This window comes from Pseudomonas sp. E102 (assembly GCF_052660185.1).
Genome location: NZ_CP084025.1, coordinates 2,234,045 through 2,464,730, shown reverse-complemented (window position 1 = coordinate 2,464,730; position 230,686 = coordinate 2,234,045). Strand labels below are relative to the sequence as shown.

The 230,686-nt window shown below is 62.7% G+C and carries 173 protein-coding genes and 1 pseudogene (2 of these 174 cut by a window edge); 84 read left to right on the top strand and 90 right to left on the bottom strand.

Annotated elements, in window-relative coordinates:
* On the bottom strand, positions 1 to 618 hold the 5' portion of the coding sequence (locus DOCECA_RS10940) for a LysR substrate-binding domain-containing protein (protein WP_434647479.1). 306 nt of this gene lie to the left of the window's left edge; only the first 618 of its 924 coding nucleotides appear in the window; it begins with the start codon at positions 616 to 618; the stop codon falls past the left edge of the window.
* 127 nt (positions 619 to 745) lie between these two features.
* Between DOCECA_RS10940 and DOCECA_RS10935 the strand changes: the two genes are divergently transcribed.
* Both DOCECA_RS10935 and DOCECA_RS10930 read left to right on the top strand, forming a co-directional pair.
* Positions 746 to 952 carry a tautomerase family protein gene (locus tag DOCECA_RS10935; RefSeq protein WP_030140737.1) on the top strand — a complete coding sequence of 69 codons (207 nt, stop codon included), beginning with the start codon at positions 746 to 748 and terminating at the stop codon, positions 950 to 952.
* A 309-nt stretch (positions 953 to 1,261) separates the two neighbouring features.
* Positions 1,262 to 1,996, top strand: coding sequence for an SDR family NAD(P)-dependent oxidoreductase (locus tag DOCECA_RS10930; protein WP_420763873.1), 735 nt, complete (start codon positions 1,262 to 1,264; stop codon positions 1,994 to 1,996).
* 52 nt (positions 1,997 to 2,048) lie between these two features.
* Here DOCECA_RS10930 and DOCECA_RS10925 read toward each other — a convergent pair whose 3' ends face one another.
* On the bottom strand, positions 2,049 to 4,190 hold the full coding sequence (locus DOCECA_RS10925; RefSeq protein ID WP_445571965.1) for a TonB-dependent siderophore receptor: 2,142 nt from the start codon (positions 4,188 to 4,190) through the stop codon (positions 2,049 to 2,051).
* A 75-nt stretch (positions 4,191 to 4,265) separates the two neighbouring features.
* The gene (locus DOCECA_RS10920; RefSeq protein WP_445571964.1) at positions 4,266 to 5,681 is read right to left on the bottom strand and encodes an aminotransferase-like domain-containing protein; all 1,416 of its coding nucleotides are present in this window, start codon (positions 5,679 to 5,681) and stop codon (positions 4,266 to 4,268) included.
* A gap of 133 nt (positions 5,682 to 5,814) precedes the next feature.
* Between DOCECA_RS10920 and DOCECA_RS10915 the strand changes: the two genes are divergently transcribed.
* The 18 genes from DOCECA_RS10915 to DOCECA_RS10830 all read left to right on the top strand — a co-directional run bounded on the left by DOCECA_RS10915 (position 5,815) and on the right by DOCECA_RS10830 (position 22,038).
* Complete coding sequence (locus tag DOCECA_RS10915; protein WP_420763870.1) at positions 5,815 to 6,981, top strand: MFS transporter; 1,167 nt, start codon at positions 5,815 to 5,817, stop codon at positions 6,979 to 6,981.
* Between the two features lie 91 nt (positions 6,982 to 7,072).
* On the top strand, positions 7,073 to 7,744 hold the full coding sequence (locus DOCECA_RS10910) for a GntR family transcriptional regulator (RefSeq protein WP_445571963.1): 672 nt from the start codon (positions 7,073 to 7,075) through the stop codon (positions 7,742 to 7,744).
* 117 nt (positions 7,745 to 7,861) lie between these two features.
* On the top strand, positions 7,862 to 8,872 hold the full coding sequence (locus tag DOCECA_RS10905; protein WP_445571962.1) for a hypothetical protein: 1,011 nt from the start codon (positions 7,862 to 7,864) through the stop codon (positions 8,870 to 8,872).
* 124 nt (positions 8,873 to 8,996) lie between these two features.
* On the top strand, positions 8,997 to 9,929 hold the full coding sequence (locus DOCECA_RS10900; protein WP_445571961.1) for a 4-hydroxyproline epimerase: 933 nt from the start codon (positions 8,997 to 8,999) through the stop codon (positions 9,927 to 9,929).
* On the top strand, positions 9,926 to 11,041 hold the full coding sequence (locus DOCECA_RS10895) for an NAD(P)/FAD-dependent oxidoreductase (protein WP_445571960.1): 1,116 nt from the start codon (positions 9,926 to 9,928) through the stop codon (positions 11,039 to 11,041). The genes DOCECA_RS10900 and DOCECA_RS10895 overlap by 4 nt, the downstream gene beginning before the upstream one ends.
* Positions 11,034 to 11,270: a 2Fe-2S iron-sulfur cluster-binding protein gene (locus tag DOCECA_RS10890; RefSeq protein WP_420763865.1), complete on the top strand. Its 237-nt coding sequence runs from the start codon at positions 11,034 to 11,036 to the stop codon at positions 11,268 to 11,270. Before DOCECA_RS10895 ends, DOCECA_RS10890 begins: the two co-directional genes overlap by 8 nt.
* Positions 11,267 to 12,514 carry an FAD-dependent oxidoreductase gene (locus tag DOCECA_RS10885; protein WP_434702001.1) on the top strand — a complete coding sequence of 416 codons (1,248 nt, stop codon included), beginning with the start codon at positions 11,267 to 11,269 and terminating at the stop codon, positions 12,512 to 12,514. Before DOCECA_RS10890 ends, DOCECA_RS10885 begins: the two co-directional genes overlap by 4 nt.
* 72 nt (positions 12,515 to 12,586) lie before the next feature.
* Positions 12,587 to 13,336, top strand: a complete 750-nt coding sequence (locus DOCECA_RS10880; RefSeq protein ID WP_445571959.1) for a helix-turn-helix domain-containing protein — start codon at positions 12,587 to 12,589, stop codon at positions 13,334 to 13,336.
* 231 nt (positions 13,337 to 13,567) lie between these two features.
* On the top strand, positions 13,568 to 14,386 hold the full coding sequence (locus tag DOCECA_RS10875; RefSeq protein WP_420763862.1) for an ABC transporter substrate-binding protein: 819 nt from the start codon (positions 13,568 to 13,570) through the stop codon (positions 14,384 to 14,386).
* 10 nt (positions 14,387 to 14,396) lie between these two features.
* Positions 14,397 to 16,175 carry a cis-3-hydroxy-L-proline dehydratase gene (gene lhpI / locus DOCECA_RS10870; RefSeq protein WP_445571958.1) on the top strand — a complete coding sequence of 593 codons (1,779 nt, stop codon included), beginning with the start codon at positions 14,397 to 14,399 and terminating at the stop codon, positions 16,173 to 16,175.
* Positions 16,168 to 16,833, top strand: coding sequence for an amino acid ABC transporter permease (locus DOCECA_RS10865; RefSeq protein WP_445571957.1), 666 nt, complete (start codon positions 16,168 to 16,170; stop codon positions 16,831 to 16,833). The genes lhpI and DOCECA_RS10865 overlap by 8 nt, the downstream gene beginning before the upstream one ends.
* 9 nt (positions 16,834 to 16,842) lie before the next feature.
* Complete coding sequence (locus DOCECA_RS10860; protein ID WP_420763859.1) at positions 16,843 to 17,493, top strand: amino acid ABC transporter permease; 651 nt, start codon at positions 16,843 to 16,845, stop codon at positions 17,491 to 17,493.
* A complete protein-coding gene (locus DOCECA_RS10855) occupies positions 17,486 to 18,208 on the top strand; it encodes an amino acid ABC transporter ATP-binding protein (RefSeq protein WP_420763858.1) in 723 nt (240 codons plus the stop codon). Before DOCECA_RS10860 ends, DOCECA_RS10855 begins: the two co-directional genes overlap by 8 nt.
* 150 nt (positions 18,209 to 18,358) lie before the next feature.
* Positions 18,359 to 19,387: a trans-3-hydroxy-L-proline dehydratase gene (locus tag DOCECA_RS10850; RefSeq protein ID WP_434647502.1), complete on the top strand. Its 1,029-nt coding sequence runs from the start codon at positions 18,359 to 18,361 to the stop codon at positions 19,385 to 19,387.
* Positions 19,388 to 19,464: 77 nt separating this feature from the next.
* Entirely contained in the window at positions 19,465 to 20,382 is a 918-nt protein-coding gene (locus DOCECA_RS10845; RefSeq protein ID WP_420763856.1) for a dihydrodipicolinate synthase family protein, read from the top strand.
* 226 nt (positions 20,383 to 20,608) lie between these two features.
* Positions 20,609 to 21,163, top strand: coding sequence for a DinB family protein (locus DOCECA_RS10840; protein WP_445571956.1), 555 nt, complete (start codon positions 20,609 to 20,611; stop codon positions 21,161 to 21,163).
* Between the two features lie 24 nt (positions 21,164 to 21,187).
* On the top strand, positions 21,188 to 21,538 hold the full coding sequence (locus DOCECA_RS10835; RefSeq protein ID WP_434647504.1) for a DUF6152 family protein: 351 nt from the start codon (positions 21,188 to 21,190) through the stop codon (positions 21,536 to 21,538).
* Positions 21,538 to 22,038: a DUF6644 family protein gene (locus tag DOCECA_RS10830; RefSeq protein WP_420763853.1), complete on the top strand. Its 501-nt coding sequence runs from the start codon at positions 21,538 to 21,540 to the stop codon at positions 22,036 to 22,038. Before DOCECA_RS10835 ends, DOCECA_RS10830 begins: the two co-directional genes overlap by 1 nt.
* Before the next feature lie 65 nt (positions 22,039 to 22,103).
* Here DOCECA_RS10830 and DOCECA_RS10825 read toward each other — a convergent pair whose 3' ends face one another.
* The 5 genes from DOCECA_RS10825 to DOCECA_RS10805 all read right to left on the bottom strand — a co-directional run bounded on the left by DOCECA_RS10825 (position 22,104) and on the right by DOCECA_RS10805 (position 27,468).
* Complete coding sequence (locus DOCECA_RS10825; protein WP_434651124.1) at positions 22,104 to 23,168, bottom strand: 2,3-butanediol dehydrogenase; 1,065 nt, start codon at positions 23,166 to 23,168, stop codon at positions 22,104 to 22,106.
* Positions 23,169 to 23,252: 84 nt separating this feature from the next.
* Positions 23,253 to 24,365, bottom strand: a complete 1,113-nt coding sequence (locus DOCECA_RS10820) for an acetoin dehydrogenase dihydrolipoyllysine-residue acetyltransferase subunit (RefSeq protein ID WP_434558934.1) — start codon at positions 24,363 to 24,365, stop codon at positions 23,253 to 23,255.
* Complete coding sequence (locus tag DOCECA_RS10815) at positions 24,365 to 25,381, bottom strand: alpha-ketoacid dehydrogenase subunit beta (protein WP_434558936.1); 1,017 nt, start codon at positions 25,379 to 25,381, stop codon at positions 24,365 to 24,367. The genes DOCECA_RS10820 and DOCECA_RS10815 overlap by 1 nt, the downstream gene beginning before the upstream one ends.
* A 33-nt stretch (positions 25,382 to 25,414) precedes the next feature.
* Positions 25,415 to 26,392 carry a thiamine pyrophosphate-dependent dehydrogenase E1 component subunit alpha gene (locus DOCECA_RS10810; protein WP_434647506.1) on the bottom strand — a complete coding sequence of 326 codons (978 nt, stop codon included), beginning with the start codon at positions 26,390 to 26,392 and terminating at the stop codon, positions 25,415 to 25,417.
* Positions 26,393 to 26,394: 2 nt separating this feature from the next.
* Positions 26,395 to 27,468: an ATP-NAD kinase family protein gene (locus DOCECA_RS10805; RefSeq protein ID WP_434605838.1), complete on the bottom strand. Its 1,074-nt coding sequence runs from the start codon at positions 27,466 to 27,468 to the stop codon at positions 26,395 to 26,397.
* Between the two features lie 341 nt (positions 27,469 to 27,809).
* Here DOCECA_RS10805 and DOCECA_RS10800 point away from each other — a divergent pair, with 341 nt between their 5' ends.
* Positions 27,810 to 29,684 (top strand): sigma-54-dependent Fis family transcriptional regulator, encoded by a 1,875-nt coding sequence (locus tag DOCECA_RS10800; protein ID WP_445571955.1) that lies wholly within the window; start codon positions 27,810 to 27,812, stop codon positions 29,682 to 29,684.
* Between the two features lie 202 nt (positions 29,685 to 29,886).
* On the opposite strand, the gene DOCECA_RS10795 is transcribed toward DOCECA_RS10800, so the two are convergent.
* The 3 genes from DOCECA_RS10795 to DOCECA_RS10785 form a co-directional block, all read right to left on the bottom strand.
* Positions 29,887 to 30,216 carry a hypothetical protein gene (locus DOCECA_RS10795; protein ID WP_445571954.1) on the bottom strand — a complete coding sequence of 110 codons (330 nt, stop codon included), beginning with the start codon at positions 30,214 to 30,216 and terminating at the stop codon, positions 29,887 to 29,889.
* Positions 30,217 to 30,364: 148 nt separating this feature from the next.
* Positions 30,365 to 31,573, bottom strand: a complete 1,209-nt coding sequence (locus DOCECA_RS10790; protein WP_445571953.1) for a cytochrome c biogenesis protein DipZ — start codon at positions 31,571 to 31,573, stop codon at positions 30,365 to 30,367.
* 31 nt (positions 31,574 to 31,604) lie between these two features.
* Positions 31,605 to 31,868, bottom strand: a complete 264-nt coding sequence (locus DOCECA_RS10785; protein ID WP_434558946.1) for a DUF2790 domain-containing protein — start codon at positions 31,866 to 31,868, stop codon at positions 31,605 to 31,607.
* Positions 31,869 to 32,093: 225 nt separating this feature from the next.
* Between DOCECA_RS10785 and DOCECA_RS10780 the strand changes: the two genes are divergently transcribed.
* The 6 genes from DOCECA_RS10780 to DOCECA_RS10755 all read left to right on the top strand — a co-directional run bounded on the left by DOCECA_RS10780 (position 32,094) and on the right by DOCECA_RS10755 (position 40,254).
* A complete protein-coding gene (locus DOCECA_RS10780) occupies positions 32,094 to 32,834 on the top strand; it encodes a response regulator (RefSeq protein WP_434647517.1) in 741 nt (246 codons plus the stop codon).
* Positions 32,831 to 34,147: an ATP-binding protein gene (locus tag DOCECA_RS10775; RefSeq protein WP_445571952.1), complete on the top strand. Its 1,317-nt coding sequence runs from the start codon at positions 32,831 to 32,833 to the stop codon at positions 34,145 to 34,147. Before DOCECA_RS10780 ends, DOCECA_RS10775 begins: the two co-directional genes overlap by 4 nt.
* 246 nt (positions 34,148 to 34,393) lie before the next feature.
* The gene (locus DOCECA_RS10770; RefSeq protein WP_434605846.1) at positions 34,394 to 35,032 is read left to right on the top strand and encodes a ferric reductase-like transmembrane domain-containing protein; all 639 of its coding nucleotides are present in this window, start codon (positions 34,394 to 34,396) and stop codon (positions 35,030 to 35,032) included.
* 16 nt (positions 35,033 to 35,048) lie between these two features.
* The gene (locus DOCECA_RS10765; RefSeq protein ID WP_445571951.1) at positions 35,049 to 35,567 is read left to right on the top strand and encodes an HvfX family Cu-binding RiPP maturation protein; all 519 of its coding nucleotides are present in this window, start codon (positions 35,049 to 35,051) and stop codon (positions 35,565 to 35,567) included.
* A gap of 99 nt (positions 35,568 to 35,666) precedes the next feature.
* Positions 35,667 to 37,466 (top strand): thiamine pyrophosphate-requiring protein, encoded by a 1,800-nt coding sequence (locus tag DOCECA_RS10760; protein ID WP_445571950.1) that lies wholly within the window; start codon positions 35,667 to 35,669, stop codon positions 37,464 to 37,466.
* A gap of 214 nt (positions 37,467 to 37,680) precedes the next feature.
* The gene (locus DOCECA_RS10755) at positions 37,681 to 40,254 is read left to right on the top strand and encodes a bifunctional diguanylate cyclase/phosphodiesterase (RefSeq protein ID WP_445571949.1); all 2,574 of its coding nucleotides are present in this window, start codon (positions 37,681 to 37,683) and stop codon (positions 40,252 to 40,254) included.
* Between the two features lie 71 nt (positions 40,255 to 40,325).
* Here the strand turns inward: DOCECA_RS10755 and DOCECA_RS10750 are convergent, their stop codons facing one another.
* Positions 40,326 to 40,766, bottom strand: coding sequence for a carboxymuconolactone decarboxylase family protein (locus DOCECA_RS10750; protein ID WP_420763839.1), 441 nt, complete (start codon positions 40,764 to 40,766; stop codon positions 40,326 to 40,328).
* Between the two features lie 165 nt (positions 40,767 to 40,931).
* Between DOCECA_RS10750 and pdxR the strand changes: the two genes are divergently transcribed.
* The 4 genes from pdxR to DOCECA_RS10730 all read left to right on the top strand — a co-directional run bounded on the left by pdxR (position 40,932) and on the right by DOCECA_RS10730 (position 44,454).
* Complete coding sequence (pdxR, locus tag DOCECA_RS10745) at positions 40,932 to 42,365, top strand: MocR-like pyridoxine biosynthesis transcription factor PdxR (RefSeq protein WP_445571948.1); 1,434 nt, start codon at positions 40,932 to 40,934, stop codon at positions 42,363 to 42,365.
* Between the two features lie 112 nt (positions 42,366 to 42,477).
* Positions 42,478 to 42,771: a putative quinol monooxygenase gene (locus DOCECA_RS10740; protein WP_420763837.1), complete on the top strand. Its 294-nt coding sequence runs from the start codon at positions 42,478 to 42,480 to the stop codon at positions 42,769 to 42,771.
* 144 nt (positions 42,772 to 42,915) lie between these two features.
* Positions 42,916 to 43,320 carry a cupin domain-containing protein gene (locus DOCECA_RS10735; protein ID WP_420763836.1) on the top strand — a complete coding sequence of 135 codons (405 nt, stop codon included), beginning with the start codon at positions 42,916 to 42,918 and terminating at the stop codon, positions 43,318 to 43,320.
* 114 nt (positions 43,321 to 43,434) lie between these two features.
* Entirely contained in the window at positions 43,435 to 44,454 is a 1,020-nt protein-coding gene (locus DOCECA_RS10730; RefSeq protein ID WP_434558960.1) for a GlxA family transcriptional regulator, read from the top strand.
* A 19-nt stretch (positions 44,455 to 44,473) separates the two neighbouring features.
* Here the strand turns inward: DOCECA_RS10730 and DOCECA_RS10725 are convergent, their stop codons facing one another.
* Positions 44,474 to 45,415, bottom strand: a complete 942-nt coding sequence (locus tag DOCECA_RS10725; RefSeq protein WP_434558962.1) for a LysR family transcriptional regulator — start codon at positions 45,413 to 45,415, stop codon at positions 44,474 to 44,476.
* 388 nt (positions 45,416 to 45,803) lie between these two features.
* Between DOCECA_RS10725 and DOCECA_RS10720 the strand changes: the two genes are divergently transcribed.
* The 5 genes from DOCECA_RS10720 (at position 45,804) to DOCECA_RS10700 (ending at position 50,723) form a co-directional block, all read left to right on the top strand.
* Positions 45,804 to 46,979 (top strand): sensor histidine kinase, encoded by a 1,176-nt coding sequence (locus tag DOCECA_RS10720; RefSeq protein WP_420764034.1) that lies wholly within the window; start codon positions 45,804 to 45,806, stop codon positions 46,977 to 46,979.
* Complete coding sequence (locus tag DOCECA_RS10715) at positions 46,939 to 47,589, top strand: response regulator transcription factor (RefSeq protein WP_420763833.1); 651 nt, start codon at positions 46,939 to 46,941, stop codon at positions 47,587 to 47,589. The genes DOCECA_RS10720 and DOCECA_RS10715 overlap by 41 nt, the downstream gene beginning before the upstream one ends.
* Positions 47,590 to 47,689: 100 nt before the next feature.
* Complete coding sequence (locus DOCECA_RS10710) at positions 47,690 to 48,064, top strand: response regulator transcription factor (protein WP_420763832.1); 375 nt, start codon at positions 47,690 to 47,692, stop codon at positions 48,062 to 48,064.
* Between the two features lie 324 nt (positions 48,065 to 48,388).
* Positions 48,389 to 49,591: an NAD(P)/FAD-dependent oxidoreductase gene (locus DOCECA_RS10705; RefSeq protein WP_420763831.1), complete on the top strand. Its 1,203-nt coding sequence runs from the start codon at positions 48,389 to 48,391 to the stop codon at positions 49,589 to 49,591.
* A gap of 220 nt (positions 49,592 to 49,811) precedes the next feature.
* Positions 49,812 to 50,723, top strand: coding sequence for a LysR family transcriptional regulator (locus DOCECA_RS10700; RefSeq protein ID WP_434701992.1), 912 nt, complete (start codon positions 49,812 to 49,814; stop codon positions 50,721 to 50,723).
* Between the two features lie 193 nt (positions 50,724 to 50,916).
* On the opposite strand, the gene DOCECA_RS10695 is transcribed toward DOCECA_RS10700, so the two are convergent.
* The 9 genes from DOCECA_RS10695 to DOCECA_RS10655 all read right to left on the bottom strand — a co-directional run bounded on the left by DOCECA_RS10695 (position 50,917) and on the right by DOCECA_RS10655 (position 61,322).
* Positions 50,917 to 51,933 carry an ABC transporter substrate-binding protein gene (locus DOCECA_RS10695; RefSeq protein ID WP_445572160.1) on the bottom strand — a complete coding sequence of 339 codons (1,017 nt, stop codon included), beginning with the start codon at positions 51,931 to 51,933 and terminating at the stop codon, positions 50,917 to 50,919.
* Between the two features lie 74 nt (positions 51,934 to 52,007).
* Positions 52,008 to 53,390: an aspartate aminotransferase family protein gene (locus DOCECA_RS10690; RefSeq protein WP_445571947.1), complete on the bottom strand. Its 1,383-nt coding sequence runs from the start codon at positions 53,388 to 53,390 to the stop codon at positions 52,008 to 52,010.
* Positions 53,390 to 54,832, bottom strand: a complete 1,443-nt coding sequence (locus tag DOCECA_RS10685; RefSeq protein ID WP_434647532.1) for an APC family permease — start codon at positions 54,830 to 54,832, stop codon at positions 53,390 to 53,392. The genes DOCECA_RS10690 and DOCECA_RS10685 overlap by 1 nt, the downstream gene beginning before the upstream one ends.
* A 64-nt stretch (positions 54,833 to 54,896) precedes the next feature.
* On the bottom strand, positions 54,897 to 56,390 hold the full coding sequence (locus DOCECA_RS10680) for an aldehyde dehydrogenase (RefSeq protein ID WP_445571946.1): 1,494 nt from the start codon (positions 56,388 to 56,390) through the stop codon (positions 54,897 to 54,899).
* Positions 56,391 to 56,405: 15 nt separating this feature from the next.
* Positions 56,406 to 57,575 carry an acetylornithine deacetylase gene (gene argE, locus DOCECA_RS10675; protein ID WP_445571945.1) on the bottom strand — a complete coding sequence of 390 codons (1,170 nt, stop codon included), beginning with the start codon at positions 57,573 to 57,575 and terminating at the stop codon, positions 56,406 to 56,408.
* Positions 57,568 to 58,242: a DUF1028 domain-containing protein gene (locus DOCECA_RS10670; protein WP_434676478.1), complete on the bottom strand. Its 675-nt coding sequence runs from the start codon at positions 58,240 to 58,242 to the stop codon at positions 57,568 to 57,570. The genes argE and DOCECA_RS10670 overlap by 8 nt, the downstream gene beginning before the upstream one ends.
* A 10-nt stretch (positions 58,243 to 58,252) precedes the next feature.
* Positions 58,253 to 58,663, bottom strand: a complete 411-nt coding sequence (locus tag DOCECA_RS10665) for a RidA family protein (RefSeq protein ID WP_003201555.1) — start codon at positions 58,661 to 58,663, stop codon at positions 58,253 to 58,255.
* Entirely contained in the window at positions 58,663 to 59,967 is a 1,305-nt protein-coding gene (locus DOCECA_RS10660) for a flavin-containing monooxygenase (RefSeq protein ID WP_434647537.1), read from the bottom strand. The genes DOCECA_RS10665 and DOCECA_RS10660 overlap by 1 nt, the downstream gene beginning before the upstream one ends.
* Before the next feature lie 299 nt (positions 59,968 to 60,266).
* Positions 60,267 to 61,322: a LacI family DNA-binding transcriptional regulator gene (locus DOCECA_RS10655; protein ID WP_420763823.1), complete on the bottom strand. Its 1,056-nt coding sequence runs from the start codon at positions 61,320 to 61,322 to the stop codon at positions 60,267 to 60,269.
* Between the two features lie 128 nt (positions 61,323 to 61,450).
* On the opposite strand from DOCECA_RS10655, the gene DOCECA_RS10650 reads away from it, so the two are divergent.
* The 3 genes from DOCECA_RS10650 to DOCECA_RS10640 are packed head-to-tail and all read left to right on the top strand — an operon-like array spanning position 61,451 to position 64,510.
* Complete coding sequence (locus DOCECA_RS10650; protein WP_445571944.1) at positions 61,451 to 62,374, top strand: TIM barrel protein; 924 nt, start codon at positions 61,451 to 61,453, stop codon at positions 62,372 to 62,374.
* Positions 62,375 to 62,393: 19 nt separating this feature from the next.
* Positions 62,394 to 63,563, top strand: a complete 1,170-nt coding sequence (locus DOCECA_RS10645; RefSeq protein ID WP_445571943.1) for a Gfo/Idh/MocA family protein — start codon at positions 62,394 to 62,396, stop codon at positions 63,561 to 63,563.
* A gap of 44 nt (positions 63,564 to 63,607) precedes the next feature.
* Positions 63,608 to 64,510 carry a sugar phosphate isomerase/epimerase family protein gene (locus DOCECA_RS10640; protein WP_434647545.1) on the top strand — a complete coding sequence of 301 codons (903 nt, stop codon included), beginning with the start codon at positions 63,608 to 63,610 and terminating at the stop codon, positions 64,508 to 64,510.
* Positions 64,511 to 64,520: 10 nt separating this feature from the next.
* Here the strand turns inward: DOCECA_RS10640 and DOCECA_RS10635 are convergent, their stop codons facing one another.
* Positions 64,521 to 64,979, bottom strand: a complete 459-nt coding sequence (locus DOCECA_RS10635) for a metallophosphoesterase family protein (protein ID WP_434647547.1) — start codon at positions 64,977 to 64,979, stop codon at positions 64,521 to 64,523.
* A gap of 128 nt (positions 64,980 to 65,107) precedes the next feature.
* Between DOCECA_RS10635 and DOCECA_RS10630 the strand changes: the two genes are divergently transcribed.
* The 5 genes from DOCECA_RS10630 to DOCECA_RS10610 all read left to right on the top strand — a co-directional run bounded on the left by DOCECA_RS10630 (position 65,108) and on the right by DOCECA_RS10610 (position 79,618).
* On the top strand, positions 65,108 to 66,673 hold the full coding sequence (locus DOCECA_RS10630; protein WP_434647550.1) for a sensor domain-containing diguanylate cyclase: 1,566 nt from the start codon (positions 65,108 to 65,110) through the stop codon (positions 66,671 to 66,673).
* 105 nt (positions 66,674 to 66,778) lie between these two features.
* Entirely contained in the window at positions 66,779 to 68,782 is a 2,004-nt protein-coding gene (locus DOCECA_RS10625) for a peptidase U32 family protein (RefSeq protein WP_420763817.1), read from the top strand.
* A gap of 194 nt (positions 68,783 to 68,976) precedes the next feature.
* Positions 68,977 to 70,716 (top strand): dipeptidase, encoded by a 1,740-nt coding sequence (locus DOCECA_RS10620; protein WP_445571942.1) that lies wholly within the window; start codon positions 68,977 to 68,979, stop codon positions 70,714 to 70,716.
* 332 nt (positions 70,717 to 71,048) lie between these two features.
* Positions 71,049 to 73,685 carry an excinuclease ABC subunit A gene (locus DOCECA_RS10615; protein ID WP_434647556.1) on the top strand — a complete coding sequence of 879 codons (2,637 nt, stop codon included), beginning with the start codon at positions 71,049 to 71,051 and terminating at the stop codon, positions 73,683 to 73,685.
* A gap of 320 nt (positions 73,686 to 74,005) precedes the next feature.
* Entirely contained in the window at positions 74,006 to 79,618 is a 5,613-nt protein-coding gene (locus tag DOCECA_RS10610; protein ID WP_445571941.1) for a putative Ig domain-containing protein, read from the top strand.
* Between the two features lie 191 nt (positions 79,619 to 79,809).
* Here the strand turns inward: DOCECA_RS10610 and DOCECA_RS10605 are convergent, their stop codons facing one another.
* From DOCECA_RS10605 to DOCECA_RS10580, 6 genes and pseudogenes are all read right to left on the bottom strand, one after another.
* On the bottom strand, positions 79,810 to 81,159 hold the full coding sequence (locus tag DOCECA_RS10605; RefSeq protein WP_420763813.1) for a TolC family outer membrane protein: 1,350 nt from the start codon (positions 81,157 to 81,159) through the stop codon (positions 79,810 to 79,812).
* Between the two features lie 2 nt (positions 81,160 to 81,161).
* Positions 81,162 to 82,532, bottom strand: coding sequence for an HlyD family type I secretion periplasmic adaptor subunit (locus tag DOCECA_RS10600; protein WP_420763812.1), 1,371 nt, complete (start codon positions 82,530 to 82,532; stop codon positions 81,162 to 81,164).
* Positions 82,525 to 84,246, bottom strand: a complete 1,722-nt coding sequence (locus tag DOCECA_RS10595) for a type I secretion system permease/ATPase (RefSeq protein WP_445571940.1) — start codon at positions 84,244 to 84,246, stop codon at positions 82,525 to 82,527. The genes DOCECA_RS10600 and DOCECA_RS10595 overlap by 8 nt, the downstream gene beginning before the upstream one ends.
* 331 nt (positions 84,247 to 84,577) lie before the next feature.
* Positions 84,578 to 85,225, bottom strand: a complete 648-nt coding sequence (locus DOCECA_RS10590; protein WP_434559002.1) for a response regulator transcription factor — start codon at positions 85,223 to 85,225, stop codon at positions 84,578 to 84,580.
* Positions 85,226 to 85,312: 87 nt separating this feature from the next.
* Entirely contained in the window at positions 85,313 to 85,912 is a 600-nt protein-coding gene (locus DOCECA_RS10585) for a lecithin retinol acyltransferase family protein (RefSeq protein ID WP_445571939.1), read from the bottom strand.
* Between the two features lie 113 nt (positions 85,913 to 86,025).
* Positions 86,026 to 91,501 (bottom strand): annotated as a pseudogene (locus tag DOCECA_RS10580) (trifunctional serine/threonine-protein kinase/ATP-binding protein/sensor histidine kinase).
* Between the two features lie 463 nt (positions 91,502 to 91,964).
* Between DOCECA_RS10580 and DOCECA_RS10575 the strand changes: the two are divergent.
* From DOCECA_RS10575 to DOCECA_RS10560, 4 genes are all read left to right on the top strand, one after another.
* On the top strand, positions 91,965 to 92,339 hold the full coding sequence (locus DOCECA_RS10575) for a response regulator transcription factor (RefSeq protein WP_434559008.1): 375 nt from the start codon (positions 91,965 to 91,967) through the stop codon (positions 92,337 to 92,339).
* A gap of 177 nt (positions 92,340 to 92,516) precedes the next feature.
* Complete coding sequence (locus DOCECA_RS10570) at positions 92,517 to 93,986, top strand: efflux transporter outer membrane subunit (protein ID WP_445571938.1); 1,470 nt, start codon at positions 92,517 to 92,519, stop codon at positions 93,984 to 93,986.
* A complete protein-coding gene (locus tag DOCECA_RS10565; protein WP_434605901.1) occupies positions 93,983 to 95,548 on the top strand; it encodes an MFS transporter in 1,566 nt (521 codons plus the stop codon). Before DOCECA_RS10570 ends, DOCECA_RS10565 begins: the two co-directional genes overlap by 4 nt.
* Positions 95,549 to 95,554: 6 nt before the next feature.
* Positions 95,555 to 96,586 carry an HlyD family secretion protein gene (locus tag DOCECA_RS10560; protein WP_445571937.1) on the top strand — a complete coding sequence of 344 codons (1,032 nt, stop codon included), beginning with the start codon at positions 95,555 to 95,557 and terminating at the stop codon, positions 96,584 to 96,586.
* A gap of 16 nt (positions 96,587 to 96,602) precedes the next feature.
* Here the strand turns inward: DOCECA_RS10560 and tspO are convergent, their stop codons facing one another.
* Positions 96,603 to 97,043: a tryptophan-rich sensory protein TspO gene (tspO, locus tag DOCECA_RS10555; protein WP_434605905.1), complete on the bottom strand. Its 441-nt coding sequence runs from the start codon at positions 97,041 to 97,043 to the stop codon at positions 96,603 to 96,605.
* A gap of 146 nt (positions 97,044 to 97,189) precedes the next feature.
* On the opposite strand from tspO, the gene DOCECA_RS10550 reads away from it, so the two are divergent.
* Positions 97,190 to 98,329 carry an epoxide hydrolase family protein gene (locus DOCECA_RS10550; RefSeq protein ID WP_445571936.1) on the top strand — a complete coding sequence of 380 codons (1,140 nt, stop codon included), beginning with the start codon at positions 97,190 to 97,192 and terminating at the stop codon, positions 98,327 to 98,329.
* Positions 98,330 to 99,589: 1,260 nt separating this feature from the next.
* Here DOCECA_RS10550 and DOCECA_RS10545 read toward each other — a convergent pair.
* From DOCECA_RS10545 to DOCECA_RS10530, 4 genes are read right to left on the bottom strand one after another with little or no spacing between them, the layout of a single operon-like run.
* Positions 99,590 to 99,811 (bottom strand): formate dehydrogenase subunit delta, encoded by a 222-nt coding sequence (locus tag DOCECA_RS10545; RefSeq protein WP_445571935.1) that lies wholly within the window; start codon positions 99,809 to 99,811, stop codon positions 99,590 to 99,592.
* Positions 99,808 to 102,684, bottom strand: coding sequence for a formate dehydrogenase subunit alpha (gene fdhF, locus DOCECA_RS10540; RefSeq protein WP_434605911.1), 2,877 nt, complete (start codon positions 102,682 to 102,684; stop codon positions 99,808 to 99,810). Before fdhF ends, DOCECA_RS10545 begins: the two co-directional genes overlap by 4 nt.
* Positions 102,681 to 104,240 carry a formate dehydrogenase beta subunit gene (locus DOCECA_RS10535; RefSeq protein ID WP_445571934.1) on the bottom strand — a complete coding sequence of 520 codons (1,560 nt, stop codon included), beginning with the start codon at positions 104,238 to 104,240 and terminating at the stop codon, positions 102,681 to 102,683. Before DOCECA_RS10535 ends, fdhF begins: the two co-directional genes overlap by 4 nt.
* Entirely contained in the window at positions 104,234 to 104,716 is a 483-nt protein-coding gene (locus DOCECA_RS10530) for a formate dehydrogenase subunit gamma (RefSeq protein WP_420763805.1), read from the bottom strand. Before DOCECA_RS10530 ends, DOCECA_RS10535 begins: the two co-directional genes overlap by 7 nt.
* A 303-nt stretch (positions 104,717 to 105,019) precedes the next feature.
* Between DOCECA_RS10530 and DOCECA_RS10525 the strand changes: the two genes are divergently transcribed.
* Positions 105,020 to 106,909, top strand: coding sequence for an RHS repeat domain-containing protein (locus DOCECA_RS10525; protein WP_445571933.1), 1,890 nt, complete (start codon positions 105,020 to 105,022; stop codon positions 106,907 to 106,909).
* Positions 106,896 to 107,426 carry a hypothetical protein gene (locus DOCECA_RS10520; RefSeq protein WP_434647600.1) on the top strand — a complete coding sequence of 177 codons (531 nt, stop codon included), beginning with the start codon at positions 106,896 to 106,898 and terminating at the stop codon, positions 107,424 to 107,426. The genes DOCECA_RS10525 and DOCECA_RS10520 overlap by 14 nt, the downstream gene beginning before the upstream one ends.
* Positions 107,427 to 107,674: 248 nt before the next feature.
* Here the strand turns inward: DOCECA_RS10520 and DOCECA_RS10515 are convergent, their stop codons facing one another.
* The gene (locus DOCECA_RS10515; RefSeq protein WP_420763801.1) at positions 107,675 to 108,565 is read right to left on the bottom strand and encodes a LysR family transcriptional regulator; all 891 of its coding nucleotides are present in this window, start codon (positions 108,563 to 108,565) and stop codon (positions 107,675 to 107,677) included.
* A 230-nt stretch (positions 108,566 to 108,795) separates the two neighbouring features.
* On the opposite strand from DOCECA_RS10515, the gene DOCECA_RS10510 reads away from it, so the two are divergent.
* The 4 genes from DOCECA_RS10510 to DOCECA_RS10495 all read left to right on the top strand — a co-directional run bounded on the left by DOCECA_RS10510 (position 108,796) and on the right by DOCECA_RS10495 (position 111,522).
* Entirely contained in the window at positions 108,796 to 109,137 is a 342-nt protein-coding gene (locus DOCECA_RS10510) for a cyclophilin-like fold protein (RefSeq protein WP_434647604.1), read from the top strand.
* Positions 109,138 to 109,161: 24 nt separating this feature from the next.
* On the top strand, positions 109,162 to 110,190 hold the full coding sequence (locus DOCECA_RS10505) for an alpha/beta hydrolase (RefSeq protein WP_445571932.1): 1,029 nt from the start codon (positions 109,162 to 109,164) through the stop codon (positions 110,188 to 110,190).
* A 28-nt stretch (positions 110,191 to 110,218) separates the two neighbouring features.
* The gene (locus DOCECA_RS10500; RefSeq protein ID WP_434647610.1) at positions 110,219 to 110,512 is read left to right on the top strand and encodes a hypothetical protein; all 294 of its coding nucleotides are present in this window, start codon (positions 110,219 to 110,221) and stop codon (positions 110,510 to 110,512) included.
* A 140-nt stretch (positions 110,513 to 110,652) separates the two neighbouring features.
* Entirely contained in the window at positions 110,653 to 111,522 is an 870-nt protein-coding gene (locus DOCECA_RS10495; RefSeq protein ID WP_434647613.1) for an AraC family transcriptional regulator, read from the top strand.
* Positions 111,523 to 111,541: 19 nt separating this feature from the next.
* Here DOCECA_RS10495 and DOCECA_RS10490 read toward each other — a convergent pair whose 3' ends face one another.
* The 6 genes from DOCECA_RS10490 to DOCECA_RS10465 form a co-directional block, all read right to left on the bottom strand.
* Positions 111,542 to 111,985, bottom strand: coding sequence for an HIT family protein (locus DOCECA_RS10490; RefSeq protein WP_434605928.1), 444 nt, complete (start codon positions 111,983 to 111,985; stop codon positions 111,542 to 111,544).
* The gene (locus DOCECA_RS10485; protein WP_434605930.1) at positions 111,982 to 112,311 is read right to left on the bottom strand and encodes a response regulator; all 330 of its coding nucleotides are present in this window, start codon (positions 112,309 to 112,311) and stop codon (positions 111,982 to 111,984) included. Before DOCECA_RS10485 ends, DOCECA_RS10490 begins: the two co-directional genes overlap by 4 nt.
* Positions 112,312 to 112,364: 53 nt before the next feature.
* A complete protein-coding gene (locus DOCECA_RS10480) occupies positions 112,365 to 114,548 on the bottom strand; it encodes a PAS domain-containing sensor histidine kinase (protein WP_445571931.1) in 2,184 nt (727 codons plus the stop codon).
* A gap of 190 nt (positions 114,549 to 114,738) precedes the next feature.
* Positions 114,739 to 115,569 (bottom strand): amidohydrolase family protein, encoded by an 831-nt coding sequence (locus DOCECA_RS10475; RefSeq protein WP_434676458.1) that lies wholly within the window; start codon positions 115,567 to 115,569, stop codon positions 114,739 to 114,741.
* Between the two features lie 30 nt (positions 115,570 to 115,599).
* The gene (locus DOCECA_RS10470) at positions 115,600 to 116,889 is read right to left on the bottom strand and encodes an MFS transporter (RefSeq protein WP_445571930.1); all 1,290 of its coding nucleotides are present in this window, start codon (positions 116,887 to 116,889) and stop codon (positions 115,600 to 115,602) included.
* Positions 116,890 to 117,019: 130 nt separating this feature from the next.
* Positions 117,020 to 117,751 (bottom strand): GntR family transcriptional regulator, encoded by a 732-nt coding sequence (locus tag DOCECA_RS10465; RefSeq protein ID WP_445571929.1) that lies wholly within the window; start codon positions 117,749 to 117,751, stop codon positions 117,020 to 117,022.
* Between the two features lie 280 nt (positions 117,752 to 118,031).
* Here DOCECA_RS10465 and DOCECA_RS10460 point away from each other — a divergent pair, with 280 nt between their 5' ends.
* On the top strand, positions 118,032 to 119,732 hold the full coding sequence (locus tag DOCECA_RS10460; protein WP_445571928.1) for an amidase: 1,701 nt from the start codon (positions 118,032 to 118,034) through the stop codon (positions 119,730 to 119,732).
* Positions 119,733 to 119,806: 74 nt separating this feature from the next.
* Here DOCECA_RS10460 and DOCECA_RS10455 read toward each other — a convergent pair whose 3' ends face one another.
* Positions 119,807 to 120,586 carry an EAL domain-containing protein gene (locus DOCECA_RS10455; RefSeq protein ID WP_434605940.1) on the bottom strand — a complete coding sequence of 260 codons (780 nt, stop codon included), beginning with the start codon at positions 120,584 to 120,586 and terminating at the stop codon, positions 119,807 to 119,809.
* 290 nt (positions 120,587 to 120,876) lie between these two features.
* Between DOCECA_RS10455 and DOCECA_RS10450 the strand changes: the two genes are divergently transcribed.
* Together DOCECA_RS10450 and DOCECA_RS10445 are read left to right on the top strand one after the other, a co-directional pair.
* Positions 120,877 to 121,299 carry a helix-turn-helix domain-containing protein gene (locus DOCECA_RS10450; protein WP_434559062.1) on the top strand — a complete coding sequence of 141 codons (423 nt, stop codon included), beginning with the start codon at positions 120,877 to 120,879 and terminating at the stop codon, positions 121,297 to 121,299.
* Between the two features lie 32 nt (positions 121,300 to 121,331).
* Complete coding sequence (locus tag DOCECA_RS10445) at positions 121,332 to 122,672, top strand: OprD family porin (RefSeq protein ID WP_434647633.1); 1,341 nt, start codon at positions 121,332 to 121,334, stop codon at positions 122,670 to 122,672.
* Between the two features lie 85 nt (positions 122,673 to 122,757).
* Here DOCECA_RS10445 and DOCECA_RS10440 read toward each other — a convergent pair whose 3' ends face one another.
* The 4 genes from DOCECA_RS10440 to DOCECA_RS10425 form a co-directional block, all read right to left on the bottom strand.
* Positions 122,758 to 124,050, bottom strand: a complete 1,293-nt coding sequence (locus DOCECA_RS10440) for a PQQ-dependent sugar dehydrogenase (protein ID WP_434559066.1) — start codon at positions 124,048 to 124,050, stop codon at positions 122,758 to 122,760.
* Positions 124,047 to 124,475: a DUF2231 domain-containing protein gene (locus DOCECA_RS10435; RefSeq protein ID WP_420763786.1), complete on the bottom strand. Its 429-nt coding sequence runs from the start codon at positions 124,473 to 124,475 to the stop codon at positions 124,047 to 124,049. Before DOCECA_RS10435 ends, DOCECA_RS10440 begins: the two co-directional genes overlap by 4 nt.
* 92 nt (positions 124,476 to 124,567) lie before the next feature.
* Positions 124,568 to 126,568 (bottom strand): M10 family metallopeptidase C-terminal domain-containing protein, encoded by a 2,001-nt coding sequence (locus tag DOCECA_RS10430; RefSeq protein ID WP_445571927.1) that lies wholly within the window; start codon positions 126,566 to 126,568, stop codon positions 124,568 to 124,570.
* Between the two features lie 124 nt (positions 126,569 to 126,692).
* Positions 126,693 to 127,616, bottom strand: a complete 924-nt coding sequence (locus DOCECA_RS10425; protein ID WP_445571926.1) for a LysR family transcriptional regulator — start codon at positions 127,614 to 127,616, stop codon at positions 126,693 to 126,695.
* A gap of 113 nt (positions 127,617 to 127,729) precedes the next feature.
* Between DOCECA_RS10425 and DOCECA_RS10420 the strand changes: the two genes are divergently transcribed.
* The 3 genes from DOCECA_RS10420 (at position 127,730) to DOCECA_RS10410 (ending at position 132,670) form a co-directional block, all read left to right on the top strand.
* Entirely contained in the window at positions 127,730 to 128,725 is a 996-nt protein-coding gene (locus DOCECA_RS10420) for an aldo/keto reductase (RefSeq protein ID WP_445571925.1), read from the top strand.
* A 235-nt stretch (positions 128,726 to 128,960) separates the two neighbouring features.
* Positions 128,961 to 130,370, top strand: coding sequence for a putrescine-ornithine antiporter (gene potE / locus DOCECA_RS10415; protein WP_434559073.1), 1,410 nt, complete (start codon positions 128,961 to 128,963; stop codon positions 130,368 to 130,370).
* Positions 130,367 to 132,670, top strand: coding sequence for an Orn/Lys/Arg family decarboxylase (locus tag DOCECA_RS10410; RefSeq protein ID WP_445571924.1), 2,304 nt, complete (start codon positions 130,367 to 130,369; stop codon positions 132,668 to 132,670). Before potE ends, DOCECA_RS10410 begins: the two co-directional genes overlap by 4 nt.
* Before the next feature lie 37 nt (positions 132,671 to 132,707).
* On the opposite strand, the gene DOCECA_RS10405 is transcribed toward DOCECA_RS10410, so the two are convergent.
* Positions 132,708 to 133,403 (bottom strand): tRNA (adenine(22)-N(1))-methyltransferase, encoded by a 696-nt coding sequence (locus DOCECA_RS10405; RefSeq protein ID WP_445571923.1) that lies wholly within the window; start codon positions 133,401 to 133,403, stop codon positions 132,708 to 132,710.
* Between the two features lie 217 nt (positions 133,404 to 133,620).
* On the opposite strand from DOCECA_RS10405, the gene DOCECA_RS10400 reads away from it, so the two are divergent.
* On the top strand, positions 133,621 to 134,367 hold the full coding sequence (locus DOCECA_RS10400) for a substrate-binding periplasmic protein (RefSeq protein WP_445571922.1): 747 nt from the start codon (positions 133,621 to 133,623) through the stop codon (positions 134,365 to 134,367).
* Between the two features lie 15 nt (positions 134,368 to 134,382).
* Here DOCECA_RS10400 and DOCECA_RS10395 read toward each other — a convergent pair whose 3' ends face one another.
* On the bottom strand, positions 134,383 to 134,841 hold the full coding sequence (locus DOCECA_RS10395; protein WP_420763778.1) for a winged helix-turn-helix transcriptional regulator: 459 nt from the start codon (positions 134,839 to 134,841) through the stop codon (positions 134,383 to 134,385).
* 115 nt (positions 134,842 to 134,956) lie between these two features.
* Here DOCECA_RS10395 and DOCECA_RS10390 point away from each other — a divergent pair, with 115 nt between their 5' ends.
* Positions 134,957 to 136,165: an MFS transporter gene (locus DOCECA_RS10390; protein WP_434647647.1), complete on the top strand. Its 1,209-nt coding sequence runs from the start codon at positions 134,957 to 134,959 to the stop codon at positions 136,163 to 136,165.
* Between the two features lie 100 nt (positions 136,166 to 136,265).
* Positions 136,266 to 136,538 (top strand): YceK/YidQ family lipoprotein, encoded by a 273-nt coding sequence (locus DOCECA_RS10385; protein ID WP_434559085.1) that lies wholly within the window; start codon positions 136,266 to 136,268, stop codon positions 136,536 to 136,538.
* A gap of 19 nt (positions 136,539 to 136,557) precedes the next feature.
* Here DOCECA_RS10385 and DOCECA_RS10380 read toward each other — a convergent pair whose 3' ends face one another.
* Positions 136,558 to 137,412 (bottom strand): LysR family transcriptional regulator, encoded by an 855-nt coding sequence (locus DOCECA_RS10380; RefSeq protein WP_434559087.1) that lies wholly within the window; start codon positions 137,410 to 137,412, stop codon positions 136,558 to 136,560.
* A gap of 74 nt (positions 137,413 to 137,486) precedes the next feature.
* Between DOCECA_RS10380 and DOCECA_RS10375 the strand changes: the two genes are divergently transcribed.
* Positions 137,487 to 138,458, top strand: a complete 972-nt coding sequence (locus DOCECA_RS10375; RefSeq protein ID WP_434559089.1) for a DMT family transporter — start codon at positions 137,487 to 137,489, stop codon at positions 138,456 to 138,458.
* Here the strand turns inward: DOCECA_RS10375 and DOCECA_RS10370 are convergent.
* Both DOCECA_RS10370 and DOCECA_RS10365 read right to left on the bottom strand, forming a co-directional pair.
* Entirely contained in the window at positions 138,422 to 138,976 is a 555-nt protein-coding gene (locus DOCECA_RS10370; protein WP_445571921.1) for a DUF488 domain-containing protein, read from the bottom strand. The genes DOCECA_RS10375 and DOCECA_RS10370 overlap by 37 nt on opposite strands.
* Positions 138,977 to 139,098: 122 nt before the next feature.
* Positions 139,099 to 139,446 (bottom strand): carboxymuconolactone decarboxylase family protein, encoded by a 348-nt coding sequence (locus tag DOCECA_RS10365; RefSeq protein WP_030140590.1) that lies wholly within the window; start codon positions 139,444 to 139,446, stop codon positions 139,099 to 139,101.
* Between the two features lie 110 nt (positions 139,447 to 139,556).
* Between DOCECA_RS10365 and DOCECA_RS10360 the strand changes: the two genes are divergently transcribed.
* Positions 139,557 to 140,462 carry an AraC family transcriptional regulator gene (locus DOCECA_RS10360; RefSeq protein ID WP_434559093.1) on the top strand — a complete coding sequence of 302 codons (906 nt, stop codon included), beginning with the start codon at positions 139,557 to 139,559 and terminating at the stop codon, positions 140,460 to 140,462.
* A 19-nt stretch (positions 140,463 to 140,481) separates the two neighbouring features.
* Here the strand turns inward: DOCECA_RS10360 and DOCECA_RS10355 are convergent, their stop codons facing one another.
* Entirely contained in the window at positions 140,482 to 142,536 is a 2,055-nt protein-coding gene (locus DOCECA_RS10355) for a 2Fe-2S iron-sulfur cluster-binding protein (RefSeq protein WP_445571920.1), read from the bottom strand.
* Between the two features lie 326 nt (positions 142,537 to 142,862).
* Here DOCECA_RS10355 and yghU point away from each other — a divergent pair, with 326 nt between their 5' ends.
* Entirely contained in the window at positions 142,863 to 143,702 is an 840-nt protein-coding gene (gene yghU / locus DOCECA_RS10350; RefSeq protein ID WP_434559097.1) for a glutathione-dependent disulfide-bond oxidoreductase, read from the top strand.
* Between the two features lie 71 nt (positions 143,703 to 143,773).
* On the opposite strand, the gene DOCECA_RS10345 is transcribed toward yghU, so the two are convergent.
* Both DOCECA_RS10345 and DOCECA_RS10340 read right to left on the bottom strand, forming a co-directional pair.
* A complete protein-coding gene (locus DOCECA_RS10345; protein ID WP_445571919.1) occupies positions 143,774 to 144,700 on the bottom strand; it encodes a Gfo/Idh/MocA family protein in 927 nt (308 codons plus the stop codon).
* Between the two features lie 91 nt (positions 144,701 to 144,791).
* Positions 144,792 to 145,577: a DeoR/GlpR family DNA-binding transcription regulator gene (locus tag DOCECA_RS10340; protein ID WP_420763770.1), complete on the bottom strand. Its 786-nt coding sequence runs from the start codon at positions 145,575 to 145,577 to the stop codon at positions 144,792 to 144,794.
* Between the two features lie 220 nt (positions 145,578 to 145,797).
* Between DOCECA_RS10340 and mqo the strand changes: the two genes are divergently transcribed.
* Positions 145,798 to 147,447: a malate dehydrogenase (quinone) gene (gene mqo, locus DOCECA_RS10335; RefSeq protein ID WP_420763769.1), complete on the top strand. Its 1,650-nt coding sequence runs from the start codon at positions 145,798 to 145,800 to the stop codon at positions 147,445 to 147,447.
* Positions 147,448 to 147,468: 21 nt separating this feature from the next.
* Here the strand turns inward: mqo and DOCECA_RS10330 are convergent, their stop codons facing one another.
* The 19 genes from DOCECA_RS10330 to gspG all read right to left on the bottom strand — a co-directional run bounded on the left by DOCECA_RS10330 (position 147,469) and on the right by gspG (position 180,397).
* Entirely contained in the window at positions 147,469 to 148,428 is a 960-nt protein-coding gene (locus DOCECA_RS10330; protein WP_445571918.1) for a LysR substrate-binding domain-containing protein, read from the bottom strand.
* 41 nt (positions 148,429 to 148,469) lie between these two features.
* On the bottom strand, positions 148,470 to 149,435 hold the full coding sequence (locus DOCECA_RS10325; RefSeq protein WP_434605981.1) for a peptidylprolyl isomerase: 966 nt from the start codon (positions 149,433 to 149,435) through the stop codon (positions 148,470 to 148,472).
* Positions 149,436 to 149,440: 5 nt separating this feature from the next.
* The gene (locus DOCECA_RS10320) at positions 149,441 to 149,923 is read right to left on the bottom strand and encodes a YbjN domain-containing protein (protein ID WP_434605983.1); all 483 of its coding nucleotides are present in this window, start codon (positions 149,921 to 149,923) and stop codon (positions 149,441 to 149,443) included.
* Positions 149,924 to 149,957: 34 nt separating this feature from the next.
* Positions 149,958 to 150,605 (bottom strand): DNA repair protein, encoded by a 648-nt coding sequence (locus DOCECA_RS10315; RefSeq protein ID WP_434647670.1) that lies wholly within the window; start codon positions 150,603 to 150,605, stop codon positions 149,958 to 149,960.
* A gap of 16 nt (positions 150,606 to 150,621) precedes the next feature.
* Complete coding sequence (locus DOCECA_RS10310) at positions 150,622 to 152,313, bottom strand: putative porin (RefSeq protein WP_434605985.1); 1,692 nt, start codon at positions 152,311 to 152,313, stop codon at positions 150,622 to 150,624.
* A 35-nt stretch (positions 152,314 to 152,348) separates the two neighbouring features.
* Positions 152,349 to 153,071: an energy transducer TonB family protein gene (locus DOCECA_RS10305; protein ID WP_434647676.1), complete on the bottom strand. Its 723-nt coding sequence runs from the start codon at positions 153,069 to 153,071 to the stop codon at positions 152,349 to 152,351.
* Positions 153,072 to 153,074: 3 nt separating this feature from the next.
* The gene (locus DOCECA_RS10300) at positions 153,075 to 153,500 is read right to left on the bottom strand and encodes an ExbD/TolR family protein (protein ID WP_434559115.1); all 426 of its coding nucleotides are present in this window, start codon (positions 153,498 to 153,500) and stop codon (positions 153,075 to 153,077) included.
* 10 nt (positions 153,501 to 153,510) lie between these two features.
* Positions 153,511 to 155,343, bottom strand: a complete 1,833-nt coding sequence (locus DOCECA_RS10295; RefSeq protein WP_445571917.1) for a DUF2341 domain-containing protein — start codon at positions 155,341 to 155,343, stop codon at positions 153,511 to 153,513.
* Positions 155,344 to 155,374: 31 nt separating this feature from the next.
* Positions 155,375 to 156,964 (bottom strand): ShlB/FhaC/HecB family hemolysin secretion/activation protein, encoded by a 1,590-nt coding sequence (locus tag DOCECA_RS10290; RefSeq protein WP_434605990.1) that lies wholly within the window; start codon positions 156,962 to 156,964, stop codon positions 155,375 to 155,377.
* A gap of 146 nt (positions 156,965 to 157,110) precedes the next feature.
* Positions 157,111 to 157,710, bottom strand: coding sequence for a transposase (locus DOCECA_RS10285; protein WP_420763758.1), 600 nt, complete (start codon positions 157,708 to 157,710; stop codon positions 157,111 to 157,113).
* A gap of 253 nt (positions 157,711 to 157,963) precedes the next feature.
* Positions 157,964 to 170,476, bottom strand: a complete 12,513-nt coding sequence (locus DOCECA_RS10280; protein WP_445571916.1) for a filamentous haemagglutinin family protein — start codon at positions 170,474 to 170,476, stop codon at positions 157,964 to 157,966.
* Positions 170,477 to 170,679: 203 nt separating this feature from the next.
* Positions 170,680 to 171,912 (bottom strand): substrate-binding domain-containing protein, encoded by a 1,233-nt coding sequence (locus DOCECA_RS10275; RefSeq protein WP_420763755.1) that lies wholly within the window; start codon positions 171,910 to 171,912, stop codon positions 170,680 to 170,682.
* Between the two features lie 338 nt (positions 171,913 to 172,250).
* Positions 172,251 to 173,462 (bottom strand): type II secretion system inner membrane protein GspF, encoded by a 1,212-nt coding sequence (gene gspF, locus DOCECA_RS10270; RefSeq protein ID WP_445571915.1) that lies wholly within the window; start codon positions 173,460 to 173,462, stop codon positions 172,251 to 172,253.
* Positions 173,462 to 174,904 carry a type II secretion system ATPase GspE gene (gene gspE, locus DOCECA_RS10265; protein ID WP_434647685.1) on the bottom strand — a complete coding sequence of 481 codons (1,443 nt, stop codon included), beginning with the start codon at positions 174,902 to 174,904 and terminating at the stop codon, positions 173,462 to 173,464. Before gspE ends, gspF begins: the two co-directional genes overlap by 1 nt.
* The gene (gene gspD, locus DOCECA_RS10260; protein WP_445571914.1) at positions 174,901 to 177,273 is read right to left on the bottom strand and encodes a type II secretion system secretin GspD; all 2,373 of its coding nucleotides are present in this window, start codon (positions 177,271 to 177,273) and stop codon (positions 174,901 to 174,903) included. The genes gspE and gspD overlap by 4 nt, the downstream gene beginning before the upstream one ends.
* The gene (gspM, locus tag DOCECA_RS10255; protein ID WP_434606001.1) at positions 177,270 to 177,824 is read right to left on the bottom strand and encodes a type II secretion system protein GspM; all 555 of its coding nucleotides are present in this window, start codon (positions 177,822 to 177,824) and stop codon (positions 177,270 to 177,272) included. Before gspM ends, gspD begins: the two co-directional genes overlap by 4 nt.
* Positions 177,817 to 178,980: a type II secretion system protein GspL gene (gene gspL / locus DOCECA_RS10250; RefSeq protein ID WP_445571913.1), complete on the bottom strand. Its 1,164-nt coding sequence runs from the start codon at positions 178,978 to 178,980 to the stop codon at positions 177,817 to 177,819. The genes gspM and gspL overlap by 8 nt, the downstream gene beginning before the upstream one ends.
* Entirely contained in the window at positions 178,977 to 179,960 is a 984-nt protein-coding gene (gene gspK, locus DOCECA_RS10245) for a type II secretion system minor pseudopilin GspK (protein WP_434611588.1), read from the bottom strand. Before gspK ends, gspL begins: the two co-directional genes overlap by 4 nt.
* The gene (gspG, locus tag DOCECA_RS10240) at positions 179,948 to 180,397 is read right to left on the bottom strand and encodes a type II secretion system major pseudopilin GspG (protein WP_434606005.1); all 450 of its coding nucleotides are present in this window, start codon (positions 180,395 to 180,397) and stop codon (positions 179,948 to 179,950) included. The genes gspK and gspG overlap by 13 nt, the downstream gene beginning before the upstream one ends.
* A gap of 173 nt (positions 180,398 to 180,570) precedes the next feature.
* On the opposite strand from gspG, the gene gspI reads away from it, so the two are divergent.
* Positions 180,571 to 180,951, top strand: coding sequence for a type II secretion system minor pseudopilin GspI (gene gspI, locus DOCECA_RS10235; RefSeq protein WP_445571912.1), 381 nt, complete (start codon positions 180,571 to 180,573; stop codon positions 180,949 to 180,951).
* A 1-nt stretch (position 180,952) separates the two neighbouring features.
* Here the strand turns inward: gspI and DOCECA_RS10230 are convergent, their stop codons facing one another.
* Complete coding sequence (locus DOCECA_RS10230) at positions 180,953 to 181,381, bottom strand: type II secretion system protein N (RefSeq protein ID WP_420763748.1); 429 nt, start codon at positions 181,379 to 181,381, stop codon at positions 180,953 to 180,955.
* A gap of 92 nt (positions 181,382 to 181,473) precedes the next feature.
* Between DOCECA_RS10230 and gspH the strand changes: the two genes are divergently transcribed.
* The gene (gene gspH / locus DOCECA_RS10225) at positions 181,474 to 181,932 is read left to right on the top strand and encodes a type II secretion system minor pseudopilin GspH (protein ID WP_445571911.1); all 459 of its coding nucleotides are present in this window, start codon (positions 181,474 to 181,476) and stop codon (positions 181,930 to 181,932) included.
* Positions 181,932 to 182,543, top strand: a complete 612-nt coding sequence (locus DOCECA_RS10220) for a prepilin-type N-terminal cleavage/methylation domain-containing protein (RefSeq protein WP_420763746.1) — start codon at positions 181,932 to 181,934, stop codon at positions 182,541 to 182,543. Before gspH ends, DOCECA_RS10220 begins: the two co-directional genes overlap by 1 nt.
* A 22-nt stretch (positions 182,544 to 182,565) precedes the next feature.
* Here DOCECA_RS10220 and DOCECA_RS10215 read toward each other — a convergent pair whose 3' ends face one another.
* From DOCECA_RS10215 to DOCECA_RS10205, 3 genes are read right to left on the bottom strand one after another with little or no spacing between them, the layout of a single operon-like run.
* A complete protein-coding gene (locus DOCECA_RS10215) occupies positions 182,566 to 183,522 on the bottom strand; it encodes a FecR family protein (protein WP_434606011.1) in 957 nt (318 codons plus the stop codon).
* A 54-nt stretch (positions 183,523 to 183,576) separates the two neighbouring features.
* Entirely contained in the window at positions 183,577 to 184,122 is a 546-nt protein-coding gene (locus tag DOCECA_RS10210; RefSeq protein WP_420763744.1) for an RNA polymerase sigma factor, read from the bottom strand.
* Entirely contained in the window at positions 184,119 to 184,847 is a 729-nt protein-coding gene (locus DOCECA_RS10205; protein ID WP_434647698.1) for an STN domain-containing protein, read from the bottom strand. Before DOCECA_RS10205 ends, DOCECA_RS10210 begins: the two co-directional genes overlap by 4 nt.
* A gap of 160 nt (positions 184,848 to 185,007) precedes the next feature.
* Between DOCECA_RS10205 and DOCECA_RS10200 the strand changes: the two genes are divergently transcribed.
* The gene (locus DOCECA_RS10200; RefSeq protein WP_434559139.1) at positions 185,008 to 185,316 is read left to right on the top strand and encodes a hypothetical protein; all 309 of its coding nucleotides are present in this window, start codon (positions 185,008 to 185,010) and stop codon (positions 185,314 to 185,316) included.
* Between the two features lie 9 nt (positions 185,317 to 185,325).
* Here DOCECA_RS10200 and DOCECA_RS10195 read toward each other — a convergent pair whose 3' ends face one another.
* Positions 185,326 to 186,249, bottom strand: coding sequence for a transcriptional regulator GcvA (locus tag DOCECA_RS10195; protein ID WP_445571910.1), 924 nt, complete (start codon positions 186,247 to 186,249; stop codon positions 185,326 to 185,328).
* 114 nt (positions 186,250 to 186,363) lie between these two features.
* Between DOCECA_RS10195 and gstA the strand changes: the two genes are divergently transcribed.
* Positions 186,364 to 186,975, top strand: coding sequence for a glutathione transferase GstA (gene gstA, locus DOCECA_RS10190; RefSeq protein ID WP_445571909.1), 612 nt, complete (start codon positions 186,364 to 186,366; stop codon positions 186,973 to 186,975).
* On the opposite strand, the gene DOCECA_RS10185 is transcribed toward gstA, so the two are convergent.
* The 3 genes from DOCECA_RS10185 to DOCECA_RS10175 all read right to left on the bottom strand — a co-directional run bounded on the left by DOCECA_RS10185 (position 186,976) and on the right by DOCECA_RS10175 (position 189,266).
* Positions 186,976 to 187,353, bottom strand: a complete 378-nt coding sequence (locus DOCECA_RS10185; RefSeq protein WP_434647703.1) for a hypothetical protein — start codon at positions 187,351 to 187,353, stop codon at positions 186,976 to 186,978.
* A 165-nt stretch (positions 187,354 to 187,518) separates the two neighbouring features.
* A complete protein-coding gene (locus DOCECA_RS10180; RefSeq protein WP_434606017.1) occupies positions 187,519 to 187,860 on the bottom strand; it encodes a hypothetical protein in 342 nt (113 codons plus the stop codon).
* A gap of 218 nt (positions 187,861 to 188,078) precedes the next feature.
* On the bottom strand, positions 188,079 to 189,266 hold the full coding sequence (locus DOCECA_RS10175) for a XylR family transcriptional regulator (RefSeq protein WP_420763739.1): 1,188 nt from the start codon (positions 189,264 to 189,266) through the stop codon (positions 188,079 to 188,081).
* Between the two features lie 154 nt (positions 189,267 to 189,420).
* Here DOCECA_RS10175 and xylA point away from each other — a divergent pair, with 154 nt between their 5' ends.
* The 6 genes from xylA to leuD all read left to right on the top strand — a co-directional run bounded on the left by xylA (position 189,421) and on the right by leuD (position 196,928).
* Positions 189,421 to 190,737, top strand: coding sequence for a xylose isomerase (gene xylA, locus DOCECA_RS10170; RefSeq protein ID WP_434701968.1), 1,317 nt, complete (start codon positions 189,421 to 189,423; stop codon positions 190,735 to 190,737).
* A 147-nt stretch (positions 190,738 to 190,884) separates the two neighbouring features.
* Positions 190,885 to 191,886, top strand: coding sequence for a D-xylose ABC transporter substrate-binding protein (xylF, locus tag DOCECA_RS10165; protein WP_445571908.1), 1,002 nt, complete (start codon positions 190,885 to 190,887; stop codon positions 191,884 to 191,886).
* 163 nt (positions 191,887 to 192,049) lie between these two features.
* A complete protein-coding gene (gene xylG, locus DOCECA_RS10160) occupies positions 192,050 to 193,606 on the top strand; it encodes a D-xylose ABC transporter ATP-binding protein (RefSeq protein WP_434701967.1) in 1,557 nt (518 codons plus the stop codon).
* Positions 193,607 to 194,743: a sugar ABC transporter permease gene (locus DOCECA_RS10155; protein WP_420763736.1), complete on the top strand. Its 1,137-nt coding sequence runs from the start codon at positions 193,607 to 193,609 to the stop codon at positions 194,741 to 194,743. It begins immediately after the preceding gene.
* Positions 194,744 to 194,897: 154 nt separating this feature from the next.
* On the top strand, positions 194,898 to 196,319 hold the full coding sequence (gene leuC, locus DOCECA_RS10150) for a 3-isopropylmalate dehydratase large subunit (protein ID WP_434647713.1): 1,422 nt from the start codon (positions 194,898 to 194,900) through the stop codon (positions 196,317 to 196,319).
* A 3-nt stretch (positions 196,320 to 196,322) separates the two neighbouring features.
* Complete coding sequence (leuD, locus tag DOCECA_RS10145) at positions 196,323 to 196,928, top strand: 3-isopropylmalate dehydratase small subunit (protein ID WP_445571907.1); 606 nt, start codon at positions 196,323 to 196,325, stop codon at positions 196,926 to 196,928.
* Positions 196,929 to 196,993: 65 nt separating this feature from the next.
* Here leuD and DOCECA_RS10140 read toward each other — a convergent pair whose 3' ends face one another.
* Both DOCECA_RS10140 and treA read right to left on the bottom strand, forming a co-directional pair.
* Positions 196,994 to 197,911, bottom strand: coding sequence for a LysR substrate-binding domain-containing protein (locus DOCECA_RS10140; protein ID WP_445571906.1), 918 nt, complete (start codon positions 197,909 to 197,911; stop codon positions 196,994 to 196,996).
* Positions 197,912 to 197,972: 61 nt separating this feature from the next.
* Positions 197,973 to 199,577, bottom strand: a complete 1,605-nt coding sequence (gene treA, locus DOCECA_RS10135; protein WP_434606028.1) for an alpha,alpha-trehalase TreA — start codon at positions 199,575 to 199,577, stop codon at positions 197,973 to 197,975.
* 147 nt (positions 199,578 to 199,724) lie between these two features.
* Here treA and DOCECA_RS10130 point away from each other — a divergent pair, with 147 nt between their 5' ends.
* Positions 199,725 to 201,026 carry an SDR family oxidoreductase gene (locus DOCECA_RS10130; RefSeq protein ID WP_434606030.1) on the top strand — a complete coding sequence of 434 codons (1,302 nt, stop codon included), beginning with the start codon at positions 199,725 to 199,727 and terminating at the stop codon, positions 201,024 to 201,026.
* A 20-nt stretch (positions 201,027 to 201,046) separates the two neighbouring features.
* On the opposite strand, the gene DOCECA_RS10125 is transcribed toward DOCECA_RS10130, so the two are convergent.
* Positions 201,047 to 203,047, bottom strand: a complete 2,001-nt coding sequence (locus DOCECA_RS10125; RefSeq protein WP_445571905.1) for a sigma-54 interaction domain-containing protein — start codon at positions 203,045 to 203,047, stop codon at positions 201,047 to 201,049.
* A 179-nt stretch (positions 203,048 to 203,226) separates the two neighbouring features.
* Between DOCECA_RS10125 and DOCECA_RS10120 the strand changes: the two genes are divergently transcribed.
* Genes DOCECA_RS10120 through DOCECA_RS10110 form a run of 3 tightly spaced genes read left to right on the top strand, consistent with a single transcriptional unit; the run spans position 203,227 to position 206,023 of the window.
* On the top strand, positions 203,227 to 204,249 hold the full coding sequence (locus DOCECA_RS10120) for a Gfo/Idh/MocA family oxidoreductase (RefSeq protein ID WP_420763729.1): 1,023 nt from the start codon (positions 203,227 to 203,229) through the stop codon (positions 204,247 to 204,249).
* Positions 204,246 to 205,037: a TIM barrel protein gene (locus DOCECA_RS10115; RefSeq protein WP_434647729.1), complete on the top strand. Its 792-nt coding sequence runs from the start codon at positions 204,246 to 204,248 to the stop codon at positions 205,035 to 205,037. Before DOCECA_RS10120 ends, DOCECA_RS10115 begins: the two co-directional genes overlap by 4 nt.
* A 59-nt stretch (positions 205,038 to 205,096) precedes the next feature.
* Positions 205,097 to 206,023 (top strand): sugar ABC transporter substrate-binding protein, encoded by a 927-nt coding sequence (locus DOCECA_RS10110; RefSeq protein ID WP_420763727.1) that lies wholly within the window; start codon positions 205,097 to 205,099, stop codon positions 206,021 to 206,023.
* A 154-nt stretch (positions 206,024 to 206,177) separates the two neighbouring features.
* Here DOCECA_RS10110 and DOCECA_RS10105 read toward each other — a convergent pair whose 3' ends face one another.
* On the bottom strand, positions 206,178 to 207,608 hold the full coding sequence (locus DOCECA_RS10105; RefSeq protein WP_420763726.1) for a diaminobutyrate--2-oxoglutarate transaminase: 1,431 nt from the start codon (positions 207,606 to 207,608) through the stop codon (positions 206,178 to 206,180).
* A 48-nt stretch (positions 207,609 to 207,656) separates the two neighbouring features.
* Positions 207,657 to 207,860 (bottom strand): MbtH family protein, encoded by a 204-nt coding sequence (locus DOCECA_RS10100; RefSeq protein WP_420763725.1) that lies wholly within the window; start codon positions 207,858 to 207,860, stop codon positions 207,657 to 207,659.
* A 199-nt stretch (positions 207,861 to 208,059) separates the two neighbouring features.
* Here DOCECA_RS10100 and fhuF point away from each other — a divergent pair, with 199 nt between their 5' ends.
* Positions 208,060 to 208,788 carry a siderophore-iron reductase FhuF gene (fhuF, locus tag DOCECA_RS10095; RefSeq protein WP_434606037.1) on the top strand — a complete coding sequence of 243 codons (729 nt, stop codon included), beginning with the start codon at positions 208,060 to 208,062 and terminating at the stop codon, positions 208,786 to 208,788.
* Positions 208,789 to 208,806: 18 nt separating this feature from the next.
* Here fhuF and DOCECA_RS10090 read toward each other — a convergent pair whose 3' ends face one another.
* The 4 genes in view from DOCECA_RS10090 to DOCECA_RS10075 are tightly spaced (at most 11 nt apart) and all read right to left on the bottom strand, a layout consistent with a single transcriptional unit that may run on beyond the window.
* A complete protein-coding gene (locus DOCECA_RS10090) occupies positions 208,807 to 210,450 on the bottom strand; it encodes a cyclic peptide export ABC transporter (RefSeq protein WP_420763723.1) in 1,644 nt (547 codons plus the stop codon).
* On the bottom strand, positions 210,447 to 214,229 hold the full coding sequence (locus tag DOCECA_RS10085) for a non-ribosomal peptide synthetase (protein ID WP_445571904.1): 3,783 nt from the start codon (positions 214,227 to 214,229) through the stop codon (positions 210,447 to 210,449). The genes DOCECA_RS10090 and DOCECA_RS10085 overlap by 4 nt, the downstream gene beginning before the upstream one ends.
* Positions 214,226 to 223,243: an amino acid adenylation domain-containing protein gene (locus tag DOCECA_RS10080; protein ID WP_445571903.1), complete on the bottom strand. Its 9,018-nt coding sequence runs from the start codon at positions 223,241 to 223,243 to the stop codon at positions 214,226 to 214,228. Before DOCECA_RS10080 ends, DOCECA_RS10085 begins: the two co-directional genes overlap by 4 nt.
* An 11-nt stretch (positions 223,244 to 223,254) precedes the next feature.
* Positions 223,255 to 230,686, bottom strand: partial view of an amino acid adenylation domain-containing protein gene (locus DOCECA_RS10075; RefSeq protein ID WP_445571902.1) — the 3' portion only. The gene runs 2,033 nt beyond the window's last position; 7,432 of the gene's 9,465 nt are visible here — the last part of the coding sequence; its start codon lies off the right edge, out of view — the gene reads right to left on this strand; it ends in the stop codon at positions 223,255 to 223,257.

Here is a 230,686-nt window from a genome sequence, read left to right as displayed (position 1 = left end):
ACGACGACCACTGCTGGGCAGCTCGAATTGGATGCACTCGTGCAACTCCAGGTCTTCCAGCGTTTGCGGCGTGCCTACCCTGCGCAAGTAATCCGGGGACGCGACCACCGCCAGTTTCGCGTCTTCCAGCAACCGGGCGATCATCGAGGAGTCCGGCTGGGCCCGAACACGGATGGCGAGGTCATAACCTTCGGCGACAAAATCGATGTTGCGGTTGCTCAAGTGGACATCAACGGTGACTTGCGGGTATTGCGCGCGAAACGCCGGCAGCAGTGGCAGGATGCGGTGATGGCCGTAAGTCGTCGGCACGCTGATGCGCAGTTGCCCGGATGGCACGGATTGCGCCCCCATGACTTCCTGTTGCGCCTCGACCAATTGCGTCAATGCCTGACGGCATTGCTCGAAAAAAGTCCTGCCGGCGTCGGTCAGGCGGATGCTGCGGGTGGTGCGCACAAACAGGCGGGAACCCAGACGCTCTTCCAACCGAAAAATCGAGCGGCTCACCGCCGCTGGGGTCACGCCCGCCACCTGCGCCGCCGCCGTGAAACTGCCCGCCTCCGCCGCCAGACAGAAAAGCTCGATGCTGCCCAACTGCAAGTCTTCGAAGTGCCGCTTCATGATTCATTACACCGCGTATCAACTGAAGATTCCCGATGCCTGTTTATCAGGCCGTGGCGTATAAATACAGTGGTCCCTCGATTGCGCTGGATCTTCCCGCGCCTATTCTCGTCAACTGGAGTGCAGCATGCCTTTCGTCAATGTACGTATCACCCGCGACGGCGTTACCCGCGAACAGAAAGCCCAGGTGATTAGCGAAATCACCGAAACCCTGCAGCGTGTGTTGGGCAAGGACCCGCACCTGACCCATATCGTGATCGAGGAAGTCGACACCGATAACTGGGGTTATGCCGGCATGACGACGACGGAGTATCGAAGCAAACCCAAGGAGTAAGGCTTCGCCCTACCGAGCCCGGTCCGAATGACCGGGCTTTTTTCTGCCTGCCGAGTCGCTATCACTGTGGGAGCGAGCTTGCTCGCGATAGCGGCGGGTCAGCCAGCCCACATGTGATTGATCTAATGCCATCGCGAGCAAGCTCGCTCCCACAGGGTGTAGCGTAGGTTCGATTGATTGATTACACCAAGTATCAACTCAAGTACCAGAACCCCCATTTATCAAACCCAAGCGCATCAATACCCTGATCACAACCAACGCCCAGACAGGCGCAGCGGTTCCTACTCAACGTGATCAGGAGTCAACATCATGAGCAATCAGAAAACCGTCATCATCACCGGCGCGTCCAGCGGCATTGGCCTTGGCTTGGTCAAGGCGTTCCTGGCTCGCGGCTATAACGTAGTGGGCAATGCCCGTTCCCAGTCGGGCCTGGACGATGCGGCCGGCCAGTTGGGCCATCCAGCGAGCTTCATCGGCGTGGCCGGAGACATTGCCGATCCGGCGACCTCTACCGCCCTTGTCGGCAAAGCCATCGCGGCGTTTGGCGCGGTTGATGGGCTGGTCAACAACGCCGGTTTTTTCCTGCCCAAACCCTTTGTCGAATACAGCCCGCAGGACCTGGAATCGCTGCTGGACACCAATCTCAAAGGGCTCGTCTACGCCAGCCAGGCCGCAGCCGCGCACATGATCGGTCGCCAGCAGGGTTTCATCATCAACATTTCCGCCTCGGTGGCCTTGCAACCGAACATCCAGGTGCCGGCGGCACTGCCAGTGTTGATCAAGGGCGGCGTCAACCAGATGACCCGCGCCCTGGCCCTGGAGTTGTCGCCTTTCAACATCAAGGTCAACGCCGTGGCGCCCGGTATCATCGACACGCCGATGCATGACCCGGCGCACCGCGACTTCCTCAACAACCTGGCGCCGGCCGGTCGGGTGGGCACCATCGAAGAGATCGCCGAAGCCGTGTTGTACCTCGCGGGCGCCGACTTCACGACTGGCGCGGTCCTGCCGGTGGACGGCGGCATGAGCACCGGCAAATGGTGAAAAACAAAAACCCCGAAGGCAGAAACCTTCGGGGTTTTTCTTTAGCTCGAACCTACAGCGTGTAGGAGATGCCCGCCTGCACCGTCCGCGGTGCGCCCGGATAGGCGTAGACGCCACCAAACGCGCCCTCTTCGTAATCGGCGTCGAACAGGTTCTTCAGGTCCAGGTTGAGGCGAATGCGCTCGTTGACCTTGTAGTAGCCGAGCAGGTCGACCACCGTGTAGTCGTCCATGGTGAAGGTGGTGGCGGCGGTGTTGCCGGCCCGCTCATCCACATACCTGGCGCCCAGGCCCAGGCCTAGCCCCTTCAAGCCACCGTCCTGGAATTCATAGACGTTCAACAGGCTGACGGTGTTTTTCGGTACGTTGAGCAGCCGAGTACCGGTGGGGATGTTCTCGTCCTTGGTCACTTCGGCGTCCACATAGGCGTAGCCGCCGATGACGCGCCACTCCGGTGTCAGGTTGCCCGCCACGTTCAAGTCGAAACCACGGCTGCGCACTTCGCCAGCGGCGACGTTGAAGGTCGAATCCAACGGATCGGGCGTCAGCACGTTGCGTTTTTCGATCTGATAGACCGCCGCATCGACGCTCAACTGGCGATCCAGCGCTTCCCACTTAACGCCCATTTCATAGGACTTACCCTCTTCCGGCTTGAACCCGCCACCCTCGCGGCTCGCGCCGTTGTTGGGTTTGAACGAGCGCGCGGTGTTGGCATAGACCGCCACCGTGTCGGTCAGGTCATAGATCACGCCTAGGCGTGGGGTGACCGCATTGTCGGTAACCTCCCAGTTGCGGCTGCCGGGGCGTGCTTGGGGCACAAAGCTTTCATACTCATGCTCAAACCGCTCGAAACGCGCCCCCGCCAGCACCTTCAGCCGCTCGGTCAGCGCCACCTGGTCCTGGACAAACACGCCGAAGGTCTTGAGATTTTCCTGGTCGTCGGTTGGGGTGCGGGTCAAGGCCGGGCGCGGCTGGCCATAGACCGGATCGAAGATGTCGATCGGGTAGGCGCCAAGGCCATTGGCGGAACGCTGGATGATGGATTCGTAGCTGTAGTCTTCGTATTCCACACCCGTCAGCAGCGTATGTTCGAACCCTCCCGTGGAGAAGTGCCCGGTGAGGTTGAGCTGGGTATCGCGGTCGGTCCATTCCAGCTTGCGGTAGTTGAAGTTGCGCCCCAGGGTGCGCCCATCGGCGGCGATGCCGTTGCCTTCGACAGCGTTGCCCTGCAACGTGCCGTCGAGCCACTGGGTGCCACCGGCCAGGGTCCAGTCGTCGTTGAGCATGTGCTCGAAACGCACCTGCAGCATGTTGTTGTCGTTGTGCAACTTGCCGACGTCTTTTTCGCCGAAGAAGGTATCGCGGGACGCGGTGCCACGCTGGCCTGCGTAGTGCGTCAGGCCACGGTCCAGCGGCGCATTGTTGCGCATGAAGTCGCCTTCGAAGGTCAGGCGCGTGGTGTCGTTGACCTGCCAAGTGACCACAGGGGCGATGCCATAACGTTCGGTCTCGACATGATCGCGGAACGTATCGCCGCCCTCGCCCACCACATTCAAGCGATAGGCCAGGCGGCCTTCGTCATCCAACGGGCCGGACGCATCCAAGGTGCCGCGACGCATTCCCTGATCGCTGATCTGACTGCCCAGCGTCACCGTGCGCTCGGCCAATGGTTGCTTGGACACTACGTTGAAGGTGCCGCCGGGATCGCCACGCCCATACAGCATGGACGCCGGCCCCCGCAGCACTTCCAGACGCTCGATGGTGTTGGCATCGGGCATGTTCGGGTAACCCCGATTGATCGGGAAGCCGTTGCGGTAGAACTCGCCCGTGGTAAAGCCACGCACGGTAAACGTGGTCAGGCCCTGGCCGCCGAAATTGTTCCCCCTGCCGACGCCCCCAGCGTAATCGAGGGCATCTTGCAGGCGCGTGGCGCTGAGGTCTTCGACCACATCGCGGGACACGACAGAAATCGACTGCGGGGTTTCGTGGATAGCGGTGTCGGTACGCGTGGCGCTGGCGGAACGGGTGGCGTGGTAGCCCTTTACCGGGCCTTGTGCAGTCTCGAAGTCCGAGGTGCCGACAATGTCGGTGGCTTGCAACTCCAGCGGCGCCTTGTCCGTGGAAACGGGCTCTTCTGCCCAGGAGGAGATGGAATAAGCTTGGAGCACACACAGTGAAACGAGTATCCGACGCATCGACACACAATCCTAATGAAAGACGCCGCCTCAAGGGCGACAAGAATGTGTCGCGAAAGATACAGCAACTCATTCCTATTTGACATCTACTCCCATTAGTACCCCCGTTCCAGCTGTGGAAACTTGTCGAATTTGCCTGAGAAACGCCTGGGCCCGGGCATCCTGGGTGAACGCAACGTTCAGCCGCAACCAGTCGCAGGCACCCCCCTCTGGCAGGAACGACGACCCTTGGGACAACTGGACCTGCAGCTGCTTGGCGATCTGTCGCACCCGCTCGGCCGGCACAAGACGAGGCCGCGCCCACACGAACAGCCCGCCACTGGGCTCGGCAAACACTTCCCAGTGCGTCGGGTCAAGCTGACGCAACGTGCTCGCCATCTGCTTGTTCAGGCGCCCGCGAAGGCGCTGGATCAGCTTGCGATACGCCCCGTTCGCCAACAGCGTCGCCACGACGTTTTCCGTCAGCAATGAACAACCAATACCGGTCACCATCTTGACCTGCGCCAGGCGCTGGATGATTTCAGGCTGGGCGACGACGTAGCCGATGCGCAACGAGCTGGACAAGGTCTTGGAAAAACTCGCCAGGTAGATCACCCGGTCCAGGGCATCGAGGGAGGCCAGGCGCGACGTCGGGCCGTTCTGGAAATCGGCGTAGATATCATCCTCGATGAGCCGAAAGTCGTGCAGCGTCGCCAGTTGCAACAGGCGATAGGCCACGCTCGGCGCAAGGCTGGTGCCGGTGGGGTTCTGGTACATGCTGTTGATGAAGAAATACGTGGGCTTGTGCGCTTTGAGCAACTGCTCCAGCCGGGCGATATCCGGACCATGGGCGGTTCTCGGCACCGCCAGGGTCCTGACTCCATGCAGCTTCAGCAGGTTGAACAGGTTGTAATAGCCAGGGCTCTCCACCAACACCAGGTCACCGGGCTTGAGCAGCGTGCGCACCAACAGGTCCAAGCCATGGCTGGCGCCTTGGGTGGTGATGATCTGGCGAGGATCGACGTGAATGTCGATCAGGCCCAGGCGCTTCTGGATTTGCAGGCGCAGATCAGCCGAGCCCAACGGCGTGCTGTAATTGAACAGCGCCTTATTGTCACTGCGCACCACCTGCCGGATCGCCTGGCCCAGGTCGGTGTCATCGCGCCACGCGTCCGGCAGCCAGCCGCAACCCAGCTTGAGCTGGGTCGATTCGTTGTCGAACAGCGGCCAGGATATCGCCTCATCCTCGATCTGCGCCGCCAGCGCCTGGGGTAACTGCTGGGCCACGAAAAAACCCGAACCATGGCGCGATTCCAATACGCCGCTGGCGACCAGTTGGTCATATGCCTTGATCACGCTCGACAGGCTCAAGCCGTTTTCCGTCGCCAACTGGCGGATCGAAGGCATTCGCGCACCGGGGCGGATGCCATGGGTATCGATCCACGCGGTTAGGCTGGCAACCAGTTGCCGGACCACGCTTCCCCTGGCGTTGCGATCGATGTTCAGGTCCATGGCGCGGCGTCTCGGCTAAGTGTTCTTGAATTTCGAGCAAACAGTTAAACATAAAAGCCCCCCGTCTGTTCCTTGTTTGCCTGCTGTCCGGCGGTGATAGTCCGACCAGGCTCACACTTTTGCAGGATCTCTCTTGGACGCACAGCAACGACATTCATGGGGCCTGGCCTTTGGTCTGTGCCTGATCACCCTGGCGGTCAACCTGCAGGCGCCGCTGTACACCACCTATGCGCAGCTTTCCGGTTACGGCGCAGGCGCCACGGCGGTGGCGTTTTCCGGTTATGTGCTCGGCGTGTTGCCCGTGCTGCTGGCGTTCGGCGGACTGGCCGACCGGATGGGCCGCAAACCGTTGATCCTGGTGGCGCTTGGCCTGTCGATGCTGGCAACGGTCATCACCTCGATCTGGCCCAACCTGACGGCGCTGGGCGTGGCGCGCCTGATGATGGGCGTCGGCACCGGGTTGGCCTCGGCGACTTCCACGGCCTATATGGTGGAATTGATGCCGACCGGCGATGCCCGGTCGCCGGCCAACCGGGTCACCGCCAGCACCTCCCTGGGTTTTGGATTGGGCGCGGCGTTGACCAGCCTTTTCCTGTTCGTCCATCACAGCGTTACGCCAGGCAGTTTCTGGGTGCAGTTGGCGTTGGCCGCCCTGGCGATCGTCGTGGTCGCGCGACTGCCAGACCCAGCCCCGAAAATCAGGCACGCGCCGCTGTTGCGCCTGCCGTTGTTCCCTGCTGGCAGCCTGCCCTACAGCTTCTCCATGCTGCTGGCCTGGGCCACTTCCGGGCTGGTGATCGCCATCCTGCCTTCGGTGCTCGCGGCCCATGACTTGCAGCGATGGTCCGGCCTGTCGACCTTCACCGTGATCAGTTGCGGGCTGATCTTCCAGCCTTGGGTGAAACGCATGCAGCCGGCCAGGGCCACGGGATTGGGGCTGCTCGTCTTGCCTTTGAGCTATGCGCTGCTCGCCTGGGGCGCGAGCCAGGGCTCGCTGGCCGCCGTGCTGCTCGGCGCACTGGGGGCCAGCAGTGCGTGCTATGGCTTTCTTTACCTCGGCGGATTGTCGGCGATCACGGCCATGGCCGGTACGCAAAAAGCCCGAGTCAGCGCCGGTTTCTTCCTCTTCGCCTATGTCGGGTTCAGCATTCCGGTCGTGGTGACGGGTTGGATGGCTGACCATTTCGGCGCTGATGTCGCGTTGACGGTGTTTGGCCTGGCGTTGCTGGCAGGCGCAACGATTACCGGGTTGCGCATCGTCCGGACGCAGGCTTTCATCACCCAACCCTCCCACGGCTGAACAACCCCCTCGCCACAATGACCGACGTCGCTCGACATCGCGGCAGGCAGGTCGTATACCATATCCCCACCTCAGCCAAACGACCCTCGCCGTGACTTTATCCAAATTCAACCTGCCCGACCTGGGCAACACCCCGTCCACCTCGGAAATCATTACCCGCCACTTGCGCGACGCTATCGTGGCCGGGCTTTTCGCCGAGGACGAGCCGATTCGCCAGGACGACATCGCCCGGCAATTCAACGTCAGCAAGATCCCCGTGCGCGAAGCGCTCAAGCGCCTGGAGGCCGAGGGCCTGGTGATGTTCCAGCGCAATCGCGGGGCGATGGTCACACGGATCTCCGAGGCGGAACTGGCGCAGATGTTCGAGGTGCGGATGTTGCTGGAGGACAAAGTGCTGCGCCTGGCGATTCCCAACATGACCGACGCGACCTTCGCCCGTGCCGAAAGCATCTGCCGGGAGTTCATCGGCGAGGACGACATCGGCCGCTGGGCCGAGCTGAACTGGCAGTTGCACGCCTGCCTCTATGAACCGGCGCAACGGCCCTTCATGGTGAGCCTGATCCGCTCGGTCCACGACAAACTCGAACGTTACCTGCGCATGCAGATGAGCCTGTCGGCCGGCAAGGATCGCGCCGACCATGAGCACCGCGAAATCCTCGACGCCTGCCGCGCCGGTGACGTGGAGCGCGCGGTGAAACTGCTGGACGAACATATCGCCGGGGTCTGCAGGACGCTGTTCGAGTTCTTGCCTTCCGGTCATTGATCACGATTGCCTTATTTCCCGCATTGCCTATTCCAAAAACATAGAAACAAAGCGCCCGTTGCAACTTGCGCCTGATTTGTTAGGCTCTCGCGCACCTACTTTTGCCAGGGACGGCATATGTCTAATCAGCACCGGTTGAGCATGAGCTCATTCAATCAAAGCGACGCAGCTTCGTCCGTCGCAGCGTCAAACATCACCCCAGATACAATCGTCTCAGCGTTCAATCAGCCCATCATCGACACGCTGACTGTCACGGCGCAGATAAAGAATACTTACTACGCGGGAACCGACGACACACTATTGATATCAATGGGACCGTACAACGAGTTACAGACTTACATCGAAGCCCCGAGAGTCGGTCAGACGATTCACATTTCGATTGATATCCAAAGGATGTTTGGCAGGTCGAGCATTTCGCTATCGGACATTCGCGGCCTGACGTTCTATCAAGCGCCTGTGCCGCACCCGATCATCTCGGATGCCTGGGAACTCGAGTCGCTACTGATTACCGCCAACGATATCTACACCAACGCAATGAATAAAATAGATACGTGGATTTTTAACAATTCACCGCATCTTCGCCCGGTATGGTCAGGCATCGTGGATTTCTCCAACTGGACGAACTCCGATCGTCGCCCCTTAGATCTGAGCGCTCAGACGTATCCAATACGCTGGATGCCGTATATCAGTGACTTGACCCGCTGGCGGTGTTACAACCCGGCACAACTAGAAGGGGTGGGTCAACTGCTCGGCGTCTGGAACGGCAAGTTGATCGGTAATCAACTGAAAGGTCAAACAAGCGAACTCCTTGCCCCAAACAGCGAATCCAACAGCTATACATGGGTATATACGCCTGAGGGATCGATAATTTATAAGCGCTGGGAACATGCCAAACCATCGGAGTATTTAAGACACAGTCAACTTGGAAGCGGCAGACCGGTCATTTGCGCGGGAGAGTTCAGGGTCAAGGAACACCGTATGCAAAATGTCCTAGCGATGGTCAACGATGCCTCCGGACACTACAAACCCGACGGAGGAGCCTGCTTGCGCTATGTGGCGGAGAAGCTCGAGTCTATCAATATCGATACAAGCCATACCGAATGGCGATGGACAAACGCACGCAGTTGATGACGGTTCGGCCTCGTCTCGCACACTATGCCGATTTCGTCATCACCGACAACTAAAACCATCAAGCCTCCACCCCCCGGCGCGCGCCACGCTTGTGTCCACTCATCTGAACGGACGTGGCGCCATGAAACGCATCACCGTGATCGACTCCCACACCGGCGGCGAACCGACCCGACTGGTGACCGATGGCTTCCCCGACCTGGGCCAGGGCAGCATGGCCGAACGCAGGCAGCGCCTGGCCGAGCAGCACGACGCCTGGCGCACCGCGTGCGTCCTGGAACCGCGCGGCAGCGATGTGCTGGTGGGCGCGTTGCTGTGCGAACCGGTGGACCCGAACGCCTGTGCCGGGGTGATCTTTTTCAATAACAGCGGCTACCTGGGCATGTGCGGCCACGGCACCATCGGCCTGGTGGCGTCATTGGCTCATCTGGGCCGGATCGGCCCGGGCGTGCACAGCATCGAGACACCGGTGGGCACAGTGCAGGCGACGTTGCACGAGGATCGCTCGGTCAGCGTGCGCAACGTGCCGGCCTACCGTTACCGCCAAGGGCTGCGCCTGGAGGTGCCGGGCATCGGGCCGGTGTCTGGCGATGTGGCGTGGGGCGGGAATTGGTTTTTCCTGATCGCCGACCACGGGCAACGCGTGGCGGGCGACAACCTGGACGCGCTGACCGCCTACACCTTCGCCGTGCAACAAGCCCTGGAGCAACAGGGGTTTCGCGGCGAGGACGGCGGGCTGATCGATCATATCGAGCTGTTCGCCGACGATCCCCAGGCCGACAGCCGCAATTTCGTGCTGTGCCCCGGCAAAGCCTATGACCGCTCTCCCTGCGGCACCGGTACCAGCGCCAAACTGGCGTGCCTGGCGGCCGACGGCAAACTGCAACCCGGGCAGATCTGGCGCCAGGCCAGCGTCATCGGCAGTGAATTCGAAGGGTCGTATGAACGTTCAGGCGAGCGCATCGTGCCGACCATTCGCGGCCGGGCCCATATCAGTGCTGAAAGCACCTTGCTCCTCGAGCCGGACGATCCGTTCGCTTGGGGCATTCGTCCGTGAGCCAAGGCCATGTCGCAGACGTGATCATCATCGGCGCCGGCATCATCGGCGCCGCCTGCGCGCAAGCCTTGGCCCAGCGTGGTTTGAAGGTGCTGGTGCTGGACGCCGGTTGGCACGGCGCCACGGCGGCCGGCATGGGCCACTTGCTGGTACTCGATGACAACCCGGCGGAGCTGGCTCTGAGCCAATACTCCCTGCGACGCTGGCGCCAGATGGCCCCCGATCTTCCAGAACGCTGCGCCTGGCGCAACAACGGCACGTTGTGGCTGGCGGCCAACGCCGAAGAGATGGCCGTGGCCCACAGCAAATACATGAACCTGATGGCCCATGACGAAGCCTGTGAACTGATCGGCCGAGCCGCACTGCTCCAGCGCGAACCGGAACTGCGGCCCGGCCTCGAAGGCGGGCTGCTGATCGAGGGCGACGGCATTCTCTACGCACCCGCGGCCGCCCGCTGGATGCTCGATCACGCCAACATTCGCCATCAACGGGCGCAAGTCAGCGAAGTGGACGGTCACCGCGTGCGCCTCGCAGGGGGCGGTTGGCTCAGCGCCGACGCAGTCGTGCTCGCCAACGGCATCCAGGCCACCGAGCTGTGCCCGGAGCTGCCGATCGAACCCAAGAAGGGGCACCTGTTGATCACCGACCGCTACCCCGCCACTGTCACCCATACCTTGGTTGAGCTGGGTTACGTCACCAGCGCTCACAACGCCAGCGGACCGTCGGTGGCGTGCAACATCCAACCGCGCCCGACGGGACAACTGTTCATCGGCGCTTCGCGGCAGTTCGGCAATGTCGACCCAGAGGTGGAAGGCTGGATGCTGGCGAAAATGCTCAAGCGTGCCGTGGACTACATGCCTGGCCTGGCGCACCTCAACGGTATCCGCGCCTGGACGGGCTTTCGCGCGGCGACCCCCGACGGCTTGCCACTGGTGGGCCAACATCCGCAGCGCAAGGACTTATGGCTGGCGGTGGGTCATGAAGGGCTCGGCGTTACGACCGCGCCGGCGACGGCTGATTTGCTGGTCGCCCAGCTATTCAACGAAACCGCGCCGCTGGCCGCGCAACCTTACCTGCCGCAACGTTTCCTGGGAGAAGCGGTCCATGCCTGAGTTATTCCTCGATGGCCGCCCGCTCTCGGTGGCCGATGGCACCAGCGTCGCGGCGGCATTGGCGTTGGGTGCTGACGGTTGCAGTCGCACTTCGGTCAGCGGCCAACGCCGGGCCCCCTTGTGTGGCATGGGCATCTGCCAGGAATGCCGGGTGATGATCGACGGCCGCCGGCGCCTGGCGTGCCAGACGCTGTGCCGCGACGGCATGCGCGTGGACACCCGACCATGACCGAACTCGCCGACATCCTCATCATCGGCGCCGGCCCCGCCGGCATGGCCGCTGCGCTGGCCGCGGCACGCAGCGGGGCGCGCATCGTGCTGCTGGACGACAACCCGAGCCCTGGCGGACAGATCTGGCGCGACGGTCCCCAGGCCAGCCTGCCTGCCCAGGCGGGTCGGATGCGTGATCGTCTGAACGCCTGCACTAATGTGTACTGCCACGCCGGCACCCGGGTCATTGCCTGCGCGGGCGAGAAGACGCTGTTGGTGGAAAACGCCGAGCAGGGATGGCTGATCCGCTACGAGCGGCTGATTCTTTGCACGGGCGCGCGGGAACTGCTGCTGCCCTTCCCTGGCTGGACACTGCCCGGCGTCACCGGTGCCGGTGGCTTGCAGGCACTGATCAAGGGCGGCCTGCCGGTGCGCGGCGAACGCCTGGTGATTGCCGGCAGCGGCCCGTTGTTGTTGGCCAGCGCGGCGACGGCCAGGCATCACGGGGCGCAAATATTGCGCATCGCCGAACAAGCCAGCGGTGCCGCCGTTACAGGTTTCGCCATGCAATTGCCGCGCTGGCCGGGCAAGTTGACGCAGGCGTTCAGCCTGTTCGATTCCCACTACCGCGTCGGCACGCATGTGCTGGAAGCCCTGGGACGGGACAAGCTCGAAGGCGTGCGCCTGCAACAGCGGGGCAAGACTGTGGAATTGGCGTGCGACCGGTTGGCCTGCGGATTCGGCCTGATTCCCAACACCCAGCTGGGTCAGGCGTTGGGCTGCGAGCTGGCTGGACAAGCCCTGGCGGTCGACGCCTGGCAGGCCACCACGCGCCGTGATCATTACGCCGCTGGTGAGTGCACCGGTTTCGGTGGCAGCGAACTGGCCCTGGTGGAAGGCGCCATCGCCGGTCACGTCGCCGCCGACGACACCTCGGCAGCCGAACGCCTCTGGCCTCGCCGGGCGCGATGGCAGGGCTTTGCCCTGGCGTTGAACAAGGCTTTCGCCCTAGATGCTCGTTTGAAAGGCCTGGCCCGGGGCGACACCTTGGTGTGTCGCTGCGAAGACGTGGCCTATGCAGAACTGAGCAGCCATGCCGACTGGCGCGAAGCAAAACTTGCCAGCCGCTGCGGGATGGGCGCCTGCCAGGGTAGGGTTTGCGGCGCGGCGCTGGAGCATCTGTTTGGCTGGGCGCCGCCGGCTCCTCGTCCACCGTTCAGTCCGGCACGGGTTGAGACGTTGCTTAATCTGGCAGATGAGTGAGCCACGCGTACGGCGTGACAAGCACCTCATTTCGATCAAAACTCCACGTCTGACAAAACGACGAAGCCGCCCATGTACCCCTCGCTGACGACCTTCACTCCCTGCGACTTCGACACCCTGCTGCGCAGTCTGCTGCCCATCGCGCCGTTGCTCGATACCCTCTCGGACACGGTGTTTTTCATCAAGGACACCCAAGCCCGCTACGCATTCGTCAACCAGACCCTGGTCCGGCGTTGCGGCTTCAAGCAATGCAACGACCTGCTCGGTCTGACTGCCGAGCAAGTGTTCCCGGAGCGCTTCGGCCCGCTGTACACCGAACAGGATCGACGGGTGCTGGCCAGCGGACGGGAGCTGGCCGACCAGCTCGAATTGCACCTCTATTACGGCAACCAACCGGTGTGGTGCCTGACCCACAAGCTTGCCTTGCGCGAACCTGAGGGCGGGATCGTCGGCCTGGCCGGGATTTCCCGTGACTTGCAGTCGCCGCAATCGAGCCATCCGGCGTACCAACAACTGGCGGCCGTGGACGCGCATATCAAGCAGCACTTCGCCCGCCCCATCAGCCTGGCGGAACTCACTGCCATCGCCGGGTCGTCGGTGGCGCAGCTGGAACGACACTGCAAGCGCATCTTCCAGCTCACGCCTCGGCAGATGATTCACAAGGCGCGCCTGGGAGAGGCCTCGCGATTGTTACTGGAACACGATCTGCCCATTACCGAGATCGCCCTGCGCTGTGGTTATACCGATCACAGTGCCTTCAGCCGCCAGTTCCGCGCGCTGACGAGCCTTTCACCCAGCCAGTACCGGGACAACCAGCGTTGAGCCTGTTCCTTTAGGGGGCGTAAACCCACCCCGTTGCTCCCATCTGTAACACTTCACTTTCACCTGCGCGCCCGGTGCCTGGCCGCCGGACCACCATAATCTGTTGGTTATCAAAGCATTACTAAAAACACAGGAATAAGACCCGATCAGGCACGTCGATTGCTTATCTAATATCGTATACGAAATCATCAATACGATATTTCTCCGCATTTATTCGACAGCGAGGCATTTATGAAAAACCCTGCATTGGCCGTAGCCCTTGGCGTTGTCCTCTTTCCCCTGCTTGCCCTACCCGCCCATGCCGACAAGCTCGACGACATCATCGGCTCGGGCAAGCTGCGTTGCGCGGTGACACTGGACTTCCCACCCATGGGTTTTCGCGATGAAAGTAACAAACCGGCGGGCTTCGACGTGGATTACTGCCACGACCTGGCGAAGGTCCTCGGCGTCGACGCCGAAGTGGTGGAAACGCCATTCTCCGACCGCATCCCCGCGCTGCTTTCGGGCCGCGCCGATGTCATTGTCGCTTCCACTTCCGACACCCTGGAGCGGGCCAAGACCGTTGGCCTGACCGTGCCCTACTTTGCCTTCCAGATGGTGGTGCTGACCCGCGACGACACCGGTATCAACAGCTACGCCGACCTCAAGGGCAAGAAACTCGGAAACACCAGCAGCACTTACGAAGCCATCGCCCTGGAGAAAGATCAGAAGAGTTGGGGCAGCGGCAGTTTCCGCGCCTACCAGTCGCAGAACGACACATTGCTGGCGGTCGCCCAGGGGCACATCGACGCCACCGTCGTGACCAACACCGTGGCCGCCGCGACCATCAAGTCGGGCAAGTACAAGGGCCTGAAGATCGCTGGCGATGCTCCCTATGTCATCGACTACGTGTCCCTCGGCGCCAAGCGCAGCGAGTACGGCTTGCTCAACTACCTCAACCTGTTCGTCAACCAGCAAGTGCGCACGGGCCGCTACAAGGAGCTGTTCGTCAAATGGGTCGGTACCGAGATCCCGCCGGCCAACCTGACCGTGCCCCAGGTGTACTACTGAGGATCGCGGCATGCCAAGCACGCCTATCCGCTTGCACGGCCGCAGCCTGGTGGAGGGTGCCGCCCAGGGCACCCTGTTGTTCGCCGACGTTGGCCTGAGCTTCTGGGGCGGGGTCGATCCCATTACGGGCGAAATCATCGACCGGCATCATCCTCTGAGTGGCGAACGCCTGGGCGGCCGCGTGCTGGCGATTCCCAGCGGGCGGGGTTCCTGCACCGGCAGCAGCGTGTTGATGGAGCTCATCAGCAACGGCCACGCACCGGCCGCCCTGGTACTGGCCGAAGTCGACGAGATCCTGGCCCTTGGAGTACTCGTGGCCGAGGTGATTTTCCAGCGCTCGCTGCCGGTGTTGTGCATCGGCCACGAGGCGTTCGCTGGCTTGCGCGGCCAAGGATTCGTGCGCGTCGAGGGCAACCGCCTGACGTTGTCCGGCCGACGGCCCAACGATCAATGGCATGGGACGGATATGGCCCCGCAGCCGTCCATGCGGTTCACCGTCCGGTTGAACGAGCGGGATCGGGCAATGCTCGACGGCGCGCACGGCAAGGCAGCCCAAGTAGCGATGCAAATCGTCCTGCGGATGGCCGAGATCCAGGGCGCCGACCAACTGCTGGACATCACCCAGGCGCACATCGACGGCTGTATCTATACCGGCCCGGCCAGCCTGCGCTTTGCCGAACAACTGGTGCGGTGGGGGGCGAAAGTGAGTGTGCCCACGACCCTCAATTCGATATCCGTGGACCAGCGCCGCTGGCGGGAACTGGGCGTCGACCCTGCGCTGGGCGAACCGGCCAGCGCCTTGGGTGAAGCTTACATGGCCATGGGCGCGCAATTGAGCTTCACCTGTGCGCCCTACTTGCTGGATACCGCGCCCGTGGCCGGCGAACAGATTGTCTGGGCCGAGTCCAACGCGGTGGTCTACGCCAACAGCGTGCTCGGCGCCCGCACGCAGAAGTACCCGGACTTTCTCGACATCTGCATCGCCCTGTGCGGTCGCGCGCCGCTGGCCGGATGTCATCTCGATGGGCCGCGAAAGGCCGGGCTGATCGTCGAAGTGACAAGGCCCGACCCGATGGACGACAGTTTTTATCCGCTGCTGGGCTATCACATCGGCGGCCTGACGGGACGACGTGTCCCGCTGATACGGGGCCTGGAAGACGCCGCGCCCACCCGGGATGATTTGAAGGCGTTTGGCGCCGCGTTCGCGACCACCAGCGCCGGGCCACTGTTCCACATCGCCGGGGTAACGCCCGAGGCCTTGGACCCGGCCAATGTGCTGGACTGCGACGCTGTGTTACCGGTGGAAACCGTCAACGCTGCCGGGCTGCTTGTCAGTTGGCGCGAGCTCAACAGTGCCCGGCATCGCCACGTGGATGTGATTTCCCTGGGCAATCCACATTTCTCCCTCAGCGAATTCGCCGCCCTGGCACACCTGTGTTCGGGCCGGAACAAACACCCCGGCGTGGTGCTGGTGATCACCTGTGGCCGTGCCGTGCTGGAACAGGCCCGCCAGGCAGGTTACCTGGACGCGATCCAGGCTTTCGGGGCGACGCTGGTCACTGACACCTGTTGGTGCATGTTGGGCGAACCGGTCATCCCGCCGGGCGCCACCACCCTGATGACCAACTCCGGAAAATACGCGCACTACGCGCCGGGCCTGGTGGGGCGCGGCGTGCATTTTGCCAGCCTTGCCGATTGCATCGAGGCGGCCTGCACCGCCACCGCCAGCGATCAGCCGCCACAGTGGTTGCAACCTTCCGCACCCAAGGGGACTCCGAGCCATGTTTGACTACAGCTTCCAGTGGCGCCCCGCCTTGCGCGCCCTGCCCGATATGCTCGCCGGCGCCTGGGTGACCTTCGAAACCGCCGCGTTGTCGATGATTTTCGGCGTGCTGATCGCCCTCGTCCTGACGGTGATGCGCCAGGCACGCCATCCGCTGTTGCGCGGTGTCGGCAATGGTTGGGTGTCGATCGCCCGCAACACACCCTCGTTGTTCCAGATCTACATCCTCTACTTTGGCCTCGGCTCCCTCGGGCTGCACGTCAGTTCGTGGTTTGCGTTGCTGGCGGGTATCACCTTCAACAACGCCGGCTACCTGGCGGAAAATTTTCGCGGCGGCCTCAAGGCCGTACCGGGCACGCAGATGCGCGCCGCCCGTACCCTGGGCATGAGCGCGTTCCAGGCCTACCGGATGATCATCGTCCCGCAACTGTTGCGCATCGTTTTCTACCCGCTGACCAATCAGATGGTCTGGGCGGTGTTGATGACGTCCCTGGGTGTGGTGGTCGGTTTGAACAACGACCTCACCGGGGTGACCCAGGAATACAACGTCAAGACGTTCCGCACCTTCGAATATTTCGCCCTCGCGGCGGTGCTCTATTACCTGATCGCCAAGTTGATCGTCGGGTTGGCCCGGCTGTTGTCCTGGCGCCTGTTTCGTTATTGAGGGCGGGACATGTTCTCTACAAGCCTTACCGTCAACGACGTGTTGTATCTGCTCGAAGGTGCCTGGGTCACGGTGCAATTGACCGTCTGGTCGATCCTGCTGGGCACCGTGGCCGGGTTGTTGTTCGGCCTGTTGCGGGCGCTGTTGCCCAGGGTCAGCCTGCCATTGGCCTGGGTACTCGATGCGTTTCGCAGCGTGCCACTGCTGATCCAGTTCGTGCTGTTCAATTCCCTCAAGAGCATCGTCGGCCTGGACCTCAGCGCCTTCGCCGTCGGTTGCATCGTGCTGGGGGTCTACGCCGCCGCGTACTTCACCGAGATTGTCCGCGGTGGCGTGCTGGCGGTACCGACGAGCACCCGGCGGGCCAGCCGATCCCTGGGGCTCACGTACTGGCAGGACCTGCGCTTCATCGTCCTGCCGATTGCCACGCGGGTGGCGTTTCCCGGCTGGTTGAACCTGGTGCTGGGGGTGATGAAAGACACCGCGCTGGTGATGTGGATCGGCATCGTCGAACTGCTGCGGGCTTCGCAAACCATCGTCACGCGTATTCAGGAACCCCTGCTGGTGCTGTGCATCGCGGGCCTCATTTATTACCTCATGAGCCTGGTGGTCGCCCGCCTCGGCGCTCGCCTGGAAAGAAGGTGGCAAGAAAATGATTGAGATCGAAAACGTGCATAAATCCTTCGGCAACCTGGAAGTCGTCAAGGGTGTCAGCCTGACGGTGGACAAGGGCGAAGTCGTGTCGATCATCGGTGGCTCCGGTTCCGGTAAATCGACCCTGCTGATGTGCATCAACGGCCTGGAGCCGATCCAGAAAGGCAGCATCCGGGTGGACGGCGTCTCGGTACACGACAGCGCCACCGACCTCAACCGCCTCCGGCAGAAGATCGGCATCGTTTTCCAGCAGTGGAACGCCTTTCCCCACCTGACCGTGCTGGAAAACGTGATGCTCGCGCCGCGCAAGGTGCTGGGCAAGACCAAGCAGGACGCCGAGGCGCTGGCGGTCAAACAGCTTGAGCACGTGGGCCTGGGGGACAAGCTCAAGGCCTTTCCCGGAAAGCTCTCCGGCGGCCAGCAGCAGCGCATGGCAATCGCCCGTGCCTTGGCGATGTCGCCGGACTACATGCTGTTCGACGAAGCCACCTCGGCCCTCGACCCGCAACTGGTCGGTGAGGTGCTGGACACCATGCGCATGCTGGCCGAAGACGGCATGACCATGGTGCTGGTGACCCACGAGATCCGCTTCGCCCGGGACGTATCCGACCGCGTGGCGTTCTTCTGCAATGGGCGAGTCCATGAGATCGGCCCGCCGGAGCAGGTGATCGGCAATCCGGTGCAGCCGGAGACGGCGGCATTCCTCAAATCGGTGAAATAGCGGATCGCCGCCCGGAGCAGGCTCGCTCCCACACGGGTTTTGTGTAGGCCGCAATGACCTGCTAACCACCACAGAACCCTGTGGGAGCGAGCTTGCTCCGGGCGGCGATCCGACGATGAGGCCCCACCAGACAACACAAGGATCTGACCCATGCGCTCATCCAGAATCATCCACATAGTCAGCTGCCACGCCGAAGGCGAAGTCGGCGATGTGATCGTCGGCGGTGTCGCGCCGCCACCCGGCGCCACGGTCTGGGAACAATCACGCTGGATCGCCCAGGACCAGACCCTGCGCAACTTCGTCCTCAACGAGCCTCGTGGCGGGGTGTTCCGCCACGTCAACCTGCTGGTGCCGGCCAAGGACCCGCGGGCGCAGATGGCCTGGATCATCATGGAACCGGCCGACACCCCACCCATGTCCGGCTCCAATTCGTTGTGCGTCGCCACCGTGCTGCTGGACAGCGGCATCCTGCCGATGACCGAACCCCAGACGCGCTTGGTCCTGGAGGCACCGGGCGGCTTGATCGAGGCCGTGGCCGACTGCCGCGACGGCAAGGTGCAACGGGTCGAGATCAAGAACGTGCCCTCCTTCGCTGACCGCCTCGATGCCTGGATCGAAGTCGAGGGCCTGGGAACATTGCAGGTGGACACCGCCTATGGCGGCGACAGCTTCGTCATCGTCGACGCCCAGCGCCTGGGCTTCGACATTCGCCCCGACGAGGCCGCCGATCTGGTGACCGTGGGGCTGAAGATCACCCGGGCCGCCAACGAGCAGTTGGGCTTCGTACACCCCTTGAATCCCGATTGGTCGCACATTTCGTTCTGCCAGGTCGCCGCGCCCGTCGTCATGGAAAACGGCATCGCCACCGGCGCCAACGCCGTCGTCATCCAGCCCGGCAAGATCGACCGCTCGCCCACCGGCACCGGTTGCTCGGCCCGCATGGCGGTGCTGCACGCCAAAGGCCTGATGCAGGTGGGTGAACGGTTTATCGGCCGCTCGATCATCGGCTCCGAATTCCATTGCCGCATCGACTCACTGACCGACGTTGCCGGTCGCCCGGCGATCTACCCGTGCATCGCCGGGCGGGCGTGGATCACCGGAACCCACCAATTGCTGCTGGACCCGGCCGATCCGTGGCCGCAGGGCTACCGGCTCTCGGACACCTGGCCCGGCGCATGACTTTCATACCCACCCATAACCCTTGTGGCGAGGGAGCTTGCTCCCTCGCCACAGAGACACACCAAAAGGAGACACCCATGAGCCAACGCATCAACTGGAGCGGCGTATTCCCCGCCGTTACCACCCAATTCAACGATGACTTTTCCATCAACCTGGAAAAAACCCATCAGGTCATTTCCAACGTCATTCGCGATGGCGTATCCGGCCTCGTGGTCTGCGGGTCGGTGGGGGAAAACACTTCCCTGAGCGCGGAGGAAAAGATTGCCGTGACCGAAGTGGCGGTGGACGCTTCCGGGGGCCGAGTGCCGGTGATCTGCGGCGTGGCCGAGTTCACCAGCGTGCAGGCCGCCAAAGTCGCCAATGCGGTGCGCAAGGTCGGTGTCGACGGGGTGATGCTGATGCCCGCGTTGGTCTACGGCTCCAAGCCGTTCGAAACCGCCGAACATTTCCGCTACGTCGCCCGGCATGCCGACGTGCCGCTGATGGTCTACAACAACCCGCCTATCTACAAGAACGACGTCACCCCGGACATCCTGATTTCCCTGGCCGATTGCGACAACGTGGTGTGTTTCAAGGACTCGTCCGGCGACACCCGGCGTTTCATCGACGTGCGCAATGAAGTGGGCGATCGCTTCGTGCTGTTCGCCGGTCTCGATGATGTGGTGCTCGAAAGCCTCGCCGTAGGCGCAGAAGGTTGGGTCTCGGGCATGTCCAACGTGTTCCCCAAGGAAGGTGAAACGATCTTCCGGCTGGCCCGCGCCGGACGGTTCGCCGAAGCCATGCCGATCTACGAATGGCTGATGCCGATCCTGCACCTCGACGCCCGCGCCGACCTGGTGCAGTGCATCAAGCTCTGCGAAGCCATTGCCGGCCGAGGCAGCGCTCTCACCCGCCCACCGCGCCTGGCCCTGCCGGAAGCAGACCGGGTGTACGTGGAGCAGATCATGGCCACGGCCCTGGCCAATCGGCCAGTGTTGCCGGAGGTGGGGCTTTAAGCCGGGGCGCAGGCTCAGGCATGTGAGAAACCTGTGGGAGCGAGCTTGCTCGCGATAGCGGTTGTCCAGCTTGCATCTCTATTGGATGTGCCGACGCTATCGCGAGCAAGCTCGCTCCCACAGGGGGTTGTGGTGCAAACACGGGACCAACCGACCAGCAACACGGCGTTATTGCCAGTCTTTGCTACGCTTTTTCCCCGGCGCAATGACGCACGGGAGGCGTCCCATGAATTATTTCCTGGCCCAGGCCCTGAACAACCAATGGGCCAATCACAGGCTGCTGGACGCCTGCGCACAGCTGAACACCGTGGAATACGAGGCCTACCGCACCAGTTTCTTCCCCTCCATCCAAGCCACGCTGTGCCACATACTGGAAGTAGATCGCTATTACCTCACCGCCCTCAAAGGCGATGTCCTGGGCCAGGAGCGGGATTTTTCCGAGATGCTGGCGTTCAACCAGCTCAGGGAAAGCCAGGACCGGACCGACCGGCAACTGGCGGCATTGTGCAGCAACCTGAAACCCACAGACCTGTCTCGCACCGTCGACCTGGTGCGTGCCGACGGCAACGCTTTCGAACGGATCGACCGCTTACTGCTGCACCTGTTCGAGCACCAGATCCATCACCGCGGCCAGGTCCACACCATGCTCAGCGCCACCCACGTCGAACCGCCGCAGCTCGACGAGTTTTTCCTCGATTGCGACCGCCGCTTCCGCGAAGAGGAGGAACAGTTGCTGCAACTCGACGAGCAGCGGGTCTGGCGAGAGTACCAGCCCGATTGAATCGATAACCCAGGAGACCTTGCCATGAACCTGATCTTTCGTTGCATCGGCTTGTCCACGATGCTGGTCGCCACCGCCGCCCTTGCCCACCATGGCTGGAGCGAATACGACGCCAGCAAGCCACTGACGCTCGAAGGTACGATCAAGGAGTCCGGTTACTCCCACCCCCACGGGACCATGCGCCTGCAAACCACGGAAAAGACGTGGTTCGTCGTGCTCGCGCCGCCTTCTCGCATGGAAAATCGGGGGCTGACCAAAGACATGCTCAAAGCCGGTAACCGGGCCACCGTGGTCGGCTACGCCAATAAAAACAAGCCTGACGAGCTTCGCGCCGAACGCATCACCATCGACGACAGAACCACCGAGCTGCGCTGATGCAGGTCACTGGCCCGGTCGCGCAAGGCTGGATGGACCGATTGGGCGACTCGCCCCTGGCCTCGGCCATGCGCAGCGAGCTATGGCTCTATCCGCTGGTGGAAGTGCTACACATCATCGGGTTCTCGATACTGGTGGGCGCGGTGGTGATGTTCGACCTGCGCGTCCTCGGGCTGTCCAGGGACATCGCCGTGACCGCACTGGCTCGCCATCTGCTGCGATGGGCCGTCGGGGCCCTGCTGTTGATCGTGCCTGCCGGCTTGATGATGTTCAGTGCGCACCCTCATGATTTCGCCAGCAACAACGTGTTCATTCTCAAGCTGTGCCTGATCGCGGCGGCAGGCGTCAATGCCCTGCTGTTCCATCTGGTGCCCTACCGCTCCGTCCAGCAATGGAATACCCACGTCACGGCGCCGAGCCTGGCCAAGCTCCAGGCGTTGCTGTCCGTGGCGTTGTGGATCGCGGTGATCGGCTGCGGGCGCTTGCTGGCCTACACCTGAACGAGCATTGAAAAAAAGGCGATGGCCGCTTCCGGCCATCGCCAAATCGCCCACTTCAGGCGCCGTCAGATCCGTGCGGGTGACACGATGATTTTCACGTTGTGTTCCTTGTTGTTTACCAACTCCTCGAAGCCCTGGCCGACGATTTCTTCCAACTGGATGCGCCCGGTCACCAGCGGCGAGATGTCCAGGCGTCCGTCGGCGATGAAGGCAATCACGTCGGCGAACTCTCCGTTGTAGGCCAATGCGCCCAGCACCTGCTTCTCGGTTGAAACCAGTTCGAAGAAGTTGAACTCGCTCGGTTCTTCGAAAATCCCCACCAACACGCATTTGCCCGCCTTGCGGATCAGGTCGATGGCGAACTTGGCGGTGTGCTTGTTGCCGATGCACTCGAAGCTGACATCGGCGCCCAGGCCGCCGGTCAGGCGCCGAACTTCGGCCAGGGCGTCGCACTCATTGGGATCGATCACATGGCTGGCCCCGACTTCCAGGGCCTTGGCCTTGCGCGCGCCGGACATTTCCAGTGCGATGACCTGGGCCGCGCCGGCCGCCTTGGCGCACATGATCGTGCACAGGCCGATGGTCCCGGCGCCGACCACCACGACGTTCTGGCCAAGCAAACTGCCAGCCTTCTTCACTGCGTGCATGCCCACCGCCAGCGGTTCGATCAACGCGCCAGCCTCGGCAGGAAAGTTGGCCGGGAGTTTGTACAGCAGGTTGGCCGGGACATTGACCAACTCCGCAAACGCACCGTTATTCATCAGCCCGGTAAAAGCCAGGTTCTCGCAGATGTTGTAGAGCCCATGGGTGCAGTAATAGCAGGTGCCGCAATGCTGGCAGGCATCGGCGGCCACTGGTTCGCCGACGTTGAAACCTTCGACGCCCTCGCCCAGCTCGGCGATCTCGCCGCAGAACTCATGGCCGAGGATGCACTGGCCCTTGATCCCGGTCAGGGGGTGTGGCGCGTCCACCGGGATGAACACCGGCCCCGCCACGTACTCGTGCAGGTCCGAACCGCAGATGCCGCACCACTGCACGCGGATCTGCACCCAACCGGCGGGCGGTGAAACCGGCAGCGGCACGTCTTCGACGCGGATGTCATTACGGCCATGCCAAACGGCGGCGCGCATGCTGCGGGTCGGCTTGATTGAAACGTTCATAGCGTTACCTCCAGGATTTTTCATAGGGCGACGACTCAACCGCCGCCCGCTGGTTCAGTGCTGTCCGATGAACTCGATAATCAATCGATTGACCTGCTCGGCCGCCTCCATCTGCACCATGTGGCCCTGGCCCGGCAGCACTTCGACCTGGGCACTCAACCCTTCGGCGTGGACCGCCGGGATGATGGCGTCATCACTGCCCCAGATCACCAGGGTCGGGACATGGCCGGCCTGCACCACCTCGCGTAGCTCCACTTGCTGGCGGCCGTCCTTGAACAAGTTCTCTGCCAATTGGCGCAGGGCCACGTCCACACCTTCCAGGCGCTTGTACTTGAGCATGTCATCGAGCATCTGCCGGTTGACCAGCTCGGCATTGGAGAACAGTTGCACCAGCTGTGGCTTGAGGGCGTTGCGGTTGGCGGCGTCGACGAAGCCTTGCAAGTAACTGCCGTTGATCTGGGCGCCCAGGCCGGCGCTGCCGATCAGGGTCAGTGAGCGCAAGCGCTGCGGCATCAAGCGCGCGGCATTCAGCGAAACGGCCCCGCCCATGGAATGCCCGACCAGATGGGCCGCGTTGATGTCCAGATGATCGAGCAAGGCCAGCACCACACCGCTCAGCTCGTCGAGGTCACCGCGCTCCAGGGTTTTCGCCGATTCGCCATGCCCTGGCAGGTCCAGGGCAATCACCCGGCGCCCAGCGGCCAAGGCTTCATGGTTGAACAGCCAGTTGTTGAGGTCACCACCAAAACCGTGCACCAGCACCAGCGGCGTACCGCCCTCGCCGCGCTCGAAATAGCGGATCAGCCGACCGTCCACCTCGACTTTCTGCGGTTTCGGGCCGCTGTCCTCGTCAGCCGCGTCGCCAGGCACGAAATTGGATTGGAACTGCTCGATGACCGCGTCGATGTCGGCGTCGCTGGCTTCGCCTTCGACGACGATGCCGAGCAAGGCGCCGACCGGCAGGGTTTCATCCTGGCGCGCCACCTGGCGGCGCAATACGCCGGAAAATGGCGCCTCGACGCTGCTGGAGATCTTGTCGGTCTCGACGTCCATCACTTCATCGCCTTTGGTGATGGCCTGGCCTTCTTCCTTGAGCCAGGCATCGACCCGGCCCTCGGTCATCGACAGGCCCCACTTGGGCATGGTCAGGGTAAAAATCTGGCTCATCAGTGCTTGCTCCACTCGATCACGTTGAGCACGGCTTGCTCGATTTTTGCCGCGTCGGGGATGTACAGGTCTTCCAGGGAGTCGGAAAACGGCACCGGCGTATGCGGCGCAGTGACCATCTCGATCGGTGCCTTGAGCGCGCCAAAGGCCTTTTGCGCCACCAGCGCCGAGATGTCGGTGGCCATGGAGCAGCGCGGGTTGGCCTCGTCGATCACCACCAGGCGTCCGGTTTTCTCGACGCTTTCAAGGATGCTGTCCTCGTCCAGCGGGCTGGTGGTGCGCAGGTCGATGACTTCGCAGTCGATGCCACGTCCGGCCAGGTTGCGTGCCGCATCCATCGCGGTGTTGACCAACCGCCCGTAGGACACCAGAGTCACGTCCTTGCCGTCGCGCAGGAAGTTGGCCTCGCCGAACGGCACGGTGTAGAGCTCTTCCGGCACCTCGCCCTGCATGCTGTAGAGCAACTTGTGCTCGCAGAAGATCACCGGGTCATTATCGCGAATGGCCTGGATCAGCAGACCCTTGGCGTCATAGGGCGATGACGGACACACCACTTTCAGTCCCGGAATGTGTGTCCACAACGAAGTGAGCATCTGCGAATGCTGGGCCGCGGCGCGCAGGCCGGCGCCGACCATGGTGCGAATGACCAGGGGCGTGGACGCCTTGCCGCCGAACATGTAGCGGAATTTCGCCGCCTGGTTGAGGATCTGGTCCAGGCAGCACCCGGCAAAATCGACGAACATCAGTTCGCACACCGGGCGCACGCCGCAGGTGGCGGCGCCGACCGCCGCGCCGACATAGCCGATTTCCGACAGCGGCGTGTCCAGCACCCGCCCGGGGAATTGGTCGTAAAGCCCCTTGGTGACGCCGAGCACGCCGCCCCAGGCATCGTTTTCACCGGGTGCGCCAGCGCCGCCGGCCACGTCTTCACCCATGATGAACACGCTGGAGTCGCGACGCATTTCCTGGGCCAGGGCTTCGTTGATTGCCTGCTGATAGCTGATTTTTCTCGCCATGATGGGATTCTCTCTTGTTGTTTTCAGGGGCGTTCAGGGGTAGCTGACGTAGACGTCGGTCAGCAGGTCGGACGCCGCCGGCTTGGGATCGGACTTGGCCTTGTACACGGCATTTTCGATCAGCATTTGCACCTCTTTGTCGATCTGGTCCAACTGCTCGACTGTGAGCAGCCCGGCCCGGGTGGTGCGCTCGCGGAACTGCATCAGGCAGTCCTGGTTTTCGCGGAAATGCTTGACCTCGTCGGGTGCGCGATAGGTCTGGGCGTCGCCTTCGAAGTGGCCGTAGTAGCGGGTCAGCTTGACCTCGATCAGCGACGGCCCTTCCCCGGCACGGGCGCGCTCGACGGCGGCCCCGGCGGCTTCATGGACGGCGAAGAAGTCGAAGCCATCGACGGTCACGCCGGGCATGCCGAAGCCGGCGGCGCGGTCGGCGATGTGGTCGCAGGCCACTGACCAATTGGACGCGGTGGCTTCGGCGTAGCCATTGTTTTCCGCGATGAACAGGCATGGCAGGTTCCACACCGAGGCCATGTTCATGGCTTCGAACACTGCGCCTTCGTTGGAACCGCCGTCGCCGAAAAACACCACGGCGACGCTGTCGGTGCCCTTGAGCCGAGCCGCCAGGGCAGCGCCGACGACCAGTGGCGCACCGGCGCCGACGATGCCGTTGGCGCCGAGCATGCCTTTTTCGAAATCGGCGATGTGCATCGAGCCGCCCTTGCCTTGGCAGACGCCGGTTTTCTTGCCGTAGATCTCGGCCATCATCCCGTACACATCCACGCCCTTGGCGATGCAATGGCCGTGACCACGGTGGTTCGAGGCAATGCAATCGTCGTCCCCGAGATGGGCCATGACGCCCGCGGCCGAGGCTTCTTCGCCGGCATACAAGTGGACGAACCCGGGGATCTCCCCCGTGGCGAATTCCACGTGCAGGCGCTCTTCGAAGGCGCGGATGGTGCGCATGACCTGATAGGCGTGCAGTAATTGATCATGGTTGAGCGATGTCGACATTTTTATTCTCCAGGCGTGTCTTCTTGAAGGTTCGAGGGGTGTTGCGGGTGCTCGCGACCAATGGCCAACAAGCGCTGTTGCGCGGCGTAGGTGAGCACCGCGTTGACGTCGATGCTCAGCGGGCCGCCGGCATCGAGGGTGACCGTGGGCCGGTCATGGACGTTGAATTCGATTTCCCGCTCGCCATCCAGGGCCAAGGTGCCGGCGGACAGCGACAAGCCATGGGCGACGCCGGGCTCCAGAGGCCCGGCGGCCAGCACGCCGCAACCTTGCAGCAAGCCCGGCGCGAGCGGCACCAGCAGCGCTTCAGGGGATTGCGGGTCCAGGCGCATCCAGGCACCGCCCGGCGCCTGGCGAGACACCGGAAACCACAACCCGCACAGCGCCGACAGGCCGATGGATTGCGGTTCGGCGAAGGTCACGAACACTTCGGCCAGGTCTTGCGCGCGGCTGATCGCCCTCGCGCCGACAAAGCGCAGCGGCGATACGGCAACGTCCACCAGAGCGACTTCCCGCAAACCACGCCCGGCGTCGCAAACCAGCAAGCGCTTGTTGCGGCGCAAACCGATCGCGTCTGGGATCCGACCGCTGGCGTACAACCCACCTGCCAGCCCGGCACTGGTGGCCTCGCGCAGTTCGGGGAAGGCATTGTTGGTGCCGGTGGACAGGGTCAACAGAGGAATGTCGCCCACTTCGGCGGCGACAGCCTTGTGGGTGCCGTCGCCGCCGAGCACGGCGATCAGCGCCACCTCGCGCTCGGCCATCAGGCGTGCGGCGCGGCGGGTGTCTTCGACGGTCTGGCGCAGGGTCAGGTCGAGAAACTCCAGGGCCGGCCAATGGCTACTGCGGGCCTGGCGGCTGTGGCTGTTCTTCAGCACGGCGGCGGCCATGCCGATCATGTCGGTGGGCATCAACACCTGCTCGATGCCGGTGGCGCCAAACGCCGCCAGCAAGCGCTGGATCACCGAGACCTTGTCGGTGCTGGAGAACAATCCGGCGTTGGCGGTCAACCGCCGCACGTCACGGCCCGATGCGGGGTTGGCGATGATGCCGACGGTGAGCGGACGGCGGCTCATGGCGCCACCGTGGCGGGAACAGTCAACGGGCTTGGCGTGCAAGTCATAGGCACCTCTTTTTATTATTGGAAGCCCAACGGGTGGGTCCAAGGCCTAGAGCAAGGGCGGTGCCAATAGCCGGAAACTGGACGCAAAGCCCCGAGCCAGAGCACTTGCGGCGCTCCGCTGCAAGCATTGGCCATAGGCCCGGTGAGACGCCACATGCCAGCCTGCACGACGAAACCGCGAGACGTTGAGACGTGGTGTCTCACCGGGTTGCCTGCGCTCCGTCGGGCTTGTCTGCGCCCGGCGATCAGCGCTTAATGTGCCGACAATGACAAGAAGCTGAACCGGAGGCCCCTATGCTTTCCGCTCACTCCAGGGCGCACGTGGATTGCATCAGCCGCGTGCTGAAGAACGCCGCCCAACTGCCGCAACTGCCCGTGCCGGACCTGATCCTCGACTCCTGGCGCCGCTCCATGGAGCAACATCACCTGGACCCCGGCTCGCTGCAGGGCCCACGGATCCTGTCCCACGACGTGCTCAAGCAATGCCGCGAGCGCTCGGAGCTGTTCCTTAATATCGCCAGCGACGAAGTGGCGCGCCTGCACGGCCGGGTGCGCGATGCCGACTATTGCGTGCTGCTGACCGATGCCCAGGGCCAGACCATCGATTACCGGGTGGAAACCACCCTTCGCAACGACTGCCGCAAGGCCGGGCTCTACCTGGGTACGTGCTGGTCGGAAGGCGAAGAAGGCACATGTGGCGTGGCGGCGGTGCTCACGGCCAAGACTGCGGTGACGGTGCACAAGCGTGATCACTTTCGCGCGGCATTCATTGGCCTGACCTGCTCCGCCGCGCCGGTCTTCGATCCGCAGGGCGAGCTGCTCGGCGTGCTGGACGTCTCGGCGGTGCGCTCGCCGGATGATCGACGTTCCCAGCACCTGATCCGGCAAATGGTGGTGCAGAGCGCCCGGGAGATCGAACAGGCGTTTTTCATGAGCAGCGCCCAGGGTTATTGGGTGTTGCGGGCCCATCGCAACGCGGGGTACGTCGACAGCCAGCCGGATCTGCTGCTTGCCTGGGACGACGATGGCTGCCTGCAAGCCCTGAACCCGGCGGCGCGCCAATACCTGATGCAACGCTACGGCCAGTTGCCTCGCCACATCAGCCAGGTTTTCGACCCGCAATTGCTGCACCGGGCCCGGGATGAAAGCCTCTACCCACTCGATGTCGATTTGCATGGCCGCCTGAGCGCGCCACGGCGCCGGGCCAAGCCTCGCCAGCGCGTCGCGATGACTCCCACCGAACTCGATCCACGCCTGGCCGACAGCCTGAACCTGGCGGTGCGGGTCAAGGATCGCAACCTGCCGGTGCTGATCCAGGGCGAAACCGGTTCCGGCAAGGAGGTCTTCGCCCGCCAGTTGCACCAGGCCAGCCAGCGCCGCGATCGGCCCTTCGTGGCCTTGAACTGCGCGGCCATACCGGAAAGCCTGATCGAGAGTGAGCTGTTCGGCTACGTCGCCGGTGCCTTCACCGGGGCCTCGGCCAAGGGCATGCAGGGTCTGTTGCAGCAGGCCGATGGCGGCACGCTGTTCCTCGATGAAATCGGGGACATGCCGCTCGCCTTGCAAACCCGCCTGTTGCGGGTGCTGGCCGAAGGCGAAGTGGCGCCACTGGGGGCTTCAAGGCGCAAGGCCGTGGACATCCAGGTGATCTGCGCCACCCACCGCGACCTGGAGGCGCTGGTGGCGGCCGGCGAGTTTCGCGAGGATCTGTATTTCCGTCTCGGCGGCGCCCGCTTCCAGCTGCCGCCGCTGCGCGAACGCACCGACCGGCTGCCGTTGATCAATCGAATCCTTGAAGAAGAGTCGGCGCTGTGCGGCGGTGCGGTGCAACTCAGCGGTGCCGCGCTGGAATGCCTGCTGGGTTATCACTGGCCGGGCAATGTCCGCCAGTTGCGGCATGTGCTGCGCTATGCCTGCGCGGTCTGCGAGGCGAGCGTGATCCAGCTTAGCCACTTGCCCGAGTCGTTGCACACCACGGACGCCGCCGATCATGGGCCGGAGCCCAGCGCCAGCCCTGAACGCCAGGCGTTGCTGGACGCCCTGGTGCGTCATCGCTGGAAACCTACCCCGACGGCCCGGGCGCTGGGCATTTCCCGAGCGACCCTATATCGACGGGTGCATCAGCACGGGATCGAGATGCCCGGCAGGCGTCCTGACGCTGTTCACTAAAGGTCGCCAGACAGCTGTGGCGAGGGAGCTTGCTCCCGCTCGGCTGCGAAGCAGTCGTAAAACCGAAGAATGCGATGTATCTGAAGCTCTGCATTCGGCAGGTATGGGGCCGCTTAGCGGCCCAGCGGGAGCAAGCTCCCTCGCCACGGGATCGTCTTTTTCTCAAGTGAACGGTATTACGGCAGTAGCCAGGGCTGATGGCTTATCGTCGCGCCAGCTCATGGCGCACGCATTGTTCGTAGTAGGTCTGCTTGACCGCGGCAGGTTTGAGCCGCGAGGTGCTGTTGTAGGTCTGTTCGGTGATGCCCAGGGCGGTCATGCGCATCCAGGGCCGGGAAAACTTGCGCACCTGCAGCTTCTTGCGCGCCCCATACAGGCTCACTCCGGACAGCTTGGACGCCTGCGCTCCAGCGGCAATGTCCGAACCCCAGCGACACACCGATTGCTGGTTTGCCGTCAGCGCCCTGGCTTGGGCTTCATGCGAAACGGCGGCCATGAGCATGGCCGCCGCGATCCAGATAGAAACACGCATAGGTTTGTCGTCCAACTTTCTGAAATGAAAGGAGTTTGACCTCAACTCAGGGAGCAAGGGGCCAGCATTGGCGCGCCGTTCTCAAGCCTATGTCTATTCGTACAAACAACTTTATATAGACACTATAACCTCTTGATAAATAGTATTTTTATCCAGACTTCGCCTCTTGTAGCAATCGCTGGATCACCTGTTCCTGTTCGCCATACCGCCCTTCGCCGAAGTGGCTATAGCGCACCTGCCCCTTGGCATCGATGAAGTAATGGGCCGGCCAGTACTGGTTGTTGAAGGCACGCCAGATCGCATAGCGGTTATCGATGGCCACCGGGTACTGGATGTCCAGCTTGCGCACCTGTGCGCGTACGTTGTCGATGATCTTTTCGTAGCCGTATTCCGGGGTATGAACGCCGATAACCACCAGCCCGTCCTTTTCGTATTTCTTCGCCCACTCGTTCACATACGGCAGCGTGTGCTGGCAGTTGATGCAGTCGTAGGTCCAGAAATCCACCAGCACCACTTTGCCCCGCAACGACTCGCTGCTCAGCGGCGGCGAGTTGAGCCATTGCACCGCGCCGTCCAACGAAGGCATGGTGCCTTGGGCTTCGAGGTCCGGCATGGCGCTCGCGCTGGCCTTGCTCACCACATAGTCGATGGCTTTGGGCACGCTCTCCAACAGGCTTTTTTCCAGGCTGGCCGACTGTTGCGACGACGTCGCAGCCAATAACCGGTCATCCGCCCCAGTGCCGATCGCCACGGCGGCCAGCAACACCACTGCCCCGGTGGCACGGCGCAGCCAGGCGGTGATCGGCAGCGAGAGTTTCAACCGACCGATCAGGCCTCGACCGGCGAGGATCAGGGTACCCAGCGACAGGGCGCTGCCCAGGCCGTAGGCGAGCAGCAACAGGCTGGTCTGGGCGCTGGCGCCTTGCAGCATGGCCCCGGTCAGGATCACGCCGAGGATCGGCCCGGCACACGGCGCCCAGAGCAACCCGGTGGCGACACCGACCGACACTGACGCCAGAGGCCCGCCCATCCGCCCGGCACCGGTGTCAAGACGGTTGCCCAGGCTGACCAGCGGCCGCGCCAGCCAAGTGCCCACCCGGCTGAACATCAGCGACAGCGCAAACAGCACCATCACCACCAAGGCGACCTGCCGGCCGACGCTACTGGCGCGTATCACCCATTCGCTGCTGGCCACCGCCAGGCTGGACACCAAGGCAAAGGTCAGCACCATGCCGGCGAGCGTCAGCAACACCGAACGGCGCGATTGATTGGCCCGGGCGAACAGGAACGGCACCACCGGGAGGATACAAGGGCTGAGGATCGTCAGGATCCCGCCGAGAAATGCGATCAGAAGCATGGCAACACCTCAATATAAAGGCTGGCGAAGGTCAGTTCTGGTTGGTGCAGTTATCGGAGAGCTTGCGGTAATCCAGCGCCTGCTCATGGCCCGCCGAGTCCAGGTAGGTCATGTGGGCGTTGACCACGCCACAGGCTGGCTGCGGATCTTCGCTCAGGGACAGCACTTTGCGTACATCCAGGTGTGTGCCGTAGGTGTAGGTGTGCGCCGGCGCGGTGCTTTCGGCCCGGGCCGACAGGGTGCAGATGTTCAGCGCGGCGAACAGGCAGGCGGCGTAGATGGCTTTGGTGTTCATGGTGCGGTCCTCGATTCAATGGGTGTTTGTCGCAGAGGCCGGTTGTGTCGCCTCGATGGATGCCATTGAATGCCCCCCACGTATCGCGCCTGTATCGAGCAGGTGGCTTTTTGCATCGCTGTGTATCCGCCACGCGCCAGATACACTGCAATACAAACCGTCGCGAGCCAGGCCGGCTGCTGGCTGTAGACTGACCCACACCAAAACGCCAAGGGGCAGAACACCATGGATCATGTCGATCATGTGCTGATCGTGGATGACGATCGCGAGATCAGGGAGCTGGTAGGCAACTACCTGCAAAAGAACGGTTTGCGCACCACCGTGGTCGCGGATGGCCGGCAAATGCGCGCCTTTCTGGAGACCACTCCGGTGGACCTGATCGTGCTGGATATCATGATGCCCGGCGACGATGGCCTGGTGTTGTGCCGGGAGCTGCGGGCCGGCAAGCACAAGGCCACGCCTGTCCTGATGCTCACCGCTCGCAACGACGAGACCGACCGCATCATCGGCCTGGAAATGGGCGCGGACGATTACCTGGTCAAGCCTTTCGCCGCCCGGGAGCTGTTGGCGCGGATCAACGCCGTGCTGCGCCGCACGCGCATGTTGCCGCCTAACCTGGTGGTCACCGAGAGCGGGCGCCTGCTGGCGTTTGGCCGTTGGCGGCTGGATACCACCGCTCGCCACCTGCTGGACAGCGACGGCACCATGGTGGCCCTGAGCGGCGCCGAATACCGCTTGCTCCGGGTATTCCTCGACCATCCACAGCGGGTACTCAACCGCGACCAGTTGTTGAACCTGACCCAGGGCCGTGACGCGGACCTGTTCGACCGCTCCATCGATTTGTTGGTCAGTCGCCTGCGCCAACGCCTGTTGGACGACGCCCGCGAGCCGGCGTACATCAAGACGGTACGCAGTGAAGGTTACGTGTTCTCGCTGCCGGTGGAGATCCTCGAGGCCTCGGTATGACCCTGTCTCTGCGGTGGCCGCGTACCCTCGCCTCGCGCTTGTCGTTGATTTTCCTGATCGGTCTGGTCCTGGCCCAGGGTTTGTCGTTCGGCGTCCAATACTACGAACGCTACGAGAGCGCCAAGAACACCATGCTCGGCAACCTGGAGACTGACGTCTCGACGTCCGTGGCGATCCTCGATCGCCTGCCTGCCGCCGAACGCCCCGCGTGGCTGCCAAAGCTTGCGCGACGCAACTACGGCTATGTGCTTGATGAGGGCCAGCCTGGCATGCCAATGCTCCCGGACAACGCGCCGATATCGGTCAGCTCGATCCAGGAAGCCTTGGGCGAAGCCTATGCCCTGACCTACAACCAGATCCCGGGACCGAAGATGCACTATCAGGCGCACCTGCGCCTCAAGGACGGCAATCCGCTGACCATCGACGTACGTCCGGCGATGGCACCGCTTTCGCCCTGGCTGCCGGTGGTCTTGCTGGGGCAACTGGCGCTGCTGATCGGCTGCACGTGGCTTGCCGTGCGCATCGCCATCAGCCCCCTCACCCGGCTGGCCCAGGCCGTCGAAACCCTGGACCCCAACGCCCACGGCGTGCGCCTGGACGAAAAAGGCCCGACCGAGGTGGTACATGCGGCCAAGGCCTTCAATGCCATGCAGGACCGCATCGCCGCCTATCTGAAGGAGCGCATGCATCTGTTGGCTGCGATCTCCCATGATCTGCAGACCCCCATCACCCGCATGAAGCTGCGGGCCGAATTCATGGATGACGGCATCGAAAAAGACAAACTTTACAGCGACCTGGTGGAAATGGAGCACCTGGTGCGTGAAGGCGTGGCCTACGCCCGCAGCATCCATGGCGCCACCGAGGCCAGTTGCCGGATCAGCCTGGACGCGTTTCTCGACAGCCTGGTGTTCGACTACCAGGACACCGGGCAGGACGTGCAGCTGTCCGGCAAGAACGCCGCGATCATCGATACCCGTCCCCACGCATTGCGCCGGGTGCTGGTCAACCTCGTGGATAATGCGTTGAAGTTCGGCGGCGCGGCGCAGATCCAGGTCCAGCCCGCCGCCAACGGGCAGCTGGCGATCCGGGTTTTGGACCGTGGCCCCGGCATCAGCGAGCAGGAACTGGCCGAAGTGCTCAAGCCGTTCTACCGGGTGGAAAGCTCGCGCAACCGGGAAACCGGTGGCACCGGCCTGGGTTTGGCCATAGCCCAGCAACTGGCGAATGCCATGGGCGGTTCGCTGACCTTGAGCAACCGCGAGGGCGGTGGGCTGTGCGCTGAGCTGCGGTTGGGTTGCGATACCCAGGTCTGAAGACTACTGAATCCCTTGTGGGAGCGAGCTTGCTCGCGATGGCCCAACGCCATCGCGAGCAAGCTCGCTCCCACAGGGTCTGGTGCAAGGTTCGGTATTGGGTTTGTATTGCAGTGTGTCAACCGCCACAGCGCATACACAAACTTGCACACCGGCCCCCTTCCCGACACACCCCGCTTACACCCACTTGAAAGACTCCTTCTATTCCCGGCCACCACGATGCCGGGCCATCCAAGGAGCTTCCCCATGCCTACCGCCACCGCAACGCCGCCTGCTTTCCGTTACCAGGGCTGGTCGCTGTTCAGCCTGCTTGCTGCCCTGGTATTGCTGATGACCGTGCTGGTCCTGATCTTCAATCCAGACCTCACAGAAGGCGTGCGCAGTGCCATTCGCGCGACCGCCCGTTCGTCCTTCGTCCTGTTCCTGCTGGCCTTTACAGCGTCGGCGTTCGCCGTGCTGGTGCCCTCGCCCCTGAGCAAATCCCTGGTGCGCGAACGGCGCTTCATCGGGCTGGCCTTTGCCTTTTCCCATTTGGTCCACGCCGCATTGATCTACTGGTACGGCCAGCTCAACACCGAGTTCTGGCCCGGCCGGACCACCCTTGGCAACGTGCCCGGCACCGTGGGCTACGTGTTTATCCTGCTGCTGGCCCTGACTTCGTTCAAAAGCACCACGCGGCTGATCGGCGCCACCGCCTGGAAGCGCCTGCATACCACCGGCATGTGGGTACTGGCGGCGATCTTTGCCTATTCCAATTTCAAGCGCATTCCGATGAGCGCCTGGTACGTGCTGCCCTTCGGCCTGATATGCGCCGCCACGGCGGTCCGCCTGGTGGGCAAGCTGGCCCAGGCCAACAAGCGTCAATCCCTGCAACGTGCGGCCTGAGCCGAGGAGATCAACCATGTACGCCTCTTTCTCGAAAGCCCTGAACGGCCTGCACCTGAACCTCGATCACGCCGGTTCGTGGCTCGCACCGCTGGGGCTGCGCCTGTTCCTGGCCTGGGAGTTCTTTGAATCCGGCCTGGAAAAATGGAACGGCCAGAACTGGTTCGCCGAGATCCAGACCGCCTTTCCGTTCCCGTTCAACCATGTGCCGGCCAGCTGGAACTGGGAATTGTCGATGGGGGCGGAGCTGATCTGCGCCGTCGCCCTGTTGATCGGCCTGGGCACACGCGCCTCGGCGCTGGTGCTGATGATCGTCACCGTGGTCGCTACCGCCGCCGTGCACTGGCCGGCGGATTGGTCGAGCCTGGGCGAGCTGGCCCAAGGGTACGCGATCACCAACAAGGGCTACGGTAACTTCAAACTGCCATTGATTTACCTGGTCGCATTGCTGCCGCTGCTGTTGCAGGGCGCCGGGCGGTTGAGCGTCGATGCGCTATTGAAGTCGTTGCTCCGGTCAAAAAAATCGAAACCTTGAAGGGCTTGAGTCGGTCCAGTCCTGTAAGAGCCATGGCGCTGCGTACCGCTGCCCAGCGGGCGCAACGCTCAAGACAGCCCATCAGGACGAGGAACAGACATGAGCATGACCGTCGGCGATTTTCTGGTTGAACGCCTTTATGAATGGGGCGTTCGGCGCATCTACGGCTATCCTGGCGATGGCATCAACGGTGTGTTCGGGGCTCTGAACCGGGCCAAGGGCAAGATCCGATTCATCCAGGCGCGGCACGAGGAAATGGCGGCCTTCATGGCCTGCGCCCATGCCAAGTTCACTGGCGAGCTGGGCGTTTGCATCGCAACCTCCGGCCCTGGGGCGTCGCATCTCATTACCGGCCTGTATGACGCGCGCATGGACCATATGCCGGTCCTGGCGATCTGCGGCCAGCAGGCCCGAAACGCCCTCGGCGGCCATTATCAGCAAGAACTGGACCTGCCCAGCCTGTTCAAGGACGTTGCAGGCGCGTTCGTCCAGCAAGCCAGCGCCCCGGCCCAGGTCCGCCACCTGCTCGACCGCGCGGTACGCACGGCGGTGGGTGAGCGTCGGGTCACCGCACTGATCCTGCCCAACGACCTCCAAGACCTGGAATACACACCGCCGCCCCACAAGCACGGCACGCTGCATTCCGGCGTCGGCTATCGCAAACCCAAGGTTGTGCCCTACGAGGAAGACCTGCGCCGAGCGGCAGAGGTGCTCAATGCCGGCAAGAAAGTTGCCATCCTGGTGGGCGCCGGCGCCCTGCATGCAACGGACGAAGTGATCGCCATCGCCAACAAACTCGGCGCCGGCGTCGCCAAGGCCCTGCTCGGCAAAGCCGTGGTGCCCGATGAACTGCCATGGGTCACCGGCTCCATCGGGCTGCTGGGCACCGAGCCCAGCGACAACCTCATGGCCGGTTGCGACACCCTGCTGATGATCGGGTCCGGCTTTCCCTATGCCGAATTCCTGCCTGGCGAGGGCCAGGCGCGTGGCGTGCAGATCGACCTTAAGCCAGACATGCTCAGCCTGCGCTACCCCATGGAAGTCAACTTGCAAGGTGACAGCGCCGACACCCTGCGGGCCCTGTTGCCGCTGATCGAAGAAAAGCCCGACCGCACCTGGCGCGAAAAAATCGAGAAATGGCGAGCGGACTGGGACAAGACCCTGGAAAAACGCGCCCTGGTCTCGGCCAAACCGATCAACCCGCAGCGCGTCACGTTCGAACTCTCGCCACGGCTGCCGGATCGCGCCGTCATCACCTGCGACTCCGGCTCCTGCGCCAACTGGTATGCGCGGGATGTCCAGATCCGTCGCGGCATGATGTGTTCACTCTCCGGCGGCCTCGCCTCCATGGGCGCCGCCGTGCCCTACGCCATCGCCGCCAAGTTCTGCCACCCGGATCGTGCGGTGATCGCGTTGGTCGGTGATGGCGCGATGCAGATGAACAACATGGCCGAATTGATCACCGTCGCCAAATACTGGCGCACCTGGACCAACACCACCTGGATCTGCGCGGTGTTCAACAACCAGGACCTGAATCAGGTGACTTGGGAACAACGGGTGATGGAAGGCGACCCGAAATTCGAGGCGTCCCAGGATATTCCCGACGTGCCCTATCATCTGTTCGCCGAGTCGATCGGCCTCAAGGGCATCCTCGTCGACCAGGAAAGCGACGTGGCGAGCGCCTGGGACCAGGCGTTCGCCGCCGAACGCCCGGTGGTGATCGAGTTCCGCACCGACCCCGACGTGCCACCGCTGCCACCGCACATCAAGCTGGAACAGGCGAAGAAGTTCGCCTCGACCCTGCTCCAGGGCGATCCGAACGAGCGCGGCATCGTGGTCGAGACCGCCAAGCAGGTGCTCGGCGCGTTGCTGCCCGGTCATCGCAAGGACAAAGAATAAGCATGCAGCCCCGAGCGAGCCGTTATGAGCTGATCGGATCGATCGACGGCGCCTATATGGGCGGCGATACCGCCAAGGCGTAGCACCTGAGGGCAGCTGCCGTTAAAAATGGTGCAACTGGTCAGCTATTTTCCACTTTCATTAAGTTAATCAGGCGGTCAGCCGATACAAAACTAGTGCGGGATGTCTCGCGTTCAGCTGATGGCTTGTTTTTATGAATGAAGATGCTGGCAATGGCTCCACGGTGATTTCCGGCGAGCGGCCTACCCGAAGTTTCACTCGCCGCACCTTTCCGGCCATCATGCTGTTGCTGTTCATCATGTCCGCGCTGGCCATCGCGGTATTGCTCAACATCACCCAGACCCAGGACGAACAGGCCCGTTCCCAGAGCCTGTTCTTTGCCCAACGGGCCGTCGACGGGATTCGTACCGGCATCGGCCGCGACCTGAGCGATTATTCCAAGTGGAGCGACGCCTACCGCCACCTGCACGTCGAAGTCGACAAAGACTGGGCCTACGACCAGGAAAATGTCGGCAGCAGCGTGTTCTCGCTGTATGGCTACCAGGCTGTGTTCGTGATTTCCCCGACCGGCAAGACGGTTTATTCGGTCATTGATGGTGAAATGAGCGAAGTGCACGCCGACACATGGCTGACTGGCAACCTGCGGGCACTCGCCAGAAAGGCCAGCGCCGCCGAGAATCGCGATGAAGTGATCGTCGAATTGCTCCATCACCAGGACGCGCCTGCCTTTGTCGCCGTCTCTGCCATCACCACCGGCACCGACAACAGCGTGGCTGAGATTCCTGGCCCGCCGAGCCTGCTTTTATTCGTCAAAGTCCTCGATACGGACGCGTTGCAGGACCTGGCACGAGACTTTGCCCTGCCGGACGCCCATATCGCCCATACCCCAGGCCCGAAAGACACCGCCCAGGTGCTGCTCAATGACCTGACCCGCGAAGCCCTGGCCTGGCGCCCCGCTACCCCTGGCAAGGATCTGCGTAAAGCCCTGTTGCCGTTGTTGGCGCTGGCGTTGCTGTTCCTGGGCGTCATGGCCCTCTTGGTATTGCGCCACGCCTTGGTCATGCTTCGCGCCCAGGAACAGCAGTACGTCAGCCTCCTGGCCCATCGCAAGGCGTTGGAGCGCAGCGAGGAACGCTTTCGCGACATTGCCAAAGTGTCGTCAGACTGGCTGTGGGAAGTCGACTCGGCCGCAAACCTGACCTATCTGTCGGAGCGCTTTGAACAGGTGACGGGCTTCAGCCCCACGCAATGGATCGGCAAACCGTTGCACCGGTTGCTGGAACCCCACAGCGGGTCGATCTCCATTGCCCATTGGCTGCTCGGCGGCGCCAACAGTGCCTCGTCTGCCCCGCTGCTGTGCGAGTACATTGCGCGTAACCAACGCATACGCACCTGCAAGCTTTCGGTACGGGCCATCGACGCCGGTAGCCAGGGCTTTCGTGGCACCGCCACCGACATCACCGATGAATTGCGCGCCCTGGCACAAATCAAGCACCTGTCCCAGCACGACCCGCTGACCGGGCTGGCCAATCGCAACCGTCTGTTCGATTGCCTCAGCGAACACCTGGACCAAGCGCAGAGCACACCACTGGCGCTACTGAACCTGGACATGGATCGATTCAAGCCGGTCAACGACACCCTGGGCCATGCCGTGGGCGACAAAGTGCTCAAGGAAGTGGCTCATATCCTCCAGCAAAACGTTCGCAACAGCGATCTTGTGGCGCGACTGGGGGGCGACGAATTCGTCATCGTCATGCCCAACCCAGGCAGCGTAAGAGACCTCGATCAGCTCTGCGAGCGCTTGATCGACTGCATGCAGCGCCCCATGCACCTGGACGGCAATACGCTGTACCTGGGCGTGAGTATCGGCGTGGCGTGGTCGCACCCCCGTGACCCACGTGCCGAGGAGCTGCTGCGCCAGGCTGACATTGCCCTGTATGCGGCCAAGGCCGCCGGCCGCAACACCTGGCGCATCTATGAAGAGGCCATGGGCAACGTCGCCCGTGACCGGCGCCGCTATGAACAGCAATTGCGCGACGCGATGCAGGAAGGCCAGCTCGAACTGCGTTACCTGCCACGCTTCGACGTGAATGCCGAGCAGTTGCACGGCTTTGAAGCCCAGGCGTTCTGGCACCATCCCGAACGCGGCGAACTGGGCGGCATCGACTTCATCCCGGTCGCCGAAGCGTCCGGGCAGTTGGAAGAGCTGGGCACCTGGATGCTGATCAACGCCTGCGAGGAAGCGACGAGCTGGCCCAACGCACTCAACGTTTCCCTGGCCGTTTCGCCTCGGTGGTTCAGCAGCAGTTTCCTGTTCAACCAGGTACACAAAGCCCTGGAGACCAGCGGTCTTCCCGCCCAACGCCTGACCCTGGAAGTGGCCGAAGGCGTACTGCTCACCGACCACAAGACCCTCGCCAATACCTTGCATGCCTTGAAGGCGCTGGGCGTACGGATCAACATCGACAAGTTCGGCACCAACATCGCTTCCCTCAGGGAAGTCCTCGACCAGCCATTCGACGGCATCCGCTTCGATCGCAATATCCTCACGCAATTGGGCCTGGAGCATGATCAGGAAGGCGTGCTGGCGATGATCCGGCTGAGCCGCAGCGTCGGGCTGATGGTCACCGCCGAGGGCATCGAGAATGCCCGGCAGTTCAACCAATTGCGCAGCGTGGCGTGTGACCAGGTACAAGGGCCTTACTTCGGCGCGGCATTGGCTCGCTCGGAAATGGCCTCGTTCTTTACAACGCCGCGGTGGCTCTAGGCTTCATGGCTTTTGTTGGACTGACCCCAGAATGTTGGACGGTCTGTTTCAGCACGCCGCATAGGCACTGCCTAGCCTCCCGGACTCTGGCGAAAACTCACCGCCAATCGGTTCCAGCTGTTGATGGTGCTGATCGCCAGCGTCAGGTCCACCAGTTCCTCTTCGCTGAAGCTGGCGCGGGCTACGGCATAGACGTCATCGGGCACCTGGCTTTCAGCCAACAGGGTGACCGCTTCGGTCCAGGCCAGGGCCGCCCTTTCGCGTTCGCTGAAGAATCCGCTGTCGCGCCATACCGCCACGGCATACAGACGCCGCTCCGTCTCGCCCTGGCGGCGCGCATCCACCGAATGCATGTCGGTGCAGAAGGCGCAGCCATTGAGTTGCGAGGCGCGGATCTTGATCAGATGCTGCAGCGCCGGCTCGATGCTCAGGCGGCTGGTCAGCGCTTCCAGGCCAATCATTGCCCTCATCGCCCCGGGGGATGCGCTGTAGTAGTCAAGACGCGGGCTCATGGCGGCCTCCGTGGTGGTTGATGATTCCACGGTAGGACGTCGACGCCGCCCGTGACAGGTCCAATCTGACGATAAACGCCCACGCAACTTCTCCGCGCCGGCGCATTGCGGGTAACCTTGCGTCCGCGGCCCTTGCCGCCATCGATTATCCGGGAGCCCGCAGGTATGGAACTTCACGTCGTCATCAACGGCCGCAAGGACCTAGCGGGCCAGTTGTACCGACAATTGCGCAGCGCCATCGAGAGCGGTCGGCTGGCGGCCGGCACGCAACTGCCACCCAGCCGGCTGCTGGCCGAGCAGTTGGGCATCTCGCGCAAGACCGTCTCCGACACCTACGCGCAACTGACCTACGAAAATCTCCTCACCGGCGTCATCGGCAAGGGCACCTATGTCAACGCGCGCCCGGCCAGCGTCGTGCGCAAGCACAGTCACCGTGAGCTGGCCGGGGCGGACGTGGTCGAGACCTGGCGCAACATGCCGGACCTGCTGCGCCATCCGCTGCCCGAAAGCGCGCTGCGCTATGACTTTATCGGCGGCGCCACCGGCAAGGGCCAGTTTCCCCTGGATGACTGGCGTCGCTGCACCGCCCACGCCCTTCGCCAGATCGCCACCGCCAAGGGTTTCTACAGCCAACCCGAGGGATTGCCGGCGCTGCGCAATGCCATCGCCCGGCACATCGCGTTTTCCCGAGGGGTCAACTGCCAGGACGACGACGTGGTGGTGTGCAACGGCGCGCAACAGGCCCTCGATCTGATTTCCCGGGTACTGACCCGCCCCGGCAGCCTGGTGGCGATGGAAGATCCCGGCTACCCGCCGGCACGCCTGCTGTTCGGATCCCACGGCGCGACGGTGGCCGGGGTGCCGGTGGATGAGCAAGGCATGCGCGTGGACATGATTCCCGACGGCACGCGGTTGATCTACGTGACGCCGTCCCACCAGTTTCCCCTGGGCATGCCCATGAGCCAGCCCCGGCGCGAGGCGCTGCTGGCACGGGCCTATGAGCTGGGCGCGATCATCATCGAAGACGACTACGACAGTGAATTCCGCTATGAAGGCCGGCCCACCGACTCCCTGCAGAGCATGGACGAGCGCGGGATCGTGGCGTACGTCGGGACCTTCTCCAAGACCTTGCTGCCGGAGCTGCGGCTCGGCTACGCCGTCCTGCCGTCGGCAATTCTCGAGGCGGTGATCCTCGCCAAGCGCCTTACCGACCAGCACACCTCCACCCTGCCCCAATGGGCACTGGCCAAGTTCATCGCCGAGGGCTGCCTGCTCAAGCACATCCGCCGCTGCCACGCGCTGTATGCCGGCCGGCGCGAGCGGATCCTGGCGCGCTTGGCCGATGACCTGTCACCGTGGTTCGAGGCCGTGCCCACCACAGCGGGCTTTCACATGGCGGTGCTGTGCAAGGTGCCGATCGACCTGCCGTTGGTGATCGAATTGGCGAAGAAAGCCGAGGTTGGGCTCTATAGCCTCGACGGATTCTTTACCGCGGCACCGGTGCGTCCAGGCTTGATACTGGGCTTTGGCGCCATCGAACTGCTCGACATTGATATCGCCTTCGACCGCCTGCGGGACATCCTGCAGCAGGTCGCCTGACCGATTGGACTGGGCATTTATCCGCCCATTGGCTGTTTTAGCCTTGTCTTGCCGGGCCTATCCTGCCTGGGTGTCATCAGATTCCGTTCGACTTGATTCAGGAGCCAGGACAATGTCTCGCCAAGTGATCAATACCGTTCAGGTGCAGGCCGCCGCCGGGCGCTCGGAAGAACTGGGCCGGCAGTTGCAGCAAATCGTCGAAACCCTGCGGGCCTCGCCAGGCTGCGACGCCTATATGGTCGACCGTTGCCCGCAAGACAATGACCGCTGGAACGTCAGCGCCCGCTGGCAATCGGAAGCAGCGATGCAGGCGCATTTCAACTGCCCCGAAGTCCAGGGCTTCATCAGCCTGATCGAAAGCCGCCTGGCTCGCAGCGTGGATTTCAACAGTTTCCCGGTGGTGTGAATGGGCTCATCTCTGGCGTGGCGAGGGAGCTTGCTCCCTCGCCACCGTGGTCTACTCGTCTTTCAATAAATTGGACGTTTGTCCCCGACACCTTGGGGCTTAGGGTGAACGCGAACTCACTCGATACCACAAAGGACCCGCCCCATGAAAACGCTTTATTTGATCGCCGCCCTGAGCCTGCTTCCCGTTGCCGCGCTGTACGCCCACGAAACCGCGCCGTCGGAGAACGTTCAGGTGCTTCAGGAAAAACTGCTCAAAAACCTGCCCGGCAAGAAAGCCATGATGTTGACCGTCGACTATGCACCGGGCCAGTCGTCCATCGCCCACAAGCATGACGGCACCGCCATGGCCTATGTGCTCGAAGGCGCAGTCACGTCCCAGGTCAAGGGCGAGCCGGCCATCACCTACAAGGCTGGCGAGTACTGGTACGAAGCCGCCGGTTCCGAGCATCTGGTCTCCAGGAACGCCAGCGCCACCCAACCGGCAAAGCTTTTGGTGTTCATGGTGATGGGTGAGAACGAAGCGGTGCTGATTCCGCTCAAGCAATGACCCATGGCCTCGCTCCCACCGTCGCTTTCCGGTGGTAGCGAGCCTGCTCGCGAAAGCGGGGGGGCAGGCCGAAACCTTTATCCTCAAAATGCGCCCTACCGAGCCGACGCGACCATGAACGAGATGACCCATGACATTCACATCGCCGCCGAGTCGATGTCCCAACCGCGTGCGTTGGTGTTCCTCGCCTATCCGCAAATGGGCCTTCTGGACCTGACCGGCGCCCAGACCGTGTTCTGGGCCGCCACCAAAGCCATGGCCGAACGCGGCCGGCCGGGCTATCGGATGCACACCGCAAGCCTGGCCGGCGGGCTGATGCAGACCGCTGAAGGCCTGGTCGTCGAGACGGCGTCCCTGCATCAGTTCGACGACGTCATCATCGACACGCTGATCGTGCCCGGTGCCCCGAACATTCGTCAGGCGATGATTGACTGTGTCGAGCTCGTGGACTGGCTGCGCGCGGCCTCCACCAGGGCCCGGCGCACGGCGTCGGTGTGCAGCGGGACCTTCCTCATGGCCCAGGCCGGCTTGCTCGATGGCCGCCGTGCCGCCACGCATTGGGCCATGTGCGAGATGCTCAAGAGCGGTTTCCCATTGATCGAAGTGGACCTGGACGCCATCTTCATCCAACAGGACAAGGTCTGGACCTCCGCGGGGGTAAGCGCCGGCATCGACATGGCCCTGGCGCTGGTGGAGGCCGACTGCGGTCGCGACGTGGCCCTGCAAGTGGCCCGGGAACTGGTGGTGTTTCTCAAGCGGCCCGGTGGACAGGCACAGTTCAGCCAATTGTTGCTGTCCCAGACCCAGGACAGCGCCGGGTTCGATGAATTGCACGCCTGGCTCGCCGAGCACCTGGACGAGGCCGACCTGACCATCGAGCGACTGGCCCGGCAGGCGCGGATGAGCCCGCGCAATTTCGCCCGGGTCTACAAGCGCCAGACCGGACGAACGCCGGCCAAGGCCGTCGAAATGTTCCGCCTCGAAGCCGCGCGAAGGTTGTTGGAGGACTCCGAGCGCAACATCGACCAGATCGCCCGCTCGTGCGGCTTCGGCGACGAGGAACGGATGCGCCATACGTTCCAGCGGCATCTGTCGATCTCACCGCGCGAATATCGCAGCCGGTTTTCCCTTTGAGAAGGCTTGCGCGATCGCGTCAGGCCACGCGCCGGGCTTGCGGCGCCGACTGGGCCTGCTCGGCGATGAACGCGCAGCAACGAGAACGCAGCCAGCGCTCGCCTGGATCATCATGGGAGGCACCTCGCCAGACCATCGACAGCTCATGCTCAGGCAATTGGACCGGCGCCGGCTCCGCCCGCAAGCCTGCGACTGCCGCCATGGCCCGGGCCACATAGTCGGGCACGATGGCGATCATGTCGCTGCGATCCAACAACACGGGCAATGCGCTGAATTGCGGTACCGTCAGCACCACCCGCCGCTGCCGGCCTACCAGGCTCAACGCGCGGTCCGAATCATCGATGACGTGGCCCATGGATGAAACCACGGCGTGGGGCCGGCGGCAAAAGTCGTCCAGGGTCAACTCGCCGGGACGCGAATCGGCCCGCAGCAGCATCGGCCGGATCGGGCGCAGCGCCTTGCGCCGGGCATTGGCCGGCAGTTCCAGGGTATGGCTGATACCGAGGGAAATTTCCCCACTGACCAATAACTGGCACATCTGCCATTGATCGGTGCGACGCACCACCAACGTCGTGCCCGGCGCCTCGACCCGCAGGCGGCGCAGCAAATCCGGCAGCAGCGCGTACTCGACATCGTCGCAAAGGCCTATATGAAACGTTGCCTCGCTGGTGCCAGGGTCGAACGCCTGGCAGCGACTCAAGGCGGCGGCGATGCCGTCCAAAGCGGGTGAAAGGTTGGAAAAAATCTCCCGGGCCCGAGACGTCGGCTCCATCAACCGCCCGGTCCTGACGAACAGCGGGTCGTCGAACATCAAGCGCAGACGCGCCAGGGCCGCACTGATGGTCGGTTGCCCGAGAAACAGCTTCTCGCTCACACGTGTGACATTTCGCTCATGCATCATGGTTTCGAAGACAACCAGCAGATTGATGTCAGCACGACGCAGGTCATTTCTGTTCATCATGGTAGCCATTCCAGGCACAGGGCCAATGAGTCAGCAAAGAAACGTCGTGCCTCGTGCCGTTTGCACGGTTGGACAACGACGACGTACCAGGAAGGTTATGCCAGAGCCCCTCCGGTGTCTGTTGTACTGGGGGACACCGGACTCACGCTTTGGGTAGATTCATTGATACGTGGGTATGCATCGACACCGGCCGGGGTTGGCAGTAATTCAGGGATTTATGTCCTACCCGATGCCAAGGGCAACTTCTAAGATCCGAAATCGATGCCCCGTTTCCTCGGGCTGCACCGGACAACAGAAGGTCTGCGCCGTGCCCACACCCGCCACGATGTTCAAGAGTGTCTATGACAGCTTCCGGTACATCCCCTGCCCGATGGGCGGGGAGCCGTCGATGGGCATCAGCGCCCACCCACTGGTCAACGCCTTGGGCTGGGCCGTGGGCCTGGTGGTGGCCTGCGGGATCGTCATCATCAATTCCGAAACCCATTCCGACCTGGCGCCGACGCTGCTGTACATCACTTTGCTGCTGATGGCGGCGAACCTGTTTTCCATCAACCTGGTGATCACCGTAGCGCTGATGTGCATGTTTTTGCTGACGGCGATGTTTGCGTACAACGGTGGCTATCACCGCTGGGAGTCAATCACTGGGTTCTTTCGTTGCCTGACGGCCCTGTCCGCCATTGCGTTTCTCGCGTTGCGCAGCAAGCAGGCCGCGGACCGCCTGCGCCACAACCAGGCCTACCTGATCAACGCCCTGATCGCCAGCAAACACGCCGAGCAAGCGTTGTCCCGCGCCCACGCCCAGTTGGCCCACGTCACGCGCCTGACGTCCCTGGGAGAGATGGCCGCCTCGATTGCCCATGAAGTCAACCAGCCGCTGACCGCCATCACCAGCAGCGGCGAGGCCTGTCGTCGCTGGCTCGATCGCCCGGTTCCGGACCTCAAGGAAGCCCTCGACGCGCTGGAGCGGATCGTCACCAATGCCTGTCGCGCCAGCGAAGTCATCAATCGTACACGAGCGATGGCGCGCAAATGCGACCCTCTGCGTCAGCCTGAGCTACTGGACGACATCGTCAACGAGTCGCTGAACCTGGTGCGCCAGCAGTTGGCTCATCACAAGATCAGCCTGAAGGCGAACCTCGCGGCAAAGGCGTGCCAGGTCAACGCCGACCGGGTGCAACTGCAGCAAGTGATCATCAACCTGATCATCAATGCGTGCCAGGCGATGGAAACGATTGACTCGCCCGATCGGATCCTGCGCATACGCACCTGGACGCAGGAGCACGAGGTGCTATTGGAGGTGGCGGACCGCGGTATCGGAATTTCCGACGAGATCCTGCCTTCTTTGTTTACCCCCTTCTTCACCACCAAGGAAAACGGCCTGGGCATCGGGCTTTCCATTTGCCGCTCCATCATCGACTTCCATGACGGCAGGATCTGGGCCGCCAGCGCGGCTGGACAAGGCACCTCGTTCACGTTTTCGTTGCCATTGCTTACCTCTGCCCGCCCCGCCAAGGACGCCGCCCATGAACCCAAGCCACACCCCGAACCCTGCCTTCACCGCTGAGCCCATCGTTTACGTGGTCGATGACGATGCGTCGTTACGCCAAGCGCTCCGCAGTCTGCTACGGTCCATCGGCCTGCGGGTCGAGCTGTTCGACTCGGTGGCAGACTTCATGCGCCATCCACGCGCCGACGGGCCCAGTTGCCTGCTACTGGATGTGCGCCTTCGCGGCACCAGCGGCCTCGACTTCCAGCAACAGCTGGCGAGCGCCGACGTTCACCTGCCCATCGTGTTCATGACCGGCCATGGCGATATCGCCATGACGGTAAGGGCCATGAAAGCCGGCGCAGTGGACTTCCTGACCAAGCCGTTTCGTGAACAGGACCTGATCGATGCGGTGTCCACCGCCCACCAGCGCGACCGCCTGCGTCGCGAGGCCGAGCACAGCCAAAAGGCGCTCCAAGACCGCCACGCCAGCCTCACCGCCCGGGAACGACAAGTGATGCTCCTGGCTGCGTCGGGGTTGATGAACAAACAGATTGCCGGGCAGATCGGCTTGAGCGAAATCACCGTCAAGATTCATCGCGGCCAGGCCATGCGCAAGATGGGCGCGCGCTCGTTTGCCGAGCTGGTGCGCATGGCCCAGGCATTGGACCCGGGGCGCGGTCAGTGAAAGTTCATACCCACGTATACTAGGCGCGGCTTTTGTACCGCGTATCTTGCAGTGATAGGGACGCCTTTATGGCGTCCTGACATTACTGCCAGGTTTCGAAATGTCCGACACCGCAATTATTTCAATTATCGATGACGATGAATCGGTTCGAGTTGCATTGGATGGTTTACTGCGCTCCCACGGTTATCGCGTCAAGACTTACCCCAGTGCTCTCGATTTCTTGTCTTCAGCTGGCTATGTGAATACAGCTTGCTTGCTGTCGGACATTCAAATGCCGGGGATGACCGGGATTCAACTGTGCGATGAGCTTCGTGCCCGCGGCATCGAGATTCCGCTTATTTTCATAACGGGCCTGCCTGCCGTACCGCCGCGAACCCGCTCGGGCGGGATGAGCCCGGTGGCGGTTTTTCCCAAGCCGTTTGATTGTGGTGAGTTGATTGCCTGCATTGAATCGGTGATGGGTGGCGAGGGGTGAAGGCGGTTGCAATGGCCTCTTCGCGAGCAGGCTCGCTCCCACAAGCGTAATGGGGTGCGCATCGTTCTGCGGCTGCTGAAAATCCACAACCCAACGATTTTAATACCTTCGTATAGCCCCCCTAACACCCACGCATGCCGCCACTGACCCTATGTAGAAGTGCCGCGGCTCCCGCCGACGAATACCATTTCCAATAGCGAACCGAAGCTGAATGCGCCTAATGATTCACCCCATCAGGCCAAGCACTTCCGGGCGTTTCGCAACACGGTCACGCTGAAACATCAAACAAATTCAACGTATCGACTCAGTCTTCGGGAGCACCTCATGAAACAGCAAATCTTGATCGTCGGCGCCGGTTTTGGCGGTGTATGGAGCGCACTCAGCGCGGCTCGCCTGCTCGACCAGCATGATCGCAATGACGTACAGATCAGCGTCCTGGCGCCCCAGGCGGAGTTGCGCATCCGCCCGCGTTTCTACGAACCCGACGTCCACACCATGATGGCGCCATTGGCCGGGTTGTTCGACGCGGTCGGGGTAAATTTCGTCCAAGGCTTTGCCGAGAGCATCGACGTCAACCGCAAGCAGGTCGGCTATCGCGACGTGTTTGGCGGCCAAGGCACGCTGGGCTATGACCGGCTGGTACTGGCAGCGGGCAGCAAGCTGGTTCGCCCCGACCTTGAGGGCATGCTGGAGCATGCGTTCGACGTCGATGAGATCGAACAGGCGACGCGCCTCGAAGCCCACCTGAAATCCCTCGCAACCCTGCCCGACAGCCCCGCTCGCAACACCGTGGTGGTGGCCGGCGGCGGGTTTACCGGGATCGAAACCGCCACTGAGATGCCCGCCCGCCTGCGCGCCGTCCTGGGCAGCGACGCCAATATCCGCGTGATCGTGGTCGACCGGGGGCCGACAATCGGTGCGGCGCTGGGCGAAGGAATCAGCCCTTCGATCATCGAAGCGTCCGACCACCTTGGCATCGAGTGGATGCTCAATGCCTCGGTCGAATCGGTGGATGCCGGCGGCGTCACGCTGTCGGACGGCCAGCGCATCGAATCCAGGACCGTCATCTGGACCGTCGGTTTCCGCGCCAGCCCGCTGACCGAACAAGTGCCCGGCACCCACGATCGCCAGGGCCGGCTGCATGTCGACGGGAACCTGAAGGTGCTCGGGCAGAGCGATATCTTCGCCACCGGCGACGTGGCCTACGCCGCCACCGACGACCTGGGCAATTACGCGGCGATGTCCTGCCAGCACGCCATCGCCCTCGGCCGTTACGCGGGCAACAACGTGGCAGCCGATCTGCTGGGCGTCGCGCCGATGACCTACAGCCAACCCAAGTACGTGACGTGCCTGGACCTGGGCGCCTGGGGCGCGGTGTACACCGAAGGTTGGGATCGCCAGGTCAAGTTGGTCGGACAAGAAGCGAAGGACCTCAAGACCCAGATCAACTCTGTGTGGATCTACCCACCCGCCGCCGACCGCGCCACCGCACTGGCTGCCGCGGATCCATTGATCCCTGTCGCCTGATCCCAATGCCCTGAAACTCACGCGCCAACCGGCCAGTCCCTCCTTCTGTGCCGGACTTTCCCAAACGCCTGCCAAGGTTTTTTCGGCGGGCGTTTTTTATGCCCGTCCGACAAGCCAGCCTGGATATCGCCACTGCCTAGCAAAATCCGTTGCAACGCCCGTCGCGCTGCGCAAGCGGCTCACGGTAAGGTAGGCAAAATCATCCGGACCGAGGTGTGCCGTGGCGTCCTACTCCCTGCGTCAGTTGAAGTACTTCGTCATCACCGTGGAGTGTGGCAGCGTCGCCGAAGCCTCCCGCAAGCTGTATATCGCCCAACCGTCGATTGCCACGGCAGTCAAGGGCCTGGAAGACAGTTTCGGCGTGCAGTTGTTGATCCGTCATCACGCCCAGGGCGTCTCGCTGACGCCGGCCGGTGCGCGTTTCTATCGAAAGGCCCAGGAGCTGCTGCGCATGGCCCGGGAATTCGAACAGAACGCGTTGGCCGACAATGACGTCGTCAGCGGGCAGATCGACATCGGCTGCTTCGAGACCGTCGCCCCGCTCTACCTGCCACGGCTGATCGCCGGTTTTCGCGAGCGTTTTCCTGGCGTGGAGATCCGCGTGCAGGACGGCGAACAGCAGGAGTTGGTTCAAGGCCTGACCGGTGGACGTTTCGACCTGGCGATTTTTTATGAGCACGATCTCGACAGCACGATCGAAACCGAAGCGCTCACGGCACCGCAACGGCCGTACGCACTGCTGCCGGCCGGACACCGCTTTGCCAATCAATCCCAGGTATCGCTTCGCGACCTGGCGCTTGAACCGATGATCCTCTTGGATGTGCAGCCCAGCCGCACCTACTTCGTCAGTATTTTCGAGGAGCTGGGCCTGACGCCAAACATCGTCTTCAGCTCGCCCTCCATCGAAATGGTGCGCGGCATGGTCGGCCAGGGATTTGGTTTCGCCGTGTTGGTGACCCGCCCGCAATCGAGCTGCACCTACGACGGACAGGACGTGGTGTGTGTCAGCATCGCCGAGGACGTAACCGGTTCGGCCCTGGTGGCCGGATGGCTCAAGCGCGCGCACCTGACCAAGCCGGCGCAGTTGTTCGTGGATTACTGCAAGGAGCAGTTCGGGGAATGGCTGGCGTAGACCGGCGAGCCTCATACCTCCGTGGCGAGGGAGCTTGCTCCCGCTGGGCCGGTCCGACGCCTCGGGCGCAGCAGCCCCAAAAACCTGACGCGGTCCACCTGCTACTCCGCGATCACAGGGTAAAGGGGGTGCTTCGCACCCCAGCGGGAGCAAGCTCCCTCGCCACAAGAGCGGTTCGATATTAGGTTGGATACTAGCGAGCCGCCCAGGAGTTGAAGCGCTGTTCCAGCTCTTCGCCATGGTCGACCCAGAACTCCGCGTCCACCGCTTGCGCCTGTGCCAGGTTGGCCTCGGCGGTGGGCAGTTGCTCGCGGACTTCAGCGGGCAGCAGGCCCAGTGTCTGGCGATGCACCGGTCCGTAGGGGATGTTCTCCGAGAAGACTTTCTGGGTCTGCGGCTGGCTGGCGAAGGCAATGAATTTCTCCGCCAAGGCCTTGTTTGGCGTGCCTTTCACCACCGCCCAATATTCCGGGTCATACAGGCTTTGCGGCCAGACGATGCTCAGTTTCATGCCCTCTTTCTGCGCCGAGGCGATGCGACCGTTGTAGGCTGCGCTCATCGCCACATCCCCGGCCACCAGCCATTGCGCCGGCTGGGCGCCCGCCTCCCACCACTGGATATTCGGCTTGATCTGGTCCAGCTTGGCAAATGCCCGCGCCACGCCTTCCGGCGTATTCAAGACCTTGTACACATCTTCTGTCTTGACGCCGTCCGCCAGCAAGGCGATTTCCAGGGTGTACTTGGCCCCCTTGCGCAACCCACGCTTGCCCGGGTATTCGGTCACGTTCCAGAAATCGGCCCAGGAGGTGGGTGCCTTGGCGAGCTTGCTCTGGTCATAGGCCAGGACCATCGACCAGACGTACGTGGCCACGCCGCACTCAGTGAGCGCTCCCGGAACGAAATCCGCAGGCTTCCCTATGGCCGCCGGGTCGAGTCTTTCGAACAAGCCTTCCTCGCAACCACGCAGCAGTTCGGGGCTCTCCACTTCGACCACATCCCAACTGGTATGCCCGGCCGCGACCATCGCCTTGATCTTCGACAGCTCGCCGTTGTACTCGCCGGCCACGATGTTTCCCGCACCGCTGGCGTTGAAGGGTTGGAAGTAGGCCTTGTCCTGGGCCAACTTGGTGGCGCCGCCGAATGAAATCACGGTCAGGCTTTGTGGCGCGGCCAGGACGCTGGTACTCAGCAACGCCAGGGCACACGCCATGTTGTAACGCAAGGATCTGGACATGAATCGGTTCCTCGAAAATGCCGGCTCGCCCGCACGAGCCGGCGACGGACTCAGAGGCGACCGTAAGCGCGGGCGGTGCGGTCTACAGCAATACGGGTCTTGTCGACCAGTTCATCGATATCGGCATGGCTGGCCACGAGCGCCGGGGCCATGATCATCCGGCCCAAGGTGGAGCGAATGATCAGGCCCTCCTCGAAGCCGAAGGTGCGGCATTGCCAGGCCATTTCGTTTTCGTTGGCAAAGCGCTTGCGGCTGTTCCTGTCTTCGGCCAGTTGCAGGGCCGCGACCATGCCGGCGCCCTGGATCTCGCCCATCAGCGGGTGCCCGTCGAACGTTTCCCGCAGGCACCGTTGCAGATACGGCCCGGTGTCGTCCTTGACCCGTGTCACGATGCCCTCGTCGCGCAGGGCCTTGAGGTTGGCTATCGCCACCGCGGCCGCCACCGGGTGCCCGGAATACGTCAGGCCGTGGGCGAACACGCCGCCCTGCTCCACCAACACTTCGGCCATGCGTTTGGACAGGACCAGGCCACCCATGGGGATGTAGCCGCTGGTCAGGCCCTTGGCGATGGACAATGTGTCGGGCTCGAAGCCGAAATACTCATGGGCGAACCATTCGCCGGTGCGACCGAAGCCACCGATGACTTCGTCGGCGCACAGCAATACGTCGTACTGCCGGCAAATGCGTTGGATTTCCGGCCAGTAGCTCTCTGGCGGAAAAATCATGCCGCCGGCCCCCTGGAAGGGTTCGGCCACGAACGCCGCGACATTCTCGGCGCCCAGTTCGAGGATTTTCTCTTCCAACTGCCGGGCCGCCCGCAGGCCAAACTCGGCTGGGGTCAGGTCACCTTCGTGGGCGAACCAGTACGGCTCGTCGATGTGCGCGACATCCGGAATCACCCCGCCCATTTCGTGCATGAACTTCATGCCGCCCAGCGCCGACGCGCCCAGGGTCGAGCCGTGATAGCCGTTCCAACGACCGATCATGATTTTCTTCTGCGCCTTGCCGAGGATCTGCCAATAGCGGCGCACGGTACGAATCAGCACCTCGTTGGCCTCGGAGCCGGAGTTGGTGTAGATGGCGTGGCTGTAATGATCCGGCAGCAGGCTGAACAGCAGCTCGGACAGCTCCACCACGGCCGGATGGGTGGTGTGGAAGAACATGTTGTAGTACGGCAATTGCTCCAACTGACGGCTGGCCGCTGCCGCCAGGTCCTGGCGCCCGTAGCCCAGGTTGGTGCACCAAAGGCCCGACATGCCGTCCAGATAACGCTTGCCATCGTTGTCCCAGAGCGCCAGCCCTTCGCCACGGACGATGACCCGTGGCCCTTCGGCATTGAGGGCTTTCTGGTCGAGAAACGCATGGATGTGGTGCGCCGCATCCAGCGCCTGATACTCGCGGGTGCTGCGGTTCGGGTTCAATGGCGCGTTCATTAAAGGTCTCCTTTGTTGATCTTGTCGGTTTCGGTGCCCTGGACAGACGCCAGCGGCTCGGGCTTGAACAGCGGTTTGCCCATCACGCACTTGACCCACACCAGCGCGATCAGCGAAACGATGCCCAGCACCGCGCCAGCGCTGGCGAAGATCGGAACAGTCATTTCAGGGCTGGGGGACACGTGCCAGATGGCAAAGAGCATGCCGGCGATGCCGAACAGCTGCGGCACCGGGTAGAACGGCGTGCGAAACGGCCGGTGAACATGGGGATAGCGGCGCCGCAGGGCAATCACGTTGATGTGAGTGATGACGTAGGCCAGCAGCCAGGCCAGGGCCGCCGCCAGAAGCAAAAGGTTGATGGCGTCGGGCGTGTCGTGCATCAGCAGCAGCGGTAAGCCGGTAACCAGCGCCACGAACAGCACCGCCACCCAAGGAGCACCGCTGCGCTTGCCCTGGCGCTTGAAGATGCCGAACGCCTGGCCGCTACGGGCCATGCCCAACAACATGCGCGGTATGGCAGCGAGGGAACTGTTCAGCGTACTGCACGTTGCGGTGATGGCGGCGGTCACCAGGAATACCTGCCCGGCCTCGCCGAACACCGAAGTCGCGAACAGATAGTGCGGCAAGCCATTGCTGGCGAGCTCAGCCTGGGGAACGGTGAGCAAAGCGCCCAGGCAATACAGGCAGATAATGACGAAGATCACCGTCAGGCCAATCATCATCGAGGCCGGGATGTTGCGTTCCGGACGGCGGGTTTCCTCGACCAGTGGGCAGACGAATTCGGCCCCGACAAATCCCCACACCGCCATCGCGGTCAGGGCAATGACACCGAGCCCCATGGGGTTCCAGCCCGTAGCCGCCACCAACGTCGATACGCTGCCTGCCCCATCGCTCGCCAAGGCGCCGAGGCCCATGACCAACAGCATCACCGTCATGACCAGGGCCAACACCGTTTGAAGCCGAGAGAAAATGTCGATGTTGAACAGGTTGAGCACAGTGAACAGGCACAGCACGCCAACCGCGACACTCAACGGCGGCATCGAGTGCGGGTAGACCTTGTCGATGATGAACTCCATCAGCAGCAGTTCCGCCGACAGGGCAAACATCGCCACCACCACGTAACCGGAAAACGTCGCCAGGATCGCCGGGAACTGGCCGATGGCGACTTCGGTGTAACTGCTCAGGCTGCCTGCGCGCGGAATCATCAAGGCCAGTTCGGAAAACGAACAGGCGTAGCTCAGGGCCAACAGCCAGGCCAAGGCCAACGGAATCACGAAGCCCAGCCCGGCGATCCCGGCCCCTTGCAGCATCAGCACCATGACGCCCTGGGAAACCACCAGGCCCACGGCGACGGCCAACAGGGCGCTCAGGCCCAGCCGTTTGCGTGGGCCGACCTGCGATGGCGTAATGGTTTGTAGCGGCACGCTTGAGAAACTGTCCATCGGTTGCTCCGTTTTCTTTTTTTAGGGAGAACAAATCGATTGCGAACGACGACCTGGACCGCGGTCAGCTGCGCAGCTGGATCCAGGTGGTCTTCAGTTGTGTGTATTTGTCGAAGGCGTGCAGCGACAGATCGCGTCCGAAGCCCGATTGCTTGCCGCCGCCAAAGGGCACGGTGACGTCGAGGGCGTCCACGGTATTGACCGACACCGTGCCCGCGTTCAAACGCCGCGCCACACGGTGGGCCCGGTTCAGGTCGTCGGTCCACACGGAGGCCGCCAGGCCGTAGATGTGTTCGTTGGCCATGGCGATGGCCTGCTCTTCGTCATCGAACACGCTGATTGCCAGCACCGGCCCGAACACCTCTTCACGGGCCAATTGCATGGTTGGGCGCACCTCGGTGAAGATCGTCGGTTCGATGAAATTGCTCGACCCATCGATGTTCAGTTGGCGTCCCCCACACACCAGGCGTGCGCCTTCAGCCTTGGCCTGCTGGATGTATTGCATGACCCTCGCGGTCTGACGCGCATCGACGATAGCGCCGGCAGGGCTCGCAGGGTCCAACGGATCGCCGGGTTGCCACAGGCGAGCCTGTTCCACCAGGCGTTCTACGAACGCGTCGTGAATCGACCGTTGGACCAACAACCGCGAGTTGGCCGAGCACACTTCGCCTTGGTTGAAGAAGATTCCGAACGCGGCTTTGCGCGCCGCCAGGTCAAGGTCCTGACAATCGGCAAACACCAGGTTCGGGCTCTTGCCACCGCACTCCAGCCAGACCTGCTTGAGGTTCGATCGGGCCGAGTACTGCATGAAATATTTACCGACCTCGGTCGATCCGGTGAACACCAGCGAATCGACGTCCGGGTGCAAGCCGAGCGCCCGCCCGGCCTGCTCGCCCAGGCCCGGCACGACGTTGAGCACACCCGGTGGCACGCCTGCCTCGAGGGCCAGTTCAGCCAGGCGCAGGGCCGAAAACGGCGATTGCTCCGCCGGCTTGAGCACGACACTGTTGCCCGCCGCCAACGCTGGCGCGACTTTCCAGGCCGCCATGTCCAACGGAAAATTCCACGGCACCACCGCCGCAATCACGCCGAGCGGAACGCGGGTAATCGTGGCGAGGACGTTCGCCGCCGAGGGCGCGACCTGGTCGTAGAGTTTGTCGAGGCTTTCGCCATACCAGGCAAACACATGGGCGGCACCCGGCACGTCGATGTTCCAGGCATCCATGACCGGTTTGCCCATGCTCAAGCAATCCAGCAGCGCCAGTTCCTCGCGATGAGCCAGCATCAACTGAGACAAACGCAACAACACGGCCTTGCGCTCGCTGGGCGCCATGCGCGCCCAAGGGCCCTGCTCGAATGCCTTGCGTGCGCTTTTCACGGCAAGGTCCACTTCCGGTTCAGCGCAGGCCACGACATTGGCGAGCAACACGCCGTTGGCGGGGTTGATCACTTCGAATCGGGCGCCATCGAGAGCTTCGTGGGGCTCGCCGTCGATCAGGGCGCTGTCGCGCAGGCGCACTTGAGCGGCACGCGCCTTCCAATCATTGAATTCGTTCACGGGTAATTCCTTGGATCAAACGTCATTGGGTTCGCTGAGGTAAACCGCCAGGCGGTCCATCAAGCGATCGCAGGCAGCCATTTGCTCGACGCTCACGTATTCGTCGGGTTTGTGGCCTTGGTCCATGCTGCCGGGGCCGCACACCACCGTTGGGATGCCGGCCTGGTGGAACAGCCCGCCCTCGGTGCCGAACGCCACGGTGCCGAAACCGTCGTTGCCGCACAGCCGGGCCACCAGGCGCGCGGCCGCGCTGTGCGGCGAGGTCGCCAGGCCCGGGTAAGCGGACAAGGGTTCGAAACGAATGGCGGTGTCGGTGTTTACTGCCTGCATCCTGGGCAGCAGCGTCTGTTCGGCGTAATCGCGCAACTGCTCGACCACCGCCTGCGGGGCGAAGTCCGGCAAGGCGCGCACCTCGAAATCGAAGCGGCAATCGGCGGGGACAATGTTCAATGCCGTGCCGCCCTGGATCACGCCGACCTGTACGGTCGAATACGCCGGGTCGAAGCGCGGATCGTGTCGTGAGGGCTCGGCCAAATCCGCACCGATCTCACCCAGATGGCCGATCAAGCGCGCCGCCTGTTCGATGGCATTGACCCCGTAAGGCGCATAGGCGGAATGGCAAGGCGCGCCCTTGACGTGGCAACGCATCGCCAACTTGCCCTTGTGGCCCAACACCGGTCGCAGCTCGGTGGGCTCGCCGATCAGGCACAAGGCCGGTTGCGGGACGCGTTGCGGCAGGACTTCCAGCAGGCCGCGCACGCCCAGGCAACCGATTTCTTCGTCATAAGAGAACGCCAGGTGTACAGGACGCTTCAACGGGCTGGACAGGAATGTCGGCACGGCCGCCAGCACCGAGGCCAGGTAGCCTTTCATGTCCGCCGTACCGCGTCCGAACAACTTGCCGTCCCGCTCGCTAAGGCGGAACGGCTCCGCGGTCCAGGCTTGCCCGTCCACTGGCACTACATCAGTGTGCCCGGACAACACCACGCCGCCCGGCACCGACGGGCCGATGCTCGCCAGCAGGTTGGCCTTGGTCCGTTCCGTGTTGTAGATCAGCTCGCTGTTCACGCCCAGGCCGTGCAGGTAATCGCGAACGAACTCGATCAACGCCAGGTTCGAATCGCGGCTGACCGTGGCAAAGCCCACCAGCTCGGCGAGTAATGCACGGCTGCGCAACTCACTCATCGCCCGGCACCCCGTAGCTGGGCGCCTGGGTTGGATCGAGGGCGCGAGTGAGGTAGTCCTGCAACTGCGGCTGATAGGCGAGCCAGAGTTTTTCCAGTTCGCCGATGGGATTTTCATCCGCCCAATCGACCCGTAGATCGACGATTGGCCAGGTCAGGTCATCCACCACCGACAACGCCGCCGAATGCACCGCCCCGGCTTCTCCGCCTGCGGCCTGTCCCGCCTGCAACGCGCTCAACAGGCGGGACGCGAGGCTGCCCTCACCCTGTTCGAATGCCGTGACCATTGCGGCAATGACCCCGTCGCCCGCCAGCAGGTTGCCGGCCGCCACACACTGTTCGCCGACCCCGGCGCCATGGACGCCCAACGCGTGGCGACCGCTGAAAACCGCCGTGCGCCCCTGGGCATCCACCACGGCCACCTGGCGATACTCGCTGTAGCCGTTGCGTGCTAGGGCACGGTCCAGCGCCTCTTGGGCCACCGAACCGGCGGCCAATTCGTCGAGGATCTGCGGGCCCAGCGCCGGCAATGTGATGTTCTGGCTCGACACCGCGCCAACCCCTGCCCGCAGCCAGGGGCAACGGGCGCCGACGGCAATGCTCGACGAGCTGATGGCGATGCCCAACTGGCCGGTTTCGGCGCAGCGTCCGACAATGGAAAACGTCATGTCGTGCTCCTTATTCGGGGATGACCGCGATCACATCGATTTCCATCAGCCACTGCGGCTGGCCGAGGGCACTGACCACCAGCCCGGTGGAAATCGGGAACACGCCCTTGAGCCATTTGCCGACCTCCTGGTACACCGGCTCGCGGTAGCGCGGGTCGATCAGGTAGGTGGTGGTCTTGACGATGTGGCTCAGGTCACTGCCGGCTTCTTCCAGCAGTTGCTTGACGTTGCGCATGGCCTGTTCGGCCTGGGCCCGCGGATCGCCGAGGCCCACCAGCTGGCCGTTGAAATCGGTGCCGACCTGCCCACGGACGTAAACGGTATTGCCCGCGCGCACGGCCTGGCACAGGTCGTTGTCCAGGGTCTGGTTGGGGTAGGTGTCCTTGGTGTTGAACATGCGGATGCGAGTGTGAGTAGGCATCAACGAACTCCCGTCAGGCTGGTTTTCAAAGGTTGCGAAATGCGCTGGGATGCATCGCGGTAGTCGAGATACGTGCGCTGTTTGACGATGTGGTCGGTGATATGCCGGGCGTCGTGCCACACGCCCCAGATGAACGCCGACCCCCGGCGCGACAGCCAAGGCAGGCCGACAAAATAGAGGCCAGGTTCGCTGCAGACCCCACGCTGATGCCGAGGCTTGCCATCGGCTTTGAACGCATCGACGTTCAGCCAGCTGTAATCCACCGAGTACCCGGTGGCCCAGATGATGGTGCTGACACCCGCCTCGACCAGGTCCAGCTCAAGGATCGGATGGGTCATGCATTCAGGATCGGGCAATAGCCGGCGCGCCTCGGGCTCGGGCGGCAGGTCCAGGCCATTGCGCTCGATATAGGCATCGGCGGCGTCGAGCAACGCCAGGTAGTTTTCATCGCCACGGGCGACGTTTTCGGCAAGGTTGGATTCGAAACTCACTACGTGGCCGTTGAACGCTCGGGTCAGGCCCACCAGCGTGATGCCCTCGTGGGCCAGCCGGCGGAAATCCACGGTGTGGCCGCCCCGGGCGCCACTCACAGCGATGGTCACGTGCTCCTTGCCCGGCTTGACCGCCTCGGCATCCCACTCGCCCAGCACCCCGAGCCACCAGCAGAAATCCCGATTGCGATAGGCGCGTGGCGGACGATCATGGGCACCGACAGAGAGGTAGACCTGCTTGCCGGCCCGCTGCAATTCATCGGCGATCTGCACCCCCGACGACCCCGCTCCCACCACGAGCACGGCGCCTTCGGCCAACTGCCCGGGGTTGCGGTATTGCGCCGAGTGAATCTGGGTGAGCGCAGGCATCTGCGGCGCGATGGGCGGGATGACGGGACGTTGGAAGGGCCCGGTGGCGACCACCACGTTAGTGGCTTCGATCACACCGTCGGAGGTATCAATAGTAAAACCTGGGCGACCGACAGTGCGCTCGACCTTGCGCACTTCCACACCCGTGCGGATCGGCGCGTTGAACTTGCGGGCGTAGGCTTCGAAGTACTCGGCCACCTGGTCCTTGGAGGCGAACGCATCGGGATCCAGGCCGTCGAATTCCAGCCCAGGAAAGCGGTCATGCCAGGCCGGGCCGTTGGCGACCAGCGAGTCCCAGCGCGCCGTCCGCCAGGCTTCGGCGATGCGGTCGCGCTCCACCACCAGATGCGGCACGCCTTGGCGGCTCAAATGTTCACTCATGGCGACGCCGGCCTGGCCGGCGCCTATTACAAGCGTATCGATGCGTAGGGTTTCAACGGGCATGTCTTGGCACTTCCGGCAGAGGGTTTGGCTCAAGTCGGCGTGTCGCCGCCTCGGGTTCCGGTTTCTTGTTGTTCTGCGATTGCAGCTATCGAAACAAGCTGTCGAGGCGATTGTGTTGGCAGGCGGGAATTTACGAAACGAGGGTTTTTGTTGTGGCTGGGAAGGAAAAAACTGGTGGGGGAACGAATGGCTGGATCAGCGCGCGCGGGTGTCCCAGGGTCTGTTTGAAATGTGTTCGCGCGAAGGCCAGCCCCGTTTCAACGCTGTATGGGTGAGTCCGGATACATTTCGTACAGAGCCTAGACGCTTTCCGGAACATCCACTTGCAACGCCACCACCCGCCTCGCCACCGGCCCCACCGACGTGGCCGTCGCGGCTTCGACCAGAGCATCCACGGCTTCTTCGGCCAGGGTGGTCACCGGGTGGGAGAGCACCGCCTGGACCAATCCGGTTTTCAACGCCTCCCGGGTCAGCGGCGTCAGGTCATGGCACACCACGACGGGCAGGCGCAGCTGTTGCTGCTGGAGGCTGCGCAGGGCCCGCAATACCCCGGCGATGCCGCCGCCGGCCACGTAAAGCCCCGCCAGGTCGGGTTCTGCCGTGAGCAGGTCGACGGTGTTGCCATAGGCAAACTCGTCGTCCTCCAGGGTCAGGCGCGAGGCGAGCAGCTCCCATTCGCCGGTTTGCTCCGCCAAGTAGCTGCGAAAGCTCAATTCGCACAATTCCTGGCATTGGAAACGCTGGCTGCTGAGCATGACCGCCGCTGGCCCGGGCTGCCTGGCGAGGCGGCTGATGAACCAACCGGCGGTGCGTCCCGTGAGGCGATTGTCGAGGCCGGCGTAACCAGTGCCGGCGCCGCTGGACAGTTCCGAGAGCAGCGCCACGACCGATATGCCTGTCGCGCGCAATTGTGCCACCGCCTCACGCACCTTGGGGTGATCGACCGCCACCACGCCAAGGCCGTCCACCTGGTCACGCAAGGCGAGGATGCGTTGGGCCACGTTGACCGGATCAAGGTCGTCCAGGTACCCAATGACCACGCGAATCCGCGCTCGCGTGCAGGTGGCGGCGGCGTTTGACAGGGCGTGGGCCAGCCCCTGATAGAACGGCACCCCGCTTTTCTGCAACAGGAACCCCAGACGCAGGGTGGGACGGTCGTTGAGCACACGCTGCTCGATCACCCCCTTGGCATGGAAGCCCAAGCGCCCCGCCGCTGCCGCGATGCGCTGGGCGGTGTCGGCACGCACGTCGGCGCGCAGGTTCAGCACCCGGTCCACCGTCGACAGGCTCACACCGGCTTCCCGGGCGACATCAGCCATGGTGGGGCGCAATTTTCGGCGTGGTTGCTTTGACATGTCTTGACACCTCTTTTCGCCATCATGAGGGGTTCTGACACATTAAGCCATCTCCCCATGGCCCGCTCCGCAACGAGGCAATAGCATCAGCCCAAGACAAAAACAACAACACAGCCGGAGTGCTTCAAATGGCGATCCACATCTGCACGGCGCCTTGCTGCTGGGGCGTCGATGACATCAAGAACGCGTTTCTGCCACCGTGGCGACGGGTGCTGCGCGAAGCTGCCGATGCGGGCTATCGCGGCATCGAGCTGGGGCCCTATGGTTATCTGCCGCTGGAGGCGGAAATCCTCAATCCAGCACTGTCGGAGCACGGCCTGCACATCGTCGCGGGAACGATTTTCGATGACTTGGTAAACCCCGCCAATCTGCCCGAACTGCTGCGCCAGACCCACGCCATCTGCGGCTCGCTCAAACAACTGCCGCCCTTCAAACCCCAGCCCGGCCAGCGCTTCGGCGGGCCCTACCTGGTGATCATCGACTGGGGCCACGACGAACGCGACTACGCGGCCGGCCATTCGGACCGCGCGCCACGCCTGGACGACGCGCACTGGAACGCGATGATGGCGCATATCCGCGCCATCGCCGCCCTCGCCTGGGAGACCTATGGCATCCGCGCCGTCATCCATCCTCACGCCGGCGGCTACATCGAATTCGCCGATGAGCTGGCGCGGCTGGTGGATGACGTCCCCCACGACATTGCCGGGTTGTGCCTGGACACCGGGCACCTCTACTACGCCGGCATGGACCCGCTCGCATCGCTGCGCACCTACGCCCATCGCTTGGACTACCTGCACTTCAAAGACATAGACCCGGCGGCCTTCGACCAAGTGCTGAACGAGCGCATCCGCTTCTTCGCCGCCTGTGCCCGGGGCGTGATGTGCCCGATAGGACGCGGTGCCATCGACTACCCGGCCCTGCATGGCCTGCTGCGTGAGCTCGGCTACCAAGGCGCGATTACCGTCGAACAGGAACGCGACCCGCGCAACGCCGCCACCAGCCTGGACGACGTGGCGGCCAGCCGCGCCTATCTGGCCGGCATCGGCTTCTGACCAAACGAGGACAATACTTATGATCAATGGCAGCAAAACCCTTGGACGGCCCCTGCGCTGGGCCATGGTCGGCGGCGGCGAGCACAGCCAGATCGGCTACATCCACCGCTCGGCCGCCCTGCGGGATCGCAACTTCGAACTGGTCGCCGGCGCGCTGGACATCGATCCGGGCCGTGGCCAGGCCTTCGGCGAAGCGTTGGGGATCGACCCGGCGCGCTGTTATCCGGACTACCTGAGCTTGTTCGAGCTGGAAGCACAGCGGCCCGACGGCATCGAGGCGGTGTCGATCGCCACCCCCAACGGCACGCACTACGCCATCACCCGCGCCGCCCTGGAAGCCGGCTTGCATGTGGTTTGCGAGAAACCGCTGTGCTTCACCCTCGACGAAGCCGAGGCGTTGCGGACCCTGGCCAGGTCCCGGGGCCGTATCGTCGGCCTGACCTACGGCTACGCCGGGCACCAGTTGATCGAACAGGCGCGGGCAATGATTGCAGCCAAGGAGCTGGGGGAGATCCGCATGGTGCATATGCAGTTCGCCCACGGTTTTCACAGCGCGCCGGTAGAGGCTCAGAGCCAGGCGACGCAATGGCGCGTCGACCCGCGCCAGGCCGGCCCCAGTTATGTGCTGGGGGATGTCGGTACGCATCCGTTGTATCTGTCCAAGGTCATGCTGCCCGAGCTCAAGATCAAGCGCTTGGTGTGCAGCCGGCAGAGCTTCGTCGCCAGCCGCGCGCCGCTGGAGGACAACGCCTACACCTTGATGGAGTACGAAAGCGGCGCGATGGGCATGGTCTGGTCCAGCGCGGTGAATGCCGGTTCCATGCACGGCCAGAAAATCCGCGTGATCGGGTCCCGGGCGAGCCTGGAATGGTGGGATGAGCGCCCCAACCAGCTCAGTTTCGAGATCCAGGGCCAGCCCGCGCAAACCCTGGAGCGCGGCATGGGCTATCTGCACGACGACGCCTTGCTGGACGACCGCATCGGTGGCGGTCATCCCGAAGGGCTGTTCGAGGCCTGGTCCAATCTCTATCGCCGCTTCGCCCTCGCCATGGACGCCGCCAACCGTGGCGACGCCCAAATGCTGGCCGCGCTGCGCTATCCCGACATCGACGCCGGCGTGGACGGCGTGCGCTGGGTGGAGCGCTGCGTGGAATCGGCCAACAACGATTCAACCTGGATCGCCTATTAACCTGCTGCCACAGGTAACCAAATGTTGATCAACGGAGAACAACAATGAAAATCGCCCTCGATCCCTACATGCACCGCCACCTGAGCCTGCCGGACCTGTGCCGCAAGACCGCCGAGCTCGGCTACCAATACCTGGAACTGTCGCCGCGTGAAGATTTCCTGCCGTGGTGGGTTCGCCCTCGCGTCCACAAGGAACGCATCACCGAATTCAAGAAAGCCCTGCGCGACCATGACCTGCAACTGGCGTCGCTGCTGCCGATGTACCGCTGGGCCAGCCCCCACGAGGATGAACGCCGGGCGGCGGTGAACTACTGGAAGGAAGCGATCCACGTTGCCGTGGAGATGGGGTGTACGACGATGAACTCGGAGTTCGGTCGCGGGCCGTCGCCCGATCGCGGGCACAAGATCAGCTGCTGTGGCGGCATGCACAGTCATGAGTCGAGCGAAGCGGCCTGGTGGCGCTCGATGGAAGAGCTGGTGCCGATCCTCGAATCCGAAGGCGTTACCCTCAACGTCGAGCCGCATCCGGAGGACTGGTGCGAAACCCTTCAGCCGGCCCTGGACATGCTCAAGACCGTCGGTTCAGACAACGTGAAGTTTTTGTACTGTGCCCCCCACACGTTCTACTTCGGCGATGACATGCAAGCCATGATCGCTGAAGCCGGGTCGATGATCTCCCATGTCCACATTGCCGACACCTACAACCACAAGGCCTCGTCCGGCCTGCGCTATATCGTCAACCCACCCGGAGCCAAGGTGACGGTGCATCAGCACATGGACATGCACCAGGGCGAGATCGACTGGGACCTGTTCTTTGGCGAACTGGCGAAGACCGGCTTCGACGGCATCGTCACGGCATGTGTGTTCGGCTGGGAGGAACGGGCCGATGAATCCGGGCGTTTCATGCGCCAGGAGATCCAGTCCTACGTCGACAAATACTTCAGGTAACTCAGGCCTGTCACGGTAGCAACGGCACGATCCGCGGCTCGATCCCCTGCTCGCTGACCTCCAGCAACGCCAGCGTCACCGGCAACTTGAACCGCCGCCGGCCGGCGCTGCCGGGGTTGAGGTAGAGCCGCTCGCCACGCCAGTCGATCAGCGGCTTGTGGGAATGGCCGGTGATCACCACCCTTACAGCTGGATCGAGCGTCGCCGGCACATCGGCGATGTCATGGACCAACAGCACCTGCCACCCGCCCAGGTCGAATTGCAACTGATCGGCGATCTGTCCCGCCCAGTCGGCCTCCAGGTCGTTGTTCCCACGTACCACGTACAGCTCGCCGATGGATGCCAGGGCTTCCAGGATCTGGTGGCTGCCGATATCACCGGCATGAATGATCCTCTCGCAGCCTTGCAGCGCGTCCAACGCCTCGGGGCGCAGCAAGCCGTGGGTGTCGGATATGACGCCAACTTTCATGAACCTTCCCCTTGTGCCGTGTGTCGTCGGCTGTATAGGCCTCGTCGCAGTTAGCTAACGTGCTGAAATGGAATAGGATAGGCTGTGCGCTGCAAGCGCACGGACCCGTCGTGTAGAAGGATAAGCCAATGCTCGGACGCAAACAGCCAGAGCCCAGGATTGAAAGCCCCGATCAAGCGTTCCCGCAGGCTGTGCGAGCCGGGGCGGCGTTTCGGCTGACGGTCAGTTTCATGCTCGTGGTCGTCATGGCCTTCCTGGCCGTCGAGGGCTGGCGCACATGGCGCGATTATCGCGCGGCCTTCGCTTCCGCCCGCGACTCGGTCACCAACCTGGCGAGGGCAACCGCCCAACACGCCGAAGACGCCATCCGCCAAGTGGACGTGCTCACCGCCGCCCTTGCCGAACGAGTGGAAGGCGACGGGCTGCAAAACATGGACATTGCCCGTATCCACAAGCTGCTCATCCAGCAAGCCGCGATCATGCCGCAACTGCACGGCTTGTTTATCTACGGCCCGGACGGTCAATGGCTGGCGACAGACAAGGACGTGATACCGGAAATGGCGAACAACGCCGATCGAGACTACTTCCAGTACCACCGCACCCACCAGGACCGTGGCGTGCGTATCGGCGAAGTGATCAAGAGTCGTTCCACCGACGACTTGATCATTCCTGTCTCGCGCCGCTTGAACAACCCCGACGGCTCTTTCGCCGGCGTGATGCTCGGGACCGTCAAGGTCAGCTATTTCGTCGACTATTACGGTGACTTCAAGATCGACGACAAAGGCGCGCTGGTGCTCGCATTGCGCAGTGGCACGATCCTGGTACGACGGCCCTTCGTCGCCTCGGTGATCGGCAAGAGCCTGGTCAACAGCGTGATCTTCCGTGAGCACCTGCCAACCTCCAACCAGGGCGTGGCCGAAGCCCGGGCGGTCGTCGACGACACCGAACGCTTGTACGGCTACCGGGCCCTGACCACCTACCCGCTGGTGGTGGAAGCCGGTTTGTCCCGCGAATCGATCGTCGCCCCGTGGCGCCGGGACTTGTTCAAGACCAGCCTGGTGCTGATATTCCTGATCGCCATCCTGGTGGGTTTCGGGCTCATCGTGTTGAGCCAGCTGCGCTACCGCATGACCATGGAAAAGCAGATCCGCAGCGCCCACCAAGCCATGCGGGACATGGCCCTGACCGACAGCCTGACCGGCCTGGGCAACCGTCGGCGGCTAGACAGCGCCCTGGCCGATGAGCTGCGCCTGGCCAAGCGCCAGGGTTCGTCCTTGGCCCTGATCATGCTCGACGTCGACTACTTCAAACGCTTCAACGACAAGTACGGCCATGCCGCCGGCGACGACTGCCTGCGGGCGATTGCCAGCGCGATCGGGCAGACGATCAAGCGGCCCGGGGACCTGGCGGTCCGCTACGGCGGCGAGGAATTCACGGTGTTGCTGCCCAATACCGACAGCACTGGCGCCGCCCAGGTCGCGCAACAAATCCTCGAAGCCGTCAGGGCCCTGAACATCGAGCATGGCGATCATCCCCTGGGCATCGTCACCATCAGCGCGGGCATCAACACCTGCCAGCCGAGCAGCGAGGACGTGAGCCCCGCCATGTTGATCAAGGCCGCCGACGCGTTTCTGTACCTGGCGAAGAACACCGGGCGCAACCGCTGGTGCAGCATCGGCGCCGCCCAGGGCTGACCGCGTATCGGCTCATTTCCCCCGACACAGGCTTGCACAGGTGCCGATCCGGCGCCTGGCGGCTACAATGCGCGCTTCGACCGTGACCAGCCTGACTAAAAAAACATGTCCTTGCCTAAACATCATCTGGAATTGCTCAGCCCCGCCCGCGACGTGACCATCGCCCGCGAGGCCATCCTGCATGGCGCCGACGCCGTGTACATCGGTGGCCCGAGTTTCGGTGCGCGTCACAACGCCTGCAACGAGGTGAGCGATATCGCCGGGCTGGTGGAGTTCGCCCATCGCTACCATGCCCGGGTGTTCACCACGATCAACACGATCTTGCATGACAACGAGCTGGAGCCGGCCCGCCAGTTGATCCATCAGCTCTACGATGCCGGCGTCGATGCCCTGATCGTCCAGGACCTGGGCGTGATGGAACTGGACATTCCGCCGATCGAGCTGCACGCCAGCACCCAGACCGACATTCGCACACTCGCCCGGGCGAAATTCCTCGACCAAGCCGGTTTCTCGCAGCTGGTGTTGGCCCGCGAGCTGAACCTGCAGGAAATCCGCGCCATCGCCGACGAAACCGACGCAGCCATCGAGTTCTTCATTCACGGCGCGTTGTGCGTGGCGTTTTCCGGCCAGTGCAACATCTCCCACGCGCAAAACGGCCGCAGCGCCAACCGTGGCGATTGCTCCCAGGCTTGCCGCCTGCCCTACACCCTCAAGGATGATCAAGGCCGGGTGGTCGCCTACGAAAAGCACCTGTTGTCGATGAAAGATAACAACCAGAGCGCCAACATCCGCGCCCTGGTTGAAGCTGGCGTGCGCTCGTTCAAGATCGAAGGCCGCTACAAGGATGCGGCCTATGTGAAGAACATCACCGCCTACTATCGCCAGCGCCTGGACGATGTCCTCGAAGACCGCCCGGACCTGGCCCGCGCTTCCAGTGGCCGCATCGCGCACTTCTTCGTGCCGGATCCGGACAAGACCTTCCACCGTGGCAGCACCGACTACTTCGTCAGCGAGCGCAAGATCGATATCGGCGCCTTCGACTCCCCCACGTTCACCGGCGTACCGGTGGGCGTGGTGGAGAAAGTCGGCAAGCGCGACCTGCACGTGGTGACGTCTGATCCGTTGTCCAACGGCGACGGCCTCAACGTGCTGGTCAAGCGCGAAGTGGTGGGTTTCCGGGCCAACATCGCCGAGCCCAAGGGCGAGTTCCTCGATGACGAAGGCCAGAAGCGCTACCGCTACCGCGTCGAGCCCAACGAGATGCCCGCCGGCATGTACCAGTTGCGGCCCAACCATCCGCTGAGCCGCAACCTGGACCACAACTGGCAGCAAGCTTTGCTCAAGACCTCCGCCGAGCGTCGCGTAGGCTTGGCCTGGGTCGCGCAGTTGCGCGAAGAGCGTCTGGAGCTGACCGCCACCAGCGAAGAAGGCATCAGCGCCAGCGTTGCCCTCGACGGTCCTTTCGGCCTGGCGAACAAGCCAGAACAAGCCCTGGAGCAGTTGCAGGACCTGCTCGGCCAACTGGGCACCACCGAGTACCACGCCACGTCGATCAAGCTGGACGCGCCCCAGGCGTTTTTCATTCCCAACTCCCAGCTCAAGGCACTGCGCCGCGAGGTGATCGAAGCCCTGACCACGGCGCGCGTCGCGGCGCATCCACGGGGCGGGCGCAAGGCTGAAACCACGCCGCCACCGGTGTACCCGGAGTCGCACCTGTCGTTTTTGGCCAACGTCTACAACCAGAAGGCCCGGGACTTCTACCACCGCCACGGCGTCAAGCTGATCGACGCGGCGTTCGAGGCCCACGAGGAAACCGGCGAAGTACCGGTGATGATCACCAAGCATTGCCTGCGTTTTTCGTTCAACCTCTGCCCCAAGCAAGCCAAGGGCGTCACCGGCGTGCGCACCAAGGTCGCGCCGATGCAGCTGATTCACGGCGATGAAGTGCTGACCTTGAAGTTCGATTGCAAACCCTGCGAGATGCATGTGGTCGGCAAGATCAAGGGGCATATCCTCGACCTGCCATTGCCGGGCAGCACGGCTCAGCCGGTGGTGGGGCATATCAGCCCGGAAGATCTGCTCAAGACGATTCCGCGCGGGACGCATTGACTCCAGTCACCACCGAACCCTGTGGGAGCGGGCTTGCTCGCTCCCACAGGGGATTTTTCATTTCTGCGCCGTTTGCGCTTTTTCCGGCGACATATTCCGTTCTTAGGGCTCCCCCAACCGGCGCTCATGGTGCTAGGTTGTAAGTGATTGTTTCACCAAACGACACTTTTCCCTTGCAAAGGAATGCCCTCACCATGAACTTCCCGTTCAAGCGCCTGGCTATTGCCACCCTCGTCCTGTCCACCCTCTCGTCCTACTCGATATCCGCCAACGCCAACATCACCGCCCAACAGAGCGCGGACTTCGTCAAGACCTACGCCGATACCTCGGTCAGCGATTTCCGCCAGTTCCTGGCGAGCGTCGCCAAGAGTGAGCTGGCCAAATCCGCGAATCTCGGCCCGGCCATCGATGCCTTCCGAGGCAACAAAACCCTGTCGGCGGAACAACAGAACGAAATCCATCGGCTGCTCGGTATCTACGCCCGGGTGAAGTATGGCAAGGCCGCCACCGATACCTTGCGCCAGTTGGTGGAAATCCCGACCTTTCGCAAGGACGGCGTGGCCCAGCATGAAAACCCCGAGTTTCTCAAGATCGCCGACAAGATCAAAAGCCTGGCCAACGACTTCAACCTGAACTTCCGCAACATCGACAACCGCGTCTATGAGATTTCACTCGAAGGCAGCGGTGACGAAGTCGTGGGCATTCACGCCCATGCCGACGTGGTGCCGGTGACGCCGGAAAACTGGGTGCTCAAGGACGGCACCAGGCTCGATCCGTTCAAGGTCACGCTGGTGGGCGATCGCATGTACGGTCGAGGCACCGAGGATGACAAGAACGCCATCGTCGTGGCGCTCTACGCCATGAAGATCATCAAGGACGAAAAACTGCCGCTGGCGCGCCACTTCAAGCTGCTGGTGGACACGACCGAAGAAACCACCGGCGACGCCATCCCCTACTATTTCGAGCGCAACCCGACGCCCAATTACAACCTGGCGCTCGATGGCAGCTACCCAGTGGTGATCGCCGAGAAAGGCTACGGCACGGTCATGGCGAACTTCCCTCGCCGGGCGGGCCAAGGCAAAGGGGCTGAAGTCGTTGCAATGACCGGCGGCATGGCGACCAACCAGATCCCGTCGACTTCAGTCGCGACGTTCAGCACCGACAAACCCGCCGAGCTGGCCGCCAGCCTGCTCAAGGCCGGCACCGACTACGCCAAAGCCAATGGCGGCGACTTTGAAGTAAGGAGCGAGGTGGCCGATAAAACCGTCAAGCTGACCTTTACTGGCGTATCCGCCCATTCCTCCGAGCCCGAGTCAGGCGTCAATCCGGTCGCCAGGATGCTGGCCTTCATCAATGGCCTGGATGGCAAGGTCGCGCTCAAGCACAACCACATCACCGACGCCGCGCGTTACGCCACCGACAACTGGGGCCTGGATTACCTGGGCAACAAACTGGGCATCGGCTTTTCCGACGCGTTCATGGGCCCGCTGACCGCCTCGCTGACCTACGTCGGGATGGACGACAAGAGCTTCAAGCTCGCCGTGAACCTGCGAGTGCCCGTGGGCAAGCCAACGGACACGCTGAAGGCTGAGATCAACGACAAGCTCTCCGCGTGGGCCAAGAAGTCCGGGGTTGCCGTGACCTTCGACAACACTATCGACGAACCCATGTACCGTAACCCCGAGGGCGAATGGGTCAAGGCACTGCTGGCCGTCGCCACCGAGAACCTGGGCATGGAGCACAAGTTCGGCACGTCCGCCGGGGCCACGTCGGTCCATGACTTGCCCAACGGCGTGCAGTTCGGCCTGGCCATGCCCGACGTCAAGTACACCGGCCACAACGACAACGAGTTCAAGACCGTGGAGCAGTTCCTGCTGGACCTGCAGGTCGTGACCGAGATGATGGGGCGGATCGGGCAGTTGCCGAAGCTCTAGGAAACGGCGCGCTCCCGGTGACGAGGGAGCTTGCTCTCGCTGGATTGCGCAGCGACCCCAACGGGCCAAACGCCATCAACCTGACCTACCGCGGCGACTGTTCCGGGGGCTGCTGTGCAGCCCAGCGGGAGCAAGCTCCCTCGCCACAAAGGGGTGCGGTGCATAGGGCACGAACAGGTTCCTCCCGTCCTGCGCAGCGCTTCGCCCCTCTCCCTCCTGCGCAGTAAATTTTTTCGCACGCAAACGATCGAGCCCGGTCGCATACTCGTCCATGCCGGGATGCAGTCCGCTCCCACCGCCCGTAACGCACCGCCAACCACAAGGAATCCCCGATGCCCCCACGCTCCGCCCCTGCTTTGACCGCTGGCACCGGTTTCGTCCGGGTGCGTGGCGCCCGCGAACACAATCTCAAGAACGTTGACGTGGACATTCCTCGCGATGCCCTGGTGGTGTTCACCGGCGTGTCGGGTTCCGGCAAATCCTCGCTGGCCTTCTCCACGCTTTACGCCGAAGCCCAGCGTCGTTATTTCGAGTCCGTCGCACCTTATGCCAGGCGCCTGATCGACCAGGTCGGCGTGCCGGACGTAGGCAGCATCGAAGGCCTGCCGCCGGCTGTCGCCTTGCAACAACAGCGCGGCACGCCCAGCGCGCGCTCCTCGGTGGGCAGCGTCACCACCTTGTCGAGCCTGATCCGCATGCTTTACTCCCGCGCCGGCAGCTACCCGGCCGACCAACCGATGCTCTATGCCGAGGACTTTTCGCCCAACACGCCCCAGGGCGCGTGTCCGCAATGCCACGGCCTGGGCCGGGTTTACGAAGTGACCGAAGCCACCATGGTCCCCGACCCTTCGCTGACCATCCGCGAACGCGCGGTAGCCGCCTGGCCCATGGCATGGCAAGGGCAGAACCTGCGGGACATCCTCGTGACACTCGGCTATGACGTCGACATTCCCTGGCGCGACCTGCCGAAGAAGCAACGCGACTGGATCCTCTTCACGGAAGAGACCCCCACCGTCCCGGTGTACGCCGGGCTCACCCCGGCCCAGACCCGCGACGCCCTCAAGCGCAAACTCGAACCCAGCTACCAGGGCACGTTCAGCGGGGCCCGGCGCTACCTGTTGCACACCTTCATGCATTCGCAAAGCGCGCAGATGCGCAAGCGGGTGGCGCAATATATGCGCGCCAGCCCCTGCCCGGTCTGCGAAGGCAAGCGCCTCAAGCGCGAGGCGCTGACCGTTACCTTTGCCGGGCTGGACATCGCCGAGCTGTCCAACCTGTCATTGCTGGAATTGGCCGAGGTGCTCAAGGCCGTAGCGGCGCCGGATTATCTGGAGCAGCCCGAAGAATCGGGCGATGTTCTCACCCATCGCCAGACGCGCGAGGCTCGTGAGCAGCGCGCCGCCAGGGGCGACAACCCGCACGCTGGCGGGCCGGACGCGCGCCACACGCCCAATCTGTCCTTGGAAAAACGCCTGGCCGCCCAGCGCATTGCCGCCGAACTGCTGGAGCGCATCGTCACGCTGATCGACCTGGGCCTCGGCTATCTGGCCCTGGAGCGCAGCACGCCGACGCTTTCCTCCGGCGAACTGCAACGCCTGCGCCTGGCGACCCAGCTCAACTCCCAATTGTTCGGGGTGATCTATGTGCTGGACGAACCTTCCGCCGGCCTGCACCCGGCCGACAGTGAAGCGCTTTTTGGCGCCTTGCAACGGTTGAAAGCAGCAGGAAACTCGGTGTTTGTGGTCGAGCACGACCTGGACACCATGCGCCGCGCCGACTGGCTGATCGACGTGGGCCCCGACGCGGGCGAGCAAGGCGGCAGGGTCCTTTACAGTGGCCCGCCCGAAGGCCTTGGGCAAGTGCCCGAATCCCGCACCCGCGCCTACTTGTTCGCCGAAGAACGGGCCATTGCGCGCCATCCGCGCCCACCCAAGGACTGGCTGCGGCTGGACGGCATCACCCGCAACAATCTCGACAACCTGAGCGTGGGTTTTCCCCTGGGCTGCTTCACGGCTGTCACCGGCATTTCCGGTTCGGGCAAATCCAGCCTGGTCAGCCAGGCCCTGCTGGATCTGGTCGGCGCCCACCTGGGCCAGCCCGGCGCCAACGCCGATGGCGAAGAGCAAAGCCTGGAAGACGAACCGGTGCTGGCCAGCGGCGGCCAGGTCACCGCCGGGCTCGAGGGGGTCAAGCGACTGGTTCAGGTCGACCAGAAACCCATCGGCCGCACGCCACGCTCCAACCTCGCCACCTATACCGGGCTGTTCGACCATGTGCGCAAGCTCTTCGCCGCGACAGAGCAGGCACAAGCGCTCGGTTTCGATGCCGGACGGTTCTCCTTCAACGTCGCCAAGGGCCGTTGCGAAACCTGTGAGGGGGAAGGTTTCGTCAGCGTGGAATTATTATTCATGCCCAGCGTGTACGCCCCCTGTCCGACCTGCCATGGCGCCCGCTACAACCCACAGACCCTGGAAGTGACCTGGCAAGGCCTGGACATCTCCCAAGTGCTGCAATTGACGGTGAACCAGGCCCTGGAGGTCTTCGCCGAGCAACCGCCAGCCAGGCGTTCGCTCCAGGTACTCAAAGACATCGGCCTGGGCTATCTGCGCCTGGGCCAACCGGCCACCGAACTGTCCGGCGGCGAGGCCCAGCGGATCAAGCTGGCGACGGAACTGCAACGCAAGGCCCGAGGCGCGACGCTTTACGTGCTGGATGAACCGACCAACGGCCTGCACCCCCAGGACGTGGACCGCTTGCTGGTGCAGCTCAATCGACTGGTGGATGAAGGGCATACGGTGGTCGTGGTGGAACATGACATGCGCGTGGTAGCGCAAAGCGACTGGGTCATCGACATCGGGCCAGGGGCCGGGACTCAGGGAGGCAAAGTCGTGGTGTGCGGCGCGCCGCAGGTGGTGGCGAATTGCGGGGAGAGCCGCACGGCGCCGTTTCTCAAGAAGGTCTTGGAGTGAATGTTCACCTTGGCCAAGGCACTGCAAGCCGCACCACCCTTTCATTGTGGGAGCGAGCTTGCTCGCGATGGCGTCGGATCAGTTGCATCAAAGGTAACGGGTACACCGCTATCGCGATCGAACTCCCATAGCTCTGATACGGCGCTCAAAAGCGTCAATTAAATGTTACACATCAAACCAACCCACAACCGTTTATCAGTTTTTTGACACTCCGCCGATATGCGGACGCAACTTTTTCACTTACTCCGGTCATAACTCCGTGGTCGCTGATGGAATATTGGCAGATACCGAGGTTCTTAACCTGATACGGAGATAAGTCCATGATTTTCAACGTACAAAATTTTGGCGCCAAAGGAGATGGCGTCACTGACGACACGGCGGCCATTCAAAGTGCAATTGATGCGGCAGCTGCCGCGGGCGGGGGCCAGGTGTACATGCCGACGGGCACTTACATCGTGTCAGGGGGCGAGGAACCCTCCGACGGCTGCCTGATGCTCAAGAGCAACGTTTACCTGTACGGCGACGGCATGGGCGACACCACGGTGAAATTGGTCGATGGCTCCGACGCCAAGATCACCGGCATCATCCGCTCAGCCTATGGCGAAGAAACCCATGATTTCGGGGTCAGCAACCTCACCATCGACGGCAACCGCGACGCCACCACCGGCAAGGTGGACGGCTGGTTCAACGGGTATATCCCCGGCGAAGAAGGCTACGACTCCAACGTCACCCTCGACAGCGTCGAGATCAAGGATTGCTCCGGGTATGGCTTCGACCCCCACGAGCAAACCGTCAACATGGTTATCAAGAACAGCGTGTCCCACGGCAACGGCCTGGACGGATTCGTCGCCGACTTCCTCAGCGACAGCACCTTCGAAAACAACGTTGCCTACGACAACGACCGCCACGGTTTCAACGTTGTCACCAGTACCCACGATTTCACCATGACCAACAACGTCGCTTACAACAACGGCGGCAACGGCATCGTGGTGCAGCGTGGCAGTGAAGACATCCCCTCCCCCAGCAACATCACCATCACCGGTGGCGAGATGTACGGCAACGGCGCTGAAGGCGTGCTGATCAAGCTGTCCAGCGACGTAACCGTGACCGGGGTCGACATCCATGACAACAATGGCGCCGGTGTCCGCATCTATGGCAGCAACCATGTCGAGGTACTGGACAACACGCTGAACAACAACGCGCTGGGCAGCGCGGTGCCGGAAGTGATCATTCAGTCCTACGACGATACGCTCGGGGTATCCGGCAAGTACTTCAACGGCAGCGACAACCTGATCCAGGGCAACATCATCAGCGGCAGCAACCTGTCCACCTACGGTGTCGCCGAGCGCAACGAAGACGGCACCGATCGCAACGCCATCATCGCCAACACCATCAGCCACACCAGCAAGGGCGCCACGCTGGTCTATGGCGATGGCAGCTACGTCAGCGCCACGGTGCCGATGACCACCGTGCAGGGTACGGCCGGCAACGACACACTTACCGGCACCAGCGCCAGCGAGATCTTCTTTGGGGCGGCGGGCAACGACACCATCAACGGCGCGGCCGGAAGCGACATTCTGGTGGGCGGCGCGGGCGTCGACAAACTCACCGGCGGCACAGGCGCCGATACATTCCGTTTCACCAGCCAGTCCGACAGCTACCGCAACGCAACGGCGAGCTTCGACGACACCATCACCGACTTCGACGTGACCCAGGACAAGATCGACCTCGCCGATCTCGGCTTCACCGGCCTGGGCAATGGCCGTGGCGGCACCCTGCAGGTCAGCTACAACGCCAGCACCAACCGCACCTACATCAAGGACTACGACGCCGATGCCAGCGGCAATCGCTTCGAGCTGATTCTCTCAGGCAACCTGGCGAGTACCTTGACGGCAGATAACTTCATCTTCAACCGGGTGATCACCGGCACCACCGGCAGCGACTCGTTGCAGGGCAGCGATGCGGCGGACACCCTGCTCGGCCTGGCGGGCAACGACAGCCTCAGTGGTGGCGCGGGCGCTGACAAGCTCGACGGCGGCGCAGGCATGGACACCCTCACCGGTGGTGCCGGGGCAGACACCTTTGTGTTTGCCAACCGACTCGACAGCTACCGCAACTACAACACCGGCGGCGCGAATCTGGGTGACCTGATCACCGATTTCGACATCGCCGCCGACAAGATCGACCTTTCCGCCATGGGCTTCACCGGCCTTGGCGACGGCAAGAACAACACCGTCTACCTGGTGCTCAACAGCGCCGGCACCAAGACCTACATCAAGTCCTTGGAGGCAGACGCCAACGGCAATCGGTTCGAGGTAGCGCTGGACGGCAATTACCTCAATAAGCTGACCAATGCCAATTTCGTCTTCGCCACGTCCTCGCCCACCAACCAGGCGCCGGTGGTAGCCACGCCATTGCTGGATCAGAACGCAACCGAAAAGACACCTTTCAATTATGTGGTCCCGGCCACCAGCTTCAACGATCCGGACAATGACAGCCTCAGCTACACCGCCAAGCTGGCCGACGGCAGCGCCCTGCCCAGCTGGTTGACGTTCGATGCCGCCACGCGCACCTTCAGCGGCACGCCTCCCGACACGGCGTCGGGCACTTACTCGATCCAGGTCACCGCAACCGATGGCAGCAACGCCACCGTCAGCGACAGCTTTACCCTGGCCGTGCAAGACGTGCCCTCGTCCGTGGTGATCAACGGCACGCCGAACAACGACACCTTGACCGGCACCGTCGCCAACGAGCAGATTTTCGGCGGTGCGGGCAACGACACCCTCAATGGCGCCGCCGGCAACGATGTCCTGGTGGGCGGCACCGGCGTGGACAAACTGACCGGTGGTACGGGCGCCGACGTATTCCGCTATACGTCCAAGCTCGACAGCTACCGCACCAGTTCCACCAGCGCCAGTGACCAGATCCTCGATTTCGACGTGGCCGCCGACAAGATCGACGTCGCGGCTCTCGGTTATACGGGCCTGGGCAACGGGCTCAATGGCACGCTGCAAGTCACTTACAGTGCATCGACCAACCGCACCTACCTCAAGGACCTCACGGTCGATGCCAACGGCAACCGCTTCGAAATCTCGATGGCCGGCAACCTGGTCAGCAGCCTGACCGCCAATCATTTTGTCTTTGCCGACCAGAACACTCCGACGAACGTCGCGCCGGTGGTGGTCATCCCCCTTCTGGACCAGAACGCCAGCGAAAGCACGCCGTTCAAATACACCGTGGCCAGCAACAGCTTCAGCGACGCCAACCAGGATGTGCTGACCTACACCGCGACCCTCGCCAACGGCAACGCCCTGCCTTCGTGGCTGACGTTCAACGCCGCCAACCTGACGTTCAGCGGCACGCCCACCACCACCGCCGCTGGTAACTACGACGTGCTGGTCAAGGCCACCGACCCCTCGGGCGCCTCGGTCAGCGACAACTTCGCCCTGGTGGTCGCCGATGCGCCGGCCAACACCATCACCGGTACCGCCAACGCCGAAAGCCTCAACGGCACGGCAGGCGCCGACCTGATCCTCGGCCTCGGCGGCAACGACACCATAAAGGCCGGCACCGGCGCGGACATCATCGACGGCGGCGCCGGACGCGACTCGTTGTATGGCGGCGACGGCGCCGACACGTTCCGCTACAACAACCTGGCCGACAGCTACCGGGATTACGACACCGGCGGCGTGACCGCCACGGACACGATCTACGACTTCACCGTTGGCGTGGACAAGATCGACGTCTCCGGGCTGGGCTTCCTTGGCCTGGGCGACGGCAACAACGGCACGCTCTACATGACCCTGAACGCGGCGGGCGACAAGACCTACGTCAAATCCAGCCAGGCCGACGCCGATGGCAATCGCTTCGAAATCGCCCTGAACGGCAACTACCTCAACACCCTCACCGCCGACGATTTCGTCTTTGGCGAACGCGCCCAGCAAGACATCCTCTACCTGCCGACTCTTGGCCAATCCAACGCGCGCCTGCTGCGCATGAGCGAAGACGACGATCAATCCGGCACCTCGATGCTGGTCAACGATCTGAGCAAGTACACCACCTACGACGTACGCAGCCAGTTCGACGATGCCGATGGCAACGGCATTGACATCGCCGTCGGCGGCAGCACGGTCAACGGCTTGTCGACGCTGGGCGCCGAGGAGCTGAAGTTGTGCTGGTGGCTGACCGATACCAATCAACCGGGGCCGGCGCTGTTGCGCGCCGTGACGTTGCTGCGTGACCAGCTCACCGAACTGAAGTCCATCGATAACGTGACCATGGGCATCATCTGGGGCCAAGGCGAAGAAGCCGCCCAGGAAATCGCCCGCTCCACGGACAAGGCGGCAGCAGCGGCAGCCTACAAAGCGGCGACATTGAAGGTATTCGATTACCTGCACAGCCAATTCGGCAACTTCAACGTGTACATCATGGAGACCGGGCACTACGAGCAGGACGCCGCGCGCGCCCGTGGTTACCCGGAGGATAAGATCGCCGACATCGTCGAGGGTGTGGGTTACGTTCGCGCCGTCCAGGAAGCCATCGCCGCCGAGCGTGCCGATGTGAAACTGGCGGTGGACCCCAACGACCTGCCCTTGCGTTATGAAGTGGACCCGCTGGTCTATCCCGACGACGTCTGGCACCTGCACGAGGAATCAGCGGAAATCGTCGGCCAGCGCCTGGCCGACTACATCGCCGATGACCTCGGTTTCCAGGGCAACCCCAACGACAACAACAGCGTGCAGGACATTTTCGACGGCGCGCAGAATGAGGGCGGGATGATTTCCGGCACCGACCAGGACGATACGCTGGTGGGCAGCTCGGGCAACGATACTCTGAACGGCGACCTGGGCGCCGACACGTTGACCGGTGGCGATGGCAACGATATCTACGTCGTCGACAACGCGTTCGACAGCGTCGTGGAAACCAACACCTCGACCGCGCAGATCGATACGGTACAGGCTTCGGTCAGTTGGACACTGGGCGCCAACCTGGAAAACCTGGTGCTGACCGGCGTTTCGGACATCGACGGCACCGGTAACGATCGGCGAAATTTCATCACCGGTAACGTCGCCAACAACGTGCTCAATGGCGCTGCGGGAGCCGACAGCATGAGCGGTGGCGACGGCGACGATACCTACTACGTCGACAATGCCAGCGATACCGTCATCGAGAAAAGCAGCAATCCGGTGACCGGCGGTATCGACAGCGTCCACAGTAGCCTCGCCGCCTACACCTTGGGCAACAACGTGGAGAACCTCTACGTCGACAGCCCCGGCGTCGCTAACGGGACGGGTAACGCGCTGGCCAACACCTTGTTCGCCGGTGCCGGCGACAACATCCTCGACGGGCGTGATGGTAACGACACCGTGTCCTACGACCGAGCCCTGGCCGGGGTCACCGTGAACCTCTCGACCTCTGCCCAGCAAAACACCGTGGGCTCCGGGCTGGACACCTTGAAGTTCATCGAAAACCTGACCGGTAGCGCCTACGCCGACACATTGTCGGGCAACAGCGCTGGAAACATCCTCGACGGCGGTGCCGGCAACGACACCCTGGTGGGCGGCTCGGGCGATGATCGGCTGATCGGCGGTGCGGGCACCGATAACCTCACCGGCGGCACCGGCGCGGACACCTATGCGTTTGGCGCGTTGTCGGACATGGGCGTCGGGGCGGCACGGGACGTGATCAACGGCTTCAAGAGCACGGAGATGGACAAGCTGGACTTCACCGGCCTGGACGCCAACCCGCTGACCGCCAACCTCGATGCGTTCACCTTCATTGGCAGTAACGCCTTTGACACCACCAACGCCACCGGCCAATTGCGCTTTGTCGACGGCATCCTCTACGGCAGCGTCGACTCCGACGCCACCGCCGAGTTCGAACTCTCCCTGGTGGGCGTCAAGGAGCTGCATGCCAGCGACTTCACTGCCTGATTGAGCTTATAGGGGCTGCTTGCAGCCCTTGTACTCACCTGCTTTGTGGCGAGGGAGCTTGCTCCCGCTGGGCCGCGTAGCGGCCCCAAAGCAATTACTGCGGTGTGTCAGGCAAATTCCGTCTTGCCTTCTTTAGGACCGCTTCGCGGCCCAGCGGGAGCAAGCTCCCTCGCCACCACAGCGCCACGACTTCAGAACAGACTTTGCACCTGCTCCAGCACCGCACGGTTCATCTGGCCGGTGTGGGTGTGCAGGCTTACGTAGCTTTGGAGCATGTCGAGCTTGGTGTCGAGCAGGTCCCGGCGCGCCTGGAACAGCCGTTGCTGGGCGTCGAGGATGTCGACCGTCGAGCGCACGCCGCCCTGGAAGCCTTTTTCCGTCGACGTCAGCGCGCGCTGATTGGACTCCACCGCCCGTAGCATGGCCCTGCTCTTGGCGAACCCCGCCACCACGCCCAGGTAATCGGTCTCGATGGACTCGGCCAGCTCCTGACGCTGCACGTCATAGTCGGACTGGGCTCCGGCCAGTTGTGCCTCGGCCTTGGCCACCGAAGCGCGCACCGCGCCGCCGCGATACAAGGGGATGTCCAGCTGCACACCGACGTAATAGGTGTCCTGGCGCGGGTCGAGCTCTTGGTACTGGCGGGTTTCCCGGCGCGTCAACTGCGTGGTCAACGACAACGTCGGGTAATGCCCGGCGCGCTGGCTGTCGGCCTGGGCCTCGGCGACTTTCACCGCCGCCAGCCGCGCGGCCAGTTCGGGGCTGGCCTCGCGGGCGATTGCCGTCCAGTACGGCAAATCCTGCTCCGGCGGGATGGGGCTGCCGGCAGGCAATTCTTCGCGCATCGGCTGGATGTCCTCGATGGGCACGCTTGCCCGTCCCGACAGTGCCCGCAGCGCGGCCACGCGACGGGCCTGGGCTTCGGTTTCCTGGGCCTCCACCAGATCGAGCCGGGCCTGGGCCTCGTCGATGTCGGTGATTGCCCCCTGGCCGCCTTCATAGAGCTTTTTGCTTTGGATGACCAAGCCACGAATGGCGGTCTTCTGCTGGGCGATCAACTTCAATTCATTCTCGGCCCGGGCCACATCGAAATAGCCCTTGGCGACCCGGTCGAACAAGGCTTGGCCGGCCACGTCGAATTGTTGGCTACCGAGCACGCCGCGGGCTTTGCCTTCCTGATAAGCCGCCCAGCGCCCCTTGTCATACAGCGGCTGTTGCGCCGCCAGCGTCACGCTGTTCGCCTGGTAGTCGTTGCTGTTCACATAACTGCTGTCGTCGCCGCCATCGGTACGCCCGCCATACCCATACCGCGAGGACAGCGAGACCTGCGGATAAAGCCCGCCACGCCCAATCGCTTCTTCCTGCCGGGACGCGTCGTAGGCGTGGGTCGCGGTCTGCAAGGTCGGGTCATTGAGCCGCGAGGCATCGTAGGCGGCAGTCAGGCTCAGCCCGCCCTCCGCCGCCCAGGCGGGGCCGATCACCGCCCAACTGGTGTACAGGCTCAACAGCACACGGACGCCGTAACGGCAACGGTCGGTCATGCTCATTCCTCTTTGAAGGCAGCCAGCAAGCGTTCGCGCAATGGTTTCATCAGGTAGTTCATCAAGGTGCGCTCACCGGTCACGACGGTGACGTCGGCGAGCATGCCGGGACGCACCAGCAAACCGGCGCCTTGCAGCGCGACGACTGTCTCGGCGGGAATTTCTACCTTGGCGGAGAAGTACGGCTGGTGGGTCTGCTGGTCGATCAGTTGGTCCGCCGACACGGTGGTGACCGTGCCGGTCACAGTCGGCGTATCCACCCGCTGCAGGGCGGTGAAATGCACATGCACCGGCAATCCGGGGGTGAGCTTGTTGGCCATCAACGGATCGAACCGCGCGGTGATCGCCATCGGCGCGTCCAACGGCACCACCTGCATCAGCGTCTGCCCGGCCTGGGCGACGCCGCCCACGGTGTGGATCGACATGTCCATGACCTGGCCCGCCACCGGCGCGCGGATGGCACCGTTATCGACTTCGAACTGCAAGGCGCGGATCTGATCGGCATAGGCCGCGGCTTCGGCCGAAACCTCGCTGAGTTGGGTTTCGGCATCGCGGCGAAACTCCTGCTGCGCCTGCAAGGCCTTGAGGCGACTTTCGTTGATCGCCTGGCGCGTGCGCCCGACGTCGCCGATGCCCGAAGCGATCTGTCCGGCCAGTTGCGCCGCGTTTCGCTCAGCCTCGAAAAGTTTGTTGCGCGGCACGTAGCCTTCCCGGGCCAACTCGCGCAAGCCCTCGAGTTCCTGTTGCTGGAAGCGCATTTGCGCATCGTAGTTGCGCTTGACCCCTTCGTAGCCCTGCAGTTGTTGCTGCAAGGCGCCGATTTCATGCTCGATGATCTTCAGGCGGCTGCCCAGTTCGGCACGCCGGGTCATGAACAGCTGACTCTGCAGGGCCATGGCCGCCTTGACACGTGGCTCATCGGCGCGCTCCAGCAATTGTTGCGGCCATTGGATTTCATCGGCGCCCAGGCGCTCGGCCATCAACCGCGCCTCGATGCTGCGGTCGTTGAGCAGCTTGCCCAGGGTCACGTCCAACTGCGATTGCGCCTGCACCGTGTTGAGCTGCACCAGCAACTGCCCCTGGCTGACACGATCGCCATCACTGACCAACAGTTTTTCCACCACGCCCCCCACCAGTGACTGCACCGCTTTGCGCTCCCCCGCCACTACCACGGTGCCGCTGCCCACCACGCCCTGGTCGAGTGGCGCCAGGCAGGCCCAAAGCAGAAAGCCGCCAAGGGTCAGGGCCAGGAAAACCACGCCGTAGCGCGCCGCGCCGCCCGCATCGGTGCTCGCGGTGGGCAATGTGTCGCTGCTGAGCACGCTCAGGCCATGCTCGCCGTGGGCCGGTGTGGCCGATTTCAAATCACGCATCCTTGCCTGCCTCCCGCACAGCGGCCGGCCGCGGCCCCGGCATCAGCGCCTTGAGCACTCGGTCCCGAGGGCCGAACGCTTGTTGAGTGCCGTCCTTCAACACGAGGATGTGATCGACCACCGCCAGCACGTTGGGCCGATGGGTGATCAACACCACGGTGCTGCCGGCGGCCTTGAGCACGCCGATGGCCTGCACCAGCGCCAATTCCCCGGCTTCATCGAGGTTGGAGTTAGGCTCGTCGAGCACGATCACGGACGGGCTGCCATACAGCGCGCGCGCCAGGCCCAGGCGTTGCTTCTGGCCGCCAGACAGGCCAAGCCCGCCAGGGCCCAACGGTGTGTCGTAGCCCTTGGGAAACCTTAGAATCATTTCGTGAATGCCCGCTTGACGGCTGGCGGCGATGATTTTGTCGGCGTCCTGCTCGCCGAAACGGGCGATGTTGTCGGCAACGCTGCCATCGAACAGTTCGATGTCCTGGGGCAGATAGCCCAGGTATGGCCCCAGCGCGTCATGGGACCACTGGCTGATCTCGGCATCGTCCAGGCGCACCGATCCGCCCATGGCCGGCCACACGCCAACCAACGCGCGAGCCAGAGTCGATTTGCCGCTGGCACTGGGACCAACCACCGCAAGCACTTCGCCCTTGCCGAGGCTGAAATTGATGCCCCGCAGAATCGGCTGTGATGCCCCGGGCGGTCCGACGTACAACTGCTCCAGGCGCAGCGCGCCGGTGGGCGGTGGCAGCGGCATGCGCAAGCGATCGCGTGGATGTTGCGCGAGCAGTTGGCTCAGGCGCTGGTAACTCTGGCGGCCGCTGTTGAATTGCTTCCACGAGCCGATGGCGATTTCCACCGGAGCCAGGGCACGTCCCAGCAGCAGCGACATGGCGATCATCATCCCCGCCGAGAGCTGCCCCTCCAGCACCAGCAGCGCGCCCAATCCCAAAGCGAGGGACTGACCGGAAATCCGCACGAATCGCGTCGCCGAGGTGATGCGCGCCCCGCGGTCGCTGGCGTGGGCCTGCGCGGCGATGATCCGTTGTTGCAGCAGGCTCCAGCGCTGGCGCAGCGGCCCGAGCATGCCCAGGGCCTGGATGACCTCGGCGTTGTGCAATGTGCTGTTGACGTAGACCGAGGACTGCACGCCCAGTCGATTGGCCTCTCCCAGGCGCGAACGGGTCGCCAACTCGCCCCACAGCGCCAGGCCTATCAGCAATACGGCGAGCACCAGCGTCAATACGCCGAACCAAGGGTGAAAGATGAACGCCACCAGCAGGAAGATCGGCAGCCACGGCGCATCGAGCAAGGCGATCAGGCCCTGGCCGGTAATCAGCTGTCGCAAGGTGGCAAGATCGGTAAGCACCTGTGCCGGGTTGGCGTTGTGCTCGCGCAGGCTGCGGGCAAACGCCGCATCGAAAATCCGCTCGCCCAAGGCGTCGTCCAGCCCGGCGCTCATGCGGATCATCACCTCGCCGCGCACCCACTCGATCAACGCACTGAACATGAACAACCCAAGGGCGATCAAGGTGAGCATGACCAGGGTGGTTTCGTTGCGACTGGTCAGGACCCGGTCGTAGACCTGCATCATGTAGAGCGACGGCACCAGCACCAGCAGATTGATCACGCCGCTGAACAAGGCCAGGGACCAGCATACACGGCGATAACTTAACAAAGCGGCATCAATGTCATGCCGTGGATCGAGAAAAAAACCCATAGAGTGTCAACCCGCAAAAGGAAATAACGGTCCCCGCGAAATCCATGCGAGTCTTTGCCCCGAAGGCGTCAAAAAAAGGGCGTCATGTAGCTGACATTGTCGCTATATGAGCCGAACGTCGGCCCTACGGCGGCCAAGTACTGACAACGTAGTCGCAGGTTAGTGCCAGAGGGGAAGCGGGATTTTTGCGAGGGAAAGAGCAAAACGGCGGCGGTTCGGGATCGGGCTTTGCTGTGGCAGCGAGCTTGCTCGCGATGTTGGCGGGTCAGTCGCATCGATTTGACTGCCTTACGGCCATCGCGAGCAAGCTCGCTCCCACAGGTTTGGCGCGTTAGGCAGGTTCTGCGCCGAGGGTTTCAGCCATCCGCACCAGGTCGGCGAACGACTTGGCGTGCATTTTCTTCATGGCATGGGCGCGATGGATTTTCACGGTAATCTCGCTCAGGTTCATCTGCCCGGCGATCTGTTTGTTCATCAGTCCCTTGGCGGCCAGGGCCATGACCTCCTTCTCGCGCGCCGTCAACGTCTGGTAACGCGTATGCAAGCCGCAAAGCTGCTGCTCGATTTCCCGCCGTTTGACGTCCGCCTCAAGCGCAGCTGACACGGCGTCCAGCAAATCCTGTTCGCGAAACGGTTTAGCCAAAAAGTCCATGGCGCCGGCCTTCATCGCCTTGACGGACATTTCAATGTCGCCGTGACCGGTAATGAAGATGATGGGAATCCTGATATTCGACGCCGCCAACTGGCGCTGGAAATCCAGCCCGCTACTGCCCTGCAACCGGACATCGAGTACCAGGCAACTGGCGCAATCGGGTTTGGGCCGCTGGAGAAACTCGGCGGTGGACGCGAATGTCTCGACGCGCATGCCGACAGAGCGCAGGAGATTGCTCAATGCACAACGTATGGACGCATCGTCGTCCAGCACGAACACAACAGGACCTTCGCTGCCCGGCTCATTGTTTTTGATATTGCCGTTCATGCACGATTCTCTCGCAGGGTGGATTGAAAAAGCCTAGCACAGCGCCTTCGACGCCGAAGTGGGCCTGACGAGGCGCAATCGGTAGCGTCACGCAACGAAAAGAGCCTTCAGTGCGGTAATCGTTGCCAGGAACTCGCGCGGCCGGTGCCAATACGCGCCGACCTGGGCACTGTAGCCCTTCCCGGTAAGGCACCAGGTGCAGAAATGTTCGCAGTTGTTGGCCAGGAGACTGTAGCGGTTTTCGCCCAACCTGGAGCGGGCCCGACGGGCCACTTCGTTGGCCGGATAGCGGGCGGGTTGTTGGATGATCCACACCGGCCTGCCACTGGCGAAATGCTCCAGATCGGTCACTTCGATGGGCCCCGCTTCCAGCGCGCCACTGAACCCCAAATAATGGGCAACGCTTCCGGCGCCCAGGTAAATCCCGTGATGGATATAGAAACGGCGCGGACTGATCAGATGCGCCCCGATGGGCACCTCGCCCAAGGCGCTGATATCGACCAACCTCAGCGAATCGATCGCCAGCCCTCCGGGCCTTTTGGTGCCGTGGCGGGGTTCCAGAGTCACGCCTGCCGGCACCGGCACAACCAAACGGTAGGAGACGTTGGCCGCTACCAACGCCAGGCAGATAAGCACTATTGAACGAAGTGACGAAAATTCATCCGCCGCGATGCCTGTCAGTTTCATTGCCAGATCCTCCGCAACCCATGGCAATCACTGTATCGCTCGGGTTGGCGGGGATCATTTGTACGTGGGATTGGTTCACTGATCGATTGATATGCAGCGTGTAAACCTTGGTATTAGCGAGCAACGGGCAGCGAGAACTCGAGGACAGCCCCACGGGGCTGGTTGGCGTGCGCCTGCAAACAGCCGCCGTGGGCTTCGATGATCGATCGACAGATGGATAATCCCAGCCCAAGGCCCGAAGCCTTGGTGGTGTAGAACGATGCGAACACCCGTTCCGCGCATCCCAAGGCAAAGCCCGGTCCCGAATCGCAGACTTTCACCCACACGCAACCGGCATCGTCCAGCCCGGAACTGATCGACAAGTGCCGCTCGCTTTCATCGACGGCGCTCATGGCCTCCAATGCGTTCATGATCAGGTTGAGCAGCACCTGTTGCAGCTCCACGCGATCCCCGTCGATAGCAGGCAGCGCGTCGGCCAGGTGTGTTTGGATCGAGGCGCCACTCTTGATGATCTGGCTGCGGCTGAACTCGACCATTTCCTCGATGGCTGCGTTGATGTCCAGCGGCCCTTTCTGCGGTGGAGCCTTGCGGATGTGCTCGCGGATTCGCCCCAGCACATCGGCGGCTCGATTGGCATCGAAGACCAGATGCCCGAGAATCTGCCGGACTTCCTCGATTTCCGGCGGCTGCGCGTTGAGCCAACGCAGGGCAGCGTCGGCATTGAGGATCGTCGCGGCGATCGGCTGGTTGACCTCATGGGCGATCGAGGCGACCAACTGGCCCATCGTCGCGACTCGGTTTGCATGGGCCAGTTCGGCCTGCACTTCGCGATAGCGACGCTCGCTTTCGCGAATCTTCTCCTCGGCCTGTCGGCGCTCGGTCAGATCCAGCACAAAGGCCACGCCTTCCCGGCTGCTGGCTTCGAACATGGCCAGGCCAACGATCACCGGCAGACGGCTGCCGTCTTTCCTGAAGTATTCCTTCTCGTACGGGCAGGCTTGCCCGGTGCGCAGGGCCTTGGCCAACGAACGCTCACTCAACTCGCGATACTCCGGCACCGTCAGGTCCCGCCAACGCAGCCGGCCGGAGGCAAGGTCTTCGCGCTCATAGCCCACCATGCGCAGGAATGCGTCGTTGGCTTCGATGATGTCGCCCTCGGCATTCCAGACCAGAATCCCGATGATGTTGGCATCGACGAGACGACGGATCTTTGCCTCCCGTTCGGCCACCTCTCGGTACAGACGAGCGTTTTTCCAGGGAGATAGCCGCGCGAGACGCCACCAGATTCAGGATGGCGAGCCGGCTCGGACTGAATACATGGGCGGCAAGGCTGTTTTCCAAATACAGCACGCCCACCAGCGTGGCCTGGTTGACCAGCGGCAGACACAGGATCGACCGCACGGGACGTTGGCGAAAGTAGGGATCGGCGGCAAACGTCGCGGCAGCCGGGCCCATGGCGTCGTCGAGAAACACGCTCTCCTGGGTCCGCAGCACATGGTAAAAAATCGACTCCGGCAACAGCGCCGAACTGACCGGCTCGTCACGCAGTTGCGTCGTGGTCCCGCCGGTCGTCGCTTGCGCCGCGATCCGGTGCCCCTCGCCAGTGGACAGGATCAGCAGGCCGCGCTCAGCGCCGGCTTGCTCGATGGCCGTGGCCATCACCCGATCGATCAGCTTCTCCAGGACGATTTCTCCCGACACTGCCTGAGAGACTTTGAGCACGGTGGCGATGTCCAGGTGTTCCACCGGAGTCGCCATCGTAGTCGCCGGGCCGGGCGCGGGTTCTGTTTCGCGCAGCCACGGATACCGGGCTTCGAGCTGTCGAACCTTGCCGTCGGCTCCCCAACGCAGATAGCCGTAGCAGGCGTCCTGCATATACATGCGAGCGATTTTCCCAAGGCCACGGGCGGCGTAGAAACGTGAGGCTAGTTCGTTGGCAAGCGCCTCGACATGGACGAAGCCGCTTTGCCGGGCGAGGTTCATGGCGTGTTCGTAAAGCAGCTCGGCATCGATTGGCCGCCCTTCGACACGGGCAATCTCCGCGCCCACCAGTGCGGCGCGGCTCGCAAAGTTGTCCGGGCACTGCTGCGCCCAGGCCTGAAGCTGTCCATGGCCCTCCTTCATTGCGTCCAGATGCGCCCCTCGCTGATCCGCAGGGGCTTTGTCATAAACGGCAGCATGGGCCAGGGCACCGAAAAAGTGATATTCGGCTTCCTCGAAAAAGGACTGGCAAACCCAGAGCAACCGGCGCGCTTTTTCGGCAGCGGCCAAGGCCGCTTCTGGCTCGTCGGCCATACAGCGGGCCTGGAGCTTGCGAACCCAGTACAAGCATTCAGCCAGGACCAGGTCCGGATTGCTGGACAAATGGGATTCGGTGGTCGCCTCGTCCAGTTCGTCGTCATCCAGGCGCCCGAAGATCGACGTCTGGCCGCGAAGCATCCGGATCAGCAGCAATTGCGTGACGATGAAATCCGTCACCAGCCCGAAACGCACCTTCCTCGCATAGTCCAGGCCACGCTCGGCTTCATCTTGTACCTTGGGCAGCGGTTCCCCGGCGAAGAGCAGATCCGCAGTGAGGTTGTTGCCCGCGTAAGCACCGTACGGCAGGTCCCCGATCCGGTTCGCAGCCGCAAACGAACGACGCAAGAGGTCGCGGCATTGTCCGACCGGTCTCATCCATCGCACGGCAAAGCAAGAGAAGCACAGATAGGTGCTGGCTTCGAATCGAGTCATGCCACGGTGCTCGACAAGGTCGCAGCCCAGCTGCCCGAAACGGAACCCCACCTCATGGTCGCCGAACCGCCGGCCCGCGACCCTGAACAGATTGGCATAGAGCACACAGGACGCGTCGCAATTGCCGCGTTCCAGGCTCAAGGTGATGGCCTTGCAGATCAACAGGTCCGCCAGGTTCGCGTCACTTTGCAGTGCCGGGGCGAAGAGCTTGCTCAGCGCATTGACGGTCTCCAACGCGGTCGCGTCTTCCATCAAGGGCAGATCGATCAAATCCTCGATGGCCCGATCGCCGAGCAATGTGGCGATGCGGTCGTATTCCTGGCGCACGGCCTCGTCACTTGGCTGCGCGGCCCAGTGAATGCCGACATGCCGCAAATACGCGAGACACACCGCCACCGCGCCGTCGCTGCGATCCATCAGCAAGTACACATCCATCAACAGGCAGGCGACGCTGGCCCGTTCGCTCACCGTCACGGCGCGATTGGCCAGCGCCGTCAGCCGCTCGTCGGCAATGGCGAGCTGGCCGGTGAGGAACTCGCATTCGGCCCTGTTCAGCTCAAGGGCGAAATTCAAGCCGTGCCGATGCGTCCAACTGTCATCGCCCAGCAGCTGGGCACCATGGGCCAGGTAATTGAGTGCCGACGCATAGGCCGTCGACGCCTTGGCCCGTTGGCCGGCGAGCAAGTTGAGCGCGGCCAGCTCCTCTCGCTCGGCCTGATCGACGAGCAACCCGGCGCCGAGGTTGAGCTGGCCCACGATGTCGAATATCGCCTCGTCCCGGCCCTCGGGAGCGGTCTGCCGGGCCAGCAGCCGGCCGATTTTCAAATGGGCCGAGGCGCGTGACTCCGGGGGGATCATCGAGTAGGCCGCTTCATGGATACGGTCGTGGACAAAACCGTAAGCACCGTCGCGGCGCTCTACCAGTTCCTGGCGGACCGCCTCCCAGAGGACCGTGCGGATTTGCGCTCTGGGGACCTCAAGGATAACCGCCAGTGCGTTCAGCCCGCAGACGTTCCCCATGCAAGCAAGCTGCTGCAAGGCCTGCTGCGTCTGGGCCGGCAGGCGCGCCAGCTTGCCGCTCATCAAGTCGACGATGTTGTCGGTGTACCCCTTGGCGTGAATCCGATCCGGGTCCCACCACCACTGTCGGCTGCCATGATCGAACGCCAGCAAGTGCTCATCGGCGAGCGCCTGCAAGAACTGGATCACGAAGAACGGATTGCCCGCGGTCTTGTCCAGCACCAACTGCGCCAGCGGCTCGATGCGAGCAGGCTCGTCATGCAGCGCCTCGGCGATCAATTGCTCGATATGCCCCTTGGCGAGCGGTGAGAGCATGATTTCGCTGACCTTGCCGCCGACGCTGCGCAGCGTCTTGAGTTTGCCTGACAGCGGGTGCGTCGCATCCACTTCGTTGCTGCGGTACGCACCGACCAGCAGCAGATATTGCACGTCGTCGCTGGTCAGCAGGTCTTCCAGCAGGTCGAGCGTCGCCGCGTCAAGCCATTGCAAGTCGTCGAGAAACAGCGCCAGGGGATGCTCGCGGCGGGCGAACACACCGATAAAACGGCGCAACACCAGCAGGAAGCGCCGTTGCTCCTGCTGGGGATCGAGTGCCAGCACCGCAGGCGGCTCCCCGACGATCAGCCTCAGTTCAGGGATCAGGTCCGTCATAAGCCGTGCGTTGGGGTCCAGGGCCTGGCGCAATGCATCGCGCCAACCGGCCAACTCGGCATCGCTCTTGCCCAACAGCGTACGCACCAGGCTCTGAAACGCCTGGATCAGCGTCGAATAGGGAATATCGCGCCGGTACTGATCGAACTTGCCACGGGCGAACAACCCCCTTGGCGGCACGAGTACCTTGTGCAGCTCGTTGACCACGGAAGATTTACCAATCCCGGAATACCCCGTGACCAGCACGAGTTCCGGCGCGCCACGTTCAACCACCCGGTTGAACGCGCTTACCAACGCTTGGACCTCGGGCTCGCGTCCATAGAGTTTCTCGGGAATCAAAAGGCGGTCTGAGCCGCCTTGCTCGCCCAATGCAAAATCTTCGATGCGACGCCACTGCCGCCAATGCGCCAGGCACTGACGCAGGTCGTGCTCTACGCTCGCGGCCGTCTGGTAGCGTTCCTCGGCGGTCTTGGCGAGCAGCTTCATGACGATCCGCGACAGCATGTCGGGAATGGTTTGGATCCGCTCGTTGGGCGCCAGCGGCCTCTTGGCGATATGGCAATGCACCCATTCGATCGGGTCTGATGCCGTGAACGGCAGCGAGCCGGTCAACATCTGGTAGAGCGTGACGCCGAAAGAATAGAGATCACTGCGCGAGTCGATCGAGCGATTCATCCTGCCGGTCTGTTCGGGCGCCATGTAGGCCAGCGTCCCGGCAAGCGTCTCGGGAGCCTGCCGCTCGCGGGGCAAGCGTGACGTCATGCCGAACCCGGTGAGCCGGGCCTGGCCGTCGTCGCAATCCACCAGGATATGGCTGGGCTTGATGTCCTTATGGATCAGGCCACGCTCGTGAAGCTTGCCCAATGCGACGGCAATGCTCACCGCGAGCTGCAAGAAGCGGGTCGTCTCCAAAGGCGAGGTGAGCAATTGCAACAGCGGCAAACCACCCGGGTCGCTGGCGACCAGTTGCACTTGAGGACCTTCACTGATCCATTCCAGGGGCTGTACGCACTACGAAGCATCCAACTGGTCCCTCAGGCCGAATTCATGAGCAAGACGCTCAAGGCAATCGGGCCGCGGCTGGCGGGTGGCGGGCCGCACCACCAGGACAGGTTTATCGCCGTCGGCACCTGGGTGTCGTTCCCGGCAGAAGATACGCTCGCCATCGTCCCATTGTGTTTGCATGCGGGTTTCCATCGGCACTGGAGCAAGAGGGGTTCAGTTGCATTTACCGTCGAGCTGCCATCCAGTGTCGTGCCGCAATTGCCAAGGCCAGGGTTCGGCTTCCATGGCTGCGCCGGCGACTCGACGAAAAGCGTTCATGTCGGGTTCCGGGACGGATCGTATTGCCGTCGTTTAGATTAGCGCCTCGCCTGTGCCCTTCCCATATTTTTTTCAACGGCGATGACGGGCCTCGGACACAGCGGATACGGCAGTTGAATGACCACGCAGGCCGACGATGCGGCGCCAGTCTATGTGAAATTCCCCGCCAGTCATTCCTGCCCGCGTATGACTTGGGCATCCGTTGGTTGCATGCCGCCAGGGGCGCGCGCACCTTAGGTCTTAGCCGGATATACATAGGTATACTTTTGCGCCTGGACGGACCGCGTATGGTGAATTGAAAACCGGCGCTGTTACGAGCGATCCCATGGAAGACACCCCCGTGTGCAACAAGACGATCGCAGTCATCGATGACGATGAATCCGTACGCACGGCGCTCAATAGCCTGTTGCGGTCCAGCGGCCATCAGGTCCGTACGTATCGCAGCGCCAGGGAATTCCTCGATTCAGAAGCGCCCGCGCAAACCGGCTGCCTGGTTTGCGACATACAGATGCCGGGCATGAGCGGCATCGAGTTGCATCGGCACCTGCTGAAAAACAAGGTGCGTATCCCTACCCTGTTCATTACGGCGTACCCGGAACTGGCCGCCAACACGTCGGGGCTGGTGGATTGCCTGCCCAAGCCCTGCGATGCCAGAAGGTTGCTGGACTGCATCGCAAAAGCCCTCGGTCAGCCGCACTGATCAACGGGATCGGTTCCTGCTCATACTTGCGTATATCCCCGCCTATCCCACGTATGGTTTCGCTGAACCGAGGTAGAAGTGTGCCTGGGGCAACCCGTCGATAACATGGGGTCACGAATCTATCGACCCCATGGCGGAGGCTCTTCGGCTGACGCCGCACATTGCGGGGATCTGGTTATGTCAGGCTTCGACGAATTACCCCAGTACCTACGCTCTCGCTTCCCCGCCATCACCGCGGCGCTTGGCGCTGCTTGCCTGGCGGGCTGTATGGTGGGCCCGGATTTCACCAGGCCTGAAAACGGATTTGACGCCGCGCAACTGACGCCCCGCCAGGAACACCGCGGCGAGCCTCGCTCCTCCACTGCGGCCGTGCCCATGCAATGGTGGCGGCTGTTCAATGACGCCCTGCTCACCCAGTTGCAGGCGCGCACGCTGGAGGGAAACCTTGACTTGCAAATGGCCGCCGAACGCATCGAGCAAAGCCGCGCACGGCTGGGCATCGCCGCGTCGCAGCTGTTGCCCATTGTCGGCGCCAACGCCAGCTACGCCCGCGAGGGGCTAAGCGAGCATGGCAAATTCGCCGCCCTGGGGGCTCCCACCGATCCCAGCAATTTCTGGCAGCTGGGTTTCGATGCGAACTGGGAAATCGACCTCTGGGGCCGGGCCCGACGTTCGCGCGAAGGTGCCGAGGCGACAGTCCAGGCCTCGCTGTACGATCGCGAAGCCGTAAGGGTGGCGCTGACCGCCGAAGTGGCGCGCACGTATCTGCAGTTGCGCGGGACCCAGGCACAACTGGACATTGCCCGGCAGAACCAAGCGGTTGCCGAACGCACCCTGGCCCTGGCCGAAAGCCGCGAACGCAACGGCGTGGCGACACGCTTCGAAACCTCATCGGCCCGCGCGCAGTTGGCGACGGTCAAAGCCCTGCTTCCCGAGCTGGCCCAGCGTCGTAACGCCCAGATGAACGCCCTTGCCCTGCTCATGGGTGAACAACCGCGAGCCCTCGATGCGCAACTGCGCCAGGCCATGCCCCTGCCGTCGCTGCCTGCACGCATTCCGCTGGGCGTGCCGTCGGAACTGGCCCACCGGCGCGCGGATATCCTGCGCGCCGAGGCGCAACTCCACGCTGCCACGGCGGCTATCGGCGTGGCCAAGGCTGATTTCTATCCGCGTATCGGCTTGAAAGGCCGCATCGGCGTGGAGGCTTTCGACAGCGGCGACCTCACCAGTTGGGACTCGCGGATGTTTTCGGTCGGGCCGACCGTCTACCTGCCCATCTTCGAGGGTGGCCGCCTGATGCAGCGCTTGGCCCTGAACGAATCGCGGCAAAAAACCGCCGCCCTCGCCTATCGCCAGACCGTGCTGCAAGCCTGGCACGAGGTAGACAATGCCTTGGACGCTTGGGCTGCTCAACGGCGCCAGCACGACGAGCTGCAGGTTTCGTACGAACAGAACAGGGAGGCACTGGACGCGGCGGAGCGTGGCTATCAACAAGGCGCCGCCGACTATCTGAGCGTCCTCACGGCGCAACTCAACTTGTTGGCCAGCCAGACCCACCTCAACACCAGCGCGACCAACGCCACCCTCACCGTGGTCAATCTGTACAAATCCCTGGGCGGCGGCTGGGATCCGGAGCAGGTTCGATGAACAGCATGGCCTTGCCGACGGCCGCCGTCGCTGTCAGCGAAGCGCCCCACGCCGGGGCCTCGAAGCGGCCGTTGGTCGGCCTGCTGGGCATCTTCCTGGCGGCAATGATGGCGGGACTGAACATCCGCGTCGGTGCTTTGGCCCTGGCGGACGTGAGGGGCGCGTTGGGCTTCGGCCTGGACGACGCCTCCTGGCTCACCACGGCGTACAGCGCCGGGGAGCTGATCGCGATGCCCTTTGCGGCCTGGTTTGCCATGACGCTTTCGGTCCGCCGCCTCGAACTGTGGGTGTTGGGCACTTGTACCGCGCTGGCGGCGATATTGCCCTTCATCCGGGACCTGGACCTGCTGCTGGCGTTGCGCTTTGTTCAAGGCCTCGCCAGTGGCATGACGATCCCCTTGCTGATGATGGCTGCGCTGAAATTCTTGCCGCCATCGATACGGCTGTATGGGTTGGCGTTGTATGCCATGACCGCCACCTTCGCGCCCAACCTGTCCATCTGGCTGGCCGGCCATTGGACAGATGGCCTGCAGGACTGGCGCTGGGTGTACTGGCAGATTATTCCGCTGGCCTGTATCGCTGCGGCATTGATTGGCTGGGGATTGCCCAAAGAACCCATCCAACCCCAGCGTTTCGGGCATGCCAACTGGCTGGGCATGGCATTCGCGGTGCCGGCCTTCGGCCTGATCACGGTGGCACTGGACCAAGGCACGCGCCTGGACTGGTTCAATTCGCCGCTGGTCACCTCCTCGCTGCTGGCCGGCCTGGCATTGCTGGTGATCTACTTGTTGACCGAGTGGTATCACCCCTCGCCCTTCATCAAATTGCAAGTCCTGGGGCGCCGCAACCTGGGGCTGGGCTGCACCTTGTTTCTCTGCTTGCTGGTGGTGCTGATGTCCAGCTCGTTGTTGCCCGCCAGCTATCTGGCCACGCTCCAGGATTATCGGCCCTTCCAGATGGCCTCCATTGGCCTGATCGTGGCGCTGCCGCAGTTGATCCTGGGCCCCCTGGTGGCGCTGCTGCTCTACCAGAAGTGGGTCGATGCGCGCCTGGTCTTCGCCGCGGGGTTGTGCCTGATTGCCCTGGCGTGCCTGTGTGGCGCGCAATTGACCAGCGACTGGAACCGCGAACAATTCGTCTTGGCGCAAACGCTGCAATCGCTGGGGCAACCCATGGCCGTGGTGTCGATGCTGTTTCTGATTACCAGCGTGGTGCAGCCTGCCGAGGGGCCTTTTTTCTCCGGCACCATCAATACAGTGCGCGCCTTCGGGTCCCTGGCCGGCGCTGCGCTGGTCGGGCAGTTGATGGTATTGCGCGCACGTTTCCACTCGGAAATGCTGCTGGACCACACGGCCATGGTGGGCGGCGCCTTGCCGTCCATGCCCGATCCACAGCAACTGATGATGCTCATCGGCGGGCAGGCGCTGGTGCTGTCTATCGCCGACGCCTACCGCGTCCTGGGCGCACTGGCCGTGCTGCTGATTCCGCTGGTGCTGCGCCTGAGCTTCATCCCTGCCCCGGTCATACGGGCCGCCTCGCCCCCTTCTTCCTCCCATCGGTGACCCATCATGGCATTACCCAAGAAAGCCAAGCTCATCATTGCATTGCTGCTCACCGTGGCGATCAGCGGGGCCGCCTACCTCAACCGACCCGAGTCGGCTGCCGCCATCCAATCGACCGACGATGCTTATGTCCACGCCGATTTCACCACGGTAGCGCCGCAAGTGTCGGGCACGGTGGCTTCGGTATGGGTCGAACACGACCAACCGGTGGCCAAGGGCGACTTGCTGGCGACCATCGACGACCGTGATTTCGTGGCGGCGCTGAGCGCGGCGACAGCCCAGGTCGCCAGTGCCCGGGCCGGTATCGTCAGCTTGCAGGCACACCTTGCCCGACAGGCCACCGCCATTCGCCAGGCCCAGGCTGCGCTGGCGGCAGACGAGGCCGCGGTCAAGTTGGCGACTGCCAACCAGACGCGGTATCGCAACCTGGCCAATGACGGCTCGGGCACCGTGCAGGCACGGCAACAGGCCGAAGCGCAACTGAGCATCCAGCAGGCACGCCGGGACAAGAGCGAGGCGGGTCTGCAAGCTGCCCGGCAACAAGTGGATATCCTCAAGGCCGACCTGGAAAAAGCCGTGGCGACCCTCGCCCATGCCGAGGCCACGCAATCCATCGCGCAACTGCAGCTGTCCTACACCCGGATCACGGCACCGATCAGCGGCATGATCGGGCAGAAATCGGTACGGGTCGGTGCGTTCGTCAATGCGGGCAAACCGTTGCTGGCCATCGTCCCGCTCGACGCCGTCTACATCACCGCGAACTTTCGCGAGACGCAACTGGCGCGGGTTGAGACCGGACAGGTGGTGGACATCGAAGTGGACGCATTGCCGGGCGAGGCGTTGCAAGGCACGGTGCAAAGCCTGGGACCGGCCAGTGGCGTGAGTTATTCGGCCGTTGCGCCACACAACGCGACCGGGAACTTCACCAAGATCGTCCAGCGCCTGCCGGTACGAATCCACATTGCCCCCGACCAGCCCGCTGCCAGGAAGCTGCGGGTGGGGATGTCCGTTACGCCGCATATTCGTGTGAGGGATTAGCGTTTCAACAAGCTCGTCAACGGTTGTTGCGCAGTATGGAGAAGTTCAGCGCAGCAGCCACGCATAGCCACGCCAGGTAGGGAAACAGGATCAGCCCGGTGATCACGTCCAAACGCAGTGCCAACACCACCATCGCCGCCACCACGAGCCAGAGCAACGCGATGATCACCATGCCGGCGAGAATCTGATGCGCCCCGAAAAACACCGGCGTCCATAACGTGTTGAGCGCAATTTGTGCCGCCCATAAAGCCAACACCAACTGGCTTCCCGGTATCAGGCTCAAGCGGTACCCTGCCCAGGCAAGCAGCAGGTAAATAATCGACCAGGCCACCGGGAACATCCAGTTGGGCGGTGTGAAGCTGGGTTTGACGAGGGATTCGTACCATTGGCCCGGTTTGAAAATGACGCCGGTACTCGCAGCAGCACAGCAGGCGATGAGAAAAATAAAGAAGGTCATTGTCCGTCCTTAGCTGGTGTCAGCTGTCTGAGGTAATGGAATACGTCGGCAGGCAGCGACTGGTCGCCGATCCGTTGCGGTGTCCATTTTTCAAAGACTCGACGGCGGTCTGATAAATTCAATAAACCACCCGTCTGGAGCAAAACATGTTCGTCCGACCTTTCTCCATCGCCGTCCCTGACAGCGCGCTTGACGACCTGCACGATCGCCTGCGTCGCACCCGGTTGCCAGAGCCCTTGGCCGGCGTGGGCTGGAGCGAAGGCATGGACGCGGACATGCTGCGCGATCTGCTCGCCCAATGGTCGACAAACTTCGACTGGCGGGCCCAGGAAGCGGCGCTCAATCGCCTGCCGCACTTCGTCGCCACGTTGGGCGAGCAAGAGATTCACTTCGTCCATCAGCGCGGGATCGGGCCCAATCCCATGCCCCTTGTGCTCACCCATGGCTGGCCCGGCTCGTACATCGAGATGCAGCGCATCATCGATCTGCTGACGGACCCCGCCAGCCATGGCGGCGACCCGGCTGATGCTTTTGATGTGGTGGTACCGTCCTTGCCGGGCTACACCTTTTCGGCGCCGTTCATGCAAACCGGGTGCGGGCCTTATGAAGTGGCCGGGTTATGGAGCGAGCTGATGACCGGGCTGGGTTACGAGCGGTTCGGTGCCCAGGGCGGCGATGTCGGCGCGGCTGTCACCAGTTGGTTGGGCGTGCGCTTTGCCGAGCGTCTGACCGGCATCCACCTCAACTACATCCCCGGCGCGTACCGCCCGCCCCTGGGCGAAACCGACCCGCCTCTGAGCGAAGAGGAAACCGCATTCCTGCAACGCGCCGCGGCCTTCAGCGAAACCGAAGGTGCCTATGCGCATATCCAGCGCACCAAGCCGCAAAGCCTGGCCGTGGGCTTGAACGACTCACCTGCGGGACTGCTCGCCTGGATGGGCGAGAAGATTTTGTCGTGGTGCGATCCGAGCGCCCCCATCGACCGCGAATGGTTGCTGACCAATGTGACGCTCTACTGGCTGACCAACTGCATTGGCTCGTCGTTTCGCCCCTACGTTGAAGGCAGCCGCCGACCTCTGGTGCTTGCCAGCGGTGAGCGAATAAAGCCGCCGTTGGGGGTCGCGCTGTTTCCCAAGGAGCTGCCGCTGCCGCCACGCAGTTGGGTGGAGCGTGGCTACAACGTCCAGCGCTGGACGCAGATGCCCCGGGGCGGTCATTTTGCGGCGTTGGAGCAGCCTGAGTTGTTGGCGGAGGATATTCGGGCATTTTTTCGGGACTTGCGATGAGCCGAGGCGGTCCGAAAACCTCGTAGGAAATGACGACCCCTGGCGAGGGAGCTTGCTCCCGCTGGGCTGCGAAGCGGCCCCAAATCAGCGACTGCATTTCTTCAGGCACACCGCAGCGCCCGGTTTTGCGGCGGCTGCGCCACCGAGCGGGAGCAAGCTCCCTCGCCACGGGGATGGGGGCGTTCTACAGGTCGGTTGTAAGGGCTGAGGGCGATGGGCGTATTCGGCGTTATCGAACGACGCGATCTCGAAGCAAACAGCACTGTGGGAGCGAGCTTGCTCGCGATGGCGCCGTGTCAGCCAGTGAAAATATTGATTGATCGAATGTCATCGCGAGCAAGCTCGCTCCCACAGGTTTCGCGTCGGGCCTATGACCAAGCAGCGTTGCACCCCGTGGCGAGGGAGCTTGCTCCCGCTGGGCTGCGAAGCGGCCCCACATCAGCGACTCCATTTCTCCAGACACACCGCATCGCCCGGTTTTGCGGCGGCTGCGCCACCGAGCGGGAGCAAGCTCCCTCGCCACGGGGATTGGGGCGTTCTACAGGTCGGTTGTAAGGGCTGAGGGCGATGGACGTATTCGGCGTTATCGAACGACGCGATCTCGAAGCAAACAGCACTGTGGGAGCGAGCTTGCTCGCGATGGCGCCGTGTCAGCCAGTGGAAATATTGATTGATCGAATGTCATCGCGAGCAAGCTCGCTCCCACAGGTTTCGCGTCGGGCCTGTGACCAAGCAGCGTTGCACCCGTGGCGAGGGAGCTTGCTCCCGCTGGGCTGCGAAGCGGCCCCAAATCAGTGACTGCATTTCTTCAGGTACACCGCAGCGCCCGGTTTTGCGGCGGCTGCGCCACCGAGCGGGAGCAAGCTCCCTCACCACGGGGATTGGGGCGTTCTACAGGTCGGTTGTAAGGGCTGAGGGCGATGGACGTATTCGGCGTTATCGAACGACGCGATCTCGAAGCAAACAGCACTGTGGGAGCGAGCTTGCTCGCGATGGCGCCGTGTCAGCCTGTGAAAATATTGATTGATCGAATGTCATCGCGAGCAAGCTCGCTCCCACAGGTTTCGCGTCGGGCCTGTGACCAAGCAGCGTTGCACCCGTGGCGAGGGAGCTTGCTCCCGCTGGGCTGCGAAGCGGCCCCACATCAGCGACTCCGTTTCTCCAGGCACACCGCATCGCCCGGTTTTGCCGCGGCTGCTCCACCGAGCGGGAGCAAGCTCCCTCGCCACGGGGATTGCTTGCTCCCGTCGGGGTTGTGCGTCAGGCCGCCTCCTCCGGCTCTTTCAACGCCGCCAACACCAACGGATGCAGCACCGCATCCGGATATTTCTCCTGCCAAGCCCCCAGGTCCCGGCGCATGCCTGGTGTCCAGAAGTTCTTGATGTGTTGCCGAACGCCGTTCACCGCCAGGGCGTGGTCAGGCTCGGTGGCGAAATACCGGGCGATCTCGTTGGCCATTTTGATCAGGTTCTGAGCGCTCATCGACGCACCTCGGCCTTTTCCCCTTGACGGCGTTCCTTGAGCAAGCGGCGTTGCTCGTCGCTGAAGGCCTGATACCGCTTCTGCCATTCCGAAGGCTGGCTGACCCGCACGATTTCCACCGCCGTGACTTTGTATTCCGGGCAGTTGGTGGCCCAGTCGGAGTTGTCGGTGGTGATCACGTTGGCGCCGGATTCGGGGAAGTGGAACGTGGTGTAGACCACGCCCGGCGCCACCCGCTCGGTGACCTTGGCCCGCAGCACGGTCTGCCCGGCGCGGCTGCTGATGCCGACCCAATCGTCTTCGGCGATACCGCGGTTCTCGGCGTCGGTCGGGTGGATTTCCAGGCGATCTTCCTCGTGCCAGGCGACGTTGTCGGTGCGCCGGGTCTGGGCGCCGACGTTGTACTGGCTGAGGATGCGCCCGGTGGTCAGCAATAGCGGATAACGGCCGTTGACCTTCTCGTCGGTGGGCACGTAGCCGGTGAGCATGAAACGCCCTTTGCCCCGCACGAACGCCTCCATGTGCATGGTCGGCGTGCCGTCCGGCGCGGCGTCGTTGCACGGCCATTGCAGGCTGCCATGACGCTCCAGTTCGGCGTAGCTGACGCGGCTGAAGGTCGGCGTCAAACGGGCGATTTCATCCATGATTTCCGAGGGATGGCGGTAGTCCATTTTGTAGCCCAGGGCATCGGCCAGGGCGACGGTGGCTTCCCAATCGGCCTTGCCGGCCAACGGTTCCATCACCTTGCGCACGCGGGAAATGCGGCGCTCGGCATTGGTGAAGGTGCCGTCCTTTTCCAGAAACGAGCTGCCCGGCAGGAACACGTGGGCGAACTTGGCCGTTTCGTTGAGGAAGATGTCCTGGACGATCACGCATTCAAGGGCGGTCAGGGCCGCGGTGACGTGCTGGGTATTGGGGTCGCTCTGGGCGATGTCCTCGCCTTGGCAGTAAAGCGCCTTGAAGGTGCCGTCCAGCGCCGCCTCGAACATGTTCGGGATGCGCAGGCCCGGATCGGGTTGCAGGGTCACGTTCCAAGCCTGTTCGAACTGGGCGCGCACCGTTTCGTTGGAGATGTGCCGGTAGCCGGGCAGTTCGTGGGGAAAGGAGCCCATGTCGCAAGAGCCCTGGACGTTGTTCTGCCCACGCAACGGGTTCACCCCGACGCCTTCGCGACCGATATTGCCGGTGGCCATGGCGAGGTTGGCAATGCCCATCACCGACGTGCTGCCCTGGCTGTGTTCGGTGACGCCGAGGCCATAATAGATGGCTGCGTTGCCGCCCGTGGCGTAGACCCTTGCGGCGGCGCGGATCTGCTCGGCAGGCACGCCGCAGACAGGGCCGAGGACTTCGGGGGCATTTTCCGGCAGGCTGACGAAATCGCGCCAGCGAGCGAAATCCGTCGCCTCGCAACGGGCCTCGACAAAGGGTTGGTCAATCAAGCCCTCGGTAGCGATCACATGGGCCAACGCGTTGAGCATCGCCACGTTGGTGCCTGGACGCAGTTGCAAATGCAGCTCGGCGCGGGCGTGGGGTGAATCCACCAGGTCGATGCGCCGTGGGTCGATGACAATCAGACGTGCGCCCTGGCGCAAGCGACGCTTGAGCTGGGAGCCGAACACCGGGTGTGCATCGGTAGGGTTGGCGCCCATCACCAGGATGACGTCGGCCTTCATCACCGAGTCGAAATTCTGCGTGCCGGCGGACTCGCCCAAGGTTTGCTTGAGGCCATAGCCGGTCGGCGAATGGCAGACCCGCGCGCAGGTGTCGACGTTGTTGTTGCCGAACGCGGTGCGCACCAGTTTCTGCACCAGGTAGGTTTCTTCGTTGGTGCAACGGCTGGAGGTGATGCCGCCGATGGAATCGCGCCCGTACTTGAGCTGGATGCGCCGCAGTTCGCTGGCGGCGTAGGTGACCGCCTCATCCCAGCTGACTTCCTGCCACGGGTCGCTGATGTGCTTGCGGATCATCGGCTTGGTGATGCGGTCCGGGTGCGTGGCGTAGCCCCAGGCGAAGCGGCCCTTGACGCAGGAGTGGCCGTGGTTGGCCTGGCCGTTCTTGTCCGGGACCATGCGCACCAGTTGTTCGCCTTTCATCTCGGCGCGGAACGAACAACCCACGCCGCAATAGGCGCAGGTGGTGACAACGCTGCGTTCCGGCTGGCCGATCTCCACTACGCTTTTGTCGATCAGTGTGGCCGTCGGGCAGGCCTGGACGCAGGCGCCGCAGGACACGCATTCGGAATCGAGGAAGTTCTCGCCGCCAGCCGCTTCTACTCGGGAGTCGAAGCCGCGCCCGCTGATGGTCAGGGCGAAGGTGCCCTGGATTTCCTCGCAGGCGCGCACGCAGCGACTGCAGACGATGCACTTGCTCGGGTCGTAATCGAAATACGGGTTGGACACATCCTTGGCTTCGGCCAGGTGGTTGGCCCCTTCGTAGCCGTAGCGCACCTCACGCAAACCCACCTGCCCCGCCACAGTCTGCAGTTCGCAGTTGCCGTTGGCCGGGCATGTCAGGCAGTCCAGCGGGTGATCGGAAATGTACAGTTCCATCACATTGCGGCGCAGCGTGGCGAGCTTGGACGTCTGCGTGCGGACCACCATGCCGTCGGTCACCGGCGTCGTGCACGAGGCCGGATAGCCGCGCATGCCATCGATTTCCACCAGGCACATGCGGCAGGAGCCGAAGGCTTCCATGCTGTCGGTGGCGCACAGTTTGGGGATGGTGGTGCCGACCAGGGCCGCCGCGCGCATCACCGAGGTGCCGGACGGAACCCTGATTTCGCGCCCGTCGATGGTCAGGCTGACCTGCACGTCGCTTTCGCGGGCCGGGGTGCCCAGGTCGATGTCGCTGGCTGGATCGAAAATGGTGATCATTGGTCGGCCTCCGAGGTCGCCAGACCGAAGTCGGCGGGGAAATGCTTGAGGGCGCTGGCGACGGGGTAGGACGTCATCCCACCGAGGGCACAAAGCGAGCCGTATTGCAGCGTGTCGCACAGGTCTTGCAGCAACAGCGCCTGGTCCTGACGGGCATGGGCATCGGTGCTGGCGAGCAGGCGATCCACCACCTCGACGCCACGGGTCGAGCCGATGCGGCACGGCGTGCACTTGCCGCAGGATTCCTCGGCGCAGAATTGCAAGGCAAACCGGGCCATCCTGGCCATGTCCAGGCTGTCATCGGCGACCACCACGCCACCGTGGCCGAGCATTGCGCCCATGGCGGCGAACGCCTCGTAGTCCAATGGCGTGTCGAACTGCGCTGGCGGCACCCAGGCGCCCAACGGCCCGCCGACTTGCGCGGCCTTCAGCGGACGACCGCTAGCGGTGCCGCCGCCATATTCTTCCACCAATTCGCGCAGGCTCAGGCCGAACGCTCTCTCAACCAGGCCGCCACGGCGAACGTTGCCGGCCAATTGAAACGGCATGGTTCCCAGGGAACGACCCATGCCGAAATCGCGATAGAACTGCGCGCCCTTCTCCAGGATCACCGGTACCGAGGCCAGCGTCACCACGTTGTGCACCAGCGTCGGCAAGCCAAACAGGCCCTGCAACGCCGGCAGCGGCGGCTTGGCGCGCACCGTGCCGCGCTTGCCTTCGAGGGATTCGAGCAGCGCCGTTTCCTCACCACAGATATAGGCGCCGGCGCCAACCCGGACTTCAAGCTCGAAGGCGCGGCCGCTGCCGGCCACATCGGTTCCCAGGTAACCGGCCTCGCGGGCGATGCGCAGTGCTTCGTTCAAGGTGCTGACGGCGTCGGGGTATTCCGAGCGCACGTAGATGTAACCCATAGTCGCGCCGACGGCGATGCCGGCGATGATCATGCCTTCGATCAGCAGGAACGGGTCGCCTTCCATCAGCATGCGGTCGGCAAAGGTGCCGGAGTCGCCTTCGTCCGCATTGCATACCACGTACTTCTGCGGCCCCGGAGCGTCGCGCACGGTGCGCCACTTGATGCCCGCCGGGAAAGCCGCCCCACCCCGGCCACGCAGGCCAGAGTCGAGCACCTGGGCGACCACCTCGGCGCCATCCGTCTGGATCGCCCGGGCCAGGCCAAGGAACCCGCCCTGGGCGCGGTAGTCATCGAGGGACAAAGGTTGAGTGATGCCGGCACGGGCAAATAACAGGCGTTGCTGGCTCTTGAGGTAGGGAATGTGCTCAACCAATCCCAATGCCGATGGATGGCTACCAGGATCACCCGCCAGCGCGTCGAGCAGGCCCGGTACGTCCTGGGCCGTGACTGGGCCAAAACCCAAGCGTCCTTCAGGTGTGTCCAGCTCCACCAACGGTTCCAGCCAATAAAGCCCACGGGAACTGGTGCGCAACACCTGCAAGGGCAATTGACGCCGCTCGGCCTCGCGGACCAGCGCATCGGCCACCTTGTCCGCACCGACGGCGCGGGCCACTGAATCACGGGGAACGCAGAGGGTCAGCATGGGCCATCCTCCAGGCAGCCATTCACCAATTGGCGCAGGCGCTCCGGGGTCAGCCGCGCATGCAGTTCCCCGTCCAGCTCCAGGGCCGGCGAACAGACGCAGGCGCCCAGGCAATAGACGGGTCGCAGGCTGATCGCTCCATCGGCGCTGGTGCCGTGGTCATCCAGCGAAAGCTGTTCGCGCAACTGCGCAGCCAGCCCCTCGGCCCCCATGCTCTGGCACGACTCCGCCCGGCACAGGCGCAGGGTGTGGCGCGCCGGTGGCGTTGTGCGAAAGTCATGGTAGAAGCTGATCACGCCGCGCACTTCAGCCTGGCTGAGGTTGAGGGCATGGGCGATTTCAGGGACGGCGGTGTCGGGAACGTAACCGCACCCTTCCTGGATGGCATGGAGGATGGGCAGCAAGGCACCAGGGGTGTCCTTCTTGCGCGCCAGCACGTCGTGAATCAGAGGCAGGTGAAGCGTCTCATCAGGCATAAACGTACCTCGGCATCTCGAACGACAGCGCCGCGTGGCGGTGGCCGTTCGGAGTCTTGGCTGCGGCGTGCGGCCCACGTCACGGTTACGTGGCAAATCCGATCGCCATTCTTGCTCGCCGGCCAAGTGTCTTGGGCGCACTGGGTCCGGGGCATCTTCACAGCTTGCCACTCCCGGGGGGTGGCGATTGCACATGGACGACTAAACGTGTTCTGAAAGCGACCAGGCGTGAAAAGTTGTCCTGCGTCCACAGGAGGTCAAATGCACAAATGATTGTAGGCGACGCACAGCGATCGGTGGCTATTGGCCGTTTTCCTGACTGTCAGCGACGGCCTGGGAAACCTGACGCGCGTGAACAGCCCTGACAGCGGCGCCACTCACTACCAGCACGATGCCGCAGGCAACGTAACGCAACAGGTGGACGCGCGTGGTGTGGTCACGACTTTTAGCTACGATGCGCTCAATCGCCTGACCGCCCGCCGCTATTCGACGAACCCGGCATTGGACGTTCAGTTCCACTACGATTCGATTGCCGCCGGTAACAAAGGCATCGGCCGACTGACAGCCGTGGAGGATGTCAACGGGGTGCTGAATTACACCTACGACGCCCAAGGCAACGTTACAGCCCAGCGGCAAACAGCGCCTGCAAACACAGCCACTCAGCCAGAACAAATCGGCTATGGATACGATGTAGCCAATCGATTGAGCAGCATCGACTATCCGGCGGATTTTGGCATCGTCTACTCACGCAACACCGCAGGACAAATCAGCCAAGTGCAGATCCGGCGCGGCACAGGGCAGCCAACCGCATTTGCCAGTCACATCACGTATCAACCTTTCGGTCCGCTTAAAAACCTGACCTGGGCCAACGGGGCTACGCTTCAACGTACCTACGATCTGGACTACCGGCTGACCGCTCAAACCGTTGCCGGCCAGAGCAAGACCTATACTTACGACGGCCAGGGAAACATGACTCAATTGCAACGCGACTCAGTCGACAACCATGGCTACAGCTATGACTCACTGGATCGCCTGATAGGGGAATCTACTGCTTTCAACCGGATGACTTACGTTTATGATCCGGCGGGGAACCGCACCCGAAAAGAGCTCAGCACTTTGATTGACGGCGAGTTACGTATCACCGCTGGCACGTCTTATCGGTATGGGGCGAGCAACAATCGGTTGACGCAGGCAGGCACCCACTCGGTAGACTTCGACGCGGCAGGCAACCTGACCGCAGACCGCGCTAATCGTCAGTTTTCCTACGACGAGCAGAATCGCCTGAGCAAAGTGAAAATCAAGGGGGTTATCAAGGCTCGGTTCCGCTACAACGCTCTCGGCCAACGCAGCCAGAAAATCACCCCTCAAGGCACGACAACGTTCATCTACGGATTAAATGGCGAACTCCTTGGCGAGCATTTATTCGATAAGCATGGCAAGAAGCTGAAAAGTCAGTTTTATATCTGGCTCGAAGGGGTGCCCTTGGGCGGGATCAGTATGAGCTACGGCGCAACAGGCGCGCCAGCAAACAGCACCCCGTTCTACCTCCATAGCGATCACCTCAACACACCTCGAATCGCAACGAACGCAGCGCGGACCAAGGTATGGGAATGGGTTTCCGATGCATTTGGTACAAAGGAAGCCAGCGGACAACTGGAGATCAATCTGCGCTTTCCCGGTCAGTACTACGATGTCGAGACTGGACTCCACTATAACTATTTTCGTGATTACGACCCTAAAACTGGACGCTATGTGCAGAGTGATCCGATTGGGTTGGCGGGCGGACTGAACACCTACAGCTATGTAAATGGCAATCCGCTAAAACAGGTTGACCCATTAGGCTTGGAATCTATTTTTGAGTGGTCCACAAAAGCTGGAACCGAAGCGCAAAATAGTAAATTACCTGGCATGCACAATGGGCCTCAAGATGCGTATAGACATTGTGTTGCATCCTGCATGATCGCCTCATCGAACTGGGGAGAAACAGTAAGCCAGTTCGCAGGCTGGGCAAATGAAATATCCAATTTTGGACAAAATCCCAGCGAAAGAGCCATGGATGATTTTAACAACCAAGCAGGTATATGCGCAGCCAAGGGCAACAACCCCCCAGAAAACTGCCCCCAAAGCTGCATGACATTTCTTAACAATGGAATTTTAAGGACAGAGGCAAGCTCTGAAGGTGCATACTATTAACATCATTCTTAAAATATCGAAAAGAACAGCAGTATTGGTTGCTCTAGCGGTTGTATTTTTTGCTGCCTTTCAACTCAGATACAAAGAACCCGTAAACATTGAACTTGCTTGCGAGGGCACTCCACCTCTGCTAACAAACAACTTAAATAGCTGCAGCTTTGTTGATCAGACATTGAGTTTTCTTGAGGCGGAAGGCTACAAGCCAGTAATCCTAGAAAGCTCAGAAAAGAACAGCGGCCTTCTACGAAAAAAATTTTCTTTAAAAATACTTGAAGTATCCAACTATAAAATAGACAACGATACTGGATCCGCGCAATTCAGCTTTATAAATGGACGATTATTTGCCATTTCCTACTTCCCAAAAGCTTCAGATACGGTATTTGAAAGGTATCCAGCAAGTAAATCCGAGGCGCTGACTGTAAAACACCTGACCAACCACCAAGGGCTGAAATACATATCATGGTCAAACAATCACCTTGAAGCCTATATCACTTGGTGGATATCGAGATTCTCATAAGAACTAGTATATGAGTCACTAACGTTACGGCTTTCTCCAAGCCGTAACGTTTCTTTAGAGGTATTGGAGCGCCCGGTTTCAGTGCAACAACAGTTCTTATCAGCCCACAGATCTCCGCGAAAAAAGGACTCCCGTCTCGCCACAAAAGCAACACATCCTGACCAAAACACTCGCGCCGAAATGACCTATCGATCTACCTCGCTTGAGACGATGCATAGGTTCCGGCTGACTGGCGTAGCGTTTTACTCTCAGACGTTGCGCAATGCATTGGCAACCAGGGTAAAGGCAGGCGAAGGCTGCCGTCGGCTGGGATAGTACAGATAGTAGCCTGGAAATGGTGGGCACCAATCCTCCAGTACGCGCACCAGCCGGCCCGCCTCCAGGTGCGGTTCGAATTCCTCTTCGGGCAGGTACGCAATGCCCAGTCCGGCCAACGCGGCGTCAACGATGTGGGTCGAGGTATTGAAGATGAGCTGGCCGTCTACTCGGACGTTGACCTGCTTGCCGCGCCGCTCGAAATCCCAGACATAAAGCCCGCCAGAAGTCGGCATGCGCTGGTTGATACAGCGATGGCCGAGCAGGTCGCGGGGGCTCTTGGGAATGGCGCGGGTGTCGAAGTAACCAGGCGCAGCCACCGCAGCCATTCGCAATTCAGGACCTATCGGCACTGCCACCATGTCCTTGTCGATGGTGTCGCCCAAGCGTACCCCGGCATCGAAACGGTCCGCGACGATGTCACGGAAGCCGTAACTGACGTCAAATTCAACGTTGATGTCCGGATAGTCATGCAGCAACCCAGTCAGTTTCGGCAGCAAAGTGGTGCGCAAGACGTGGTCGCCGCAGGTGATGCGAACAATGCCTGCGGGCTTGTCGCGCATTTCCGTGAGCATAGCCAGCTCGGCTTCGATCTCATCGAAACGATTGCCGATGGCCTGCAGCAGGCGCTCCCCCGCAATGGTCGGCGACACGCTGCGGGTGGTGCGCGTGAGCAGGCGGATCTGCAGGCGTGCCTCCAGCCCACTGATCGCCTGGCTCAGCGCCGATTGGGTGACGCCCAATGCGCCGGCAGCCCGGGTGAAGCTGCCCTCCCTCGCCACGGTGACGAAAGACAGCAGATCGTTGAGATTTCTTTTGACCATGGCGAAAGCACTTCAAGCAGTTTGATTAGCTTTGCTTATAGCCTTGTTAAGCATTCATTAGCTAGTCGCTTTACTGTGCGCAGGTCACCATGGCCCCTATGAAAAAGAACCCCTGCACAACGGCGATAAGGTCGGGCCGGCTTGTGTTACCGCTGGTCATGCTCGTACTTGGCAACCACGCAACGCTCAACGGTGCTGCGTTGGCATCTTCCCTCACGGAGAAAACGGCAATGTGGATGACCGTGGGTGAACAGCGTTTCGCCATTACCGTGGCTGACAACGCCGCTGCCCAGAGATTTGTCGCGCTATCGCCACTGGCACTGGAGATGAGCGATCTCAATCGCAACGAGAAATACGCCACCCTCCCCCAAACGCTGCCCGCCACGGCGAGCAGGCCGGGAACCATCCGCAACGGCGACCTGATGCTGTACGGCAAGGACACCCTGGTCATGTTCTACAAGGATTTCGACTCGACCTACGCCTATACGCGCCTCGGTCACGTGAACGACACCTCGGGACTCGCTCAGGCATTGGGCCCAGGCACCGTGCGAGTGACGTTCTCCCACGATTGATAACCCGCATCGACAGGTCCACCCATGAAAAAGATCCTCGTCCTATTAACGCTTTTCGTCATGTCTCTTTCAGCGATAGGAGCCGATATGTCCAACGGCGCAGACAATTTCTACACCAGCGACGAAGTGACCGTGAAAAAGGTCAGTTTCAAGAACCAATATCAGATGAATGTGGCAGGCAACCTGTTCATCCCGAAAAAACTCAACGGCAACACAAGCAATCCGGCGATTGTCGTGGGCCATCCAATGGGCGCGGTGAAGGAACAGAGCGCGAATCTATATGCGACGAAGATGGCTGAAAAAGGCTTCGTGACCCTCTCTCTCGACCTGTCGTTCTGGGGCGAAAGCGAGGGACGGCCACGCAACGCGGTCTCGCCGGATATCTACGCCGAGGACTTCAGCGCGGCGGTGGACTATCTCAGTGCCCAACCTTTCGTCGACAAGGAACGGATTGGCGCCCTCGGTATCTGCGGCAGCGGCAGCTTCGTGATCAGTGCCGCCAAGATCGACCCGCGCATGAAGGCCATCGCCACCGTGAGCATGTATGACATGGGCGGCGTCAATCGCAACGGGTTGAAGCATTCCCAGACGCTCGATCAACGCCGAGCCATCATCGCTCAGGCAACGCAGCAGCGTAACGTCGAGTTCGCCGGCGGTGAAACGCTGTACACCAGCGGTACGGTGCACAAGCTGGATGAAAACACCCACCCTATCCAACGCGAATTCTTCGACTTCTACCGCACCCCACGCGGCGAGTTCACGCCATCCGGCTCGTCCAGGAACTTGACTACGCACCCCACGCTCACCAGCAACATCAAGTTCATGAACTTCTACCCGCTCAATGACATCGAGACCATTTCACCTCACCCGATGCTCTTCATTGCCGGCGCCGATGCCCACTCCAGGGAGTTCAGCGAAGAGGCCTATAAACTTGCCGGCCAGCCCAAGGAACTGGTGATCATCCCTGGGGCCGGGCATGTGGATCTTTATGATCGGGTCGATCTGATTCCGTTTGACAAGTTGATGAGTTTCTTTCAGAACAGCCTGAAGTGATATATCGGCAACCAGGTTCGAAAAACCCATGGACGAACGCCTAGCAATTATCAAGAAGCTGATCCGAGCCGTTGTGACCACGAGCCAATCTGATGAAATCACCTATCAATCAGAGTGGCTCGGCTACATGCCCTTCCCGGTCAATCACTGGGTTGAACATCAAGGCAAGACGTTCTCCGGCGACTTCCCGTTTGACTGGACGCTAGAGGACTTGGCCGGTCTTGAGCGCATAGGCTTCCTGGAAAAGCTGGAAGCCTATGAAAATCCGGAAGACCGATTCGATCGACATATCCGGTACCGCGTGCATATCGGACCCGCGTAACACGCGGTGATAATGGCGGGCGGGGTAATTTCAGCCGTCCGCGTTCGTAGTCCCCGCCTGTTCTTTTAGCAAAAGCGGCTAGGCGGGCTCGCGGCGTATAGTCGACTCTAGGCCCGACCCGTTTCCAAGAGCCCTGATCCGTGCCCGACTTGCCAAAGACCTCCACCTATAAAAGACGCTTCGACGCCGTCCTCGCCTACATCGACGCCAATCTCGAAGGTGATCTCTCGGTGAAAACGTTGAGTGATGTGGCGAACTTCTCGGTGTTTCACTTCCATCGACAATTCACGGCGTTCATGGGCGTGCCCGTTTCACGTTATGTGCAACTGATGCGCCTACGACGCGCGGCACATCAATTGGTTGCCTTTGCTGGGTACTCGGTACTGGATGCCGCATTGGATGCGGGCTTTAAAAGCCCCGAGGCGTTCTGTCGAGCGTTTGGCCGAGCGTTCGGCATGGCGCCAAGCGCGTTCAGGAAGAAACCCAACTGGCAGGTCTGGAGTACGGTGTTTGCCATCCCCCATCTCTCACGGAGTATCTTTATGCAAGTTCGAATCATCGAGTTACCTGAAGTCAGGATTGCGGCGCTTGAACATCGCGGCCCTGCCGGGCTCGTCAGCGAAAGCGTGGACCGGTTCATCGAATGGCGTATGCGTAGCGGGCAGTCGCCCGTGGCATCAAGCCGTACGTTTGGCATTCCCTACGGCAACCCCGACACCACACCGCCACACGACTTCCGCTTCGCGATCTGCGGCGAGATTGATGAGGAAGTGGCGCCGAACGCGTTCGGTGTTCAGCCGATGGTCATCCCCGGCGGTCGCTACGCAGTGGTCCGCCACGCCGGATCGCCTGATCATATCGGCGAAACGATCTATCCGATCTACCGTGAATGGCTACCCGCAAGCGGCGAGGAACTTCGTGACCAGCCGCTGTTTTTCCACTACCTGAGCGCCTATCCCGAGACACCACGAGACCAATGGCAAACCGATGTGTACGTTCCGCTGCGGTGAGGACAAGCGCTACGCCCCATCAGGCCCCCGAGCGAATCCGCTCCACCAACCGCGCCTGCAACGCCTCAAGCTCCTGCGGATCGGCTTTCCCTTGCCCATGTAGGCCAGGCGCCTGTCCTTCCCAGCGCGGAACGATGTGCACATGGATGTGAAAGACCGTCTGCCCCGCCGGCGCGCCGTTGAATTGGGCGATTTGCACGCCGTCGGGTTGCAACTCGTCGACGATGATGCGGGTCAGGCGTTGTACCGCTGCCATCATCTTGCCAAGGATTGCCGGGTCGACGTCGAGGATGTTGCGCGCCTGGGCCCCCTTTGGAATGACTAGCACATGGCCCCGGGACTGGGGAAAGATGTCGAGGAAGGCCAGCACATCGTCATCTTCGTAGATCTTGTAGGCAGGTGCTTCACCCCGAAGGATCATCGCGAAAATGTTCTGGGAATCGTATTGGCCGTGCAGACTCATGGTCGCTCCTTGGACATGCTTTGGTTTTCCAGCGTCAACGCTATCTTCAATTGCAACTCGTTTTCCGAAAACGGCTTGTGCAACACCGGGCACTGGGCAAACTCGGCGGGCAGGCCGCTGGCGCCGTATCCGGTGCTGAATAAAAAAGGAATTTTACGATCACGAAGGATTTCAGCCACCGGAAAAACCCGTTCTCCGGCCAGGTTGACGTCCAGGATCGCCAGATCGACCTCAACCGTCCCCGCCGCTTCGCGGGCCATGGCAAGCCGCGGGATGGAGGCCACCACCTCGCACCCCTGCTCTTCGAGCATTTCCTCGATCAGCATGGCGACTGTGCCTTCATCCTCGACGAGCAACACCTTGATCCCGGCAAATATCGTCATGCGTGGTGCTCGGGAACCATGAAGGAGAACCGGCAGAGCACGCCTTCAGGCGCGAAGGTCAGCACAAATATTCCACCCAGGTCGCGTTCGATGCAGCGCTTCATCAATCGCGAACCCAAACCCTCGCGTTCCGGTTGCGACACTGGCGGTCCGTCTTGCTCGCGCCAGTCCACGGTCAGCAACACGCCGTTCGATTGCGGCTGGACATTCCAGCTCAATGAAAGGCGGCCCGTCTCGACGGACATCGAACCGTATTTAAGGGCGTTGATCGCCAATTCGTTGAGCGTCATCGTGAGGCCGAGCGCGACCCGGGTATCGACGTCAATGGGATCACCCTCGATCGTGATACGGTCAGAATCAGTGCCGAAAATGGGCATGAGCACCTCCTGGGCCAGGGACCCCAGGGCCGTATGGCCCCAATGCCGCCTCGTCAGCAGGTCATGGGCGCGGGACAACGCGAGCAGCCGCGCTTCGAACCGGTTGTAACCGTCCTTGGCGCTTTCTGCGTTGCGTGCCGTCTGGGCCGCCAGGGATTGCACCGTGGCCAAGGTGTTCTTGACCCGATGGTTGAGCTCGTCGATCAGGGTTTTTTGCCGGTCTTCCGCTTGTTTTCGCTCGGAGATATCCACCAGCATGTTGATGGCGCCCACCAGGTTGCCCTCGGCATCGTGCAGCGGCGTAGGGTACGGGGCGAACGGCACCCGTGTGCCGTCGGGCCGCTCCGCGACGGCTTCGACCCCGCGTATCGGCCGGTTTTCCTTCAGGGCGACTGCCATCGGGCACTGGTCGTGGGGCAGGAAGGTCCCGTCGGTGGTGAACAATTTCCAGGTCACGCACCAAAGGTCGCCCAACTGTGGTGTTTGTCCCGACAACTCCACTGCTGCCCGATTGAAAAAGGTGATACGGCCTTGAGCATCGGTGGTGTAGACAGCCGCCGGCAGGGCCTCGAGCAGGTTGCGCATATGCCGCTCGCTGTCGCGGATCTGATTTTCCATGCGACGCGCCAGCGTGACGTCCTGCAGTATCCGGACCCCATACCGAAACGCGCCGTTGGCGTCGCGCACGGACGAGCTGTGGATGTCCAGGTAGACGGTCTCGCCATCGGGCTTGAAGGCGCGCTTGCGCAGCACGTAATTGTCCAGTTCACCCGCCACCTGGCGTGCATAGAGGGCTGCATCCTCGTCGGTACTGTCCCTATGCGTGTAGTCCAGGAATGTCATTTCCAATAGCTCTTCGCGCGTGCGGCCCAGCATGTTGCAGAGGGCGTCGTTGACGCGCAGCAGCCGGCCATCCGCGCCGGACTCGGCAATGCCGATCGTCGCCGCTTGGTAAGTCGCCAGGAGTCTGTCGTCGCTCTCCTGGCGCGCCGTCTCGGCCACGTGGACACTGGTCATATCCACCGTAAAGCACCGCGTATTGAACAGTTTTCCCTCTTCGAACCGGCCGTTGGACGTGATGGTGACATGCTTGATCGAGCCGTCCTTGGCCTTCAGGCGCGCCGGGTAATCCTGCAGGCATTGACCGCTGCCGAGCTTGTTCAGGATGTCGTTGATGACCGGCTCGTCGGCATGGAAATCGGTGATGCTACGGCCGATGTATTCCTCCGGCGAATAACCCAGCAAGGCCAGTTCGGCCTTGTTGGCGCGCAGGATGATGCCTTCACCACTGACGATGTGGAGGCCCACGGCGCTGTTCTCGAAGAAATCTTCAAGGTCCTCATTCTTGCGTCGCAGCTCTTCGGCCAAGGCATGCTGCGCCGAAATGTCCTGGAAGCAGTTGATCGCCCCTTGGATGATGCCTTGGGAGTCTTTCAATGGCCTGATATTCACCAGGGCAATGAATCGCGATCCGTCCGGACGCTCGATGAACACTTCCTGGTTGCGCGTTGCCTCACCCGTGACGAGGGCTGTGGCCATCGGGCAGTCTTCGAAGGCAAGCGGAGTGCCGTCGGGCAGGAACAAACGATAGGAACCGCAGAAACGATCACCGCCCTCCCCCAGAATCGGCGTCCGCCCCCACATGGCGGCCGCCTCGCTGTTGTGCCGCACCAGCCAGCCGTTGTGATCGCACAGGTACACCGCGCCAGGAATCGCATCAAGTGCGCTGGTGCCCGTTGCCACAAGGCTTTCATACTCGCTCGGCGTGCGCGTCCCCGTGGGAAACGCTTCTATATTCGACATGGTTGATCCTCAATCCGCCTGGCTGAATGCCTGCTACACAACGACTCAGGCTTCAACCTGAGTCGTGATCCCGGCCCGGATAACTCCTTATAAATATGCCGGCGCGGATTTTTTCATGCAGCTGCAATAGATACTAGATGTTTATTCAGCCTACGAGTTCAGGAAAGTTCGCCATACCGGCGGGCGCGTCTTAAAACTTGAATAATGTGCGGGGGGTTTCCACCATGAGCGCGCGCAAGAGCGGCGCCGGGCATTGCAAAGCCCGCAACTGCCGAACCACGGTGTCGAAGCCCACGACGCCTTCATGTTGTGTATGTGGCCAATCGCTGCCCCACACCATCCGATGAGGGCCCAGGCTCTGCTCCAGCATCGCCAACGCGGAGCGGGCGAAGTCGAGATTTTCTCGATCCGTCCCCGCCAATCGGTAGATGCCCGAGACCTTCATCCAGACTTGCCCGCCGAGCCCCAACTCAAGCAGCTCGGCGAAACCCGGTTGGTCGAGGCCCAGACGGGCATCCGGACGACCGAAATGGTCGACCACCAGGCGGATGCCAAAAGGGATCAGTTGGCTGATCAACCCGGCCAGTTGGTCGATCGGCGCATGCAGTTCCACGTGCCAGTCCAACTCGGCAAGATGCGCCAGGAAGCCTTTCCACCTTGTCTCGCAAAAATCAGGCACGGCCTTGCCCATCAGGTTCAAGCGAACGCCGACCACCCCCAGCCGTGCCATTTCATTCAGCACGGTCCGGCTGATCTCGGGTTCCACCACCACAACGCCGCGCAGTTGCCCCGGTGCCTGCCGGAGGGCGGCCAGCAGGTAACGGTTATCGGTGCCGAGAAAGCTCGGCTGGACCAATACCCCATGGCTCAGGCCGTGGGAACGCAGATGATCCAGGTATTGCGCAAGCGTGGCGTCATAATCCGGTGTGTAGCGCCGCACCGCAGCCAGCTCCAGTTCACGGCTGAACACATGGGCATGGCTGTCGATGCCGGTGATCGGCGTAGTGCAGGTATCAACCATTGGTCTTCATCTTTCGAAAATAAGCAGTGATCAGGCCCGGGCTCTCTCGGTGTCAGGCGCTACTTCCGGCGCAGGCGGCGCCGTGGCCTCAAGGCTGCGGCCTCGGGTTTCCGGCAGGCAAAGCGCCGCAAGCACCGCTACGCCGTAGGCAATGCCGGCGTCGATGCCGATGGCCGACCCCAGGGACATGGAATCGCTCATATGACCAACCAGGAACGGAAACAGCGCCGAGAGGACCCGGCCGAAGTTGTAGCAAAAGCCGACACCGGCGCCGCGCACATCCGCCGGGTACAACTCGTTGAAAAACGCCCCGAGACTGGCCGGAATGCCGGCCGCGAAAAAGCCGAGGGGGAAACCCAGGAACAACATCTGGGTATTGGTCAGCGGCAGGAACACGTAGCACTGCACCGTCACGACGCAGCACAGCGCAAACAGCAGGATGTTCTTGCGTCGGCCGATGCGATCGATCAGCAGCCCGCTGACCACACAGCCACACCAGAAGGCGAAGATGATCACCGCCAGGTAGCCGCCGGAGTTGAGCACCGACAGGTTGCGTTCGGTCTTGAGGAACGTCGGCAGCCACGTCATCACCGCGTGGTAACCGCCGTGTGCCCCCAGCCCCAGCAAGCCACCGAACAATGTCACGCGAATCAACTCAGGGCGAAAGATACCGCCCAGGGACTTGAAAAAACTCTGGGGAATGGCCTGTTCCTTTTGCAGCCGTTGGAAGCTGTCCGGCTCCTCGACGTTGCGACGCACCCAGATGATCAGGAACGACGGCAGCAAGCCGACGATGAACATCACCCGCCAGGCCATGTCCTGCGGCACCAGGGAATAGATCAGCGTAAAGACGCCCACCGCCAACCCCCAGCCCACCGCCCAGGCACTCTGCACCGTGCCCATGACCTTGCCGCGGTATTTCGGATTGATCGTCTCGGCCATCAGCACCGCGCCGGCGGCCCATTCACCACCGATCCCGAAGCCTTGCAGGGCCTTGACGATCAACAATTGATGGAAGCCTGTGACGAACGCCGACAGGAAGGTGAAGAACGAAAACCACAGGATCATCCACTGCAGCGTGCGCACCCGCCCGTAGCGATCGGACAGCGTCCCGCCCACCCAGCCACCCAGGGCCGAGGTCACCAGCGTGACCCCGCTGATCAGCCCCGCATCGCCTTTGGACAAGGCGAACGCGGCGATCAGCGCCGGGATCGCCAGGCCGAACATCTGAACTTCCAGCGCGTCGAGAGACCATCCGCCGAAACAGGCCCAGAACGTCTTACGCTCCCGGGAGGTGATTTGCCGATACCAACTGAACATGATTTTTATCCTTGTAGGTGGAACGAAAGGCAGCCGAGCGCGAACCGTGCCGCTGCAAGGCCAGTCAGGAAAAACACAAACGGCAAGGGCAGCGGTATTTGCTGCCGGGCGATCCGCTAACCCGCTGAGGTCAACGAATCTCTACGCTGTAGCGGAAATGCTCGGCATGCCCGCGCGAACGTCGCCACTCCAGCGGGTTGCCCGCGTAATCACGGGCCAGGCGCTCGATTACCACCACCGGGCTGTTGACCGGCACTTGCAACAAGCGGGCATGCACGTCGTTGACTGACTCGGCGGTGAGGGTTTCCTGCGCATAAGCGACAACCTGCCCGCAGGTCTCTTCATAGATGGGATAAAGCAACGGGCCTTTGTGGTTCAGGTCGATTTCCAGCAACGGCTGGAATCGGCTGCGAGGCAGCCAGATCTCTTCGGCGAGCACGGGCTCGACGTCCAGCAGACGCACCCGCACGATACGAATCACCGCCGCCTCCACTGGCAGCCCCAACGCCTGGGCCACGGCTGACGGCGCCGCCACCGGGTCTACCGACAAGATGCGGCTCTCTGGAACCCGGCGCTCCCCGGACGCGGACTGAAAACGGAAGAAACGAAACAACGACGACTGGAACTGGGGGCGACGAATGAAGGTGCCTCGGCCCTGCTGACGCTCCAGGACGCCTTCGCTGACCAACGCATCGATCGCCTTGCGCACCGTCCCGGTGGACAGTTGGTATTCGGCTGAAAGCGCCGCCTCGGTGGGAATCGCCTCCCCCGGACGCCAGCGATTGTTGGCAATCTGCTCGGCCAATTGGTCGCGCAAACGTTGATAGAGCGGCAAGCGGGCATCGCTGGGGAGTGGGTTCATCAGACGTTATCTACCTTGTTATCTAGTCATCTATATGAATTTAGGCGGAAGTATTCGCGCCCACGAATCTGTTGTCAAGAACGCTCGATTACCGCACGTCCCCTCGGACGGTCTGTGACAACGGCTGCCACGCCACGGGACATTCCTCGTGAATGGCTGGCGCTCTCGTAGTAAAGTCTGCAACCGATATCAGAACCCATTTTGAAAGACGTGAAGCCACCCGAACTTCGTTCGAACCAAGCCTCGCATCACGTCATTCGCCAGCCGCAGCGGTCATCGCATGATTGAAATCACCGAAGTCTCCATCGCCCAACTCCGGGCTGCGCTCGAATCCGGCCAGACCACGGCGGTCGAACTGGTCCAGGCCTACCTTGCCCGAATCGACGCCTACGACGGCCCCGAAACGCCCACGGCCCTCAACGCCGTGGTGGTTCGCAACCCCGACGCGCTGCAAGAGGCGAAGGCGTCGGATACCCGTCGGGCCAAGGGCCAGACACTGGGCCCGCTCGACGGCATTCCTTACACGGCCAAGGACAGTTACCTGGTGAAGGGCCTGACCGCTGCCTCTGGCAGCCCGGCCTTCAAGGACCTGGTTGCCTACCGCGACGCCTTCACCGTCGAGCGGCTGCGCGCCGCCGGGGCCATTTGCCTGGGCAAGACCAACATGCCGCCGATGGCGAACGGCGGCATGCAACGCGGTGTATATGGCCGCGCCGAAAGCCCGTACAACGGTGACTACCTCACCGCGCCCTTTGCCTCCGGCTCGTCCAACGGTGCGGGCACCGCCACCGCCGCCAGCTTTGCCGCCTTTGGCCTCGCCGAAGAAACCTGGTCCAGCGGACGCGGGCCCGCGTCCAACAACGGGCTGTGCGCCTACACGCCTTCGCGGGGAGTGATCTCGGTGCGCGGCAATTGGCCGTTGACGCCAACCATGGACGTTGTCGTGCCCTTCGCCAGGACCATGGCCGACCTGCTCGAAGTGCTGGACGTGGTGGTGGCCAATGACCCCGACACCCGCGGAGACTTGTGGCGCCTGCAACCCTGGGTGCCGATTCCCTCCGTCGATTCCGTTCGTCCCGCGTCCTACCAAAGCCTTGCCGCCAAACCGCAGGTGCTGGCCGGCGTGCGCTTTGGGGTCCCGCGCATGTACATCAACGCCGACCCCGAGGCGGGCACGGCCGAAAAGCCAGGGATCGGTGGCCCGACCGGCCAGCGCATCATCACGCGCCCGTCGGTGATCGCTCTTTGGGAAGAAGCGCGCAAGGCTCTGCAAGCCCAAGGCGCCGAGGTGATCGAGGTGGATTTCCCGTTGGTATCCAACTGCGAGGGTGATCGCCCTGGCGCGCCGACCGTGTTCACCCGCGGCCTGGTGTCCAAGGAGTTCCTGCACCACGAATTGTGGGATCTATCGGCCTGGGCATTCGATGATTTCCTGCGGGCCAACGGTGATCCGAAACTCAATCGCCTGGCCGACGTCGACGGACCGCTGATTTTCCCCCACGACCCTGGCACCCTGCCCAACCGCGAGGACGACCTTGCCGCCGGCATGGACGAGTACGTGAAGATGGCCCAGCGCGGAATCACGCCGTGGGACCAGATTCCTACCTTGCCTGATGGCTTGCGAGGTCTCGAAGAGACGCGCCGGATCGACTTGGAAGATTGGATGGCGCGCCTGGGCCTCGATGCGGTGATCTTCCCCACGGCGGCCGACGTCGGCCCAGCGGACGCGGACGTCAATCCAGCCTCGGCCGACATCGCCTGGAGCAATGGGGTCTGGGTCGCCAACGGCAACCTCGCCATCCGCCACCTGGGCGTGCCCACCGTCACCGTGCCGATGGGCGTCATGGCAGACATCGGCATGCCTGTCGGCCTGACGTTCGCCGGCCGAGCCTATGACGATTCGAACCTGTTGCAGCTGGCTTCGGCGTTCGAGTCGCTGGGATCGAAACGGATGATCCCGCCGCGGACTCCGCCGGTGTAACCACAACAGCACCGCCCTGGTAAAAGCAGGCCCACCCCGGTGAGGCCTGCGTCACCATTGCTTCAAGCTATCGGTTAATCAAAGCTTCCGACCGCCAGCCGGCCGATTTCGGGCCGCGCATAAAGAAATCCTTGCATCAACTCGATGCCCATCGCCAGCAGCGTAGCGCTCTCTTCGCGCGTCTCGACGCCCTCGGCAATGATGGTAATCCCCAGCCGGTTGGCGACCAGGATGATCCCCTCGACGATGGCACGCTTGACCGGATCGTGATCGATGCCTCGGGTCAGCGCCATGTCGATTTTCAGCACCTGGGGTTGGAACAGCGCCAACAGGTTGAGCCCTGAGTAGCCAGACCCGAAATCATCGATGGCCGTGGTGAAACCCTGGCGCTCATATTCCATGAAAATCGATTTCAAGTGATCGGGGTCGTCGACACGCTCGCCTTCCGTCACTTCGAACATCAGCCTGTCTGGCGGAAAGCCGGTCTGACGCGCAGCCTCCAGGGTTGCGCGAATGCAGGTCTCGGCCCGGTAGACGGCGTTGGGCAGGAAGTTGATGCTGAGCAGGCAACCGGGAATCTCCAGGATACCCAGCCGAGCGGCTTCTTCGATGGCCTTCACGCGACAGGCCTGGTCGAATCGGTAGCGGTTGCTGTCGTTCACCAGCCCCAGGATATGGCCGGCCGACTCACCCTTCAGGCCTCGGACCAACGCCTCGTACGCAAACGCCTGGCGCGTGCGGACATTGAAGATGGGTTGGAACGCCATGGTGAATTCGAACCCCAGCGCCTCGTGGTCACGACACTCGGCGCAGCCAAGGGACTTGAAGTTGGGATGGGAAGAAGATTGGGTCATGATCTGTGTTCCGTCGCGTCAGCGGGCGTCCCTGTGAAGCAGAAACTATAGGCAATACCCTTGAGTCGGCACGGGCGCGGCTTTCTGGAGTGCTGTCGGGTCCGTTATCGTATGACCGGTGGGTCAAATCAGGCGTTCATTCGATTGTCTTAACGTAATTAACAACGATTAACTCGCACCCGCGCGCGGCGTCACCAAAAATGGAGGCTCTCTGCAGACCTTCTAAAGCGGGACGCGCGCCCCAGAGCGCTGCACATCGACGTGCTTCCCGCTGGCACGGAACTCATGTCATGGCTCATCCATCGCTCACCGCCGTCAGGACGCCCCTTACGCCGTTGCAAAAATCCAACCACGGCGGCCTTTCGCCCTGGCGTGAAAGCCTGGTCAAGAAAATGATCTTCGACGGCCTCGGTGAAACATTGGCAATAGCCCGGCTGGCCGAGGCGTGCGCGCTTTCCCGTAGTCACTTTTCCCGAGCGTTCAAGGCCAGCACCGGTCAGTCCCCTCAAGCCTGGATCAGGGCCCAGCGCATCATGCGCGCCAAGCGGCTAATGCAGACCACCGACCTGACCCTCACGCAAATCAGCCAGGAATGCGGCTTTTGCGACCAGGCGCACTTCTGCCACATCTTCACCCATAGCGAAGGCATCAGCCCGTTCGCCTGGCGATACCGCATGCTGCGCACGTTACTGCACGCGGGGGAGCCTGGGTGATCGCGCGAGCCTCTGTTATCTGGAAATCATCCATGTCGCCTGTCATGAAAAACCTGATCGCCCCCGGGCAAGCGACGTTTACGCTGAAGCCGCTCTGGTTCCTCGCCCTGCTGACAGCAAACGCCCCAGCACTGGCGGCGCCCGGCCTCTTGGAAGGGGCGTCGCTGGAGGTACTGGGCCGCAACTTTTACCTCAACAGTGACTACCGGTCCCCTACCCCGGCGGGCCAAAGCTACAAGAAGGAATGGGCGCAAGGATTCATCGCCACGTTCGAGTCTGGCTTCACCCCCGGCATCCTCGGCGTAGGCATCGACGCCCACGGGTTCCTGGGCTTGAAACTGGACGGCGGCAAGGGCCACGCCGGAACGGGATTGCTGCCGCTGGACAGCGACGGCCGTAGCGAGGATCAATATTCCAGCGCCGGCGGCGCGCTGAAATTCAACCTGTCGCGAACCACCCTGGCACTGGGCGAAATGACCGTGGCGACGCCGGTATTCGACACTGCGGACAAACGCCTGCAACCGGAATACGCCAGCGGCGCACTCCTCACCAGTCGGGAGATCGACGGGGTCGATCTCCAGGCCGGTCATTTCAGCGCGTTCAAGAATCAGGATGCGTCCACCGCCAAGGGAGATTTTTCCGGCTACGGGGCAACCACCCGACACGCCAGCATCGATTTCATCGGTGCCGATCTTTTCAGCGGCCAGCGAGTGGGCGGCGCGCTCTACGCCTCCGAACTGAGCGACACCTGGCGCCAGTACTACGGCAATCTGCACGCAACCGCTGGCGACCTGTTCCTGGACGGCAACCTGTATTACACCCGCGACCACGGCCAAGCCAGTGCCGGGGCCATCGACAACACGGCATTCAGCCTCGCGGGCAAATACCGACGCGAGGCCCAGGCATTCACCCTGGCCTATCAGAAAGTGCGCGGCGACACGCCTTTCGACTTCGTCGGCGGCGACTCCATCTACTTGGCCAATTCGATCAAATATGCCGACTTCAATGGCCCGGGCGAACGCTCCTGGCAGGCACGCTACGACCTTGACCTGGGCGCCATGGGCGTTCCCGGCCTTAGCTTCATGGCCCGCTACGTGACAGGGCACAGGATAGATGGCAGCCATGCTCCCCGGGGCGGCGCCTACAACCCGTACGACGGCATCATCGGCAACTACGTCCCGCAGCAGGGAGACGGCGGCCGACATTGGGAACGCGACATCGACCTGCGCTATCTCGTGCCGTCAGGCCCGGCCAAGGACTTGTCGTTGCAGCTGTCCCACGTCACCCATCGCGCCAACAGCGCCCAGGCCGGCGATGACATCGACAGGCTGTACATCGTCATCCAGTACCCACTCAAACTGGGCCCGTTCTGAAGGCGCAAAAAACCGGTCGAACAGTGTTTCCGCTTAGTCAGTCATGGAGATTGCCCGGGACGACGATCCGCCCCGGGCTTGGGGATCATGGCTTGCGGGTTACACGCCAGACCGTGTTCGCCAGGTCGTCGGCGATGATCAAGGCACCCCGAGGATCGACCGTCACGCCCACTGGCCGCCCCCGGGTCTTGCCATCGGACCCGCGAAAGCCAGTCGCGAAATCCACCGGCTCACCGGCGGGCCGCCCGTTGCTGAACGGCACGAAGATCACCTTGTAGCCTACAGGCTGGTCACGGTTCCAACTGCCGTGCTCACCCACGAACGCCCCTTCGGCGAACTGTTCGCCCATGGCCGGAATCGAAAAATCGACACCCAGGGCGGCGACGTGGGACCCCAGGCTGTAGTCGGGCTTGACCGCAGCGGCGACTTTTTGCGGATCCTGCGGCTGCGCCCGTGGATCGACGTTCTGCCCCCAATAGCTATAGGGCCACCCGTAGAACGCGCCTTCGCGCACCGAAGTCAGGTAATCCGGCACCAGGTCGGGCCCTAACTCGTCCCGCTCGTTGACCACCGCCCACAACTGCCCGGAACCAGGTTCGACCTTCAACGCCGTCGGGTTGCGCAGGCCGGTCGCATAAGGCTTGTGGGCGCCCGTCTCGGCGTCGATCTGCCAGACCATCGCTCGGTCGATCTCGACTTCCATGCCGCGCTCGGTGACGTTGCTGTTGGAACCGATACCGACATACAGCGAGCGCCCGTCGGGGCTGATGGCCAACGCCTTGGTCCAGTGATGGTTGATCGCCGACGGTAGATCAGTGACCTTGACGGGCGCCCCGCTGGCCTTGGTCTGGCCCTCCTGGTAGTCGAAGCGGACCAGCGCATCCTGGTTCGCCACGTACAGCTTGCCGTCGGCAAACGCCAGCCCATAGGGCGCGTTGAGGTTTTCGGCGAAGACAGTCTTGAGCTCGTAAGTGCCATCGCCATCGGCGTCGCGCAACAGGGTCAGGCGGTTACCGCCCTTGACCTGCGTGTTGCCCTTCGCCTTGATGACGCTGGCGATCACATCCTTGGGCTTCAACTTCGGTGCATTTCCGCCTCTGCCTTCGGCCACCAGGATATCGCCGTTGGGCAAGACGAGGGTCTGGCGCGGTATTTTCAGGTCGGTGGCGATGGCGGTGATGTCGTAGCCTTGCGGCACCGTAGGCTTCTGGTCACCCCAAGCCACCGGCTCGGCGATTTTCATGCTGGGCAGGAGGCTACGCTGGGGCTCCGGCAACTTCGGGTCCGGACCGCGCGCTTGCGTGGCGTCCCCTTCGCCTCCGCAACCGCTCAACAGCAGGGCCATGCTCAAGGCCGTCAATGGGATGCGAGGGTTCATTGCTCACCTCCCGAACGCAGGTTGGTCAGCCCGACCCATGCCGCCACGCAGGCCAGCAAGGTCACGACGACGGACAATGCCAGGCCCTGGGGCATCGCGGCCCAGGCGTCCTTGGCGTGCTCGAAGGCGTTGATCAGCCCCAGCACCCAGGTGACGAGCAACAACAGGAAATAGCCTACCGGACGACCGGCCTTGTGGTCCGCGCGAATCAGATTGACCAGCGCGAACACCAACGCCAGCCCACAAAACAGCAACCCACCGGCAATCAACCAGGAGGCGAAATTGCTCCATTGGATCTGGTAGGTCTTGTAGTAAGCGATGTCGCTGAGCAGGCCCCCGAGAAACAGTGGAACCGTGCCGGCAAGCAGGACCGCATGGAGCGGTCCCGGCGTGCTTCGGTAGATAGGATGGGCGGTAACGGTCATGACAACTCCTTTTCGGTCGCGGTGATACGCCTTGGAAAAGGATCGTGTCGGAAGCGCGTTAGTTCCGACATTTTTACTCGCAGGCAGACCGTCTACCCGAACTGTTCCGGGGCCGCGACGCCCAAGAGTTGCAGTTGCGCAAAGGGCTCGTCACCTGAAGCGAAGATAAAGTTCTTGTCGCTCAGTTGCGCTGCCACATTCCCCTCCAGGGTGACCTCGAATCGGCGCCCCTCGTCATCCGCCTCATAGCTTTTCAGGTAGGTCCGCTGGCCGTCTTCACTGACGACCGCTTGCAGCGTTTTGTTATAGCCGCTCCAGAACTCGGTGAAGCCCAACGCCGACACGTCGATCTTGTCCGTGAGCGGATCGAAGTCGATGATCCGATCCTGGAAATTGCCGTCGGCCGTGCGAAAGCTGTCATCGAGAGCATCGAAGCGGAAAACATCCCAACCCTCGCCGCCGCTGAGCACGTCGCGTCCCAGCCCGCCGTCGATGACATCGTGCCCATTGCCGCCCGAAACGACATCGTTACCGGCGCCGGCGACAATCTGGTCACCGACCACCGAACCCATCAGTCGGTCGGCTGACTCGGTCCCCTGGATCAGGTGCGGCGCGAATACCACGTTGGTTTCATCGAGGGCCTGAGCCACGTCGCCATCCAGGACCAATTCGAAACGATGCCCCCGCCCGTCCGCGTCGAAGCTTTTCAGATAGGTTCGCGTTCCGGCCTCGTTGACGTGCACCGCCAGGGTTCCATCCAATCCGTTGCCGAACCCGCTGAACCCCAGCGACGTCAAATCGATCCGATCCAGATCGGCGTCGAAGTCGACGATTCGATCGCTGACGGCCTGGTTGTCGGTGCGGTAACTGTCGCCGATCGTACTGACCCGGAAGACATCGGCACCGGCTCCGCCCTCCAGCACGTCCCGTTGCCCAGCGCCATCAAGCAAGTCGGCACCGTCATGGCCGCTGAGTCGTTCCGGGACATAGGTGCCTGACAGGACGTCATCGCCCCGCCCTCCATCGATGCCCGGCAACACACCGTCAAGTGCGCCGAAGGTGGTATCGAGCGTACCATCAGGGTTGAGCCGGATAAGGCTGAAATCAGCGTTGCCGAAATAGGTGCTCTGCCCCGCCACCAGGATTTTCCCGTCCGCCAGAACGGTAATGTCCCGAGCCATGTCCCGATCACCGGTCAGGTCGATCACCGCGACGCCAGCGTTGCCGAAACTTGTGTCCAGAGTGCCGTCCTGGTTCAGCCTGATGATCTTGAAATCAAAACCGCTGCCATTCTGTTCGCCGCCACCGGCCAACAGGATCTTGCCATCGGCCTGGACGGTGACCGAGGCTGCAAGGCCCGCCACCTGCGTATCGACCAGGCCGTCCGTGCCGAAACTGCTGTCCAGGCTGCCGTCTGCATTCAAGCGCGCGACCACCATCTCGCCGTTGTAACCCGGCACCAGCAATTTGCCATCCGCTTGCAGGGTGAGTCCGTACCCTTCCAGCGCGCCCATGTTCGGGATATTGAATTGGATGGCGTTGCCGCCATTGAAGGTCGAGTCAAGCGTTCCGTCGGCATTGAGGCGACTGACCGAAAACAGACTCTCGTAGCTGTCCTGATTCGACACCAGGATCTTGCCGTCAGGCTGTACCGTGGCACTGGCATAATCGCCCCAGGACCCCGGCACGATGGCCTTACCGTTGACACCAAACCCCTGGTCCACCGTGCCGTCGGTATTGAGCCGGATCATGGCGATGCCGGACGTGAATTGTGGGTAGACGAGCAGATACTTCCCGTCTGGCTGCACGGCCGCACTGTAGCCTTCCCCTGGGAAAATATCGTGAGGGAGCTGCGTCTTGCCGTCGTCGCTGAAGGTCGTATCGAGGGTGCCGTCGGCATTGAAGCGCATCAGGGAGGTCCGGTAGCCTTCGTACTCCCAATCCTTTTCTACCTTTGTCATGCCCGCCAGCCATATCGTGCCGTCCGGGGCCACCGCGATTTTCTTGGTGTCGTTGTAGCCGTCAAGGTCGACGAAGGTCTTCCCAGTGCCTGCTCGTGGGGCCAATCCTGCATTGCTGTGTGCGTTGTCCATGCTGAACCTCATGTGTCGATGAGACACTCCAGAAAATTTTCGCACCTTACAAAATAGTCACTCATGGCGGCTTCGCCAGTCTTGGATCCCATCAGCGCAACGCAGCGCCGTGCTTTTCCAAGCCTTACACCTTCATCATCAACTCGCCTTGGGCATCCGCTTCGCCATGGAGCAACTCGATCACCCAGTCGATAAACACCCGCACCCGGGGCGACAGTTGCCGATGGGGCGGATAGACCACCGAAATCGGCCATGACGGCACTGGATGTTCCGTCAACACTTGCACCAAGCGCCCTTCTGCCAACTGCCGCTGCACGTGGTAACGCGGCGCCTGAATCAAGCCGAGTCCCGCTTCGCAGGCCGTCACGTAGGCGTCGGCATTGTTGACGGTCAGTTCCGAAGGCATGTTCAGCTCTCGCACCTGCCCCGCTGCCTCGAACTCGAACGGAAAAAAACGTCCATTGCCGGACGCGAAGCCAACGGCGCGGTGCCAGGACAATTCTTCAGGTCGCCGTGGCGTGCCCTCGCGAGCCAGGTACTGCGGGCTGGCGCAGGTCACTTGATGCAGCCGCACGATCGGCCGCGCCACCAGCGCCTGGTCGACGATATTGCCGGCCCGGATGGCGCAATCGACCCCCTCGCGTTGCAGATGTACTTGCCGATCATGGAAACCAAGGTCCAGTTGCAACTGCGGATAGCGTCGATAGAAGTCCGCCAGGTTCGGCACGATCCAGGTGCAACCGAAGGCGATCGGCATGTCCACGCGCAAGGTGCCCCGGGGTTGGCTCCGTTGCGTGGAGAGCGAGTTTTCCAGGTCGTCCAGTTCTTCCAACAAGTGGCCGCAGCGCTGGTAATAAGCTTCGCCGTCGAGGGTGGCACGCACTTGCCGGGTGGTGCGCTGCAACAACTGCACGCCCAAGTGGCTTTCCAATTGCTGGATCAACAAGCTGACGGTGGCCCTGGGCAGCCCCAGGTCATCGGCCGCCCTGCCAAAACCGCCCAGCTCGACGATGCGTCGGAACACTTGCATTGCCTGTAATCGGTCCATTATTCGGCTCACTGTTTAGAAATCACGAATAGTTAAACCAAAATCACCAGCTTTATCCATAAAACCAATTTAAGGAGACTGATCTCGTCATCTCAACCCAAAGGAACACTCTCATGATCACCCGCCAACTTGGCCATCAAGGCCCACACGTCAGCGCCATCGGCTTGGGCTGCATGGGCATGTCGGATTTCTACACCACCGGCGCGGATGAGCCAGAGGCAATCGCTACGCTCCACCGCGCCGTGGAACTGGGCGTAACACACTTCGACACCGCGGACATGTACGGGCCGCACACCAACGAGCAACTGGTGGGACAGGCTTTGCGCGGCAAGCGCGATGGGATTTTTCTGGCGAGCAAGTTCGGCCTGGTTCGCAGCGATGATCCACATGCCCGGGGCGTCGATGGTCGCCCGGAGTACGTCCGGCAATCGATCGACGGCAGCCTCAAGCGGCTCGGAACCGATTACCTGGATCTTTACTATCAACACCGAATCGACCCTCAGGTGCCGGTGGAAGAAACGATTGGCGCCATGGCCGAATTGGTCAAGGCCGGCAAGGTTCGCCACATCGGCATTTCGGAAGCCAGCGCCGAGACAATCGAGCGGGCCCATGCCGTGCATCCCCTGGCGGCGGTGCAAAGCGAATATTCGTTGTGGTCCAGGGAGCCGGAACACAACGGAGTGCTCGAAACCTGCCGACGCCTGGGAATCGCTTTTGTCGCCTACAGCCCGTTGGGGCGTGGTTTCCTGACGGGCGAGTTGAAGACGCCGGAGGACTTTGCCGCCGACGACTATCGGCGCTTCAATCCGCGTTTCGAGGCCGACAACTTCTATCGCAACCTCGCCCTGGTCGAACGAGTCCGGGCCATGGCCGAGGACAAGCACATCAGCGCCGCGCAACTGGCCTTGGGCTGGGTACTGGCCCAGGGAAGCAATGTCACCGCGATCCCGGGCACCAAGCAGCGTCGGTACCTGGAAAGCAACGTCGCCGCCGCCAGCGTTTTCCTGAGCAGCGATGACTTGAATCATCTGGACGCCATTTTCGCCCCCGCAGGCGCCGTGGCCGGCGAGCGCTACAGTGCCGAGGTGATGACCTTGCTCGACGGCTGATCCTCACACCCACCGTGGCGAGGGAGCTTGCTCCCGCTCGGCTGCGCAGCAGTCGCAAACAGCCGACGCGGTCTGCCCGAAGACTGCCGGGGACGGCTTCGCCGGCCAGCGGGAGCAAGCTCCCTCGCCACGGGTTATTCGATAGATGGGGTGATCGCGATGCGAGCGATTCTTGCTTACTGGAGATCCTCTGCTATGACTTAACCCCGTCACTTTCAGTATGTGAGGCAAGGGAATGTCAGCCGCCAAGAAAATGAGCGTGGGGCAGCTCACCATGCTGACCGCCGTCAACATGCTGGGATCCGGCATTGTCCTGTTACCCACCAAGCTCGCCGAAGTCGGCGGCATCTCCATCCTCTCCTGGTTGATCACCGCCACGGGCTCCCTGGCGCTGGCCTACGCGTTCGCCCGCTGCGGCATGCTCAGTCGAAAGACCGGCGGCATGGGCGGATACGCCGAATACACCTTTGGCAAATCCGGCAACTACATCACCAACTACACCTATGGCCTATCGCTGCTGATTGCCAACGTGGCGATCAGCATCACGGCCGTCGGCTATATCCAGACGCTTTTCAGCATCCAGCTCGACTCGCTGCAAGTCGGCCTGGCAACCATCGCCTTGTTGTGGCTGACCACCTTCGCCAATTTCGGCGGCGCAAGCGTTACCGGCAAGATCGGTGCCGTGACCGTATGGGGCGTCATTGCCCCGGTGGTGCTGGTGTCGACTATTGGTTGGTTCTGGTTCGACAGCAGTGTCTATGCGGCCGGTTGGAACCCTCACGACAAACCCTGGTACGAAGCGGCTGGCGCATCGGTGGCAATCACGCTCTGGGCCTTCCTGGGCCTGGAGTCGGCGTGCGCCAACGGTGACGCGGTGGAGAACCCCGAGAAGAACGTGCCGATCGCCGTTCTCGGCGGGACGCTCGGCGCCGCTGTGATCTACATCGTCTCGACCAACGTCATCGCCGGTATCGTCGACAACGCCGAGCTGGTGTCCTCCACCGCGCCGTTCGGCCTGGTGTTCGCCAAGATGTTCACGCCCCTGGTGGGCAACATCGTCATGGGGCTGATGGTGCTGGCGTGCGTCGGCTCCCTGCTCGGCTGGCAGTTCACCGTCGCCCAGGTGTTCAAGAGTTCGGCGGACACGGGTTACTTCCTGCCGATCTTCGCCAAGGCCAACAAGCATGGCGTGCCGATCATCAGCATGTTGATCCTGCTGGCGATGCAGACGGCGATGGCGTTGCTGACCATCAGTCCCGACCTCGCCAAGCAGTTCGATACGCTGGTGAACCTCGCCGTGGTGACCAACCTGGTGCCGTACATTCTCTCCATGGCGACGCTGGTGACCCTGCAGAAGGTTTCCAATGTCCCGGCGAACAAGGCTCTGGTCACCAATATCGTCGCAGGCATCGCCGCGGCCTACAGTTACCTGGCGCTCTACAGCTCGGGCGAACAAGCGCTGATGCTCGGCGGCGTGGCGGTCATCGTCGGCTACACGCTGTTCGGTTACGTCAATACCCGCCTGATCCGCCTGGAGGCCATGAACAACAGCGTACCGACCCAGACCGTCGCGGCGCAGCACATCGTTGGCGAGCCCATTCCCGTCAACCACTTGAAGCCGGCTAACCTGGAGGCATTGCCATGACGGAACATCGAAATCTATTGGGGATGCTGGCCCTGCTCGTCTCCAACGCACCCGACAAGCGCAGCGTATTCGGCCGGGCCCTGATCCAGCTGATCAGTGACGTAGAGGATCGCGCCGTCAGTGTGCTGACTTCCGAGACCCTGAGCGATGCCAAGTCGATCCTCAGTTCCGACCCGGCCATCCAGTGCGTGCTGCTCAGCTGGGAAATAGACACCAGCGAAGACCATCGCGAATGCATCGACCTGCTGACCGCCCTGCGCGAGCGCAACACCCGCGTGCCGGTGTTCCTGATCAGTGATCGCAGCACCGCGTCCAACGTGCCGTTGATCGTCATGCAACACGCCGACGACTTCATCTGGCTGCCCGAGGACACCAGCCGGTTCCTGAGCGGGCGGATCCTGGCGGCGATCGAACGTTATCGCCAGGCAGTGTTGCCGCCGATGTTCGGCGCCCTGCTGAAATTTGCCCGCAGCTACGAATATTCATGGCACACGCCGGGCCACGCCGGCGGCACGGCCTTTCTGAAAAGCACGGCGGGCCGGGCATTCTATGAATTCTTCGGGGAAAACCTGCTGCGCTCGGACCTGTCCATCTCCGTCGGCGAGCTGGGTTCGCTGCTCGACCACAGCGGCCCCATCGGGCAAGGCGAGCGTTATGCCGCCAAGGTCTTCGGCGCCCATCGCACCTACTACGTCACCAACGGGTCATCGATGTCCAACCGCGTGATCCTGATGGCCAGCGTGACGCGGGACCAGATCGCCTTGTGCGACCGCAACTGTCACAAATCCGCCGAGCATGCGATGACGCTGTCCGGGGCAATTCCGACCTACCTGGTGCCGACTCGCAACCGCTTCGGCATCATCGGCCCGATCCTGCCGCAGACCCTCAGCGCCGAGGGCGTGAAGGCCGCCATAGCCAGCAATCCGTTGGTCAAGAGCGACATCGACCCGACACCCGTGCACGCGATTATCACCAATTCCACCTACGACGGCCTGACCTACAACGTCACCCGCGTCGAGGAACTGTTGGGGCAAAGCGTCGATCGCTTGCACTTCGACGAAGCCTGGTATGGCTACGCGCGCTTCAACCCGCTGTACAAGGACCGCTTTGCGATGCACGGCAGCCCGGACGACCACGACCCGTCGAAACCGACCGTGTTCGCCACCCAGTCCACTCACAAGCTGCTGGCTGCGCTGTCCCAGGCGTCGATGATCCACGTGCGCAATGGCCGCAATCCGATTCCCCACGGGCGCTTCAACGAGTCGTACATGATGCACGCCTCGACCTCGCCCAACTACGCGATCATGGCCTCGTGCGATGTCAGCTCGGCGATGATGGAGGCGCCCAGCGGGCAGATCCTCACCAGCGAGGCGATCGAAGAAGCTGTCGCCTTCCGGCAGGTCATTTCCCATATGCAGAGCGAGATGTTCAGTCACGACGATTGGTTCTTCTCGTGCTGGCAGCCGCCGATGGTGCAAGTGGACGGGCAGTCGATCGCCTTCCATGAGGTCGATCCAGCGCGGCTCAAGGCCGACCCCGGTTGCTGGGTGCTGCACCCCAATGAGGTCTGGCACGGCTTCGGCGACATTGAAGACGGCTACTGCATGCTCGATCCGATCAAGGTCTCGATCCTGAGCCCTGGCATGGGCGACGACGGCAATCTGCTGGACTTCGGCATCCCGGCCTGTGTACTCAGCGCCTACCTGGGCACGCAAGGCATCGTGGTGGAAAAAACCACCGACTTCACCATCCTGTTCCTGTTTTCCATCGGCATCACCAAAGGCAAATGGGGAACCCTGGTCAACGCCCTGCTCGACTTCAAGCGCGACTACGACGCCAACCTCGAACTGGAGCTGTGCCTGCCCGACCTGTTGAGCGCCAACCAACAGCGCTATGCCGGCATGGGGCTCAAGGACCTGGCCGAAGAGATCTTCGCCGCCATGAAAAAAACCAAGACCACCGCAGCCATGGCCAAGGCTTTCGGCACGCTGCCGCAAGCGCAGTTCAGCCCCGTGGAGGCCTACGAAAAACTGGTAAGAAACGAAATCGAGCAGGTGACGCTGGACGAGGCCGCCAGTCGGATCGCGGCAACAGGGATCGTGCCGTATCCACCGGGCATCCCCCTGTTGATGCCAGGGGAAAATGCAGGCCCATCAGACGGACCCTTGCTGGCTTACCTCAAGGCTCTGGAGAGTTTTGACCGGTCATTCCCTGGCTTCACCCATGACACCCATGGGATCGAAAATGACGGCGGCGTCTATCGGTTGCTGGTGTTGAAACAGGACGCGGCGGACCGTTAGCCGATTGGATCGAGGATGTCATCGAGATTCGCTGGGCTCACGCCAGCAGCTCGTTGATCCACCGCACCTGCCGCGCGACCTCTTGTACTTTTTCTTCAGCCACGGCCTGCTGCGCCTGGGCGAAATTGGCCAGGGTCTTGTGCTTGAGGCGCAGCATGCGTTGCCACTTGGCCAGGAATACCGGGCTGCGGGCCTGCATTTGCAGCGGGCCGAAGTACAGCTCCTCGGCGCTGTACATCACCGGCCCGTCACGCTCGGCAACGATGATTTCGTAGTAGAAGCGGTTTTCCCGCAATACGTCTTCGCACAGGATGCGGTAGTCGTTGTCCATCAGCCATTGGCGCAAGGGCTGTTCGCCGCCATTGGGCTGGAGGATCAGGCGTTCCCGACCGCTCAGGCGACACTTGCCGCTGTCAAGAATGTCGCGAATCGTCTCGCCGCCCATGCCGCACAGACTGATCGCCGTGATGCCGTCCGCCGGTTCGATCGCCGCCAGGCCGTCGGCCAGGCGCACGCTGATCCATTCGCCCAGGCCGCTTTCACGCACGGTGCGCTCAGCCGCGCGGAACGGCGTCAACGCCACCTCTACCGCCACCGCCGCCGCGATCACCCCACGCTTGATCAACGCCACCGGGAGGTAGCCATGGTCCGAGCCGATATCGGCCAGGCGCGCCCCTGTCGGCACGAGCCCCGCCACGCGTTCAAGGCGCATGGACAATGTCTGTTCGTTCAAGCGTTCAATCCTGTTTTGCGTTGCTTATGCTGCCGCTGTCTTGGCGGGGCGCCCACTTTATCAGCGATGGAATGTAAAAGTTGCTACCGGCCACGCTTGCGACAATGAACTGAGGCATTGCTCGCATAACGAAGCAGCCGCCGATGCCCGGCACGTGTTTGGGTCTATGCTTGTCTTGGGTTCGCCAGCAACAGCGAACCGTTGATCAGGAGAACACGTGAAGTATTCGATGCCTGCCGCAGTGCTGCTCAGCCTGTTGCTCGGCCCGGCGACCGCACACGGGCAATATCAGGTCGTTACCGAGGAATGGGCGCCCTACAACTATGTGGAGAACCATCGGCTCACCGGCATGACCACGGAAATCGTCCGGGCCATCATGGCGCTGACTGGCGATCATTTCGAGATGTCGGTGCAACCCAGCATGCGCGCCACGCAGATCCTGAAGAACCGGCCCAAGACCATCATGTATTCGCTGTTCCGCACACCGGAGCGTGAGCCATTGTACAAATGGGTCGGCCCGATCGTTGAGGAATCCATCCACGCCTACCAACTGGCCGGCTCGCCGCCGATCAACCCTCTCGAACAACTGCTGCGCGCTCCGCAGATCACCACGCGGCACGCGGGCCTGGTGCCCCAGACGTTGCAATCGCTGGGTTTCAATAACCTGGACAAAAGTGCGACCGAAAGCAGGCTGCTGTACCGCATGCTGCTTGCCGGACGAACCAGCATCATCGTCGGCGACACCGCGGCCGGAGTGGCGTATTACAGCCGCCAATTGGACATCGCGCCGGGCACCCTGCGCAAGATTCCCATCGAGCTTTACCGCTCGTCGCTGTACATCGCCTTCAGCACCGACAGTGACGACGAACTGATCACCGCTTGGAGCAACGCGCTGGAGCAACTGCGCCGGTCCGGCGAATTGGCGCGTATCCAGCAACGCTATGAGCAGCCTCCCCAGCCCTGAAGCAACGCGCCTGAGTCACGGCTCGCCGGCGATGCGTCTCACCCTGTGGCAATCCCCCGGTTGCAATTTCTGGCCGCTCAATGCGCGGACCTCGATGGGCATCAACGGCTCGCCAGAGGCGTTGTCCAACAGCACCGACCGCGTCTCGTGCTCGGCGAACAAAAACCGTTCGCCCCACTGCCGCAGGCTGATCACGATTGGAAAGATCTCCTGGCCTTTTTCCGTCAGGACATATTCCTTGTAGGCGCTTGCGTCCGATGCGGGCTGCACGCGCAATACACCGACTTGAACCAGGCCTTTGAGGCGCGATGCGAGGATGTTCTTGGCAACGCCCAGGCTCTTCTGGAATTCGCTGAAGCGGCGAATGCCGTCGAAGGCATCGCGGATGATCATGAGCGACCAGCGATCACCGATGATTTCCAGTGTTCGGGCTACCGGGCATTCGCTGTTGGGCGATGGGGTGTTTTCTGACATTGGGTTTCCTGTTTGCTGACGCTGGGGGTAGCTCCACCAAACTAGTTGCAAATTAAAACCCATTCAAGCAAAAGTCCAATCTGGTTTTTAATTGCAACCAGATTGGAAGGCGCACATGACCGCACACATCATCCCAAGCCAAGGCCTGTCCCCAGCCCTCACATCCCTGTTATCCATCACCTGCGCACTGGCCGTCGCCAACGTCTACTTCGCCCAACCCCTCCTAGCCTCGATGGCCGAGAGCCTGGGCGTCGCTCCCGCCTCGATCGGCATCGTGGTCACGGCCACCCAGCTTGGATACGCATTGGGCTTGCTCTTTATCGTCCCGCTGGGCGACAGGATCGACGGCAAACGGCTGATCCTGACCCTGGTGACGTTGTCCGTGATTGCATTGGCGGCCGTCGGCGCATCCCAGCATTGGCTCATCCTCCTGGGCGCCATGATCACCACGGGCCTGCTCGCGGTCGTCGTCCAAGTGCTGGTGGCCTATGCAGCCGTGCTATCGGCACCGTCCCGACGAGGCCAGACCGTCGGCACCCTCACCAGCGCAGTCGTGATGGGCATACTTCTGGCGCGATTCATCTCGGGGTTCATCGCCGACCTCGCCGGCTGGCGTGCGGTTTATTTTGTGTCGTCGGGACTGATGCTGATCATCGCGACGGTGTTCTGGAAAGTGGCACCCACCACGGCGTCACCGGGAAATCGGCAGCCCTATCCGGCCCTGATCCGTTCGCTGTTCCAACTGTTCATGACCGAACCGCTGTTACGAATCAGGGGGCTGTTCGCGCTGCTGATCTTCGCCGCGTTTTCCGTCCTCTGGACCGCCATGGTCCTGCCGTTGAGTGCCCCGCCATTGTCGCTTTCCCACACCGCCATCGGCCTGTTTGGCCTGGCCGGGGTTGCCGGCGCGCTGGCGGCTCGGAGAGCCGGTCGCTGGGCCGATCGAGGACTGGGGCAACGCGTGACGGGTCTTTCGCTGGGTCTGCTGGTGCTCTCATGGTTGCCCATCTCCTTCGCCGAAAGCTCCCTGATCGCCCTGGTCTTCGGCGTGGTCTTGCTCGACTTCGCCGTACAAGCCGTGCATGTCACCAACCAGAGCCTCATCCTCGCCGCACGCCCCGACGCGCAAAGCCGCATGGTCGGCGCCTACATGTGTTTCTACTCGATCGGCAGCGCACTGGGTGCCGCCGCCGCGACCCAGGTCTATGCGCTATGGGGCTGGGCCGCGGTCAGTTGGCTGGGTGGGTCGATCAGTGTTGTAGCGTTGGGTTTGTGGGGCGTTTCGATTCATCGGGGCGGGTGCGCTGAACAGAAATCGGCGTGATCGATAACTTGTGCGCGGCGAGCTGCGAGGCGCTTTCGATCAAGGCACCGACTCACCCGTCACAAATGCTACAGTCGCGCTCCAATATCGAGGGAACGCCATGCGCATCATCGGAGCGGCTCTAACCATCGCAATGCTGACCGGCTGCGCAACGGCCAACGAAACCTTTGGCCCCGGGTCGCTCTGCGGTGTGCAGCCTTATTGCGGTACGTATTTCGATTATCAGGTGCTCAAGGAAGCGGCGACGGAGGATAACGCGACGTACGCCAGTGCGTTTGCGCCGCTCGCGGCCATCGATCTGCCCCTCAGTTTTGTCGCCGATACGCTTATCCTGCCCTACACCATCTTTCACATAAGGCCGGCGGAAGAATAGCCGTCGCCTCCTCCTGTTCTTACAGTCGAAAGCGCTGCTGGATCGCTTTGCCCAACAGGTCTACCGCTTCATCGGCGTGTGAGGCCTGGGAGCGCACGAACACCACTTCATGATCGGGCACCACCGGCAAACCCTCGAGGATGCGCATGTTCTCCGTCACCCGGGCGCGGTCGATCAGGCTGATTCCCAGTCCGGCTTCCACGCATGCCTTGATGGCCTGGTTCGAGGGGCTCTCCAGGACGATTCGCACCTTGCGCCCGCTTTGCCGCAGCGCCTGCAGCATGACTTGGCGGTAAGGGCATTGCGCCGCATGCACGGCCAGCGGGAGCGGGTCCGTCGCGCTCGGCGCCCCATGGGTCGCGCCTACCCAAACCGGCGTGGTGGTGACCAGGATCTGGCCCGCCGCCTCAGGCTGGTCCATTGGCTGGGTGAGTACGGCGGCCTGCAGTTTTGCACGTTGGACATACTCGCGCAGCGCATAGCTGGGTGCGGTCTTGAGTTCGAGGACCACGTTTGGCCAGGCTGCGGTGAATGTCGGCAGAATGTCGCGAATGACATGATCGGCGTATTCGTCCGGCACGCCCAGGGTGACGCGCCCCGCCAGCCGTGTCCCGTGTAGGTCGGCGAGCACGCGGTCATGGGTCGCGAGCAGCTCCGTGGTGGACACGAGCAGGCGCTTGCCCAGGGCGGTCAGGGAAACCGACTGATTGTCACGGTCCAGCAAACGGCCCCCGGCGACTGCTTCCAATCGTTGGATGTGCACGCTCACCGCTGCCGGGCTCTTGTGGAGCTGCTGCGCCGCGCCGCTGAACTTGCCCAGGCGCGCGACTGCATGAAACGTCCGGATCAGTTCGATATCCAGTATGGCTGTCATGATTCAACCTTTTTAAACCAGTGCTGCACGATATTTTGATTTATTAGATTAGTCGGCTTTCGTAGCCTGTGACCATGAACCCGACCAAATCGATCACCCGCTCGTTGCCGCCCAGTGCGTATTGGCTGATTCCGTTGCCCTTGCTCGAAGCGGCATTACTCGTGGCCTGGAGCTCCGGCTTCGTCGGCGCGCGATTCTCCATCGATTACGCCCCGCCGCTGCTTGTGGTGTTCTGGCGTTGCGTGCTGGTCACGCTCCTGCTGTTTCCTTTCGTCGTCCGGCAACTGAGGCGTACCGCCCTCGTCACCCTCCTGAAAAACGCCGGTATCGGACTGCTGGCGATGGCGGGTTACCTGGCTGGTATTACCCAGGGCATTGCCTGGGGTGTGCCCGCTGGCCTGGCCGCCTTGTTCGCCGACTTGTTGCCGATGGGCCTGGCGCTGATGGCCGCGGGTATCCTGGGGCAGCGCATGGCGCCGCGGGTCTGGGCAGGTTTGTTCATAGGCCTGACGGGCGTTGCCCTGGGCACCCATGGCGCGCTCGGGTGGGGCAGCGCGCCGTTGTGGGTCTACGGGCTGCCACTGCTGGGCATGTTGTCGCTCGCTGCGGCGACGCTCTGGCAAAAACACCTTCCAGCCTCGCAATCCATGGGCCTGCTACCGAACCTCTGGTTGCAATGTTGTGTCTCGGGCCTGGCCTTTGCCCTGATCGAAGGCGTGCAAGGCAGTCTGGCGCCGATCCCCAGTACCGGGTTCGCCCTGAGCGTCATATGGACGGCCGGATTGTCGACGATGGGCGGCTATGGACTCTACTGGCTATGCCTGCGCCGGGCCTCGGCGACCCGGGTCGCCAGCGTTCTTTACCTGAGCCCGCCCATCACGATGGTATGGGCCTGGGCGATGTTCGACGAACCGCTGTCATGGCAAATGGCGCTGGGGATGGCGGTGTCTGCTGTCGGGATCGGATTGGTTGTGCGAGGGGAAGCGCGTGAGGCGCGAGGCAAACAACCTCACGGAACGGCTGCCGAATCGGAAACCGCCGGGTAGGTCAGCTTCAGTTCGGAGCGTCGTGCCGCCGGATTCAACGCCGCCCGGGTCGCCTTGTCCTTGTCCATGATATGGAAGACGTCGACACCGCGAATCAACAGGTAATCGGTGATGATGCGGCGATGACAACGCCACCAGACCGCTTCCGCACACATGATGGCGCATCGGCGTGCCTGGTTGAGCGCAAGGAGGCGGTCCAGGCCCGTCTCGAATTCGTCCGACAGCGCGTAATCCGCATAATTGTGGAAACTGCGGTTTTCCCAGAATCCGTTAACCTCATCGGCTACCGTCCTGGATTTTTTTCGCAGGCCGCCCAGCTCCCGTATCTGCTCATGCTTCAACCCGTGCGGCTCCAACAGCCCCGCAAGCGTATCGAGGTTGTATTGAGGATTCGTCCGGGATCTCGGAACAGTCCTGACGTCTACGATCATCTCGACATCGAAGCTTTTTACGATGTCCACGAATTGCTCGAGGGTGGGGGTCGAATGACCGATCGTGTAGAGGCTGGGTTCTTCCATGACGGATCCGGATTCAGCTGAGCGTTTTTATAGGAACAACTGCGCCGCACGTTAGTTTCCCAACACGCCCGTCACAAAAGCCCGGGCACGACAACATGCCCGGGGCTTTGCAGAGCGCGCAATCAAGCCGGTTGCTTGAGCGTGTCGTACGCCTCCAGCGACCGCAGCGAGTAGATATAAGCTGCGCCAGCATTCAACGAAATAGCGGTTGCCAGGGCGGCGGCGACTTCTTCGCGGCTGGCGCCGGCCTTGATCGCGGCATCGGTATGCACGCCGATGCAACCGTCGCAGTGAGTGGTGATCGCCACAGCGAGGGAAATCAACTCTCGAGTCTTGGCGTCGAGTACATTATTTTCGCTGGCTGCTTCGCCAAGGGCCATATAGGCCTTGACCATTTTCGGGTTGCTGCGGCCCAGGGCACCAAAGGCTTTCTGGATGGTAGGCAACAATTCGGACCAATTATTGAACATGGCATTAACTCCTGAGTGGGTTGGGTGTACTGTTTCAACGCCCTCAGTTTTCCACTTGGGTGCGGGTCGGGTTTGTTCGATCCGCTCAGCTTTTGTCGCGAAACGCTCAAATGAATGCCATCGATAAACTCATCAGCCTGGCGAACGTGCGCGGCAGCCTGGATCTGCGTTGCCAGTTCCAGGGTGACTGGGCCCTGCACCGCGAACAGCAAGCCCTCGGCAATGCGCCCTACCACATCGTGCTGGCGGGTGAATGCCGGGTGGAGTTCCCCGACGGCCAGCGCTTGCCCATGCGCGCCGGCGACATCCTGCTATTACCCCGGGGCGCCCGACACGTCATGCACAGCCCCGGAAAAACCGTGGCGCCGACCTCGCCGAAAATCATCAACGGAGGCACGCTGCCGGTCCACCGCATCGGTGGCGCCAGCGCGGAACTGGACATGATCTGTGGCGGATTCCACTTCAATCGTGCCTCGCTGCTGTTCGCATCGCTGCCTGAGTACCTGGTGATTCCCAGCGGCGCGCTGCCCGCCAATGGTCCGCTACAGGGGCTGGTGGAGGTGATTCGCGCCGAAGCGGACGACAACAAGGTAGGCGCGCGATTTTTGCTGGATGCGTTGTCCCAGGCTCTGTTCACCTTGATCCTGCGGGCGCACCTGGCCAATCACGGCCAGGACAGCGGCTCGCTTGCATTGTTGACTGACAAGCGCCTTGGCCGCGCCTGGCAGGCGATGCTGGATGACCCCGCCCATGACTGGACCATTCAGGGCCTGGCAGAACTGGCGAGCATGTCCCGGGCCAACTTCATGCGCGCGTTTGTCAAAGTGGCCGGCGTCTCGCCGTGGGTACTGTTGACCCAGGTGCGCATGGAACTGGCGTTCAGCCTGCTGAGCCATTCGCATCTGGGCTTGAGCGATATCGCCGCACAGGTCGGCTATCAATCCCAGGCGGCGTTCAGCAAGAAATTCAAAGAGGTCTATGGCGAGGCGCCGGGACGTGTAAGGCGGACGATCTAGTCAGCTTGCATCGCCGGCTTCAAACCTCCAATACCAAAGGCTCGCTGCCCTGGGCCGGTACCGCGCAACAGATCAGCACTTCGCCGTCGGCCACGGGTTCGGCGGGTTGGGTCAGGTAGTGCACGTGACCTTGGGTCATGCGGGTTTTGCAGGTACCGCAGGAACCGCCACGGCAACTGAATTCCGGATTCAGGCCGCGGGCCTCGGCCAGCTCGAGCAGCGTCCCGCTGCCGGGTTCCCAGCGGGCTTCCTTGGCCGAACCGGAGAACAGCACTTTCACCGCCTCAGTCGCCGCCGGCACCTGTTCGGCGGCCGGTACGCGGACCTCGATATCGCGCACCAGCGTAGACGGACCAAAGGTTTCAGCGTGAATGCGATCATCCGGGATACGCAGCTTGCGCAGGCCGTCGTAGAGCGCCTGGGTAAACGTGCCCGGACCGCACAGGTAGTAATCGTAGTCGTCCAGCGGCAGCAGTTGCTTGAGCAGCGTCACATCGATTCGTCCGGCCACGTCATAACCCTGCCCGGGTTTGCCGTCGGTGGGCGGTTGGCTGACCAGGCGCAGCACTTTCACTTTGTCACCGGCACGCGCCACCAGCTCATCGATTTCCTCGCCAAAGACCAGGTCGGCCACGTGCCGGGCACTTTGCACCAGCCAGACCGGACGCATGCGGCTAATGCGTTTTCCTTGATAGACCACCTCGCGCAGCATCGACAACAGCGGCGTGATGCCAACGCCCGCCGCCAGCAGCACCAACGGCCGGCGCTCGGTGGCGTCCACCGTGAAATGACCTTGTGGCGCCCGGGCTTCGATATCGTGGCTCGCCTGGATCTGCTCATGCAGATGCGAAGAGACCGCGCCGTCACGCTTGACGCTGATGCGCAGGAAATCATCCGAGGGCGCGCTGGACACGCTGTACGTCCGGATCGAAGGCACGCCCTGCCCCTCCAACAACACCCGCACGGGCAGATGCTGCCCGGCCTCGAACCGGGGCAAGCCGGCACCGTCGGTGGTTTGCAGATAGAACGAGCGGATGTTGTGGCTTTCGTCCACCACTCGCGTGACTTGCAGCGCACGCCAATGGGTACGCAGGACCTCGGCCTGCAAGCGTTCGGCAGTCTGTTCCCAGTTGCCGGTCATCAGTGAATTGGGCGAGTCGCCTTCAGCCTGATCCTTCCAGCGCAACGGTATTGCCGTCGAACGGTAGACCACGCGCTGCGGGGTGAACCGCAATAACCGTTCGGCGCCCTGGAACGCGGCGATCTGCGGGTCTTCCAACACCACCTGCGCTGAACCACTCATCTGCAGCAGGTCGCCGGTCTGGAAATCGACGAACACCAAGCCTGCGCGGGGGTTCAGCAGGATGTTGCCGAGCGTGTTGAAGAACAGGTTTCCAGAAAAATCCGGGATGGTCAGCGTCCCGTCCTCGTCCATGCGTACGAAACCGGGCTTGCCGCCGCGATGGGAGGCGTCGACCTGCCGTTCACCGTCGCGTACCACGTAAGTGGCGATGTAGAACGAGTCTGACGCGGTGACCAGACGACGAACCAAAGGATCGGCTACTTCCAGCTCACGTGAGGCAGCAGGCTGCTCATCGACGAAGCGGTATTGGCGCAGATTGATGTAGCGCGGGCAGTTGCCATAGGCCTGGGTCACCGAAATCTCCAGGCCCTGGTCAAGCTCGCGGCGCACCACGCCGTTCATGCGATTACGCCGACGGGTGTGCAATTCGATACCCAGCATGCCGATGGCGTCGCCCTCGCCCAGCCCTTCTTGTGCCGGGTCTTCAGGCTGCGGATCGAAATGGATATGCAGCGTTTCAGGATCAGGTGAATTCATGAAGCCGGGCTGCCCGGTGCGCAGAGTCGCCCAGACATCGCCCTGACGATCCACTGCCCCAAGCACCACAAACGGCAATTGCCCGTAGAACTCCCGGTGCTGGTCCGGCATCCAGGTACGCGCCAGTTGTCGCTGACCGACGCCGGCCATCATCTCAACCGCCCCGACGGAGCGCTGCAAGGTCAACTCCCCTTCATGCCAGGGCGAAGATTGTGCTTTGGTGGCTTCGTTCATCAGCTACTCCTCGCGCCCTCCGTTTTACAACGGGGTTGAATGCGCATTGGTCAGGGAGGGTCCATCACACCGATGGCGAACGGTGCATGAGGTGGAGCCATCTTCTGCCCAAAGCGGTGGCGCAGGAATACGCATGGATTGAAATCCACTGTTTCATTAAATGGAATGACCCTTCAAAGCGCTGCGCCGTCGACTCGACTTATCTTGTCGGTGGCCCTTGTCTGCCTGACAGAGCGCCCATAGATTAGAGTCCACGTCTCGACGCCAGCCATAGCGCAAACGTGGCTTCGTCCCGGAACAAGTGCACTCAACGATAAGGTACGTTCATGAGCCAAGCGTCTTACGTTCCACCCAAAGTCTGGAAACACGAGGCCCCCTCGGGTGGCCACTTCGCGAGCATCAACCGGCCTGTCGCCGGGCCGACCCACGAAAAAGACTTGCCGATCGGCGAGCATCCTTTGCAGCTCTATTCGCTGGCAACGCCCAATGGCGTGAAAGTCACGATCATGCTCGAAGAGCTGTTGGCCCTCGGGCACACCGGCGCGGAATACGACGCCTGGCTGATTCGCATCGGCGAAGGCGACCAGTTCTCCAGCGGCTTTGTCGAGGTCAATCCGAACTCCAAGATCCCGGCCCTGCTGGACCGCAGCGTCGAGCCGCCGACACGTGTGTTCGAGTCCGGCTCGATCCTGCTTTACCTGGCGGAGAAATTCGGCGCTTTGCTGCCCAGCGATCTGGCCGGCCGCACTGAAACCCTGAACTGGTTGTTCTGGCAGATGGGCTCGGCCCCTTACCTGGGCGGTGGTTTCGGCCATTTCTACGCCTACGCGCCGGACAAACTGGAATACCCCATCAATCGCTTCACCATGGAAGCCAAGCGCCAACTGGATGTCCTGGACCGTCGCCTGGCTGAAAACCGCTACCTGGCCGGCGAGGCATACACCATCGCCGACATCGCGGTCTGGCCTTGGTATGGCCAACTGGTGCGGAACAACGTGTACTCGGCGGCCGAATTTCTTAGCGCCCATGAGTACACCCATGTGCAGCGCTGGGCGGAGGAAATCGCCCAGCGGCCCGCAGTCATGCGCGGACAGCGTGTCAACCGGACCTGGGGCGATGAGGCGAGCCAGGTGCCGGAGCGGCATCGGGCGCAGGATTTGGGCTAGGCAAGGCACCATGGCGAGGGAGCAAGCTCGCTCGCCATGGAAGCTCTGCTATACCCCCGGCATGGGGTATTTCAGTCGTAGAACGGCTCGACCAAGGTACGGCTGCCGACGAAAAAGCTGTCCGCCACCAGGCGCAGCGGTTGCAGGTCCATGTCGCACGCCTTGTCATTGATCAGTCGCTGGAAGTGCCGGTACACCGCCGCGTACTCACCCTCCTGCGACACGACCTGGCGCACGCCGTCGATGCTCAGCAGCGCACCGCCGTTGTCCAAGCGCAAAGTGCCTTCGGCGCAACGAATCTCGATGCTCCAGAGCTCATCATGACCATGGTCGAAATCGAACTCCGCGCGGATATCGAGACCGCGCGCGTCCGACATCTTGATGCTCGCGGCGATGGGCGACTGGCAGTTGTCGGGAACGCGCAGTTCGGCCGACTCGACGAACAATGACAGCGGCAACAGGTGGGTGGCGATGGACAAGGCGTTGATGCCCGGATCAAACACGCCCAGGCCGCCGGGTTGCCAGATCCATGCCTGGCCGGGGTGCCATTTGCGCACGTCTTCCTTCCAATCGATCTGGACGCTTTGCAGCGTGCGGCAGGCAAGCCAGTCGCGGGCCGCCTCGATGCCGGGCGCATAACGCGAATGCCAGGCGAACAGCCCGCTGACACCTGCCGCATGCGCCTGGTCCACCAACGCCATGGCCTCGCCCAATGTGGCGCACGGCGGCTTTTCCACCAGGACGTGTTTACCCGCCTCCAGCGCCTGCCGCACCAGCTCGAACCGGCCCTGGGGCGGCGTGCAAAACGCGACCGCATCGACGCGCGGACCTTTGTCCAGCAGCTCCCCCAGGGACTGGAAGTTCTCCACTCCAGCGCAAGGCTGCCCTTGGGTCGCGACCGCCACCAACTCGAACGCAGGGTTGGCGCGGATAGCGGGCACGTGTTGGTCCTGGGCAATTTTACCGTAGCCCACCAGACCGAGACGGATCGGTTGCATCGATGACTCCTGACTTTTGTACTTATGATGGGGCAGCAAACTAGACGTAAAACGCTTGTCGGACAATGGGCTCGTGGCCCGTTGCAGCATCTTATGTCTTGGCGGGGGCTTTGATGACCTTGGCGATGCGCTCCAGGAAGGGGTCGAGCCGCTCATGGGGTGCATCGTGTTCCACCACCAGCGCGGTGACTTCTTCACACGTCGCCACTTGGTAATGAGCAACGCTGGACAGCTTCTGGTTGGTAACCGCCACCACCACCTGACCGCTCGCCGCGACCACCGCACGCTTGAATTCGGCGTCATCCAGGCCAAACGCCGTCACGCCATTGTCCGGGTCGATGGCGCAGGCACCGACAAAACACAGGTCGAAATTGAACTGGCGCAATTGCTGGACGGCCGCCAGCCCGATCGCACCGCCGGCGACAGGGTTCAGACGGCCACCGAGCAGGATGACCTCGGCGTTGGGCAGCTTCATCAACTCCACCGCAATCAAGGGCGAGTTGGTGCTGATGGTCAAGCGCAGCGCTGGATCGATGGCACGGGCAATCGCCAGGTTGGTCGACCCGGCATCGAGAAAGACGTGCTGACCGGCGCTGAGCAACGACGCCGCCGTCCGGGCAAGGTCGTCCTTGCGCGCCGGATCCTGATGGATCCGAACGTCTATGGGCGCTTCGGCCGCCGGCAGGCGAATCGCGCCGCCATAGACGCGCTTGCACAAGCCTGCCGCCGCCAATGCCCCGAGGTCCCTGCGGATCGAGTGTTCGGATACATTGAATTCGCTGGCCAGGTCCGCCGCGATGACCCGGCCATAAACGGCGAGTCGCTCACTGATCAAGCGTTGGCGCTCGCCGGGAAATACTTCGTGAGTGGCGCTCATGACATCACAACCTGCATAAACGAGCATGAATAAACATAAACGAGCACAATATGCCGGGTCTTGTTCGGGTCGTCAACCCCCCGCCGCAGCCCAGGCTGAATCACCTTTCGTCACCCTCTCCCGCCGGGTCGCTGAACAGCGCCCCGTGACGCCAGTCAACACAAGGTCGGTTGCGTCATTTCGTTAACGAGCGACTTCCTCGGTCGCCGAGGATGGAACTATGAACACTGCAATCATTGCGACCCTGCTGACCGTCGCCCTCTCATTGAGCGTCAACGGTGCCCAGGCCGCGGAAACGAAAAAAGTCGATGTGCTGCTGGTGGGCGGCGGCATCATGAGTTCAACCTTGGGCATATGGCTCAACGAGCTAGAACCGGGCTGGTCGATGGAAATGGTCGAACGCCTGGATGCCGTGGCCGAAGAAAGCTCCAACGGCTGGAATAACGCCGGCACCGGCCATTCGGCGCTGGCCGAGCTGAACTACACGCCGATGGACGACCAAGGCAACGTCAACATTACCAAGGCCATCGAGATCAACGAGGCCTTCCAGATCACCCGGCAGTTCCTGGCGTGGCAGGTCAAGAGCGGCGTCTTGAAAAACCCCCGTTCGTTTATCAACTCCACCCCGCACATGAGCTTTGTATGGGGTGACGACAACATCAAGTTCCTGCGCAAACGCTACGAAGCGCTGCAGGCGAGCCCCTTGTTCCGCCCAATGCAATATTCGGAAGACCCGGAGCAGATCAAGAAGTGGGTGCCCTTGATGATGGAAGGCCGCGATCCGAATCAAAAGCTCGCGGCCACTTGGGCGCCGATCGGCACCGATGTGAACTTTGGTGAAATCACCCGCCAGTACGTCAGCTATCTGCAAAGCAAACCCAACTTCAGCCTGAAGCTGTCCAGCGAAGTGCGCGACATCACCCGCAATGACGACGGTACCTGGCACGTTGAATACAAGAACCTCAAGGACGGCGAAACGAGCGCCACCGACGCCAAGTTCCTGTTTATCGGCGCAGGCGGCGGCGCCCTGCATCTGTTGCAGAAGTCAGGCATTCCAGAGGCTGACGAATACGCGGGCTTCCCGGTCGGCGGCTCGTTCCTGGTCGCCGAGAACCCCAGCGTTGCCGAACGACACATGGCAAAGGCCTACGGGATTGCGTCCACCGGCGCGCCGCCGATGTCGGTGCCTCATTTGGATACGCGGGTACTGGACGGCAAGCGCGTCGTCCTGTTCGGGCCATTTGCGACCTTCTCCACCAAGTTTCTCAAGGAAGGTTCCTACTTCGACCTGTTCACCAGCATGACCACGCACAATGTCTGGCCCATGACCAAGGTCGGCATCGAGCAATACCCCTTGGTTGAATACCTGGCCGGCCAGCTCATGCTGTCGGATGATGATCGTTTCAAGGCCTTGCAGGAGTATTTCCCCCAGGCCAAGCAGGAAGACTGGCGCCTCTGGCAAGCCGGCCAACGGGTGCAGGTCATCAAGCGCGATGAGGAAAAAGGCGGCGTGCTGAAGTTGGGCACCGAAGTGGTGGCCTCCCAGGACGGCAGCATCGCCGGCCTGCTTGGCGCGTCCCCTGGCGCATCGACGGCGGCCCCGATCATGCTTGAAGTGATGCAACGGGTCTTCAAGGACAAGGTCGCCTCCCCGGCCTGGCAGCAAAAGCTGCACCAGATCGTGCCCAGCTATGGGACACGCCTCAACGACGATCCTGACCGTGTCTACGAGGAATGGAAATACACCAGCGACGTGTTACAACTGACACCGCCACCGGATATTCGTGGCAACAGTGAGCCGAAGGCTCCGACCAACAGCGATCCGGTGGGCCAGAAGCACAGCGACTCCGACCCGGACCTGGCGTTGTGAAGGAGGGCTGGCCGGCACGGGCTAGAACCATTCCCGGTGTTCCTCAAACGCCGCGCGGACCAGCGCCGCCAGCCGGGCGACTTCTTCCCGGTGTGCTTCGTCGCCGTGCACGGCCATCCAGACCTGCATCGTCATGTCCCGGCCGAACAACTCGGGTAGCGGCTGCAGGTTTTTTTCGAGCGCGCCTACGTAATGCGGCAGCAGGCCCACGCAAGCGCTCCACTGGATCATCTGGCGCATCAATTCATAGGAATTCACGTGGGTGACGCCAGAACGACGCGCCTCGACTGCTCTATTCCAAGGCTGCAGGGAAGCAATGTCCGCGTGGCTGTGCAGGCTCACCAACATGTAGTCCTGCAGTTCGACCAGGCTGCGCGGGCGGCTCGCTTCCCGTGAATAACGCTTGGCGATGTGCGGAATGTATTCCAGTTCGGCGAGACAACTGAGCTCGGCCACCGGAAACGACAGCCTCGGAGCCACGACTTGCGAGTCGGCGAGCCAGACGATGACATCCGCCTCGACCGGTTCGCTGTCGAGGCGCAGCAGGTTCAGGCGTACGTTGGCGTGCTGGCGCAGGAAGCCGAGCAGGTCGCGATTAAGGATGTCATGCAACAAGGGCTCCGCCATGGCCACACGAACCAGCGCCTGGTCCTCCTCGGACGTGCCGGGCAATGCCAGCAACGCACGGTGGGCCAGCAACTGGCTGCGCAGATGGTGACCGTCCTGGCTGAGCACCAGCGCATTGCCTCGGTGCTCGAACAAAGGACGGCCGTATTGGCTCGATAGCCGCGAAAGTTTTTTGCGCAACAACGAAGCTTTGACATTGAGGCTCCGCGCCGCCTGCATAAAACAGCTGCAACGGGCCGCCACCAGGAAGAACTCCAATGCCTGGAGATCCTTGAAGCCGTTCAAGACATCGGTACCTACCGAGGTGGCCTGCCGCGCACACTCGTGAATGAGATCAACCTCCTCCAACGCCATACGCCCTCCTCCCTAAGGTGACCCTCGAATTGCCGGACCGCTTAACGAACAGACTCCAATGCCTGATTCAGTTGCGCGCCATCGATGCTCAGCGTTGCCTTGCTCACCAGCCCTTCCATATAGGCCCTGGCCACTTGTTCCTGGCGCTGATTGCGCAGCGCCTCGCGCAGTTGTTCGCGAACTTCATCCAGGCTGGCGGCGCGTGCCGGCTGCATGTCGGTCAGTTTGAGAATGTGAAAACCCGCCTGGCTCCGCAACGCGTCGGAAACGCTGCCGACCCGTTGTCGGCTCAAGACTTGGCGCATCTCCGGCACATATTGCTGCAACGGTTGCAAGCCGCTGTCACCGCCCCGTTGGGCCGTCGCCTGGTCCTCGGAAAACTGCCGGGCGAGGTCGGCGAAATCCGCGTTGGGGGCCTGGGCACGACGAGCCAGCTCGGTGGCTTTCTTGCGCAGCGGTTCTTCGTTGGCTCCCGGCTCAACCGCGATGAAAATCTGGCTGACTCGGTACAGCGCCGGGCTTTGCAGCTTGTCCTTGGCGCTCTCGTAAGCCTGTTGCAGGGCTTGGTCATCCGGATAGTCGGCGGGGACCTGGCTGACGGATTGCAAGTAAGTGCGCAGCAAAATCTGTTCGGTAGCCGCGCGGGTCATCTGTTGGATGTCCGGACGCTCCTGCCAACCTTGGGCGTCGGCCTGCTGCAACAGGGCTTTCTCTGCCAGGCGCGCTCGGACCCACCCCTCCAGCGCACCACGATTGCCGCGCAGCTGCTCGCGCACCTGCGGTGTGAGCGCGCTCAACACAGCGTTGAGCTCGGCGCTGCTCAGTTGCAGTTCGCCCAGACTGGCCACGGCCGGTGCAGCCTCGGCCGGGGCTCTGGCGGGTTTCGGTTGTGCCGCAGGCACCGAGGCTTGGGATACGCCGTCAGGGTTGGAGATCACCGTCAGCACAATGCCGCCGAGCATCAGGACAGCCGCACTGATGCCAGCCAGTCTACTAAACCTGTTCATCGTAATCAGACCTCTTCGACCGCAGCTTCCTGCGTTACATCCGCACCGTCTTTGTGCTGCTCGCGTGTGTGCTGGCTGTAGTCGCGCAGGTACACCACGAACTCCTGCAACAGGCGGTCCCAGAGTTCCAGCACGCCACGCACGTGGTCTTCACTGACACCGGCGGCAACGATGGCATCCATTTCCATCACCAGGAAATCGCCCTGGCGACTCAGGCGGGCAAAGCGGCGACTGGCATTCCATACCTGGACCAGACCGTCAGGCAATTGGCCCTCGATGCGCAACGCGCAACTGAACGTGAAATCGACAAAGCTGCCCTCGGTGGCGGCCGGGTTGCCGAAACGCACGGCAAAACCAATGCCCTGGCTGGCGCTCAACAACTGAACCACGGCGCCTTGCTCGGTACGATTGACACGATAACCGGAGGCTTGCAGTAATTCGCCCAGTTGCTCGGGAGTGATGCTATGGATCAGTGTCTGTGCGGTCATGACAGGATGTTCCTTATGGTCATTTGATCAATGGTTAGTTGCCGGCAGTGGACTTGGCGGCATCGAACTGGGTCTGGTACAGCGCATCGCCGTAGCGCTGCGCCAATTCTTCGAACTTCACCCGCGCCCCACTGGCGAAGGGTTGGCGGATCTTCAATACGTCGCTGACCTCGATGTTTTCGTAGGCAGTGAGGATCTCCTTGGCGATGCCGTACATCTCTTGGTTTTTCGCCACGCACTGCTGCACTTCACTGTCCCGACTGGTCAGGCTGGCTTGCAGCGTGGCGCGCGCCGCCTCTATACCCCGTGCGCGGCCCAGCAGCTCTTCATAAGCTTGTTTGAACTTGCCGACCTGCTCGGTACTGGCCGCGATCTGCGCCTGGGCGCTGCTGCGTACGGCGTCCTGTTGCGCGCCCAGTTGTTCGCTCTGGCTGCGGGCCTTGGCGAGTTCGGCGGTCAGTTGCTTGATTTGCGCTTGTGCCGCGCTCAGCTCGGTTTGTGCTGCCTGGCGCGCGGCGGCGCCTTGCGCCTGTTCGCTCTGCAAGGTTTGCAGCTGTTGAGTGGTACTGCGCAACTGGGCACGCAGGCGTTCTTCCAAGGTTTGCGCCGATGCGCCCAGGGCTGCACCGAGCCCCAACAGCAGCACCACGGCGTGGATCGCGGGATGAAATGACTTTTTCATGCTGTCTCTCCCGGCGCTAGAAGCGCGTGTTGAGCTCAAGTTGCAGAACGTCGATATCGAACGGCGCGCCGTAGACTTCTTCGCTGCTCAACCAGCGCGCGGTCGCGAAGACGTTGTCTTCGATGCCGTAGTTGCCGCCGAGGAAATAACCCTTGGCGTTGGTGCCGCCGAGGTGGAACGAGGAGTCGTTGAAGCCGTCCGGCAAGGCGTCCGGCTCGATGTATTTGTAGCCGGCGAACAGGTTCCAATCGCCGCGCTTCTTCAGGTCCAGGGAACTGCCCAGGGTGAACTGCAGCATCCAGGCGGTATCGCCGCTTTCGATGTCACCGTTTTCGTCCACGTTGTTGACCAGCGCACCGGCCGAGCGCTTGCGCATCTTGCCTTCGTCGTAACCAAGGTTGACCAGGTAGTTGCCCTGGCTGCGCAGCTTGAGATCGTCGAACAGCAAGGTGTCCCACACCAGATTCAAGTCAAGCACGTTGAACTCCGAGGCCAGGCCCACGAATTGTGGTTGCGGCGAGGTGGTCGGCGCGGAAGGGTCAGGCACCAGGTTGCGCAGTTCCATCAGGGTGTTGCCCTTTTGCATGAACGCCGGACGCGTTTCGTCACTGTCACAGGCCGGCGCGCCGTCGTAGATAGCGCAAGGGTTGGAGCGCCGCCCTTCGATGTCGTCAAACTGGTAGTAAGCCAGTGCCCCTTTGATGCTGTTGTCCGGCGCAAACGCCCAGGTTGCGCCAAGCTGGGCGCCGTAGAGCCACTTGTTCTCGCTGTCTTCCTTGTTGAAACCATCGCTCGACGCGCTGTCGGAGCTGTACTCCACCGGGAACGCACCGAGGGTGCCGAACATTGCCAGGTCGCGGCTCAACGGGTGATTGAACGAGCCGGCCAAGCCGTCGAAATTGAGGTCGTTGGAATACAGCAGATCGGTGGACATGAACGGGTTGGGCATGCGCCCGCCGGTGAAGCTCAGTTCCTTGGTGGGGCGATAGTTGAGGTAGCCCTGATCGAGCCACAGGTCCTTTTTGTCAAAGCCGCCGCCGAGGGTCTGGGTGGTGGAGACAGGACTGCTGTCCGATCCCGTGCCCAGGCGGATAGCCGCTGTCCATTGCGGGGAAAGCGCGGCGCGCATCCCCATGCGAGCCCGCAGGCGCAGCATGTTCTCGCGGTCTTCGCGGGTATTGAGCAACGGCGGAAGTTGCGAGCCGCTGTTGGGGTTGACGTCATAAGGCCCGCTGTTGTTGAGCTCGGCGAAGTCGACGATCTCGTTGCTGTTGCTGCCCGAGTAGAAGCGCGACTCGTTGCGCAAGCGCACGTCGCCTTCAAAGGTGATGCGTGAGACCCAGTCGGGGAAGGTGTTGGGCTGGGCCCAGTTTTCCTGTTTGGCCTGGGCGATCACTTCGGCTTTCACCTGGTCGCGAATCTGTTCCCGAACGATGGCCGGCACGTATTGCACCCGCACCTCCCCCGGCGCGCCGGGCGCTGGCACCGGCGCGGCAGTCGCGGCGGCCTGCCGGGCTTGCACGGCCTCGGCTTCGGCCTGATTGATCAGCGCTTGCGCCTGGTCCTGCTTGAGCACGCCTTGTTGCACCAACAGGCGAATCAGATTGACCGTCGCGTTCTGCGAGGGTGTCTGCGCCAACGCGCTGCCCGCCAGGCTGGCGATAACCAGGCCGACGCCCAGCGCCAATCGATTGATTTTGCAGATCATGAACACAACTCCTAATGGTCTCTTGTCGACCCGGCTCAGCCCGGTCGGCGTCCTTGTAGGCGGATACGCACCGGCACCTGCAACGAGGCGGGTGGACGTTCCAGATGGGGTGAAGCGCGCAAGGTCGCCAGGACCTTGGCGTCGAGTTCGGCATCGCCACTGCTGCGTCCCAGCTCCACGCGCGTCACGCGACCGGCCTGGTCCAGCCAGACGTCGGCCTCCAGGCGGAACGCCAGGTTGCGCAGCTCGGGCGACTCGCGCAGCAAGCGTTGGAAGCTGTAGGCGAGGAACTGGCTGTAGGTGCCGTTGCCGAGGCGTCCGCCACCGGCGCCAGCCATCCCGCCGCCCTTGCCCGCGCCGATATTGAAAGCGTCGGAGCCAGCCTGGGCGTCGCTGTCCATTTGCATCGGGTCAGCCAGGTCCTCGGCGGGTGAAGGCGGTGCTTCTTCCTCCGGCTTGACTTCCTCTGGTTCGGGCGTGGGTTCGGGCTCGACGATTTTTTCTTCCACCGGCTTTTCCGGCTCCGGCGGTTTTTCCGGGGGCGGAGGCGGAGGTGGCGGCAACGGAATGATCGCGGGAATTTTCGGCGCCTCGCGACGGATGCCGCTCATGTCGTTGGCCCATGACCACAGCAGCCAGGCCAGGCCCGCCCCCACCAGCAAACCTACAGTCCACTGCAATACGCGGCGCACCCTGCCGGTGCCGTCCCGCTGTCGTTCCAGGTGTTCGTTTTGCGGCTGTTCAGGAAAAGACGTCATGACTCAGCCCTGGCTCGGTTTGCCGGTGACCAGGCCCACCTGGGACAACTCCAGGCGGCGCAACAGGTCCAGCACTTCAACGACTTTCTGGTACTGCACGGCCGAGTCACCGCGCACGATGATCGGAAAATCCGGGCTCTGGGCTTTCTCGATGCGCAAGCGATCTTCCAGTTCGTTAAGGGTGACCGGGTAAGCATCGAGGAACACCTGGCCGCCATCATTGATGGAAATCGCCTTGGTCTTGGGCTGCGAAAGCGAAATGGTCGAGCTGGCCTTCGGCAGGTTGATCTGGATCCCGGAGACCTGGGCGGTGGCGGTGAGAATAAACATCACCAGCACCACCATGAGCACATCCACCAGTGGCGTGATGTTGATGGTATCGACGGCGGCATCTTCGTCGTCGTCCGAGGCGCTATTGAGGTTGGCCATGGTCGCTCCCTTACACCGTCAACGACGGGCTGGCGACGTGGTTGCCCCGTCGATGCGCCGCTTCACTGGACTGGCTTTCGCCGTGGACTTCGGCCAGGCGGGTGATGAACTCGTCGACGAATACCCGCATGTCGGCACTGACTTCCTTGTTGCGCGTGGTCAGGCGGTTGTAGCCAAATAGCGCCGGAATCGCGACGAACAACCCCATGGCGGTGGCCAGCAACGCAGCCGCCATGCCGGGGGCGATTGCGTTGATGTTCACATCACCGGCCATGGCGGTGCCGAGGAACACCACCATGATCCCCAGCACCGTCCCCAGCAGGCCGATGTAAGGGCCGCCGGCGATGGCGTTGGACAACGTCGACAACTTGGAACTGAGCTGTTGGTTTTCCCGGGTCCGTACACCGTCCATGGAACAGCGGATGGCTTCGATGGTGGCGGCGGAGATCGACGAGGTGTCGGCGCCCTGGTCGCGGCGCGTGCGGATCTCGGCGACCGCCACCCCATACAGGCGCCACAGCGACGAATCGCCCAGGCGCTGCGCCAGGTCGCGGTCATCTGCAAGCAGTTCCAGCCGTGTCCCGACCTTGGCGAAATGACTTCGGAAGACTTCGTTGGCATGGCTGACTCGGCTGACATTGCGGCTCTTGCGCACCATGATCACCCACGACTGCAGCATCATCAGCACCAGGACGGCGATGATCACCCAGGCGTCCAGCGGCACCGCATTGAGCAAGAAACCCAGGCTGCCGAAACCAAATCCAGACTGTTCTTCGTCCACCCCATAGGCCACCAGGCGCGACTCGGCGCCCTGGGTGGTGGCATCGGCCAGGATCTGCTCAGGCGAACGGGCGACGCGGGACAAGCGCAGTTCATCGAGGGCGCCGGTGAAGGCTTGATACGTAGCGGCCGGAGCCACCACGCCGGCATCGACGGCGGCCGGTGAGTCGGCGCCGATGGCAATCGCACCCTGCAAGGCCGGCAACGGTTGCGCCAGGCTCGCCGCCGGCTTTCCATTCACATACAAACGCAACCCGCTGGCGTCAGCCGTCAACGCCAAGTGTTGCCATTGTCCCAGTGCCACGGCCTGGTTGGCCACGGCGCGCTGGCCGTTCACTTCCACAAAGGGCACGCCTTGGTTCACGCCCACCAGCAGCGCATTGCCGGCATCACGACGGGCCAGCAGCAGTTGCTCGCCTGCGCCCTGCTCCATTCGCAACCAGGTGCTGAAGGTCAACGCACCACCCGCGCTCACGCCCAGGGATGGACTGGCCGGCAGCAACAGCGGCTGACCGTTGAGCTGTGCCGAGCGCCCGATGACACCGTCAATGATGTTTGCCGGGGCGTTCTGCGCGTGGTTGGCAAAGGCGCTGGCATCACGCGGTGGTGCGCCAACGGCACCATCGAAGTGATAGACCAGGCTGTAATCGGCATCGAACGCCAACTGGGGATTGCTGGTGGCCGGTGCTTTCGGGTTACCGTAGTACATCCAGATGTCCGAGCGCTTGCCCCCCTCCACCATGGGCACGTCCACCCAGATCAAGGCCATGCCCATCAGCGGATCGAAGCTCTCAATCTGGTGGTTGAGCACGGTGTGGTCGTCGGCGGCGACAAAGCGAATGTCCGAGCCGTTTTCGTTGACACCGTCAAAGGTGAAATTGCCGGTGTGCAAACGCACCAGCAGCGAGGTGCGCCCCACCGCCTGGCTGATCGCCGCGCCCTGGGGCGTGGTGTCGATGCTGATCTGTTTGCGGTAGTGCCAATCGTCCTGCCACCAAGCGCTGGCCGTTGCCGGCAGCACGAGGCCCAGGCAAGCGAGAAGAATGAAAATCAAGCGATGCATAACGGAGTGCTCCAAGGTCTGTGCCTACCGGTCAAAAGGTCGCCTGCACATTGAAGTGCACGCGTGAATCGTGTTTGCGGGTGTTCGGGCCGTCCTTGAGCGGCAGGCCCCAGTCGAGGCTGCCCGACAGCCATTCGCGCAACGTGGCGCGGGTGCCGAAGCCGATACTCGCCAGGCTGTAGTCGGCCTCCTGGTCGGGCAGCGCGTCTTGCAGGGCCAACTGCGCGCCTTCGGCAAAGATGTATAAACGCCAGTTGTCGACGTAGCTGCCGATGCCTTTGCCCAGGTGCTTGCTCAACGACGGTGTGCGCAGTTCCTGGGAAAACAGCACGCCATCATCGCCAGTGCGTTCCGCAGCGAGATAACCGCGCACACTGGTGGCGCCACCGGCGGAAAACTGTTCGTTGGAGACCAGCGGCCCGGAGGCCAATTGGAAGCTCAGCTTGCTTGCCGCTTGCCAGTCCCCGGAAAAATTCCGGGTGAAGGTGCTGTCGCCCTTGAACACGGCGAAGCTGGGATTGGCCTCGTAGCGCTTGGCCCGAAATTCATCGGCGTCGCTGCCATAACCGAAGAAGCTGCGGGTGCCGGCAACGATGCTCAGGCCCAGGCCGAACTGTGAGGTTTCGGTGTAGCGAAAGCCGTTGTAGGCAAGGGTGATGGGCGCGTACTTGATCGGCACTTCATCGCTCGAACCGCCGAACTGCAGGGCTTCATCGAAATCCTTGAAATCCACGCCCACCGACAGCGAGTTCGCCCAGACGCCTTGCGCAGGCACGTTGTAGATCAACGACACGCCGTAGGAATGGCCCTTGCCCAGCACATTGCTGCCGCCGATGGTTGCGACGTTGCTGTCGGATTGATAGCCAGCGAACTGCAGGTTCCAGCGCTCACTCAAGGGAGCGTTATAGGAACCCGACCAGACCTGCGCGTTGTCCCGGTCCTCGGGGGCGGTGAAATAGGTCAGCGAAGCCGTATGGCCGCGTTGCCAGAGGTTGTTGTGGCCGAGCGTGACCACCGAACGCAGCTTTTCGGTGTCGGCGCTGTAGTCGTTGTTCAAGCCGACGCTCGCCTGCCAGGGATTTTTATCCTCGACTTGCAGGTCGACATCCATCGTTCCCGGGCGCTGCCCTTCGCGCACGACCGGCACCACTTGGCGTCCGGGGTTACGGTTGGCAACCGCCAGCTGGGTTTGCACCGCCGCGAAATCGGCCACCTTGCCTTCTGTCAGCGCCGGTACTTCTTCGCGCACATTGACGGGAGAGTAGTGCTCGGTGCCGACCACGCGTACCCGGCCGATCCTGGTTTCGCTGACCTGCAGGTACACCACGCCGCCTTCGACCTGCTGCTCCGGCAGTTCGACGAACACCGACTGGTAACCCTTGGCCTGGTAGCGCTGTTGCAGGGCATCGCGTGCGCCTTCGATATCGGTGAGCTTGCGTTGCGGCCCCAGGAACGCATACACCGCCTCTTCGATTTCCCGGGCATCGAGCACGGTGTTGCCGCGCACCACGTACTCATTCACGTCCACCAGGCGCGCAGGCGTTCCGGCCTCGGCCGCTGTATCGGCTTCCTCGGCCCACAGCGTTGGCGCCTCCGCGACGAGCATCAGCGCGAGCGCCATGGGCAGGTATGGCCTGCACCGGCCGATGTTGAAGTCCCAATGATCCACACATCCCCCTCGATTCAATTGCGCCACGCGCGCAGCGCCTGCTACAAAGCCGCGCGCCGCATGACGCGCCGCTTTGCATCGTGTTGTTGCCTGACGGTTTATTTGCGTTTGGAATGGCCTGCGTGCCTGGAAAGCCAGGTGTGCAACAAGGCGAAGTTCAGCGAAAACTCCGGCATGTGCATCAGGTCGCCGCAGAACACTTCACTGACGATGCGCTCGAGCAATTTCGCCGCGTGCGGGCTGTCCAGCAGCTCGCCGATATCGCGCACAAAGACCGAGAACGCCCAGACCCGCTGGTTCAGCTCAAGGCCCACAAACCAGCGGAACAACAGGTTGTAATTGAGCTGCTCGTACAACTGTTTTTCACTGGGCAGCGAGTACAGCAGTTGCAAAAGCAACGCGAGCATCAAGGCCGGTACCGGCACCTGGATGTGGTGTTCCCGAGCCCATTGCTGCAAGGGCTCGGACGCGGCCTCCAGCAGCTCCTCGATTTGCGGGCGCAACATCACCAGGGAATGACCTGGCGGCACGTAGCTGGACAGTTCCTTCAAGGCACTCTGCCAATCGTCCTGGGACACAATCCACACCCAAGGCGCGCCGTAGCGGTACACCGAGACCGGTTTTTTGCGCGCGGCTTCAACAATTTTCGACAGGCGCTGGTCCAGCTCCTGCATGCCCACTTTCGAGTAACTTTCCATAGACCCCAATGCCCCTGTCACACCTGGCATCCAGCGCGAAATAGCGCCAGAAAAAAGTTGTCCGGCTTCCCTGCATAAGGCCTTTTCGTCCACGGCGTTCCTGCGCCGTTGCCGTTTCACACAACCTTGACCCCGGCCACCTGCCACTACCGAACTTTTGTCATCGAATCTTCATGAACGGTTACCGACAGCGACCGAGCGCCCACAAAAAAGGGCGACAGTTGCCTGTCGCCCGGGTTTTTTTTGATGTTTCTTAGAGCGTCAGGTTGCGCTGTTCCTCCGGGGTCAACTGATTACGCGCCTGGTCGTCCAACCGTCCGGCGCCCAATACCCGCACGCTGTTGTTCGGTTCAGGGTCCGGTGCCCGGCTGGCGCCTTCCTGCGACGGCGCCAGACGCTCGTTGCCAAAACCCAAGACCTGCACGCTGAACACCGACGGCAAGCGGTTGCGCGAGGCGGCCTGTTGCTCGCGAGCCACGCCTTCCGCCGCGTCGCTGGCCGACGCCGCGGCAGAACTGGCGTTGGTCAGCGCGCCGGTGTTGACCACCGCGCTGACCGGCACGCCGTTGGACTTGCCTTGCACCTGGATGTTGGCGGCGTTCACTACGTGCAACGCGGCAATGTTGATGTTGCCCGAGACCCGGATGCCCGCCTCTCCCGCGTCGATGGTGCCGAGCGGCGCGAGCAGGTCGATATCGCCCGGCGCGACCTCGGCGATGGGGTTGAGGGTGGCAATGCCGGCGCCTGTGCTCGGCACCGACGGCGACAGCGTGACGTTGCCCCAGTCGTCGTAGACGCGCTTGGGCGGCGTGTACACCAAGGTGGTTTTCGAGCCGCGACCGGCGTTGATATCCCCGGTCGCCGACCAGGCGAGGATGTCGCCGCCAAAGGTGGTCATGATCCGGCTTTGTCCCAGCAACACGCTGCCGTTGCTAAATAGCTGGATGTCGCCGGTGCCTTGGGTGATGACCCCGGCACTGGACGGCGGGGCCTCGCCTTCGATACCGAACACCTGCTGCCCACCGGGCGTCAGCATCTGGATATCGCCACCGAAGTTGGTGTGCACCCCGGCGCCGCCGAACATCGTGATGTCGCCCTGGTAAGCCAAGGCATTGCCGGCCACGTCGTGGGTGGGAAACAGCGCGGCGATGGCGTTGCGACCGCGCAGGTAGCTGCCGGAACGCGGGCTGCTGGCATCGTTGTACTCGCGGCCACCGGCACGCAGCTCGGCAAAGTACACCTCGCGGGCGAACACCCTCTGCTGCTCGGCCGGCAACGCGGCGAAATAAGCCTGCGCCTGATCGGCCTCACCGCTGAAGCCATACCGCGACGCCAGCCAGGCCGCCAACTCGACCTCATAGGTTTTCGCCACCTTGCCCGGCTGTTGGGCCAGGCCGACAGCGGCGTCCGCCAGGTTGGCCGGGTCCAGGTATTGCCGCACGAAGCCCAGGTAATCCGGCCCGGCGGCGCCTACACCGGCTTGCATCACGATGCTTGCGCCGGGGCGATTGTCACCGGCTTTCACCGGACCGAGGCTGGTCACGGCGGCCTGGTCTTCCATCAGGATATTGCGCCCGGCGCTGATTTCCAGCGTACCGGGGCCGGCAACGTTGAAGGTGCTGTAGAGGATGTCGCGGCCGGCGGAGACAATGGAGATGTCCGTGGGGTCATCGTGGACGAACAGGTTGCCGGTGCTGGTGGGCCGGGTTTCGAACTGCGTCAGTAAAGTGCCCGCGATGTCACCACTGTTGACGATATCCCGCCCCGCCATGATCCATGCGGGGCTGGCGGCCTCGTACCACGTCTCGCCAGCTCTTGGGCCGGAACTGAAGGCAATCATTTCGCCCGTGCGCAAACCCACGATATCGCCCTTGACCGCATAAAAGCGCACTGGCTGATCGCCCCCTCGGTAATCTCCGTCTGCACCGGTACCGCCAAACGCGAACAAGCCCATTCCGATACTGCTGGGTAGCGAGAGGTTCACACTCGCCCCTTCCAGATCGCCATACAGCCGGCCCGACTCGTCCCTGTAATAGAACGCAGGATTGTCTGGGGTCGTCAGGCTGCTTTCCGGAGCACGGGTGGGTGATATTGCGTAGCCTCCCGCATAAATCGAATCCCCAGCGAGAAACTCCAGCTGCGCCTGGTTTCCAGGCGCCAGGATCAAGGAATAGGGGGTCACAAAGCCCCCTACCCCACGTGATGAGGGCCCGTAATACAGGCTGCCTGAGGGCGCGGCTACCCGCAAAATCGACGGATAGACGAAACGCCCGTCGGTCGGTGAATAGTCCATACCGCCACGAGGCGTGGCGATATTGACGCCAGTTGAAAGCTCTGCGCCTTGGGTCGAAGGCGTAAGGTTCCCTCCAGCGGCAAACAGATCGATAGACGTATGGTCAGTCCACAGGCTGAACCAGGAATATCCGGGGCCTCTGGTCCCGCCGCCCAGGTCCACCGACTGGGCGGCTCGTGTCGGCGCACGGCCCGGGTCCACTGCGGCGCCAAGCACGAGATCGCCACGGGCATCCAGACTGGCGGTGGCATCGCCGGGTACCAGCAACAGTCCACCGGTCGCGCTGGCCATCGTTGCATCGTATGGGTTGTAGGCACGGATCTCTCGGGGGTCCTGCGAAACCTTGTCCGGACCGTTGATCAATTCCATGCCGCCGAACGAACCGGCACTGGCCCTCAGCGAACCCCGCAAGTTCGTCAGGCTGCCATTCATGTCATGGCGCGAATCAACCGGCTGGCCGGCTAAGTCGAGAAACGCCCTAGCCTCCAGTGAAGGGTTGAGCGCGCCGCCGATTGCCAGCGACAGGTCACCGCCACCCGTGAACTTCAATTGACCGTCCACCATGCGCCCGGTCGAGCCGACCGCCAGGACTATCCCCTGACTGCGACTGGCGCCCTGCTCGCCTCGCTCCCCACGGGGCGCCAACATGCCCGCATCTCCCGCGACTCGCACATCCACGTTGCCGCCGCCCAAGGTACCGATACCGGTGAAACCGTTCAGTACCGGATCGGTGCCATGGGGCACATAGGTGCCGAAATTGATCCACCAGGCCGTAGGCGTACCGTCACCATCGCCTTGGCGCCACAACCAATTCCCAACCCCCGAGCTCTCCATCTGCGGTGCATCTTCGGTCACGAGAGTACTTTGTTTTCTGCCGACTATGTCACCGGCCAAATCGCCGCCCACCGACAGCAGCAGGTTACCGCCATGGTCTGGATACCATGCGCGATATCGGCTGTCTGCGCCGCCATCCACCAAGCGTTCATAAGGGCTGTCACCGTTCCCCAGGATCGAGTCAGTCGGCAGGCCGGCGTTATTCAGCGAGACGCCTCGCGCAAGGTTGTACGCCGCCGAGTCGGCCAGGCTCAAGGACGACGTGCCCGCGGTATAAATGCCAAACAGCGATTGCATGCCGAAATCACCTGCGCTGACCAGGTCCAGATCGCCGGTACCGGTACGAAGCACACTGAAGCTGCTGGTGCCCACCACGTAGGTGTAAACGCTCCCACCGACGCATAACCCCGGCGCCTGGGCACAGAATTCGTCCTCCGACATACCGTACAGGTCCGCCAACTCCGCCACGGGCCGACCGGCATAGGTCAGGTCACCGAAATAGTCGAGCGAGGCTTGCTCGGTCAACGTCCGCCCCGCAGCGACACAGAGCCCTGCCCCCTGCCCGCAGAACTCGTCGACGCTTATGCCGTAGAGGTCAGCCAACTCGGCGACAGGCCGCCCGGAGTAGCTCAAGTCACCGTAATAGTCGAGCGAGGCTTGATCGGTCAACACCAAGCCACCCGCCTTAGCCAGCATTCCATAGTGAGTGTCGGCCACCGTGAAGCGTCCATGCTCGGCATAAGGATTGGCCAGGCGGGTATCAGCGGCCTGCAAATCGGCGCCCGCCACGGCACGCAACGACCAGGACTGCGAGCCCTCGGCCAACATCGGGGCTATCGCCCAGTTACGGCCCTTGCCATCGCCGCCGCGCAGATTGATCTTGTCCACGCCCGCGGCCAGCTTCACGTCGGTGCCTGCGGGTATCAGCGCGCCCAAGGGCAACAGCAACGCGCCCGCCTGAACCACGGTGCTTGGGCTATGAACTGTCACCGAACTTGCCGGACGGCTGGGCAAAGCCACGCCTTTTGGCCAGACCAAACCGGTCAAGGCGGTATCGCCGATCAACACTGAACCACTCCCGAGGATCATCCCTTGCGCCACGGTCAGGTCGGCGGTCAGGCGCGTACCGGCGGCATACGCCATACGGCCGTCGCTGTAACGGATATTGGCCGCCAATACCGTGCCGGCAGGCAGTGAAATCGCCTCGGCCAACTCGCCGTCCACGGGCAGGCGGGTTCCCGCGGCCAGGGTAATGGCTTGCAGTGGCAGGTCGTAGTTGAGGATGACGCCGGACAGGAACGTCGTGCCGTCCTGCAATTCAATGCCCGCTCGCGGCACGATCAAATCACCGTTGAACATCACCTTGCCGGGCGTCAGCACCCAGCCATCGTCATCCGGGGTTTCCGGCGGCGGCGCGAAACCATCGTTGATGCTGCCAAGCACGGTCAGGTCGCCCCCGGCACGCAGCACCAGGCTGCCGACTTCGCCGGAGCCGTATACGCCCGTCTTTGGTGTAAGCGGGTTGAGGCTGGCGTAGCGGTAACCGGAGAGGTCCAGGTCGCCCTGCACCACCAGGTCACCGTCGGCGGTGGCACTGACGATTTCGACGCCGGGGCGCAGGTGGAACGCGTTGCGATAGGCGGCATTGTTGAGGCCCGCCAGCTTGCCATCGCGTAAGGCATTGTTGTTCAAGGCATTGTCGATAAAGTCGCGGTTGTCGTCATGGATACCGTTGAGGTAGTCCTGATTGATGACTTGGTACGGCCGGCCACTGGCCGCCGGGTCGGTGCCGTAGGCGGCATCGTCGTAGCGTTGCACGCCATTGAGCGCGATCAGCTTGGCGCCCTGGATGTTCAGGTTGCCGCTGGCGTCGATGGCGATGTCGCCGGCCGTGGCCCCGCCCAGGCGTGGCGCATTCAGCTCCAGGGTGCCACGGGCCTTGCCGTCGTGGCCGACCGTGGTGGCGGTGCCATGGCGCAAATCGATGCGCGCGCCACCGGCCAGCGTCAGCAGGCCATCTCCGGAACTGAGCTCGACCATGGCGCGGTTCGGCGAATCGATGATCTGGCCGTAACTGTCTACCCGGAGCACGCTGCCGTGGGCGTCGAGCACCGCGTTGCCGCCCACGGTCAAGCCTTGCTTGCCCGCCAGGCGAATGGACCCCACGCGCTCGCCACTGGCGTCCACGGTGCCGTTGACCGTCAGCTTGCCGCCGTCCACCGACACGCTGATCACGCCGGCCTTGAGCCCATCGCCGATCACCAGGTCACCCTGCTTGAGCTGGAAGCTGCGGCCGCCGAAGACCTGGCCCTGGTTCAGGCGTTGGTTGAGGGCGGCGAAATCCTCGCTCAGGCTTGCGTCACCCAGGCGTTGGGCGCGGATGTCCACGCTGCCGGCCTTGTAGGGCACAGCAGTGCCACCCGCATCGTAGTAGCCGCTGCTGCTGCCGAGAACAGTGCCCGCCAGGTCGACCTTGCCTGCAGCCGCCGCCAACGCGGTGGCCTTGAGGGTCCCGGCCTGGTTGTTCACGGCGGAGAGATCGATCACCGAGCCGGCGGCCTGGAGGATATTGCCGTTGCGGCTTTCGAGGATCAGGTCACCGCCCCAGCTGTACTTGTTGACATCGTTGAAGGTGACTTTGCGTCCGGCCAGGTCGAGGCGCGCGGCATCGGTGAGGGTCAATTCATCCTCGGCGCTGAGGGTCAGCTTGCCGCTGGGCAGCACCACGTTGCCTTCGACCCGCACATTCTTGCCGTTCAACGCCAGCTCGGCGCCCAAGCTGTCGGCGCTGGCCACCGGCAGGCGACTGCCCGCCGGCGCGCTGACGCGGATATTGCCGCCTGCGGTGATCCGGTTGACCGACCCGGCCTCGCCGGTCATCAACGGCGTGAGGATATTCAGGTTGCCGCCGCTGTACTGGAACCCCTTGCCTGTGATGTATTCACCCTGACGCTGGTAAACCAGCAGGCCACCCTTATGGTTGGCGGTGATGCGTTCGCTGGCGTTGAGATTGACGTTGGCGAATCCCAGGGCCAGGCGGTCATAGGCCTTGGCCACCTTGGACTCGGTGGCTGGGGCATAACCAAACTCGATGCGTTGAGCATCGATCTGCAGGTTGCCCGTGCCGGTGCCCGCGCCGCCGGCCACGATGCTGCCAGCCTCGTTTTGCACGCCATTCCAGATCAGGTTACCGGTGCGAATCAGCGCCGTTTCATTGGCATTGCCTTTGCCGTAGATCGCTGGAGTGCCAAGCACCAATTCCTTGAGCCGCGACTTGCCGGTCACCGCGTCAAAGGTATCGAGGCTGGCGTTGCCATAGAAATTCAGTGAATCGCGCGCACCCAGCACCAGGGTTTCGAGCGCCGGCGCGCCAGCGCTGGTATCGCCCAGCAACAGGCGGTCGAGCACCTGCTGGTTGAGTGTCAGCCCGCTGGGCAACAGATTGCGTGACGCCAGGTCGGCCAGGGTCTCGGCGCTGCCAACGTTGATGCCGCCAACCGCCAGGGTCAGGTTACGGGTACCGAAGCGTACGGCATCCGTCAGTTCGAAGCGATTGTCCGTGGCCGAGGCGATGGTGCCTTCGGAATACAGGCGAGTGGTGCCGGTGCAAACGCCGTCGCACACGCCGATGCGGATACTGCCTGGTGCGCTGTCCGGACTTTGCGGGTTGGGTGCGGAAGGCGCCAACATGTTCACGTAGCCATTAGAGACGGCGAGCACGCTGTTGCGACCGGGGTTGTAGAGATAGCCATCGCGCGAGTCACGCGCCACGGCGCCCATGCCCAGCGTATTGATCGACGCGCCCTGCTCCACGGTGATGCCGCCATTGGGACTCGACGTCACCAGGAACACTTCCGGCGCCCGCAGGGTCGCACCGCTGCGCAAGGTGATATTTTGGGTTCGGGAGGCGCTGCCGTTGCCATCACTGAATTCAAGGAAGTTACCGCCCTGGCCATAGCGGGCCAAGGCGTAACCGCCAATGAACAGGCTGCTGGCGCCGATGGCATTCACCGCATCGTCGGTCAGGGTTACAACGTCCAATCCAGAACTGACCGCCTCTCCTGCCTTGATGATCTCCAGGTCCCCGGCCCTGACCAACGTGAGTGAGGTGGTGCTGCCGCGACCCTCTTTGGCTGCTTTGCTCAGCAGTTTGCCGGCAAAACTGAAGCTCGGTTGGTCACTCTGGTTGCGCTCGAACGTGACGTTGAACGCCTTGGCATCCCGGGGCAGCAGGACGGCGGGCACGCCCAGGCGCGCCGCGTCCGCCAGGGCGAACTGACTGAAGCTGGTCTCGTTGTACTGCGAATAGCGGCGCAGCGTATCGGCCGCGGTGACGATCACCTGGCTCGCCAGACTGTCGCGTACGCCGGTGCCGGCAATGCCGAGGGTACCGGCCGTTGCCCAGGAGCCGTTACGCATGGCCTGGGTCGGCACCACCCCGCCCTGCCCGGCCAGGCCGTTGACCTCGATGCGAAACGCACCCGGCAGCAGCGCGTAGGTCGAGGGCAGCAAGGTATAGGTGCCGGCCGGCAAGCCGGGGACGCCGGCACCGAGGGTAATCTGTTGGCCGGCCAAGGGGGCGACGGCGCCGGCTTCACCGCCCACGGGCGCATAGCCGGTCTGTACGCCAGGAACGATGGCGTAGACCGGGTTGCTGCTCAGTGCCGGTAACAGGAAACCGTCCGAACCGAACTGCACCAAGGGGTTGAAGCGCGCGTCAGTGGAGCCGCCACGCCCCGAGATGAACCCGGCGCCGGTCAATTCACCCCCACCGGACACGTCCACCACGGCTCCCGCCGCGACGTCGATGGTCTCGCCCACCAGATCTATCTTTCCCGGCACGCCATTGAGGGCGGGCCGCAGCAGGCTCTTGTCGAGCGTCACGCCATCGAACACGTAGGACTTGCCATCCGCTGTTCCGCCATAGGGCATGACGAGCCCCGCGCCGCTGACGGAGGTCAGGCTGCCTGACAGCAGGTTCACGTCACTGCCAGGTCGCCCCTCCGTTTCCAGCGCCGTCTGGCCGATGATCAGGTTGCCCAATGGCGCTCGCAGAATGCCGCCCTGGTTGATGACATCCGCTTCAAGCCGCAACTCGCCGAACGCGGAATAAGGCACCGAGGGAATCGCCGAGCCGTTGCGGCCTATGTCCATGCGCTTGGCGGTCAGCGTCCCTTGCACGCCGGTGCCGGGATAGATCTGCGCGGCGGTGAGGCCCAGGACGCCGGGCGTTCGAAGTAACATTTTATGATCGGCCTGGCTGCTCGCCATCCGAATGTCACCCTGGCTGTTCAATTGCAAATCCGCAAAACCACGACGATCGACGTTTCGAACTTCGCCCTGGGCCATCGTCAGCGTTCCGCTGCCACCGATCCTCACCGCGTCGCGAACCTCAAGCAACCCGGTCGCTGACACCAACAACTGCCCTGCGGCAGGTCGTGCCGAAGGCGCCAGCCCTATGCCGGTGCTGCTGTTGTCAGCCCCGGCGGTCGTATTATCTTGCGCGCCGGCCAAGCGCACATAGTTACCGCGCAGTTTGACCACCGAGTCCGCCGCCGCTGTCTCCGCCATGCCGTACGCACCCGCGTAGAGCTGAAGCGCATTGGCCATCGTCAGGTTGACATTGCCATCGAAGGTCAGCAGACCGGTACTGAAAAGGGACAACGTATCAAAGCCGCCGGCCTCGACCTGATCCACCGCAAGCCGTGCATAGCCGTGCTCCAGCAGGGAGGCGCCCTGCTCTGGCGCGCTCCCGGCCGTGATACCCGTCGCGGAATGGTGCTGCTCGATAATCAGTTCGCGAGTCTTGCGCTGGTTGTCCGGCAAATCCGAGCTGTTCAAATAAACCGTCGCCCCGAGCCCGACCGACAAGCTCCCGCCCGCCGCTCCGGCACCGCCGGCGGCAGCCTTGAACTGACCGTCCAGGTAAAGCCCACTGGTCGAGCCAAAACTGATGTCGCCGCCGTGGCTGGCAACCACTCGGCGTTGCCCCGCGTCATCCAGCACCGCCTGGGCACCCGAAGCATCGAGCAACGCGCCTTCGCGCACCACGATGAATTTTCCGATACCGCCGCCGTCGCCCGTCGCATGGTCGATTTCACCACCGATGACGATACTTCCGCCGTTACGCACGAACCCGTATTGGGTCCCCCTGGTACCCGTGGCGGTGGCGGCGCGAGCGGCTACGTCCAGGACCGCGTTCTCGCCGATCCAGATCGACTTGAAGTTGTCACCGGGCGGTATGACCGCCGCTTGCGGCCCAGGCGCGGAGCCGACAGTGATCGAGCCGCCCCAGGCATTCAAGGTGCCGTCCACGGTGATTTGGCCAATGCCCGTCAAGCGGATCGCTTGTCCGGGGTCGACATTCAACACCGCCGACTTGCCCACCAGCAGGTCAGCCGTGTCGACATTCGCCGCGCCGGTTTGCTGGCTGCCGGCTTGCAAGGACAGGCTGGCACCCTGGCGCTGGGTCAGCACGCCCTTGCTGGCGTCTTCGAGGTACAGCGGCGGCGTCCAGGTTTCCAGCGCGCTGCCCGATGCACCACCGGTGGCGACCCCAGGCGCGCCAGCACCTTGGCGATAAACCGGCATGGTGACATCGACCCGGGTGCCCTCGGCAACCTCAAGGCCGTCGTTGCCGATGATGTCGTAGGCGGAAAAGCCTTTTTTGAAGAAGTCGCCATGGAGCAGCAAGGTACCTTCCGCCGCCGACGTCGCGGTGTCACTGATCAGCACTTTACCGGCCTGCATTTGAAGGGTGCCGCCGCCCTTTACACCCTGGCCCCGCAATTCGCCGCCCAGGCTCAATTCGCCCGTGAGAGTGCTCAAGGTGACATCGCCGCCCTTGCCGCCCTGGAACTTGCCTGAGTTGAGCAGTGCCGCTCCGGAAGAAACGTCCAGCACGCTGCCGGCACCCAGCACGATGGCGCCGCCGGCTTTCAGGGCGATGCTGCCGCCGTTCTGGTAAGGCAAGGCGCTGATATCGCCAGGGTCCAGTTGTAGATTGCTCCACAGCCCGCTGGCATCCAGACGCACCCGGTCAGCCACCCTGACCGAGGACGCGCCGGCAACTGGCATCGTGCCGTCGACCTGGACGAAATCCCTGCCTACCTGAATGGCACCAGCGTGGGCAGTAAGATTGGCATTCACGGCCACCGTCGGGCCAAACAGGCTGATGGAACCGGCCGGAGCCACCTGCAACGCACCGTTGACTGTGATGCCTTCGCTCGCAGCGACCTTGACGGCACCGAGCTTGAAGCCGTTGAGCTGGTTGCTGTCCAGGTACAACGTGCCCTGGCGATCCGTCGGCAAGGCACCGTCCAGACCGACGCTACCGGCAACGCCCGCCGCGTCTTGGCCGAAGATCACGTTCTTCAAGGTATTGGCCGTGGCGCCAAGGGCATATTCCACAGTGCCGCTTTCCTTCACGTAGAACGGCACGTACGAGCCGACCACCAACTGCCCGCCACGGGCCACCGCTTTCTGCGATTGCTGGTAGCCATCCAGGCCGGCCTGGGCGGCGCGGGTCTGACGGTCACCCTGGAAGGTATCGCTGGCGAGCGTGCCTTCGAGCACCGCGTTTTTAGTCCCGATCACCAGGGTGCCGGCGTCGCGGCCGACCGTGTAGCCGGTCTCCTGGCGCGAACGTGGAGCAATCAAGGGATTGTAGTAATACTTCGTTTGTCCCCAGCGCTGGGTGTGGTCTTCGTATCCCTTGTAGATCCCGGTGTAGAGCATGTCCCCAGGCGCACTGTTGAGTTCATACAAGCGGCCATCGGCGCCCTTGAGCCAGGTCTGCTTGACGGTGCCGCTCTGCACATCCAGCGTGCCGCCGGACAGATTGACCTGCGAGCCGGCCTGGGTCACCACATCATTACCGGTAAAACTCACGGTGCCGCCCTGGGCCATCCATTCGGCGGCGCTGTGGCCCTGAGTACCGAGGTAGCCGCTGACTTCCAGCAGACCACCGGCGGTGTACCAGCGATCAGTGGCGTAGCCGTTGGTGCCGGCGGGTACGAATACCAACTCTCGGGCATCCACCCAAACATCATTGTTGTTCAACGCACCTTCATCCCGGTTGCCGGCGGCATCGCGCTGCTCGTTTCCCTGGATGTTGACCTTGATGCTGTTGGCTTCCATCGCCACCTTGACGCCGGTGGCGCCGGAGACGTCGATCACCGCACCGTCGCGCACCAGGCTGCGGGTGCCGGCGTTCACCGCCACCTGACCGCCGGTGGCGAGGGTGATCGATCCCTTCTGGAAATCGACGCTGCCGGCGCTGTCGATCTGCACCAGGGACAGGTCGCGGCGATAGGTGTCCGCTGGAATGACTTTGCCGTCCTGGCTGACGATCGGTTTCAAGGCACTGTCGCGTTGGCTGTCCAGGGCCTTCGCGCTGGCATCCACCAGAATCGCCGTGGTGCTGCCCTCGCCCAGGGCCACGCTGGCATCGCTGCCTCGCGCCGTGAGGTGCAGCGTGCCACGGGTGTCCGCCGAAGTGCTGGCCACGGCCACGCCGTTCTGCCGCACTTGATTGCCGGTCAGCGTCACATCACCGCTGGCCGCCATCAATAATCCTGTGTTGCTCACCCGGCCGGCGCCCGTGCCGCCATCCTGGTGGGCGATGACTTCATTGCCGCGCGTGGTCGACGTCGAGTTACCATCGCTGGCGAAGCCCTTCTTGATGGTGAAGCTGCCGCCCGCCGCCAGCACGGTCTGTCCACGCGGGGTACTGATGGTGCCTGCGTTGTCGACGTTTTTGCCCAGCAACAACACATAGCCGCCACCGGCGGTCGATTTGCTCGGGGCGGCCGTGGAAATCTGCGCGCCCTTCTCCACCCGGATCCCGCCCTGGGCGTTGGTAAAGCTCGCCGCGTTGGCGTTGTAGAGGCCACCGGTCTTGAACTGTTCGTCGCTGAAATCCGTGGCGGCCGCCACCAGGTTACGCACGTTGACCTGGCTGCTGCCGCTGAACACCACGCCGTTGCTATTGAGAATCATCACCGTGCCGTCGGCCTTGATCTGGCCCTGGATCTGGCTCGGCGCGGTGCTGTTGTTGACCTTGTTCAACGCCGCCCAACTGGCGTCCTGTTGAAACGCCAGGGTGGTGTCACGGCCAATATTGAACGTGTCCCAGTTGAGGATTGCCTTGTCGGCGGTCTGCTTGACAGTCACCACGACCTTGCCATTGGCATCGGTCTGCACCGGGCCATTGGCGTTGACGAACAGTGGCTTACCGTCCGGACCAATCACCGCGTTCAGGCCATTGCCACCCAAACCGTTATGGATGGTTTGCGGTGCGCCAAAGGTAGCCGCACGTCCTGCCGCCTGGGCAGCTTGGCTGGCCGCAATGGCCGCCACCGTGCTGTTCATGTTCGCCAGCGAACGGCCCAACTGCTGCTGCACCCGTTGCTGCTGCGCCAGCGGTGGAGGCGTTCCAGGGCGAGGCGCGCTGGGGCTGGCCGGGCCTGCCGCCGGAGCCGCGCCCTTGGCCGCGAACCAGGCCGAACTGAAACTGGTCGCTGCGTAGGCGGGGTTGGCCAGCAACAGCAAGGCGATGGCTTGGGCCAAGGGCTTGAGGCACGGCACAGCGGCGGAATCAGCATTACGGCGAGTGGCTTTCTGGGGGCGGCAACGCATCACTACGGATCCTTTTTACGCAGGGCGAATTCGATAGCGACCTCTGGGACGAGGCGCACAAATGACTAATTCCAAGGCAGGTTGAAGCCGTCGCGACCGAACTTTTGTCACGCAATGTTCATCTGCCGGGCGGTTGCCTGAAACGAAAAACCGGCAACAGCGCGAAGCTGTTGCCGGTTCATGGAGCGAACCCTAATCAGGGCTTATTGCGGACGACCAATGCCGTTGCAGGCGGTGGCGTTACCCACCGACAGCGAGTTGCTGGCGGTCCAGAAGGTGCTGCGAATGGCAGTTTTCCAGGTGTCGGTGATCGGGATCAGCTTGGCGGCGATGATTTCATCGTCGTTGTTGTTGGCATCGGACAGGGTGTAGTGGCGACCGATGAAGTCACGTACAGCCGCGGTATCGGTGCTGTCTTTGTAGCACTGGTTGAACACCAGGAAGGTGTAGCCAACGATGCTGTAGCCCGTCGCCGGGTTAGGCAGGACCTTGGCCCAGTTTTCCGGCAGGCCACGATCAGCAGCGGCTGGCGGAGCGATGGTGCTCAGGGCGGTCGTCACGTTGCCGACGGTGGGCAGGTTGCCGTTGACGCGAGCGACCACGGCGTTGCTGCTGGCGTTGACGTCTTCCGGACCGACGTAGCCGATGGCGCCTTCGGTGGAAAGCACGGTGCTGGCCATCGCGGTACTGCCGGTCACGGCAGTGGAGTTCGCCGGAACGGTGCCGACAGCCGTGGTGAAGGTGCCGTTGGTGGTGAACTTGGTCGGGCACTGGCTGTTCAGGTGACGGGTGAAGATCTCACTGGTGCCGCTGCTGCCAGCACGGTAGTAGACCTTGATCGGGGTGCTGGGGTAGGTGCTGTTGACCTGGTTCCAGGTAGTGACAGTGCCAGAGAAAATGTCGCACAGCTGGGCGCTGGTCAGGTTCAGGTTGTTGACGGCGGTGCCGTTGGCCAATGTGAGTTTGTATGGAACGGTGACCGAAGTGGCTTCGGCAGGGATCTGAATGATCGGACCCCAGTTGGCGGCGTTGCCGGTCGGCACGGCTGGCGACTGGTGAGCGGCGCGATAGGTGGTCAGTTCAGCGCTGGACAGGATCGAATCGCTGCCGGCGTAGTCAACGGTCACGGCCGGAACGTAGACCTTTTCCAGGGCAGTTGCCGAGTTGCCGTCGAGGTTCCAGACCAGCACGTCCGAGTTGTTGGTCAGGAAAGCAGTCTTGCCGCCGCCGCTGCCCACACCCACGTAGTTGGCGAAGGCCGGTTGTGGCGCAGGGCCGTTGAGGATGCCGACGGGAGCAGCGACGCCACCGGTTGGAGGCACGCCGTACAGGTTCTGCGGCAGAGTGGCACCGCCACCGACGACAGCGGCCATGGCCTGGGCGGAGCAAAGGCCGGCGACGGCCATGGAAACAGCAAGAACGTTGCGCTTGAACATGAAGAATCTCCTTTCATCGTGTCTGGACGTTGGTAGTTCGCTTGTGCTTCTCATCGCGACCGCTGCCCCGAGCAGGTTTCCAGCGCTCTTTTAAAGGGGTGGCCACGGCGTAGAAGCTCTCAACTTCCGGTGACAGAGAAAGGAAAAAATCTCGGGTGTTCGGTGTTGTTTTTCCTGAATATTCTCGGGAGTTACCGACACCTTACTGACATTTCGCCCAGCTTTCGCAGCATGAGCGAAATCCCCATTGTATGCCCTGCCCCGTGCGCCGTAGCTTGGCGCGCCGTACATGTCGCACCGATGAACCCGAGTGGCGCTCTGGTGTGGGATGGTTGGGATCATTGCACCAGCTGATTGATCTCGATGATCGGCAGCAACACAGCCATGACGATGGTCAGCACGACGCCTCCCATGATCACAATCATCAGCGGCTCCAACAGCGCCGTCATGCCCATGGCGCGCCGTTCGATGTCGCGGGACAGGGTTTGCGCGGCGCGTTCGAGCATGGGCGGCAAATTACCGGTTTTTTCGCCACTGGCGATCAGGTGGATCAGGATCGGCGGGAACACCTTGCCGACTCGCAGCGCATTGGCAAGGCCGACGCCTTCGCGTACCCGCAGCGTCGCATCAGCAACGCAATGAGCCAGGCGATCGTTGGCCAGCGTTTGCCCAGCGGCGTCCAGGGCGCGCAACAGCGGCACGCCGGCGCTGCCGAGAATCGCCAAGGTCGAGGCGAAACGCGCCGTGTTCACCCCAAGCACGAAGCGGCCGATCAGCGGAAGCCGCAACACCCGGCTATGCCAGGCCAGGCGTGCCTCGGCGTTACGCAAATAGCGGCGCCACCCCCACCAGCAACCGGCCAGCCCGGCGAAACAGGCCCAACCCCAGGCGCGCAGGAAGTCGCTGGCCTGCAACATCACCCGGGTCAGGGTGGGCAAGTCCTGGCGCGCCTGGGAAAAAGCGCTGACCACCTGCGGCACCACGAAACCCAGCAGGAAAATGACGATGACGATGGACACCACGCCCACCACCGCTGGGTAGATGAAGGCCGTGAGGATCTTGCCCCGCAGGTTGTTGCGCTCTTCGATGTAGTCGGCCAGGCGTTCCATCACCTGGGCGAGATCGCCAGACTCCTCGCCCGCTGCGATCATCGCCCGGTAGATCTCGGGAAAATCCCGTGGTCGCGCGGCCAGCGCATCGGCCAGGCGCATGCCGTTGCGCACATCGCCGCGCACCGCGCCGAGGGTTTCGGCGATGTGGCGTTTCTCGGCCTGGTCGACGGTGGCCGACAGGGCCGCTTCCAGCGGCAGACTGGCGCCCAACAGGCTCGCCAATTGACGGGTAGCCCAGGCCAGGTCGCTGTCCGACAATTTCGGGCTGAACAGGCCCGAGGCACCCGAGCTGCCGACTTGCAACTGCTCGTCGATGCGCAACGGCGTCAGCCCACGGCCACGCAGTTCAGCCATCGCACCGCGCTGGTTGTCGGCCTCCAGCACGCCTTGCTCGATTTTCCCCGAGGCATCGGCGGCCTCGAAACGGTAGCGGTTCATCAAGCGTCTCGGGTCACGCGCAGGATTTCCTCGCGGGCGGTGGAGCCACTGCTCACCCACCGTTCGCCGTCCTCGCGCATGCTTAACATGCCGGCCTGTCGCGCACAGGTGCGCAACGCCTGCTCGCCTTCACCCTGATGGATCAACCGCCGCACCTCGTCGTCCACCACGAAGAGTTCGTGGATGCCAGTACGGCCGCTGTAACCGGTGTGGTTGCAGCGCGGGCAGCCATGGGGACGCCATTGGCCCGGCGCGGCTTCGTCAGGTTGCTTGCACTCCGGACACAGGCGACGCACCAGGCGTTGCGCCAGGACGCCGAGCAATGACGACGCCAACAGGAACGGCTCGACCCCGATGTCGGTCAGCCGCGTCACCGCCGACACCGCGTCGTTGGTATGCAGGGTCGCCAACACCAGGTGTCCGGTCAGCGAAGCCTGGACCGCGATCTGCGCAGTCTCCTGGTCGCGGATTTCACCGATCATGATGACGTCCGGATCCTGGCGCAGGATCGCGCGCAAGGCCAGGCCGAAGCTCATGTCGATCCGGGTATTGACCTGGATCTGGCTGATGCCCGGCAGGTCATATTCCACAGGGTCCTCAACGGTGAGGATATTGCTGGTGCTGGCATCCAGACGGGCCAAGGCGGCATAAAGCGTGGTGGTCTTGCCGCTGCCGGTGGGGCCGGTGACCAGCACGATGCCGTGGGGTTGGCGGATCAATTGATCCAGTTGGCTCAGCACCGCGGGCGCCATGCCCAGGGTTTCCAATTGCAGGCGCCCGGCCTGTTTGTCCAGCAGGCGCATCACCACCCGCTCGCCGTGGCCGGTGGGCACGGTGGACACCCGCACATCAATGGGCCGTCCGGCAACACGCAGGGCGATGCGGCCGTCCTGGGGCAAGCGCTTTTCGGCGATGTCCAACTGCGCCATGATCTTGATCCGCGACACCAGCGCCGCGTGCAGGGCCTTGCGCGGCGCGACCACATCGCGCAGGGCTCCGTCGACGCGATAACGCACCACGGAATGGCTTTCAAACGGTTCGATATGAATATCGCTGGCCTCATCCCGCGCGGCCTGGGTCAGCAATGCGTTGATCATGCGGATGACTGGCGCGCCACCCTCACTGTCCAGCAAGTCGGTGACTTCCGGGATGTCCTGCATGAGGCGGTCGAGGTCGACTTCGTTTTCCGCCGCGCCGACGATCGCGGCAGCGCTGCCGGTGTCGGCGTAGGCGCTGGTCAGCAGCGCTTCAAGCTCCTCGTCGCGTATCCGTTGCAACGCAGTGGGACCATAACGCCGGCGTACCTCGTTGATGGCCCAGCCCGGCGTCGCGGCACTGACCAGCAACACGTTGCCCTCCTCACCGGCCTTGAGGAGGAGCCGCTGCGCCTTGGCCCACGCATAGGGCAACGCGCCCGCACCGGTTTGCAGAGAGGGGCTCATGGCTGCCCACCTGGTTCCAGCGGCACGGCGCGCATCGCTCGGGGTGGCTGATTGAGCGGTATCGGCTGGCGTGGCGGTGGATTGAAAGGCATCGCCTGGGCGGCCGGCGGCAACTGCGGCGCCTGCATATCCGTGAGCGGCCATTTGTGCGCTGGCTGCAGATTGCCTTGGGCACGACGGATAAAATCGTAGCGATTGAGGGTAATGCTGCGGCCGACGTTACTGTCGCGAATGATGTAGGGGCGCAGGAAGACCATCAGGTTGGTCTTGGTCCGCGAACGACTGTCGCTGCGAAACAGCGCGCCAATGCCCGGAATGCTGCCCAGCCCCGGAATCGCGTCGGTGCTTTCGGTAAAACCGTCTTGCAGCAGGCCGCCCAACACCATGATCTGTCCGTCGTCGAGCAGGATGCTGGTGTCGATGGCGCGCTTGTTGGTCACCGTGCCGGCGTCGCTGGAGGCGCGCGGGTCCACGCTGCTGACTTCCTGGTAGATGTCCAGTTTGACCGTGCCACCCTCGGAAATCTGCGGGCGTACATTCAGGCGCAGCCCCACTTCCTCCCGCTCGATTGTCTGGAACGGGTTGTTGCTGTTGCCGCCGCCGTTGGTCACGTAGTTGCCGGTGACGAAGGGGATGGTCTGGCCCACGAAAATGCTCGCCGCTTCGTTGTCCAGCGTCAGCAGGTTGGGCGTGGACAACACATTGGTTCCGCCCTTGCTTTTCAGGGCGCGGGCCAACACTTTCAGATCCAGCACCTGGCCGATGCCGGGAATATTCACCGTGCCCGAGACCTTGCCAATGCTCAAGCCACCGGGCAACGCATCAATGCTGTTCTTGGCCGAGGTATTGATGCCGGCACCGCCCAGGTTGGCGCCACCGATCCAGCCGTTGCCCGCCAGGTTGCCGGCTTGCCACTGAATGCCGAACGCACTCGCATCGTCTTCGCTGACTTCGACGATCAGGCTTTCGATCACCACCTGAGCGCGGCGCTGGTCGAGCAGATCGATGACTTCACGCAGGTTTCGATACAGCGGGTCGGGCGCGGAAATCAGCAGCGTGTTGGTGGTGGTATCGGCCTGCACGGTGACGCCGTTGGCGGAAAACGCCACTGCGCCTTCGCCTGCCTGATGGCTGCCCTGGCCGCTCGACATTTGCAGGCCTGCATTCTGCCCATTGTTGGCTTGCGAACTGCTGCCGGTAGTACTCGACGAATGACTGCCGTTGCTGGTCGTACTGCTGCCCGCCGGGCCACCCAGGCCACCGCCGTTCAACAGGCTCCGTGCGCTGTCGGTGGACGCACCGGCCATTTCCCCTTCACCCGTGAGCAAGCCGCGCAAAGCTTGCGCCAGCTTATTGGCCTGGGCGTTGCGCAGGTACACCACGTGGAGATTGCTCGGGTTGTTCTGGGCATTGTCGAGCTTGTAGATCAGTTGCCTGGCCAGCTCGGTGCGTTCGGGGCTGCCGGTGCGCAGGATGATGCTGTTGGATCGAGGGTCGCCAATCACCGACACCTTTTGCGTCGCATCGGCGCCCTGCACGTCGAGCAACTCCGACACCATCGTCGCGATGTCGACGGCAATGCCGTTCTGCACGGGGACTACATCCGTGTCGATGGCGCCGGGTATGTCGACGTTGGCGATGATCTGCGCCACCCGATCAAGGTTTTCCGCATAGTCGGTGACCACCACCGTGTTATTGCCGGGGTAGGCATTGATGGGATTGTTGGCCGATATGATGGGTCGCAGTGCCGGAATCAGGTTGACGGCGTTTTCGTATTGCAAGCGAAAGGTCCGGGTGATCATGCCGTTGCCTGCCGCACGATCGGCGTCCCCCACCGGTCCGCCCAACAACTTGGCGTCGGCTTCCGGTACCACCTGGCTGACGCCTTGCACTTCGACCACGGCAAAACCCTGCATGCGCAGGGCCGCGAGCAGCATGTCATAGGCCGTGCGGGCCGGCACTTCGCCTTCGGACACCAGGGTCAGTTGGCCTTTGACACGTGGGTCCACCAGGAACTGGCGACCGGTGGCGCGTGACAGCGCACGCACCACCGCGGGTATATCCGCCTCGACGAAATTCAGCTGCACCGGTTGGTTGCCCAGTCCGTTGCCGGTCGGGCCGGCATTGTCGGCGGGCGGCCGAAGGCTTGAGCGCGATGGGGCCTTGCGCGTGACCTGGCGTCGCTGCTCTGCCTGTGCCTGCACGCGCTGGCGCTCCGCCAACGCGTCACCGCTGCCGGTCTGTGCCAGCGGCTGGCCCAGCTCACTTTGAGCGGGAATGGGCTGCGCCTGCTCGCTGCCCAATTGACTACAGGCACTGAGCAACAGCGCCAAGGGAATTGTTGACGCATACAGACCAAACCGCTTCATGAGGATTCCTTAGCGCCGGGCGCCTGTTCCATGCCAACGACCCCGGAAATCCGCGCGGCCGTCTCAGTGCTTTGCGAGGTTGCCCGTTGCAAATGAGCGTCGCGCACCTGCAGGCCGAGCCTGGGTGCGTCGTCCAGTAACCAGTTCAACAAGGCATCGGCGGGCGCGTCGTCGAGGGTCAGCCGCCAGGTCACGGCGCCGGCCTCGACGCGGTGCTCCAGGTCGTAGGCGCCGGCCAGACCGATGTCATCCAAACGCGCTTTCACAAGCTGTGGCGTGACCGCGCCGGACACCACGCCGGCATCCTGAACCTCGGCCAGCACTCCCTCCAGGGCCGCCGCCTGGGAGCGCAGGCGCGGCAGTTCGGCTTGCCAATGGTCGATGCGTTGGAGTGGCGGCTGGATCAGGCCGTACCACAGCAGCACCACGGGCAACACCAGCGCGGCGACCCGCAGGATGCGTTTATCCCGGGCACTGCTGCGTTGCCAGAACTGCTGAGCGCTGGCTCGCTGCGCCTGCCAGCGGGCGCGGTAACGGGCAAGGCTATTCATCCGCGCCTCCCGCAACGGGCGTTGCCGCGGCGTGCGCTGGCAAACGCTTCAGCGTCCATCGCCCATTGGCGAGATCGGCCACGATGCCCGCTTGCGCCAGGCTGGTTTGCCAGTTGCTGTCGGCGGGTGGCTTGCGGGCAGGCGTGCGGGGGGTCAGGTGCAATTCGCTGCCATCGAAGTCGAGTTTGTCGACCGCGCCCGCCATGAACGGCAACTGCCCAGCCGCCTGCTGCACCAGGGCAGCGAAGCTGACCGGACCCTCCGCCAGCGCGCCATTGCGCCGGGCATCGCGTTGCTGGCGAGCCTGCTGCAAGGGATTGAGAATCACCGGCAGTTCAGGAAAAGCCTGCTGGACCCGGCTGCTCATCTGCCCCTTGATTGCCTGGCCCTCGCCGGCCAACCGCATCGCGTACAGGTTGAGGCCCAGGGTCCAGATCAACGCCGCCATCGCGCAACAGCCGACCGCGCGGCCCCAGCGCTGATTGCCCCGGACGCTTTGTTCGATCCCGCTCAGTAAGTTCCACGCCGGGACGGGACCGATCCAGCGTTGCTCGTCCGGCCATGGATCGACGGATTGCGCACCCTCGCCGATCCAACGCACCGTCCTTTCGCGCAACCGTTCGGCGCCTTCTTGCATCATCGGATGCACCCATGCGCGTTGGCGATCCTCACGGACCAGCAAATGACCTTCCACGCTTGCCGCCGTGCATGTGCCCGGTTCAGCCAGCGGCAGAAAACAAGGCGCCGCGTACACGCCACGCGGTTGCAACCTGAGCCCCTGCAGCAGTTGCGAAAGACGCGAAAGCGCCGCGCGCTCGAACCAGGCCAGTTGAACCTGGCCGCCCGCATCACGAGGCCCGTGCACCAGGTGCACGGTATCGTCGCAGCCCAGCAGAAGGTTGTCTGCCGCACAGCGCACGGCATCGCCAAGGCGCGCCGGTGGCAGTGGCGGCAACTCGACGCAGGCGAGCAACGTGTCTTGAGGATGCAAGCAGAGCTCCAGGGCTTTGCCTTGGGCCGCGCCGCTCAGCTCCCGCAGGGGTCGCCGCCCCTGCTCGGCCAGCGCACCCTTGCGATCGAGCCAGGCGAAGTCCAAAGGGCTGTCGGCGGTCAACTGTGCCAACGGCGCCAGCGCTATGCGCAGCAAGGTACTCATGCGCCCACCCGCGACCAGACCACCTGGGGCCTGCGCTGCTCGCTGCGATAAAACAACGCTTCGACACCGAAGCGGCGTTGTTCGACCGTGGCCCGTCCCCGCAATAGAAACCACTCGCTGGTAATGCCCAGGCGCAGCTGCTCGGTGCTCATCTGCGGCACGCGCAAGCGGTTGAGGAAATCCCCGCTGTTGATGAACCACTGGCCACGGTCACGCTCGGCAATCACCGCCTGTGCCTGGGCCACGCTCATACCGGGCACTCGTGCGGCCAAGACCTGGGCCGTGGTGGTATTGCCGTTCACCCAAGTGAGCGCCGGCAGCACCGTGACATAGGGGCGCAGGCGCTCAAGGGCAGCGAGGTCGATCCCGGGCAGGCCGGCTAGGTCATCGAGACCGCGCAACATCGGCCGGGTGGCGGGCAGCGGCTGGCTTTCGGCGTCCGGCGATGTCAGGCGACCGCTATCGAACCCGGGTGCCGCGCTGGAGACTGGCGGCGGTGGACGCAGGCGCTTGGGGTAGGCCTCTACCACGCGTTGGACGATACGGTTGCCCTGGGCCACGGGCACGCCCAGCTCGGCGCACAGGCGTTCGAATACGGCGACTTCCAGTGTGTCGAGTTGGCCGTCGAGGATCAGGTTGCGCAGGTTGAACTTGCTTTGCTCATCGCTGATATGGCCGTCGAACACCCCGCTTTCAGTGCCCAGGCGCACCCCACGCAAGGGCTGCGCCCACGCCTGGTCCAAACGCGTCATGGGCTCGCGCAGGCGTTGCTGCCAGAGCGCCTGGCGGGTCCATTCCAATACGCCATTGGACAGCCAGGCGCCCCGCACCCGCTGGCTTTCGCTTTCCACGCCGCGAGTCACCTGGACCTGTCGGGCGATCATGCCGGCGGCGATCACCGCGACCACGGTCGCCACCAGCAAGGCGCTGATCACCGCCATGCCACGCTGTGCTGAGCGATTCACGACTAGAGCTGCCAGGAGCCGATATCAGCGTTGACACCTTCGCCGTCGGGCTGCCCATCGGCGCCGAGGGAAAACACATCGACCTCACCGTTGGTGCCCGGGTTGAGGTAGTTGTAGGCGCGGCCCCAAGGGTCCTTGGGCAGCCGTTCCAGATACGCGCGCCAATTGCCGCTGGTGGCGTTGGCGGGTTTTTCCGCCAGGGCCTTTAGCCCTTCATTCATGGTCGGGTAGCGACCCTGGTCGAGACGGAACAGCTTGAGTGCCTGCATCAGGCCCGCAACATCCTGGCGGGCCGCCGTGGCCCTGGCCTGGTCGGGGCGGTCAAGCACCTTCGGCACGACCATGGCGGCAAGAATGCCGAGAATGACCACCACGACCATGATCTCGATCAGGGTAAAACCTCGCTGCCGGCGAGGGCCATGTGGGGGACGGCCAGACGATGCGACACCCATCTCGACACTCCTTGGCTGGCGCCGCATTCTGGCGCTGGTTGAGGTTTCCATTCGCTGCGGATTGTTCCAGCGGCATATGTCACTGGTATAAAAAATCCTCAGGAGCTTTGGTCAGCAATCCGTCAAACGCGGCCATTAGGCTGAAGCACATTTCCCCGACGATGCTCATTGCCATGACCCGACAGGTACCCCGGCAACGCGGCTTTACCCTGATCGAAGTATTGGTGGCGCTGCTGATCGTGGCGGTGGCGATGTCAGCGGCCGTTCGCGCCAGTGCACAAATGAGCCAGAGCAACGCGCTGTTGCGGGATCGCTCGATGGCGCTGTTGTCGGCCCAGAACAGCCTGGCAGAAGTGCGTCTGCGCGGGACCACAGATAAGGGCAGCGCCATGCAACGCTGTGATCAAGGACGCTTGAAACTCAGCTGCGAGCAGCAGGTAACCCGCAGTGGCGACCTGCTGAGAGTGAAAGTGCTGGTGCATGAACGTGAACATGACGGACCGCCGCTGGCGCGCCTGGAAACGCTGCTCAGCCGCCCTGTCACCCCGCCATGAATCAGCGCAACGACGGCAGCGCCACCGGCACCGGCAAACGAGCCATCGACAGGCGAGACTCAACGCCGGCCCGCTCGATGACCACGGCATCAGCCTCGATTCCTCTCAGGCGCACGCCTTCGCCCAATGGCTCACCCGCACGAAAAGCCCGCGGCGGCGAGTCCTCGATGCTGAGAATCGCCACCGCGCCATGGGGTCCGGCCAGTAGGCCGCTGAGCTTGATCTCCAGGTTGTGCGGGGAACTGGCGAACCATTGCGCCGCGGCTTGGCCAGTGGCTGCCAAGGGCGGCAAGGGTTCGCTATTGGCCTGGGCTTGCACGGGCGCCGAATCGTTGAGCAAGAAGCCCCAGGTGACAAGCCCCGCCACGCTGGCCAACACGGCGACAGCCTGGACCAGCGTGGCCGGATCAAGGCGATGGAAATGGCGCATGAGCGAATCCTCCGTGACGTCCAGTGCTTCAGGCTACCAGCGCTTTCTCACGGTTTTATTGCAAATTCACCCCAGCGAAAGGCGTAGATACCATGAATGAATGGCGACACCGACAACGCGGCTTCACGCTGATCGAATTGATGGTCGTGCTGGTGATCATCGGCATCGCCAGCGCCGCCATCAGCTTGAATATCCACGCCGACGCTGCCAGTGGCCTGCGCGAAGATGCCAAGCGCCTGGCCTTGCTGCTGGAAACCGCCCAGGCCGAAGCGCGCAGCGACGGTCGTCGCATCGCCTGGGTCGCGGACAGCCAGGGCTACCGTTTCGTGCGGCTGGACGCTGTCGGCGTGCAGGACCGGGAGTTCATCAACGACCCGCAACTGCGCCCCAGGCACTGGAGCGCGGGACCGGTGCAGGTGCGCATCCACCCAGGCAAAACACTGGTGCTCGATGCCGAATGGATTGCCTCGCCCCTGCACGTCATTCTGTCCAGCGACCAGACCAGCGTATCGGTGAGGCGCACTGCGGCTGGCCGCATCGAGGTGCATTGATGGTCCGGCAAAACGGCTTCACGCTGATTGAAGTGATGGTCGCCATCCTGCTGATGACAATTGTCAGCCTGATCGCCTGGCGCGGGCTCGACGGTGTGACCCGCGCCGACGCCCACTTGCAGGACAGCGCCGAACAGCACGCGCAACTGATGCGCGCACTCAACCAACTGCAGCGTGACTTCGCCCTGCGCGCCACCACTGAACTGGCCGAACCGCCTCCACCCGACGAACCCTCGGCCAGCCGCCCCCCGGTGCCCGCTGCGATCAGTATTCGCAGCAGCGACAGCGACCCTTTGCAGTTGGAATTGATACGTGCCGCGGCGGACCAGGACGGCAAGATGCAACGGGTGAGGTGGTGGATTGAAAGCGGCACGCTTTTCCGTGCCTCGGGCGTCGCGCGGTCACGCTATCCCCTACCGGCGCCCAAGGAGCGTGTCGCGGTGTTGAGTGAGCTTGAGCGCGTTGATGTGCGGGTATGGCGCACCGACCGGGGCTGGAGCCATCTGACTGGCAGCAAGGAGGAAAATCCGGCGGGTGTGGAAATCAGCTTCAGCCGCCGCACGGCACACGGCACCGAGCGCTACCGCCAGGTGCTGGCACCGCTTCAATAGCAGCCCACTGGAATGAAAACGCCTAGCTGACCAGCACGACACCGCCCGGTAGCTCGGTAATGGTCGCGCCGTAGGCATCGCGAATCAGTACGGCGACATTCGCCAGTTGCGCCAGGCTGAAGCGCGCCTGAACCTTGCGCCGCCCGAGCTCAGCGTTCATCAGTACGATCATGCCGGGACGGTAGCGGTTGATCTCATCGATCACGCTCGCCAAGGGGGCATCGTTGAACACCAGCAACTGTTGACGCCAAGCCATGACTTGCTGGGTATCGAAGGGGGTGGGTTGGCCTTGTCGCTGCGCGGTATAGGTCAATTGTCGGCCCTGCTCCAAGCTCACGCGCCGCCCCTGATGCTTCAGTTGCAAGCGGCCCTCCAGGCACGTTACGCACACGCTACCCTCGGTGGCCCGCACATTGAACCGCGCCCCATCGGCGAACAACTCGCCATTGCCGGCAAGCACACGCAACGCCGTGCTGGCCTGGATTTCCAGTTCACCGCTCAGTACTTCGATGGCGGCGTCACCAGGGGCCTCGCTGCGCTGGCTGATGCGCGTCTGGGTATTGAGCTCAAGCACCACGCCCTGGGTCAGGTCGACGCGGCGTTGCTCGCCGACACCTGTATGAAAATCCGCGCCCACGGGCCAGCCGTCCAGCAGCGACGGGCGCGCGACCAGCACCGCAACCGACGCGGCAATCGCGCCGCCGAGAAACGCTCGGCGCCCGAAACGCCGCGGGTGGTTGACGACCTTTGCCGCCTGCTCCTGCTGGAGCTTTTGCTCGGCGGGCGCCATGGCCTGCCACAACTGGCGGGCCAGGAAAAAGGCCCGGGCGTGCTCGGAACTTTGCGCACTCCAGCGCCGAAAAGCCTCGGCGTCGGCGTGGGTGGCGTGCCCTGAAGTCAAGCGCACCAGCCAATGGAACGCTTCTTCCCGGAGCTGGTTAGCCGTGGCAGTGGCCGATTCAGATGCGCTTATAGACATGTTTTTCAAACGTGAAATGACTCAAGAAGGTATGCGCGACAAGCGCCTTATCACCTAAGACTGTTTTCCCGCGCCGGGACCGAACCGCTGAATCACTTTTCTTTCCAGGCGATCGGCACAGTATTGCAGCGCAGCCTTGAGTTCCTTCTCAACCATCCGGGTGGAGATGCCGAATCGCTGGGCGATCTCCTGATGCGGTGTTTGCTCCATGCGCGACGCCATCAATATTTGCCGGCGCCGGGGCGCAAGCTCGGTCAGCGCCTGCATCAGCGCGCGAATTTCAATCTGGCCACCGACGATCACCGCCGGGTCCTGATGTTCGTCGGCGGTTTGCATCAGTTCCTCGATTTCAGTGCCGGTGAGCAAGCGTGCATCCTGCGCACGACGGTCAGCCGCGATGTTCAGGGCCATGCGGAACAGGTAGGCGCCAGGCTTCTGCACGTCCACCGGCTGTTCCATGCGGTCTACCCGAAGATAGGTTTCGTGCAGTACGTCGTTGGCCAGGTCATCGGAGCCCAGACGCCGACGCAAGCGTGCGCGAAACACATCATAGGAAGCCAGGAACACCTTGAGCATGGTGCTCTGCTCCTTTTCCTTCATGGCTCTACCGCTCCTTCCCATGGGTTGCATTCCGTGCCTGCCGAAGCGGCGCCTGGCACCACCAGCACCGTCACCGGCTGCGGCAACGAGGACGGCGGAACCCGGCCGATGTCCAATGTGCCCAGCCCCTCGATAATCGCCGCATCGCGCCGGGCGTCACCGGTGGAGGCCAGCAAGCGACTGCGCCGCACCTCGCCCGATGCCCCCACCCACAGCTGTAACGCTGCTCGATAATGGCCCGGGCGAGTCACCATTGACCGGCAAAGCGCCTGCTCCAACGCGACCTGCAATGCACGGGCAAAATTGCCCTCGCGCACTGTAGGACCACCGTTGCGCGAAGACGCATCGGCGCGGAGGGTCAGCTTTGCCTCTTTCACGGTGAAAGCGTCTGCGCCGGTGTAGAGCGCCGCCAAGCCGCTACCGGCCAGCAGTTGCTCCAACGCCTGGCGGGCATTCAAGCGTCCGTGCACCGCGGTCGACCGTCGCCCATGTGCCAGTTGACGGTCCACCAGGATCGCCATCCCGCTGGCCCTGCTGTACAGCTCCAGGGCAACGGTCATTTCCTGGGCGGGTATCGCAAACTCGACAAAACGCGCCAGCCGATCGTCCACCTCGACGGGCGCAGGCGTGGCAGACCACGCGTCGCGTTGCGGCATCAATGCATGGAGCAACAAGAACAGTACCGTGGGCGCGAGGCAGCACCTGCTCAGCGCTTCTCTTGACATAGACATCTTCCGGCCCGAACGGCGTGTCGACGCCCTGCGTTGGCGCATCATGAGACGTGTACATGTCGTTTGTGTGACGAGCGCTGCAAAAAAAACATCGTCATACCTCGCTCCAATACGAGGTAGATTCAGGCTTCTACCGTTAGAAAGGAGCTCCGCCATGGACTGTCGTGTATTCGCGCTGCTGCTTGCTGCCCTTCCCTTGTGGGCCCAAGCCGCCGAGCCGGCGAATGAGGGATGCATCAATGTCGAGGTGAACGGGTACAAGGCGCTGTCCTACGAATGCCTGAGCGAACAGATGGCCAACCCGAAGGGTACGCCGGCAGCGCGCAAGAACCAGGAAGCGTTGAACGTGCCGATAGAGCAGCGAGCGCCGAACAGGCTGGGTCTGTACAACCAGTCGGCCACGCGGATTCGCATGGGCAATACCTTCGGCCACTCGGCGTTGCCGCAACGCCCACCGCAGTGACCTGGAGGCTTAATCCAACGACCGCATACCCGGTGTGTTTGCCTCCCTGGTCGAATCGATCAACCAGGCCCTGAACGCCTCGACCTTTTTCGAGTGGGCTGTCTCGACGGGTGTCACCAGATAAAAACCGAAATCGGACTTCAACCTCAGGGCAAATGGCGCGACCAGTCGACCTGCCTTCAGATCGTCGTCGACGTAGGTCGAGCGGCCGATGCAAATACCCAAGCCGTCGATGGCTGCCTGCACGGCCATCATCGCCAGGTCGAAGGTCAACCGTGAGCCTTCGGCCAGGGCGCTCGGTTGCCCGGCGGCCCCCAGCCAGAGGCTCCAATCGTCCCGCGTCATACCACTGACCTGCAACAGGGTGTGATGGGGCAGATCGCCGGGCGCCTTCAGGGCATTGGGCCCCACCAGCAATTTCGGACTGCACACCGGAAAAACCTCATCGGACATCAGCCAGTCAGCGCGCAAGCCCTTCCAATCGCCGGTGCCGTAACGAATGGCCGCGTCGGTGCCACCCTTGCGAAAATCCACCATATCGGTGGAGGCCGAGACACGTACATCGATGTTGGGATAGGCCTCCTGGAACGAGGCCAAGCGAGGCAGCAGCCATTTGGATGCGAATGACACCAGGGTACTCACCGTCAGCGCACTGTTATGGACCGAATCCAACAAGGTTTCCGTGCTATGACGCAACTCATGGAATGCCGAACGAACGCCTGGATAATAGGCACGACCTTCATCGGTCAACGCCAGGCCGTCCTTGAGCCGCAAGAACAGGCGCACCCCCAATTCCCCCTCCAGCCGCCGGATCTGATGACTGATCGCCGTTTGGGTGACATTCAACTCAAGGGCGGCCTGGGTAAAGCTCATGTGACGGGCAGCCGATTCGAATGCCTTCAGGCCATTGAGAGAGGGGATTCTGGCAGCCATGACGGTCAACGGCACTCATGAGGTTTTGTCATACCCTAGCACCCGATATGTCCTTTGAAAATCTTCCCGTTGGCGCCGATCCTCAGCGGCACTCAACGCCATCAGGAAAATCCCATGAAATTGTATTTCGCGCCCATGACCTGTTCATTGTCCCCGCACATTGTGCTGCGAGAGCTGGACATTGCCTTCGAGCTGGTACGCGTCGACAACAAGACCAAGCGAACCGCCGACGGGCGGGATTTCCTCGCCATCAATCCCAAGGGTTACGTCGCGGCGTTGATGCTGGATAACGGCGAAGTGCTCACCGAAGGCCCCGCCATCGTCCAGTACCTCGTCGATCAGGTTCCGGGCAATCACTTGACGCCGGCCAATGGCACCTGGGGACGGGTGCGGTTGCAGGAATGGCTCAATTTCATCAGCTCTGAAATCCATGGCGGCTGTGCCCCGCTGTTCAACGCCGAGATTCCGGAAACCACCAAGGCCATCTTCAAGCAAAAGCTGTTCAAGCGTCTCCATCACTTGGCCGGTGCCCTTGAACACCGCAACTATTTGCAGGGGGATTTCGGCCTCGCCGATGCGTATCTGTTCTCGGTGCTCAAATGGCTGCCGTTTTTCGCCATCGGTATCAATGATTGGCCGGCGCTGGCGTCGTATATGGCTCGGATCGAGACGCGACCCAGCGTCATGGCCGCGATCGAAGCCGAGGCGAACGCCGGCCGAGGCTGATCATTGGGCCACGAACGGATAATGCTCGATCCGACAAGGATGCTCGTTGCCGTCGCCCTTGCAGATGCCGTCCAGGTAGCGGTATCTGATCCGAATCGCCTGGCCTTTTGCGGGCCATTTTCGCCGCGCAAGCGTTGACTGATAGTCAGCGGTTTCCGGGATGAAGCTGATCACTGCGCCGACTTCTGGGCATTCCACCTTGGGAGAGGCCGGGCTGGTTTTCAGAACCTGGGCCCGGAGACCAGGTGATGGCCGCTTCACCACCTCAGTGACCCGTAATTGCATATCGCAGATCTGCCACGTCGCGGCGTGCACCGGGACGCACAAGGCTGAGAGCATCAGGATGAATGGCACGGCATGGGCAGGGGGCAGGTTCATTTCGATCCTTTGTAGGCGGCGACGTCGCGTACGGCATCCTCTCACACCCACGTACGCAAGGCTCTCCAAACAAAAAAAGCCCCGCGACCGAATACGGTGCGGGGCAAAGGGAATTGGTTGGTTGCGGCCAACCAAAGGAGCACGGGTAAAACGTCTACGGGCCGGTCAGATGCATTCCTGGGCGGCGCGTTCAAAATTCGAAGGCAAGAGATTGGAGGCCAGCAGATGCCGGTCGTAAATGAACACCTTCCCACCGTTGCCAGCCTTGTAGGCTTCGAGCACGTTGTCCGCCGCAATTTTGCTCGGCACGACGATGCGGTAGCTGCGCTGGGTCTGCGAGACCGTCGGGTTCAGGGCGCTGCCCTGCAGCTTCGGTACGACGCATTCGGCGTATTCGGCCGGTGTCTTGCTGGTCTGCAAGGTCAGGGTCGGATCGTTCGGAGCCGAAGCGCAACCTGCTAGCAACAAGGGGGGAAACGCCAGGGCAAGGAAAGATAAAGGGCGCATGATTGAAGTCCTGCAGTGGTGGGCTGCGTGTTCGATGGCGCTGATTTTCCAATGATTGCCGACAAAGCAGAACTTGCATTTCGTAATGGTCACTATTACTGATGGCAATAGTTGAAAGCCCCAGAAGGACCTCGCATAAGCGCTCGGCCAAGATGAAACCGACGGACCTCCCCCGACGCAGCTGACCGTCGATTAACGCCTCACCACAGGAGCCCGGCCTACTCGCTCACCACGCTCGCGCCCTGCTGATACTCCCGAGGCGTACAACCGAACTCGCGACGAAACACCGTGTGCAGGTATTGCGCCGACTTGAAGCCGCAATTGCGGGCGATGTCGGCGATCGCCGAGTCGGTGTTTTCCAAGCCGTTGGCCGCCGCGGCCAATTTGAAGCGCAGGATTTCGTCATGAACGCTGCAACCTCGCTCCTTGCGAAAATGCGCTTCCAGGGATGAGCGCGAGACACCGACATACGCCGCCACTTGCGCGGTCTTGATGCCCTGGCATGCGTACTGGCGGATGAACAACAGCGCTTGCATCACATAAGGATTGCCCAGCGGCTGGTGCAAACTGGATGTCTGCACATTGATCGCATCCGGCGGGATCAGCACCTGCGTGCCTGTGGACGGCATGCCATGCAGCATCTGGTGGAGCAGCCGCGCGGCGGTCCGACCCATCGTTTCGGTGCCCTGCACCACGGAGCTCAGCGGCACCCGAGTCAGGCTGCGGGTCAGTGGATCGTTGTCGATGCCGATCAACGCCACCTGCTCCGGAACAGCAATACCGGCGGTCAGGCAAGCCTGCAACAGCTGGCGGGCTCGCGCATCGCTGACGGCGATGATGCCGATGGGTTTGGGCAGGCTTTGCAGCCAGGCGATCTGCTGTTCGACGGCGCTGTCCCAGAGCGGCGCGCTGGTGCCCATGCCGCGATAGACCTCGGCGTGCAGACCATCGCGCAGCATCAACCGGCGAAAGGCTTTCTCCCGTTCCTGGGCCCAGCGATTGGCTTGGGACTCCGGCAGGCTGAAACAGGCGAATCGCGTCAGTCCGGCTTCGATCAGATGTTCGTAAGCCAATTTGATCAGCCCATGGTTATCCGTGGCGACATAGGGAATGCCCTTGGGATAGGCGCGCTCGTCCTGGTACGAGCCGCCCACCGCCACCACGGGCATCTTGATCCCGGCCAGCGCCTCGCCGATCAGCGGGTCGTCGAAGTCGGCGATGATCCCGTCGCCCTGCCAACGCTCGATCCCTTTCAACCTGCATAGGAAATCTTCCTCGAGAAACAGATCCCAGGACGCGCGGGTACTGCTCAGGTAGTTACCGATGCCGCTGATGATGCCTCGGTCGTAGATCTTGCTGCCGTTGAACAAAAGGGCGATGCGGTGGACGGGCGGGACGATTTTCATTGTAAGAACCCTAGGCCGGTGGACAGAGACTAGGCGCGCGGACGGCGAATCTCAATACTCAAAATCGAACTGTCCTTTGATGATTTTCATAATCAGCGGCGCCAGGGGCGGCGTTAGTATCAGGTCACCGCCAAGAATAAAAAGGAAACCGTCCATGTCGTACTTCCCCGATGTTCAGCCGATCCGCTATGAGGGCCCGGGCAGCGACTCGCCGCTCGCTTTCCGGCACTACGATGCCGACAAACTGATCCTCGGCAAACCCATGCGCGAGCACCTGCGCATGGCGGTCTGCTATTGGCACACCTTTGTCTGGCCGGGGTCCGATGTGTTCGGTGCGGGAACCTTCAAACGCCCATGGCAGCACGCAGGGGACCCGATGGAAGTGGCCATCGGCAAGGCCGAGGCGGCGTTCGAGTTTTTCTCCAAGCTGGGCATCGACTACTACTGCTTCCACGACACCGATGTCGCGCCGGAAGGCCAATCGTTGAAGGAATACCGCAACCACTTCGCGCAAATGGTCGATCACCTCGAGCGTCACCAGGAACAGACCGGCATCAAGCTGCTCTGGGGCACCGCCAACTGCTTCAGCAACCCGCGTTTTGCCGCCGGCGCCGCCAGCAACCCTGACCCGCAAGTCTTCGCCTGCGCCGCCGCCCAGGTGTTCAGCGCCATGAATGCCACCCAGCGCCTCAAGGGCTCCAACTACGTGTTGTGGGGCGGCCGCGAAGGCTACGAAACCCTGCTCAATACTGACCTGTCCCGCGAACGCGAGCAACTGGGCCGGTTCATGCGCATGGTGGTCGAGCATAAATACAAGATCGGCTTCAAGGGCGACCTGCTGATCGAGCCCAAGCCCCAGGAGCCGACCAAGCACCAGTACGATTACGACAGCGCCACGGTGTTCGGCTTTCTGCAGCAGTTCGGCCTGGAAAAAGAGATCAAGGTCAACATCGAGGCCAACCATGCGACCCTGGCCGGGCACAGTTTCCATCATGAAATCGCCACGGCGGTCTCCCTGGGGATCTTCGGCAGCATCGACGCCAACCGGGGCGATCCGCAGAACGGCTGGGACACCGATCAGTTCCCCAACAGTGTCGAAGAAATGACCCTGGCCACCTACGAGATCCTGAAGGCCGGAGGCTTCGGCAACGGCGGTTTCAACTTCGATTCCAAGGTACGCCGCCAGAGCTTGGACGACGTCGACTTGTTCCACGGCCATGTCGCGGCCATGGACGTGCTCGCCCTTTCGTTGGAACGCGCAGCCGCCATGGTGCAGGACGATCAGTTGCAGAAATTCAAGGACCAGCGCTACGCCGGCTGGCAGCAGCCGTTCGGCAAGGCGCTGCTCGCGGGGGACTACAGCCTCGAATCCCTGGCCGAGCATGCATTCACCAACGAGCTGAATCCGCAGGCGGTCAGCGGTCGGCAGGAAATGCTCGAAAACGTCGTCAACCGGTTCATCTACTCCTGACGGCAGGCGACTTTGCGGGCGCGGGGAGGCTGTTACATTCGCGCGACAAATCTGTGCCCGCAACGCCGCGCAACGCTCTACAGTTCTACCGGCATCACGTTCTCGTCAGGCAGTGTCTTTCAAAAAACAATAAAAGGACGCACCACCATGAAAACATTCAAACGTACCCTGCTCGCCGGCGCCCTCGCCCTGCTATCGCTCCCGGCCATGGCCGACGCCACCCACCCCAAGATCGGTTTCTCCATCGATGACCTGCGTCTGGAACGCTGGTCCCGCGATAGAGACTACTTCGTCGCGGCGGCAGAAAAACTCGACGCCAAGGTTTATGTCCAGTCCGCCGATGCCAACGAGCAGAAGCAGATTTCCCAGATCGAAAACCTGATTTCCCGTGGCGTCGACGTCATCGTGATCGTGCCGTTCAACGCCACTGTGCTGACCAACGCCGTCGCCGAAGCCAAGAAGGCCGGGATCAAGGTGGTGTCCTATGACCGGCTGATCCTCAACGCCGACATCGACGCTTACATTTCCTTCGATAACGAAAAGGTCGGCGAGATGCAGGCCGGCGGCGTGTTGAAGGCAGCGCCCAAGGGCAACTACTTCCTACTCGGCGGCGCGCCTACCGACAACAACGCCAAAATCCTGCGTGAAGGCCAGATGAAGGTGCTGCAACCGGCCATCGACAAGGGCGACATCAAGATTGTCGGCCAGCAATGGGTGAAGGAATGGAACCCCACCGAAGCCCTGAGCATCGTCGAAAACGCCCTGACCCGGAACAACAACAAAATCGACGGCATCGTCGCCTCCAACGACGCCACCGCTGGCGGCGCCATCCAGGCCCTGGCCGCGCAAAAGCTGGCCGGCAAGGTGCCGATCTCCGGCCAGGACGCCGACTTGGCGGCGGTCAAGCGGGTGATCGACGGCACCCAGGCCATGACGGTCTACAAGCCCTTAAAGCTGATCGCCTCCGAAGCCGCCAAGCTTTCGGTACAACTGGCGCGCAACGAAATGCCCACCTACAGCTCGCAGTACGACAATGGCAACAAGAAAGTCGACACCATCCTGCTCACGCCTACCGCGCTGACCAAGGACAACATCGACCTGCTGGAAAAGGACGGGTTCTACACCAAGGCGCAGATCGCGGGGCAGTGACCCGGGAGCAGCTCTTTGGATAGCAAAAATCCTTGTGGGAGCGAGCCTGCTCGCGATGGCGGCGGCACAGTGAATGCAGATGCAAGCTGACCTATCGCTTCGCGAGCAGGCTCGCTCCCACAGGTTTTATGTTGTGTGAGCCCCTTTCTTACGAGCCCTCGCCATGTCTGAATACCTGCTGCAAATGAACGGCATCGTCAAGACCTTCGGCGGTGTCAAGGCCCTGAACGGCATCGACATCAAGGTCAGGCCGGGTGAATGCGTCGGCCTGTGCGGCGAGAACGGCGCCGGCAAATCCACCTTGATGAAAGTCCTATCGGCGGTCTATCCCTACGGCACCTGGGAGGGTGAGATTCTCTGGGACGGCCAGCCGCTGAAGGCGCAATCGATCAGCGAAACCGAAGCTGCCGGCATCGTCATCATTCACCAGGAACTGACCCTGGTGCCCGACCTGTCGGTGGCCGAAAACATCTTCATGGGCCACGAGCTGACCTTGCCCGGCGGACGCATGAATTACCCCGCGATGATCCACCGCGCCGAAGCCCTGATGCGTGAACTCAAGGTGCCGGACATGAACGTCTCGCTGCCGGTTTCGCAGTACGGCGGTGGCTACCAGCAATTGGTCGAGATCGCCAAGGCCCTGAACAAACAGGCGCGCCTGCTGATCCTCGACGAGCCTTCCTCGGCCCTGACCCGCTCGGAAATCGAAGTGCTGCTGGACATCATCCGCGACCTCAAGGCCAAGGGCGTGGCGTGCGTCTACATCTCCCACAAGCTCGATGAAGTGGCCGCCGTGTGCGACACCATCGCGGTGATACGCGATGGCAAACACATCGCCACCACTGCCATGGCCGACATGGATATTCCCAAGATCATCACGCAAATGGTCGGGCGGGAGATGAGTAACCTCTACCCCACCGAACCCCACGCTATCGGCGAGGTGATTTTCGAGGCACGCCATGTGACCTGCTACGACGTCGACAACCCCAGGCGCAAACGCGTCGACGACATTTCGTTCGTGCTCAAGCGCGGCGAAATCCTTGGCATCGCCGGGTTGGTGGGTGCGGGTCGCACGGAGCTGGTGTCGGCGTTGTTCGGCGCTTACCCCGGTCGTCACGAAGGCGAAGTCTGGCTGGACGGCCAGCGCATTGACAGCAGCACGCCCCTCAAGTCGATCCGGGCGGGCCTGTGCATGGTCCCTGAAGATCGCAAGCGCCAGGGCATCATCCCGGACCTGGGCGTCGGCCAGAACATCACCCTGGCGGTCCTGGAAAACTTCTCGAAGATGACCCGCATCGACGCCGAGGCCGAGCTGGGCAGCATCGACCGGGAAATCTCGCGCATGCACCTCAAGACCGCGAGCCCGTTCCTGCCGATCACCAGCCTTTCCGGTGGCAACCAGCAGAAAGCTGTGCTGGCGAAGATGCTCCTGACCAAGCCTCGGGTATTGATTCTCGACGAACCCACCCGGGGCGTGGACGTCGGCGCCAAGTACGAGATCTACAAGCTGATGGGCGCGCTGGCGGCCGAAGGCGTGTCGATCATCATGGTGTCCTCGGAACTGGCCGAAGTGCTGGGTGTGTCGGACCGCGTGCTGGTGATCGGCGAGGGGCAACTGCGCGGCGATTTCATCAACCAGGAATTGACCCAGGAACAGGTGCTTGCCGCCGCGCTCAGCCATCCCGAAAGCAATAACAACAATGATCGGAAGTCCGCGTAGATGAACCAAGTCAAACAAGTGTTCACCCGCTACAAAATGCTCGCCCTGGTGATTGCCGTGGCGGTCATCTGGTTGTTCTTCAGCTGGCAGACCGAGGGCGGGTTCCTGACTCCGCGCAACCTCTCCAACCTGCTGCGGCAGATGTCCATCACCGGCATCCTGGCTTGCGGCATGGTGCTGGTGATCATCAGTGGCGAGATCGATTTGTCGGTGGGCTCGTTGCTCGGTTTATTGGGAGGTCTGGCGGCGATACTCGATGTGGTCTATCACATCCCGCTGCTGGCGAACCTGAGCCTGGTCGCCCTGTGTGGGCTGATGATCGGCCTGGCCAACGGCTACATGACCGCCTACCTGCGCATCCCCTCCTTCATCGTCGGCCTGGGTGGCATGCTGGCGTTTCGCGGAATCCTGCTGGGCATCACTGGCGGCACCACCATCGCGCCGGTATCGCCGGAGCTGGTTTACGTCGGCCAGGGTTACCTGCCCCACGCAGTCGGCACGGGCCTGGGCGTGTTGTTGTTCGCGCTGACGCTTTTCCTGACCTGGAAACAGCGCCGCAACCGCGCGCTGCATGGCCTCGCGGCCCATTCCCTGACGCGGGACGTGGCGCGGGTGGTGTTGATCGGCGCCGTGCTGGCCGGGTTCGTCTATACGCTCAACAGCTACGACGGGATCCCGGTTCCGGTGCTGCTGCTGTTGGTTCTGCTGGGGGTGTTCAGCTACGTGACCAGCCAAACCGTATTCGGCAGGCGCGTCTATTCCGTGGGAAGTAACATGGAGGCCACGCGCCTGTCTGGCATCAATGTACAGGCAGTGAAGCTGTGGATCTTCGGCATCATGGGCGTGATGTGCGCCCTCGCCGGCATGGTCAACACCGCGCGCCTTGCCGCCGGCTCGCCCTCGGCGGGCAACATGGGCGAACTGGACGCTATCGCCGCCTGCTTTATCGGCGGCACATCCATGCGCGGTGGCTCGGGCACGGTCTACGGCGCGCTGCTGGGCGCGCTGGTCATCACCAGCCTGGACAACGGCATGTCCATGCTCGACGTCGACAGCTACTGGCAGATGATCGTCAAGGGCAGCATTTTGGTCCTGGCCGTGTGGGTGGATGTCAGCACCCGCACCGCCCGACGCTGACCCATACCGATTCGGGGCAACCATGGATGGCCGCCCCACTCCCCGTCATGATTGATCACAATCCGTGTGCAACGCCTTCACCGCTGGGCTCTTGATGCGACGCCGGCAGCCAATATGCTGTGGGCAGACCCGCCAAAAATGAAGAAGCGCCTGCATGAACAGCCCCCGAACGCTCTATCAAAAGCACATCGACAGCCATACCGTTTGCCCGTTGGACGATCAGGGCCACGTGCTGTTGTACATCGACCGCCAGGTCGCCAACGAATACACCAGCCCGCAAGCCTTCAGCGGCCTTCGTGAAAACGGCCGCAGCGTCTGGCGGCCGAGCGCGACGCTGGCGGTGGTCGATCACGTCAACCCGACGGCGCCCCAGCGCATCGCAGCCATGCCGGATGCCGGCGGCGCCCGGCAGGTCTCGTACTTCGCAGAAAACTGCCGGGACTTCGGCATCGAACTGTTCGACGTGCTGGACAAACGCCAGGGCATCGAGCACGTCGTTGCCCCCGAGCAAGGCTTCATCCTGCCGGGCATGGTGGTGGCCGCGGGCGACAGCCACACCACGACATACGGTGCGTTGGGGGCCTTTGGTTTTGGCATCGGCACGTCTGAAATCGAACACCTGCTGGCTACGCAAACGCTGGTCTACAAGCGCCTGAAAACCTTGCGCGTCACGGTCAACGGCACGCTTGGGGCAGGTGTCACCGCCAAGGACATCATCATGGCGCTGATCGAAAGGATCGGCGCCTCGGGCGCCACCGGTTATGCGATCGAATTCACCGGCCCGGCAATCACCGCCCTTAGCGTCGAAGCCCGCATGACCATCTGCAACATGGCCGTGGAAGCCGGCGCCCGGGGCGCGTTCATGGCGCCGGATGACAAGGTTTTTGCCTATCTGCAAAGCAAGCCCCGCGCTCCCAGGGGCGAGCTGTGGAAACGGGCCGTGACCAAATGGCGAGCCCTGCACAGCGATGAAGGCGCGGTGTTCGACCGGGAAGTGACGCTCGATGTCGACGCGTTGGAACCCATGGTCACCTGGGGCACCAGCCCTGACCAGGCTGCACCGATCGGAAGCCAGGTACCCGACCCTGCGACAGAACCCGACCTGATCCTGCGCCAAGGCCTGCAGCGTGCCCTCAACTACATGGGTCTGACGCCAGGCATGCCGCTCGCCGACGTGGTCATCAACCATGCTTTCATCGGCTCGTGCACCAACGCGCGGATTGAAGACTTGCGCGATGCGGCGCGTGTCGTACAGGGCAAGCACGTTGCCGCCCATGTGCGCGCGATGATCGTGCCCGGCTCGACCATGGTGCGCGAACAGGCCGAAGAAGAAGGCCTGGCGGCAATATTTCGCGAAGCCGGTTTCGAATGGCGCCAATCCGGCTGTTCGATGTGCCTGGCGATGAACGATGACGTGCTCGCCCCTGGGGATCGCTGCGCCTCCAGTACCAATCGCAACTTCGAAGGACGCCAGGGCGCCGGCGCGCGCACCCACTTGATGAGCCCGGCCATGGTGGCCGCCGCCGCGATTGCTGGTCATTTGACCGATGTTCGTTCACTGCTGCCGGAGGCCTGAAGCATGCAACCCTTCAATACTGTAACTGGCACCGCCGCCCCGCTGCTGGCCGCCAACATCGACACCGACGTGATCATGCCCAAGCAGTTCCTCAAGGGCATCGACCGCAACGGGCTGGACCGTGGCCTGTTCTTCGACTTGAAGTGGCTGGGCAACGGCGATCCCAATCCTGAATTCGTGCTCAACAAACCGGGCTGGCGCGGCGCAACGTTCCTGGTGGTGGGGGAAAACTTCGGATGTGGCTCAAGCCGCGAACATGCGGTGTGGGGTTTGAAGCAAGTGGGCATCCGGGCGTTGATCGGCAGCAGCTTCGCCGGGATCTTCTATGACAATTGCCAGCGTAACGGGGTGTTGGTCATTCAATTGCCCGAAGCGCAACTCAAGAGACTCGCGCAGACGATCAGCCGCGCCGAAACCGCCAGCATCAGCGTTAACCTGCCGGCGCAACAGATCAGATTGGCGGACGGTGAGCTAATTTCTTTCGAGATCGACGAGCTGCGCAAGCAATCCTTGCTGCTCGGCCTGGATGCCATTGGCACGACCCTTCAACGTGCAGACCAGATACGCCGTTTCGAAAGCCGGCACCTGGCGGAAAATCCCTGGCTGTAGCGTAACGTCCAACCACTGAGGAAGACTATGGGAGCGAGCCTGCTCGCGAAAGCGGTGCTGCTCTTCTACCCAGCCGACAAGTCCCGAAAACACGTCTCAAGAAATTCAACGCAAACCCGCAGCTTCGCCGACTGACTGAGCCGGGTGGGATACACCGCCCAGACGTTGGCGCTTTGCGAATACGCCGGCAGCACCTGAACCAACCGCCCCTGTTCAAGCAGGGGCCCGGCGTCCCACATCGAGCGCAGCAGGATCCCGCCGCCGCTCAACGCCCACTCCAGGACAATCTCGCCGCTGTTGGAGGACAACGGGCCGCCGACGCGCACAGTCTCCTGCACCCCATCCTTGCTCAAAGTCCAGATGCCGAAGGCGTTGTCGCGCTCCTTGAGCACCAGGCAATCATGGTCCTTGAGGTCATCGAGCGAACGCGGTGTGCCCCGTCGTTCCAGATACCCGGGGGCTGCGCAGAGCACGCGTCGATTGCTCACCAGCTTGCGGCCCAGGTGCTGCCCTGGCAGGTCATCACCGACGCGGATCTCAAGGTCGAACCCCTCGCCAACGATATCGACGACGCGGTCGAACACATCCAGTCGGATGTCGAGGCCAGGGTACGTCTGCGACAGCTTGCCGATTGCCGGCGCGACATGGTTGCGGCCAAAACCAAAGCTGCTGCAGATATGCAACGAGCCGGTGGGCTGATGGCGAGCCCGGGCGATCTCACCGACGAACTCATCGAAATCCCCCAGCAGCTTTTCGGCCCACACCCGCACGCGCTCGCCGTCGTCGGTCAATGCGATGCGCCGGGTCGTGCGATGCAGCAGTCGGGTAGCGAGCGTCGACTCCAATACCGAGATGCGCTTGCTGATATAGGCCGGTGAATAGCCCAATGCCTCGGCCGCGCTGGCAAAGCCATTCTTTCGGACGACAGTCAGAAAGACCTTCAGGTCCTCCGGCAAGGGGAATTGATCACGGGTTGTGTTCATCGGCTCTACCGCAGCGCTATTCTTCGCAATTTCGCGAAGAATAGCACTGAAGCGGCCCGGCTCAACCGCCGTATTTGCCCAGCAATTTAAGCGTCACGCCGTTCGTCCAGCCAAAGCCATCCTGCAATTCATACTCGCCCCCGCCCCCACCGTCGCCTTGACCGGACAAGTCGTACTTCTCGACCAGTTTGTCTTCCTTGCGGTAGAGATCCTGGACCTGTTGCAGAAAACGGCTGCCAACCTCCCTGGCCAGGTCGGTTTGGCCGTAGCGCTCCAACCCCTCGACCGCCACCCATTGCAGGGGCGCCCAGCCATTGGGTTCATCCCACTGCTGGCCGTTATTGACCTGGGTGGTGGCGATGCCGCCGGGACGCAGCAAGCCCTTGCGCACGGCGTCGGCAGTGCGGTTGGCGCGTTCGCTGGAAGCCAGGCCGGTATAGAGCGGGAACAGCGTCGCGGCAGTGAGTGCCGGGCGCTGCCGGTTCTGCTGCCAATCGTAGTCCACGTAATAACCGCCTTCGGCGTTCCACAGGTACGTCTCGATGGCGCGCTGGCGTTGCTCGGCCCGTTGCCCATAGGCTTGGGTACACGGCGTGTTCCGCACCGTTTCACAGGCCTTGGCGATGGTGCGCTCCAAGTGATACATCAGGCTGTTCAGGTCCACGGGTGCGATGGAGGTCGTGCGAATGGTCGCCAGGTTTTTACCGTCTCCCAGCCAGCGGGAACTGAAATCCCAGCCGCTTTCAGCGCCTGCGCGCAAGTCGCGCCAGACTTCTTGCTTGGGCCTGTCGGCTGCCTGTTCAGCGGTCTTGACGTCCTGCAGCCACGACTCCTGACGAGGCGTGGGGCTGGCGTCCCAATAGCGGTTGAGCACGCTGCCATCGGCAAGCTTGACGACGTGTCGCCCAGCCTCACCCGGCTTGAGGGTCTGCGCCCCTTCCATCCAGTAGGCATATTCTTTTTGCAGTTGCCCAAGGTAACGCCCGTAGGCCTGCTCGCCCTCGATATGCGCCTGCAATTCCACCATATAGGCAAAGAATGGCGGCTGCGATCGGCTCAGGTAGTAGGTGCGATTGCCGTTGGGAATGTGGCCGTAGGTGTCGATCATGTAGGCAAAGTTGTCGGCCATCTGGCGAACCTGCGTCTGGTCACCGCTTTGCTCCAACCCCAGCATGGTGAAATACGAATCCCAGTAATACATTTCTCGGAAACGCCCGCCTGGCACGACATAGGGCTGCGGCAACGGCAATAGACTGCTGTATTGCGGAACCTCGGTGTAGGTTCGGCTGAGCACCGGCCAGAGATTGTCGATGTGTTCCTTGATTGGCGCGCCGGGTTTTGGGGTCGGGCTCTCAGCCTGGCCTGACTCGACGAAGTTGTCCTTCACGAACCCGTTGAGATCGAAATCGGCACTGTCGCGGCGGGCCAGGTAATCGGCGCGAATCTGCGAGGGGTCGCGCTTGGGCAGCGCATCGACGAAGTGTTTTTGGTCAGTGAACAACTGTTTGCCTTGCACCGCCTCAAACAATTCGGGATAGGCCTGGTCGGGCGGCACGGGGGTGCGCCTTCGCGCGTCCTCGTAGCTCCATGTCGCAGGCGATTGGCTTGAGCATGCTGCGCACAACAACGCGGTGAAGGACAGGCTGGCGAGATAAACAGAACGCATCTGAGGCTCCTTGATGTGATCACTTCCTACAGCAATGACTGAAGAAAATGAGCCTCGGTTCACTCGAACTTCCTTTCCTCATTTCAATGGAACCCCCGTTTCACCCTCGCTCTCTATCGCAGAACCAACAGAGCGGAGGTGTTGATCATGATTTCCCCGGCAACCGGAATGAGGACGGGCGAACGCTATGCCGTCGAAAGCGTCGAGCGAGCGCCACATTTCCCCGGCTTTTTCCTTGATGGAAAGTATTACCTGGGCCCAGAACTGAACACCGCGGTGGGCTGGCTGGAGGGCGAAAAGTTTGTCTATGACCAACTCGACCCCGAGGGCGAGCCGGTGTACCCGGACAGGGTCGCCGGCACCGTCCAGGACCTGACGCTGATCATGGCGGACGGGGTGCGCCTGAAGCTTTCGCCCATGCAGCCCGAGATCCATCAGTCGACAGGCGAAACCGCCCCGAGCCGTAAGACGACGTCGTATCCCTTGTCGGAGAAACTGGTGGTCATCACCGGCGCTTCGAGCGGGATCGGCCGCGCCACCGCCCAGGCGTTTGCCAGGCAGCGCGCACGCCTGGTCCTGGCGGCACGCGACCGTGCGGCGCTCGATGAGGTCGTTGCCCAATGCCAGGCCCAGGGAGCCGACGCGTTGGCGGTGTGCACAGACGTCACCAGCAGTGAGCAAATGCAGGCGCTTGCCGCCGAAGCCGCAACGTTCGGTGACGGTCGCATTGACATCTGGATCAACAATGCCGGCGTGGGTGCGGTAGGCAGCTTCGAGCAGACGCCGCTCGATGTGCATGAGCAGGTCCTGCAAACCGATTTACTTGGCTACCTGCGCGGCGCCTACGTGGCCTGGCCGTATTTCAAGAAGCAACAACGCGGCATCCTGATCAATACCCTGTCGTTAGGCAGTTGGGTCGCCCAGCCTTACGCCGCCGCCTATTCCGCCAGCAAGTACGGACTGCGCGGGTTGTCCGAAGCCTTGCGCGGTGAGTTGGGGGAATACCGGGACATCCACGTCTGCGACATCTATCCCGCGGTCATCGATACGCCGGGTTTTCGCGATGGCGCCAACTTCACCGGCCACGCGCTGAAGCCACCACCACCGGTCTACGACCCCCATCGCGTCGCCGAGGCGATGGTCAGTTGCGCACTCAACCCCAAGCCCACCACCACCGTGGGCAGCGCCGCGACACTGGCAAGGATGGCGCATTTTCTTGTGCCCGGGTTTGCGCAACTTTCCGGCTGGCTGACACGCCGGGGCCTGGATCGCAGCCCGGCAATGGCTTCATCCTCCGGAAACCTGTTCTCCCCGCCCAGCGGCCAGCGACGTGTCGATGGCGGTTGGCGCAAGCCGACGCGGCGATCCGCGCCCCTGCTGGTGGCGGGCGCCGCATTGTTGATTGGTGGGTGCCTGGTGGCGCTGGGTCGGGAACGAAGTCGTCGCTGAAGCGGCGTCTGGGTATTGGCTCAGGCCAATCCCGAACGGAACGCTTCCACCTTGAGCCCGAATCGGTTCATCTTGTTGTACAAACCGCCACGGGAAACGTTCAACTGCCGGGCGGCCAGGCGGATATTGCCCCGCGTGTCCCTGAGGGCCGCGATGATCGCGTTCATTTCATGGGTACCTAGATCCACGGCTGCCCGCGGCTCGGGGACAAAATGCCGGGCCGCTGGCTGTCCTCCCTGCCTGATCTCCAACGCAAGATCACTCGCTTGGATCAGCTCGGTACCAGCCAGGTTGGTCGCGCGCTCAATGACGTTTTCCAGCTCACGGACGTTGCCCGGCCAGTGGTAGGCGCCCAAGAGCTCCAGCGCCTCCGGGGACAGGTCGCGCATGGGTTTTCGCAGCGACCGGGCGCAACGCGCAAGAAAATGCCGTGCCAGCATCGGCACGTCTTCGCGGCGCATGCGCAAGGGCGGCACCGTCAGGCCCAGCACGTTGAGGCGGTAATAAAGATCTTCGCGAAAAGCCCCTTCGGCCACGGCCTGGCTCAGGTTGCGATGGGTCGCAGCGATGATGCGCACGTTCACCCGCAACGATTTTTTCGCCCCCACCCGAGTGACTTCGCCTTCCTGCAGGACACGCAGCAAGCTGACTTGAGCATCGAATGACATGTCGCCGATTTCGTCGAGAAAGATCGTCCCGCCGTCAGCCAATTCGAACTTGCCCGCCGAACCGCCACGCACCGATCCGGTGAACGCGCCTTCGACATGGCCGAACAGTTCACTCTGGACCAGGTCGCGAGGAATGGCCCCGCAATTGACCGCAACGAAAGGTCCGCCGCAACGCTCGCTGCCATTGTGGATGGCCTGGGCAAACAGTTCCTTGCCGGTGCCGCTCTCCCCGAGAATCAGCGTGGTCGAATCGCTGCGGCTGGCGATTCGAGCCAGGTGCAATGCGTCCTGGATGGCGCGTGAATGGCCCTGGATGGTTTCGAAGGTATAGCTGGCCTGGGTACCCATGATGCGCCGGGTAATCTCGCGGATGCGCCGGTTCTCGCGCAATGAAACAATGCGACCGCCCTGCGCCAGGGGACAGACCGACACCAGGCAGGCCAGGTGGCTGCGATCGTGCAGCTCAAACGTACAGTCCAGGTCCCGTACTCCTTCCCCGGCCCTGCGCAGGATTTCATCGCTCAGTTCGGTCTGGCCCAGGCTCTGGAACGGCTTGCCCAGCCAGGCAGGGTCGACACGAAACAATTGCCGGGCGTAATGGTTGAGGGCCTTGATATTGTTTTTTTCATCCAATACGACCAAGCCCTCGTTGAGCACTTCCAAAACCGTTTGTTGTTCTTCCAGCAACGCTTGCAGCGCCATTTGCCTGGAAACAGCTTCGGCTGCAGCCTGGACGGTGCCCAAGGTGTGGAAGTGAAACCAGCCGGGCTCGGCCGTTAGGGTCAACATGGCCAGGGTCCGGCCATGGGCATCGCGGATGGGCGCGGCGGCACAATGCATCTGCCGCTGGCGCAGGCCGGCGCCGAAATTCTCGCCAGACAGCACGTATACCAAGCGGTCTTCAACCAGCGCCAGGCCGGTGCAATTGGTGCCCTGTACCGATTCAAGCAAGCGACTGCCGATGGGTGTGAGGTCCAAGCCACAGAAGTACAAGGTGGTGCCCTGGGCATCCGTGAGGTTGATATGCCCGTTGGGATTGTAGGCAAGCAGGCCGCGCATGACCTGCGCCGCCGCGGCGATCAACAGTCGATTCGCCGTCAGTGTGGCGGTCAGCTCGGCAGGCGAGACAAAACGGTACTCGCCGTCTGCCGAGTCGAGGCCGGCATCGACGCTACGCTGCCAGGAACTCCAGATAACCTGCCGGACACCTTCAGGACGCTCGGTGACGCCGCTCAAGCAGGCTCGCCAGGCTTCATCCAGCGCCGGGCTTGATCCGCCATTCAATGACGCAGGCCCCAGGGCAGTCAGGTAATCACGGTCTTCAACGCTCAACGTCATCGGCTGTGTGTTCATGGCGGGCTCTATGTACATACTTTTGACATGTCAGTATAGGCATGTCTTCTAAATGGACACATGCAATCACAAAGCACCAATAAAACCCTTTATTTTCAGGCTGTTAACAATTGGCACAGCCCTTGCTCCCGGCAATGCACCGACAACGAGTCGCGAACAACAATAAAAGGGAGTCTCTTATGGGTACGTCAAAAACCGTCCGCCTGGGTCTTATCGGTGCGGGTCGCATGGGCAGCTTTCACGGCCTGACCGCCGCTCGCCACATCCCCGGCGCATACCTTGCCGCCATTGCCGATCCAACCCCCGGCCAGGCCGAGCGCCTAGCGGCAGAACTGGGCGCAGGGAAGGTTCATACCGATCCACAACAGTTGCTGAATGACCCGGATATCGACGCGGTGCTGATCGCCGCGCCAGCTCGCAGCCACGCCGAACTGGTGATCAGCGCGGCGCAGGCGGGCAAAAGCGTTTTCTGCGAAAAACCCATGGCCGTCACGCTGGAGGAAGCCGATCGGGCCATTGCCGCCGCTGCCGATGCGAGGGTGACGCTGCAAGTCGGCTTCAACCGGCGCTTCGCCAAGAGCTTCCGCACCGCGCACCTGGACGTGGTCGCCGGCCGAATCGGCACGCCACAGCTTCTGCGTTCGCTGACCCGCGACCCGGCGCTGAACAATCCCGCCGCCTCGCCGCAATGGGTCATTTTCCTGGAGACGCTGATCCACGACTTCGACACCCTGCGCTACCTCAATCCGGGTGCCGAAGCGGTCGAGGTGTTCGTCATGGCCGACGCGTTGATCGCGCCGGACTTCAAACACAAAGGGTTCCTCGACACGGCGGTGGTCACGATCCGATTCGACAACGGCGCCATCGCCACGGCCGAGGCCAACTTCCAGGCGGTCTACGGCTACGACGTCCGCGGCGAAGTGTTCGGCAGCGCCGGCATGCTGACCATGGGCAGCGTCAACGACAGCGACTTGCTGCGCTACCTGGCAAGTGGCGTCCAGGCCGATACCCAGCGCATGGACACCGACTTGCTGCGTGACGCCTACGTGACCGAGCTCAATCACTTCGTCAATTGCGTACGCAGCGGTGAAAAGCCCCTAGCCAGCGGTGAGGACGCCCGGGCCGCGCTGGCGATTGCCCGTGCCTGTATCGAGTCTTTCCAGCAAGGCAAAGCGGTGCGTGTCCAAGGGCCGCTGTCATGAGTCTCGTACCGTTCAAGCTGGCGGTCAGCGCGGAGATGGTGTTCCTCGACCTGCCCTTTATCGAACGCGTCAAACGCATCCATGCGCTGGGCTTCAGCGTCGAGATATGGAACTGGACGACCAAGGACATCCCCGCCCTCGCCGCGACGGGCGCTGACTTTACCTCGATGACCGGCTACATCACGGGCAACCTCACCGACCCCGAGGACATCCGGCAACTGCTGGACAGTGCCCAGGAATCCTTGGGTGTCGCCGCGCAATTGAATTGCCCGAGCCTGAACCTGCACGGCACCGGCCTGGGGGACCAGGGTTTGCCGGTCAAACCCGTGACCCAGGCCACCGGCCGCATGTGGTTGAGCGCCTGCAAGACCCTGGAAAAAATCGCCCGCCTGGGGGAAGACGCCGGCCGTGTGTTCCTGCTGGAAAACCTCAACACCGAAGTCGACCATCCGGGCACGCCTTTCGCTCGCGCCGACGACACCCTGGCGCTGATCGAAGCCGTAGGCAGCCCGCATCTGAAAATGAACCTGGACCTCTATCATGCGCAGATCGGCGAAGGAAACCTGACCGAACTGATCCAGCGCGCCGGCGGCGCCATCGGTGAAATCCAAGTCGCCGATGTGCCTGGCCGCATGGAGCCCGGCACTGGCGAAATCAATTATCCGGCGATTGCCAGGGCGTTGTCCGGCATGGGATACAGCGGTGTAGTCGGCCTCGAAGGTTGGGCCAGCGGAGACAGCGAGCGGGCGCTTGAGCGATTCAGGCGGGCCTTCACGCTGGATGGGTAAGGCCCGTGCAGAACATTTATTGATGACGTTCACTCCATAACAACAAAAGGAAAACCATCATGCGTCGTTGCACACTGCTGTTCGCCACGCTGCTCCTGCTCTTCAGCCAATGGGCCGCCGCCGACTATCGCATCGGCGTCAGCATCGCCAGGGTCGACGATAACTTCATGACCTATGTGCGTAACGGCCTGGACGAGGCCGCCAAGAAGGACAACGTCCAGATCCAGTTCGAGGACGCCCAGGGCGATGTGGTTCGCCAGCTCAACCAGGTCCAGGGCTTCATCAACCAGAAAGTGGACGCGGTCATCGTCCTGCCGGTCGACACCTCCGCCACCGCCAATATCACCCGTGCCGCAGTCGAGGCGAAGACGCCACTGGTCTACGTCAATCGGCACCCGGACGAGCGTACGCTGCCCAAAGGGGTGGTCACGGTGGCGTCCAATGACATCGAGGCTGGCCAATTGCAGATGCGTTACCTCGCCGAAAAGCTCGGTGGCAAAGGCAACCTGGCGATCATCATGGGTGACCTCGCGCAAAACGCTACCCACGACCGCACCGAAGGGGTCAAGCAAGTGCTCAAGGACTTTCCCGGCATCAAGATCGTCGAGCAGCAGAGTGCCGAGTGGCAACGCAACAAGAGCATGGACCTGACCAGCAACTGGTTGCTCGCCGGCAGCCGGTTCGATGCCATCGTCGCCAACAATGACGAGATGGCCATCGGTGCGGCCATGGCCTTGCAACAATCCGGCAAGGCCAAGGGCGAGGTTGCGATTGTCGGAATTGACGGCTTGCCGGACGGCCTGGCGGCGATCAAGCGCGGGATGCTAGTCGCCTCGGTATTCCAGGACCCTAAGGCCCAGGCGACCAGCGCGGTGCAGGCAGCCATCAAGATGATCAAGGGCGAGCCGGTCGAGACAGAAGTCTGGGTGCCCTTCCAGTTGATCAAGCCTGAACAACTGGCGGTGTTCGAGCAGCGTTACAAGTAGCAGTAATCACCTGAGAAAAATGATGGCTCCGTGGCGAGGGAGCTTGCTCCCGCTCGGTTGCGTAGCAGCCGCAAGATTTTGGGGCCGCTGCGCCCGAAGCGTCGGACCGACCCAGCGGGAGCAAGCTCCCTCGCCACGAGTGAACAGCGCTGGATCAAGCGATGTGCAACGCTCGGCCCTTGGTCTCGGCGAGGGCGTTGTTCAATGCAACACGGAACAGTTCGACCAGCACATCAATCTCGTCGGCCTGGATGATCAGCGGCGGCAGGAATCGCACCACGGCGCCGTGACGCCCGCCCAGTTCCAGGATGACACCCAGGCGCAGGCATTGGCGCTGGATGGCCTGGGCCAATGCGGTGTCCGCCGGAGGAACACGGCTGTCGCTCGGGGTGTCGCTGACGACTTCCACGCCCACCATCAACCCCCGACCGCGCACCTGGCCCAGGCAAGGGTAGTCGCCCTGCAACTGGCGCAGTTGCTCCATCAGGCGCTGCCCCATGGCATCGGCATGTTCTGGCAGGTTTTCGCTGATGATATGGCGCAATGTCGCGGCACCTGCAGCCATCGCCATCTGGTTGCCACGGAACGTGCCGGCATGGGAACCGGGCTTCCAGGTGTCCAGCTCTTCGCGATAGACCATCACCGCCAGTGGCAGGCCGCCACCGATGGCTTTGGACAGCACCAGAATGTCTGGCTCGATATCGGCATGCTGGAAAGCGAACAGCTTGCCGGTACGACCCAGGCCGGTCTGCACTTCGTCGATGATCAGGGCCACGCCGTACTTGCGAGTCAATTGGCGCAAGCCCTGGAGCCAGCGTACCGGTGCCGGGATCACCCCGCCCTCGCCCTGCACCACCTCCACGACCACTGCCGCCGGCGGCAACACGCCCGATTCCGGGTCGCTCAGCAGTTGTTCGATGAAGTGCAGCCCGGCATCGATGCCAGCTTCACCACCGATGCCGAACGGACAACGGTAGTCGTAAGGGTACGGCAGGAATTGCACGTCGGCCATCAGCGAGCCCAGCGCCTGTTTCGGCCCCAGGTTGCCCATCAGGCTCAATGTCCCCAGGGTCATGCCATGATAGCCGCCGGAGAACGTCAGGATCGGCTTACGCCCGGTGGCGATTCTCGCCAGTTTCAGGGCCGCCTCGATGCCATCTGCACCCGTCGGCCCGCAAAACTGTATGCGCGCGTGACGCGCGAAGTTTTCCGGCATGGCATTGAAAAGGTCCTCGACAAAGCGATCCTTGACCGGCGTCGTCAGGTCCAGGGTGTGCAAGGGCAAGCCGGAATCGAGCGTCTGGCGCATCGCCGCAATGGCCACCGGGTGGTTATGGCCCAGCGCCAAGGTTCCCGCGCCGGCGAGACAGTCCATGAACAATTGCCCCTGCGTGTCGCGAACATAAAGGCCGTGAGCCTCTTGCAGGGCCAGCGGGATGCGTCGCGGGTATGAACGCGCATTCGATTCCCGGGCCGCCTGGCGTTGCAGGTACGGATTGGTATTCAGTTCGCGAGGCGCCTGTTGGCGGAACTGCTCCAGCGTGAAGGTGGCGCTGGATGATGAGCGGGGCTGGACACTTTCCATTTTGACTCCCTGAGATGAGAACGCTGTCGTGGGCGATCAGCCCTGTCCTTATGCCTGCATTGCCTGGCGCAGGCTCAGTGGGCGCATGTCGGTCCAGACTTTCTCGATGTAGGCCAGGCACTCTTCCTTGCTGCCCTGCATGTCTACGGTGCGCCAGCCATCGGGCACACTGCGGTAGTCCGGCCAGATCGAGTACTGCTCCTCTTCGTTGACGACAACCAGAAACCGCGTATCCGGGCTATCCAAACTCATTGCTTGCTCCTTGACTGGCATGACGGGAAAGATCGCTACGATACAATACTAATAGTATCGATTCTCATTGATATTTTATAAATCTTACATGGCTTGCCTGCTTCAACACCCACGAGCAGTCGCAAGACGGTGGTGCGCTGTTTATACTTCGCCCCTTCTGGACGATAACGTCTCTCAATTCGCGGTCACGGATGAGTCAATGATTCCCAGCCTTGCTCCGCTGTTCACCGGGCCGCTCGCGGCCTTCGAAGAAAAACTGCAACTGCGCAGCCACTCGCCCACCGTTCTGTCGGTGGAACTGTTCTTCCAGCGCGAGACGTTCAGTCAGTTCGTCGACGAGCTGCTGGCGCGCTACAAGACCGATGAACGCCTGGCCCTGGTGTCGCTGTGGTCCAAGTGGTATTTCAGTACCTTCCTCGCGCCGGTGATGGGCGCCAACCTGTTGCTGCAACGGGACCTGCCAGTCGCTCTGAACGATGTTGGGTTGAAACTCGGCGACGACGCCAGGCCACAGGCCTTACATGTTCGCGACGCCGGGCAACCACTGCCCGAATGCACAGCCTTTGAACGGTTCCATACGCTGGTCGAACAACACCTGGAACCGGTCATCGACACGCTGGCCAGTGTCAGCCGCGCATCGCCCCGCTTGTTCTGGAGCAATGCCGGCAACACCTTCGAATTCGTCACCACGCGGATCGACCTGCATCCGCTGGCCAATCCCGAGAGCACCCTGCCCGCCCGGCAAATCCTCACTGCCCGCCTGCGCCCCGATGGTCGGCGCAACCCGCTGTTCGCCCCCGTGCGTTACCACGATATCGGCGAGGAAGAGCCGCAGCGCCTGCGGCGAATCTGCTGCATTCGGTATCGCCTTCCCAGCGTCGGCTATTGCAGCAGTTGCCCCCTCGATGAATGCAAGCGGCAGCATTGAAGCGTCTGATCGCGCCGATCATTTTGCCAATTGAAAGGGATTCTCCGTCGCCCGGTCGTAATCGACGAGGTGGCCGTAGTCGAGACGATAGACCCGGTCCGCCACGTCGAAATAACGGTCGTCATGAGTGATCGCGATGACCGTCTTGCCGGCCGCTTTGAGCTCGGGCAGCAATTCGTTGTAGAACACATGGCGGAACACCGGGTCCTGGTCGGCCGCCCACTCGTCCAGCAGGAACACTTCACGGCCTTCCATCATCAGCAACAGTAAGGCCAGGCGCTTGCGCTGGCCCTGGGACAACGCGGTGGTGGACAGGCGTCCAGCGGCGAATTCAACCTTGTGGGCCAGCCCCAGGCGCTCCAGATAATGGTCCACCCGAGCCTCCAGCCCTTCATGGTCGCCCGCCTCGCCCAACACATCGGCGAACAGATAGAAGTCGGCAAAGATCGCGGCGAAGTGCTCGCGATGCCATTCGCTGGTGCTGGCATCGAGCACCACGCCGTTGAGTGAAACTTCCCCGCAAGCGGGCACATAGAGCCCGGTCAGCAGCTTGGCCAGGGTCGACTTGCCACTGCCGTTGCCCCCCACAATGAAGATCAACTCGCCGCGCCGGATCGTCAGGTCGATCGGTCCCAATTCAAAGGCAAATTCCTCGTTCTTGCCGGCATACCGGTAATGCACGTTCGACAGACGCAGATCACGAAACGGCTGCGCTGCTTGCGCGGACGCCTTGAACTCTACCGTCTCGCCCAGTGCCAGGGCATCAATGGCCTGTAAAGCGACATGACCACGAATGACAGCGGGAATAGCGTCGAGGATCATCGAGATCGGCGTGCGCAGGAACATGATCGCCAAGACGTAGCCCACCACCACCTGCTGGCTCAGCAATCCCAGCCCCTGGCCGAGGAAAAACAGCGTGCCGATCAGCACGAACACCAGCAACGTCGTCCAGTTCAGGTTGACGGCCCATAAGGTGTCAGCGCGTACCGATGCGTCCAGCGACGCCCGGGCGATGGGTTCGAGCTTGCGTTGATAGAGCAAATGCCGACGCTCCCGGCTCAGGCCCAGTTCGCAACGCCCCTGGATGGCGGCTTCGAACTGCTCGGTGAGTTGGTCGTCCTGCTGCCGGACCGCCTGCATCAAGGTCTTGACCTTGCGCCCGAGCAGCACGTCGAGGCCGACGCCAGCGGCGATCACTGCCAGCGTCAGGCCGAAGAACGGCAGGCTCAACCACGCCATATAGGCCAGCCCCGCCAACAGCAGCAAGCCGTTGTACAAGGAAATCGGCAATTGCTTGAAGGCCGTGGCGACGGTGGTCACGTCCTTGGTCAGGGCGTTGTAGATGCGTGGGCTGCCCAACCGTTCGATGCGTTCCAGCGCGGTGCCCAGCACCTTGCCCACCAGCCGCAAGCGCAGCTGGTACACCAGCCGATGGCCGATCTGCACCAGCAGCCATTGCGCGGTGACCCCGCTGATGAACAACAGCACCAGCAGGCCACCGAACAGCAGCAAGCCCTGGCCGAGGTCATTGAGACCTTGTTCCAGGCAGCGGTTGATGTAGCCGATCAGGCCGATACTGGTGGCCGCGCTCAGGGCACTGCTCAGCACCGCTAGGAAAATGCGCCATCGCGCGTTGTGCAGCAGTTCTCTCAATAACATCATGGGACCGACACCACCTTGGCAGAGGTTTGCAACAGTAAAGGCAGCAGGTTTTCGACCAGTCGCGGCTCGCCGAGCATCTCATGATGCCCCACGTCCAGCGTCCACTGGCTAACCGGTTGGCGCGCGTGGACTTGCCATTGTGCGCGCAAGTCGCCGTGGGCATTGCCGCGCCACAACCAGACTGGCACGTCAACGGTTGGCAAGGCCTGCTCGTACAAACGGGTCTTGATCGCGCGATATCGCGCCATCAGCGCCAGCAGTTCACCATCCGCCGCTTTCCATTGCAGGTGCCCGCGCACCTGTTCATCGTCGAGCAGCCGGGCGACACCCTCGGCATAGTCGAGGCCGGCCAACAGGCCCGTCAACCGTTCCCGTAGCGACTCGCCGATCGGCTGGCCGTGGCTGCGGCAATAAAACGCGAAATCGGCAATCAACTGGCCCGCTTCGTCGCCCTCGCCGGCCAGGCTGCGCTGAGCATCGTGATCGAGCAACACCAGGCCTTCGACGCTGAAGCCGCTGGCTTGCAGATGCGGCACCAGCAACAAGGCCAGGCGCGCGGCCAGGCTCCAGCCCAACAACACCATCGGTCGCTGTTTGAGCTGGACCGGGATACTCGCCACGTATTGCTGCAACAGCGCATCCATATCGCCGTGGGCCCAGTCATTTTCAAGGGCGGCCAGGCCAAAGACGGCCACTTCGCCGCGCAGGTTTTCCACTAGCGGCTGGTAAGCCTGCAGGTGCCCTTGCGCACCATGCACCGCCAGCAAGGCCGGTGCGTGCGGATCGGCGTCGCTCAAGATCTTAAAGGGGCCGCTGCCGATATCGTCCAGGTCCTGCACCAGATCACGCACCGTATGCCGCTCGAACAACAGATTGGTCGGCAGGTTGAGGCCCAACCGTTCACGGATCAGCGACACCACTTTGATCGCCGCCAGCGAATGCCCGCCAACGTTGAAGAAATTGTCCGTTACGCCGAGGTCATCGACCCCCAGCACGTCACACCAGATCGCAAGGACCACCGTCTCCAGCTCCCCCTCCGGCTTCACCCGCGTATTCTGCAATCGCTGCCGGGCCCGTTCGAGCAGGTGCTTACGATCGAGCTTGCCGTTGCTGTTCAGAGGCATGGCCTTCAACGCAAAGATTCCGCTGGGCAGCATGTAATCCGGCAATTGACGAGCCAAGCTGGCGCGCAACGGATCCGTCCCCTGGAACTGAACATCGTCCGTGACTACAAATGCCAGCAACCGCCCGAGATCGCCTTCGCCATCCAGCAGCACAGCGGCTTGCAAGACGCCCGGCTGGGCGAGCATCGCCTGCTCGACCTCCGCCAGCTCAAGGCGAAACCCACGAATTTTCACCTGCTGGTCATTGCGCCCCAGAATGCGCAGGGCCCCATCGGCCTGGCGTAAGACCAAGTCACCGGTGCGGTACAGGCGATTGCCGCTGGCAGGATCTACACCGAAGGCCTCGCCACCGACATTGCCGACGTATCCCCTGCCGACACTGGCGCCACTGATGTACAACTCGCCAGCCTGGCCGGGCGGCACTGGCCGTTGCTGCTCGTCAAGCAGATGAATACGGTTGGCACCCAACACTTGATTCAACGCACAACCAGTCACGCCCTGCGCAAGATCAATGGCTCGCCACAACACCCCGACGGTGGTTTCGGTCGGGCCATAGTGGTTATACAGTCGGCAGGCCGGCTCGGCCTGGGCCAAGCGTGTCAGCAACGCCTCGCCAATCGGTTCCCCGCCCAATACCAGCACCTGGCGAGGCAGTACGCCGACGGCTTGCTCGCCCATCAAGGCTTCGAGGTGCGATGGGACGATTTTCAGCACGTCGAGGGGATAACGCCTTAGCTCCTCGGCAAAGGCCTGGGCGTCGGTCACCGTCGACTGCGCCAGCACATGCACACAACCGCCCTGCAGCCACGCCGGGAACAACACGGTATTGCCCAGGTCCGCGAGCAGCGACGACACCAACCCATAATGCCCGCCCTCGGGCAGTTGCAGTGCACGGGTTACTTGGGTGACGTAATGGCGCAATTGCCCTTGTTCGATCTGCACCCCTTTTGGCTTGCCGCTGGTGCCCGAGGTGTAGAGCACGTAGGCCAGGTCTTGCGCGGTGCCGGAGTGCGATGTAGCTGACACAAGCCCGTTGCTTGCCTGGGACCAGCACAGCGTCCGGGCCGACGTGTCAGGCAAGAGGCCCTCCAAGTGCAGGAGTAACGCAGGTTGGGCGTCATCCAGTACCGCAGCCAGCCGCAGCGGCGGCTGTTGGGGATCCAAAGGCAGATACGCGGCACCGACCTTGAAACAAGCGAGCATCGCAACCAGCATCTGCGCGCCGCGTGGCAGATACAGCCCCACCACGTCGCCGCGGCCCACGCCCGCCTGATCCAGGCTGCCGGCGACGCGGTCACTCAAGGCATCGAGTTCAGCGTATGAGAGAAATTGGTCGGCATACCGCAGCGCCGGGCGATCCGGGTGTGCCTGGGCGTGCCGGCGCAGGGCAACGATGATGTCAAGGTCCGCTCCGAGGTCAGGACGCGGCGAGGACACCAGCGACTCCTCGGGCAGACACGCATCCATGCCATCGATAAGCTCATTGGGCGACTGCATCAGTTGGCCGAGCCAATGCTTGACACGCTTGAGCAGCGCCTGCATCTGCTCCTCGCGATACACCCCGCAATCATACGCCAACGCCAGCTCGCCATTGCCCTGGGTGTGGAGGGTCAACTGAAGTTGCAGCTCGATCGGCGTGTCAAACGAGAGCCACTGCAACGCGTCCGGTTGCGGCACTTGCAGAACCTGCAATCCTGCCTGGAAACTGGCTCGCCACTCTGGCAACAACTGCGCCTGGCCGACGTATTCCTGCCAGTCGACGGCACTCTCCAGTTGCCGGGCCATTTGCCGGGCCAGGTTGACCAGGGTGCTGTGCTCGGACATTTGCATCACCATCGGCAACGTCTGTTCGAACACACCAAACGCGCCGGTCAGTTCCTCGTAGTTATCTCGAGGGTCATGCTGCAAACCCAGTTGGCCCTGCCGTTGGCCATTGAGCCTGCCGAGCAATGATCCCCAGGCCGCCAAGACCAACTGCTCCTCAGCGATACCTTCCTGCTCGGCCAGGGCGGTCAGCCCCGTCACCTCGCTTTGCGCCAACTCCTGACGGACGACGGCATGACGGCCACTGGCGATGCCATAACGTTCGACCAGGCGCATGCCCGGGATGTCCTGCAAGGCCAGGTTGCGCCAGAACTGTGCGCCCTGCTCAGCGTCTTCATCCAGTTGCAGGCCGTTGATCCACTCGAGGTAGTCCACGTACTGCATGGGCTCGTCATCCAGCGGCGCGGCGCGGCCCAGCAAATGCTCGCGCAACTGGACCAGGCTGCGCGCGTCCAGCGAGTAGGCCGGGACCGCCAGCAACAATTGATCATCGAGCAGCCAAGCCAGCACGTCGGGCTGTTCGGCCTGGCAGCGACGCCGCGCCTCTTCCAGCCAATCCTGCTCATCGTGACCGTCGGTTGCGCGCCCCTGGCGCCAGTCAAGGCGCAATGCCTGAGGTTCGATCACCCTTTGGCGCAGCCCGGTGGCGCCCAGTGGCCGCTCATAGCGCAAGCGCAGCGCTTGATGCTGCGCCAGGCTGTCGCGCAAGCGTTGCTCGACGATGCCTTCGGGAACGCCTGTCAGCACCATGCGCACCCAGCGCCAGGCGTGTGGGTTGGCCTGGGCCAGTTGTTTCTGCTGGGGTGAAAGCGTGAGTCCAAGGTCCATCATGGGGTCAACTCTTCAAGTGTCTCTTCGGTCTGCGCCGGCGCGGCCATGACTTGGTGGCGGGCATAGATTTCCCCCATGGCGACGACGATTTTGCGCTCGCCCTCGAACGGATCCCGAGCATGGGCCGCTAGCATGTTATCGAGCATCACCACGTCGCCCTGTTGCCAGTCGAAGCGCACGGCACAACGGTCGTAGGCGGCATTGATGGCATCGATAGCCGCTGGTTCGAGCTCCGAGCCGTCCCCATAAAACACTTGCCTGGGCATTGCCGATTCGCCGTCGCGCAGGAATTGCTCGCGAACATCCTCATCGAGCAATGCCGGGTGGTACAGCTGGATCTGGTTGAAGAAGCTTTCTTCGCCCGTCAACGGGTGCAGGATCACCGCCGGGCACACCTGCCGGGTGTGCAGGTCATTGGCGCCGCGCCACTGGAACTCGATGTTGCTCTCACGACAGATCCGCTCGACGTCGGCTCGGTCCTCGGTCTGGAAGAAGTGCTGCCAACTAACGTCCAGGCTGGTGCTGAAATTGCGCACGTACATTAGTTGTTTGCTTCGTAGGTTCGCCTGCAACCACGTCGGCAATTCGCGGTAGACCTGGCGACTGTCAACGATTGGCGTCGCGCCCCCGGACGTCGCGGGCGTCTCGCAGTAGAACCACTGCCGACGTGGCCAGCGGTGCTGATGCGCGCTTTCGTTATGGAACAGGATCATCCGGTCCTTGGGGTATGGCGTGGACTTGTAGATGTTCTTGCCGCCTTCCTCTTTCGGCAGGTCACCGTATTGCCCGTACAGCTGCGGGCACAGCGCCTGGCAGAACGCCTCGAAATCCGCCGGGGTCGGCAGGTCGAAGCCACGGAACAGGATGCCGCCATGCTCGCGTAACCAGTGCTCGACCTTGTCGCGGTTGGCTTGCGCCCAGATGGCCGGGGCCAGTTCGCGGTCACGCAACGAAACCAGCAACGGGAATGCCGAGTCCGCTCGTAGCGGCCGGGCCTCGATGGGCTCACGGGTAGCCGCCGATCCGCCCTGGCGCATCTTGCCCAATTTGCTCATTTTGCGTTGCAGCGGGTTGTCCGTGGACATTGCAGCAGCTCCCTTCACAGTCGGCATCAAGGTATCGATAGGGGTTTGCGGCGCGGCGAGCGCGCGCTCCAGCAGCAACTCGAAGGCATCGCGCAAGCGTTCGATGGTGGCCGGACGGAACAGGCTGGTGCGGTACACCCAGCGCAGGCTGAGCGCGTCGCGGTCTTCGCTGGCGAACAGCGCCATGTCGAACTTGGAGTGGTGCTGCTCGCCCGTCAATGGCTCGACCTGCAGATCGCCCAGTTGGCGCTGCTGACGCGGCGTGTTGTCGAGCACGAAGAGTGTCTGCAACAGTGGATGCACATTGGCCACCCGCGGCAATTCCAGGCATTCGACCACGCGTTCGAACGGCGTGTCCTGCCAGGCGAACGCTTGCAGGCATAACTCGCGGACTTGCATGGCCTGCTCATGGAAGCTCAGTTCCGGTTGCACGCGGATGCGCAAGGCCAGCAGGTTGACGAAGAAGCCGATCAGCGATTCGGTGGCCGGATGGTCGCGGTTCGCCACGTCCGTGCCAATCACCAGGTCGCGGCCTTGTGTCTCACGTTGCAGCACGGCTGCATAACACGTCAGCAGCACCATGAAAGGCGACGTGCCGCTGTCCTGGGCAAAGGTTTTCAACCGGCCCACCGTGGCGGGCGACAATTGGAAATCCACCGCCGCCCCGGCACCGCTATCTCGCTCCGGACGCGGGAAATCGAATGGCAATGGCACCTGCGCGGGAATCCCCGCCAGGGTCCTTCGCCAGAACTCCAAGCCTTCCCTTTGACGCAACTGGACCGCCGCCGAACCTTGCCAAACGGCGTAGTCGACGTATTGGATCGGCAGCGCTTCCTGGGTTGGCAGCACGCCGGTGCTGTAGGCCTCGTAACCTTCAATCAGCTCATCGACCAACACCGCGCCGGACCAACCGTCGGAGGCAATGTGGTGCATGACCATTTGCAGTACATGCTCCTGTTCGCCGAGGCGATACAGGACCACCCGAAGCGGCGCTTCGCTGCCGAGGTCGAACGGTCGCAGCGCCATGTCCCGGGCATTGATTGACCACTTCGATTCGCTCGACGGCAGGCGTTGCAAAGCCACCGCCAATTGCGGGTGGATTCGCTGGCGCAACTCGCCGCCGCACTGGTGATAGGTGGTGCGCAGGATGGCATGTCGATTCACCAACCGTTGCAACGAACGCTCCAGGGCCTGGTTATCCAGTTCCCCACGCAAGCGCACGTTGCTACTCATGTTGAAGCTGCTGTCGACCTCATCCAGTTGTTGCATCAACCAGACCCGTTGCTGCGCCGAGGACAAGGGTTGATCGATGCCTTGGTCAACCACCGGAATCGTCACCGACGCCAGATCCTGCTCAGCGGCGAGGCCCTCGATTCGCTCGGCCAGTCGCGCCAGCACCGGTGTTTCGAACAGCCAGCGCAATGGCACCTCGAAGCCCTGTTCCCGCAGGCGCCCGCGTACCTGGGCCGCCATCAGGGAGTGCCCGCCCAATTGGAAGAAATGTCCGTCGGGTGGGACGTCCCGCACGTTCAGCACCGAGGCCCAGATCTGCGCCAGCATCCCCTCGCCGGCCGACAGCGGGCGCCCGGTTGGTGGCGCGCTGCCGACAACCGATTGCAAGCGCGGCAGTTGTCTGCGATCGACCTTGCCATTGCTGTTGAGCGGCAGTTGCTCAAGCGCCTGCAGGTGCGTCGGCACCATGTAGACCGGCAAGCGCGCCTGCAAATAGTCTCGAACAGCTGCCTCACCAGGTGCATCGTCAGGATTCGCCACCCAGAATCCGGCCAACTGCTCGCCTTGCACGGCCACCACCGTTTGCAGCACTTGAGGATGGCTGAGCAGGACGGCTTCGATTTCCCCCAGTTCGATGCGATAGCCACGCAACTTGATCTGGTCGTCGGTGCGTCCGAGGTAGTACAGCTGGCCGTCGGGCTGCCAGCGCGCCAGATCGCCGGTGCGGTACAAGCGACCACCGTTACCGAACGGGTCGGCAATGAAGCGCTCTGCGGTCAGCCCCGGCTGCCCGGCATAACCCCGGGCCAGTCCGTCACCGGCGATATAGAGTTCACCGACGCAGCCTGGCGGCACTTCACACAGGTATTCATCGAGAACATGGCAACGGGTGTTGAGCAACGGCCGGCCTATCGGGGCGACGGGCAATTGAAGTGTGTCGACCGGCGTCTGGGTCGACCACACCGTGGTCTCGGTCGGGCCGTAGACATTGATCAAGCGCGCCACGTGCTGCTTCAGCTCGCTGGCCAGCTCCTTCGGCACCGCCTCGCCGCCGGCCAGGGCCACTCGCCCTTCCAACACCCGGCGGTCGCCTTGCAACAACATCGCCCAGGTAGCGGGCGTGGCCTGGATCAGGTCAACGGACCGTTCGTCAATCAAGCGTGCAAGCAGCAGCGGATCCTGGCGCTCGTCCTCGTCCGCCAGGACCACCGAGCCGCCACGCACCAGCGGCAGGCAGAGCTCCAGGCCACAGATGTCGAAAGTGACAGTGGTCAAGGCCAGGTAACGCTGCACGTTATCCAAGGGCAGCGCCTGCTCCATGGCGAGCAGGAAATTGGCAAAGTTGCCGCGGCTGATCTGCACGCCCTTGGGTTGCCCGGTCGACCCCGAGGTGTAGAGGGTGTAGGCCAGTTGCCCGAGGTGCGTCGCCAATCCAGGCGCCTGGGCGGGAAATTGCGCCAATGGCAGATCTGCCCACAGGCAAACACGTAGGTCGGCAGGCCAATCCCCTGTCGTCGAATCGCAAAGCAGCATATGCGGCTGCGCCCGGTTGAGCACTTGCGCCTGGCGGGCCGGTGGATGGGCGCGGTCGAGTGGCAAATAGGCGGCACCGGCCTTCTGGATGCCCAACATGCACACCAACAGGCGTTCATCCCGAGGCAGGCAGAAGGCAACCAACGATTCAGGCCCGACGCCCTGGGCCAGCAACCAATGAGCCAAGCGGTTAGCCTGGGCCTCCAGCGCGGCATAGCTCAATTGGCGGTCGGCGCAGTAGACGGCGATGCACTCGGGATGCACAGCGGCTTGCACTTCGAAACGCGTCACCCAATCCGCTTCGCCGTGCAAGGGCAACGACTTCCCGGCAGTCGCCAAAGTCGCAACCGAACGCAGCGGGATTTCCAGCAGGCGCGCATCAAGATCCTGGCCCGACAGGCTGGCGAGCAATGCCTGGTAATCCTCTACCAACCTGCGAGTGATGTCGGGCCGCAACAATGCGGTCGCGTATTCGACGATCAAACCGGTGCTGGCCTCGGCACCGCGACCCTGGGTGAACAGGTTGAACGTCAGGTCGAATTTGGCGCTCACCACGCCACCCGGCAGCGCCAAAGCCTGGGCACTGATGCCGGGCAGGTTCAGGCTGCGGGAATCCTGATGGTCGACCTGATAGTTGAACATCGTCTGGAACAGCGGCGTGCGATCCAGGCTGCGCTCTACATCCAGCACTTCCAATAACTGCTCGAACGGCAGCGATTGATGGGCCAGGTCCTCATTCAGCGTGCTGTTCAGGGCCTGGACGAATGCTTGCAGGCTCTGGCGGCCGTCGATCTGGACACGGTGGGCCAGGGTGTTGACGAACAACCCGACTAACGCCTGGCTCTGGACTGACTCACGCCCCGCCACCGGCAAGCCGATAGCGAAATCACTGCGCCCGCCGTGGCGCCAGAGCAGCAACTGATAGGCCGCGAAATACAGCACGAACGGCGTGACGCCTAGCGCCCTCGCCCGCGCCTCGACCGCAGTGTTCAGCGAACCGGGCAGCACATATTCGTCTCGCGCTCCACCGAACGCCTGCACCGCCGGCCGCGTGGATTGCTCAGGCAGCTCCAGCGGCTCGTTGCCCAGGCCTTCCAGGCGTTGTTGCCAATAGGCCAACGAATCCTTGCCATACGCGCCATCCAAGCGCTCTCGATGCGCCTTGATCAACGGCAGCAAAGCGCTTGCCGCCGGTAGGGTCTGATCTTGATAAAGCGCTGCCAGATCCTGGACCAGCACGCCCATCGACCAACCGTCCACGGCAATGTGGTGCACGTTGAACAGCAGGCGATAGTCGCCGGGCGCCACACAAAACACATCGATGGCCAGCAGCGGACCTCGCGTGAGATCGAACACCCGCCTGGCGGCACTGGCAATGGCCGCGTCCTGTTCCGAGTCACTCAGGGCGCCGATGTCATGGACGTTGAAGATCGGCGCAGTCGTATCGTCCAGCCGCTGCCAGACTTGCCCGTGCTCTTCGAAAAAACGGCAGCGCAGTGCGTCATGCCGGGTCACCAGCGCCTGACAGGCGCGTTGCAGGCGGGGCACATCCAGCTCGCCGCGCAAGGCCAACAGTTGGGTAACGTTGTAGGCGGTTTCAGCCGGGTCGAATTGCTGCATGAACCACACCCGTTGCTGGGCATGGGACAGAGCCTGCGGTTGCGCCGCGTCCTCGCACGGCGCCACGGCATCAGCGACCGGTGCGACGATCGGTGCGAGCACCTTGGCCAGTTGCCGAGGGGTCGGGTTTTCCAGCAATTGCCGGGGCATCAGGCGCAAGTCGGCCTGACGCAAGCGCGCGATCAACTGCAAGCTGAGGATCGAGTCGCCGCCCATGGCAAAGAAATCGGCGTCCGGCCCCAGGCCAGGTTGTCCAAGCAACTCGCGAAAAGCCGTCAGAACCGCAAGCAATGCCGGCTCGGCGCGGCAGTCGATGCACAGGGCCATGGCCGCCAGGGTCGGATGCTGCAACACGTCCCGCGGTTCCAGCTTGAGCCCTTCCCGGGATGCCAGGCCGATCAATTGCAGGCTGAGAATCGAATCCCCGCCCAGAGCGAAAAAATGGTCCGCGCGGCCAACTGGCGCGCAGCCGAGGATCTGGCACCACAGTTGCGCCAATCGTTGTTCGGTCGCTCCGCTGGGCTGCTCGGTGGCTTCGGCGGCCGGCTCATCGATCGTCGGCTCAGGCAATGCACGTCGGTCCAGCTTGCCATTGGCAGTCAGCGGCAAAGCGTCCAGCGCCAACCAATGGGCCGGCACCATGTGTTCCGGAAGTTGCCGCTTGGCCTCGGCTTGCAGCGCCGCCAGCGCTTGGGTGGTCATCGAGGGGCTGACATACGCCACCAGTTGCGTCCGCCCTTTTACTTCACAAGCCAGCACGGCGCCTTCGCGAACCTGAGGCTGGGCGTTGAGCCAGGCGCTGACTTCGCCCGGTTCGACGCGGAACCCGCGGATCTTAGCTTGATCGTCCTGACGTCCGAGAAACACCAGGCGCCCGTCGCGATCCAGGCGAACCCGGTCGCCGCTGCGATAAAAGCGTTGGCCCTGGGCCGTGACGCCGAACGCACGTGCTGTCAACTCAGGCTGGCCGAGATAGCCTTGGGCAACCTGGGGACCACCAATCAGCAGCTCACCGGCGACACCCAGCGGTACGCACCGATTTTGACCATCGACGATGCGCAACTCACAGCCGGACAGCGGCTGGCCCAGCGGCAGATACTGACCCGCTACGAACGCCTCGGAGTCCAGAATTTCACCGCAGACCACGCCGACAGTCGTTTCCGACGGGCCATAGTGATTGAAGATACGGAGTTGCGGCGCCAGTTCACGCACCTTGGCGAATAACGCCTGGTCGAACCCCTCGCCACCAAGAATCAACAGCTCCTTGGGCAACACGCGACGGGCGTCGTCCAACGCCAGCAAACCGCGCAGGTGCGAAGGGGCGATCTTCAGGCAATCCGCCGGATGTTGGTCGAGAAAATCGGCCCAGCCGGGCGGGTCGAAGGCCAACGACGCCGGTGGCAATACCAGCGTGTCGCCTGCGTTGAGCGCGGCGAAAACAGAGGTCAAGCCGAGGTCGGCGGCGACCGTTGCCAAGGTCGCCCAGCGGCTACCCGATTTGGCTTGCAAGCATTGACCGACGGCATTGGCGTAATGGGCGAGGTTGGCATGCGTGACCTGAACGCCTTTCGGCTGGCCGGTCGAGCCCGACGTGTAGATCAGGTAGGCAGGCAACTGAGGCTGGCTGAGGCTTTCGTACTGGTGGATGTTCGCGTTGAGAGACCAATCGTCGGCGCTCAGCACCAGGCATGGGATGCCCACGCCGGTCTCGGGTGCTTGCGCCAATGTCAGCCACAGGCTCGCGCCGCTGTCGTGCAACAGTTGTGCGAGTCGCCGGGCTGGTTGCGCCGGGTCGAGAAACAGACAGGTGGCGCCACGCTGCCAGCACGCCAGGGTCGCCAGCACTTGTTCGGCACAGCGCGGCATGCACAGCGCGACCACCTGACCCGGCCCAACGCCCTGCGCGGCCAGCCGTGCGGCCATCGAGCGACTGGCCGCGCCGAGCGTGGCGTAATCGATGCTCTGCCCCACACTGCACAACGCCACGGCATTCGGCGTGTGCGTGGCCCAATGCAGCACCTGCTGGTCCAACGGCAACGTGATCGCGCCCAGGACCGGGCCGCGCACTTCACTCGGCGTGGAAACCAGTTGCAGGTCCGACAACCGCCGCTGCGGATGAGCCGAGACCTCGTGGAAGATCGCCAGCAAGTCGTCGAGCATTTGCTCGACCGTGGCCGTGTCGAACAATTCGTCGCTGTATTCCAGTTCGCAACGCAGCCGCGCGTCGGCGGTACGGACCATGCGCAACGTCAAGTCGAAACGCGCGTGGCGTTGCGGCGGGTCGAGTACCTCCACCGCCACGCCGGGCAAGGCCAGGGTGCGGCTTTCGGGCAGATCGACCTGGACGAACATGACCTGGAACAACGGGCTCGAACGTGGACGTTCAAGGTTTTCGAGGACGTTTTCGAAGGGCAACTGCTGATGGTCGAACGCCGCCGCAACGGTGTCGCGGGTGCGCTGCAACGCGCTGCTGAAGTCCGGATTGCCTTGAAGGCGCTGGCGAATCACCAGGGTATTGAGTAACGGCCCGATCAACGATGCCAGTTCCGGACGGTCACGTTGGGCAATCGAGGTGCCCAGGCACAGATCAGTCTCGCCGCTATAGCGCGACAGCAGGCAGGTGAATGCCGTCAGGCCATAAATATACAACGTCACGCCATGATTGCGGATCGCGGTTTCGACTGCCGTGGTCAGTTGCGGCGGGAGCTCCCGGGTCAGGACCGCGCCACTGTGGCGACGTTGTGTGGGCGTGGGGCGCGGACGGTCCAGTGGCAACGCCATCGGCGCCGGTGCATCGGCCAGTTGGTCGCGCCAGAAATCGATATGCTGCCGGCAGCTATCGCTGTCCAGCCACTCACGTTCCCATGCGGCGTAATCGGCGTACTGGATACTCAGTTCAGCTAACGCGGCAGGCTCGTTCGAAGCGAGTGCCCGGTAAGCCTCGGCCAGTTCCAGGGTCAGTTGTTGGGCCGACCAGGCGTCATAGGCGACGTGGTGAATGGTGAAAAAAAGCCAGGTGCAATGCTCCTGGGCATCGCTGAATGCCTTCCAGCGCCAAGGCATCGACTGCGCCAGGTCGAAGGGCTCGGCGAGTTGGCGGGCATATTCATCGGCACACCATTGCTCGTGCTCGGATGCGGCGATGGTCAACCGTTCGACGCCCGGCAAGTGCACCTGTTGTGGCTCGCAATGGGGCTGCAGCTGTCCGCTGGTGTCAGGGCTGTAGCGCGTGCGCAGGATCTGGTGGCGGTCGACCACCTGCTGCATCGCCTGTTGCAAACGCGCGCCATCCAGGCGCCCATCGAAGCGCAGCACCGAGCACAGGTTATAAAGGGCCCGGCTGCTCAGGGCTTCAGCCGACAGGAAGCGCCGCTGCGCCTGCGCCAGCGGCCTGTGTTCGCCTTCGCCGAGCAGAGCGGGGACGATCGGCAGGCGCCAGCTGTCGATGCCCTTCTCGGACAGGCGTTGGCGAAAGACCTTTTTCTTCTCCGCGGGCAAGGATGCCAGCCGCTGCGCAATCTCCAGGAAAGCTTGTTGCGTCATCGTACTCATCCTTACATTTCCATCTCGGCCAACAGGCGCTGCATTTCGTCCAGGGCTTCGTCGGTCGAAGGCCCCTGGGGTTTTTCAATCTGCTCGGCGAGCGCGGCGATTGTGGGGTTCTGGAACAGGCTGCGCAGTTCGAGCTTGACGCCAAAACGGCTCTCGACCTGAGTCATCAAACGCATGGCCAACAACGAATGTCCGCCCAGCTCGAAGAAGCTGCTGAACACGCCAACCTGCGGCAACGCCAGCAGGTCCTGCCAGATGACCGCCAACTGCCGCTCCAGCTCGCTGCGCGGCGCCACTCCCTGGATCGCCACAGGCTGTGGTGCCGGCAAGGCCTTGCGGTCGATCTTTCCATTGGCGTTGAGGGCCAGACGTGGCTGCTCGATGAAGCCAGCCGGGATCATGTAGCCCGGGAGCACGCCTTCCAGATACCGACGCAACGCCGCCTGATCGACCGGGCTCGGTGTCTGCAGCCAGGCAAACAGGCTCTGGCTGCACGGATCGATCATCACCACCGCTTCTTCCACGCCTGGGTAACGGCGCAGCAGCGATTCGATTTCACCGGGCTCGATACGGAAACCGCGCACCTTGACCTGAAAATCGCCGCGACCTACATAGGCCAGCCGCCCGTCGTTGCGGCGGCGTACCAAGTCGCCGGTGCGGTACATGCGGCTACCGGGTTCGCCTGCATAGGGATCTGGCAAATACGCCGCCGCCGTGGTGGCCGGCGCATGCTGATACCCTCGCGTGACGCCGGAGCCGGCGATATACAGCTCACCCGTCGCGCCGAGCGGCACCGGGCGGAGCATGTCGTCGAGCACGTAGCAGAGCGTGTTGAGCAACGGCGCGCCGATGTCGGCGACGCCGGACGGCACCTCCTGCAACGCCTGGGTGGTCGACCAGACGGTGGTTTCCGTCGGGCCATAGGCGTTGATCAGCGCCACGCCACGACTGCGCAGTTCGTTCACCAGCTCACCGGGCACCGCCTCGCCACCGATCAGGCCACGCAGCGGCGGCCAATCGGCCTGGCCGGTTTCCAGCAGGATCTGCCATCCAGCGGGGGTAGCCTGGAATACCGTCGCCCGGCGCAGCAGCGCGAACAGTTGATGCCCGTCGACCACCTGCTCGCGGCGCGCCAGCAGGATGGCCGCGCCGTTGACCAGCGGCAGGAACAGCTCCGGCTTGCACATATCGAAGGCGTACGTGGTGCTGGCGAGCCAAACATCCTCGGCGCCAAGCGGCAGCAAGCGATCGAGGCCTGCCAGCAGATTGCTCAGGTTACCGCGGCTGACCTGCACGCCTTTCGGTGTGCCGGTGGAGCCCGAGGTATAGATCACGTAGGCGCGCTGCTGTGGATCGATCGGCAATGCAAGGTTGGCGTCGCTGCAATTGTCCAGCGCCAACCCGTCGAGCAGGAAGTGGTTGACGCCGCCCAAGGCCCCGGCGCAAAGGCTTTCAGTAAGCACCATGGCCGCACGCGCATGCCGGATGATTAAGCCCAGGCGCTCGCCCGGCTGCTGCGGATCCAGTGGCAGGTACGCCGCACCGGCCTTGTGGACCGCCAACAGGGTTGGCAGCAGCCATGGACCGCGAGTCAGACAGACCGCAACCAGGTCATCCGTGCCGACACCTTGCGCGCGCAGCCACTGGGCCAGGCGATTGCTGATGGCGTTGAGTTGCGCATAGGTCAGTTGCTGGTCCTGGCCATCCACCGCCAGCGCTTCAGGTGTCAGGACGACCTGCTGTTCGAAACGGGCGATGACGTCCACCACTGGCGTCGAGGATTGCGCCGGACGGTTCCAAGGACGCTGGGCCAAGGCGTGGTCGGCATTGGCCAGGTCGATGTCCCAGAGGCGCGCTTCGGGTTGTTCCAACATGCCTTCAAGCAGGTAGCGGAACTCATCGGCATAACGTTGCGCGGTGTGCGCCAGGAACAGGTCGGTGTTGTATTCCAGCACGCATTGCCACTCCTCGCCCTGCTGCTCGATGTGCAGGCCGATGTCCACCAGGGCACTGTCGCTTTCAACGTTGAGTCGCTGTACGGGCAAGCCGGCGAAGTGTTGCTCGGTCGTTGCGTTGGCATCGCGTTGGATCAGGTTGAACAACGCCTGGAACAGCGGCGTGTGGCTGAGATCGCGGCGTACTTGCAGGGCTTCCACCAGGCGCTCGAAAGGCACGTCGGCGTGCTGTTGCGCCGCCAGGTGCGTGGTTTGCAACTGCTGCCAGAACTGTTCGACCGATTGTTGCGGATCGAGATGGCTGCGCAGGACCTGGGTGGTGGCGAAATAGCCGATCAGGTTGTCGGTATGAGCCTGATGGCGATGGGCGACCGGCAAGCCAATCCAGATTTCACGTTGGCCCGAGTGCCTGGCCAGCAAGGTTTTCCAGGCGGCCAGCAACGGTGCAAAAGCGGTCAGGCCATGGCGCTGCGCCGTCTCGCGCAGGTGCTTGACCAGCCTAGCCGACAGGTTGAAGCGCAGACGCTGGCCCTTGTAGCCCTGCTCGGCGGGCCGAGGCATGTCGGTCGGCAGGTTCAGCACCGGCGGCTCGCCCGCCAGGGTACGGCGCCAATAGTCAAGTTGCGACTCGATCTGCGCCTGCCCCGCCGGGCTCTGCCAACTGGCCGCGATGTCGGAAAACTGCAACGGCAACGCTGGCAGACAAGCGTCACGCCTTTCCAGCAAAGCCTGGTAGATCACTTGCAGTTCATTGAAGAGAATCTCCAGCGAACGCGCGTCAGCGATGATGTGATGCAAGGTCACCTGCAGCACGCTGCGATCCTGGCCCTGGTACACACGCACCCGCCACAGCGGCGGCGCTGTGAGATCGAATGAATGCTGCGCCTCCTGGCTGAGCCTCTGGGCGAAGCCGCTCGAATGCTCATCGACTTCCAGCGGTTCGAAGCTCAGCGGCACCGCCACAAGGTCTTCGATATGCTGGCGTGCGCCGTCGGCGGTGTCGCTGAACACCGTCCGCAGACTGTGTTGGCGAGCCTCCAGTTGCGCCAGCGCCTGCTCCAGCAAATCGGGTTGTAGGATGCCATCCAGGCGCAGCGCCAAGGACAGGTGGTAGGCCTGGGTATCGCCCTGTAAACGGTCAAGGAACCACAAGCGTTGCTGAGTGAAATGCAACGGCGCCAAGGGTTCTGCGAACGGGCGCAAGATGCGATCAGCCTCGGTGCTCGCCTGGGCCAAAATGGCGGCCAAGTCCCGTAGCACCGGTTGTTCGAACACGCTGCGCAATGGCAGGCGGCGGCCATGCTGTTCGGCGATTCGCGCCACCAGCCGCGCCGCCAACAGCGAGTGTCCGCCGAGGGCAAAGAAGTTGTCGTCGGCGCCAATGTCGGTGCATTCCAGCAGCTCTTCCCAGAGGCCGGCCAGGGTTCGTTCCCAGTCGCTCGACAGCGCGCCCTGCTGGCCGTCACGCTGTTGCGGCGCCGGCAAGGCCTTGCGGTCGACTTTGCCGCTGGGGCTCAACGGCAAGGTGTCGAGGCGAACGAACTGGCCGGGCAACATGTAGTCCGGCAATTGGGCGCCGAGGCTGGCGCGCAGCGTCGTTTCGTCCAGCGCATCGCCAGCGTAGTAGCCTACCAGCCGCGCCGCGTCACCGCTGCCCAGCAGCACCACGGCCGCCTCGCGGACCCCGGGGACGCGGGACAACAGCGCTTCGATTTCCCCCAGTTCGATACGGAAACCCCGCAGCTTGACCTGGAAATCCAGGCGCCCGAGGTAATCCAGGCTGCCGTTGCCATTGCGTCGAACCCGGTCGCCGGTGCGGTACATGCGCGCGCCAGCCACGAAAGGGTCCGGCAGGAACGCGGCGGCGGTCAGGCGCGCGGCAGCGAAATAGCCGCGACCCAAGTTGGCCCCCGCGAGGTACAGCTCACCTGGCACGCCGGCAGCCACCGGTTGCAAGTCAGCGTCGAGCACGTATGCGGCGGTGTTCGCCACCGGTTGCCCGATCGGCACCTCAACCGCGCTTTCTTCGCCACCGCGCACTTCGAAGGTGCTGTAGACGGTCGCTTCAGTCGGCCCGTAGCCGTTGATGACCTTGGCCCCCCTGCCCTCGATGGCTTCGGCCAACGCGCACGGCAAGGCTTCGCCACCGGAGATGGCACGCACGCCCCGCCAGCTGCGGGAGGTATGCGCCACGAGCATTCGCCAGGTGGCCGGCGTGGCCTGCATGACGGTGGGTCGTCCGCCTATCAGCAACTGATCGATCGCTTGCGGGTCCCGCGCCTGCTCTCGATCGGCCAGCAGGATGCTGGCGCCATGGGCCAAGGGCAGGAGCAACTCGACAATGGCAATGTCAAAGGTCGCGGTGGTCAAGGCCAGGACCCGGTCCCGGGCCGTAATTGGCAGGACCTGCTCGACGGCCAGCATCAGGTTCATCAGGTTGCCACGGCTGATCGCCACCCCTTTGGGCTGGCCGGTGGAACCCGAGGTGTACAGCACGTAGGCGAGTTGACCGGGGTTGCAGTCCACAGGCTTGCGCGTACCGGTCGCCCCACTGGCGTCGATGTCCAGCAGCGGCAGGCCGGGGTTCCACTGCGCCAACACGCCGAGGCTCGCGGCGGTGCCCAGGCACAACGTGGGCTGCGCCGCCTGGAGAATGTAGCGGCCGCGTTCCGGCGGCGTGTCCTCGGCCAACGGCACATACGCCGCCCCGGCCTTGAGGACCGCCAGCATGGCCATGGGCAGGCGAGCGTCGCGCGACAGGCTCAACGCTACGCGGTCTTCGACACCGACACCCTGGACCTGCAACCTCGTTGCGAGTGCCTCGGCGGCTTGGTCCAATTCGGCGTACGTCATTTGTTGATTGCCTGCCACGACGGCAATCGCCTCGGGCTGGCGCGCAACCTGAAGCGCGAAGGCGTCAAGGATGTCTTGCTGACCGGCCAGGGCGCGGCCATCGATCCGCGCCAGGGCCCGTTCAGCGGGCTGCCATGTCAACTCACCCAGCGGCCGCCCGGCCTGTTGGATCACCGCATCGAGCAAGGCCAGGTACTGCTCGGCCATGCCTCGCACCGTCTGCTCGCGGAACAGGTCGCTGCTGTATTGCAAACTCAGGTTAATCCCGTGTTCGCTGTCGCGCACGTCCAGGTGCAGATCGCACAAGGCGCTCTCCGGGCGGTTGTCCAGCGGCTCGGCGATGACGTCAGTGAGTTCGAAACGCTCCAGAGCGTTGCCCGGGAAGTAGTTGAACATGACCTGGAACAGCGGGTTGTAGCTCACCTGCCGGACCACTCCCAACTGTTCGATCAAGTAATCGAACGGCAAGTCCTGGTGGGACTGGACCGAAACCGACAATGCCTGCAATTCGCTCATCAGTTGCAGCGGGCTGCGCTCGCCGGAGATTTTCTTGCGGTACACCAATGTGTTGACGAAGCAACCCACCAGCGGCTGCAACGCCGCATGGTGCCGGTTGGCCGCCGGTACACCGACCAGGATGTCGTTTTCTCCGCTGCGACTGCGCAACAACAGTTGGAAAGCGGTCAGCATCGGGATGAAGTTGCTCCAGCCATGGCGAGCGCTGAAGGTCCTGAGCCGCGCCGCCAGGTCGTCGGGCAAGCGACGCTCGACACGTCCACCGGCCTGGCTCGCCTGGGCGGGACGAGGGAAATCGGCCGCCAGGTCGAGCACCGGCAGCTCGCCGGCCAGTTGCTCGCGCCAGTAGGCCAGCTCTTGCTCGCACGCCTTGCTGCCCATCCACTGGCGTTGCCACACGGCGTAGTCGGCGTATTGCATTGCCGGGGCGGGCCGTGGGGTCGCGACGCCCTTGCGACGATTGCGGTACTGCTCGCAGAGGCCGTCGATGATCAATTGCAAGGACCAGCCATCGGCAACGATGTGGTGGCAATTCAACGACAGGACAAACGCCTCCGGCGCCAGGCGATACAGCCTGGCGCGCAACAGCGGCGCCGCGTCGAGGGCGAACGGTGTCATGGCGTCCAGGCGTAGCCGTTCGTGCAGCGCGTCTTCGCTCGCCACATCGATGACCGGCAACTCAATTTCGCTGTGCGCCAGGACAACCTGGCTCGGCCCTTGGGCCGCGCCGATGAACCCGGTGCGCAGCACCTCGTGCTGGTCGAGGACCGCTTGCAACGCCGCGTGCAGGTCAGCGACGTACAGCTCGCCAGTCAGGCGCACGGCGCCGGCCAGGTTGTACGCCGGGCTGTCGGGGTCGAGTTGTTGCAGGAACCACAACCGTTGCTGGGCAAACGAGAGCGGCAGCGTTTCCGGGCGCGGCAGCAAGGTCGGCGACGGCTTTACCGCGCCAGCCTGGTTCTCCAGCCAATCCGCCATGGCGGTAATGGTCGGACGCTCGAAGACCACGCGCAACGGCAAATCCTTGCCGCTGAGCTTACCGATCAGGCCGATCAACTGGGTCGCCAGCAGCGAATGGCCGCCCAGCTCGAAGAAGTTGTCCTCGACACCCACCTGGTCCAGGCCGAGCACGCTTTGCCAGGCTTGCACCAACTGGCCTTGCAACTCGCTGCTCGGCGCCACATAGCGGGCCTGGCTTTGCGCGGCAAAATCCGGGGAGGGCAACGACTTGCGGTCGATCTTGCCGTTGCCGTTGAGCGGGAAACGCTCCAGGAATACGAATGCGCTCGGGATCATGTAGGCCGGGAGATTGCCCAGTACATGCTCGCGCAACATCTCGATGCTGCAGGCGTCATTGGCCACGACGTAAGCCACCAGTACCTTGGCGCGTTGCTGGTCGTCACGGGCCACGACCACGGCTTCGCGCACGCCGGGGTAATGGGTCAGGCATGCCTCGATCTCGTCCAGCTCGATGCGGTGGCCGCGAATCTTGACTTGATGGTCGGTGCGTCCGACGTATTCCAGGTCGCCGTTGGGCAGGAAGCGCGCCAGGTCACCGGTGCGGTACAGGCGTGAACCGTCGTTGGCGATCGGGTCCGGCAGGAACACCGCCGCCGTACGCGCAGGGTCGGCCATGTAACCGCGCCCGACGCCGACACCGGCAACGAAGATCTCCCCGACCGCGCCGACCGGTATCGGCTGCAGATCGGCGTTGAGCAGGTACAAGCGATTGTTCAGCGTGGCGCGGCCGATCGGTACGTTGATGCGCTGTTCCGGCAGGCGCTCGAGCAGCGGATGAAAGGCCACGTCATCGGAGCACTCAGCCGGCCCGTAGGCATTCATCAGCGGGATCGCCGGGTAGCGCTCGAACCAGCGACGCGCCAAGGCCGGCGGCAAGGCCTCGCCCGTGGCAAGCACCCAGCGCAGGGGGGACGTTTCCAATCCAGCGTCCAGCAGGCTTTGCATCAAGGACGGCACCGCTTCGAGGATGCTGATGCCGTGCCGCCCGATGGCCGAGGCCAATGCCTCGGGGTCCTGCACCACGCAGTCGCCGAGGATCACGGTGCGGGCTCCGAGCACCAGGCCGGCGAGGGTCTGCCAGACTGAGATG

What these genes read in the sequence shown, in the direction of transcription:
- DOCECA_RS10935 (WP_030140737.1), top strand. Translation starts at nt 746, where the DNA reads ATGCCTTTCGTCAATGTACGTATCACCCGCGACGGCGTTACCCGCGAA.
- DOCECA_RS10930 (WP_420763873.1), top strand. Translation starts at nt 1,262, where the DNA reads ATGAGCAATCAGAAAACCGTCATCATCACCGGCGCGTCCAGCGGCATT.
- DOCECA_RS10925 (WP_445571965.1), bottom strand. Translation starts at nt 4,190, where the DNA reads ATGCGTCGGATACTCGTTTCACTGTGTGTGCTCCAAGCTTATTCCATC.
- DOCECA_RS10920 (WP_445571964.1), bottom strand. Translation starts at nt 5,681, where the DNA reads ATGGACCTGAACATCGATCGCAACGCCAGGGGAAGCGTGGTCCGGCAA.
- DOCECA_RS10905 (WP_445571962.1), top strand. Translation starts at nt 7,862, where the DNA reads ATGTCTAATCAGCACCGGTTGAGCATGAGCTCATTCAATCAAAGCGAC.
- DOCECA_RS10900 (WP_445571961.1), top strand. Translation starts at nt 8,997, where the DNA reads ATGAAACGCATCACCGTGATCGACTCCCACACCGGCGGCGAACCGACC.
- DOCECA_RS10890 (WP_420763865.1), top strand. Translation starts at nt 11,034, where the DNA reads ATGCCTGAGTTATTCCTCGATGGCCGCCCGCTCTCGGTGGCCGATGGC.
- DOCECA_RS10885 (WP_434702001.1), top strand. Translation starts at nt 11,267, where the DNA reads ATGACCGAACTCGCCGACATCCTCATCATCGGCGCCGGCCCCGCCGGC.
- DOCECA_RS10880 (WP_445571959.1), top strand. Translation starts at nt 12,587, where the DNA reads ATGTACCCCTCGCTGACGACCTTCACTCCCTGCGACTTCGACACCCTG.
- DOCECA_RS10875 (WP_420763862.1), top strand. Translation starts at nt 13,568, where the DNA reads ATGAAAAACCCTGCATTGGCCGTAGCCCTTGGCGTTGTCCTCTTTCCC.
- lhpI (WP_445571958.1), top strand. Translation starts at nt 14,397, where the DNA reads ATGCCAAGCACGCCTATCCGCTTGCACGGCCGCAGCCTGGTGGAGGGT.
- DOCECA_RS10865 (WP_445571957.1), top strand. Translation starts at nt 16,168, where the DNA reads ATGTTTGACTACAGCTTCCAGTGGCGCCCCGCCTTGCGCGCCCTGCCC.
- DOCECA_RS10860 (WP_420763859.1), top strand. Translation starts at nt 16,843, where the DNA reads ATGTTCTCTACAAGCCTTACCGTCAACGACGTGTTGTATCTGCTCGAA.
- DOCECA_RS10855 (WP_420763858.1), top strand. Translation starts at nt 17,486, where the DNA reads ATGATTGAGATCGAAAACGTGCATAAATCCTTCGGCAACCTGGAAGTC.
- DOCECA_RS10850 (WP_434647502.1), top strand. Translation starts at nt 18,359, where the DNA reads ATGCGCTCATCCAGAATCATCCACATAGTCAGCTGCCACGCCGAAGGC.
- DOCECA_RS10845 (WP_420763856.1), top strand. Translation starts at nt 19,465, where the DNA reads ATGAGCCAACGCATCAACTGGAGCGGCGTATTCCCCGCCGTTACCACC.
- DOCECA_RS10840 (WP_445571956.1), top strand. Translation starts at nt 20,609, where the DNA reads ATGAATTATTTCCTGGCCCAGGCCCTGAACAACCAATGGGCCAATCAC.
- DOCECA_RS10835 (WP_434647504.1), top strand. Translation starts at nt 21,188, where the DNA reads ATGAACCTGATCTTTCGTTGCATCGGCTTGTCCACGATGCTGGTCGCC.
- DOCECA_RS10830 (WP_420763853.1), top strand. Translation starts at nt 21,538, where the DNA reads ATGCAGGTCACTGGCCCGGTCGCGCAAGGCTGGATGGACCGATTGGGC.
- DOCECA_RS10825 (WP_434651124.1), bottom strand. Translation starts at nt 23,168, where the DNA reads ATGCGCGCCGCCGTTTGGCATGGCCGTAATGACATCCGCGTCGAAGAC.
- DOCECA_RS10820 (WP_434558934.1), bottom strand. Translation starts at nt 24,365, where the DNA reads ATGAGCCAGATTTTTACCCTGACCATGCCCAAGTGGGGCCTGTCGATG.
- DOCECA_RS10815 (WP_434558936.1), bottom strand. Translation starts at nt 25,381, where the DNA reads ATGGCGAGAAAAATCAGCTATCAGCAGGCAATCAACGAAGCCCTGGCC.
- DOCECA_RS10810 (WP_434647506.1), bottom strand. Translation starts at nt 26,392, where the DNA reads ATGTCGACATCGCTCAACCATGATCAATTACTGCACGCCTATCAGGTC.
- DOCECA_RS10805 (WP_434605838.1), bottom strand. Translation starts at nt 27,468, where the DNA reads ATGAGCCGCCGTCCGCTCACCGTCGGCATCATCGCCAACCCCGCATCG.
- DOCECA_RS10800 (WP_445571955.1), top strand. Translation starts at nt 27,810, where the DNA reads ATGCTTTCCGCTCACTCCAGGGCGCACGTGGATTGCATCAGCCGCGTG.
- DOCECA_RS10795 (WP_445571954.1), bottom strand. Translation starts at nt 30,216, where the DNA reads ATGCGTGTTTCTATCTGGATCGCGGCGGCCATGCTCATGGCCGCCGTT.
- DOCECA_RS10790 (WP_445571953.1), bottom strand. Translation starts at nt 31,573, where the DNA reads ATGCTTCTGATCGCATTTCTCGGCGGGATCCTGACGATCCTCAGCCCT.
- DOCECA_RS10785 (WP_434558946.1), bottom strand. Translation starts at nt 31,868, where the DNA reads ATGAACACCAAAGCCATCTACGCCGCCTGCCTGTTCGCCGCGCTGAAC.
- DOCECA_RS10780 (WP_434647517.1), top strand. Translation starts at nt 32,094, where the DNA reads ATGGATCATGTCGATCATGTGCTGATCGTGGATGACGATCGCGAGATC.
- DOCECA_RS10775 (WP_445571952.1), top strand. Translation starts at nt 32,831, where the DNA reads ATGACCCTGTCTCTGCGGTGGCCGCGTACCCTCGCCTCGCGCTTGTCG.
- DOCECA_RS10770 (WP_434605846.1), top strand. Translation starts at nt 34,394, where the DNA reads ATGCCTACCGCCACCGCAACGCCGCCTGCTTTCCGTTACCAGGGCTGG.
- DOCECA_RS10765 (WP_445571951.1), top strand. Translation starts at nt 35,049, where the DNA reads ATGTACGCCTCTTTCTCGAAAGCCCTGAACGGCCTGCACCTGAACCTC.
- DOCECA_RS10760 (WP_445571950.1), top strand. Translation starts at nt 35,667, where the DNA reads ATGAGCATGACCGTCGGCGATTTTCTGGTTGAACGCCTTTATGAATGG.
- DOCECA_RS10755 (WP_445571949.1), top strand. Translation starts at nt 37,681, where the DNA reads ATGAATGAAGATGCTGGCAATGGCTCCACGGTGATTTCCGGCGAGCGG.
- DOCECA_RS10750 (WP_420763839.1), bottom strand. Translation starts at nt 40,766, where the DNA reads ATGAGCCCGCGTCTTGACTACTACAGCGCATCCCCCGGGGCGATGAGG.
- pdxR (WP_445571948.1), top strand. Translation starts at nt 40,932, where the DNA reads ATGGAACTTCACGTCGTCATCAACGGCCGCAAGGACCTAGCGGGCCAG.
- DOCECA_RS10740 (WP_420763837.1), top strand. Translation starts at nt 42,478, where the DNA reads ATGTCTCGCCAAGTGATCAATACCGTTCAGGTGCAGGCCGCCGCCGGG.
- DOCECA_RS10735 (WP_420763836.1), top strand. Translation starts at nt 42,916, where the DNA reads ATGAAAACGCTTTATTTGATCGCCGCCCTGAGCCTGCTTCCCGTTGCC.
- DOCECA_RS10730 (WP_434558960.1), top strand. Translation starts at nt 43,435, where the DNA reads ATGAACGAGATGACCCATGACATTCACATCGCCGCCGAGTCGATGTCC.
- DOCECA_RS10725 (WP_434558962.1), bottom strand. Translation starts at nt 45,415, where the DNA reads ATGATGAACAGAAATGACCTGCGTCGTGCTGACATCAATCTGCTGGTT.
- DOCECA_RS10720 (WP_420764034.1), top strand. Translation starts at nt 45,804, where the DNA reads ATGGGCATCAGCGCCCACCCACTGGTCAACGCCTTGGGCTGGGCCGTG.
- DOCECA_RS10715 (WP_420763833.1), top strand. Translation starts at nt 46,939, where the DNA reads ATGAACCCAAGCCACACCCCGAACCCTGCCTTCACCGCTGAGCCCATC.
- DOCECA_RS10710 (WP_420763832.1), top strand. Translation starts at nt 47,690, where the DNA reads ATGTCCGACACCGCAATTATTTCAATTATCGATGACGATGAATCGGTT.
- DOCECA_RS10705 (WP_420763831.1), top strand. Translation starts at nt 48,389, where the DNA reads ATGAAACAGCAAATCTTGATCGTCGGCGCCGGTTTTGGCGGTGTATGG.
- DOCECA_RS10695 (WP_445572160.1), bottom strand. Translation starts at nt 51,933, where the DNA reads ATGGCGTGTGCCCTGGCGTTGCTGAGTACCAGCGTCCTGGCCGCGCCA.
- DOCECA_RS10690 (WP_445571947.1), bottom strand. Translation starts at nt 53,390, where the DNA reads ATGAACGCGCCATTGAACCCGAACCGCAGCACCCGCGAGTATCAGGCG.
- DOCECA_RS10685 (WP_434647532.1), bottom strand. Translation starts at nt 54,832, where the DNA reads ATGGACAGTTTCTCAAGCGTGCCGCTACAAACCATTACGCCATCGCAG.
- argE (WP_445571945.1), bottom strand. Translation starts at nt 57,575, where the DNA reads ATGAGTGAGTTGCGCAGCCGTGCATTACTCGCCGAGCTGGTGGGCTTT.
- DOCECA_RS10670 (WP_434676478.1), bottom strand. Translation starts at nt 58,242, where the DNA reads ATGACGTTTTCCATTGTCGGACGCTGCGCCGAAACCGGCCAGTTGGGC.
- DOCECA_RS10665 (WP_003201555.1), bottom strand. Translation starts at nt 58,663, where the DNA reads ATGCCTACTCACACTCGCATCCGCATGTTCAACACCAAGGACACCTAC.
- DOCECA_RS10660 (WP_434647537.1), bottom strand. Translation starts at nt 59,967, where the DNA reads ATGCCCGTTGAAACCCTACGCATCGATACGCTTGTAATAGGCGCCGGC.
- DOCECA_RS10655 (WP_420763823.1), bottom strand. Translation starts at nt 61,322, where the DNA reads ATGTCAAAGCAACCACGCCGAAAATTGCGCCCCACCATGGCTGATGTC.
- DOCECA_RS10650 (WP_445571944.1), top strand. Translation starts at nt 61,451, where the DNA reads ATGGCGATCCACATCTGCACGGCGCCTTGCTGCTGGGGCGTCGATGAC.
- DOCECA_RS10645 (WP_445571943.1), top strand. Translation starts at nt 62,394, where the DNA reads ATGATCAATGGCAGCAAAACCCTTGGACGGCCCCTGCGCTGGGCCATG.
- DOCECA_RS10640 (WP_434647545.1), top strand. Translation starts at nt 63,608, where the DNA reads ATGAAAATCGCCCTCGATCCCTACATGCACCGCCACCTGAGCCTGCCG.
- DOCECA_RS10635 (WP_434647547.1), bottom strand. Translation starts at nt 64,979, where the DNA reads ATGAAAGTTGGCGTCATATCCGACACCCACGGCTTGCTGCGCCCCGAG.
- DOCECA_RS10630 (WP_434647550.1), top strand. Translation starts at nt 65,108, where the DNA reads ATGCTCGGACGCAAACAGCCAGAGCCCAGGATTGAAAGCCCCGATCAA.
- DOCECA_RS10625 (WP_420763817.1), top strand. Translation starts at nt 66,779, where the DNA reads ATGTCCTTGCCTAAACATCATCTGGAATTGCTCAGCCCCGCCCGCGAC.
- DOCECA_RS10620 (WP_445571942.1), top strand. Translation starts at nt 68,977, where the DNA reads ATGAACTTCCCGTTCAAGCGCCTGGCTATTGCCACCCTCGTCCTGTCC.
- DOCECA_RS10615 (WP_434647556.1), top strand. Translation starts at nt 71,049, where the DNA reads ATGCCCCCACGCTCCGCCCCTGCTTTGACCGCTGGCACCGGTTTCGTC.
- DOCECA_RS10610 (WP_445571941.1), top strand. Translation starts at nt 74,006, where the DNA reads ATGATTTTCAACGTACAAAATTTTGGCGCCAAAGGAGATGGCGTCACT.
- DOCECA_RS10605 (WP_420763813.1), bottom strand. Translation starts at nt 81,159, where the DNA reads ATGACCGACCGTTGCCGTTACGGCGTCCGTGTGCTGTTGAGCCTGTAC.
- DOCECA_RS10600 (WP_420763812.1), bottom strand. Translation starts at nt 82,532, where the DNA reads ATGCGTGATTTGAAATCGGCCACACCGGCCCACGGCGAGCATGGCCTG.
- DOCECA_RS10595 (WP_445571940.1), bottom strand. Translation starts at nt 84,246, where the DNA reads ATGGGTTTTTTTCTCGATCCACGGCATGACATTGATGCCGCTTTGTTA.
- DOCECA_RS10590 (WP_434559002.1), bottom strand. Translation starts at nt 85,225, where the DNA reads ATGAACGGCAATATCAAAAACAATGAGCCGGGCAGCGAAGGTCCTGTT.
- DOCECA_RS10585 (WP_445571939.1), bottom strand. Translation starts at nt 85,912, where the DNA reads ATGAAACTGACAGGCATCGCGGCGGATGAATTTTCGTCACTTCGTTCA.
- DOCECA_RS10575 (WP_434559008.1), top strand. Translation starts at nt 91,965, where the DNA reads ATGGAAGACACCCCCGTGTGCAACAAGACGATCGCAGTCATCGATGAC.
- DOCECA_RS10570 (WP_445571938.1), top strand. Translation starts at nt 92,517, where the DNA reads ATGTCAGGCTTCGACGAATTACCCCAGTACCTACGCTCTCGCTTCCCC.
- DOCECA_RS10565 (WP_434605901.1), top strand. Translation starts at nt 93,983, where the DNA reads ATGAACAGCATGGCCTTGCCGACGGCCGCCGTCGCTGTCAGCGAAGCG.
- DOCECA_RS10560 (WP_445571937.1), top strand. Translation starts at nt 95,555, where the DNA reads ATGGCATTACCCAAGAAAGCCAAGCTCATCATTGCATTGCTGCTCACC.
- tspO (WP_434605905.1), bottom strand. Translation starts at nt 97,043, where the DNA reads ATGACCTTCTTTATTTTTCTCATCGCCTGCTGTGCTGCTGCGAGTACC.
- DOCECA_RS10550 (WP_445571936.1), top strand. Translation starts at nt 97,190, where the DNA reads ATGTTCGTCCGACCTTTCTCCATCGCCGTCCCTGACAGCGCGCTTGAC.
- DOCECA_RS10545 (WP_445571935.1), bottom strand. Translation starts at nt 99,811, where the DNA reads ATGAGCGCTCAGAACCTGATCAAAATGGCCAACGAGATCGCCCGGTAT.
- fdhF (WP_434605911.1), bottom strand. Translation starts at nt 102,684, where the DNA reads ATGATCACCATTTTCGATCCAGCCAGCGACATCGACCTGGGCACCCCG.
- DOCECA_RS10535 (WP_445571934.1), bottom strand. Translation starts at nt 104,240, where the DNA reads ATGCTGACCCTCTGCGTTCCCCGTGATTCAGTGGCCCGCGCCGTCGGT.
- DOCECA_RS10530 (WP_420763805.1), bottom strand. Translation starts at nt 104,716, where the DNA reads ATGCCTGATGAGACGCTTCACCTGCCTCTGATTCACGACGTGCTGGCG.
- DOCECA_RS10515 (WP_420763801.1), bottom strand. Translation starts at nt 108,565, where the DNA reads ATGGTCAAAAGAAATCTCAACGATCTGCTGTCTTTCGTCACCGTGGCG.
- DOCECA_RS10510 (WP_434647604.1), top strand. Translation starts at nt 108,796, where the DNA reads ATGTGGATGACCGTGGGTGAACAGCGTTTCGCCATTACCGTGGCTGAC.
- DOCECA_RS10505 (WP_445571932.1), top strand. Translation starts at nt 109,162, where the DNA reads ATGAAAAAGATCCTCGTCCTATTAACGCTTTTCGTCATGTCTCTTTCA.
- DOCECA_RS10500 (WP_434647610.1), top strand. Translation starts at nt 110,219, where the DNA reads ATGGACGAACGCCTAGCAATTATCAAGAAGCTGATCCGAGCCGTTGTG.
- DOCECA_RS10490 (WP_434605928.1), bottom strand. Translation starts at nt 111,985, where the DNA reads ATGAGTCTGCACGGCCAATACGATTCCCAGAACATTTTCGCGATGATC.
- DOCECA_RS10485 (WP_434605930.1), bottom strand. Translation starts at nt 112,311, where the DNA reads ATGCTGATCGAGGAAATGCTCGAAGAGCAGGGGTGCGAGGTGGTGGCC.
- DOCECA_RS10480 (WP_445571931.1), bottom strand. Translation starts at nt 114,548, where the DNA reads ATGTCGAATATAGAAGCGTTTCCCACGGGGACGCGCACGCCGAGCGAG.
- DOCECA_RS10475 (WP_434676458.1), bottom strand. Translation starts at nt 115,569, where the DNA reads ATGGTTGATACCTGCACTACGCCGATCACCGGCATCGACAGCCATGCC.
- DOCECA_RS10470 (WP_445571930.1), bottom strand. Translation starts at nt 116,889, where the DNA reads ATGTTCAGTTGGTATCGGCAAATCACCTCCCGGGAGCGTAAGACGTTC.
- DOCECA_RS10465 (WP_445571929.1), bottom strand. Translation starts at nt 117,751, where the DNA reads ATGAACCCACTCCCCAGCGATGCCCGCTTGCCGCTCTATCAACGTTTG.
- DOCECA_RS10460 (WP_445571928.1), top strand. Translation starts at nt 118,032, where the DNA reads ATGATTGAAATCACCGAAGTCTCCATCGCCCAACTCCGGGCTGCGCTC.
- DOCECA_RS10455 (WP_434605940.1), bottom strand. Translation starts at nt 120,586, where the DNA reads ATGACCCAATCTTCTTCCCATCCCAACTTCAAGTCCCTTGGCTGCGCC.
- DOCECA_RS10450 (WP_434559062.1), top strand. Translation starts at nt 120,877, where the DNA reads ATGGCTCATCCATCGCTCACCGCCGTCAGGACGCCCCTTACGCCGTTG.
- DOCECA_RS10445 (WP_434647633.1), top strand. Translation starts at nt 121,332, where the DNA reads ATGTCGCCTGTCATGAAAAACCTGATCGCCCCCGGGCAAGCGACGTTT.
- DOCECA_RS10440 (WP_434559066.1), bottom strand. Translation starts at nt 124,050, where the DNA reads ATGAACCCTCGCATCCCATTGACGGCCTTGAGCATGGCCCTGCTGTTG.
- DOCECA_RS10435 (WP_420763786.1), bottom strand. Translation starts at nt 124,475, where the DNA reads ATGACCGTTACCGCCCATCCTATCTACCGAAGCACGCCGGGACCGCTC.
- DOCECA_RS10430 (WP_445571927.1), bottom strand. Translation starts at nt 126,568, where the DNA reads ATGGACAACGCACACAGCAATGCAGGATTGGCCCCACGAGCAGGCACT.
- DOCECA_RS10425 (WP_445571926.1), bottom strand. Translation starts at nt 127,616, where the DNA reads ATGGACCGATTACAGGCAATGCAAGTGTTCCGACGCATCGTCGAGCTG.
- DOCECA_RS10420 (WP_445571925.1), top strand. Translation starts at nt 127,730, where the DNA reads ATGATCACCCGCCAACTTGGCCATCAAGGCCCACACGTCAGCGCCATC.
- potE (WP_434559073.1), top strand. Translation starts at nt 128,961, where the DNA reads ATGTCAGCCGCCAAGAAAATGAGCGTGGGGCAGCTCACCATGCTGACC.
- DOCECA_RS10410 (WP_445571924.1), top strand. Translation starts at nt 130,367, where the DNA reads ATGACGGAACATCGAAATCTATTGGGGATGCTGGCCCTGCTCGTCTCC.
- DOCECA_RS10395 (WP_420763778.1), bottom strand. Translation starts at nt 134,841, where the DNA reads ATGTCAGAAAACACCCCATCGCCCAACAGCGAATGCCCGGTAGCCCGA.
- DOCECA_RS10390 (WP_434647647.1), top strand. Translation starts at nt 134,957, where the DNA reads ATGACCGCACACATCATCCCAAGCCAAGGCCTGTCCCCAGCCCTCACA.
- DOCECA_RS10385 (WP_434559085.1), top strand. Translation starts at nt 136,266, where the DNA reads ATGCGCATCATCGGAGCGGCTCTAACCATCGCAATGCTGACCGGCTGC.
- DOCECA_RS10380 (WP_434559087.1), bottom strand. Translation starts at nt 137,412, where the DNA reads ATGACAGCCATACTGGATATCGAACTGATCCGGACGTTTCATGCAGTC.
- DOCECA_RS10375 (WP_434559089.1), top strand. Translation starts at nt 137,487, where the DNA reads ATGAACCCGACCAAATCGATCACCCGCTCGTTGCCGCCCAGTGCGTAT.
- DOCECA_RS10370 (WP_445571921.1), bottom strand. Translation starts at nt 138,976, where the DNA reads ATGGAAGAACCCAGCCTCTACACGATCGGTCATTCGACCCCCACCCTC.
- DOCECA_RS10365 (WP_030140590.1), bottom strand. Translation starts at nt 139,446, where the DNA reads ATGTTCAATAATTGGTCCGAATTGTTGCCTACCATCCAGAAAGCCTTT.
- DOCECA_RS10360 (WP_434559093.1), top strand. Translation starts at nt 139,557, where the DNA reads ATGAATGCCATCGATAAACTCATCAGCCTGGCGAACGTGCGCGGCAGC.
- DOCECA_RS10355 (WP_445571920.1), bottom strand. Translation starts at nt 142,536, where the DNA reads ATGAACGAAGCCACCAAAGCACAATCTTCGCCCTGGCATGAAGGGGAG.
- yghU (WP_434559097.1), top strand. Translation starts at nt 142,863, where the DNA reads ATGAGCCAAGCGTCTTACGTTCCACCCAAAGTCTGGAAACACGAGGCC.
- DOCECA_RS10345 (WP_445571919.1), bottom strand. Translation starts at nt 144,700, where the DNA reads ATGCAACCGATCCGTCTCGGTCTGGTGGGCTACGGTAAAATTGCCCAG.
- DOCECA_RS10340 (WP_420763770.1), bottom strand. Translation starts at nt 145,577, where the DNA reads ATGAGCGCCACTCACGAAGTATTTCCCGGCGAGCGCCAACGCTTGATC.
- mqo (WP_420763769.1), top strand. Translation starts at nt 145,798, where the DNA reads ATGAACACTGCAATCATTGCGACCCTGCTGACCGTCGCCCTCTCATTG.
- DOCECA_RS10330 (WP_445571918.1), bottom strand. Translation starts at nt 148,428, where the DNA reads ATGGCGTTGGAGGAGGTTGATCTCATTCACGAGTGTGCGCGGCAGGCC.
- DOCECA_RS10325 (WP_434605981.1), bottom strand. Translation starts at nt 149,435, where the DNA reads ATGAACAGGTTTAGTAGACTGGCTGGCATCAGTGCGGCTGTCCTGATG.
- DOCECA_RS10320 (WP_434605983.1), bottom strand. Translation starts at nt 149,923, where the DNA reads ATGACCGCACAGACACTGATCCATAGCATCACTCCCGAGCAACTGGGC.
- DOCECA_RS10315 (WP_434647670.1), bottom strand. Translation starts at nt 150,605, where the DNA reads ATGAAAAAGTCATTTCATCCCGCGATCCACGCCGTGGTGCTGCTGTTG.
- DOCECA_RS10310 (WP_434605985.1), bottom strand. Translation starts at nt 152,313, where the DNA reads ATGATCTGCAAAATCAATCGATTGGCGCTGGGCGTCGGCCTGGTTATC.
- DOCECA_RS10305 (WP_434647676.1), bottom strand. Translation starts at nt 153,071, where the DNA reads ATGACGTCTTTTCCTGAACAGCCGCAAAACGAACACCTGGAACGACAG.
- DOCECA_RS10300 (WP_434559115.1), bottom strand. Translation starts at nt 153,500, where the DNA reads ATGGCCAACCTCAATAGCGCCTCGGACGACGACGAAGATGCCGCCGTC.
- DOCECA_RS10295 (WP_445571917.1), bottom strand. Translation starts at nt 155,343, where the DNA reads ATGCATCGCTTGATTTTCATTCTTCTCGCTTGCCTGGGCCTCGTGCTG.
- DOCECA_RS10290 (WP_434605990.1), bottom strand. Translation starts at nt 156,964, where the DNA reads ATGGCGCTCGCGCTGATGCTCGTCGCGGAGGCGCCAACGCTGTGGGCC.
- DOCECA_RS10285 (WP_420763758.1), bottom strand. Translation starts at nt 157,710, where the DNA reads ATGGAAAGTTACTCGAAAGTGGGCATGCAGGAGCTGGACCAGCGCCTG.
- DOCECA_RS10280 (WP_445571916.1), bottom strand. Translation starts at nt 170,476, where the DNA reads ATGCGTTGCCGCCCCCAGAAAGCCACTCGCCGTAATGCTGATTCCGCC.
- DOCECA_RS10275 (WP_420763755.1), bottom strand. Translation starts at nt 171,912, where the DNA reads ATGTTCAAGCGCAACGTTCTTGCTGTTTCCATGGCCGTCGCCGGCCTT.
- gspF (WP_445571915.1), bottom strand. Translation starts at nt 173,462, where the DNA reads ATGAACCGCTACCGTTTCGAGGCCGCCGATGCCTCGGGGAAAATCGAG.
- gspE (WP_434647685.1), bottom strand. Translation starts at nt 174,904, where the DNA reads ATGAGCCCCTCTCTGCAAACCGGTGCGGGCGCGTTGCCCTATGCGTGG.
- gspD (WP_445571914.1), bottom strand. Translation starts at nt 177,273, where the DNA reads ATGAAGCGGTTTGGTCTGTATGCGTCAACAATTCCCTTGGCGCTGTTG.
- gspM (WP_434606001.1), bottom strand. Translation starts at nt 177,824, where the DNA reads ATGAATAGCCTTGCCCGTTACCGCGCCCGCTGGCAGGCGCAGCGAGCC.
- gspL (WP_445571913.1), bottom strand. Translation starts at nt 178,980, where the DNA reads ATGAGTACCTTGCTGCGCATAGCGCTGGCGCCGTTGGCACAGTTGACC.
- gspG (WP_434606005.1), bottom strand. Translation starts at nt 180,397, where the DNA reads ATGGGTGTCGCATCGTCTGGCCGTCCCCCACATGGCCCTCGCCGGCAG.
- gspI (WP_445571912.1), top strand. Translation starts at nt 180,571, where the DNA reads ATGACCCGACAGGTACCCCGGCAACGCGGCTTTACCCTGATCGAAGTA.
- DOCECA_RS10230 (WP_420763748.1), bottom strand. Translation starts at nt 181,381, where the DNA reads ATGCGCCATTTCCATCGCCTTGATCCGGCCACGCTGGTCCAGGCTGTC.
- gspH (WP_445571911.1), top strand. Translation starts at nt 181,474, where the DNA reads ATGAATGAATGGCGACACCGACAACGCGGCTTCACGCTGATCGAATTG.
- DOCECA_RS10220 (WP_420763746.1), top strand. Translation starts at nt 181,932, where the DNA reads ATGGTCCGGCAAAACGGCTTCACGCTGATTGAAGTGATGGTCGCCATC.
- DOCECA_RS10215 (WP_434606011.1), bottom strand. Translation starts at nt 183,522, where the DNA reads ATGTCTATAAGCGCATCTGAATCGGCCACTGCCACGGCTAACCAGCTC.
- DOCECA_RS10210 (WP_420763744.1), bottom strand. Translation starts at nt 184,122, where the DNA reads ATGAAGGAAAAGGAGCAGAGCACCATGCTCAAGGTGTTCCTGGCTTCC.
- DOCECA_RS10205 (WP_434647698.1), bottom strand. Translation starts at nt 184,847, where the DNA reads ATGTCAAGAGAAGCGCTGAGCAGGTGCTGCCTCGCGCCCACGGTACTG.
- DOCECA_RS10200 (WP_434559139.1), top strand. Translation starts at nt 185,008, where the DNA reads ATGGACTGTCGTGTATTCGCGCTGCTGCTTGCTGCCCTTCCCTTGTGG.
- DOCECA_RS10195 (WP_445571910.1), bottom strand. Translation starts at nt 186,249, where the DNA reads ATGGCTGCCAGAATCCCCTCTCTCAATGGCCTGAAGGCATTCGAATCG.
- gstA (WP_445571909.1), top strand. Translation starts at nt 186,364, where the DNA reads ATGAAATTGTATTTCGCGCCCATGACCTGTTCATTGTCCCCGCACATT.
- DOCECA_RS10185 (WP_434647703.1), bottom strand. Translation starts at nt 187,353, where the DNA reads ATGAACCTGCCCCCTGCCCATGCCGTGCCATTCATCCTGATGCTCTCA.
- DOCECA_RS10180 (WP_434606017.1), bottom strand. Translation starts at nt 187,860, where the DNA reads ATGCGCCCTTTATCTTTCCTTGCCCTGGCGTTTCCCCCCTTGTTGCTA.
- DOCECA_RS10175 (WP_420763739.1), bottom strand. Translation starts at nt 189,266, where the DNA reads ATGAAAATCGTCCCGCCCGTCCACCGCATCGCCCTTTTGTTCAACGGC.
- xylA (WP_434701968.1), top strand. Translation starts at nt 189,421, where the DNA reads ATGTCGTACTTCCCCGATGTTCAGCCGATCCGCTATGAGGGCCCGGGC.
- xylF (WP_445571908.1), top strand. Translation starts at nt 190,885, where the DNA reads ATGAAAACATTCAAACGTACCCTGCTCGCCGGCGCCCTCGCCCTGCTA.
- xylG (WP_434701967.1), top strand. Translation starts at nt 192,050, where the DNA reads ATGTCTGAATACCTGCTGCAAATGAACGGCATCGTCAAGACCTTCGGC.
- DOCECA_RS10155 (WP_420763736.1), top strand. Translation starts at nt 193,607, where the DNA reads ATGAACCAAGTCAAACAAGTGTTCACCCGCTACAAAATGCTCGCCCTG.
- leuC (WP_434647713.1), top strand. Translation starts at nt 194,898, where the DNA reads ATGAACAGCCCCCGAACGCTCTATCAAAAGCACATCGACAGCCATACC.
- leuD (WP_445571907.1), top strand. Translation starts at nt 196,323, where the DNA reads ATGCAACCCTTCAATACTGTAACTGGCACCGCCGCCCCGCTGCTGGCC.
- DOCECA_RS10140 (WP_445571906.1), bottom strand. Translation starts at nt 197,911, where the DNA reads ATGAACACAACCCGTGATCAATTCCCCTTGCCGGAGGACCTGAAGGTC.
- treA (WP_434606028.1), bottom strand. Translation starts at nt 199,577, where the DNA reads ATGCGTTCTGTTTATCTCGCCAGCCTGTCCTTCACCGCGTTGTTGTGC.
- DOCECA_RS10130 (WP_434606030.1), top strand. Translation starts at nt 199,725, where the DNA reads ATGATTTCCCCGGCAACCGGAATGAGGACGGGCGAACGCTATGCCGTC.
- DOCECA_RS10125 (WP_445571905.1), bottom strand. Translation starts at nt 203,047, where the DNA reads ATGAACACACAGCCGATGACGTTGAGCGTTGAAGACCGTGATTACCTG.
- DOCECA_RS10120 (WP_420763729.1), top strand. Translation starts at nt 203,227, where the DNA reads ATGGGTACGTCAAAAACCGTCCGCCTGGGTCTTATCGGTGCGGGTCGC.
- DOCECA_RS10115 (WP_434647729.1), top strand. Translation starts at nt 204,246, where the DNA reads ATGAGTCTCGTACCGTTCAAGCTGGCGGTCAGCGCGGAGATGGTGTTC.
- DOCECA_RS10110 (WP_420763727.1), top strand. Translation starts at nt 205,097, where the DNA reads ATGCGTCGTTGCACACTGCTGTTCGCCACGCTGCTCCTGCTCTTCAGC.
- DOCECA_RS10105 (WP_420763726.1), bottom strand. Translation starts at nt 207,608, where the DNA reads ATGGAAAGTGTCCAGCCCCGCTCATCATCCAGCGCCACCTTCACGCTG.
- DOCECA_RS10100 (WP_420763725.1), bottom strand. Translation starts at nt 207,860, where the DNA reads ATGAGTTTGGATAGCCCGGATACGCGGTTTCTGGTTGTCGTCAACGAA.
- fhuF (WP_434606037.1), top strand. Translation starts at nt 208,060, where the DNA reads ATGATTCCCAGCCTTGCTCCGCTGTTCACCGGGCCGCTCGCGGCCTTC.
- DOCECA_RS10090 (WP_420763723.1), bottom strand. Translation starts at nt 210,450, where the DNA reads ATGATGTTATTGAGAGAACTGCTGCACAACGCGCGATGGCGCATTTTC.
- DOCECA_RS10085 (WP_445571904.1), bottom strand. Translation starts at nt 214,229, where the DNA reads ATGATGGACCTTGGACTCACGCTTTCACCCCAGCAGAAACAACTGGCC.
- DOCECA_RS10080 (WP_445571903.1), bottom strand. Translation starts at nt 223,243, where the DNA reads ATGACGCAACAAGCTTTCCTGGAGATTGCGCAGCGGCTGGCATCCTTG.